Source organism: Azoarcus sp. KH32C (genome assembly GCF_000349945.1).
Lineage (GTDB): Bacteria > Pseudomonadota > Gammaproteobacteria > Burkholderiales > Rhodocyclaceae > Aromatoleum.
In genome coordinates, this window is sequence record NC_020516.1 from 1134685 (window position 1) to 1365370 (window position 230686).

Annotated in this window: 191 protein-coding genes, 4 tRNA genes, 3 rRNA genes and 1 pseudogene (2 of these 199 running past the window's edge); 110 read left to right on the plus strand and 89 right to left on the minus strand. The window is 63.6% G+C overall.

Translation table 11 applies throughout. From position 1 onward, the window contains the following. From AZKH_RS05140 to AZKH_RS05155, 4 genes are all read left to right on the plus strand, one after another. Window positions 1–1321: the final stretch of a YhdP family protein gene (locus AZKH_RS05140; RefSeq protein WP_015434683.1), read on the plus strand. 2483 nt of this gene lie to the left of the window's left edge; 1321 of the gene's 3804 nt are visible here — the last part of the coding sequence; its start codon lies beyond the left edge, outside the window; its stop codon occupies window positions 1319–1321. 5 nt (window positions 1322–1326) lie between these two features. Beyond that, a complete protein-coding gene (locus AZKH_RS05145; protein ID WP_015434684.1) occupies window positions 1327–2166 on the plus strand; it encodes a carbon-nitrogen hydrolase family protein in 840 nt (279 codons plus the stop codon). A gap of 100 nt (window positions 2167–2266) precedes the next feature. Then, window positions 2267–3712 (plus strand): metalloprotease TldD, encoded by a 1446-nt coding sequence (gene tldD, locus AZKH_RS05150; protein WP_015434685.1) that lies wholly within the window; start codon window positions 2267–2269, stop codon window positions 3710–3712. 28 nt (window positions 3713–3740) lie between these two features. Next, complete coding sequence (locus AZKH_RS05155) at window positions 3741–4712, plus strand: D-glycerate dehydrogenase (protein WP_015434686.1); 972 nt, start codon at window positions 3741–3743, stop codon at window positions 4710–4712. A 31-nt stretch (window positions 4713–4743) separates the two neighbouring features. Here AZKH_RS05155 and AZKH_RS05160 read toward each other — a convergent pair whose 3' ends face one another. Beyond that, on the minus strand, window positions 4744–6192 hold the full coding sequence (locus AZKH_RS05160) for a sigma 54-interacting transcriptional regulator (RefSeq protein WP_051071645.1): 1449 nt from the start codon (window positions 6190–6192) through the stop codon (window positions 4744–4746). A 476-nt stretch (window positions 6193–6668) separates the two neighbouring features. Between AZKH_RS05160 and AZKH_RS05165 the strand changes: the two genes are divergently transcribed. After that, on the plus strand, window positions 6669–7307 hold the full coding sequence (locus AZKH_RS05165) for a polymer-forming cytoskeletal protein (protein WP_015434688.1): 639 nt from the start codon (window positions 6669–6671) through the stop codon (window positions 7305–7307). 25 nt (window positions 7308–7332) lie between these two features. Here AZKH_RS05165 and AZKH_RS05170 read toward each other — a convergent pair whose 3' ends face one another. From AZKH_RS05170 to AZKH_RS05180, 3 genes are read right to left on the minus strand one after another with little or no spacing between them, the layout of a single operon-like run. Further along, entirely contained in the window at window positions 7333–7695 is a 363-nt protein-coding gene (locus AZKH_RS05170; protein ID WP_015434689.1) for a PilZ domain-containing protein, read from the minus strand. Between the two features lie 35 nt (window positions 7696–7730). Further along, window positions 7731–8390: a lytic transglycosylase domain-containing protein gene (locus tag AZKH_RS05175; RefSeq protein ID WP_015434690.1), complete on the minus strand. Its 660-nt coding sequence runs from the start codon at window positions 8388–8390 to the stop codon at window positions 7731–7733. 21 nt (window positions 8391–8411) lie between these two features. After that, entirely contained in the window at window positions 8412–10160 is a 1749-nt protein-coding gene (locus AZKH_RS05180; protein WP_015434691.1) for a proline--tRNA ligase, read from the minus strand. 150 nt (window positions 10161–10310) lie between these two features. Here AZKH_RS05180 and AZKH_RS05185 point away from each other — a divergent pair, with 150 nt between their 5' ends. From AZKH_RS05185 to coq7, 7 genes are all read left to right on the plus strand, one after another. Beyond that, window positions 10311–10841 (plus strand): RNA pyrophosphohydrolase, encoded by a 531-nt coding sequence (locus AZKH_RS05185; RefSeq protein ID WP_015434692.1) that lies wholly within the window; start codon window positions 10311–10313, stop codon window positions 10839–10841. A 266-nt stretch (window positions 10842–11107) separates the two neighbouring features. Continuing rightward, entirely contained in the window at window positions 11108–11701 is a 594-nt protein-coding gene (locus AZKH_RS05190; protein WP_015434693.1) for a CBS domain-containing protein, read from the plus strand. Between the two features lie 161 nt (window positions 11702–11862). Next, window positions 11863–12282: a rubrerythrin family protein gene (locus AZKH_RS05195; RefSeq protein ID WP_015434694.1), complete on the plus strand. Its 420-nt coding sequence runs from the start codon at window positions 11863–11865 to the stop codon at window positions 12280–12282. Window positions 12283–12357: 75 nt separating this feature from the next. Further along, window positions 12358–13698 (plus strand): heterodisulfide reductase-related iron-sulfur binding cluster, encoded by a 1341-nt coding sequence (locus AZKH_RS05200; protein WP_015434695.1) that lies wholly within the window; start codon window positions 12358–12360, stop codon window positions 13696–13698. A gap of 12 nt (window positions 13699–13710) precedes the next feature. Then, window positions 13711–14298, plus strand: coding sequence for a DUF3501 family protein (locus AZKH_RS05205; protein WP_015434696.1), 588 nt, complete (start codon window positions 13711–13713; stop codon window positions 14296–14298). Next, window positions 14295–14828 carry a CNP1-like family protein gene (locus AZKH_RS05210; protein ID WP_015434697.1) on the plus strand — a complete coding sequence of 178 codons (534 nt, stop codon included), beginning with the start codon at window positions 14295–14297 and terminating at the stop codon, window positions 14826–14828. The genes AZKH_RS05205 and AZKH_RS05210 overlap by 4 nt, the downstream gene beginning before the upstream one ends. 22 nt (window positions 14829–14850) lie before the next feature. Beyond that, window positions 14851–15471, plus strand: a complete 621-nt coding sequence (gene coq7 / locus AZKH_RS05215) for a 2-polyprenyl-3-methyl-6-methoxy-1,4-benzoquinone monooxygenase (protein ID WP_015434698.1) — start codon at window positions 14851–14853, stop codon at window positions 15469–15471. Window positions 15472–15527: 56 nt separating this feature from the next. Here the strand turns inward: coq7 and AZKH_RS05220 are convergent, their stop codons facing one another. Next, window positions 15528–15947: an OsmC family protein gene (locus tag AZKH_RS05220; RefSeq protein WP_041655938.1), complete on the minus strand. Its 420-nt coding sequence runs from the start codon at window positions 15945–15947 to the stop codon at window positions 15528–15530. A gap of 531 nt (window positions 15948–16478) precedes the next feature. On the opposite strand from AZKH_RS05220, the gene rplM reads away from it, so the two are divergent. From rplM to erpA, 4 genes are all read left to right on the plus strand, one after another. Beyond that, entirely contained in the window at window positions 16479–16907 is a 429-nt protein-coding gene (rplM, locus tag AZKH_RS05225) for a 50S ribosomal protein L13 (RefSeq protein WP_015434700.1), read from the plus strand. A 13-nt stretch (window positions 16908–16920) separates the two neighbouring features. Then, window positions 16921–17313 carry a 30S ribosomal protein S9 gene (gene rpsI, locus AZKH_RS05230; protein ID WP_015434701.1) on the plus strand — a complete coding sequence of 131 codons (393 nt, stop codon included), beginning with the start codon at window positions 16921–16923 and terminating at the stop codon, window positions 17311–17313. Between the two features lie 131 nt (window positions 17314–17444). After that, window positions 17445–18473: an N-acetyl-gamma-glutamyl-phosphate reductase gene (argC, locus tag AZKH_RS05235; protein WP_041655939.1), complete on the plus strand. Its 1029-nt coding sequence runs from the start codon at window positions 17445–17447 to the stop codon at window positions 18471–18473. 90 nt (window positions 18474–18563) lie between these two features. Then, window positions 18564–18914, plus strand: coding sequence for an iron-sulfur cluster insertion protein ErpA (gene erpA, locus AZKH_RS05240; RefSeq protein ID WP_015434703.1), 351 nt, complete (start codon window positions 18564–18566; stop codon window positions 18912–18914). Between the two features lie 74 nt (window positions 18915–18988). On the opposite strand, the gene AZKH_RS05245 is transcribed toward erpA, so the two are convergent. Then, window positions 18989–20239 (minus strand): M23 family metallopeptidase, encoded by a 1251-nt coding sequence (locus tag AZKH_RS05245; protein ID WP_369795088.1) that lies wholly within the window; start codon window positions 20237–20239, stop codon window positions 18989–18991. 146 nt (window positions 20240–20385) lie between these two features. On the opposite strand from AZKH_RS05245, the gene tyrS reads away from it, so the two are divergent. From tyrS to AZKH_RS05320, 15 genes are all read left to right on the plus strand, one after another. Next, window positions 20386–21585 carry a tyrosine--tRNA ligase gene (gene tyrS / locus AZKH_RS05250; protein WP_041655943.1) on the plus strand — a complete coding sequence of 400 codons (1200 nt, stop codon included), beginning with the start codon at window positions 20386–20388 and terminating at the stop codon, window positions 21583–21585. 176 nt (window positions 21586–21761) lie between these two features. Continuing rightward, on the plus strand, window positions 21762–24719 hold the full coding sequence (locus AZKH_RS05255) for an EAL domain-containing protein (protein ID WP_015434706.1): 2958 nt from the start codon (window positions 21762–21764) through the stop codon (window positions 24717–24719). A gap of 342 nt (window positions 24720–25061) precedes the next feature. Next, window positions 25062–26597: ribosomal RNA gene (locus tag AZKH_RS05260) — 16S ribosomal RNA — on the plus strand. A gap of 77 nt (window positions 26598–26674) precedes the next feature. After that, a tRNA-Ile gene (locus AZKH_RS05265) sits at window positions 26675–26751 on the plus strand. 13 nt (window positions 26752–26764) lie between these two features. Beyond that, window positions 26765–26840: transfer RNA gene (locus AZKH_RS05270), tRNA-Ala, on the plus strand. A gap of 260 nt (window positions 26841–27100) precedes the next feature. After that, a 23S ribosomal RNA gene (locus AZKH_RS05275) occupies window positions 27101–29984 on the plus strand. A gap of 98 nt (window positions 29985–30082) precedes the next feature. Next, a 5S ribosomal RNA gene (rrf, locus tag AZKH_RS05280) occupies window positions 30083–30196 on the plus strand. Together the 16S, 23S and 5S rRNA genes with 2 tRNA genes alongside form the textbook arrangement of a ribosomal RNA operon. A 135-nt stretch (window positions 30197–30331) precedes the next feature. Beyond that, window positions 30332–31270 (plus strand): alpha/beta hydrolase, encoded by a 939-nt coding sequence (locus AZKH_RS05285; RefSeq protein WP_015434707.1) that lies wholly within the window; start codon window positions 30332–30334, stop codon window positions 31268–31270. A gap of 203 nt (window positions 31271–31473) precedes the next feature. Further along, on the plus strand, window positions 31474–32862 hold the full coding sequence (locus AZKH_RS05290) for a TIGR03013 family XrtA/PEP-CTERM system glycosyltransferase (protein ID WP_015434708.1): 1389 nt from the start codon (window positions 31474–31476) through the stop codon (window positions 32860–32862). A gap of 49 nt (window positions 32863–32911) precedes the next feature. Further along, window positions 32912–34993 carry an XrtA/PEP-CTERM system histidine kinase PrsK gene (gene prsK, locus AZKH_RS05295; RefSeq protein WP_015434709.1) on the plus strand — a complete coding sequence of 694 codons (2082 nt, stop codon included), beginning with the start codon at window positions 32912–32914 and terminating at the stop codon, window positions 34991–34993. Continuing rightward, entirely contained in the window at window positions 34990–36348 is a 1359-nt protein-coding gene (gene prsR / locus AZKH_RS05300; RefSeq protein ID WP_015434710.1) for a PEP-CTERM-box response regulator transcription factor, read from the plus strand. Before prsK ends, prsR begins: the two co-directional genes overlap by 4 nt. A 2-nt stretch (window positions 36349–36350) precedes the next feature. After that, the gene (gene prsT / locus AZKH_RS05305) at window positions 36351–39146 is read left to right on the plus strand and encodes an XrtA/PEP-CTERM system TPR-repeat protein PrsT (protein WP_015434711.1); all 2796 of its coding nucleotides are present in this window, start codon (window positions 36351–36353) and stop codon (window positions 39144–39146) included. 63 nt (window positions 39147–39209) lie between these two features. Beyond that, window positions 39210–40490 carry a nucleotide sugar dehydrogenase gene (locus tag AZKH_RS05310; protein WP_041655945.1) on the plus strand — a complete coding sequence of 427 codons (1281 nt, stop codon included), beginning with the start codon at window positions 39210–39212 and terminating at the stop codon, window positions 40488–40490. A 98-nt stretch (window positions 40491–40588) separates the two neighbouring features. After that, window positions 40589–41506 carry a transglycosylase SLT domain-containing protein gene (locus AZKH_RS05315; protein ID WP_156822038.1) on the plus strand — a complete coding sequence of 306 codons (918 nt, stop codon included), beginning with the start codon at window positions 40589–40591 and terminating at the stop codon, window positions 41504–41506. Further along, entirely contained in the window at window positions 41503–42297 is a 795-nt protein-coding gene (locus AZKH_RS05320) for a serine protease (RefSeq protein ID WP_015434714.1), read from the plus strand. Before AZKH_RS05315 ends, AZKH_RS05320 begins: the two co-directional genes overlap by 4 nt. A gap of 13 nt (window positions 42298–42310) precedes the next feature. Here the strand turns inward: AZKH_RS05320 and AZKH_RS05325 are convergent. After that, window positions 42311–42382 (minus strand) — tRNA-Arg (locus AZKH_RS05325). A gap of 110 nt (window positions 42383–42492) precedes the next feature. Here AZKH_RS05325 and AZKH_RS05330 point away from each other — a divergent pair. Beyond that, window positions 42493–44403 carry an ATP-binding cassette domain-containing protein gene (locus AZKH_RS05330; protein ID WP_015434715.1) on the plus strand — a complete coding sequence of 637 codons (1911 nt, stop codon included), beginning with the start codon at window positions 42493–42495 and terminating at the stop codon, window positions 44401–44403. A gap of 6 nt (window positions 44404–44409) precedes the next feature. On the opposite strand, the gene AZKH_RS05335 is transcribed toward AZKH_RS05330, so the two are convergent. The 3 genes from AZKH_RS05335 to AZKH_RS05345 are packed head-to-tail and all read right to left on the minus strand — an operon-like array spanning window position 44410 to window position 46818. Next, window positions 44410–45315 (minus strand): hypothetical protein, encoded by a 906-nt coding sequence (locus AZKH_RS05335; protein ID WP_015434716.1) that lies wholly within the window; start codon window positions 45313–45315, stop codon window positions 44410–44412. Between the two features lie 19 nt (window positions 45316–45334). Next, the gene (locus AZKH_RS05340; RefSeq protein ID WP_015434717.1) at window positions 45335–45910 is read right to left on the minus strand and encodes a LemA family protein; all 576 of its coding nucleotides are present in this window, start codon (window positions 45908–45910) and stop codon (window positions 45335–45337) included. Window positions 45911–45960: 50 nt separating this feature from the next. Beyond that, entirely contained in the window at window positions 45961–46818 is an 858-nt protein-coding gene (locus AZKH_RS05345; RefSeq protein WP_015434718.1) for an HDOD domain-containing protein, read from the minus strand. A gap of 189 nt (window positions 46819–47007) precedes the next feature. Between AZKH_RS05345 and AZKH_RS05350 the strand changes: the two genes are divergently transcribed. From AZKH_RS05350 to AZKH_RS05360, 3 genes are all read left to right on the plus strand, one after another. Continuing rightward, window positions 47008–48006, plus strand: a complete 999-nt coding sequence (locus AZKH_RS05350) for an oxidoreductase (RefSeq protein ID WP_015434719.1) — start codon at window positions 47008–47010, stop codon at window positions 48004–48006. A gap of 24 nt (window positions 48007–48030) precedes the next feature. After that, window positions 48031–49212, plus strand: a complete 1182-nt coding sequence (locus AZKH_RS05355) for a response regulator (RefSeq protein ID WP_015434720.1) — start codon at window positions 48031–48033, stop codon at window positions 49210–49212. A gap of 129 nt (window positions 49213–49341) precedes the next feature. Further along, the gene (locus AZKH_RS05360) at window positions 49342–51234 is read left to right on the plus strand and encodes a propionate--CoA ligase (RefSeq protein ID WP_015434721.1); all 1893 of its coding nucleotides are present in this window, start codon (window positions 49342–49344) and stop codon (window positions 51232–51234) included. A 65-nt stretch (window positions 51235–51299) separates the two neighbouring features. On the opposite strand, the gene AZKH_RS05365 is transcribed toward AZKH_RS05360, so the two are convergent. After that, complete coding sequence (locus tag AZKH_RS05365; protein ID WP_015434722.1) at window positions 51300–52085, minus strand: PEP-CTERM/exosortase system-associated acyltransferase; 786 nt, start codon at window positions 52083–52085, stop codon at window positions 51300–51302. Window positions 52086–52328: 243 nt separating this feature from the next. On the opposite strand from AZKH_RS05365, the gene AZKH_RS05370 reads away from it, so the two are divergent. From AZKH_RS05370 to AZKH_RS05390, 5 genes are read left to right on the plus strand one after another with little or no spacing between them, the layout of a single operon-like run. Next, window positions 52329–53216, plus strand: a complete 888-nt coding sequence (locus tag AZKH_RS05370) for a ThiF family adenylyltransferase (protein ID WP_015434723.1) — start codon at window positions 52329–52331, stop codon at window positions 53214–53216. Continuing rightward, the gene (locus AZKH_RS05375) at window positions 53209–54291 is read left to right on the plus strand and encodes a nitroreductase family protein (RefSeq protein ID WP_015434724.1); all 1083 of its coding nucleotides are present in this window, start codon (window positions 53209–53211) and stop codon (window positions 54289–54291) included. The genes AZKH_RS05370 and AZKH_RS05375 overlap by 8 nt, the downstream gene beginning before the upstream one ends. A gap of 26 nt (window positions 54292–54317) precedes the next feature. Then, window positions 54318–55955: an FAD-dependent oxidoreductase gene (locus AZKH_RS05380; protein ID WP_015434725.1), complete on the plus strand. Its 1638-nt coding sequence runs from the start codon at window positions 54318–54320 to the stop codon at window positions 55953–55955. Beyond that, a complete protein-coding gene (locus AZKH_RS05385) occupies window positions 55952–56752 on the plus strand; it encodes an SDR family oxidoreductase (protein ID WP_015434726.1) in 801 nt (266 codons plus the stop codon). The genes AZKH_RS05380 and AZKH_RS05385 overlap by 4 nt, the downstream gene beginning before the upstream one ends. Window positions 56753–56791: 39 nt before the next feature. After that, window positions 56792–57490, plus strand: a complete 699-nt coding sequence (locus AZKH_RS05390; RefSeq protein ID WP_015434727.1) for a DapH/DapD/GlmU-related protein — start codon at window positions 56792–56794, stop codon at window positions 57488–57490. Between the two features lie 80 nt (window positions 57491–57570). Here AZKH_RS05390 and AZKH_RS05395 read toward each other — a convergent pair whose 3' ends face one another. Continuing rightward, on the minus strand, window positions 57571–58497 hold the full coding sequence (locus AZKH_RS05395; protein ID WP_015434728.1) for a PEP-CTERM sorting domain-containing protein: 927 nt from the start codon (window positions 58495–58497) through the stop codon (window positions 57571–57573). A gap of 623 nt (window positions 58498–59120) precedes the next feature. Between AZKH_RS05395 and AZKH_RS05400 the strand changes: the two genes are divergently transcribed. After that, window positions 59121–60734, plus strand: a complete 1614-nt coding sequence (locus AZKH_RS05400) for a hypothetical protein (protein WP_015434729.1) — start codon at window positions 59121–59123, stop codon at window positions 60732–60734. Window positions 60735–60816: 82 nt separating this feature from the next. Here AZKH_RS05400 and AZKH_RS26665 read toward each other — a convergent pair whose 3' ends face one another. Next, complete coding sequence (locus AZKH_RS26665) at window positions 60817–61854, minus strand: glycosyltransferase (protein ID WP_015434730.1); 1038 nt, start codon at window positions 61852–61854, stop codon at window positions 60817–60819. 197 nt (window positions 61855–62051) lie between these two features. Continuing rightward, window positions 62052–62717: a lytic transglycosylase domain-containing protein gene (locus AZKH_RS27155; RefSeq protein WP_015434731.1), complete on the minus strand. Its 666-nt coding sequence runs from the start codon at window positions 62715–62717 to the stop codon at window positions 62052–62054. A 182-nt stretch (window positions 62718–62899) separates the two neighbouring features. Between AZKH_RS27155 and gspG the strand changes: the two genes are divergently transcribed. From gspG to AZKH_RS05465, 11 genes are read left to right on the plus strand one after another with little or no spacing between them, the layout of a single operon-like run. Next, the gene (gene gspG / locus AZKH_RS05415) at window positions 62900–63334 is read left to right on the plus strand and encodes a type II secretion system major pseudopilin GspG (protein ID WP_015434732.1); all 435 of its coding nucleotides are present in this window, start codon (window positions 62900–62902) and stop codon (window positions 63332–63334) included. 3 nt (window positions 63335–63337) lie between these two features. Continuing rightward, window positions 63338–64513 (plus strand): type II secretion system F family protein, encoded by a 1176-nt coding sequence (locus AZKH_RS05420; protein ID WP_015434733.1) that lies wholly within the window; start codon window positions 63338–63340, stop codon window positions 64511–64513. Beyond that, window positions 64510–66183, plus strand: coding sequence for a GspE/PulE family protein (locus tag AZKH_RS05425; RefSeq protein WP_015434734.1), 1674 nt, complete (start codon window positions 64510–64512; stop codon window positions 66181–66183). Before AZKH_RS05420 ends, AZKH_RS05425 begins: the two co-directional genes overlap by 4 nt. After that, window positions 66164–66889 carry a hypothetical protein gene (locus AZKH_RS05430; protein WP_015434735.1) on the plus strand — a complete coding sequence of 242 codons (726 nt, stop codon included), beginning with the start codon at window positions 66164–66166 and terminating at the stop codon, window positions 66887–66889. Before AZKH_RS05425 ends, AZKH_RS05430 begins: the two co-directional genes overlap by 20 nt. Then, the gene (locus AZKH_RS05435; protein ID WP_015434736.1) at window positions 66880–67434 is read left to right on the plus strand and encodes a hypothetical protein; all 555 of its coding nucleotides are present in this window, start codon (window positions 66880–66882) and stop codon (window positions 67432–67434) included. The genes AZKH_RS05430 and AZKH_RS05435 overlap by 10 nt, the downstream gene beginning before the upstream one ends. Next, a complete protein-coding gene (locus AZKH_RS05440) occupies window positions 67431–68105 on the plus strand; it encodes a hypothetical protein (RefSeq protein ID WP_015434737.1) in 675 nt (224 codons plus the stop codon). The genes AZKH_RS05435 and AZKH_RS05440 overlap by 4 nt, the downstream gene beginning before the upstream one ends. Then, window positions 68102–68629: a hypothetical protein gene (locus AZKH_RS26180; protein ID WP_015434738.1), complete on the plus strand. Its 528-nt coding sequence runs from the start codon at window positions 68102–68104 to the stop codon at window positions 68627–68629. Before AZKH_RS05440 ends, AZKH_RS26180 begins: the two co-directional genes overlap by 4 nt. Next, window positions 68626–70956, plus strand: coding sequence for a secretin N-terminal domain-containing protein (locus tag AZKH_RS05450; protein WP_156822040.1), 2331 nt, complete (start codon window positions 68626–68628; stop codon window positions 70954–70956). Before AZKH_RS26180 ends, AZKH_RS05450 begins: the two co-directional genes overlap by 4 nt. Beyond that, window positions 70953–71432, plus strand: a complete 480-nt coding sequence (locus tag AZKH_RS05455; RefSeq protein WP_015434740.1) for a type II secretion system protein — start codon at window positions 70953–70955, stop codon at window positions 71430–71432. Before AZKH_RS05450 ends, AZKH_RS05455 begins: the two co-directional genes overlap by 4 nt. Before the next feature lie 2 nt (window positions 71433–71434). Beyond that, window positions 71435–71812 (plus strand): type II secretion system protein, encoded by a 378-nt coding sequence (locus AZKH_RS05460; RefSeq protein WP_015434741.1) that lies wholly within the window; start codon window positions 71435–71437, stop codon window positions 71810–71812. Further along, window positions 71799–72278, plus strand: coding sequence for a type II secretion system protein (locus tag AZKH_RS05465; protein WP_015434742.1), 480 nt, complete (start codon window positions 71799–71801; stop codon window positions 72276–72278). The genes AZKH_RS05460 and AZKH_RS05465 overlap by 14 nt, the downstream gene beginning before the upstream one ends. 18 nt (window positions 72279–72296) lie before the next feature. Here AZKH_RS05465 and AZKH_RS05470 read toward each other — a convergent pair whose 3' ends face one another. The 5 genes from AZKH_RS05470 to rplU form a co-directional block, all read right to left on the minus strand. Beyond that, entirely contained in the window at window positions 72297–73127 is an 831-nt protein-coding gene (locus tag AZKH_RS05470; protein ID WP_015434743.1) for an HDOD domain-containing protein, read from the minus strand. 37 nt (window positions 73128–73164) lie between these two features. Then, complete coding sequence (gene proB / locus AZKH_RS05475; RefSeq protein ID WP_015434744.1) at window positions 73165–74280, minus strand: glutamate 5-kinase; 1116 nt, start codon at window positions 74278–74280, stop codon at window positions 73165–73167. A 61-nt stretch (window positions 74281–74341) separates the two neighbouring features. Then, window positions 74342–75517, minus strand: a complete 1176-nt coding sequence (cgtA, locus tag AZKH_RS05480) for an Obg family GTPase CgtA (RefSeq protein ID WP_015434745.1) — start codon at window positions 75515–75517, stop codon at window positions 74342–74344. 84 nt (window positions 75518–75601) lie between these two features. After that, window positions 75602–75865, minus strand: a complete 264-nt coding sequence (gene rpmA / locus AZKH_RS05485) for a 50S ribosomal protein L27 (RefSeq protein WP_015434746.1) — start codon at window positions 75863–75865, stop codon at window positions 75602–75604. A 22-nt stretch (window positions 75866–75887) separates the two neighbouring features. Beyond that, entirely contained in the window at window positions 75888–76199 is a 312-nt protein-coding gene (gene rplU / locus AZKH_RS05490; RefSeq protein WP_011766892.1) for a 50S ribosomal protein L21, read from the minus strand. Window positions 76200–76415: 216 nt separating this feature from the next. Here rplU and AZKH_RS05495 point away from each other — a divergent pair, with 216 nt between their 5' ends. Genes AZKH_RS05495 through glcF form a run of 5 tightly spaced genes read left to right on the plus strand, consistent with a single transcriptional unit; the run spans window position 76416 to window position 81210 of the window. Next, window positions 76416–77210, plus strand: coding sequence for a FadR/GntR family transcriptional regulator (locus tag AZKH_RS05495; RefSeq protein ID WP_015434747.1), 795 nt, complete (start codon window positions 76416–76418; stop codon window positions 77208–77210). Next, the gene (locus tag AZKH_RS05500; RefSeq protein ID WP_015434748.1) at window positions 77207–78718 is read left to right on the plus strand and encodes an FAD-linked oxidase C-terminal domain-containing protein; all 1512 of its coding nucleotides are present in this window, start codon (window positions 77207–77209) and stop codon (window positions 78716–78718) included. Before AZKH_RS05495 ends, AZKH_RS05500 begins: the two co-directional genes overlap by 4 nt. After that, window positions 78718–78885 carry a hypothetical protein gene (locus tag AZKH_RS27440; RefSeq protein WP_015434749.1) on the plus strand — a complete coding sequence of 56 codons (168 nt, stop codon included), beginning with the start codon at window positions 78718–78720 and terminating at the stop codon, window positions 78883–78885. Before AZKH_RS05500 ends, AZKH_RS27440 begins: the two co-directional genes overlap by 1 nt. Next, entirely contained in the window at window positions 78882–79952 is a 1071-nt protein-coding gene (glcE, locus tag AZKH_RS05505) for a glycolate oxidase subunit GlcE (protein ID WP_015434750.1), read from the plus strand. Before AZKH_RS27440 ends, glcE begins: the two co-directional genes overlap by 4 nt. Before the next feature lies 1 nt (window position 79953). Next, complete coding sequence (glcF, locus tag AZKH_RS05510) at window positions 79954–81210, plus strand: glycolate oxidase subunit GlcF (protein ID WP_015434751.1); 1257 nt, start codon at window positions 79954–79956, stop codon at window positions 81208–81210. Window positions 81211–81253: 43 nt separating this feature from the next. Here the strand turns inward: glcF and AZKH_RS27160 are convergent, their stop codons facing one another. Then, complete coding sequence (locus tag AZKH_RS27160; RefSeq protein ID WP_015434752.1) at window positions 81254–81415, minus strand: MaoC/PaaZ C-terminal domain-containing protein; 162 nt, start codon at window positions 81413–81415, stop codon at window positions 81254–81256. Window positions 81416–81551: 136 nt separating this feature from the next. Between AZKH_RS27160 and AZKH_RS05515 the strand changes: the two genes are divergently transcribed. Then, complete coding sequence (locus AZKH_RS05515; RefSeq protein ID WP_041655953.1) at window positions 81552–82319, plus strand: PP2C family serine/threonine-protein phosphatase; 768 nt, start codon at window positions 81552–81554, stop codon at window positions 82317–82319. Here the strand turns inward: AZKH_RS05515 and corA are convergent. Further along, window positions 82308–83339 carry a magnesium/cobalt transporter CorA gene (corA, locus tag AZKH_RS05520; RefSeq protein WP_231874470.1) on the minus strand — a complete coding sequence of 344 codons (1032 nt, stop codon included), beginning with the start codon at window positions 83337–83339 and terminating at the stop codon, window positions 82308–82310. The genes AZKH_RS05515 and corA overlap by 12 nt on opposite strands. Before the next feature lie 368 nt (window positions 83340–83707). Here corA and AZKH_RS05525 point away from each other — a divergent pair, with 368 nt between their 5' ends. The 4 genes from AZKH_RS05525 (at window position 83708) to AZKH_RS05540 (ending at window position 86991) form a co-directional block, all read left to right on the plus strand. Next, window positions 83708–84832, plus strand: coding sequence for an NAD(P) transhydrogenase subunit alpha (locus tag AZKH_RS05525; RefSeq protein WP_015434755.1), 1125 nt, complete (start codon window positions 83708–83710; stop codon window positions 84830–84832). Between the two features lie 14 nt (window positions 84833–84846). After that, window positions 84847–85143: an NAD(P) transhydrogenase subunit alpha gene (locus tag AZKH_RS05530; RefSeq protein WP_041655954.1), complete on the plus strand. Its 297-nt coding sequence runs from the start codon at window positions 84847–84849 to the stop codon at window positions 85141–85143. Beyond that, the gene (locus tag AZKH_RS05535) at window positions 85140–86513 is read left to right on the plus strand and encodes an NAD(P)(+) transhydrogenase (Re/Si-specific) subunit beta (RefSeq protein WP_015434757.1); all 1374 of its coding nucleotides are present in this window, start codon (window positions 85140–85142) and stop codon (window positions 86511–86513) included. The genes AZKH_RS05530 and AZKH_RS05535 overlap by 4 nt, the downstream gene beginning before the upstream one ends. 109 nt (window positions 86514–86622) lie before the next feature. Further along, complete coding sequence (locus AZKH_RS05540) at window positions 86623–86991, plus strand: hypothetical protein (RefSeq protein WP_041656940.1); 369 nt, start codon at window positions 86623–86625, stop codon at window positions 86989–86991. A gap of 6 nt (window positions 86992–86997) precedes the next feature. On the opposite strand, the gene AZKH_RS05545 is transcribed toward AZKH_RS05540, so the two are convergent. The 4 genes from AZKH_RS05545 to AZKH_RS05560 all read right to left on the minus strand — a co-directional run bounded on the left by AZKH_RS05545 (window position 86998) and on the right by AZKH_RS05560 (window position 92149). Then, window positions 86998–88878 carry an EAL domain-containing protein gene (locus AZKH_RS05545; protein WP_015434759.1) on the minus strand — a complete coding sequence of 627 codons (1881 nt, stop codon included), beginning with the start codon at window positions 88876–88878 and terminating at the stop codon, window positions 86998–87000. Window positions 88879–88983: 105 nt separating this feature from the next. Further along, entirely contained in the window at window positions 88984–90426 is a 1443-nt protein-coding gene (locus AZKH_RS05550; RefSeq protein WP_015434760.1) for a DEAD/DEAH box helicase, read from the minus strand. 189 nt (window positions 90427–90615) lie between these two features. Next, on the minus strand, window positions 90616–91722 hold the full coding sequence (gene rlmM, locus AZKH_RS05555; RefSeq protein ID WP_015434761.1) for a 23S rRNA (cytidine(2498)-2'-O)-methyltransferase RlmM: 1107 nt from the start codon (window positions 91720–91722) through the stop codon (window positions 90616–90618). Between the two features lie 109 nt (window positions 91723–91831). Further along, entirely contained in the window at window positions 91832–92149 is a 318-nt protein-coding gene (locus AZKH_RS05560; RefSeq protein WP_156822041.1) for a hypothetical protein, read from the minus strand. Window positions 92150–92327: 178 nt separating this feature from the next. Between AZKH_RS05560 and AZKH_RS05565 the strand changes: the two genes are divergently transcribed. From AZKH_RS05565 to AZKH_RS05590, 7 genes are all read left to right on the plus strand, one after another. After that, complete coding sequence (locus AZKH_RS05565) at window positions 92328–93656, plus strand: extracellular solute-binding protein (RefSeq protein ID WP_015434763.1); 1329 nt, start codon at window positions 92328–92330, stop codon at window positions 93654–93656. A gap of 10 nt (window positions 93657–93666) precedes the next feature. Next, window positions 93667–94419 carry a glycerophosphodiester phosphodiesterase gene (gene ugpQ / locus AZKH_RS05570; protein ID WP_015434764.1) on the plus strand — a complete coding sequence of 251 codons (753 nt, stop codon included), beginning with the start codon at window positions 93667–93669 and terminating at the stop codon, window positions 94417–94419. 67 nt (window positions 94420–94486) lie between these two features. Next, window positions 94487–95455 (plus strand): octaprenyl diphosphate synthase, encoded by a 969-nt coding sequence (ispB, locus tag AZKH_RS05575; protein WP_015434765.1) that lies wholly within the window; start codon window positions 94487–94489, stop codon window positions 95453–95455. Between the two features lie 17 nt (window positions 95456–95472). After that, window positions 95473–95549: transfer RNA gene (locus AZKH_RS05580), tRNA-Pro, on the plus strand. A gap of 45 nt (window positions 95550–95594) precedes the next feature. Further along, window positions 95595–97157 carry a site-specific integrase gene (locus AZKH_RS05585; RefSeq protein WP_156822042.1) on the plus strand — a complete coding sequence of 521 codons (1563 nt, stop codon included), beginning with the start codon at window positions 95595–95597 and terminating at the stop codon, window positions 97155–97157. Window positions 97158–97258: 101 nt separating this feature from the next. Continuing rightward, on the plus strand, window positions 97259–97423 hold the full coding sequence (locus AZKH_RS27165) for a hypothetical protein (RefSeq protein ID WP_015434767.1): 165 nt from the start codon (window positions 97259–97261) through the stop codon (window positions 97421–97423). Beyond that, the gene (locus tag AZKH_RS05590) at window positions 97420–99156 is read left to right on the plus strand and encodes a recombinase family protein (RefSeq protein ID WP_015434768.1); all 1737 of its coding nucleotides are present in this window, start codon (window positions 97420–97422) and stop codon (window positions 99154–99156) included. The genes AZKH_RS27165 and AZKH_RS05590 overlap by 4 nt, the downstream gene beginning before the upstream one ends. Before the next feature lie 334 nt (window positions 99157–99490). Here AZKH_RS05590 and AZKH_RS05595 read toward each other — a convergent pair whose 3' ends face one another. The 6 genes and pseudogenes from AZKH_RS05595 to AZKH_RS05620 all read right to left on the minus strand — a co-directional run bounded on the left by AZKH_RS05595 (window position 99491) and on the right by AZKH_RS05620 (window position 108642). Next, window positions 99491–102229, minus strand: a complete 2739-nt coding sequence (locus AZKH_RS05595) for a helicase-related protein (RefSeq protein ID WP_015434769.1) — start codon at window positions 102227–102229, stop codon at window positions 99491–99493. Continuing rightward, window positions 102226–104250, minus strand: a complete 2025-nt coding sequence (locus AZKH_RS27170) for a hypothetical protein (protein ID WP_015434770.1) — start codon at window positions 104248–104250, stop codon at window positions 102226–102228. Before AZKH_RS27170 ends, AZKH_RS05595 begins: the two co-directional genes overlap by 4 nt. Further along, window positions 104243–105535: a hypothetical protein gene (locus AZKH_RS05605; RefSeq protein WP_015434771.1), complete on the minus strand. Its 1293-nt coding sequence runs from the start codon at window positions 105533–105535 to the stop codon at window positions 104243–104245. The genes AZKH_RS27170 and AZKH_RS05605 overlap by 8 nt, the downstream gene beginning before the upstream one ends. Window positions 105536–105684: 149 nt before the next feature. Next, window positions 105685–105830, minus strand: a pseudogene (locus AZKH_RS26685) (IS5/IS1182 family transposase); the annotation flags it as partial. Between the two features lie 143 nt (window positions 105831–105973). Continuing rightward, window positions 105974–108205 carry an ATP-binding protein gene (locus AZKH_RS05615; RefSeq protein WP_015434773.1) on the minus strand — a complete coding sequence of 744 codons (2232 nt, stop codon included), beginning with the start codon at window positions 108203–108205 and terminating at the stop codon, window positions 105974–105976. After that, the gene (locus AZKH_RS05620) at window positions 108202–108642 is read right to left on the minus strand and encodes a hypothetical protein (protein WP_015434774.1); all 441 of its coding nucleotides are present in this window, start codon (window positions 108640–108642) and stop codon (window positions 108202–108204) included. Before AZKH_RS05620 ends, AZKH_RS05615 begins: the two co-directional genes overlap by 4 nt. 98 nt (window positions 108643–108740) lie before the next feature. Between AZKH_RS05620 and AZKH_RS05625 the strand changes: the two genes are divergently transcribed. After that, entirely contained in the window at window positions 108741–109775 is a 1035-nt protein-coding gene (locus AZKH_RS05625) for a YafY family protein (protein WP_015434775.1), read from the plus strand. Window positions 109776–109830: 55 nt separating this feature from the next. Here AZKH_RS05625 and AZKH_RS05630 read toward each other — a convergent pair whose 3' ends face one another. The 6 genes from AZKH_RS05630 to AZKH_RS27175 form a co-directional block, all read right to left on the minus strand. Continuing rightward, window positions 109831–111330 (minus strand): DUF2779 domain-containing protein, encoded by a 1500-nt coding sequence (locus tag AZKH_RS05630; RefSeq protein WP_015434776.1) that lies wholly within the window; start codon window positions 111328–111330, stop codon window positions 109831–109833. A gap of 65 nt (window positions 111331–111395) precedes the next feature. Continuing rightward, window positions 111396–111809 (minus strand): hypothetical protein, encoded by a 414-nt coding sequence (locus tag AZKH_RS05635; RefSeq protein WP_015434777.1) that lies wholly within the window; start codon window positions 111807–111809, stop codon window positions 111396–111398. Window positions 111810–111878: 69 nt separating this feature from the next. Beyond that, window positions 111879–112826, minus strand: coding sequence for a cell division protein FtsZ (locus AZKH_RS26185; RefSeq protein ID WP_015434778.1), 948 nt, complete (start codon window positions 112824–112826; stop codon window positions 111879–111881). Window positions 112827–113203: 377 nt separating this feature from the next. After that, a complete protein-coding gene (locus AZKH_RS05645; RefSeq protein ID WP_015434779.1) occupies window positions 113204–114124 on the minus strand; it encodes a hypothetical protein in 921 nt (306 codons plus the stop codon). Between the two features lie 187 nt (window positions 114125–114311). After that, window positions 114312–115280: a metallophosphoesterase gene (locus AZKH_RS05650; RefSeq protein WP_015434780.1), complete on the minus strand. Its 969-nt coding sequence runs from the start codon at window positions 115278–115280 to the stop codon at window positions 114312–114314. A gap of 9 nt (window positions 115281–115289) precedes the next feature. Beyond that, the gene (locus tag AZKH_RS27175) at window positions 115290–115532 is read right to left on the minus strand and encodes a hypothetical protein (RefSeq protein WP_015434781.1); all 243 of its coding nucleotides are present in this window, start codon (window positions 115530–115532) and stop codon (window positions 115290–115292) included. Window positions 115533–115950: 418 nt separating this feature from the next. Here AZKH_RS27175 and AZKH_RS05660 point away from each other — a divergent pair, with 418 nt between their 5' ends. The 3 genes from AZKH_RS05660 to AZKH_RS05675 all read left to right on the plus strand — a co-directional run bounded on the left by AZKH_RS05660 (window position 115951) and on the right by AZKH_RS05675 (window position 120982). Then, window positions 115951–116244 (plus strand): hypothetical protein, encoded by a 294-nt coding sequence (locus tag AZKH_RS05660; RefSeq protein WP_015434783.1) that lies wholly within the window; start codon window positions 115951–115953, stop codon window positions 116242–116244. Window positions 116245–117168: 924 nt separating this feature from the next. Further along, a complete protein-coding gene (locus AZKH_RS26190; RefSeq protein WP_015434784.1) occupies window positions 117169–119310 on the plus strand; it encodes an AAA family ATPase in 2142 nt (713 codons plus the stop codon). Window positions 119311–119320: 10 nt separating this feature from the next. Next, window positions 119321–120982: a VWA domain-containing protein gene (locus tag AZKH_RS05675; RefSeq protein ID WP_015434786.1), complete on the plus strand. Its 1662-nt coding sequence runs from the start codon at window positions 119321–119323 to the stop codon at window positions 120980–120982. 562 nt (window positions 120983–121544) lie between these two features. Here the strand turns inward: AZKH_RS05675 and AZKH_RS26690 are convergent. Then, complete coding sequence (locus tag AZKH_RS26690; protein WP_197538752.1) at window positions 121545–122300, minus strand: hypothetical protein; 756 nt, start codon at window positions 122298–122300, stop codon at window positions 121545–121547. Window positions 122301–122969: 669 nt separating this feature from the next. Between AZKH_RS26690 and AZKH_RS05680 the strand changes: the two genes are divergently transcribed. After that, window positions 122970–123425: a hypothetical protein gene (locus tag AZKH_RS05680; RefSeq protein WP_015434789.1), complete on the plus strand. Its 456-nt coding sequence runs from the start codon at window positions 122970–122972 to the stop codon at window positions 123423–123425. Between the two features lie 342 nt (window positions 123426–123767). On the opposite strand, the gene istB is transcribed toward AZKH_RS05680, so the two are convergent. From istB to AZKH_RS05700, 4 genes are all read right to left on the minus strand, one after another. After that, window positions 123768–124502 (minus strand): IS21-like element helper ATPase IstB, encoded by a 735-nt coding sequence (gene istB, locus AZKH_RS05685; protein WP_015434790.1) that lies wholly within the window; start codon window positions 124500–124502, stop codon window positions 123768–123770. A 24-nt stretch (window positions 124503–124526) separates the two neighbouring features. Then, window positions 124527–126113: an IS21 family transposase gene (gene istA / locus AZKH_RS05690; protein WP_041655963.1), complete on the minus strand. Its 1587-nt coding sequence runs from the start codon at window positions 126111–126113 to the stop codon at window positions 124527–124529. A gap of 283 nt (window positions 126114–126396) precedes the next feature. Beyond that, the gene (locus AZKH_RS05695; protein ID WP_015434792.1) at window positions 126397–127329 is read right to left on the minus strand and encodes a hypothetical protein; all 933 of its coding nucleotides are present in this window, start codon (window positions 127327–127329) and stop codon (window positions 126397–126399) included. A 431-nt stretch (window positions 127330–127760) separates the two neighbouring features. After that, the gene (locus AZKH_RS05700; protein WP_015434793.1) at window positions 127761–128333 is read right to left on the minus strand and encodes a hypothetical protein; all 573 of its coding nucleotides are present in this window, start codon (window positions 128331–128333) and stop codon (window positions 127761–127763) included. An 846-nt stretch (window positions 128334–129179) separates the two neighbouring features. Here AZKH_RS05700 and AZKH_RS05705 point away from each other — a divergent pair. The 10 genes from AZKH_RS05705 (at window position 129180) to AZKH_RS05750 (ending at window position 151995) form a co-directional block, all read left to right on the plus strand. Further along, window positions 129180–129401, plus strand: a complete 222-nt coding sequence (locus AZKH_RS05705) for a helix-turn-helix transcriptional regulator (protein ID WP_041655964.1) — start codon at window positions 129180–129182, stop codon at window positions 129399–129401. Beyond that, the gene (gene pglW / locus AZKH_RS05710) at window positions 129398–133648 is read left to right on the plus strand and encodes a BREX system serine/threonine kinase PglW (RefSeq protein WP_015434795.1); all 4251 of its coding nucleotides are present in this window, start codon (window positions 129398–129400) and stop codon (window positions 133646–133648) included. The genes AZKH_RS05705 and pglW overlap by 4 nt, the downstream gene beginning before the upstream one ends. Window positions 133649–133690: 42 nt before the next feature. Beyond that, a complete protein-coding gene (gene pglX / locus AZKH_RS05715) occupies window positions 133691–137332 on the plus strand; it encodes a BREX-2 system adenine-specific DNA-methyltransferase PglX (protein ID WP_015434796.1) in 3642 nt (1213 codons plus the stop codon). A 69-nt stretch (window positions 137333–137401) separates the two neighbouring features. Further along, entirely contained in the window at window positions 137402–140074 is a 2673-nt protein-coding gene (locus AZKH_RS05720) for a TrlF family AAA-like ATPase (RefSeq protein WP_015434797.1), read from the plus strand. An 11-nt stretch (window positions 140075–140085) separates the two neighbouring features. Further along, window positions 140086–141333 carry an RNA-binding domain-containing protein gene (locus tag AZKH_RS05725; RefSeq protein ID WP_015434798.1) on the plus strand — a complete coding sequence of 416 codons (1248 nt, stop codon included), beginning with the start codon at window positions 140086–140088 and terminating at the stop codon, window positions 141331–141333. Between the two features lie 54 nt (window positions 141334–141387). Then, window positions 141388–145086 carry a phage resistance protein gene (locus AZKH_RS05730; protein ID WP_015434799.1) on the plus strand — a complete coding sequence of 1233 codons (3699 nt, stop codon included), beginning with the start codon at window positions 141388–141390 and terminating at the stop codon, window positions 145084–145086. 2 nt (window positions 145087–145088) lie between these two features. Then, on the plus strand, window positions 145089–147824 hold the full coding sequence (pglZ, locus tag AZKH_RS05735; protein WP_156822043.1) for a BREX-2 system phosphatase PglZ: 2736 nt from the start codon (window positions 145089–145091) through the stop codon (window positions 147822–147824). A 19-nt stretch (window positions 147825–147843) separates the two neighbouring features. Further along, a complete protein-coding gene (gene brxD, locus AZKH_RS05740; protein ID WP_015434801.1) occupies window positions 147844–149154 on the plus strand; it encodes a BREX system ATP-binding protein BrxD in 1311 nt (436 codons plus the stop codon). After that, window positions 149151–151211, plus strand: coding sequence for a DEAD/DEAH box helicase (locus tag AZKH_RS05745; RefSeq protein ID WP_015434802.1), 2061 nt, complete (start codon window positions 149151–149153; stop codon window positions 151209–151211). The genes brxD and AZKH_RS05745 overlap by 4 nt, the downstream gene beginning before the upstream one ends. Before the next feature lie 253 nt (window positions 151212–151464). Further along, window positions 151465–151995 (plus strand): HAD domain-containing protein, encoded by a 531-nt coding sequence (locus AZKH_RS05750; RefSeq protein WP_015434803.1) that lies wholly within the window; start codon window positions 151465–151467, stop codon window positions 151993–151995. A 586-nt stretch (window positions 151996–152581) separates the two neighbouring features. On the opposite strand, the gene AZKH_RS05760 is transcribed toward AZKH_RS05750, so the two are convergent. Further along, window positions 152582–152866: an AlpA family transcriptional regulator gene (locus AZKH_RS05760; RefSeq protein ID WP_015434805.1), complete on the minus strand. Its 285-nt coding sequence runs from the start codon at window positions 152864–152866 to the stop codon at window positions 152582–152584. Window positions 152867–153093: 227 nt separating this feature from the next. Between AZKH_RS05760 and AZKH_RS05765 the strand changes: the two genes are divergently transcribed. Next, entirely contained in the window at window positions 153094–153567 is a 474-nt protein-coding gene (locus AZKH_RS05765) for an HAD domain-containing protein (RefSeq protein ID WP_015434806.1), read from the plus strand. Between the two features lie 355 nt (window positions 153568–153922). On the opposite strand, the gene AZKH_RS05770 is transcribed toward AZKH_RS05765, so the two are convergent. Further along, on the minus strand, window positions 153923–154390 hold the full coding sequence (locus AZKH_RS05770) for a hypothetical protein (protein ID WP_015434807.1): 468 nt from the start codon (window positions 154388–154390) through the stop codon (window positions 153923–153925). A 207-nt stretch (window positions 154391–154597) separates the two neighbouring features. Between AZKH_RS05770 and AZKH_RS05775 the strand changes: the two genes are divergently transcribed. The 6 genes from AZKH_RS05775 (at window position 154598) to AZKH_RS26195 (ending at window position 158769) form a co-directional block, all read left to right on the plus strand. After that, entirely contained in the window at window positions 154598–154891 is a 294-nt protein-coding gene (locus AZKH_RS05775) for a type II toxin-antitoxin system HicA family toxin (RefSeq protein WP_015434808.1), read from the plus strand. 150 nt (window positions 154892–155041) lie between these two features. Next, entirely contained in the window at window positions 155042–155491 is a 450-nt protein-coding gene (locus AZKH_RS05780) for a MaoC family dehydratase (RefSeq protein WP_015434809.1), read from the plus strand. A 520-nt stretch (window positions 155492–156011) separates the two neighbouring features. Then, complete coding sequence (locus tag AZKH_RS05785; protein ID WP_015434810.1) at window positions 156012–156632, plus strand: hypothetical protein; 621 nt, start codon at window positions 156012–156014, stop codon at window positions 156630–156632. Window positions 156633–156635: 3 nt separating this feature from the next. Further along, window positions 156636–156908, plus strand: a complete 273-nt coding sequence (locus AZKH_RS05790) for a hypothetical protein (RefSeq protein ID WP_015434811.1) — start codon at window positions 156636–156638, stop codon at window positions 156906–156908. Between the two features lie 36 nt (window positions 156909–156944). After that, on the plus strand, window positions 156945–157370 hold the full coding sequence (locus tag AZKH_RS05795; RefSeq protein ID WP_015434812.1) for a hypothetical protein: 426 nt from the start codon (window positions 156945–156947) through the stop codon (window positions 157368–157370). 655 nt (window positions 157371–158025) lie between these two features. After that, complete coding sequence (locus AZKH_RS26195) at window positions 158026–158769, plus strand: DUF1353 domain-containing protein (protein ID WP_015434813.1); 744 nt, start codon at window positions 158026–158028, stop codon at window positions 158767–158769. Between the two features lie 280 nt (window positions 158770–159049). Here AZKH_RS26195 and AZKH_RS05805 read toward each other — a convergent pair whose 3' ends face one another. From AZKH_RS05805 to AZKH_RS05860, 11 genes are all read right to left on the minus strand, one after another. Then, window positions 159050–159265: a hypothetical protein gene (locus AZKH_RS05805; RefSeq protein WP_015434814.1), complete on the minus strand. Its 216-nt coding sequence runs from the start codon at window positions 159263–159265 to the stop codon at window positions 159050–159052. Window positions 159266–160378: 1113 nt separating this feature from the next. Continuing rightward, window positions 160379–160693: a hypothetical protein gene (locus AZKH_RS05815; RefSeq protein WP_156822044.1), complete on the minus strand. Its 315-nt coding sequence runs from the start codon at window positions 160691–160693 to the stop codon at window positions 160379–160381. 592 nt (window positions 160694–161285) lie between these two features. Further along, on the minus strand, window positions 161286–161972 hold the full coding sequence (gmtX, locus tag AZKH_RS05820) for a gamma-mobile-trio protein GmtX (RefSeq protein ID WP_015434817.1): 687 nt from the start codon (window positions 161970–161972) through the stop codon (window positions 161286–161288). Next, window positions 161956–164892, minus strand: coding sequence for an integrase family protein (locus AZKH_RS05825; protein ID WP_015434818.1), 2937 nt, complete (start codon window positions 164890–164892; stop codon window positions 161956–161958). Before AZKH_RS05825 ends, gmtX begins: the two co-directional genes overlap by 17 nt. Beyond that, complete coding sequence (gene gmtY / locus AZKH_RS05830; RefSeq protein WP_015434819.1) at window positions 164889–166370, minus strand: gamma-mobile-trio recombinase GmtY; 1482 nt, start codon at window positions 166368–166370, stop codon at window positions 164889–164891. Before gmtY ends, AZKH_RS05825 begins: the two co-directional genes overlap by 4 nt. Next, window positions 166367–168565 (minus strand): AAA family ATPase, encoded by a 2199-nt coding sequence (locus tag AZKH_RS05835; RefSeq protein ID WP_015434820.1) that lies wholly within the window; start codon window positions 168563–168565, stop codon window positions 166367–166369. The genes gmtY and AZKH_RS05835 overlap by 4 nt, the downstream gene beginning before the upstream one ends. Next, window positions 168562–169011: a VPA1267 family protein gene (locus AZKH_RS05840; protein WP_015434821.1), complete on the minus strand. Its 450-nt coding sequence runs from the start codon at window positions 169009–169011 to the stop codon at window positions 168562–168564. Before AZKH_RS05840 ends, AZKH_RS05835 begins: the two co-directional genes overlap by 4 nt. A gap of 157 nt (window positions 169012–169168) precedes the next feature. Further along, entirely contained in the window at window positions 169169–169978 is an 810-nt protein-coding gene (gene folE2, locus AZKH_RS05845) for a GTP cyclohydrolase FolE2 (RefSeq protein ID WP_015434822.1), read from the minus strand. Between the two features lie 58 nt (window positions 169979–170036). Next, window positions 170037–171899: a 1-deoxy-D-xylulose-5-phosphate synthase gene (gene dxs / locus AZKH_RS05850; RefSeq protein WP_015434823.1), complete on the minus strand. Its 1863-nt coding sequence runs from the start codon at window positions 171897–171899 to the stop codon at window positions 170037–170039. A gap of 23 nt (window positions 171900–171922) precedes the next feature. Further along, window positions 171923–172819, minus strand: coding sequence for a polyprenyl synthetase family protein (locus tag AZKH_RS05855; RefSeq protein WP_015434824.1), 897 nt, complete (start codon window positions 172817–172819; stop codon window positions 171923–171925). Beyond that, window positions 172816–173061: an exodeoxyribonuclease VII small subunit gene (locus AZKH_RS05860; protein WP_015434825.1), complete on the minus strand. Its 246-nt coding sequence runs from the start codon at window positions 173059–173061 to the stop codon at window positions 172816–172818. Before AZKH_RS05860 ends, AZKH_RS05855 begins: the two co-directional genes overlap by 4 nt. A gap of 129 nt (window positions 173062–173190) precedes the next feature. On the opposite strand from AZKH_RS05860, the gene AZKH_RS05865 reads away from it, so the two are divergent. Further along, window positions 173191–174291 (plus strand): aromatic ring-hydroxylating dioxygenase subunit alpha, encoded by a 1101-nt coding sequence (locus AZKH_RS05865; RefSeq protein ID WP_015434826.1) that lies wholly within the window; start codon window positions 173191–173193, stop codon window positions 174289–174291. On the opposite strand, the gene AZKH_RS05870 is transcribed toward AZKH_RS05865, so the two are convergent. From AZKH_RS05870 to tsaE, 10 genes are all read right to left on the minus strand, one after another. Next, a complete protein-coding gene (locus AZKH_RS05870; RefSeq protein WP_015434827.1) occupies window positions 174286–175503 on the minus strand; it encodes a nitrogen regulation protein NR(II) in 1218 nt (405 codons plus the stop codon). The genes AZKH_RS05865 and AZKH_RS05870 overlap by 6 nt on opposite strands. Window positions 175504–175584: 81 nt before the next feature. Next, entirely contained in the window at window positions 175585–178737 is a 3153-nt protein-coding gene (locus AZKH_RS05875) for an efflux RND transporter permease subunit (protein WP_015434828.1), read from the minus strand. A gap of 10 nt (window positions 178738–178747) precedes the next feature. Next, complete coding sequence (locus AZKH_RS05880; RefSeq protein ID WP_015434829.1) at window positions 178748–179887, minus strand: efflux RND transporter periplasmic adaptor subunit; 1140 nt, start codon at window positions 179885–179887, stop codon at window positions 178748–178750. A 183-nt stretch (window positions 179888–180070) separates the two neighbouring features. Then, window positions 180071–181006 carry a 4-hydroxy-3-methylbut-2-enyl diphosphate reductase gene (gene ispH / locus AZKH_RS05885; protein ID WP_015434830.1) on the minus strand — a complete coding sequence of 312 codons (936 nt, stop codon included), beginning with the start codon at window positions 181004–181006 and terminating at the stop codon, window positions 180071–180073. Between the two features lie 44 nt (window positions 181007–181050). Continuing rightward, window positions 181051–181479, minus strand: a complete 429-nt coding sequence (locus AZKH_RS05890; RefSeq protein WP_015434831.1) for a peptidylprolyl isomerase — start codon at window positions 181477–181479, stop codon at window positions 181051–181053. Beyond that, window positions 181476–182018: a signal peptidase II gene (gene lspA, locus AZKH_RS05895; RefSeq protein WP_015434832.1), complete on the minus strand. Its 543-nt coding sequence runs from the start codon at window positions 182016–182018 to the stop codon at window positions 181476–181478. The genes AZKH_RS05890 and lspA overlap by 4 nt, the downstream gene beginning before the upstream one ends. Further along, window positions 182011–184830, minus strand: coding sequence for an isoleucine--tRNA ligase (gene ileS / locus AZKH_RS05900; RefSeq protein WP_015434833.1), 2820 nt, complete (start codon window positions 184828–184830; stop codon window positions 182011–182013). Before ileS ends, lspA begins: the two co-directional genes overlap by 8 nt. A gap of 30 nt (window positions 184831–184860) precedes the next feature. Continuing rightward, window positions 184861–185805 carry a bifunctional riboflavin kinase/FAD synthetase gene (locus tag AZKH_RS05905; protein ID WP_015434834.1) on the minus strand — a complete coding sequence of 315 codons (945 nt, stop codon included), beginning with the start codon at window positions 185803–185805 and terminating at the stop codon, window positions 184861–184863. A 74-nt stretch (window positions 185806–185879) separates the two neighbouring features. Next, window positions 185880–187253, minus strand: a complete 1374-nt coding sequence (locus AZKH_RS05910) for an N-acetylmuramoyl-L-alanine amidase (protein ID WP_015434835.1) — start codon at window positions 187251–187253, stop codon at window positions 185880–185882. Next, window positions 187208–187723, minus strand: coding sequence for a tRNA (adenosine(37)-N6)-threonylcarbamoyltransferase complex ATPase subunit type 1 TsaE (gene tsaE / locus AZKH_RS26700; RefSeq protein ID WP_015434836.1), 516 nt, complete (start codon window positions 187721–187723; stop codon window positions 187208–187210). Before tsaE ends, AZKH_RS05910 begins: the two co-directional genes overlap by 46 nt. On the opposite strand from tsaE, the gene queG reads away from it, so the two are divergent. Both queG and murI read left to right on the plus strand, forming a co-directional pair. Continuing rightward, the gene (gene queG / locus AZKH_RS05915) at window positions 187706–188803 is read left to right on the plus strand and encodes a tRNA epoxyqueuosine(34) reductase QueG (RefSeq protein ID WP_369795090.1); all 1098 of its coding nucleotides are present in this window, start codon (window positions 187706–187708) and stop codon (window positions 188801–188803) included. The genes tsaE and queG overlap by 18 nt on opposite strands. A 56-nt stretch (window positions 188804–188859) precedes the next feature. Continuing rightward, window positions 188860–189663, plus strand: a complete 804-nt coding sequence (gene murI / locus AZKH_RS05920; protein ID WP_041656973.1) for a glutamate racemase — start codon at window positions 188860–188862, stop codon at window positions 189661–189663. A 4-nt stretch (window positions 189664–189667) separates the two neighbouring features. Here the strand turns inward: murI and AZKH_RS05925 are convergent, their stop codons facing one another. From AZKH_RS05925 to AZKH_RS05935, 3 genes are read right to left on the minus strand one after another with little or no spacing between them, the layout of a single operon-like run. Continuing rightward, window positions 189668–190531: a sulfurtransferase gene (locus AZKH_RS05925; protein ID WP_015434839.1), complete on the minus strand. Its 864-nt coding sequence runs from the start codon at window positions 190529–190531 to the stop codon at window positions 189668–189670. Next, complete coding sequence (locus tag AZKH_RS05930; RefSeq protein WP_015434840.1) at window positions 190528–190890, minus strand: STAS/SEC14 domain-containing protein; 363 nt, start codon at window positions 190888–190890, stop codon at window positions 190528–190530. The genes AZKH_RS05925 and AZKH_RS05930 overlap by 4 nt, the downstream gene beginning before the upstream one ends. A 60-nt stretch (window positions 190891–190950) precedes the next feature. Further along, window positions 190951–191838 carry a DMT family transporter gene (locus AZKH_RS05935; RefSeq protein WP_015434841.1) on the minus strand — a complete coding sequence of 296 codons (888 nt, stop codon included), beginning with the start codon at window positions 191836–191838 and terminating at the stop codon, window positions 190951–190953. Window positions 191839–192013: 175 nt separating this feature from the next. Here AZKH_RS05935 and glpK point away from each other — a divergent pair, with 175 nt between their 5' ends. Genes glpK through AZKH_RS05950 form a run of 3 tightly spaced genes read left to right on the plus strand, consistent with a single transcriptional unit; the run spans window position 192014 to window position 195973 of the window. Further along, window positions 192014–193507, plus strand: a complete 1494-nt coding sequence (gene glpK, locus AZKH_RS05940) for a glycerol kinase GlpK (protein WP_015434842.1) — start codon at window positions 192014–192016, stop codon at window positions 193505–193507. Between the two features lie 4 nt (window positions 193508–193511). Next, complete coding sequence (locus AZKH_RS05945) at window positions 193512–195077, plus strand: glycerol-3-phosphate dehydrogenase/oxidase (RefSeq protein WP_015434843.1); 1566 nt, start codon at window positions 193512–193514, stop codon at window positions 195075–195077. 59 nt (window positions 195078–195136) lie between these two features. After that, the gene (locus AZKH_RS05950; RefSeq protein ID WP_015434844.1) at window positions 195137–195973 is read left to right on the plus strand and encodes a DMT family transporter; all 837 of its coding nucleotides are present in this window, start codon (window positions 195137–195139) and stop codon (window positions 195971–195973) included. Here AZKH_RS05950 and AZKH_RS05955 read toward each other — a convergent pair. Then, a complete protein-coding gene (locus AZKH_RS05955) occupies window positions 195960–196307 on the minus strand; it encodes a DUF2917 domain-containing protein (RefSeq protein ID WP_015434845.1) in 348 nt (115 codons plus the stop codon). The genes AZKH_RS05950 and AZKH_RS05955 overlap by 14 nt on opposite strands. 109 nt (window positions 196308–196416) lie before the next feature. Here AZKH_RS05955 and gcvA point away from each other — a divergent pair, with 109 nt between their 5' ends. Continuing rightward, window positions 196417–197421 carry a transcriptional regulator GcvA gene (gene gcvA, locus AZKH_RS05960; RefSeq protein WP_015434846.1) on the plus strand — a complete coding sequence of 335 codons (1005 nt, stop codon included), beginning with the start codon at window positions 196417–196419 and terminating at the stop codon, window positions 197419–197421. Window positions 197422–197430: 9 nt separating this feature from the next. On the opposite strand, the gene AZKH_RS05965 is transcribed toward gcvA, so the two are convergent. Continuing rightward, window positions 197431–198780, minus strand: a complete 1350-nt coding sequence (locus AZKH_RS05965; RefSeq protein WP_041655968.1) for an ATP-binding protein — start codon at window positions 198778–198780, stop codon at window positions 197431–197433. A gap of 11 nt (window positions 198781–198791) precedes the next feature. Next, complete coding sequence (locus AZKH_RS05970; protein ID WP_015434848.1) at window positions 198792–199538, minus strand: response regulator; 747 nt, start codon at window positions 199536–199538, stop codon at window positions 198792–198794. A 240-nt stretch (window positions 199539–199778) separates the two neighbouring features. On the opposite strand from AZKH_RS05970, the gene AZKH_RS05975 reads away from it, so the two are divergent. Continuing rightward, window positions 199779–200315 carry a Spy/CpxP family protein refolding chaperone gene (locus tag AZKH_RS05975; protein ID WP_015434849.1) on the plus strand — a complete coding sequence of 179 codons (537 nt, stop codon included), beginning with the start codon at window positions 199779–199781 and terminating at the stop codon, window positions 200313–200315. An 84-nt stretch (window positions 200316–200399) separates the two neighbouring features. Here the strand turns inward: AZKH_RS05975 and aceA are convergent, their stop codons facing one another. The 4 genes from aceA to clpS all read right to left on the minus strand — a co-directional run bounded on the left by aceA (window position 200400) and on the right by clpS (window position 205343). After that, on the minus strand, window positions 200400–201713 hold the full coding sequence (aceA, locus tag AZKH_RS05980; protein WP_015434850.1) for an isocitrate lyase: 1314 nt from the start codon (window positions 201711–201713) through the stop codon (window positions 200400–200402). A gap of 382 nt (window positions 201714–202095) precedes the next feature. Beyond that, window positions 202096–202575, minus strand: coding sequence for a ribonuclease E activity regulator RraA (rraA, locus tag AZKH_RS05985; RefSeq protein WP_015434851.1), 480 nt, complete (start codon window positions 202573–202575; stop codon window positions 202096–202098). Between the two features lie 180 nt (window positions 202576–202755). After that, window positions 202756–205032, minus strand: a complete 2277-nt coding sequence (gene clpA / locus AZKH_RS05990; protein ID WP_015434852.1) for an ATP-dependent Clp protease ATP-binding subunit ClpA — start codon at window positions 205030–205032, stop codon at window positions 202756–202758. Window positions 205033–205034: 2 nt separating this feature from the next. Next, complete coding sequence (clpS, locus tag AZKH_RS05995) at window positions 205035–205343, minus strand: ATP-dependent Clp protease adapter ClpS (protein WP_015434853.1); 309 nt, start codon at window positions 205341–205343, stop codon at window positions 205035–205037. A gap of 409 nt (window positions 205344–205752) precedes the next feature. Between clpS and AZKH_RS06000 the strand changes: the two genes are divergently transcribed. After that, complete coding sequence (locus tag AZKH_RS06000) at window positions 205753–205956, plus strand: cold-shock protein (RefSeq protein ID WP_015434854.1); 204 nt, start codon at window positions 205753–205755, stop codon at window positions 205954–205956. Between the two features lie 130 nt (window positions 205957–206086). Here the strand turns inward: AZKH_RS06000 and rpmG are convergent, their stop codons facing one another. From rpmG to radC, 3 genes are all read right to left on the minus strand, one after another. Further along, a complete protein-coding gene (gene rpmG, locus AZKH_RS06005) occupies window positions 206087–206254 on the minus strand; it encodes a 50S ribosomal protein L33 (RefSeq protein WP_015434855.1) in 168 nt (55 codons plus the stop codon). A gap of 38 nt (window positions 206255–206292) precedes the next feature. Then, on the minus strand, window positions 206293–206529 hold the full coding sequence (rpmB, locus tag AZKH_RS06010) for a 50S ribosomal protein L28 (RefSeq protein WP_015434856.1): 237 nt from the start codon (window positions 206527–206529) through the stop codon (window positions 206293–206295). Window positions 206530–206643: 114 nt separating this feature from the next. Next, window positions 206644–207321 carry a DNA repair protein RadC gene (gene radC / locus AZKH_RS06015; RefSeq protein WP_015434857.1) on the minus strand — a complete coding sequence of 226 codons (678 nt, stop codon included), beginning with the start codon at window positions 207319–207321 and terminating at the stop codon, window positions 206644–206646. Between the two features lie 45 nt (window positions 207322–207366). Between radC and coaBC the strand changes: the two genes are divergently transcribed. The 3 genes from coaBC to AZKH_RS06030 are packed head-to-tail and all read left to right on the plus strand — an operon-like array spanning window position 207367 to window position 209469. Further along, window positions 207367–208563, plus strand: coding sequence for a bifunctional phosphopantothenoylcysteine decarboxylase/phosphopantothenate--cysteine ligase CoaBC (gene coaBC, locus AZKH_RS06020; RefSeq protein ID WP_015434858.1), 1197 nt, complete (start codon window positions 207367–207369; stop codon window positions 208561–208563). A 21-nt stretch (window positions 208564–208584) separates the two neighbouring features. Next, the gene (gene dut / locus AZKH_RS06025; protein WP_015434859.1) at window positions 208585–209034 is read left to right on the plus strand and encodes a dUTP diphosphatase; all 450 of its coding nucleotides are present in this window, start codon (window positions 208585–208587) and stop codon (window positions 209032–209034) included. A gap of 3 nt (window positions 209035–209037) precedes the next feature. Then, window positions 209038–209469, plus strand: a complete 432-nt coding sequence (locus AZKH_RS06030) for an NUDIX domain-containing protein (RefSeq protein ID WP_015434860.1) — start codon at window positions 209038–209040, stop codon at window positions 209467–209469. Between the two features lie 4 nt (window positions 209470–209473). Here AZKH_RS06030 and AZKH_RS06035 read toward each other — a convergent pair whose 3' ends face one another. Next, window positions 209474–210760, minus strand: a complete 1287-nt coding sequence (locus AZKH_RS06035; protein ID WP_156822045.1) for an NAD(P)/FAD-dependent oxidoreductase — start codon at window positions 210758–210760, stop codon at window positions 209474–209476. Beyond that, window positions 210757–211080, minus strand: a complete 324-nt coding sequence (locus tag AZKH_RS06040; RefSeq protein ID WP_015434862.1) for a sulfide dehydrogenase, cytochrome subunit — start codon at window positions 211078–211080, stop codon at window positions 210757–210759. The genes AZKH_RS06035 and AZKH_RS06040 overlap by 4 nt, the downstream gene beginning before the upstream one ends. Before the next feature lie 111 nt (window positions 211081–211191). On the opposite strand from AZKH_RS06040, the gene soxY reads away from it, so the two are divergent. Further along, window positions 211192–211659, plus strand: a complete 468-nt coding sequence (soxY, locus tag AZKH_RS06045; protein ID WP_041655970.1) for a thiosulfate oxidation carrier protein SoxY — start codon at window positions 211192–211194, stop codon at window positions 211657–211659. Continuing rightward, window positions 211656–211967 (plus strand): thiosulfate oxidation carrier complex protein SoxZ, encoded by a 312-nt coding sequence (gene soxZ, locus AZKH_RS06050; RefSeq protein ID WP_015434864.1) that lies wholly within the window; start codon window positions 211656–211658, stop codon window positions 211965–211967. The genes soxY and soxZ overlap by 4 nt, the downstream gene beginning before the upstream one ends. Window positions 211968–211974: 7 nt before the next feature. Here the strand turns inward: soxZ and aceK are convergent, their stop codons facing one another. After that, on the minus strand, window positions 211975–213750 hold the full coding sequence (gene aceK, locus AZKH_RS06055; protein WP_015434865.1) for a bifunctional isocitrate dehydrogenase kinase/phosphatase: 1776 nt from the start codon (window positions 213748–213750) through the stop codon (window positions 211975–211977). Window positions 213751–214108: 358 nt separating this feature from the next. On the opposite strand from aceK, the gene AZKH_RS06060 reads away from it, so the two are divergent. The 3 genes from AZKH_RS06060 to AZKH_RS06070 all read left to right on the plus strand — a co-directional run bounded on the left by AZKH_RS06060 (window position 214109) and on the right by AZKH_RS06070 (window position 218822). Next, window positions 214109–216346, plus strand: coding sequence for an NADP-dependent isocitrate dehydrogenase (locus tag AZKH_RS06060; RefSeq protein ID WP_015434866.1), 2238 nt, complete (start codon window positions 214109–214111; stop codon window positions 216344–216346). Window positions 216347–216578: 232 nt separating this feature from the next. Continuing rightward, complete coding sequence (icd, locus tag AZKH_RS06065; protein ID WP_015434867.1) at window positions 216579–217823, plus strand: NADP-dependent isocitrate dehydrogenase; 1245 nt, start codon at window positions 216579–216581, stop codon at window positions 217821–217823. Between the two features lie 324 nt (window positions 217824–218147). After that, complete coding sequence (locus AZKH_RS06070) at window positions 218148–218822, plus strand: OmpW family protein (protein ID WP_015434868.1); 675 nt, start codon at window positions 218148–218150, stop codon at window positions 218820–218822. Window positions 218823–218888: 66 nt separating this feature from the next. Here AZKH_RS06070 and AZKH_RS06075 read toward each other — a convergent pair whose 3' ends face one another. The 5 genes from AZKH_RS06075 to AZKH_RS06095 form a co-directional block, all read right to left on the minus strand. Next, entirely contained in the window at window positions 218889–219155 is a 267-nt protein-coding gene (locus AZKH_RS06075) for a DUF4212 domain-containing protein (protein WP_015434869.1), read from the minus strand. An 8-nt stretch (window positions 219156–219163) separates the two neighbouring features. After that, window positions 219164–221215, minus strand: a complete 2052-nt coding sequence (gene fusA, locus AZKH_RS06080) for an elongation factor G (RefSeq protein ID WP_015434870.1) — start codon at window positions 221213–221215, stop codon at window positions 219164–219166. Between the two features lie 91 nt (window positions 221216–221306). Beyond that, window positions 221307–222875 carry a hypothetical protein gene (locus tag AZKH_RS06085; protein WP_051071744.1) on the minus strand — a complete coding sequence of 523 codons (1569 nt, stop codon included), beginning with the start codon at window positions 222873–222875 and terminating at the stop codon, window positions 221307–221309. 96 nt (window positions 222876–222971) lie between these two features. Next, window positions 222972–223703: an LrgB family protein gene (locus tag AZKH_RS06090; RefSeq protein ID WP_015434872.1), complete on the minus strand. Its 732-nt coding sequence runs from the start codon at window positions 223701–223703 to the stop codon at window positions 222972–222974. Further along, complete coding sequence (locus AZKH_RS06095) at window positions 223700–224059, minus strand: CidA/LrgA family protein (RefSeq protein WP_015434873.1); 360 nt, start codon at window positions 224057–224059, stop codon at window positions 223700–223702. The genes AZKH_RS06090 and AZKH_RS06095 overlap by 4 nt, the downstream gene beginning before the upstream one ends. Before the next feature lie 305 nt (window positions 224060–224364). Here AZKH_RS06095 and AZKH_RS06100 point away from each other — a divergent pair, with 305 nt between their 5' ends. Further along, window positions 224365–226443, plus strand: coding sequence for a TonB-dependent siderophore receptor (locus AZKH_RS06100; protein WP_015434874.1), 2079 nt, complete (start codon window positions 224365–224367; stop codon window positions 226441–226443). A 17-nt stretch (window positions 226444–226460) separates the two neighbouring features. Here the strand turns inward: AZKH_RS06100 and AZKH_RS06105 are convergent, their stop codons facing one another. Next, window positions 226461–227399, minus strand: coding sequence for a nucleoside recognition domain-containing protein (locus AZKH_RS06105; RefSeq protein ID WP_015434875.1), 939 nt, complete (start codon window positions 227397–227399; stop codon window positions 226461–226463). 149 nt (window positions 227400–227548) lie between these two features. Between AZKH_RS06105 and AZKH_RS06110 the strand changes: the two genes are divergently transcribed. Then, entirely contained in the window at window positions 227549–227974 is a 426-nt protein-coding gene (locus AZKH_RS06110) for a thioesterase family protein (RefSeq protein ID WP_015434876.1), read from the plus strand. A gap of 79 nt (window positions 227975–228053) precedes the next feature. On the opposite strand, the gene AZKH_RS06115 is transcribed toward AZKH_RS06110, so the two are convergent. Together AZKH_RS06115 and AZKH_RS06120 are read right to left on the minus strand one after the other, a co-directional pair. After that, window positions 228054–230231 (minus strand): malate synthase G, encoded by a 2178-nt coding sequence (locus AZKH_RS06115; protein WP_015434877.1) that lies wholly within the window; start codon window positions 230229–230231, stop codon window positions 228054–228056. 12 nt (window positions 230232–230243) lie between these two features. Next, window positions 230244–230686 carry the 3' portion of a sulfite exporter TauE/SafE family protein gene (locus AZKH_RS06120; protein WP_015434878.1) on the minus strand. It continues 334 nt past the right edge of the window, so 443 of the gene's 777 nt are visible here — the last part of the coding sequence; the start codon falls outside the window, past its right edge; it ends in the stop codon at window positions 230244–230246.

Here is a 230686-nt window from a genome sequence, read left to right on the forward strand (position 1 = left end):
GAATCTGGACGGCCGCGCCGAGCTGCGCTTCGAACGGCGGCGGAGCGGAGACAACTGGGAGATCGCCCGCGCCGGACTTGGTATTCGCACGGCTGCGCCGGAGTCCGACCGTGGGCTGGTCCTCGCCGTGAAGACTGATGATCTCGACGTCGACGCTTGGCGCAAGGCCCTCGATCCGGGCGGAGGCGGTGCCGGCGCCCATGGCGGCAAGATGCCGCTCAGCGTTGCCGCTGTTGACCTCGATGCGCGCCGCGTGACCGCGCTGGGCCATTCGCTTTCGGCCGTGCGCTTGAACGCGCGGGCCGACGCCGGCGGCTGGAAGGGGCGTGTAGCGAGCCATGAGGCCGAGGGCGAGTTCGACTGGCGCGATAGCGGAGATGGCACCCTGCGCGCCCGGCTCAAGCGGCTCGCGTTGGGGGGCGACAAGAGCGAGCCCGAAACAGGCGGTGATGGCGAGCATGACGACGCAGGCGAGGAGCCGCAGCGCTTGCCCGCGCTCGACGTGGTGGTCGAACAGTTCGCCGTGCGCGGCGTCGAATTTGGCAGGCTCGAACTGCAGGCACGCAACCGTGGCGGCATGTGGCACCTCGACTCGGTCGCCGTTTCCAATCCGGACGGACGGCTCGCAGGGTCTGGACAATGGCGGCCGGGCACGCGCCCGCAGACCGACCTCGACTTCCGCCTTGAAACCCGGAACGTCGGCCAGCTCGCCAGCCGGCTCGGGTACGGCGAGGTCGTGCGCGGCGGCAAGGCCGTGCTCGCAGGCCGGATGGCCTGGCGCGGCGCGCCCACGCGCATCCATTACCAGTCGCTGAACGGCACGCTGATGGTCCAGGCCGAAGACGGCCAGTTCCGCAAGCTCGAACCCGGCGTCGGCCGCCTGCTCGGCGTGCTGAGTCTGCAGGCGCTGCCGCGTCGCCTGACGCTCGATTTCCGCGACGTGTTCAGCGAAGGATTCGCCTTCGACAGCATTTCCGGTAGCATCAAGACGACGGGCGGCGTGATGCGCACCGACGGGCTGAATATCCGGGGCCCCGCGGCGCGGATCAAGATGAGCGGGTCGGTCAACCTCGAGGACGAGACGCAGGACCTGCGCGTGACGGTCCAGCCGACCTTGTCCGAGTCGGTCGCGATCGGCACGGCCGCAGGCCTCATCAATCCGGTCGCTGGCGTGGTGGCCTACGTCGCGCAGAAGGCCCTGAGCGATCCACTCGAAAAGCTCTTTGCCTATACCTACGCGGTCACCGGGAGCTGGTCGGACCCGAAGGTCGAAAAGATATCCGTCGCGGCGCCGTCATCGCCGCGCCCCAACCAGGAGTAAGCCGCGTGAGCCAGTCTGCTTCGCATTCGCCGTCATCGCCGGTCCGGATCGCCGCGGTGCAAACCGTTTCCGGCCCCGACGTGGCCGAGAATCTCCGTGTGGCCGGCGAGCTGATTGCCGAGGCCGCGGTCGCCGGTGCGAAGCTCGTCGCCCTGCCCGAGTACTTCCCGCTGATCACCGCCGACGAAACCGTCAAGGTCGCGATTCGCGAGCCGGAGGGCAAAGGCCCGCTACAGGATTTCCTCTCCGACACCGCCCGGCGTCATGGCATTTGGCTCGTCGGCGGAACGATCCCGATGGTCGCCACCGACGGCGCCAAGGTACGCAACAGCACCCTGGTGTTCGATCCGCGCGGCGAACGGGCCGCGCGCTACGACAAGATCCACCTCTTCGGTTTCCAGAAGGGCGTCGAGCGCTACGACGAGGCGGCGACGATCGAGGCCGGCCGCGAGGTCGTGACCTTCGACGGCCCTTGCGGACGCGTCGGCCTGTCCGTCTGCTACGACCTGCGCTTCCCGGAGCTCTTCCGCGCGATGGGGCCGGTGAACCTGATCATCCTTCCTGCTGCTTTCACCTACACGACCGGGCGCGATCACTGGGAAGTGCTGTTGCGCGCCCGCGCGATCGAAAACCAGTGCTACGTGATGGCACCGGCGCAGGGCGGGCGCCACCCCAGCGGACGCGTCACCTGGGGCCACACGCTGATTGCCGACCCGTGGGGGCAGGTGCTCGCGTGCCGCGACGAGGGCCCGGGCGTGGTCTTGGCCGACCTCGAACCGGACCGCATCGCGTCCGTGCGCGAGAGCCTGCCGGCGCTGCGCCACCGCTGTCTCGGAACCGATTGATGCCGTGCCCGCGGATCGCCATTACGGCGATTTGCGATTCACGCCCGACCTAATTTGCTCGTGGGCTGTCCAACTGGCCAGACCCCATACTGGAATGATCATGACCCAACAACAGAACCTCCTCCAGGTTGCCGACCGCTTCCTCCTCAATCCCTACGGACTCGGTGGCGCCGAACTCGAGAAGGTGTTCGGCAAGCTGATGCGGCACCGCCTCGATTACGCCGACCTGTACTTCCAGTATCAGCGTTCCGAGGGCTGGAGCCTCGAGGAAGGCATCGTCAAGTCGGGCAGCTTCAACATCGAGCAGGGTGTCGGCGTGCGGGCGATCAGCGGCGAGAAGACGGCTTTCGCCTACTCCGACGACATCGCGATGCCGGCGCTTGTCGCCGCCGCCGAAGCGACCCGCGCGATTGCGGAGGCCGGCAAGCAGAGCCGCGTCGCCATCGCCCCCTATTCGAACATCGTGCCGCTGTACCGCGGCGACGACCCGCTTGCCTCGCTCGACGACACCGCCAAGGTCAAGCTCCTCGAACGCCTCGAAGGCTTCGCCCGCGCCGAGGATTCGCGCGTCTCGCAGGTGATGGCACACATCGCTGGCACCTGGGAAGTCGTGCTCGTGGCCCGCAGCGACGGACACATGGCGGCCGACGTGCGTCCGCTCGTGCGTGTGTCGGTCACCGTGATCATGGAAGACAAGGGCCGGCGCGAACAGGGCAGCGGCGGTGGCGGCGGCCGCTACGACTACACCTATTTCGACGACGAGCGCCTGCGCGAATACGCGCGTGCGGCTGTTCACCAGGCGCGCGTCAATCTCGACGCCAGCCCTGCGCCCGCCGGGACGATGACCGTTGTGCTCGGGCCGGGCTGGCCCGGCATCCTGCTGCATGAGGCGATCGGTCACGGCCTCGAAGGCGACTTCAACCGCAAGGGGAGTTCCGCCTTCTCGGGCCGCATCGGCCAGCAGGTCGCCGCGAAGGGCGTCACCGTCGTCGACGACGGCACGCTGCCGGATCGCCGCGGTTCGCTCACCGTCGACGACGAAGGCAACCCGACCGAACGCACCGTGCTGATCGAGGACGGCATCCTTACCGGCTACATGCAGGACACGATGAACGCGCGCCTGATGGGCGTGAAGCCGACCGGCAACGGCCGCCGCGAATCCTTCGCCCACCTGCCGCTGCCGCGCATGACCAACACCTATATGCTGAACGGCGACAAGGCCCCCGAAGAGATCATCAAGTCGGTGAAGAAGGGCCTCTACGCGGCGAACTTCGGCGGTGGCCAGGTCGATATCACGTCCGGCAAGTTCGTGTTCTCGACCGCCGAGGCCTATCTGATCGAAGACGGCAAGGTCACCCGCCCGGTGAAGGGCGCCACCCTGATCGGCAACGGCCCGGACGCGCTGACGCGGGTCGCGATGATCGGTAACGACATGGCCCTCGACCCGGGGGTCGGCACCTGCGGCAAGGACGGGCAGAGCGTGCCGGTCGGCGTCGGCCAGCCGACGCTGCGCATCGATGGGCTGACCGTCGGTGGCACCGCCTGACGGGCGCCGGCAACCGGGAGGCCATCGCATGAGCAGACCCCGCATCGTATTGACGCGCCGCTGGCCCGCTGCCGTGGAGCAGCGCTTGGCCGAGCGCTACGAGGTGGTCGTGAACGAGGACGACCATCCGCTTTCGCCCGCCGAGCTGCGCGACGCGCTGATGAGCGCCGATGCGGTGCTCACCACCGTCAGCGACCGCATCGATGCCGAGGTGCTCGCCGTCGACGCGCCGCGCGCGAAAGTGCTCGTCAATTACGGGGTCGGCTTCAACCACATCGATGTCGCGGCCGCCACGGCCCGCGGCATTGTCGTCACCAACACCCCGGATGTGCTGACCGACTGCACCGCCGACCTCGCGCTGACGCTGATGCTGATGATCGCCCGTCGCGCCGGAGAGGGCGAGCGCGAAGTGCGCGCCGGCGCGTGGTCCGGCTGGCGGCCGACGCATCTCGTCGGCTCGCGCGTCTCAGGCAAGATCCTCGGCCTCATCGGCATGGGCCGCATCGGCCGGGCCGTCGCGCGCCGCGCCCAGTTCGGCTTCGGTATGCAGGTGCTGTACTTCAACCGCAGCCCGGTGCCGGCGAGCGAGCTCGAAGGGCTCGATGCCCGCGCCTGCCATTCGGTCGAAGAGGTGCTCGCCCGCGCCGATTTCGTCTCGCTGCATTGCCCGGGCGGCGTCACCAATCGCCACCTGATCAACCGCGAGCGTCTCGCGCACATGCAGCGCCACGCCTTCCTCATCAACACGGCACGAGGCGACGTTGTCGACGAGGCGGCGCTCGCCTGGGCGCTGACCAACGGCATCATCGCTGGCGCCGGTCTCGACGTCTATGAAGCCGAGCCGCACGTGAACGAAGACCTGCTGGCGCTTCCGAACGTCGTGCTGCTGCCGCATCTGGGCAGCGCCACCGAGGAAACGCGAGTCGGCATGGGCCTGCGTGCGATGCAGAACCTCGACGCCTTCTTCGACGGACGCACTCCCCCCGATCGGGTCGCCTGAGCGGAAGCCTCTCTGCTCCGCGGCGAGGCCGTCAGCGGTCCGTCTTCCTTCGCCCGTGTTGCGTCGGGCGGTAGCTCCCACGGAACAGCCCCGGTGTCAGCGCATGGCGCTGTAGCAGGCGATAGAACTCCGTGCGGTTGCGGTCCGCGAGGCGTGCCGCATCGGAGACGTTGCCGTCCGTGAGCTTCAGGATCCGGATCAGGTAATCGCGCTCGAAGCGCTGCCGCGCCTCCGCATAGCTCAGCCGCTCGTGTGCTGTCCCGCGCAAGGCGCGCTCGACCAGCGTCAGCGGAATCAGCGGCGTCGTCGCGAGCGCGCAGGCCTGCTCGACGACGTTCTGCAGCTGACGAACGTTGCCGGGCCACGCGGCACTCGCGAGCGCCTGCAGCGCGTCGGGCGCGAAGCCATGCAGGCGCTTGTGGTACTTGCGCGCCAGATTCTGCAGGAAGAGGCTCGCCAGCAAGGGGATGTCCTCGCGCCGCTCCTCCAAGGTCGGTAGCGACAGGCTGACGACGTTCAGGCGATAGAAGAGATCCTCGCGGAAGAGTCCGGCTTCCCGTGCCGCCTCCAGGTCGCGGTGCGTCGCCGAGATGATGCGCACGTCGATCTTTTCCGCACGCGTCGATCCCACCGGGCGCACCGCACGCTCCTGTAGCACCCGCAGCAGCTTCACCTGCAAGGCAAGCGGCATGTCGCCGATCTCGTCGAGGAACAGCGTGCCGCCGTTCGCCGCGACGAAGAGTCCCGTGTGCGCCGTGGCCGCCCCCGTGAAGGCGCCCCGGGCGTGGCCGAACAATTCGGATTCGAGCAGGTTTTCCGGGATCGCGCCGCAGTTGATCGCGACGAAGGGCGCATCGGCGCGCGGGCTTGCCCGATGGATGGCACGAGCGAGCAACTCCTTTCCGGTGCCGCTCTCGCCCTGGATCAGGATGCTCGCGTCCGACGCCGCCACCAACTGCGCCTCGTCCAGCATCGACCGCATGCGGCTGCTGTGGCTGATGATCTCCTCACACCAGCTCGTGTCGCGCCGTTGCGGGGCGTCGTCCGGGGAGGGGCCGCTCATCTGCAGCGCCTGTTCGATCCGGGACAAGAGCATGCGGCTGTCGAAGGGCTTGGTGACATAGGCGAAGACGCCTCGCGAGGTCGCCTCCACGGCGTCCTCGATTGTGCCGTGGCCGGTCAGCAGGATCACGGGCAGCGCTGGGAAGCTGCGGCGGATCTCGCTGAACAGCACGAGGCCGTCGGACCCGGGCAGGCGCACGTCGCTGATCACGAGATCGAAGCGCTCGGTCGCCAGACGGGCCAAGGCTTCTTCGGCGCTAGCGGCGGTGTCGATCTCGTAGCCATGCTCGCGCAGCCGCTTCGAAAGCAGACGCAGCAGACCAGGGTCGTCATCGATAAGCAGGATGCGGGATCTGCCGCGCGCCAATGACGCTGTGGGTGAAACGGGCGTGGCCGCGCGGTGTGGGTGGGCTTTCATACTGCATTCACCGTGTTGGGGCTCAAGCGACCCGCTCTTGCGGCGGACTTGTTCTCGTGCCGGATATCTCTGATGGCTGATGGTCGGGGCGATACCCCGTCCTGTGTCCCCGACGCGGCAGCAGCGGATCGGCTTCCACCGATTCGTCATCGCTGCATGCGTGGCGCGTTTAGGGGAAGTGTACGGGGCGCGTCCGACCGATCGCGGTAAGGAAATGCAAGGCCATGTTTCAGTAGGAGGTCTTGTCGGTCTAGAGCGACGTATAGAAATATAAGTAAATCAGCGATTTGGGGTTCTGGTCTGTTGTATGCGTCGTCGGACGGCGACATATCTGCGCAAACTTCTTCATGTGGTTTCGAGATCAATCATGAAAAAGTCAAGTAAATCAGTCACGTGCGCGGCATGGTGCGGCTCTTGCCATGGTCTTGGGGACGTAAACCGTCCGAAACGAGCATCCAACGAATCAAGGAGAGACCATGTTCAACAAACCCGCACTGTTTCCCAAGGTTGCAGAAGGCCAGAATACGCGTGGTTCCGGCCCCGGAGTGGCGGGCACATCGGCAGGTACATCGAGCGCACAGGCGTCCAGCCTCGCGCGCGGGCTGACGGACACGACACGCCCCGCTTCCGATACGACCCCGGCTGCTGCCAGCGGTTCGACCGAAGCCTCGACCGTAACGACGAGCACCGAGACGACCGACGCCGAGCGCCAGGAAACGGGCAGCCGCTTGATCGTCGGACCGAACGTCAAGCTGCGCGGCGCCGAAATCCTCGACTGCGACACGCTGGTCGTGGAAGGGCGGGTGGAGGCGACGATGGATAGCCGCGTGATCCGCATCGCCGAGAACGGGGCCTTCTCGGGTACTGTCGGTATCGACGTCGCCGAGGTGCATGGCCGTTTCGACGGCGAACTGACCGCGCGCAGCCAACTCGTGATTCATTCGACGGGTCGTGTCAGCGGCAAGATCCGCTACGGCAAGATCCTGATCGAAGAGGGCGGCGAGATCTCCGGCGACGTGCAGTCGATCGCCGCGTCGCAGGGCGGTGCCGGCAAGGAGCCGATGCGCTCGGTGGTGCGCGAAGAGTCGCCGATCAAGGTCGCGGTCGGCAGCTGAGGTTTGGCTGCCCGGTCCGCCGGGCTCAATGGTCGTCGTCTTCGTCGAAGGCGACCGTGAAGCGCGACAACAGTGCCTGCAGGGCGGCACTGTTGTCGGGCTTCTCCAGTTCGAACAGCCGGAAACCGGTGCTGAACAGCTCCGGATTGGTATCTCGTCCGGACCACATCGATTTCGCGATCAGCTTGACGCTGCGCGGATTCCCATGATCGTCGGGCAGGTCGATGCGCAGGCGGTAGAGGCGGTCGACCGGCAGCCTACTCGGCCCATAGACGAGCAGCCCGCCCTTGCTGATATCCCCGATCCGCCCGATGAATTGCCCTGTCTCGTCGTCGTAGACGCGAAACGAAATGGCGATCGAGCGGCGGCGATACAGTCGGTGTTCCATTCAGACTCCAGCTTTCGTGACGGCGGCGGATGCGTTCAGTTCCTGTGGGTGCGCCCGTCGTCCGAGGCGAACTTCAGCGATTGGTAGGCCCAGCGTCTTTCCCAGGCCGTCCGCACCATGTTCGGATATTCAGGTTTGCCGAGGCTGCCGTTGTAGCGGCCGAGCGCGCGATACAAATCGCCGCGTTCGATATCCAGATAGTGGCGCAGGATCGTGCAGCCGTAGCGCAGGTTGGTCCGCAGGTTGAACAGGTTGTCGTCCGGCTGGCCGATCAGCTTCGTCCAGAACGGCATCACCTGCATGAAGCCCCGCGCGCCGGCGCTCGACACCGCATACTTGCGGAAGGCACTTTCGACTTCGACGAGGCCGAGGACCAATTGTGGATCCAGTCCGGCGCGAGTGGCCTCGTAGTGCACCGAGACCAGCAGATCCTCGCGATAGGCGCGGTCGGGAATGCGCCGCTCGAGCCGCCGCGACATCTCTCCGAGCCAGCGCGCCCGCTCCACGGGATCGGCGATCAGCAGCTCAGGCGCGCGCATGTCGCTCACCGCGGCGTGCAAGGCTGCACGTACGCTCGCCGCCAGCGGCTCATAGAGCTGGTTGCCGGCATGGGCGAGCATAGCCGTTGCCGCGAGCGCCATCGCCAGAAGCGCGCGCGACAAGGCACCTGACAGGATCCGGCGGCTCGACGTCATCCGTGTCGTTATAGCCGAGCCTTACGCCGTCTGCAGCTTCGCGGCGACGAAGGCGGCGAGTTCGGCCACCGGCACCTTGGTCGCCTCGGCATCACGCCGGCCCTGGTATTCGGCCACGCCTTCCTTCAGACCGCGGTCGCCGATCACGACGCGGTGCGGCACGCCGATCAGCTCCCAGTCGGCGAGCATGACGCCCGGCCGCTCGTCGCGATCGTCGAGAATCGCATCGACGCCCGCGGCGATCAGACCCTCGTACAGCTTCAGCGCCTCCTCGCGCACCGCTTCCGACTTGCCCCAGCCCACCGGGCAGACGACGATGCGGAAGGGGGCGAGCGCGTCCGGCCAGATGATGCCGCGAGCGTCGTTGTTCTGCTCGATCGCCGCGCCGAGGATGCGCGTCACGCCAATCCCGTAGCAGCCCATCTCGAAGTGCTTCGGTTTGCCGTCCACATCGAGGAAGGTCGCGTTCATCGACTTCGAATACTTGTTGCCGAGGTAGAACACGTGGCCGACTTCGATGCCGCGCTGGATCGCGAGCTTGCCCTTGCCGTCCGGGCTCGCATCGCCCTCGATGACGTTGCGCAGGTCGACGACGAGATCCGGTTCGGGCAGGTCGCGGCCCCAGTTCGCACCGGTGAAGTGGAAGTCCTCCTCATTCGCGCCGCAAATGAAATCCGCCATGTTGGCGACGGTGCGGTCGGCGACGATCTTCACCGGCTTCTTCAGGCCGATCGGGCCGAGGTAGCCGGGCTTGCAGCCGAAGTGCTCGTCGATCTCGGCTTCGGTCGCGAAGCGGAAACCGGCCTTCAGGCCCTCGACTTTGCTCGCTTTCACCTCGTTCAGTTCGTGGTCGGCGCGCACGAGCAGCAGCCAAACGGTGATGCCCTTCGGCTGGCCCTTGTCGTCCTCGTCGTCGGTTGCGAGCACTAGCGACTTGACGTTCGTCGCGAGCGGCACGCCCAGCAGCTCGGCGACGCTCGCGCAGGTCGTCTTGCCCGGAGTCAAAGTCTTTTCGAGCGCCTTCGTCGGTGCGGCACGCGAAGCGAGCAGCGGCAGCGCCTCGGCAAGTTCGATATTCGCCGCGTAGTCGGAATCCGGGCAGTAGACGATCGCGTCCTCGCCCGTGTCGGCGATCACCTGGAACTCGTGCGAGCGGTCGCCGCCGATCGCGCCGGTATCCGCCGCGACGGCCCGGTAGGTCAAGCCCAGGCGGTCGAAGATGCGGCAGTACGCGGCATACATCGCGTCGTACGTGCGACCCGCGGCCTCGACGTCACGGTCGAAGGAGTAAGCGTCCTTCATCGTGAACTCGCGCCCGCGCATCACGCCGAAACGCGGCCGGCGCTCGTCGCGGAACTTCGTCTGGATCTGGTAGAAGTTCTTCGGCAGCTGGCGATAGCTCTTCAGCTCCTGGCGTGCGATGTCGGTGACGACTTCTTCCGAGGTCGGCTGCAGCGCAAAGTCGCGCTCATGGCGATCCTTGAAGCGCAGCATCTCGTCGCCCATCTTCTCCCAGCGGCCGGTCTCGGCCCACAGCTCGGCCGGCTGCACCATCGGCATCGTCAGTTCGAGCGCGCCGGCGCGGTTCATCTCCTCGCGCACGATGTTCTCCACCTTGCGGATCACGCGCAGCCCCATCGGCAGGTAGCTGTAGATGCCGGCCGCAACCTTGCGGATGAAGCCGGCGCGCAGCATCAGTTTCTGGCTGGTGATCTCGGCGTCGGAGGGGGCTTCCTTGAGGGTCGAAATGAAGTACTGGCTGGCGCGCATAGTGGGTCCGCGGTGAGTCGATCGGGCAAACGTAACATTTTATCCTTTACCGATGCGCTCGGGTACGCGCAGCGGGGCTTAGGGCGCCGCCTTTCCAATGCATGGCAAGTGTGAAAAAATCTGTCCAATTCTTGAATTGAAGGTTCAATCATGCTCGACCGTGAAGGCTATCGCCCGAACGTCGGCATCGTTCTGGTGAACGCGCGTAACGAGGTATTCTGGGGCAAGCGAATCCGCGAGCATTCGTGGCAGTTCCCGCAAGGGGGCATCAAGCACGGTGAAACACCCGAGCAGGCGATGTTCCGCGAACTGTTCGAGGAAGTGGGGCTGCGCCCCGAGCACGTGAAGATTCTCGCTCGTACGCGTGGCTGGCTGCGGTATGACGTTCCGAAACACTGGATCAAACGCGAATGGCGCAACACCTATCGAGGGCAGAAACAGATCTGGTTCCTGCTCCGGCTGGTCGGTCGCGATTCCGACGTCTGCCTGCGTGCCAGCAATCACCCCGAGTTCGATGCCTGGCGTTGGAGCGACTACTGGGTGCCGCTTGACGCGGTGATCGAATTCAAGCGCAAGGTGTATCAACTGGCCCTGCTTGAATTGGCACGCAACCTCTTCCGGGTGAGTCCGCAGGATCTCCCCGAGGCCTACCGGGCCGGCGTCGAAACCCCGGAGTCCTGAGGTCCGACCATTCGCCGTATTGCATGCCTCCGGGTATGCAGTACGGCGAATTTCTTTTTGGCGTCGGCATCGCTCGCCGGCCGCCTCCGTTGCCCCGCTTCTGAACTCGTCTGCGTCATGGCGGTCAACCTGCGGTGCCGTGTGGGTTTGGCACGGGCGCCCGGATCGGACGCCCGCTCGCGGGGCGTGGTCTGGCCACGGCAGTCGCAAGAGCCGCATTCCTGTTCCGTCGCCCCATCGTCCGTGGTCCTCAAAGGGAGGTGCATATGAACCGGGAATTCGATCCGCTTCCGCAGGCGAGCCTCGCCGGCCTGTACTGCGAAGTGGCGCACACCGATAGCACTACCAAGGTTTCGCAGCATTCCCCGGCCGTCGAGGTGATGACCGACCTGACCCGCATCCCGGCAGCAACAATATCCGCCGAAACCCCGCTGGCCGAAGCCAACCGCGCGATGATGCTGCGCGGCGTTCGCCTGCTGCTCGTGACGGATTCGCGGCATCAGGTCCGGGGTGTGATCACCGTCGCCGATCTGCTCGGCGAGCGTCCCGTGCATACGGCCCGCGAACACGGCATCCCCCCCGGTGAACTGACTGTCGCGAACGTCATGACTCCGCTGGAAAGGACCGAGGCGGTGGAGCTCGGCGAAGTCATGCGCGCCGACGTCGGCCATGTCGTCGCGACCTTGCGGCGTTCCGGACGCCAGCACGCGCTGGTGCTGGATCGGCTCGAAGGCGGACGGGGCATCATCCGCGGCATCTTCTCTCTGTCGCAGATCGCGCGCCAACTCGGCGAACCCCAGCCGCTCAGCACCGAAATCGCGCGGACCTTTGCCGAGATCGAAGCCGCCATCGCCGCGTGAAGGCGCGCTGCCGCCGCAGTGGGGCGGAGATGGGGCATAGGCTCGTCCGATAAGGGACATAGGGGCGTTCAATTGCCCTTTGGCGAAAACGCCTTCTATGTTTGAGATATCCCCGGCTGAGGTCGGGGATTCTCCATCCAACTTCTGCGAGGAGAGCAGCGATGCAACTCAAAGGATCCAAAACCGAAAGTAACCTGAAGGCCGCATTTGCCGGCGAATCCCAGGCCAACCGACGCTACCTGTACTTTGCCGCAAAGGCCGACGTCGAGGGCCAGAACGACGTCGCCGCCGTCTTCAGATCGACTGCCGAAGGCGAGACCGGCCATGCGCACGGTCATCTCGAATACCTCGAAGTCAGCGGTGATCCGGCGACCGGCCTGCCCATCGGCAAGACGCGCGCCAATCTCGCTGCGGCCATCGCCGGCGAGACCCACGAGTACACCGACATGTACCCCGGCATGGCGCGGGTTGCGCGCGAAGAAGGCTTCGAGGAAATCGCCGATTGGTTCGAAACCTTGGCGAAGGCCGAGCGTTCGCACGCCAACCGCTTCCAGAAGGCACTCGACGCCTTGCAGGACTGAGCGGCCTCGTCCCGTCTGGGCCGGGCGGTCCTGCCCGGTCGGTTTTCCGGCTCGCATCGCGAGAGGAGGGCGATCATGTCGACTCGCGAAGGCAGTCTCGAAGCCCCACGGCGCCACCCCGTCGCATGGCGCGAGGCCGATTACTACGACGACGCGTCGCTCAAGCGCGAGCTCGAACGCGTCTTCGGTATCTGCCACGGATGCCGGCGCTGCGTGAACCTGTGCAACGCCTTCCCGACCCTGTTCGACCTCGTCGACAACGGTCCGACCGGCGAAGTCGACGGCGTCGACAAGCGTGATTTCATGAAGGTCGTCGATCAATGCTACCTGTGCGACCTGTGCTTCATGACCAAGTGTCCCTATGTGCCGCCGCATGAATGGAACGTCGACTTCCCGCACCTGATGCTGCGTGCAAAGGCCGCGAAGTTCCGCAAAGGTGACGTGCGCCTGCGCGACCGCATCCTGACGAGCACCGATGCGCTCGGAAAACTCGCAGCCATTCCCGTCGTCGCGCAAACGGTCAATGCCGCCAATCGCAATCCGGCGCTACGCACGGCACTGCAGTCGATGCTCGGCGTCGACAAGCGCCGCGAGCTCCCCCCCTATGCACCGCGCCGCTTCCGCTCGACGGCAGCGACAAGCGAGGAGGGAGAGGTGCGTGACGGGGAGCGTACGCCTGGCAAGGTCGCGATTTTTGCGACCTGCTATATCAACTACAACGAACCCGGGATCGGTCACGACTTGGTCGCGATCCTCGCCCACAACGCGATCCCGACCGTGCTCGCTCCGCAGGAAGCCTGTTGCGGCATGCCGCGCCTCGAACTCGGCGACCTCGAAGGCGTCGAGCGGCTGAAGGACCTCAACATTCCAGTGCTCGCGGAGCTCGCGCATGCCGGCTACGCGATCCTTGCCGCGATTCCGTCCTGCGCGCTGATGTTCAAGCAGGAACTGCCACTGCTCTTCCCCGAGGATGCCGACGTACGGCTCGTCGCCGACGCGATATTCGACCCCTTCGAGTATTTCGCGCTGCGCTATCGCGACGGCCTGCTCAACACCGACTTCAAGGCCCCGTTGGGTAAGGTCGCGTACCACATCCCTTGCCATGGACGGGTACAGAACATCGGACAGAAGACGCGCGAACTGCTCGAACTCATTCCGGGCACGGAGGTCACGACGATTGAACGCTGCTCCGGCCACGACGGCACCTGGGGCGTCAAGCAGGAGTATTTCGAGCAATCGATGCGGATCGGCCGCCCGGTTTTCCGCCAGATGGCCCAGGTCGTCGCCGACTACATCAGCTCCGATTGCCCCATCGCCGCCCGCCACATCATGCAGGGCATCCGCGACGCCGGGACGGAGTCCAACGCGGAAAAGGCGCATCCCCTGACCTTGTTGCGTCGCGCCTACGGTTTGTAAGGAGGCAATCCGATGAACTCCATCTCCCGCGACAGCCTGATGAGTCTGGAGGAGTACGCGCGGCAGCGTGGCGCCTTCCGCCGCAACGTCATCGATCACAAGCGCAACCGCATGCTTCCGCTCGGCGAACACCTGATACTGCTGTTCGAAGACGAACTCACCATCCGCTACCAGATCCAGGAGATGCTGCGCATCGAGCGGATCTTCGAAGAAGCCGGCATCCAGGATGAACTCGACGCCTACAATCCCCTGGTGCCGGACGGCCACAACTGGAAGGCCACCGCGATGATCGAGTACCCCGATGAACAGCAACGCCGTCAACGGCTCGCTCACCTCATCGGCATCGAAGACCGCATCTGGATCCGCGTCGAAGGTTTTCCTCCCGTATTTGCGATTGCGGACGAAGACCTTGAGCGGGACAATGACGACAAGACGTCCGCGGTGCACTTCCTGCGCTTCGAGCTCGGCCGCAGCATGATCTCAGCTCTCCGTGCCGGGGCGCCGCTCGCGGCCGGTGTTGATCACCCGGCCTACAGTGTTACCGTGTCTCCGGTCGCGGAAGCGATCCGGCAATCCTTGTGTGGAGACTTGCGAATTTGACTTCGCCGCAATCAATCCTGCGCGGGGGCCTCGTGGCCCTCGCGCTGCTTTCGGGGCCGTCGATGGCGGGACTATTCAACGATGCCGACAAGAACTGGACAGAGGGCGAGTGGACCTTGCCCGCTGCCCCGAACGAGGCCGCGTTGCGCGAATTCTTCGTCAGCAGCGCATCGCCCAACAAGTTCATGATCGACGAGAGCAGCATTTCGGTCGGTCAGGACAGCGTCGTCCGCTATGTCCTGATGGTCCGCACCCCCGCCGGCGGGCGCAACGTCACCTTCGAGGGAATCCGCTGTGCAACGGCGGAATGGCGTATCTACGCGACGGGCCGGGACGGCGGCGAGTGGTCCCCCGCACGGGGCTCGCAATGGCAGCCGATCACCAACACGGCCTACAACCGCACGCGGGCTGCATTGGCCCAGGACTACTTCTGCGATGGTCCCGTGCCGCCGCGCGACCGCGACGAAGTCCTGCAACGCCTGCGCAATGCCGCTTCGGGCAAGAGCAATATGACCCACGGCGGAACCTGAGAGACACGAAGAGAGGCCACTTATGCTCGACCACCTGATCATCGGATTCGACAAGGCTCTGAGAACAGTCTTTGCGCCGGCTCGTAGTATTCGGCCCGTGCCCGGTGACGACCTCCCCGAGCCTGCGCTGACCGACGAGGAGCGTCGGCACGCGGCCGCACTGATGCGCGTGAATCATTGCGGCGAGATCTGTGCGCAGGCGCTCTATCAGGGGCAGGCCGTGATGTCGCGCGATCCGGTCATACGGCGCGAACTCGAGCAGGCATCCAACGAAGAGACCGAGCACCTTGCCTGGACCGAGCAACGCATCGCCGAACTCGGCGGTCGCAAGAGCCTGCTCAACCCAATCTGGTATGGCAGTTCATTCGCACTGGGCATGCTCGCCGGCAAGCTCGGCGACCGCTGGAATCTGGGCTTCCTCGCCGAAACCGAGCGCCAGGTCGAAGATCACCTGAGCGGACACCTCGCTCGGCTGCCGGCGGACGACGCAAAGTCGCGGGAAATCGTCGGGCAGATGAAGATCGACGAGGCACGCCATGCCGAAACGGCCGTCGGCCTCGGCGCGCATGAACTTCCCGCTCCCGCCAAGCAGCTCATGAAGCTGATGTCCCGCGTCATGACGGTCACGGCCTACCGTCTGTAAACATGCGCGGGAGGCGGGCGCCCTAGCGCTGCGGCGCCCTTTGCTGGAACAACCCCTTATTCGACCTCGACGATCGTCCACTCGTGGGTCAGTTCCGCCGTCTTCGCCAGCATGATCGAAGCGGAACAATATTTTTCGGCCGAAAGATGGATCGCGCGCTCCACCGCTTCCGGCTTCAGCCCCTTGCCATGCACCGTGTAGTGAAATCCGATCCGGGTGAAGACTTTCGGATCCGTCTCCGCGCGCTCGGCGATGAGCTTCACCTCGCAATTGCGCACGTCCTGACGTCCCCGCTTGAGGATCAGCACCACGTCAAACGCCGTGCAACCGCCCGCCCCGGCGAGCATCAGCTCCATCGGGCGCGGTGCGAGATTGCGGCCACCGGCTTCCGGCGCACCGTCCATCGTCACCAGGTGACCGGTGCCCGTTTCCGCCATGAAGGTCATCCCGTCGACCCACTTGATCGTGCATTCCATATCGACTCCGTTGTCTGCAGATTCGGCCGTTCGCATTCGGCCAGCTGCTCGCATTCTAATAGATAGCCGTTGTGCGACCGCGACAGGAAACTGCGTGTTCCGTGCGGTGCCGTATGCTGCAATGCAGCATGACAGTCGAAATAGGTGGTCTTATACAGGACTGACGAAGGAAGAGGGGGAGCGGCAGGCCATAAAAAATTGATTGAAATCAAGACAGTGAAAGTTAATAAGCATTGCTTATCTTGGAATTAAAACATTTATAGTGCGACGCACAAAAAGAACTTGCCCTGTCCGCGAACCGTCCGGATAATGGGCACCAGTCGGATCGATGACGCCTCTCGATCCATGCAGTGTCTCCTCCACCCTCCTCCTTTGGTGTGGATTTAACGCAGTCCCGAGAGGACTGCGTTTTTTTTTGCCTGGATCGGTTCCTGATTCCCCGGGTTTGACTTTGGGGTGCCGTTTCCATTAACATCACGCGCTTTCCGTTTATTGGCCTTTGCCCCAGGCCGGACAAGATCGAGGATTCGAATGAAAACGTTTTCTGCCAAGCCGCACGAAGTCAAGCGCGACTGGTTTGTTGTCGACGCGGCGGACAAGGTGCTTGGCCGGGTCGCCGCCGAGGTTGCCCGCCGTCTGCGTGGCAAGCACAAGCCTATCTATACCCCCCACGTTGATACGGGCGACTTCATCGTCGTCGTCAACGTCGAAAAGCTGCGCGTGACCGGTAACAAGGCGCAGGACAAGAAGTACTATCGTCACACCGGTTTCCCGGGCGGCATCTACGAAACCAACTTCACCAAGCTGCAGCAGCGTTTCCCCGAGCGTGTGCTCGAGAAGGCGGTGAAGGGCATGCTGCCGAAGGGGCCGCTCGGTTACGCCATGCTGAAGAAGCTGAAGTGCTATGCAGGTGCACAGCACCCGCACGCCGCTCAGCAGCCCCAAGTTCTCGAGATCTGACAGGAGCCCGTCAATGGCTGTTAGCTACAACTACGGCACTGGCCGCCGCAAGACTGCGGTCGCCCGTGTGTTCATGAAGCCGGGCACCGGCAACATCGTCGTCAACGGCAAGCCCGTCGACGAATTCTTTTCGCGCGAAACCGGTCGCATGATCGTGCGTCAGCCGCTGGTGCTGACCGAGACCGAAGGTCGTTTCGACATCCTGGTGAACGTCACCGGTGGTGGCGAGTCGGGTCAAGCCGGTGCCGTTCGTCACGGCATCACCCGCGCGCTGATCGAATACGATGCCGAGCTGAAGTCGCCGCTGCGCAAGGCCGGTTTCGTCACCCGCGATGCCCGCGAAGTCGAGCGTAAGAAGGTCGGCTTCCGTAAGGCGCGTCGCCGCAAGCAGTTCTCGAAGCGCTGATACTTCGGTATCCGCTGCACAAAAGCCGCCCGCGAGGCGGCTTTTTTCATTTCCGTCTGCTTCGTTGCGGAGTACGAATGCGATAATTCGCAGTCCAGGGACTGATGTCGGGCCCCTCGAAAGGAGAAAGCATGATCAAGGTTGGCGTCGTTGGTGGTACGGGTTACACGGGAGTCGAACTCCTTAGGCTGTTGGCGCTGCATCCGGGTGTGAAATTGCACGCGATCACGTCGCGCGGCGATGCCGGTATGCCGGTCTCGAACATGTTCCCGAGCCTGCGTGGCCGCGTCGATCTATGCTTCGTCACGCCCGCCGAGGCGCGACTGGCCGAATGTGACGTGGTGTTCTTTGCCACACCCAACGGCATCGCGATGCAGCAGGCAGCGGAGCTCGTCGCTGCCGGCGTGCGTGTGATAGACCTCGCCGCCGACTTCCGCATCCGCGACATCGCGGAATGGGAGAAGTGGTACGGTATGCAGCACGCCGCGCCGTCGCTGGTTGCCGAAGCAGTCTACGGCTTGCCCGAACGCAATCGCGAACAGATTCGCAGTGCCCGTGTGCTCGCCAATCCGGGCTGCTATCCGACGGCCGTCCAACTCGGCTTCCTGCCATTGCTCGAAGCGGGCGCGATCGACGTCACGCACCTGGTTGCCGACGCAAAGTCGGGTGTTTCCGGGGCAGGCCGCAAAGCTGAAGTCCATACGCTCTTCGCTGAAGCGGCGGACAGCTTCAAGGCTTACGGGGTGCCTGGACATCGCCATCTTCCCGAGATCCGGCAAGGGCTCGTCGGCATGGCGGGCAAGTCGGTCGGTCTGACCTTCGTGCCGCATCTCACCCCGATGATTCGCGGCATCCACGCTACCCTTTACGGGAAGCTGACGCGGGACATCGACCTGCAGGTACTGTTCGAGGAGCGCTACCGCAACGAGCCGTTTGTCGATGTTCTCCCGGCAGGCTCCCATCCCGAGACCCGCTCGGTCCGCGCGAGCAACCTGTGCCGGATTGCGGTGCATCGGCCGCAGGGCGGGGACGTCGTGGTCGTGCTGTCGGTCATCGACAATCTCGTCAAGGGCGCGGCGGGCCAGGCAGTGCAGAACATGAACATCATGTTCGGCCTGGAAGAGTCGCTCGGCCTGGATATCGTTCCGGTTAGCCCCTGATGGAACCATTTCGTCGCTGATAACTCTCATTTTGACGAAACGGCCCAGTCTGTCGCATCATGTGGCAGTGCCCCCAAATGAGGACAAATTATGAACACCGCAGTTGAAACCTCCGACTTCCTGGTCTTTACCGACAGCGCGGCCGCGAAGGTCAAGGAACTGATCGAAGAAGAAGGCAATCCCGAACTGAAGCTGCGCGTCTTCGTCAGTGGCGGCGGCTGCTCGGGCTTCCAGTACGGATTCACCTTCGACGAAGAAGTGAACGACGACGACACGGCGCTCGAGAAGAACGGCGTGACGCTGCTGGTCGACTCGATGAGCTACCAGTACCTGGCGGGCGCCGAGATCGACTTCACCGACGGTCTCGAAGGTTCGCAGTTCGTGATTCGCAATCCGAACGCGACGAGCACCTGCGGTTGCGGATCGTCGTTCTCCGCCTGAATCAGCGCCTTTGCGCAACAAAAAGGGGATGCTTGGCATCCCCTTTTGTTTGGCCTCTAACCGGTGGTGGGCGCTCAGTCCGCGCGCGCCACAGCGGTATGGTTCAGAAGTGCGAGCCGATCGACGAGCGACTGGGTGTCACGCTTGAACGTCACCAGTGACTGTTTGTCGAGCGGATGCGCGGTTGGCAGTGCAATCTTCATCGGGTCGTTCGGTACACCGTTGAGCCGGATCTCGTAGTGCAGGTGCGGTCCGGTCGCCCATCCCGTCGAGCCGACGTATCCGATCACGTCGCCCTGGCGAATCCGCGCCCCCTTGCGCAGTCCGCTCACGAACGCACTCAGATGCCCGTATGCCGACTCGTAGTGGTCGCGGTGCTGCAGCACGATGATGTTGCCGTAGCCGCGTTGCGTACCGACGAATTCCACGACGCCATTCGATGCCGCCTTGACCGGAGTGCCGGAGGCTGCGGCAAAGTCCGTGCCCGTGTGCGCCCGCCAAGTGTTCAGGATCGGATGGACGCGCCCGCCGAAGTTTGACGAAATGCGGGAGAACTCGAGCGGGTAGCGCAGGAAGGCCTGGTTCAGGCCGCGTCCGTCCGGCGTGTAATAGGCGTCGGCGCCGTCGCTGTCCCGATGCAGGAGCACCGTATGGCTCTTGCCTTGATTGACGAATTCGGCAGCCAGGATGCGACCCGTTCTTACCGAGATGCCGCGATCGTAGATTGCTTCATAGACGACACTGAAGCGGTCGCCGCGCCGCAGGTCGCTGCTGAAGTCGATTTCCGTGCCGAAGATCTCGGCAAGCTTGGTCGCGATGCTGTCGGGAATGCCGGCGGCGTCCGTCGCGCCGAACAGGGTCTGGCGGATTTCGCCGTTGCGCATTTCGACGTGGGTTTCGGCGGCTTCCGCCTCGGAGCTGCTCGCGCGGATGCCCGCGTCCGTGCGCTCGATCGTAAACCGGTTGTCGGTTCCGGATAGCGGGAGGCTCAGCGATGCGATACGCCCGTCGCGATGGACCACGGCGAGCAGCGAGCGGCCGGCGCGAAGTTGCCGTTGCGCAGCGAGTCCCGCAGGCTGATTCAGCGCGTCGACCGCTTCCGGGTCGTTCGCGCCGATTCGCTTGAAGATCGTCTGAATGGTATCGCCCGGCAGGATCCGCTCGTGAAAGACGAACGGCAGGTCGCTTGCGTCCTGAATCTCGGCCTTGACCGAGCCGAGCTGTTCGACCACTGTTTCGGGCTCGAACGGAGCCGAACTCATTCCCGGCGCGACCGCGGTGGCGGCCACGACCCCGAGGAGCGACGTTGCTGCCACTCCGGACATCACTAGTCCGCGACGGGTGGGAGGGAGATGGGCCCTGAGTTCGGCTAGAATCTTGACTTTTCGCGACTGCATGGGAATTTTGGGCAAAAAACTTCCCGGATTTTATCAAAAAAACTTGCCCGCACCGTAACGAAATGGAGAGTTGCATGACTGACGTACAGGGAGCCCTCGAGCTGATCAAGCGTGGCGCCGACGAGCTGCTGGTCGAGGCGGAGCTGGTCGAACGGCTTAAGGCGAATCGTCCGCTTCGGGTGAAGGCGGGGTTCGATCCGACGGCTCCCGACCTCCATCTCGGTCACACGGTGCTCATCAACAAGTTGCGGCAGTTCCAGGAACTCGGTCACCAGGTCCTGTTCCTGATCGGCGATTTCACCGGCATGATCGGTGACCCGACCGGAAAGAATGCGACCCGGCCGCCACTGTCGCGCGAGCAGATCATGGAGAACGCCCGGACCTACCAGGAGCAGGTGTTCAAGATTCTCGATCCCGATCGGACCGAAATCTGTTTCAACTCCAGCTGGATGGAGGCCCTCGGCTCGGCCGGTATGATCCGGCTGGCGTCACGCAACACGGTTGCCCGTATGCTGGAACGTGACGACTTTTCGAAGCGGTACGCGAGCGGCCAGCCGATCGCAATCCACGAGTTCCTCTACCCGCTGTGTCAGGGTTACGACTCGGTGGCGATGCGAGCCGATGTCGAGCTCGGCGGGACGGATCAGAAATTCAATCTGCTGATGGGGCGTGAGTTGCAGAAGCATGAGGGTCAGGCGCCGCAGTGCGTGCTGATGATGCCGCTGCTGGAAGGCCTCGACGGCGTGAACAAGATGTCCAAGTCCCTCGGCAACTACATCGGCATCGCCGAGCCCGCGCGCGAAATTTTCGGCAAGGTGATGTCGATCTCGGATGATTTGATGTGGCGCTATTACGAGCTTCTCTCCTTCCGTTCAACCGCGGAAATCGCGGCCTTGCGTCGTGAAGTGGAGGGCGGCCGCAATCCGCGCGACATCAAGGTGCTGCTTGCGCAGGAGCTCGTCGCTCGCTTCCACGACCAGCGGTCCGCCGAGGATGCGCTCAGCGAATTCGAGGCCCGGTTCCAGCGCGGCGTGCTGCCGGACGACATGCCGGAGGTGAGCGTGGTCGTCGGCGCGGCGGGGCTGCCGGTGTTCCAGGTCATCAAACAGGCGGGGCTGACAGGGACGACCTCCGAAGCGATGCGGATGATCGAGCAGGGTGCGGTGCGGCTCAATGGCGAGCGCGTCGAAGACAAGGCCCTGATCCTTGCGACCGGCCAGAAGGTCATCCTGCAGGTGGGTAAGCGCAAGTTCGCCGCTGTGCGTCTGGACTGAACGAAGAAAGGCTCACCAGCGCGGGAAATTCGCTTCCAAGCCAATTCTCCACTTGGCAATATAATCAAAAGGCATTCTATTACTTTCGGTGGATGGCCTAGTCAGCGGTCGCGCCCGATCGAGGGGCAATGTCATGCTCTCGATCACGCGACGACTTGTGGAGGATCTTGACTCAGATGGCGAATGCGCCACATTTCTACCGCCGCCTCTTCGTGCGCCCGAGTACGGCGGGCCTTGTCGCGTTCCTCGTTGCCGCCCTTGCGGCAGCGGTCTACGTCCTGCATTCCGAGCGAGAGGCGCTCCATGTTAGACGCGCCGAGGTCGCCGATCTCATTGGCGATAAGGCGCACGAGGTCGAGAACGCGGTCCAGCACGGGCTCACCGCAACCTATGCGCTGGCCGCGCTCGTGCGGCAGGGGCGCGGGGCCGTGCCGAACTTCGAAGCGGTTGCGACGGAGATGCTCCGCTACTACCCGGGCGCCGACTCGCTTCAGCTCGCCCCGGGTGGCGTCATCCGGCAGGTTGTCCCGCTGGTCGAGAACGCTAAGGCGATCGGCCACGACCTTCTGGCCGATCCCGCTCGCACAAAGGAGGCGTTTCTTGCACGGGATACCGGCAAGCTGACTTTGGCAGGGCCATTCAACCTGATGCAAGGTGGTATTGGCGCTGTCGGTCGCCTCCCGGTGTATCTCGACGACGAATATGGGCGGTCGCATTTCTGGGGCTTCGTCACCGTTCTCATCCGTTTCCCGAATGTGCTTGTTCGCGCCCAGTTGCCGCAACTCGTGAAGCGTGGCTTTCAGTATGAGCTCTGGCGGGTGCATCCGGACACCGGCCAGAAGCAGGTGATCGCGGCGTCGTCCGAGACGCCGCTCGTCGATCCGGTCGATCGTGCACTGAACATGCCTAACGGTGTATGGACGATGAGCGTGGCGCCGATCGATGGGTGGGCGCATAGGGAGGATCTCGTCCTCAAGAGTTTTCTCGGTCTCATGTTCAGCTTTCTGATCGGCTGGCTTGCGAAGCAGATGGCCGAACTGCGGGAGCACCGGCATCGTCTCGAGAGTCTCGTCGACGAACGCACCCTCGAACTGGCCGCCCGCGAGTCGAAGCTCGCCGCGTTAATCGGGTCGCTCCCCGATCTACTATTCGTGCTCGACGAAAGTGGTCGCATCACGGAATGCCATTCTCCAGATCCCTCGCTGCTCTATCTGCCGATTCCGAACTTCCTGGGGCGCCCTTATGGCGACGCACTGCCCGGCGAAGTCATCGACAAGATCCGTGCCGCCCTTGTGGGCATTGCGCGCGACGGCCAGCGGCGGGAATTCGAATACAGTCTCGATGTTCCCGCAGGCACGCGCCAATTCAGCGCCTCGATGAGCCAGCTCAGCGTAGGAAGCGGGCAACCGGGCGGCTACATCGCGTTGGTGCGGGATGTCACCGAGCGCAAGCTCGCGGAAGAGCGCATGCAGGAAGCGATGGTCGTCTTCGATGCATCGAGCCAGGGGATCATGACGGCCAATGCCGACGGCGTGATCACGTCGGTCAATCCTGCGTTCCAGGCCATTACCGGCTATTCGGCCGAAGAGGTGGTCGGGCAAATGCCCTCGATGTTCAAGTCCGGCCGTCACGATCAGGCCTTCTACCAGAACCTCTGGGCGACGCTCGAGCGAGTGGGGCGCTGGGAAGGCGAGATATGGAATCGGCGGAAGTCCGGCGATATCTATCCCCAATGGCTCTCCATTTCGGCCGTGCGCGACAGCGATGGCAAACTCATCAAATACGTGTCGATCTTCAGCGACATGACGCGTCGCAAGCAGCGTGAGGAAGTCATCTGGCGGCAGGCGAACTTCGACGCCCTCACCGGGCTCGCAAACCGCAACCTGCTTCATGATCGGCTGGAGCGTTCGCTCGCCCACAGCCGGCGCACCCGGCACAAGGCCGGGCTGATATTCCTCGATCTCGACGGTTTCAAGTGGATCAACGACACCCTCGGGCACGACGTCGGCGACGAAATGCTCGTCGAGGTCGCAAGCCGCTTGCAAGGATGTGTCCGGAGTCAAGATACAGTCGGGCGCCTGGGGGGCGACGAGTTCACACTGGTGGTCGAGGATATCGACGACGCAGATGGTCTCCAGACCGTCGCGGAGAAGGTGCTCAATGTCCTTCGTGAGCCCTTCGTTCTTGCTGGAGCGAACCGCTACATCTCGGGGAGCCTTGGGATTACGGTCTTTCCGGACGACGGCGACGACGTGCAGACGCTGCTGCGCAATGCGGACATTGCCATGTACCAGTCCAAGCAGTTGGGCAAGAACCGTTGTCAGTTCTACGCACAGGATATGCAGGAGGCGGCGCGAGCTCGTGTTCAGTTGGAAGGGGAACTGCGCGCAGCGATTGCTCAACAACAGTTCGTGCTCTACTACCAGCCGATCGTCGAGGCTCAAGGCGGCCGGGTCGCCGGCGCGGAGGCGCTCATTCGCTGGCGTCATCCGCAGCGCGGCCTTGTTCCGCCGAACGAATTCATCGGTATCGCGGAAGACACCGGCCTGATCGTCGCCATCGGCGAGTGGGTGCTTACAGAAGCGGTCCGCCAGACACGACAATGGCGCGAGGCTGGGCTGCCCGCGCTGCGCATCGCGGTCAATGTCTCGGGCGTACAGTTCCGCGAAGCGGGTCTGCTGCCGCTCGTGGGGCGCCTGTGCGAAGACCGGCAGGATGGAGACTTCGAGCTCGTCCTTGAAATCACCGAATCGGTGCTCATGCAAAGTAGCGATGTCACTGAGGCACGCATGCGCGAAATCGGAGCGTTCGGCATCGGCTACTCGCTGGACGATTTTGGTACAGGCTATTCGTCGCTCTCGTATCTCAAGCGATTCCCCGTCGGCGGCGTCAAGATCGATCGCAGCTTCGTGCGTGATTGCCCTGAAGACCGCAACGACCGGCTGCTGGTCGAGGCGATCATCAATATGGCCCACAGCCTCGCACTGAAGGTGACGGCCGAAGGCGTCGAAACGGAAGCCCAGCGCGCGTTCCTGCGTGAGCGCGGTTGCGACTATCTGCAGGGCTATCTCGTCAGCAAGCCGCTTCCGGCGAATGATTTCGAGCGTTTTGTCGCCGATGCGCTCAAGCGATGAAGAAAACCAGGCGTGGGGCTTGACGCCGACCTTGTGGTCTATATAATCCGCCCCTCTTCGCGACGCAGCGGTGAAACGCAGCGGCGGCGGAGAGGGGAAAGAGCGTTGAATGCAGTCGATGTTGAAGAAATAAAATATCGGCGGTGCTTGACGGCGACAGTGAAGTTTGTCAGAATCTCTTTCTCGCTGCTTCGGCGGCGGTTCTTTAAAAAATTGGACAACCGATAAGTGTGAGTGCTCGGTGGCGGCAGGCGCAAGTGGGTTCTTCGGAATCCGCGCTTTGCAAGCATTGAGTGCTCAGATGTAAGTCAGTAATGATTTCTTTGAGTGCATTGTTGGATTGAACTTAAGAGTTTGATCCTGGCTCAGATTGAACGCTGGCGGCATGCTTTACACATGCAAGTCGAACGGCAGCGGGGGCTTCGGCCCGCCGGCGAGTGGCGAACGGGTGAGTAATGCATCGGAACGTACCCAGTCATGGGGGATAACTACGCGAAAGCGTAGCTAATACCGCATACGCCCTGAGGGGGAAAGCGGGGGATCGCAAGACCTCGCGTGATTGGAGCGGCCGATGTCGGATTAGCTAGTTGGTGGGGTAAAGGCCTACCAAGGCGACGATCCGTAGCGGGTCTGAGAGGATGATCCGCCACACTGGGACTGAGACACGGCCCAGACTCCTACGGGAGGCAGCAGTGGGGAATTTTGGACAATGGGGGCAACCCTGATCCAGCCATGCCGCGTGAGTGAAGAAGGCCTTCGGGTTGTAAAGCTCTTTCAGACGGAAAGAAAACGCTTCTCCTAATACGGGAGGCGGATGACGGTACTGTCAGAAGAAGCACCGGCTAACTACGTGCCAGCAGCCGCGGTAATACGTAGGGTGCGAGCGTTAATCGGAATTACTGGGCGTAAAGCGTGCGCAGGCGGTTGTGTAAGACAGGTGTGAAATCCCCGGGCTTAACCTGGGAACTGCGCTTGTGACTGCACGGCTAGAGTACGGCAGAGGGGGGTGGAATTCCACGTGTAGCAGTGAAATGCGTAGATATGTGGAGGAACACCGATGGCGAAGGCAGCCCCCTGGGCCGATACTGACGCTCATGCACGAAAGCGTGGGGAGCAAACAGGATTAGATACCCTGGTAGTCCACGCCCTAAACGATGTCGACTAGTTGTTCGGAAGGGTAACTTTCTGAGTAACGCAGCTAACGCGTGAAGTCGACCGCCTGGGGAGTACGGCCGCAAGGTTAAAACTCAAAGGAATTGACGGGGACCCGCACAAGCGGTGGATGATGTGGATTAATTCGATGCAACGCGAAAAACCTTACCTACCCTTGACATGCCTGGAATCCTTGAGAGATCAGGGAGTGCCTTCGGGAGCCAGGACACAGGTGCTGCATGGCTGTCGTCAGCTCGTGTCGTGAGATGTTGGGTTAAGTCCCGCAACGAGCGCAACCCTTGTCGCTAATTGCCAGCATTGAGTTGGGCACTTTAGCGAGACTGCCGGTGACAAACCGGAGGAAGGTGGGGATGACGTCAAGTCCTCATGGCCCTTATGGGTAGGGCTTCACACGTCATACAATGGTCGGTACAGAGGGTTGCCAAACCGCGAGGTGGAGCTAATCCCTTAAAGCCGATCGTAGTCCGGATCGCAGTCTGCAACTCGACTGCGTGAAGTCGGAATCGCTAGTAATCGCAGATCAGCATGCTGCGGTGAATACGTTCCCGGGTCTTGTACACACCGCCCGTCACACCATGGGAGTGGGTTTCACCAGAAGTAGGTAGCTTAACCTTCGGGGGGGCGCTTACCACGGTGAGATTCATGACTGGGGTGAAGTCGTAACAAGGTAGCCGTATCGGAAGGTGCGGCTGGATCACCTCCTTTCAAGAGAAGGCGCCGCTCGGCGCCGAGTGCTCACAACTTATCGGTTGTTCAGGCAACGAGAGCCTCGCGGTATCGGAGGGTCTGTAGCTCAGCTGGTTAGAGCACCGTCTTGATAAGGCGGGGGTCGTTGGTTCGAACCCAACCAGACCCACCACACGCAGTATCGGGGGGGATTAGCTCAGCTGGGAGAGCACCTGCTTTGCAAGCAGGGGGTCGTCGGTTCGATCCCGTCATCCTCCACCATGATAGGTGGGGCTCGCGTCAGGGTTAAGCGGTGGGTAGCTCCGGTGGGCTGCGTAGCGCTTAGGCCTGAGTGCCAATGTTCTTTAACAAAGTGGAAGAAGTAAAGTGTGCGACAGTCGGTCGGAAGATCGATTGTGGCATGGGTTGGTGTGATTGCATTTTTTGCATCTATCTGCGCTTTGAACCGGCGGCAGGTAGGTGCGCACAAGCGCGAGTTGCCTGTAGTGGTGGGGTCCTGTAGGAGGGGTCCAGCGTTATAGGATCAAGCGACTAAGTGCATGTGGTGGATGCCTTGGCGATCACAGGCGATGAAGGACGTGCAAGCCTGCGAAAAGCGGGGGGGAGCTGGCAATGGAGCATTGATCCCCCGATGTCCGAATGGGGAAACCCACCTCTTTGAGGTATCCCGCGCTGAATACATAGGCGTGTGGAGGCGAACGCGGTGAACTGAAACATCTAAGTAGCCGCAGGAACAGAAATCAACCGAGATTCCCCAAGTAGTGGCGAGCGAACGGGGAAGAGCCTGCACGACTAAACCATCGAGTTAGCAAAACGGTCTGGAAAGTCCGACGATACAGGGTGATAGTCCCGTATGCGAAAACTGGGTGGCGGGTCTGAGCGTGCGACAAGTAGGGCGGGACACGTGAAATCCTGTCTGAAGATGGGGGGACCATCCTCCAAGGCTAAATACTCGTGATCGACCGATAGTGAACCAGTACCGTGAGGGAAAGGCGAAAAGAACCCCGGGAGGGGAGTGAAATAGATCCTGAAACCGCATGCATACAAACAGTGGGAGCCTCCTTGTGGGGTGACTGCGTACCTTTTGTATAATGGGTCAGCGACTTACGTTCAGTAGCGAGCTTAACCGAATAGGGGAGGCGTAGGGAAACCGAGTCTGATAAGGGCGACTGAGTTGCTGGGCGTAGACCCGAAACCGGATGATCTATCCATGGCCAGGATGAAGGTGCCGTAACAGGTACTGGAGGTCCGAACCCACTAATGTTGAAAAATTAGGGGATGAGCTGTGGATAGGGGTGAAAGGCTAAACAAATCCGGAAATAGCTGGTTCTCCCCGAAAACTATTTAGGTAGTGCGTCGTACGGACACTTGCGGGGGTAGAGCACTGTAATCGTTGGGGGGGTCACTGCGATCTACCCCGCGATAGCAAACTCCGAATACCGCAAAGTGATATACGGCAGACAGTCCTGGGGTGCTAACGTCCTGGGACGAGAGGGAAACAACCCAGACCGCCAGCTAAGGTCCCAAATACATGGCTAAGTGGGAAACGAAGTGGGAAGGCATAGACAGCTAGGAGGTTGGCTTAGAAGCAGCCACCCTTTAAAGAAAGCGTAATAGCTCACTAGTCGAGTCGTCCTGCGCGGAAGATGTAACGGGGCTCAAGCCATGAACCGAAGCTGCGGATCTCGTAAGAGATGGTAGGGGAGCGTTCCGTAAGCCTGCGAAGGTGTCTCGAGAGGGATGCTGGAGGTATCGGAAGTGCGAATGCTGACATGAGTAGCGATAAAGGGTGTGAAAAGCACCCTCGCCGAAAGCCCAAGGTTTCCTGCGCAACGTTCATCGACGCAGGGTGAGTCGGCCCCTAAGGCGAGGCAGAAATGCGTAGTCGATGGGAAACGGGTCAATATTCCCGTACCGATTTTAGATGCGATGGGGGGACGGAGAAGGTTAGGCCGGCCGGGTGTTGGACGTCCCGGTTTAAGCGTGTAGGCGTGCCCGATAGGCAAATCCGTCGGGCTGAGCTGAGGCGTGATGACGAGGTTCTCTTTGAGACCGAAGTGGTTGATACCCTGCTTCCAGGAAAAGCCTCTAAGCTTCAGTCTAGAATCGACCGTACCGCAAACCGACACAGGTGGGCAGGAAGAAAATTCTAAGGCGCTTGAGAGAACTCAGGAGAAGGAACTCGGCAAATTGATACCGTAACTTCGGGAGAAGGTATGCCCCGGTAGCTTGTAGGAGTACATCCGAAGGGCGACGGGGCCGCAGAGAATCGGTGGCTGCGACTGTTTATTAAAAACACAGCACTCTGCAAACACGAAAGTGGACGTATAGGGTGTGACGCCTGCCCGGTGCCGGAAGGTTAAGTGATGGGGTGCAAGCTCTTGATCGAAGCCCCGGTAAACGGCGGCCGTAACTATAACGGTCCTAAGGTAGCGAAATTCCTTGTCGGGTAAGTTCCGACCTGCACGAATGGCGTAACGATGGCCACACTGTCTCCTCCTGAGACTCAGCGAAGTTGAAGTGTTTGTGAAGATGCAATCTACCCGCGGCTAGACGGAAAGACCCCATGAACCTTTACTGTAGCTTTGCATTGGACTTTGACGGGACTTGTGTAGGATAGGTGGGAGGCTTTGAAGCGGCAACGCCAGTTGTCGTGGAGCCGTCCTTGAAATACCACCCTGGTGTCGTTGAGGTTCTAACCTGGGCCCGTGAATCCGGGTCGGGGACCGTGCATGGCAGGCAGTTTGACTGGGGCGGTCTCCTCCTAAAAGGTAACGGAGGAGTACGAAGGTCGCCTAGGTACGGTCGGACATCGTACTGATAGTGCAATGGCAAAAGGCGGCTTGACTGCGAGACCGACAAGTCGAGCAGGTGCGAAAGCAGGTCATAGTGATCCGGTGGTTCTGTATGGAAGGGCCATCGCTCAACGGATAAAAGGTACTCTGGGGATAACAGGCTGATTCCGCCCAAGAGTTCACATCGACGGCGGAGTTTGGCACCTCGATGTCGGCTCATCACATCCTGGGGCTGTAGCCGGTCCCAAGGGTATGGCTGTTCGCCATTTAAAGTGGTACGTGAGCTGGGTTTAAAACGTCGTGAGACAGTTTGGTCCCTATCTGCCGTGGGCGCTGGAAGTTTGAGAGGACCTGCTCCTAGTACGAGAGGACCGGAGTGGACGTACCTCTGGTGTACCGGTTGTGACGCCAGTCGCATCGCCGGGTAGCTAAGTACGGAAGAGATAACCGCTGAAAGCATCTAAGCGGGAAACTCGCCTCAAGATGAGACTTCCCCGGGGCCTCGAGCCCCCTGAAGGGTCGTTGAAGACCACAACGTTGATAGGTCGGGTGTGGAAGCGCAGTAATGCGTTAAGCTAACCGATACTAATTGCCCGTGCGGCTTGATCCTATAACCCTGGATCCACGCCTCACCCGCAAGCAACACCGCGCAAGCAATCACAACCCCCCATACCGCACACACTTCTCCCCCTTTGTTCCCCTTTACAGTCTGACGACCATAGCGTCCCGGAACCACCCCTTCCCATCCCGAACAGGACCGTGAAACAGGACCGCGCCGATGATAGTGCCTCTCGTGGGTGCGAAAGTAGGTCATCGTCAGACTACCTATCCCAAAAAAGCCCGCCGTCTCAGACCAGACTGCGGGCTTTTTTACGTCTGCCGGCCGGCACACTGCTAGAATCCGGCGCGCCACCTTCTTCAAGGCCTCGGAATGATCGACGAGGCCCACCATTGCCGATGCCTTTGACTGCACAAGCACAATCTCTGCTCGACATGGTGTATCGCGTCGGAGCTCCGCGCTTTTACGAGCTGTCCGTCGCTCAGGCGCGCCATTCATTTGAGAAGCTGCAATTCGCTTTCGGTGGGGAACGCGTCGCCGTGGCGTACGTCGTCGATGTGCCGATAGGGCGGACGGATAGCGGCGATGTATTACTTGCGCGCTCATATCGCCCACTCGGCGCGAACCCCTCCGATGTCTTGCCGCTTGTCATCTATCTGCATGGCGGGGGCTGGTGCATCGGGGATGTCGCGAGTTATGACGGTTTTTGCCGCAGGCTCGCAAATGCGTCGGGTTGTGCCGTGTTGTCTGTCGACTACCGTTTGGCGCCGGAGCATGCCTTTCCAGCTGCGGTGCGTGATTCGATGTTCGCTCTGAAATGGGCGCAGGAGAATCACGGCCTGCTCGGAATCAATCCGCGAAAAATCTCTCTTGCAGGCGACAGTGCCGGCGGGAATTTGGCTGTGGTCACCGCGCTGGAGGCGCGCGATCGCGGTGTGGATGCCGTGAGACAGCTGCTGCTCATCTATCCGTCGACCCAGATTCACAGTGAGCGTCCGTCGCGAAAGCGCTTCAGCGATGGGTATTTCCTGGACCGGGAGAGCCTCGAGTGGTTCTTCACTCGTTATCTGCCGGAGGGTGGTGCGGACGATTGGCGCACTTCCCCGTTCCTGGCCGATTCGTTGGCAGGGCTGCCTCCGATTCTTCTCCTGATGGCGGAGTTTGACCCCTTGGTAGACGACTGCCTTGCATTCGCGGCGCGGGTGGAGCGCGAGGGCGGTGCCGTCGATCGAGTGATGTTCGATGGGGTTGTGCACGGATTCGTGACGCTTCCGAAGCTATTTCCTGAAGCCATTGCCGCGATCGAGGTGATAGGAGAGCGGCTTCGGCGGCTGTAAGGGGCGTCGGAAAGGGAGTTTTGGGTTGCCCGCGGAGGATCTGTATCGGGTTGTGACAGGCTCCGTTCCGTGATCTGTTTAACAATGACGTCATGGCTTTCGGGATAGAGTTTCATTCAACTCTAAATTGCGCCCGGAGCTGCCGTGACGCGTTCCTGCCTTGATGGTGCGGGTCCGACGGCTTCCGCTGGGGAGTGCGTGCCATGCTCAAGGTCTTCGGTCAGTATTTTCCGTCCGGCGCGCTGCACCAGGTTGCGTTTGATGCTCTGATCCTCTTCGTTGCCGTGGTATTCGCGGTGCTGGTCGAAACGCACGGCGGGGATGCGGATTGGCGCATTGTTGCACCTTCTGCGCTGACTTTTACGATCTTCATGATCTTCCTGAATTCGGCCCTCGGGTTCTATCGGGTGACTCCGGTTGGTCTGTCGGGCCGGGCTGTCGTGGCGCGCCTTGTCGTGTCCTTGTTGGTGAGCATCCCGTTGGCCTGGGGTGTCTTCTCGATTCTTCCGTGGGACTATTTCGCATCTGAGGCGCTGCAGTTTTCGGTTGTGTTGCTCGTGGTCGTTGTGCTGCTGATGCGCGGCGTTGTCAGCCGTCACGAATCGAGGTCGGTTTTTGCTCCGAGGGTCTTAGTCATCGGCACGGGGCCGGAAGCGGTGGAGGTTCAGCGCTCGCTGGGATCTTCGGGGCGTTCGGGAATGGAGATTGTCGGTTTCTACGCGCCGGGCGGGGAGGATTGCCGTGCGGTGAGTGCCGCGCAAGTGATCGAAAACGACATGGGCTTGTTGGAGGCGGTGCGAGATGCACGAGTCAACGACATCATTGTCGCCGTGCGCGAGCGGAGGGGAGGTGTTTTGCCGATCCGCGAGTTGCTCGACTGCAAGTTGCGCGGTGTGCGCGTAATGGATCTTTCGTCTTTCTTCGAGCGGGTGCAAGGGAAGGTCAGGATCGATTCCTTGAAGGCCAGCTGGTTGATCTACGGAGACGGCTTTCGGCAGAGTCTGATGCGCACATTCACGAAGCGTTGTTTCGATCTCGCCGCGTCGTTCTTGTTGTTGCTGCCGGCCTTGCCGATCATGGCGGTGACGTCGATCTTGATCTTGCTGGAAGACGGCGGGCCGGTGTTCTACCGACAGGAGCGGGTGGGACGGGCGGGGCGCGTCTTCCGGGTGATCAAGTTCCGCAGCATGCGGCGGGACGCCGAAAGCGACGGGAAGCCGCGTTGGGCAACGAGCCACGACGACCGGGTGACCCGTGTAGGACGAATCCTCCGGCGCTTGAGGATCGACGAGTTGCCGCAGCTTTTGAATGTCATTTCGGGTGAAATGAGTCTTGTCGGTCCACGTCCCGAGCGGCCGTATTTCGTGGATCAGTTGTCGCATCAGGTGCCCTTCTACGCGGTGCGGCACAGCGTCAAGCCCGGAGTGACAGGGTGGGCCCAGGTTCGGTACCAGTATGGTGCTTCTATCGATGAGGCGATCGAGAAGCTTCAATACGATCTCTATTATGTGAAGAACCATACGTTGGTACTGGATACCCTGGTCTTGTTCGAGACTGTCAGAGTCGTACTGACCGGAGAGGGGGCGCACTAACAGCCGCCCTTGATGGCCAGTCGCAACATTTGAGGTAACGGAGTCTGGTGTGACTGCTGCCATCGTGGCCTATGGAGTGGCGGCCTGTGCCTTTGCTCTCCTGGCCATTCAGCTGATGCGTGGCTGGCGGGGAGGCCTTCCCGCCGGATTGCTGCTAGCGGCAGTGGTTGCGAGCGGGCTATGGGCGACGGCCAATAGCGTCTTTTCCTATTTGCGTGTGGATTGGATCGGGCAACTGGCCTGGGTGCTGGATGTCGCGCGCCAGGCATGCTGGCTCGGGTTCATGGTCGTCTTGTTGCAGCCGCTCGGTGGCAGGAAGAGCAGCTGGCCGGTGGTCGGAGCGACGCTTGTCGTGCTCGCCGAATGCGCGAGTATCGTTTCGGCCGGGTTTGGGCTCACGTTCGGCGAGTTTGGCAACGGGGTGCGGCTCGGGAGCTTTCTTGCGGGCGCGGTGTTTGGTCTGGTGCTCGTGGAACAGGTGTATCGGGGAACGCCCGGCGAGTTCCGCTGGGGGCTCAAGCCGCTTTGCCTGGCGGTTGGGGCGACGAATGTTTTCGAGTTGTATTTCTTTGCCGATGGGATGTTATTCGGGCGTCTGGACGCCGATCTATGGAGCGTGCGAGGGGCCGCGAGCGCGTTATCGCTGCCGCTGATCGCGGTATCGGCCGGGCGTATTCCGTCCTGGACGCTGAAGATTGCCGTGTCCCGCGTGATGGTCTTTCATTCGACCGCACTGGCCTTGTCCGGGATGTATCTGATCGTCATTGCGGCGGTGGGTTACTACGTCCGGTATGTGGGCGGGGACTGGGGGCGGGCGCTGCAGTTGGTGCTGTTATTCGGTGGTGTACTGTCGCTGGGCGTGCTGCTGTTTTCGGGCGCCCAAAGGGCGCGTCTGCGGGTCTTTCTCAATAAGCATCTGTTTCCGTACCGGTACGACTACCGGTTGGAATGGCTGAGGTTCACGCAAGCGCTTTCCGATGCGGGGGGGACACTGGATCTGGGCCAGTCGGTGATCAAGGCTTTGTCGGATCTGGTCGAGAGCTCGGGCGGCGCAATGTGGCTCAAAGATGCAGCGGGACGATTCACGCCTCACGCGCGTTTGAATCAGTCGTCGATCGATGCGGTGGAAGAGGAGGATAGTGTTTTCTGCCGCTTCCTCGATGAGCGGGAATGGGTGATCAGTCTTGAGGAGTACCGGATTCGACCGGGGCACTACGGCGGGCTGGTGTTGCCATCCTGGTTGTCGATGATTCCCGATGCGTGGCTGATCTTGCCGCTGAAATCCGCCGGCACCCTGGTCGGGTTCGTCGTGCTGAATACGCCTCGCACGCCGTTTGACATCGATTGGGAGGTGTTGGACTTGCTGAAGACGGCGCAGCGACAGGCCGCGAGTTACCTGGCGCGCATGCAGGCGGCCGAGGCGCTGCTGGAGGCGAGAAAGTTCGATTCGTTCAACCGGATGACGGCGTTTGTCGTACATGACCTGAAGAATCTCGTGGCTCAGCTGTCGCTCGTGTTGAGGAATGCCGAGCGGCACAAGGACAACCCTGAGTTCCAGGCGGACGTGCTGGCGACGGTCGCACACGTGGAGGGGCGCATGCGTGCCTTGATGTTGCAGTTGCAGGAGAAGCGCTCGATCGATCCCCCACGCCGCGTCGACGTGGCCCATCACCTTGCCGCAATCTGTCTCGCGAATCGCCATCGACGGCCGTCCGTTGAACTCGAAGGCGAGCCGGCAGCCGCGGAGGTCATGGCGCATCCCGAGCGGCTGGAGCGGATCCTGGGGCATCTGGTGCAGAACGCGCTGGACGCGACGCCGGATAGCGGACGCGTGTCCGCTCGCGTTGAACCGGCGCGTGATGGACTCGTCCGGATCGTCGTCGAGGATACCGGGTGCGGAATGACAAAGGATTTCATGCGTGAGCGTTTGTTTCGTCCCTTCCATACCAGCAAGTCCGGTGGTATGGGAATAGGAGTGTTCGAAGCGCAGCAGTATCTCAATGAGTTGGGAGGAGCGATCGTGTTCGAAAGCGAGCCTGGGCGTGGAACGCGGGTGACGGTGACGTTGCCGGCTGTCACGCGCGACTCTCAGGCGCGGGCTGAATCGGGCATTTTGGCGCACGGATCATGAACCAGAAACTCAGGCCTTTGTTGATCGTCGAGGACGATCCTGCGCTGCAGAAGCAAATGCGCTGGGCGTTTGATGCGTTTGAAACCGTATTGGCGGAAGACCGTGAAGGGGCGATTACACAGTTGCGCCGCTACGAGCCCGCTGTTGTCACAATGGATCTCGGGCTGCCGCCAAGTCCTGGGGATGTGACCGAGGGTTTTCGCCTGCTCGGGGAGATCCTGGCGCTGGCGCCGGACACCAAAGTCATCGTACTGACCGGGCAACACGACCGGGAGAACGCGCTGAAGGCGGTCGCAATGGGCGCCTACGATTTCTTCGGCAAGCCGTTCGAGCCGGAACTGCTTGGCCTGACAATCGATCGAGCCTTCCGGCTGCACGATCTGCAGGCCGAAAACGCGCGCCTGAAGGAGCGTCAGGGAAGCGTGCTTGCGGGCATCCTCACTCGTGACCCGGGGATGCTGAAGCTGTGCCGAACGATCGAAAAAGTGGCCCCGGCGAACGTGTCCGTCGCCTTGCTCGGAGAAAGCGGGACGGGCAAGGAGATCTTCGCGCGAGCCTTGCATGGATTGTCCTCGCGGGCGAAAGGGCGTTTCGTCGCGGTGAACTGCGCGGCGATTCCGGAGCCTTTGCTCGAGAGCGAATTGTTCGGTTACGAGAAGGGCGCTTTCACGGGGGCCGCGAAGCAGACGCCAGGAAAGATCGAAACGGCTAATGGCGGTACTTTCTTCCTCGATGAAATCGGCGATCTCCCAATGTCCCTGCAGGCAAAGTTGCTGCGCTTCCTGCAGGAGCGTGTAATCGAGCGGCTTGGCGGAAGGGGCGAGATCCCCGTGGATGTGCGGGTGATTTGCGCCACGCATCGGGACCTGAAGGCGCTGATCAGCACCGGTCAGTTCCGCGAGGATTTGTATTACCGGCTTGCTGAAATCGTGATCGATATTCCTCCTCTGCGCGACCGAGAAGGGGACGCGGGCTTGCTCGCGCATGCGTTCGTGCAACGTTATGCGGCGGAGTTGGGGCGAGGGTCGCTGCATCTCGGGGACGATGCGGTTGCGTCAATTGAGGCGCATAACTGGCCGGGGAATATCCGCGAACTGGAAAATTGCCTGAAGCGCGCGGTGATCATGACGGAGACGAGCCGGATCTCGGCGCAGGACCTTGGACTCGACAAGGTCGAAGACAATCTTGAACACCTGAATCTCCGTCAGGTGCGGGACGAGGCGGAGCGCCGTGCCGTCGTCCGGGTGCTTGCCCGTACAAACGGCAATATCGCTCGGGCGGCGGACGTACTCGGGATTAGCCGCCCGTCTCTTTACGACCTGATGAACCGCTTCGGACTGAAAAGGGAGAACTAACCATGCAGCGTCCGGTGAGGGTACGACCCGCAATTAGGCTGACCCTGCTGGCAGCGCTATGTGCGGTCGGGCTGTCCGCTTGTTCCGATTCGCCCACGGAAAGAGTTGCATCCGCGCAGAAGTTTCTCGACAAGAATGACGTCAATGCGGCGAGCATCGAGCTGAAAAGTGCGCTGCAAAAAGACCCGAAGCTGGCCGAGGCGCGCTATCTGTTGGGGACGGTTAACCTGCGCCAGGGCGATGCGGCGGGCGCCGTCAAGGAGTTGCGACGGGCTTCGGAATTCGGAGTTTCCGCGTTGCGGGTAAGCCCTGTCCTGGCACGGGCACTGCTCAGGCAGGGGGAGGTCGACCAGGTTCTGAAGGAGTTTGAGGGTGTTCGGCTTGAGGAGCCCGGGGCCGATGCACAACTGCTCGCGGCGGTTGGCGAGGCGCACTTACGCAAGGGTGAAGTGGATCAGGCGAAAACGGCTTTCGATGCTGCGCTCCAGCAAGTTGCGACGGACCCCGCCGCGCGCATCGGCATTGGCCGGGTCAAGTTCGCGAAGGGCGACACCGACGGCGCCATGGCAGACGCCGATGCGGTGCTGTCCGAAAAGGTGACCGGCAATCTTGCGGCCGATGCGCACGCTTTGCGCGCCGACGTTCTGATTGTCCGGAACAAGCCGAGCGAAGCGATTGCGGAGTTGGACGCGGCGGTCAAGGCTCAGCCGGATGCCATCAACTATCACTTCACGCTGATTTCGTTGCTGTTGCATCAGGATGATCTCGATGGGGCGGTGACACGCTTGGCCGCGATGCAGAAGGTGGCTGCCAAGCATCCGCTGACCCGCTTTCTTCAGGCGACCGTCGATTTTAGGAAAGGTAGTCTTGCTTCCGCCCGGGAGAACGTGGATGAGGCGGTGTGGCAGAGTCCCACTTATCTCCCGGCACGATTTCTCGCCGGCCTGGTTCATGCGCGTCTCAATGAACATCTGATTGCGCTGGGACACTTCAACGCCGTGTTGGCCAGTGTGTCGAACCATCAAGGGGCGCGCCTGGCGCTCGCGCGTTCGGAACTTGCGCTGGGGGATGCGGAGCACGCGTTGGAGACTATTCAGCCCTTGCTCGACGGGAGGAGCCAGGATCCGGAAGTGCTGCGCTTGGCTGGGCAGATCTATGTGGCAAGCGGAAACATGGAGGCTGCATCCCGCCGGTTTGCCGAGCTGGTCGCTGTACAGCCGGGGGACGCGCAGGCGCGTACCCAGCTGGGTGTCACGAAAATGCTGGCGAGCAAGGGTGACAGCGGCATCGGGGATCTGGAAGCGGCTTCAAAATTGGAGTCCGACGACGGGGAGGCTGAAACGGCCCTGATCCTGACCTATATGGGCAGGGGGGAAACGGAACGGGCCGCCGCGGTATTGCGTGAAATGGAGGCCAAGCACGCCGACGATCCGAAGACATACACCGTCAAAGGTGGCGTTCTTCTTGCAAGAAAGGACGTTTCGGGTGCGCGGCAGGCGTTCGAGAAGGCTGTATCGCTCAAGACGGATTACCTGCCGGCCGTCGCAGGTCTGGCTCGCATGGATATCGAAGCGAAACGGCCGCAAGACGCAGTCGGTCGTCTGGAGGCGATCGTGCAGAAGAGCCCGGCGGACGTCGGGGCGGCGATGATGCTGGCCGACGTTCTCGTGCAGACGGGGGCCAAGCCGGAGGCCGTGCGCGCAGTCCTGGAGCGGGCTGCCAACGCCAATCCCACGGCAACCGTGCCGCGGTTGGCGCTGATTGAACACGACCTGCGTCAGCGTGACGCGAAGCGGGCGCTGAAGACCGCGATCGAGTTGGCGGCGGCGCAGCCCAACGAGGCTCGCGTGTTCCGCGCACTGGGCCGGGCACAACTGGCGGCGGACGATAAGCCGCAGGCGGTTATGGCCTTCACGAAGCAGGCGAATCTGGCACCGCGTTCCGTGGTGCCGCTCATCGAGTTGTCTGACGCTCAGAGACTATCCAAGGATCTCGACGGGGCAGAGCAATCCCTGCGGCGTGCGCTCGCCCTCCGGCCGGATCACCTGGATGTTCAGCAGCGTCTCATTTCGCTATATGTCGAGGAAAAGCGTGACGGCGAAGCATTGATGCTCGCCAGGAATATCCAGAAACAGCGTCCGAAGGCTGTCATTGGTTTGCTGCTGGAGGCTGACGTCTATGTGTCGAAGAAGGATTGGGCCTCCACGGTTGCGGTTTTGAAACGGGCTTTGGAACTGGAAAAGGCGCCCCAGATCGTCACCCGCTTGCATGCCGCACAGCTGCTGGCCGGCAAGAGAGGCGAGGCGGATGCATTGGTGTCAGGGTGGTTGCGCAGCAATCCCAAAGATTTCGTGGTGCCGTCATATCTCGCGGACCGCGCAATGGCCGAAGGGCGTTTGACGGACGCCGAAAGACTCTATGCAGATGTCAATCGACTCAAGCCCAACGACCCGGCAGTGATCAACAACATGGCCTGGCTCGCGGGGCAGAGGAAGGACCCGCGGGCTCTTACGCTTGCCGAGCAGGCTGCGAGTCTCGCTCCGGGCAGCGCGGCGGTGGCCGATACCTTGGGTATGCTGCAGGTGGAAATGGGGCAGTCGGACAAAGGGGTCGAGAGCCTGCGGCGCGCCGTGTCTCTCGCGCCGAACGCGCCGGGAATCAGGATGAATCTCGCACGAGCCTTCGCCAAGCTCGGCCGCAAGGACGAGGCACGCAAGGAGGCCGATTTGCTGCTACAGTCGCTGCCCGCGGATAGCCCGTTGCGGGCGGAAGTCGTTGCGCTCAAGGGAACGCTCTGATGCCGTGGCTGCGTCGCTATCCGTCTGGCATTGCTGTCGCTGACAAATAGAGGAATGTATTTCATGACGACAATCGGAGTCATTGGCCTGGGGTACGTCGGTCTGCCGCTCGCTGTCGAATTCGGCAAGAAGTTCCGGACCGTCGGGTTTGACCTTTCGGCGGAAAAGGTGGCTGCGTACGGGCAGCACTTCGACCCGACCGGTGAGGTGGCCAGCGAGGATCTGCGGGCGGCGACGCAGCTTTCTTGCCACACCGATGCATCGGTGATCCGCGAGGCGGATTTCATCGTGGTTGCCGTTCCGACCCCGGTGGACGATGCGCATCAGCCCGATTTTTCGCCCTTGGTCGGCGCTTCACAGACCGCCGGGCGCAATCTGAAGCGCGGGGCGATCGTGGTATTCGAATCAACCGTGTATCCCGGAGCGACCGAGGAGATCTGCATACCGATCATCGAGCGGGAGTCGGGGCTGAAGTGGAAGAAGGATTTCTTCGTCGGCTATTCCCCTGAGCGTATCAACCCTGGCGACAAGGAACGCACCGTCACGAAGATCGTCAAGGTGGTGTCCGGGGACACTCCGGAGACGCTTGCGAAGGTCGGCGAAATCTACGGCGCGATCATCACAGCTGGTGTCTTCCCCGCGAGTTCGATCAAGGTTGCCGAAGCGGCGAAGGTCATCGAGAACACGCAGCGCGACCTGAACATCGCGCTGATGAACGAGTTGGCTGTCCTCTTTCACAAGATCGGCATCGACACGCTCGAAGTGCTCGAGGCGGCCGGGACAAAGTGGAATTTCCTGCCTTTCCGTCCGGGCTTGGTCGGAGGGCACTGCATCGGTGTCGATCCGTATTACCTGACGCACAAGGCGGAGATGCTCGGCCATCATCCGGACGTGATTCTTGCCGGTCGCCGCATCAACGACGGCATGGGCAAGTATGTGGCCGAGCAGACGGTGAAGCAGATGATCGGCGCGGGGCATCCGATTCGCGGGTGCGACGTCGTCGTGCTCGGCCTCACGTTCAAGGAAAACTGTCCGGACCTGCGCAACAGCAAGGTGATCGACGTGATCCGCGAACTCGAAAGCTTCGGTTGCCGGGTCCATGTGCACGATCCGGTGGCGAATCCTGACGAGGCGACGCATGAATATGGGGTCCAGTTGACTGCATGGGAAGACTTGCCCACTGCAGCGGCGATCGTCGCCGCGGTGTCGCACAAAGCCTATCTCGAAATGCCGATTGAACAGATTTGCGCGAAACTGCAGCCGGGGGGGGTCTTTGCGGACGTGAAATCGGCCTATGACCGCGACGCGATTGCGGCCGCGGGGGGAATTGCCTGGCGCTTGTAGGGCGCTCTTGCGAACGTAATCGAGGGGGCCATGCCCCAGCGGGAGGGATGACGATGATGTCATGCTACGGTTCGGATCCGGCACGTCGTTTCCCTCGAATGCTGTCGCTGGCGCTGTGTTTGTCGGTCGTCCCTCTTCAGGCGCTGCCCGCAGACCCTTTGACGGCGGTCGCTGCCAACGAAGCCGTCTTTCCGCGAACGGAGCGCGATCTTCTCTCGGAGGCGGAGCGCTTCGAACACGGGGAGGGGGTGGCGCGTGACCCGTCGCGAGCGGCCGCACTGTATTGCGAAGCAGTGCTCCTCGGCAGCGCCGACGCGATGTACGCGCTTGGCTGGATGTATGCCAACGCGCGCGGCGTGCAGCGCGACGACGGTCTTGCGGGAACCCTGTTTGCCATGGCCGCCTTTCTCGGCCATGCGCAGGCGGCAAACCTCAGCCGTTACACGGGTGAATATTCCGGCCGCGTGCCGGCTTGTCTGTTGCCGCGGCGCACCGTGGTGGCCGATTCGCAGTGGGATCCGGAAGCTCACATCGAGGCGCTCGAACCGGAGCGGCGCGAGATCGCCCGCATGGTCGTCAAGCTCGCACCCGACTATCAGATCAGTCCGCGTCTTGCCCTGGCGATCGCACTGACCGAGTCGCGGTTCAATCCCGTCGCCGTATCCCCGAAGAGCGCGATGGGTGTGATGCAGCTCATCCCGGATACGGCGGCGCGCTTCAATGTCCGCAATCCCTTCGATCCAGTGCAGAACATCCGGGGAGGGCTGGCATATCTGCGCTGGTTGTTGGCGTATTTTCGCGGCGACGTGGCGCTCGCCGCGGCGGGTTACAACGCTGGAGAAAAGGCGGTCGATCGGTATCGTGGTATTCCGCCTTACCCGGAGACAAAGGCCTACGTGACCCGCATCCTGGACTTCGTCAAGGTCGGGCATCACCCCTACGACAGTCGGATCGTTGAACCCAGCAACCTGAAAGCTGCGCCGGGGCAGTCGGAGCGCCCACGGGGGCCTTTGTGACGCCGGCTCTGATCGATCGTCTTCAGCGTTGTTGGCACATTTTGCTTTGCGTCATTCTGCCGACGTGCGGCATCTCGCCGTGCGTGTTTGCCGCCGAATTGACGCAAACCGTATTGCGCATCAAGCCGTCAGTCGTTGCGGTAGGTACGTTCCAGCGTACAAGAAATCCGGCGTTTCGCTTTCTCGGCACCGGTTTCGCCGTCGGAAACGGCCACATCATTGCAACAAATGCGCATGTTGTACCGCAGTCGATTGCGGACGACCAGAAGGAGGTTCTGGTCATCGCGATTCCCGGCGCGCAGCGCGGGGGCATTCGTCCGGTGTCACCGATCGCAGTCGATGCCAACAGCGATCTTGCCATCCTTCGTCTCGAAGGAGAGCCGCTGCCGCCGCTGTCGCTGGGCGACGGCGCCCTTGTCAGCGACGGTCAGACGATTGCCTTTACCGGATTCCCGATCGGCAGCGCCCTGGGCCTGACGCCAGTGACGCATCGAGGGATCGTGTCGGCTGTCACGCCGCTCGGGATACCGCAGGGTAGCGCGCGTGATCTGAATGCAACCTTGATCCGACGCCTGGTTGAAGGCGCATTCAAGGTCTATCAGCTTGATGCGACCAGTTACCCCGGTAATAGCGGCAGCCCGATGTTCGATGCCGAAACGGGCGAAGTGCTTGGGGTCGTGAATATGGCCTTCGTGAAGAAGACGAAGGAGAGTGCGCTGAGTGATCCTTCCGGGATTTCCTACGCGATACCGGTGGTCCACTTGAAGGCGCTTCTGAAAGGTGCCGAATAGGTATTCGGCCGCGTCCCCTCGACAGGAATCGAACCTGTATCTAGCGCTTAGGAGGCGCTCGTTCTATCCATTGAACTACGAGGAGAAGGAGCGCGCAATTCTATCTGGTTGAAGGCTTATTACCAAGTGCGGGAATTCGCGCGGGGGCCTCGGCGGGCCGGTAGAATGCACATCCCCTTCGATGAGTAACAAGCCATGCCTCTGCTGTCGGTCGATAACGCCTGTCTTGCCTTCGGCCACGTCGATCTTCTCGATCATGCCGAATTCCAGCTCGATGCCGGCGAGCGCGTGGCCTTGATCGGTCGCAATGGTTCGGGAAAGTCCAGCCTGTTGAAGGCCTTGGCCGGGCAAGCGGCGCTCGACGACGGCACGGTGTGGCGCCAGTCGGGGCTGGTGGTGGCCTACGTGCCGCAGGAAGCGGATTTTCCGCATGATCGCGATGTGTTCACGACGATCGCCGACGGGCTTGGGGACGTTGCACGTCTTCTCGTGGACTACCATGCCGCGATGCATGCCGTGGCGGAGTCGGCGGACCCCGAGGCGCTCGCCCGACTCGATGCGCTTCAGCATGCCGTCGAGGCGGCCGACGCCTGGCGGCTTAATCGTCGCGTGGAGGAAGTGATCGAGCGGCTCGCCCTGCCCGGCGATGCGCTGGTGTCGAGCCTCTCCGGCGGCGGTGTGAAGCGCGTTGCGCTGGCGCGGGCGCTGGTTGCCGAGCCGGACCTGCTGTTGCTCGACGAACCGACGAACCACCTCGACATCGACGGCATCCTGTGGCTCGAGTCCCTGATTCGTGAGTTCCGCGGTGCGGTCGTCGTCATCACCCACGATCGCGTGTTCCTGGATAACGTCGCGACGCGGATCGTCGAACTCGATCGCGGCACCTTGCGCAGCTATCCGGGCCGTTTCGGCGACTATCAGCGCCGTAAGGCCGAAGAACTGGAGTCCGAGGGGAAGGCCAGCGCGCGCTTCGACAAGGTCCTCGCGCAGGAAGAGGTCTGGATTCGCAAGGGCGTCGAGGCCCGTCGCACCCGTAACGAAGGGCGCGTGCGGCGTCTCGAGGCCTTGCGCCGCGAACGGGCCGCGCGGCGCGAGCGGCTGGGCAGCGTCAAGTTCGCAGTCGACAAGGGCGACCAGAGCGGACAGCTCGTCGCCGAATTGACCGACGTGACGAAGCGTTTCGGGCAGCGGACGGTTGTACGCGATTTCTCGACGCGCATCATGCGTGGCGACCGAGTGGGCCTGATCGGTCCCAACGGCGCGGGCAAGACGACGCTGCTCAAACTGATCCTCGGTGAGCTCGAACCCGACGAAGGGACGGTGCGCCGCGGCACGCGCCAGAGCGTCGCGTATTTCGACCAGCTGCGCGCACAGCTCGACCCCGAGCTGGCGCTGACCGAAGTGATCAGCCCGGGATCGGATTTCGTCGAGATCGGCGGCGAGCGCAAGCACGTGATCGGCTATCTCGGCGACTTCCTGTTCGCTCCGGAACGGGCGCGTTCGCCGGTGAAGTCGCTTTCGGGGGGCGAGCGCAATCGTCTGCTGCTGGCGCGACTTTTTGCGCGTCCCGCCAATGTGATGGTGCTCGACGAGCCGACGAACGACCTCGACATCGAAACGCTCGATCTCCTCGAAGAACTCCTTGCCGGTTACGACGGGACACTCTTTCTCGTCAGCCACGACCGGGCCTTCCTCGACAACGTCGTCACCCAGGTGATCGCCGCCGAAGGCGATGGACGCTGGGGCGAGTATGCGGGCGGTTATGTGGACTGGCAGCGCGTCAAGCAGGCCGACGCGGAGCGCGAAGCCGAGCGGGCGAAGGCGGTTTCCTCGCCCAAGCCGCAGGCCGCGGTGGCACCAGCGAAGCCGGCGGCGCGACCGGGCAAGTTGTCGTTCAACGAGAAGCGCGAACTTGAGGCGCTTCCGGACCGGATTGCAGCATTGGAGGCGGAGCAGGGCGATCTGCACACGCGCATGGCCGATCCTGCGCTCTATCAGCAGGGGCCGCAGGAAGTCGCGCGGATCAAGGCGCGTCTCGATGAACTCGACATTGAAGTCGAGATCGCGATGAACCGCTGGATGGAGCTCGAGAGTCGCCAGGGCTGAGGCGCGTCACAAGAAGCGGCCGTGGCCTTGATACCAGGCTGCGGCGGCGGCTGTGCCGAGGAACACCAGGAGATGGAAGGCGGACCACAAGCGATAGCGCCAGGCGAGTGCAGCCGGGCTCAGGTCCGAAATCAAGTATAGCGAGCCGGTCGTCGGCTTGCGCACGACGTGACACTCGGCCGCATTGAGGGCCTCGTCGCGCAGCTTGACCGCTTCGCGCCGCGCCTGGCTGCGGGCGAGCTCCCATTCGCGCATGTCGATTTCGCCGTTGCCGTCGAGATCGAAACGTTGGAGCAGGCTTTTTCGATCCGATTTCCAGTGTTCGAGGAGTTCGCGAACCTGGCGCGAGATATCGAAGTCGGGGGAAATGCTGCCGAGCGTCGCGAAATCGCCGAGCACGTACACGCGGTCTTGGGAGATCAGGCTCCATTGCGTGTGCCGGGTGTCTCCGTGGCGAAAGACCTCGTTGCGGCTGACCATCATGTCCGCGCCTTCGGGATCCACGGCACACGTGCCGCTGCCGTCGTCGAGCAGGAATGAGGCGTCGCTTTCGTTGGTGCCGACATGGTGCCACTTGCCGTCGGTTCGGCGCTCTTCGGTCTTTACGCGGTACCACAGCACCGGCAACCCATTCACGGGAGACAGCAGCGGTGTTCCGTCGAGTGGCTTGCCGCGCCCGCGAAGTTCCACATAGCCTTGTGCGGCGGAGGCGACGCGCGACGTGGGCGTGTCGGTGATGATGCGGACGGTGCGGAGCGAGCGTGCCCAACCGTACAAACCTGCGCCGAGCAGCATGCCGAGCGCGAGCACCCAGGGCCAGCCGGGCGGAGTCTTGATGATGATGACGACGGCGATGAGCTGCAGCGTCGGCAGCGTGACGTTGGCGATGTCACGGCGCAGGCGAGTCAGCATCCGTGCGTCCGGCACCGGATCAGGCGCTGAATAGCGCCTTCAGGTCGACGTCGGCCTTCTCGACGGTCGCGAATTCCAGCAGGGGCTTGGCATCGAACTGGAACATTCGGGCGATGAACACGTCCGGAAACTGTTCGATGCGGACGTTGTGCAGGTTGACCGACTCGTTGTACCACTCACGGCGGTCGGCGATGCTGTTTTCCAGCGCCGTGATGCGCGACTGGAGCTGCATGAAGTGCTCGTTGGCCTTCAATTCCGGGTAGGCCTCGGCAACCGCGAAGATCTGTCCGAGCCCCACGCGCAGCATGCCCTCGGCCTGACCCAGCGCGCCGACGTCCCGCTGTTCGCGCGCGCTTGCAACGCGGGCGCGCGCTTCGGTCACGCGTTGCAAGGTCTTCTGCTCGAACTGCTTGTACTGCTTGCAGACCTCGACGAGTTTGGGCAGCTCATCATGCCGCTGCTTGAGCAGCACGTCGATGTTCGCCCACGCCTTCGAGATGTTGTGCTTGAGTTGCACGAGCCCGTTGTAGGCCACGACGGCATAGAGCACGCCGACGACAACGACGCCGAGCAGGACGGCTGCGGAAACGCTCATGGTATCTCCCTCCCTATTCGCGCTGCATCATACCAAAGCATGCCGGGAGTTCAGGTTGCGGGAGGCACGAAGCGGAAGAGCTCTTCCTGGGGGACCCCAAGCCGCGAGAGCAGGGTTTCGCGGTTCAGGCGCACCAGACTTTCGATCTCCGCGATGTCGTCCGGCAAGGCGTCGTTGTCCCAGCCGTTCGACAGATGACGTGCAAAATTTGCAGCGAGGACGACGTTTCGCACGCGTGGATGATCAGCGAGGGTCTCGTCCATCAAGTTGGTCAGCAACTCGGGGAGCTGCCACGTTCGCACCAGGGCGAACAGGATCTCCTGCGCCGTCACACCGAACACCGCTCGCTGGGCATCCGGGCTGCGCAGCCAGCGGTCGCCGCGTTGCATGTCATAGACCTGCTGGGTCAGGTTCGGCGCGGCAATCCAGCACAGGATCTCCACGGCCTCCTGCAGCAGCGCGGCGACGGTAATCTCGTCGACGTCCAGGTCGTGGCGCAGGATTGCCCAGTCGCGGGCGTAGTGCGAGGCGCGCCGGGCGCGGGCGATGACCTTCAGTACGCCGACCAGCGCCTTCGGATGCGCGACGAGCGTGTCCTCGACCGTCGGCATGTTGGCGAAGCGGTCGAAAAAGGGCGCGAGGCCCATCATCATGATCGCGCGGTCGATCGTCGTGATGTCGTGATTCTGTTTCGCCGGGCGGTTCGCCTGCAGCGTCGTCAGCAACTTCATCGTCATCAAGGGATCGGCCAGCACGACCGCAGCCACCGCCTTGGCACCCAAGCCGTCCTGCCGGTCGCGCAGCGCGGCCAGTTCCTTGACCGTGCGGCGCAGCACCGGAACGTCCTGCGTGGACATGAATTCGACGTAGGCTGTGACCGAGGGAAGAGGAGTGTCGATGAAGCCCATGGTGGTAACACCGTGTGTCGATGAGACGATTATCGGCTCGGGGGCCCGGGAAATGAAGGGGGAATTTGGGCTAATGCGGCGAAACGGCCGCGCTTTCACAGGGGCGTCGCGGTGAATTGGCTATAATCGGGCGAAAAATCACGACGGCGTCGTCTACAGGCGCCCGCAACCGCAGAGGAGTACGGCACAGTGAGTGCACCGTTCAAAGCGTTTCTGATCGATCAGGATGAAGGCAAGAAAGTCGTCAGCGGCATGGGGACGCTGGATCGCGATGGTCTCGACGCCGGCGAAGTGCTGATCAAGGTGCATTACTCGAGCATCAACTACAAAGATGCACTGGCGGCGACCGGCGCCGGAAAGATCATCCGGCGTTTCCCGTGCGTCGGCGGCATCGACCTCTCCGGTGAAGTCGTGGACAGCATCGATGCCCGTTTCCGTCCGGGCGACAAGGTCATTGCCACGAGCTTCGACATTGGCGTCGCGCACCACGGCGGTTACGCCGAATACGCGCGGGTGCCGGCCGGCTGGGTGGTGCCGCTGCCCGCGGGACTGGATCTGCTGGAGGCGATGGCCCTGGGCACGGCGGGTTTCACCGCAGCGCTCGGCATCGTGCGCATGGAAGACAACGGCCTCGCCCCGGCAAATGGCCCGGTCGTGGTCACCGGTGCGACGGGGGGCGTCGGCGGGCTCGCGATCGACATGCTGTCGCAGCTCGGTTACCACGTCGTCGCGTTGACCGGCAAGGAATCAGAGTCCGACTACCTGAAGATGCTCGGCGCGGCCGAGATCCTGCTGCGGAATACAATCGACTTCGAGAAGGTGCGTCCGCTCGAAGCGGGCCGTTGGGCAGGGGCGGTCGACAACGTGGGCGGGCAGATCCTGCACTGGATCCTCGCGACGATGAAGCAGGCCGGCACCGTCGCGAGCATCGGCAATGCGGCGAGCTTTAACATCAACACGACGGTCTTCCCGTTCATCCTGCGCGGCGTGAGCCTGCTCGGGGTCGATTCGGGCTACATGGGATTTCCGACGCGCAAGAAAGTGTGGGACCGGCTCGCGACCGACCTCAAGCCGAGGCATCTGGCTGCCGTTACCAGGACTATTGCATTCGACGAGCTGCCGGCCGCATTCGAGGCATTCATCAGGGGTGAGGTCAAGGGGCGCACGGTCGTGCGTATCGGCGCCTGACCCGCAGCAAGAGGATTCCGCAGCATGGGCGAGCCTGAGCAGCAACCATTGCCGAAGGTGCTGATCGTCGACGACTCGCGCATGGTGCGGGCGTCGATCGTCAAGCTGATACGGGGCCGCTTCGAATTCCGCGAGGAATCCGACGGCGAAGCGGGTTGGCAGGCGCTGCTGGTCGACCCCACGATCGAGCTTGTGCTCACCGACATCGGGATGCCGCAGCTCGACGGCTATGGCCTGCTGGAGCGCATCCGTGCGTCGCAGCTGTCGCGGATCCACGAGCTTCCGGTGATCGTGATCTCCGGTGAGGAAGACGGGGGGGCGCGTGAGCGCGCGCGCCAGCTCGGTGCCAACGATTTCATCACGAAGGGAATCGGCGCGACCGAACTGATCGCTCGTCTCGATTCGCTCACGCGGCTCGCCCAGACGACGCGCCAGCTCGAGGAAAGCCGTGCCGCGTTGGCGAGGCAAAGTCCGGTCGATCCGGTTTCGGGGCTGGCGACCGAATCCTACCTGAACTGGCGGGGCGAGCAGGACATGGCGCTCGCGCGTCGGCGCCAGGCCGATCTTTCCGTGCTGGTGCTGGAGATCGACCGCTATGACCAGCTCACTGCCCAATACGGGGCACATGTCGCCCAGCTCGTCACCCGCAAGCTGTCCGGCATGTTGTCGACCAAGGTCCGCAAGGAAGACACCGTCACGCAGATGACGCCGTCGCAGTTCGTCGTGCTGTCGCCGAGCACCGATCTCGCCGGTTGCGCGGCTTTTGCGCTGCGCATGCAGAAGGTTCTCGACAAGCTCGTCATGACCTATCGCGACGACCGCATCCGCATCAGCATCACGGTCGGTGTCGCGAGTTCCAGAGGCGACGGCGTGCAGACCGTCAGCGAGCTGATCAACGTCGCTACGGCGCGAACCGGCGCCGGCAAGCAGGCCGGCGGCAACCGCGTGGTCGGCGACCAGGGCGAGATCACGCAGGAGATGGTGGATCGCCTGCGGCAGCAGGTCGTGAGCATCGACCAGGCACTCGTCCAGGTCGGGCAGGGCGACACCGAAGAGATCGTCGCGCAACTGCCCGCAGTGGTCGCGACGCTCATGCCCTTGTTGCGTCTGATCGAGGCGCAACTCGGCTGCGGGATTCCTCTCGATCGTCTTAGTCACTACAATCCCAATTCCGCATCCGGCAACGACGGCACCCAGAAGGCCTGAAGTCGGAGCGGTAAAAAAAATTACAAAGCGGTAACAAGGTGGCGCGGCGCATCGCTCCGCAGTCCGAGCCTGTGCCGGATGCCCGATGTCATTCAAGTAATGCAGGGATCATTGTAGGGAGAGGAACCCATGTCCAAGTATCAGGAATTTCACAGCCGTTCCATCGAGCAGCGTGATGAGTTCTGGGCCGAGCAGGCCAAGCTCATCGACTGGAACAAGTCCGCCGAACAGATCTGCGACTTTTCGAAGCCGCCGTTCGTGAAGTGGTTCAAGGGCGGCGAAACCAACCTTTGCTACAACGCCGTCGATCGCCACGCCGCCCAGCGTCCGAACGACCGTGCGCTGGTCTATATCTCGACCGAGACCGAAGAAGAGAAGGTCTACAGCTTCGCCGAGCTGCAGCGCGAGGTCGAGCGCATGGCCGCGATCTACCAGGATCTCGGTGTCAAGAAGGGCGATCGCGTGCTGATCTACATGCCGATGATCGCCGAGGCCGCGTTCGCGATGCTGGCCTGCGCGCGGATCGGTGCGATCCACTCGGTGGTGTTCGGCGGCTTCGCGGCCGGCTCGCTCGCGACCCGTATCGACGACGCCAAGCCCGTGCTGATGGTGAGCTCGGATGCCGGCATGCGCAACGGCAAGCCGGTGCCGTACAAGCACCTCGTCGATGAGGCCTGCAAGCTCGCCGAATTCCCGCCGAAGAACGTGCTGATCGTCGATCGGGGCCTGGACAAGGGCTTCGCCAAGGTCGAAGGGCGTGACGTCGATTACGCGACGCTGCGCGCGAAGCACATGGACGCCAAGGTCCCGGTGACCTGGCTCGAATCGACCGAACCGAGCTACATCCTCTATACCTCTGGCACGACCGGGAAGCCGAAGGGCGTGCAGCGCGACACCGGCGGCTACGCCGTCGCGCTCGCCGCGTCGATGAAGCATATCTTCACCGGCGACGCCGGCGAGACGATGTTCGCGACCTCGGACATCGGCTGGGTCGTCGGCCACTCGTACATCATCTACGGGCCGCTGCTGGCGGGCATGGCGACGATCATGTACGAAGGCACGCCGCTGCGCCCGGACGCCGGCATCTGGTGGAGCATCGTCGAGAAGTACAAGGTCACCGTCATGTTCTCGGCGCCGACCGCGGTGCGCGTGCTGAAGAAGCAGGATCCGGCCTTCCTCAAGAAGTACGACCTGTCCTCGCTCAAGCACCTCTTCCTCGCCGGCGAGCCGCTCGACGAGACGAGCCACAAGTGGATCATGGACGAGCTGGGCATCCCGGTCGTCGACAACTACTGGCAGACTGAAACCGGTTGGCCGATGCTCGCGATCTGCCGTGGCGTCGAGCAGAGCCCGATCAAGCTCGGCTCCCCCGCCTTCCCGGTCTACGGCTACGACCTGCGCATCTACCGTGAGGACGGCACTGAGTGCGGCGCCAACGAGAAGGGTATTGTCGGCATCGTTCCGCCGCTGCCGCCGGGCTGCCTGTCGACCGTTTGGGGCCAGGACGACCGCTTCGTGTCGACCTACTTCAGCACCTTTGCCGATCCGGTGATCTATTCGTCGTCCGACTGGGGCATCAAGGACGAGAACGGTTACTACACGATCCTCGGCCGCATGGACGACGTGATCAACGTCGCCGGCCACCGTCTGGGCACCCGCGAGATCGAAGAGGCAATCCAGGCCCACACCGCGATTGCCGAGGTCGCGGTCGTCGGCGTCGCCGACCAGCTCAAGGGCCAGATGCCGATGGCCTTCGCCGTGGTGAAGGACGCCACGCGCGTCGATAGCCCCGAGAAGCGTGTCGAACTCGAGAAGGAAGTGATGAAGACGGTCGACAACCTGCTCGGCGCGATCGCGCGTCCGGCGCGTGTGCACTTCATCTCCGGTCTGCCGAAGACGCGGTCCGGCAAGATGCTGCGCCGCTCGATCCAGGCGCTGGCCGAAGGCCGCGATCCGGGTGATCTGACGACGATCGACGATCCGACCACGCTGGAGCAGATCCGCGACGCGATCGCGGGCTGAGCCTTCCGCCATCGCAAACGAAAACCGCGCCGGATCCGGCGCGGTTTTTTTTCGTCCTTACTCCGTCAGGTGCCGGTTTTGCTGGCAGAGCTGCCCGCGATCGACGTCTCGCCTTCGTAGCCCGCTTCGATTTCCTCGTGGATCGTCCGCCACATCGGCTTGAGGAGGAAGCGCATGCCCTTGATGATGCTCTGCACGTCCATCATCGACGGGATGCGCGTGCCGCGATGCTCGACCGGTCCGCCGATCTGTCGCACATCGACGCCCAGCTTCGCGAAATGGGCGGCAAGTCGGGGCTCCGTGAGAATGAAGAGGGTCTCGATTCCGCTGCGGGCCGCGAGGGCGATCGCGCCCAGATATAGCCCGATCGGGATGTACGGAAAACGCGGGTGGATGACGCTGCCGAAGTCCTCGTCGTGCACCGGCACCGCTTCCGTGTGTTCCCCTTTCCGGCGTCGGAATGCTGCGCGTACCGCGAGGCGCGACACTTCGGCGATCCGATCCCGGTCAAGACGTGCCGGGTCGATGATCGAACGGTCGATCGTTGCCGCGCAGGTCCTTTCGAAAGGGAGCAGGTAGTCCGGGTCGTTCGTTCGGGCAAGGACCACGCGCGTGCAGCCCACTGGGATTTTCGCTTCGTTCGCGGTTCGCAGCAGGCAGTGCAGGCTGTGGGCATCGTGCTCGTCCGTCTCTCGTCGATCCGGACGGACGGGTTCGAAGCCGAGCTCTTCGCAATACACTTCGTGCCGCACGCGGTACACCGCGTCGCGCAACGAGTCGTCGGTGGCCGGGGAGATTTCGAAGTATTTCCTGAACCCGTGGCCAAGGTTGAAGCGGTCGAACAGAAGCAACGGTATTCTCCTCGTTCTGTTGCCGGCGTATGCATCGGGACGGATCGCCCCGGAGCCTCTCTTGGCGGGCCTTATGCGGGCCCCCGTGAACGCGGTAGGTGCTCGTTAATCATAGTCCAAGTTGGTATCCGCGGGGGTGTGTGAAATTGCGGAAAGTGGTGATCCGCAGTCCAAAAATGGCTGTTTCTCTATTGGCATGGATTCTCTATGATGATGTGGAGGACACACCATCCAGGGAGAAGCATGGTGAGCACCTTCGACTACGATGCGGCATTTGCACGCAATCTCGGTTGGGTCACCGAAGAAGAACAGAAGACGCTGAGACAGAAGCGGATTGCGATTGCGGGCATGGGCGGCGTCGGAGGCGTGCACCTCACGACCCTCGCACGGCTCGGAATCGGTGCCTTCAACATCTCGGACTTCGATACCTTCGACCTCGTCAATTTCAACCGCCAAGCGGGTGCGACGATGGCCGCGCTGGGGCGCCCGAAGGTCGACGTTCTGGCCGAGATGGCTCTTGAGATCAACCCGGAGCTGAAGATCGAGCGTTTTCCGGAAGGCGTGTCCGACGCGAATCTCGATCGCTTCCTCGACGGCGTCGACCTCTATGTCGATGGCCTCGATTTCTTCTGCTTCGAGGCGCGCCGCGCGACCTTTGCCGCATGCCGCAGGAAGGGCGTCCCGGCGATCACGGCCGCGCCGCTCGGACTCGGGGTCGCGTTCCTGGCTTTCATGCCCGACAGCATGAGTTTCGAGGATTATTTCGGCCTCGAGGGATGCGACGAGTGGGAGATGGCGATCCGTTTCCTGCTCGGACTGTCGCCGGCGATGCTGCAGCGCTCCTATCTCGCCGATCAATCGCGCGTGAATCTTGCCGAACATCGCGGTCCTTCCACCGTCGCCGCGTGCCAATTGTGCGCAGGTGTCACCGCGACGGAAGCGCTGAAGATTCTCCTCGGGCGCGGAATGCTGCGGCCGGCGCCCTGGGGCTACCAGTTCGACGCCTACCGCAATCGCCTCGTGCGCACTTGGCGTCCGGGTGGAAACCGCAACCCGATCCAGCGGCTCGCGCTGTTGATCGCGCGAGGCCAGTTGCGTCGCATGCAAGGCGGAGGCGAACGCCGTGGCTGATCGCGCGACGCTGATGGAGATTCTCGATCTGGCGCGCTGGGCGCCCAGCGGGGACAACACGCAGCCCTGGCGATTCGAGGTCGTCGATGACCGGCAGATTGCAGTGCACGGATTCGACACCCGCGATCACGTCATTTATGACCTGGACGGTCGTGCCAGCCAGATTGCCCACGGGGCCCTGCTCGAGACCTTGAGGGTAGCAGCGACGGGGCATGGGCTCGCTGCTCGCTGGTCGCTGAGAGCGGGATCTTCGGACAAGGGGCCGATCTACGACGTCGTGCTCGAGCCTTCTGCCGATATCGCGCCCGACCCCTTGATCCCGTCGATACGCAAGCGTGCCGTTCAACGTCGCATGATGAGCGCGCGCCCCCTCTCGATCGAGGAGAGGCGGGAACTGGTGGAGGCGGTAGGCCCCGATCATTCTGTCCTGATGTTCGAGTCCCTCTCCGAGCGATTCAAGGTGGCGCGCCTGCTGTGGGACAACGCGCGCCTGCGGCTGACCTGCCCGGAAGCCTACCAGGTGCATCGCGACGTGATCGAATGGGATGCGCGCTTCAGCGTCGACCGCATTCCAGATCAGGCCGTCGGCGTCGATCCGATGACGGCGAAGCTGATGCGGTGGGTCATGCAAAGCTGGGAGCGTGTCGAGTTCTTCAATCGATACCTGTTCGGCACGGTTGCTCCGCGGATCCAGCTCGATTTCCTCCCCGCGATGGCCTGTGCCGCGCATCTGCTGCTTCTGCCCCGCAACCCGCTCCGGACGATTGAGGATCATGTCCGCACGGGCGAGGCCATGCAGCGGCTGTGGCTCACCGTGGATGCACTGGGCTTGAACCTGCAGCCGGAGATGACGCCGGTGATCTTTCGCTGGTACGTCCAGGCGGGGCGTTCCATTTCGGCGACCAAGGGCATCGACGAGGGAGCCGCGCGGCTCGCCGCGTCTTTCGACGCGTTGGCCGGTGCCGATGCGGCGGCGCCCTTTGCCTTCTTCTGCCGCGTCGGTGCGGGTGCCGGGGCGACCGCTCGTTCGCTTCGCAAGGAGTTGCGCGACCTGATGGTGCCCGCGCGGTCGTAACAGGCACCACATTCACGAGGGGGCGAATGAACGACATCGATCTGGACGGCAGCGAGTGGGACGCCGTCATCGTCGGGACCGGCATGGGCGGCGCAACCTTCGGGTATGCATTGGCCCGGGCAGGCTGGCGAGTGTTGTTTTGCGAACGGGGGCGTTCGTCGCTTGCGGGGAGGGATGCTCTGCGCGATGTCTATCCGGAAATGCGCTTCGGAGAAGGAGGACGGGACGAGCGCGACGTGCTGAGCGCGGCAGGGCGCTACGTGGTGCCGATCGACGATCTGTCCTCGGGGCGGTCGAAGCGCTTCCTGCCTTTCATGGGCATGGGTACCGGCGGGTCGAGCGCGCTGTACGGAATGGTCCTCGAACGCTTCTTCCCCGCCGATTTCGAGCCCAGGCGGCATTATCCGGATGCTGAAGGCTCTACGTTGCCCGAGCGATGGCCTATCACGTACGCCGATCTCCTTCCTTACTACGAGGCCGCAGAGCGCCTCTATCGGGTCCGCGGCACGCGCGATCCCCTGCGCCCGGACGCGTCGATGCAGCATGCCGAGCCGCCTCCGATGTCGGCCGCAGCACGGGAACTTGGCGAAAGTCTGGCGAGCCAGGGGCTGCATCCTTACCAACTGCCGCTTGCATGCGAGTACGTGGCCGGATGTCGCGGCTGTCAGGGTTATCTTTGCGGGTCCGGGTGCAAGAACGACAGCGCACGCGTGTGTCTCGCGCCGGCGCTGGCCGCGCACGGGGCTCGACTCGTGGACGAATGCGAGGTCGTTCGGATCGATGCCGACCGCGAGCGGGTGACCGGTGTCATCTGTCGACGAAGGGGAAAGGAGTTCCGGGTGTCCGGCCGGATCGTCGCGCTGGCCGCGGGGGCGCTGGCCACCCCGTCGCTGCTGCTGCAGTCGCGCAGCACCGCTTGGCCGGACGGCGTGGCGAACGATTCCGGCCTCGTCGGCCACAACCTGATGCGTCACTACATCGATCTGTACGCGGTCTTTCCCAAGGCCAGGCCCGATGCCGACGGCAACGCCAAGGAATTCGGATGCAATGATTTGTACCTTGCCGATGGCGTCAAGCTCGGGGCGATCCAGTCTTTCGGGAAGCTGCCGCCCGGGGCGATGATTGCGAACGATCTGCAGCGCGACCTGCGCCAGCAGGTGCATCCCGCAGCTGCAGCGGCGTTCGGGCTCGTCAAACCGATCATGCGCCCCATCTTTGACCTGCTGTTCTCGCGGGCGACGATACTGGCGACGATCATCGAGGACCTTCCTCAGCCAGAAAACCGGGTGCTTCCGCCCGCGGGCGCGGCGGGCGAGGGTATATCCATTTCGTATCGCGTGAATGCGCGCGAAGGAAGCCGAATAGAGAGGATGCGCGAACACATGAAGAGACTGCTGCGGCCATACCGGCACCTGTTGATCAAGCAGGCTGAGAACAACGAACGGATCGCGCATGCATGCGGCACTTGCCGCTTCGGCGACGATCCGGCGTCGAGCGTGCTGGACGCGAACAACCGCGCTCACGGCCTGGCGAACCTGTATGTCGTCGACGCATCGTTCTTCCCGTCGAGCGGCGGAACCAACCCGGCGCTGACCATCGCCGCGAATGCGTTGCGCGTGGCTGACCATCTGCTCGGCGAGGCCGGGGCCAAGGCGGTGGCATGAAGCTCGACGAGATGCGCGGGGCGTGGGCGTTGGTGACCGGTGCGTCTTCCGGAATCGGCAAGGAGTTCTGCACGCAATTGGCGGGGAAGGGCTTGAACCTCGTCCTGGTCGCACGGCGGGAGGACAGGCTGCAGACCCTTGCGGCCAGGCTCGAGCAAGACTTCGGGATCCGCACGCTGGTGATCGTTCAGGACCTCGGCGCTGCGGACGCTGCGACCTTGGTTGCCGGACGAGTGGCGTCTGCGGGCATTCGCGTCAGGCTGCTGGTGAACAATGCGGCCTTCGGCCGTTGGGGCCGTTTCGAGGACACGCCGCAGGCCATCTATCGGGACATGCTGGCGGCGAATACGACGGCCCTGGTCGAGCTCACGCACGCGCTGCTGCCCGACCTCGCCGCGGGGGCCCCGAGCGCGATCATCAACGTCGCATCGGCCGCGGCCTACCAGCCGGTTCCCTACATGGCGGTCTATGCCGCGACGAAAGCCTTTGTGCTCAGCTTCAGCCAGGCACTGTATGGCGAATGGTGCGAGCGTGGCGTGCTGGTGCAGACGTTGATACCCGGCGCCACCGACACGGAGTTCGACGAGGTGGCCGGGGCCTACGCGAGCGCGATCGCGGCGCGCGGTTCGGCAGCCGACGTGGTTCGCGATTCGATCCGCGGGCTGGAACGCGGATCGCCTGTCGCCGTGAATGCGCCCGGGACTTTCAAGCAGCGGATGTTCGCCGGCCTGTTTCCGGCAAAGTTCGTCATCTCGCAGGTCGCGAAGATGTTCCGGCCGCCGAACGAGCGGCTTTGACCCTGTCCCCTGCGACCGTATCCTCCGGAGTGCCAAACCATGCGCAAGATCACGCTCGCCCAGAGTCTGTGTTTCCTCGTCCTATTGTTCTCAGCCTGTGGCCTCGGCATCGGCACGACCGCACTGCTGTTGGGGGGCCTTCCGCTCGGGGACTTCCGCGGTGTCGTGCTGGTCGCAGCGGGGGGCGTGCTGATTTACGCTTTCGCGATCGCGCTGCATCGCGCCTTCCTGTTCTTCGTACCGCTGCGCCCGGGCTACCTCGCTCCCGGTTCCAGGGAGGAGTTTGCCTATCACGTCTATCTGCTCTGTTACCTGGTCCTCTTCCAGCCGCTGACGCGTGGCCTGTTCGTGCCGGTGCCGCTGATGCGGGTGATCTATCTGGCCCTGGGCGCGCGCCTCGGCACGAATAGCTACAGTGCCGGTACGATCCTGGATCCTCCGCTCACGAGCGTCGGCGACAACTGCATTATCGGGCACGATGCAGTCATGTTTTCACACGCCGTCGAAGGCGATGACCTGTCTCTTGCGCCTATCGTTATCGGCAACAACGTCACGATTGGTGCCAAAGCGGTGATACAGCCCGGTGTCGTGATCGAGGACGGCGCGATCGTTGCCGTGAACGCGGTCGTATCGAAGGGAACGCACATTGCGGCGGGCGAATTGTGGGGCGGAATTCCTGCGCGCCGCATCAGGGAAGCGGGCGCCGGACCGGACCGTCGGAATTCCTTACGCAATTGACCCGAGCCGGTTTCGCCACAAAAAAACGGGAACCCTCGTAGGGGCTCCCGTTTCCGCGTGATCTAGCCGGTGGCGGTCGTTCAGGCGGCTTCGACGCGACGGCGGCGATTGAACATGCCGAGTCCGCCGAGTGCTGCACCGAGCAGCGCGAGCGTGCCGGGTTCCGGAACGGTAATCGAGCTGTTTGCGTCTGCCTGGAACTGGAAGTTCAGGTCAGAGCCGCTACTCTGCGGGCAGCCGTTGCAGGTGCCGATGTTGTGGGCGACGTCGCCGTTCGCGATGCCGTTGGACGAGAACAAGGCAGACGGATCAACCTGCCTGAACGGATCGACCAGCGACGAGTTGATCGCGGTGGTGATCAGGTCGCCGAGATTGAAACTCGGGAAGAAGGCCGAATCCCAGTTCGTGATCAGCCAGGTCAAGTCGGTCGATCCGGAGCCGACAACCGTCAGCGTGTTCGGAGGTCCTGCGTAGTTATTCGTGCCGAACTGGTCGAACTGCACCGTCCCCGCCGCCGGGTTCACCGTAAAGTTGGAGCTTTGAACCGACTGCAGGGTACCTTCCAGTACCAAGGTTCCGGTCGTGAAGCCCGTGCCGGCAAGGTTATTGCCGTTAGTCGGGGTCGCGTAGATGCGGAAGAAGCTGCTCGTGTTCGGCGTCGCTGTGAAGGTCGCATTCAGGCCCCCATTCGTCACGGTCGCCGTCTCAAAGAAGCCCGCCACTGCCGTAAAACGCAAGCCGCCTACGCCGCTGGTGTACAGGATGTTGTTCCCGTCAGTCAGCGTGCCGAGGTTTGCTTGATAGAGCAACTGCACAACGTCGCCAGTCTGCAGCCCGCCAGACGGATTGCCTCCCACCGCAAGGGCGTTGCCCGGCAGCCAGTCCAGGGTCGTTACCCCGGCGATTGTGCCGCCCGCCGCGCCGCCATTGACGTCAACCGTAAATGCCTGCGCCGAACCAGCCATTGCGCAGAGAATGCTTGCTGCCAGGATTGTCTTCTTGAACATGATGTGTATCTCCCGCTTCTTAACCAGCCACCGGCACCACGAAGAGTTGCGTCGCGATGTTCCTGACTAGGCCGTAGCACTCGCTGTGCCAGGAAATTGAAAATCATTAAAAAACAATGTGATGTGGTTTGACCGCGGGGGCTTCTGAGACTGGCGTCCAGGTGACTGTAAAGTTTTTCGACGCCGGCGCGCCGGTGGCGGTTGGGCGGTGCCGCGCCTTGAGAAGCCGTCCTGCGGCGCAGCGGCGATGGCGCCGTCCTTAAAAAAGCAGATACCCGGGAACCAGGGGTCGTGTCCTACGGTGGTCACGGCAGGGAACTTCGGGCCTTTCGGGGAGTAAATGAACGCGTGACGTCTATCACGGGGTCTTCAAAAATGCTGTTCGAGTGTGACGCATTGCCGCGTTGGAAGCCCCTTTTTCTGTTCGGAAAATTTTACACCTTCGATGGGAATGGGCCTTCGGTTGAGCTTGCTTATCGGGCTATTCTATTGAAAATAAAGGTATTCGTTGGTTATGGTGCGAACCATGCTTGACAGTGTACGTCTCCCGTTGCTCGGGATTCGTGGCGGTTGCGCGTTAGCCCGGCAGATGCTTGCCAACACTGAAATCAGCGGAGGTTCCCATGAAAGTCCCAAGAAATATGCGCCAGACGGCGATTGCGCTGGCGCTCTGCGCACAGGGGGCATTCTCGTTTGCGGCAGATCCGATCATGTTCTCTCCGGGTGGAACGGGGCTTACGGGAGCCATTCCACTTGGAATGCTCGATTGGTTGCCGGGTAATGCCCTTGCGGTGAATGGCAATCCTGCGGGCGGGTTGAATGTCGGTAGCATTATTCATCTGCTTTCCCATGCCAAGCTCGGTGTGATCGTCGATCAAGATGGCGACTTGCACTCCGTCCCTAGCGGCGAGATCACCTTCGTCGCCGGGTTTGGCGAGGCTGTAAATACTTTTGAGCTTACTGGGACCGGGTCTACGACCACCTTCGCTTTCAACTCGTCGGGCTCGAACTTCTTCGAGATATGGTGGAGTCCAACGGCCGATTCGAACATGTTGGCCGGCACCGGATTCAACACCGGTTTGGCGGGTACGAAGCGTATCCTCTATGGTGTCGTGACCGACAGTACGGGGGGCTACAGCGGTGGCAGCCCGATCGTGACTCTGGACCAGTTTGGCCCGAACAATTACCCCGCCATTCAAACCATCACGGGGTCGGGCAGTACGCAACTGGCGGGCGTGATCATCAGCGCCGACCCGGACTTCTTCCCGGGACTGACCCAGGCGCAGATCGAAAGCATGAAGGTGTTCTTCAATACGTCGACGGTGACCCCGTACAGGCAGACGAATCCTTCGGCAAAGTTTGTTGATTATGGCGTCGTCGGCAACACGGTAACGATGAGTGCCACGACCGTCGGGTCGGTTAATGGCGGCTTCCATGCTTCGGGTCCGGATCTGCACTTCGTGCTGCAAGCGGACGCGAACCAGCGCTTCGAACAGGGTGAGGTGATTGAAGGCGCTTGTAGGGTGACCTACGGTGGCAACGACAAGAACGGGAACGCCGATCCGAACAAGTTCGGCCCGACTTGCTCCGAACTTCCCAACGATAACTGCTATACGTTTGGCGGTCAGGTCGGTGCGCCGACCGCGGACAAGAGCAAGGGTGGACCATTCGGCGAGCACACGCACAACCAGAAGAACGGGCCGGCGGGTGAGTTCACATTCCGGGCGGGTACCCATAGTGCGCCGAAGACGACGCGTATCACGGATACGGTATGCAAGGACCCGGGCGCGATCAAGCCGGCCGAAGCCAATGCCAAGTTCAAGCAGATCGACTTCGAGGGGACGGGATCGTTCAACTTCCCGAACAGCACCGCAGGCACCAAGGCGAAGAACTACCTGATCGCCCATGGCGGCCCCTCGGACATTGGCAGCGCCAATTCCAGCGACAAGATCTACTACTTCCGCGTCGATATGGTGGATTCAGGAGAGCCGGGCAACCAGTTCAATAGTGACCCGGCTGTGATCGCCCAGTGCAAGAGCTTCCTCGCGGCCGACCAGAACAATCCACTGGCCACCGCTGACCCCTTGCTGCTCGACTACGTGGCAAGCGGCGCGGATTGCCCGGACGTCTATCAGATCCTGATCTGCCCGACCGATCAGCCCTGCGACACGCCGATGTATGCCGTGCGCGGCTTCCTGACCGGTGGCAACATCCAGATGCACAAGGTCATCAAGTAAGCACAAGTCTTTCTCCCGCCGCAAGGCGGGAGATTGTCTCCTCTGCATCGATTGTGCGCCCGCAAGGGCGCATTTTTTTGCCTCAGGGCTTGCCGGTGCGAGGGGTGTTCGCGTGCTGCGCGATCGCCGCATCGAGTGCCTGGTGAAAACCCTCCGCGGCGCGACGTGCGCCGAAGATGCGGCCGATTTCTGCGGCCCGTCCCCTGCATTGCGAGTCGGTCAGCAGTCCCTGGGCGGCGCTGCGCAAGGTCCGAACCGTGGCATGCTCGGGACGCAGCGCGAGGCCGGCGCCGTATGCGACCACGCAATCCATGTTCAGGTGCTGGTCCAGGTTGAACGGGATGCCGAGCACGGGCACTCCGCAAGCGAGGGCCTGATGGCTCGTCGGGCTGCCGCCGTTACAGATCACGAGATCCGCGCGCGCACTCATCTGCGCTCCGGGCAGGTAATCGGCAACCGTGACGTTTGCCGGCACGTGCTCGAGCCGTGCCCCGGCCGAGGCGACGGCAACATGGCAATCGAGCTCGGATAGCGCTTCGAGAATGACCGGAAGGAGTGCGCCCGATCCGGAGCTTCCGAGGGTCACGTAGACGAGAGGTCGGCCCGACGCGGCGGGAGGAAAATCCGGCATCGGCAGCTCGGGCGACCACTCGACGGGGCCGATGTATCGGTGCGTGTCAGGCAGGCTTGAGGTCGGCACGAGTTCGGGCACGTCGGCGTACAGCGTCATGTCGGCGTCAGTGTAGACGCGGCGCAGGTCGAGCCCCAGGCTGGGAAGTCCATATTCGCGGCGCAGCAGGTTCAGCGGGACGGTGTGCCAGGCGAACGCGAAGGGGCGGCCGAGCGCGAAGAAGGCGGAGGCGAGCGGGACGCCCAGGATTCGCGCCATCGGCAGACTGGGCATCGGGATGCGGCGGCGCGACGCGTAGGGGCTCCAGTAGGCGTTCGAGAGCGCGACGTAAGGAATGCCGGCGACGCGCGCACTGACCGACAGCGACAGACGGAAGTCACCGACGACGACGTCCGGCTTCACGCGCTCGAGCAGTTCCAGGTCTTCGGGGACGTATTGCCTCAGCGTGCTCAAGGGGTAAAGGCGGGAGCCTTTGGCAAGACGGGACATGAAGAGCCGCGGCTCGATCGAGTTGATGGGCTCGCGCGGCCAGGGCCACTCGGGGAACAGGCGAAGGTAGGTGTCATTGCAGGCGAAAACGACTTCCCACTCCTGCGCATCGAGACTGCGGGCGAGAGCGTAGGGGCGGGCGACGTGGGCGAGTGTCGCCGCTTCGGCAATGAAGAGTAGGCGCCGTCTCGATCTTGTCAGGGCCGCATCTCCTGCGAGGATCGCGATTGTGCGTTGACGCGCCGCTGGAAGCGATCCAGCACTTTGGGCACGTACGCGCGGGTTTCGGGATATGGGGGAACCGTGTTGCCGTAGCGGCTGACTGCGCCTTCTCCGGCGTTGTATGCGGCCAGTGCGAGTGGCAGGGTGTTGAAGCGATCGATCAGTTCGCGCAGGTAACGGGCGCCGCCGGAGATGTTCTGACGCAGGTCGAAGGGGTCGTTGACGCCGAAGCGCGAGGCGGTCTGGGGCATGAGCTGCATCACGCCGAGCGCGCCTTTCGGGGAGCGCGCCCGTTCGTTGAATCCGCTTTCGACGGAGGCGACGGCTTCCAGCAGCGCCGGATGCACACCGGTTTCGCGCGCGGTATCGTGAATCACCCGGCTGATGGCCTCGGGTGTGCCGCGCATCCGGGGCGCCTCGGGCAGGATACGGGGGGCGGTCGACGGCTGGAAGCGCGTACCCGGTATGGCGCGATGGCGGGGGTCGCTCGGCGCGTCGCTGAAGTGCGAGATGCCCTGATCGTCGACAAAGGCATAGAGCTGCTGGGCGTGTGCCGCATGGGCACCCAGGATGGCGAGAATCGATGCGAGCACCCGCAAGGGGGCCACCACGCGAGCCCGTATACATGACGAAAGCGTCATCGGTGCAGTATCCTCTCGCGACAATTCCGGCATCGTGGTCGGTCTGTCCACATCGCTACCCCGTCAGGTAATGCGCAGCATGTTCGGCAACTATTACGCATACCGGTTCGATTTTCTGCGCATGACTTGATGTATTGAATGTATGGTAACGTTAATCTCAGACTTGGAGCGCGGAGTTCTTCATGCGTCTACAGGCAGCGCGGGCCGCGAAGACGGTCGCAGCGGGTTTCACTCTCCTCGAGCTGCTGGTGGTCATGGTGATCATCGGGCTGCTCGCCGGCTACGTCGGCCCGCATTACTTTTCCCAGATCGGCAAGTCCGAAGTCAAGGCGGCCAAGGCCCAGATCGACGCGCTCGAGAAGGCTCTCGATCAGTATAGGCTGGATGTCGGGCATTACCCGACCACGGACCAGAGCTTGCGGGCCTTGAACAGTGCACCGGCCGGCGAGAGCCGCTGGCAGGGGCCGTATCTTCGCAAGGCGGTTCCGGACGATCCCTGGGGCAAGCCCTACCAGTATCGCCAGCCGGGCGAGCACGGCGAGTACGACCTGTTTTCCCTGGGGCGGGACGGGCAGCCCGGCGGCGAAGGTGAGGCGGCGGACATAACCAATTGGTGATCCATGCGCTATCGGGTGAGGGCCATCGGAGCAAGTGCGACGGTCGTCGAGACGGAGCTTGAGGCTGCCAGCGAGGCCGATGCGCGCGCCATAGCGGTTGCGCGTGGCTTATCGGTCCTGTCCCTGAAGGAAATGGCGCGTGGCCGGGGACGCCGCCGCTTTCCGCTGTTGCTGTTCAACCAGGAGTTACTTGCGCTGCTGCGCGCCGGGATCTCACTGGCCGAGGCGGTCGCTGCTCTGGTCGAGAAGGAAACCCGCCCCGGCGTGCGCGGCGTGCTGACCGGGGTGCTTGCTGCCCTGAACGAAGGCCGCAGCCTTTCGAGCGCGTTAGAGGCGGCGCCGCATGCCTTCCCTGACCTGTATGTGGCGATGATCCGAGCCGCCGAGCGCACGAGCGACCTCGATCAGGCGGTCGAGCGCTACATCGCCCACCTGCAGGAAGAGGGACGGCTGCGCGACAAGCTGGTCAGTGCGGCGATCTATCCGCTGCTGCTGGTGGGCGCTGGGGGGCTGGTGGTGCTGTTCCTGCTCGGCTACGTGGTGCCCCGCTTTTCGCACATCTACGAGGACGTCGGCACGGATCTTCCGTTCATGTCGCGGCTGTTGCTGGAATGGGGGCAGTTCGTCGAGGCGCATGCGGTCGGGATGGGTGTGTTCCTGGCCTTGCTGATCGCAGGGGGCTTCGCGCTGGTGCGCAGCCAGGCCGTCTGGGCGGCGGTGGGACGCCAGATGTGGCGTATGCCTTTCATCGGCGAACGGCTGCGGGTCTTCCAGTTGGCGCGTTTCTATCGTACCGTCGGCATGCTTCTGTCGGGCGGCATCCCGGCCGTGACGGCGCTCGGAATGGTGACGGGCCTGTTATCCCCGATGCTGCAGTCAGGCCTGAACGCCGCCATCGTTTCGATCCGCGAAGGGCGCAGCTTTTCCTCGACGCTCGCGACCCGCGGCCTGACGACGCCGGTCGCGTTGCGCATGCTCGAGGTCGGCGAGCGGGCCGGGAACCTGGGCGAGATGCTGACGCGCGCGGCCGAATTCCATGAAGAAGACACCGCGCGCCAGCTCGAATGGCTGACACGCCTGTTCGGGCCGCTGTTGATGTTGTTGATCGGCTGCGTGATCGGGCTGATCGTCGTGCTGATGTATCTGCCGATCTTCCAGCTTGCCGAGAGCATCAAATGACCAATCCGCTTGCCGCAGTGCTGGCACCGCCGCCATTTTCCGCAGCCGATTTCGCGGCCGCGGCGGTGGGTGGTGCCCGGATCGTCGAAGGGCTCGCGAAGCTCGAGCCCGACCCTGAGATCCGCCTCGCGCGGCTCGCGCGCAGCACAGGCCTGACACCGGTGGGTCATGCCCGGCTGATGACACTGGTGCCCGATTTTTCGGCGATCGCATTCGAGACGGCTCTCAACCGCGAATGCGCGGCCTTGCGCGAGGAGGAGGGGCGCCTTCTCGTCGTGGTCGCCGATCCCTTCGACTCGGACCTCCTCGACGGTCTCGGGGCTCGCCTCGTCGAACCCTATACGGTGCTGCTGGCGGACCACGACGACCTGATGGCCTGCCTCGCGCGCCACGAGGACGAGGTGCGCCGCGCGGCAGGGCTGATCGAGTCGCGCGAGACCGGGGCGGCCGGGGAGCGCGCCGAGGATCTGTCGCTCAAGCGCATCAGTGCCGACGCGAGTCCCGTGGTCAAGCTCGTGAATTCCACTTTGTACGACGGCTTGAAGCAACTGGCGAGCGACATCCACTTGGAATCGGTGCCCGGCGGCCTGGTGATCAAGTACCGCCTCGACGGCGTGTTGTCGCGCGTGGGCGCCGTGCAGGGGGCGGATTTTGCGGAGCAGGCGATTTCGCGGATCAAGGTGATGGCGGATCTCGACATCGCCGAACGCCGCGTGCCGCAAGACGGCCGTTTCAAGGTCAGCGCAGGCGGACGCGAGATCGACTTCCGCGTGTCGATCATGCCGAGCATCCACGGCGAAGACGCAGTGATGCGGATTCTCGACAAGGAGCACCTGACGCGCGAGATGAGCGGCTTGACGCTCGAGACGCTCGGGTTCGACGAGGGGGTACGCGCCGCCCTGCGTCGCCTCGCGCGCCTGCCATACGGGATGCTACTCGTGACCGGGCCGACGGGCTCGGGCAAGACGACGACTTTGTATGCCACGCTGGTCGAGACCAACCAGGGCGTCGACAAGATCGTCACGATCGAGGATCCGGTGGAATACCAGCTGTCCGGCGTGCTGCAGATCCCGGTGAACGAGAAGAAGGGCCTGACCTTTGCCCGCGGCCTGCGATCCATCCTGCGCCACGACCCGGACAAGATCATGGTGGGCGAGATCCGCGACGGGGAGACGGCCGAGATCGCCGTGCAGGCCGCGCTGACGGGCCACCTCGTATTTACGACCGTCCACGCCAACAACGTATTCGACGTGATGGGGCGCTTCATGCACATGGGGATCGATCCGTACAACCTCGTCGCCGCGCTGAACGGTATCGTCGCGCAGCGCCTGGTGCGCATGAATTGCCCGTATTGCACGCAGGATGTCGTGCCCGACGCCGAGCTGATCGCGGAGTCGGGGCTCGCGGACGTCAGCGGATTCCGCTTCCGTGCCGGCCTGGGCTGCGGCCATTGCCGGGGATCGGGCTATCGCGGGCGGCGGGCCGCGGCCGAGGTGCTGCTGCTCAACGATGAACTGCGGGAGTTGATCGTCGCGCGGGCGCCGATCCGGGCGGTGAAGGAGGCTGCCGGCCGGGCGGGTTTCCACGGGCTGCGTGCGGCGGCGCTGGACATGGTCGCAGCGGGCGAGACGACTTTGCAGGAGGTGAATCGTGTCACGCTGGTGGCCTGAAGCCGCGCGCCTGCTCGTGGAGCCCGACGCGTTCGACATCGCAGCGGGCGGTGCGCCCCGCCGCGTCGAGTTTGCGGGCAGGCCCCAGGACGCGTTGCCGCTGCTGTCTCAGGAAGGCGATGCGGCAATCCGGCCGGGGACGCGGTGGCAAGTGCTGCTGGCGGACGGACTGGTCCGTTATCTCGTCGTCGAATGGCCGGCGGGTCTCCGCGGGCGCCCGGAACGGGCGGCGTTCGTCGCACATCGTTTCCGCGAAGTGCATGGCATCGAATCGCCGGAATGGCAGTTCGCGATCGAGCCGAGCGTCACCGGCGTTCCGACGATCGCATGTGCCGCGCCAGTCGAGCTGATCGCGGCGGTGGACGAGTGGGCCGCTCGCAACCGCCTGCGGGTTGCCCGCATTACCGGCGAATTCGTCGCGACATACAACCGTTTGCGATCGCGGCTCGACAATCCGCTGGGCGCGTTGGCCATCGAGCGGGGCGGCCGCTTGACCGTCGGGCTGTGGCACGACGCCATGTGGCTTTCCGTGCGCAGTCAGCCGCTCGGAGCCGGAGGAGCGAATGCACTTGGCCAGCTTCTCCAGTCCCTGCAGACGCGAGCCGCCAGCCAGGCCGAGGGTGGAACCTTGTACCGCGCCGGAACGGATCTCGAAGCGCCCGCCGGCTGGGCGGCGATTGCATTAGGAGGCGAAGCATGGGCCTGATGCGTCGCGTGCCATTGTCGATCCAGCTCGACTTCGTCGCTGCCCGGCGGGGCCCGCGCTGGTATGGCTGGGCATTGCTCATGGCGGGCGTCGCCGGCGCGGCCTTGGCGTTTGCCGACTACCGCGCGGAACAGGCGGAGCTCGCCGAACGGCAGACGATTATCGGCCGCCTGCGCGAGTCGATCGCCCGCGCGGCTCCATCCCCGCGCGCTGCGGCCGCCCGCGGTGTCAGCCCCGACGAGGCGAAGGCGGCGCTGGATGTCGCCGCGCACCTGAATGCCGCTTGGGGCCCATTGTTCGCCGGCATGGCGGCGGCCCAGACCGAGTCGGCCACCTGGATCTCGTTCGACGGCGATGCGTCGCGCAACAGCCTTCGGATTACGGGCGATGCGCGGAATTTGATGGCTGTCTTCGACTTGCTCGAACGTCTGGATGGCGCCGAAGGCATTGGCGATGTGCGGCTGACCAGTTACGAATGGACGAGCGCGGGCACCGTTCCTGTCGTGCGTTTTCACGCGAGCGCGACGTGGGGGGGCGGACAATGAAAGGCTTCCTGCACGGGCAAGGCTCCGGAATGCTTCCGATCGAGCCGGAAACGGGGATCGTGTCCCGCTCGGCCACGGACGTCGGCCGCGGTTTGCCCAGCTACGGCCGCAAGGGGCCTCGATCGAAGACCGTCCTGCGGCTCGTGCAGGAACGGGTGGGCCGTATTGTCGTCGAGGCGGGCTGGATCGGAGGCGTCGGAGTGGCGCTGTTGGTCGTCGCGCTGGTGGCCTCTTGGTTCGTCACGCGGGATGCGGACGAACGGCGGACGGCGCTGGCTGCGGAGCGCGCCGAGCTGTTGCGTGGCGAAGGCCGTCAGACGCCGGTCGTCGATGAGCGCGAACGCCTGAAGACCTTCTACGAGCGCTTCCCCCCGGCGGCCGATCTGCCGGCAAGGCTGCGCCGGCTCGACGAGCTCGCGGCGCGCCACGGCGTGACATCGAAACGCACCGATTACCGCAGCGGGAGCGCGGTCGGGACCTCGCTGCAGGTCGTAAGCCTGGCGACTCCCATTGAGGGCGAATTCAAGGCCATCTACGATTGGCTGGCCGAAGTGCTCAATGACATGCCCGAGGTGGCGCTCGAATCCCTGAACGTGAAGCGCACGGACAGCAACACCAGCGTCGTCGAGGCCGAGGCGCGCCTGCAGATCTACCTGCGGGGGGCGAAATGAACGCGCGTCAGCTGGTGCTGGGGATTGCCCTCGTCGCAACGGTGGCGGCGACATGGTGGGCGAGCCAGGACAAGGGGGCCGACAACGACGTCGTGCGGGCGCCGCGGTCCGAGCGTTCCCGGTCCGAAGGCGAGGCCTCGGTCGCGGGCGGCAAGACGGACGCCTCGGCGCCGGCGCAAGCCCGCGCCGATCGTTACGCGGCCCTGACCTCCGCACGCAGTCCATGGCCGGACGTGGCGGAGATGCTTGCCCGCCGGGTCAACTTCAGCCCGCCGGTCCGGTCGGCCCCGCCCGCTCCGCCCCCGGCGCCGATGGCGCCTCCGCTCCCCTATCGCTTCGTCGGTGCCATCGAAGATGCACAGGGCAAGGCGGTCTTCCTGCTCGACGGCAGTCAGGTACGCCTCGTGCGGGAAGGGGAGAAATTGGGCAGCCAATACCGGGTGGAGCGGATTACGTCCAACGGCATCGAAATCACCTACCTCCCTCTTGATGTGAAGCAAACACTCAGCCGCCAGAGTCCATGATGACCAAGAAAACGACCCCGCATGCCGCCCGGCGACTGGGCCTGTCCACCGTGCTGGCGTTGGCGCTGGCTGCGTGTGCGACCAATGCCGCGCTTGAGCAGAGCCGCAAGGACTTTGCGACCGGCGACCGCATGCTCGCCTTGCAGCGTCTCGAGCAGGCGGTGAAGGGAGATCCGACGAACGCGGAATTGCGCAGCTACTACATCCGTCAGCGCGACTTGCTGGTGCTGGAGCGGCTCACTGCGGCCGACCGTGCCCGCATTGCCGGCAAGACGGCCGAGGCTGCCGCCCTGTATCGCGATGTGCAGAGGATCGATCCCGACAATCCCCGCGCACGGCTCGGCCTGGAAGAGGCGGACCGCTCGCGTCGTCGGCGCGAGCGGGTGGCGCAGGCGCGGGCCGCTTTTGTTGGGGGTGATGTTTCGACCGCGACGCGCCTGGTCCGCGGCGTCCTCGCCGAGGACCCGGATGACCGCGTTGCGCTGGAACTCAGACGGGAGCTCGACGAGCGCATGCAGCAGACCAGCAAGCCGCAGGCGGAAGCCCTGCAGGGGGCGATGGCGAAGCCGGTGACGCTGGAGTTTCGCGACGCGCCGCTGCGCGTCGTGTTCGAAGCGCTGTCTCGGGCGAGCGGTCTCAACTTCGTCTTCGACCGCGACGTGCGGACCGAGAATCGCGTCACGCTCTTCGTGCGGGATACCAGCGTCGACGAAGTGATCCGGCTGTTGTCGGCAACCCAGGGCATCGACCGCAAGCTGCTCAACGCGAACTCGATCCTCGTCTATCCGGCGACCTCCGCCAAGCAGCGCGAACACGTCGAACTCGTCACCCGCAGCTTCTATCTAGCGAACACCGACGCCAAGTCCGCGCAGACGATGGTCAAGCAGCTCGTCAAGACGCGCGACGTCTTCATCGACGAGAAGCTGAACCTGCTCGTCGTGAAAGACACGCCGGATGCCGTGCGGATGATCGAACGGCTCGTTGCGACGCTCGACGTGCCCGAGCCGGAAGTGATGCTCGAACTCGAAGTGCTCGAGATCAGCCGCAACAAGCTGCTGGACCTGGGCCTCGAGTTTCCCGAGCAGATCGGTTACGGACTGCTGACGCCGGACATTCCGGCGCCGAGCCAGATCGTGAACGGCGTGGTCATCTCCGGCACCACCCAGCTCGGCGGCAAGCTGCTCGACGGCAACATCAACCTGCGCAAGCGCGGCGACCTCGTCCCCTTCGTCAGCAACCCGGGCCTCGTGCTGCGCTTGAAGAGCGAGGACGGCGATTCGAGCATCCTCGCGAATCCGCGGATCCGTGTCCGGAACCGGGAGAAGGCCAAGGTCCACATCGGCGACAAGCTGCCCGTGTTCACGACCACCTCGACGGCGAACGTCGGCGTTTCGGCCTCGGTGTCCTATCTCGACGTCGGCCTGAAGCTGGAGGTCGAGCCTTCCGTCTATCGCGACGACGAAGTCGGGATCAAGATCAACCTGGAGGTCAGCAACATCGTCAAGGAGGTTCCTGGTCCGACCAGTTCCTTGGCCTACCAGGTGGGCACACGCACGGCGACGACCGCCTTGCGCCTGCGCGACGGCGAAACCCAGGTGCTCGCCGGCCTGATCAACGACGAGGACCGCAGCGCAGCGCAGCGAGTGCCGGGCCTTGGCAACCTTCCGGTTCTCGGCCGCCTGTTCTCCGCGCAGCGCGATGCGCACAACAAGACCGAAATCGTCCTGCTGATCACCCCGCGCATCGTGCGCAACGTCATGCCGCCGGTCGCGCTCCTCGCCGACATGCCGGCGGGGACGGAGGCGAATGTCGGGGCCGAGCCGCTGCGCCTCGGGCGGACCGCTCCCGGTAGCCTCAGTCTGCGAACCGAAGGCGGCGCAGGATCGGCACGGATTGCCCCGGAACCGGTGCCAGCCGCTCCTCCGGCTGTGCCGGCCGCTGCGGTCGGGCAGGGCAACGGGGCGCCGGCATCGGGCGCCGCGGGCGCCCCCTTGGTCGGGCTGGTCGTCCCGGACCGCATGCGTCGCAACGACATCATCACGGCGCTCGTGCATATCGAACAACTGGAGGGGGTCGATACCGCCGAAGTGACCGTCACCTTCGATGCCGACCGCCTCGAAGCGGAGGGAGCAACGACGCCGGGGATCATCCAGATGCCACTGAATGTCGTGGACGGCAAGGGCGATGTCGCGATCCGCCTGAAGGGACGTCCGGATGCGGTGGGCCTGGCTGGCGTCGTGGTGACGAACCTGGCGATGCGGCGCCCCGGCGGAGAAGAAGAGCGCATCCCGCTTTCGGTGCCGGCGACGGTCCAGATCGGCGAATGAACGTCATGGCCGCGCGCGGATTCACGCTCATCGAACTGGTCGTGACCGTGGCGATCCTCGGCATCCTTGCCGCGGGCGTGCTGCCGCTGGCCGAACTGACCGCGCAGCGTAGCCGGGAGTCGGAATTGCGCAGCTCCCTGCGGCAGATCCGCACGGCGATCGATGCCTACAAGGCCGCCTACGACGACAAACGGATCGAGCAGCGCGTGGGCGCGACCGGCTATCCGCCGGATTTGGCGGCGCTGGCGAAGGGCGTCATCGACATCAAGGACCCGAACGGACACACGATGTATTTCCTGCGCCGCATTCCGCGCGACCCTTTCGATCCCGACGTCCGTCGACCTCCGGAAGCGACCTGGGGAAAGCGTAGCTATGCCAGTCCGCCGGACGAGCCGGCCGAAGGCAACGATGTTTTCGACGTCTACTCCCTGTCGCGCGCCGTCGGCTTGAACGGCGTGCCCTATCGGGAGTGGTAGCGATGAGACGCTCTGGCGGCGGTTTCACGCTGATCGAATTGCTGGTCGTGATGGCTATCGTCGCGACACTCCTGTCGATCGCCGCGCCGCGGTATTTCGAGCACCTGGACCGCGCCCGCGAGGCAACGCTTCGACAGTCGCTGAACGTGATGCGGGACGCGATCGACAAGTACAAGGCCGATACCGGCAAGTGGCCGGACTCCTTGGATTCCCTCGTCTCGAAGCGCTATTTGCGCAAGGTGCCTAGCGATCCGCTGACCGACAGCGCCGACACGTGGAAGCCTGAAGCGGCGCCATCGGAAAGCGGCGAGGGCGTGTGGGACGTGCATAGTGGAGCCGATGGCACGTCCAAGGACGGTACGCCCTATGCGGAATGGTGAGCGTGGTTTTACCTACCTGATCGTACTTTTCATCGTGGCCGGCCTGGGGCTTTTCGTCGCCCAGGCCGGAGTCGTCTGGCAGCAGGTCGCGCAACGCGAGAAGGAAGAGGAACTCCTTGCGATTGGAGCAGAAATCGCGCGGGCCATTGGGAGCTACCAGCGTGCTTCGGCCGACAATTCCCTGCCACGCAAGCTCGAAGAGCTCGTCGAGGACCGGCGCAGCGGCGTCGTGGTCCGTCACCTGCGGCGCATCTATCGCGATCCCTTGACGGGACAGAAACGGTGGGGGCTCGAGGCGCAGGGCGGTCTGATTACAGGCGTATACAGCCTGGCGCCTGGCGCGCCGATCCGCCGCAAGAATCTGCCGCCGGAACTGAGCGAGAAGGCGCAGGACGCGACACGATACGCCGAGTGGGTGTTCCATCCGACCGACGACTCCGCAACGCCCGGCCCGCGGGTGCCCTAGCAGGGTTGGAGAGGAAAGTCAGTGGCCGAGCGCTGCGATGATCGAGTTCAGTTCGTCGCTGGATTCCCCGATGATCGATGCCACGCTCTCGAGGACCGGTGACGAACGGTAGCTGGACGCGCCCGCAAAGGGATTCCAGGTCGGGGCGAGGGTGTTCGCAATATAGAGCACCTGCCCGAGGGATGTCGGCGACTGGTCGGCGAACGCCGTTTCGTGGTCCTTGACGGCCGTCAGGATCGATTCCGGGGTCTCGAGTGCACTGAGGACGGCATGGCCGATGCTGCAGTGCCATTCGTCGAGGACTCGATACAACTCTTCGTCGTCACGCGCGATTTCCGGATTGCGGGCGATTTGCGAGAGCAGGTAGAAATGGCCGATGTCGTGCACGAGTCCCGCGAACAGGGCTTCGTCCGGTCGGATCTTGGTGAGCCTGCGGGCCACCACGAAGGACGCCGCCGCGACCTCCAGGCTGTGTTGCCACAGCGCCCGCGCCGATTCCATGAAGGGCGCCATGTCCTTTTCGCGCAGCAGCTGCTGGAGTGCGACCGACACTGCCAGCGCACGGATTGCGGAGAAGCCGACCCGCATGACCGCCGTCTTGACGTCGGTGACTTCGCGGCCGGAAGGATTGAGCGCCGCGGAGTTGGCGAGCCGGATCACCTTGGCGGACACCAGCGGTTCGGTCAGCAGCACCCGGGCGAGGGTATCGATCGTGAGATCCGGCTTTTCGAGCGCCAGACGAATACGGACGGCCGCATCCAGGTAGGTCGGAAAGCTGACGTCTCCGCTGGAGAGATCCTCGGCGATCTGAAGCAGGAATCGATGGGTTCGGCTGTTGCAGGAATTCATGGCGGTAGACGTAGACCGGGCACAGCCCGGCTGCCGCCTATCGTAACACCATGTTATCGCGATGGATCAGTTCCGGTTCGTCGATGTAGCCGAGGAGCTTCTCGATTTCGGCGCTGGGCTTGCGCGCCACACGGCGGCATTCGGTGCTGCTGTAGTTGACGAGCCCGCGTCCGATCTCGTCGCCAGCCGTCGTGCGGCAGGCGACGGCGGAGCCGCGTTCGAAGTCTCCGCGCACTTCGATCACTCCGACCGGGAGCAGGCTGCGGCCGCTGCGCAGGGCCGTGACCGCACCATCGTCGATGACGAGGTCGCCCGCGAGCTGCAGATGGTCGGCGAGCCACTGCTTGCGCGCCTGCAGCGGAGAGCTGGTCGCGTAGAGCAGGGTGCCGAGCGATTCGCCCTGGCCGAGGCGGACGATGGCGTCGGCCTCGTGGCCGCTCGCGATGCAGGTGTGGGCGCCGCTGCGAGCCGCGCGTTGGGCCGCACGGATCTTGGTGATCATCCCGCCCTTGCTGATGCCGGTCCCGGCCCCGCCCGCCATCGCCTCGTAGGTGCGATCTTCGGCACGGCCTTCCGAGACCAGCGTCGCGCTCGGATCCCGACGCGGATCCGCGGTGAAGAGGCCCTTCTGGTCGGTCAGGATGATCAGTGCCTCGGCTTCGATCAGGTTCGCGACGAGCGCGCCGAGCGTGTCGTTGTCGCCGAACTTGATCTCGTCGGTGACGATCGTGTCGTTCTCGTTGATGATCGGCACGACCCCGAGTTCGAGCAGCGTGGTCAGCGTCGAGCGGGCATTGAGATAACGCTTGCGGTCCGACAGGTCGTCGTGCGTGAGCAGAATCTGCGCGGTATGCAGCCCGTGGCGCGAGAAGGCTTCCTCGTAGGCTTCGACGAGGCCCATCTGCCCGACCGCCGCGGCTGCCTGCAGCTTGTGCATCTCGTGCGGGCGTTTGGCCCATCCGAGGCGCTGGATGCCGGCGGCGATCGCGCCCGAGGAGACGAGTACCACCTGCTTGCCCGACTCGCGCATCACGGCGATCTGCCGCGCCCAGTCGGCCATTGCCGCCTTGTCCAGGCCGGCACCGTTGTTGGTGACGAGGGCGCTGCCGACCTTGACCACCAGGCGGCGTGCGTTGCGGATCTTGTTTCTCATGATCTGGGACGGCAAGCGTGGGCTATCGGGGAAGGGGAACGGCGCAAGGCCGTGGAGTTGCTCAGGATTGGGCGGTCGGCTCGTCTTCGCCGTCTTCGACGTCGTCGTCCTCGGCGAGGGCGGCTTCCAGGCGGGCCTTGTAAGCGGCTTCGGCGCGCGCGTCGGCTTCCGCGGCGAGACGGGCTTCCTCGGCCGCAAGCGCAGCACGTTCGATTTCTGCCTGGGCGCGATCGGCGTCGAGGAAATCCTGCAGCGCGAAGACGAGGCCCTTGGTGCCGTCGCCGGTCAGCGCTGAGATTTCGAAGTGGCGCTCGACCGGGCCGTAGGCTTCCAAGAAGGCCGCGACGCGCTCGGCCCGCTCGTCGTCCGGAATCAGGTCGAGCTTGTTGAGCGCGAGCCAGCGCGGCTTGCGGTACAGCGATTCGTCGTACTTGCGCAATTCCTCGACGATGGCCTTGGCGTCATGGACCGGATCGGCTTCGGGGTCGAAGGGGGCGAGGTCGACCAGGTGCAAGAGCACGCGCGTGCGCTGCAGGTGGCGCAGGAAGCGGTGGCCCAGGCCGTGGCCTTCTGCGGCACCCTCGATCAGTCCGGGAATGTCGGCGATCACGAAGCTGCGGTTCTCGTCGGTGCGCACGACACCGAGGTTCGGCGCGAGCGTCGTGAACGGGTAGTCGGCGACTTTCGGCCGCGCAGCGGAGACGGCGCGGATGAAGGTCGATTTGCCCGCGTTCGGCATGCCGAGCAGGCCGACGTCGGCGAGTACCTTCAGTTCGAGCTTGAACATGCGGCGTTCGCCCGGCTCGCCCATGGTGCGCTTGCGGGGCGCGCGATTGACGCTCGACTTGAAATGCAGGTTGCCGAGCCCACCCTTGCCGCCACGCGCGATCATGACGCGCTTGCCGTCGACATCCAGGTCGGCGACGAATTCGCCCGTTTCGAAGTCGGAAATGACGGTGCCGACGGGCATGCGCAGGACGATGTCTTCGCCGCCCTTGCCGTAGCAGTCGTTTGTGCCGCCGTTCTCGCCGCGGTCGGCGCGGTGCATTCGGGTGTAGCGGTAGTCGATCAGCGTGTTCAGGTTGCGGTCGGCCTGCGCAAAGATGCTGCCGCCGCGTCCGCCGTCGCCGCCGTTGGGGCCGCCGCGTGGCACGAACTTTTCGCGCCGGAACGACGCCGAGCCGTTGCCGCCGTCGCCGGCCATCACCTCGATACGCGCTTCGTCAATGAACTTCATGTTTGGGGTGCCCGTGGCAAACCTGTGCAAAAACAAAAAAGCCCTACCGCAAGGATAGGGCTTTTCGAACCTCGACGCCGGAAATCAGGCGGCTTCGGGTACGATCACGACGGTGCGGCGACGCTGGGCGCCCTTCACGGTGAATTGGACGACGCCGTCCTTCAGCGCGAACAGCGTGTGGTCCTTGCCGATGCCGACGTTTTCGCCCGGGTGGTATTCGGTGCCGCGCTGGCGAACGATGATGTTGCCGGCGAGCACGAACTGGCCGCCGTAGCGCTTGACGCCAAGTCGTTTCGATTCTGAGTCGCGGCCGTTACGGGAACTACCGCCAGCTTTTTTGTGTGCCATGACGAATTACCTCCTTGGCAAATTAGGCCGAGATCGCTTCGATGCGAAGCTCGGTGTAGTTCTGGCGATGGCCTTGGTGCTTCTGGTAGTGCTTACGGCGGCGCATCTTGAAAATCTTGACCTTGTCGTGACGGCCGTGGGAAACCACGGTTGCCTTGACAGCGGCGCCGGAAACCACCGGGGTGCCGATCTTGACCGACTCGCCCTCGCCGACCATGAGAACCTGGTCGATGGTGATTTCGGAGCCCACGTCTGCCGGTATCTGTTCTACCTTGATCTTTTCGCCGGCTGCGACGCGATACTGCTTGCCGCCGGTTTTTATCACCGCGTACATGGTGTTGCTCCAATTGATGGTTTTGTTGCGAAGAATCGCCCACTTTACAGCACCGGCGCCAGAATCGTCAAGAAAATCAGCGCTTAGGCGCGTCTTGCGGGTCGCGTCGAAAAAAAATCCCCAGCGAGGGTATTCCCTATGCTGACAAGCGGTTCCGGGGGGGCTACGATGGAGTTGTCAGACAACTTTGCTTCGTGACACCCAAAGGATCCAGCCATGGCATTGACTGAAAAACGGGAACGCGCGCCGCGCCTGAGCGACGAAGTGACGCGCCAACTCGAAGCATGGATCAATGAACAGAAGTTGCCAAGCGGCACGCAGCTGCCCACCGAGAAGGTGTTGTGCGAGCGCTTCGGTGTCAGCCGGGCCGTGATCCGCGAGGCGATTTCCCGTCTCAAGGCCGACGGCTGCGTGACGACCCGCCAGGGCTCGGGCGCCTACGTCGCGGCGCGGCCCGGGCAGGCAACGTTCCGCCTGGTGCGCGCGTCCTCGCCGGCCGTCGATCCGTCGCTGCGCGAGGTCTCGGACATCTTCGAATTGCGCTATCTGGTCGAGACGGGCGCCGCCGAGCTGGCGGCGCGGCGGCGTACGGCGAGCGATCTGAGGAAGATGCAGCGGGCGCTGGAACACATGGCGGCGGCGCTGGTGTCCGGCGCGGATGCGGTGGCCGAGGACGACGCCTTCCATGTGGCGGTCGCGAGTGCGACGCGCAATCCGCAGATCGAGCGTTTCCAGGTCTTCATGGGACAGCAGTTTTCCGAATCGCGCGCGCCGACCTGGGATGCCGAAGGGCATCGCACGGGCCGGGCGCGCGAGGCGCAGATCGAGCACGAACGGATTTTTGCGGCGATCGCAGCCGGGGATACGGCAGCGGCACGCGCGGCAGCGGCGGCGCATCTGGAGGGGGCCGCGAAGCGCCTTGGGCTGAATGCGCGTTGCTGGGTGGCAGCAGCGGGACCGATGACGGCGTATGCGCCGGATGTGGATGTGGCGGAGGAAAAGCAAGGATGAACATGGTTTCCGAGGCGGTGACGCCGGGCGCCGAAGAGACGGATTTCTCCTCCGTCGACAAGGCCCGGCTGGTCGAGGCGCTGGCGCGCGTGCTGCCGGTCGGCTCGCTGATGTATGACGCGGAGGATCTGCGTCCTTACGAGTGCGACGGGCTGAGCGTCTATCGCAAGCTGCCGCTGGTCGTGGCGCTGCCGACGACCGAGGAGCAGGTGGTCGCGGTGCTGCGCGTATGCAGCGAGATGGGCGTGCCGGTCGTCGCGCGCGGCGCGGGCACCGGGCTTTCGGGTGGTGCGCTGCCGCATGAATTCGGCGTCGTGCTGTCGCTCGCGCGCTTCAACCGCATCCTGCATCTCGACCCGCATGCGCGCACCGCGGTCGTGCAGCCCGGCGTGCGCAACCTCGCGATTTCGGAGGCGGCTTCGCCCCACGGCCTGTACTACGCGCCCGATCCGTCCTCGCAGATCGCCTGCACGATCGGCGGCAACGTCGCCGAGAACTCGGGCGGCGTGCATTGCCTGAAGTACGGCCTCACGGTGCACAACGTGCTTCGCGTGCGCGGCTTGACGATCGACGGCGAGATCGTCGAGATCGGCAATCACGCGCTGGATGCGCCGGGCTACGACCTGCTGGCGCTCGTGACGGGTTCCGAAGGCATGTTGGTGGTCGTGACCGAGGTCACCGTGAAGCTGACGCCGAAGCCGCTGCTCGCGCAGTGCGTGCTGGCGGCCTTCGACGATGTGATCAAGGCCGGCGAGGCGGTGGCGGAAATCATTGCTGCCGGCATCATCCCGGCGGGCCTGGAGATGATGGACCAGCCCGCTACGGCCGCGGTGGAGCAGTTCGTCCACGCCGGCTATCCGCTCGATGCGAAGGCGATCCTGCTGTGCGAGTCCGACGGCACGCCCGAGGAGGTCGAGGAGGAAATCGCGCGCGTGAGGGCGGTGCTTGAGCGCAGCGGCGCGACCGAGATCCGCGTCTCGCGCGACGAGGCCGAGCGCATGAAGTTCTGGGCCGGCCGCAAGGCGGCGTTCCCTGCGGCGGGCCGCATCTCGCCGGACTACTATTGCATGGACGGCACAATCCCGCGGAAGCGCCTCGGCGAGATGCTGGAGGCGATCCAGGCAATGGAAGGCAAGTTCGGCCTGCGCTGCATCAACGTCTTTCACGCGGGCGACGGCAATCTCCACCCGCTGATCCTGTTCGATGCGAACCAGCCGGGCGAGCTAGAGCGTGCCGAGGCCTTCGGTGCGGAGATCCTCGAACTATCGGTCGCGTTGGGCGGCACGATCACCGGGGAGCACGGGGTCGGGATCGAGAAGATCAACCAGATGTGCAGCCAGTTCTCGCGCCCCGAACTTTCGATGTTCTTCCGCGTGAAAGCGGCGTTCGATCCGGCTGGCTTGCTCAACCCGGGCAAGGCGATTCCGACGCTGAACCGCTGCGCCGAATACGGGCGCGAGCGCGTGAACGCGAACCACATCCCGTATCCGGATATCCCGCGCTTCTGATGGACCGGGGCTGGATCCAGTTTCTTCTCGTGGTCGTACCCGTGTTGTCGCTGATCGGCTCGTGGCTCGCACTGCGAACGATTGCCGAGCGCCATCAGCGACGGAGCAAGGGGCAGGCCGACGATTTCAGGGCGCCCAAGGCGCGCAGCAGGACGGAGAAAGAATGAGCGATTTGACGGAACAGTGGTGCGAGCGGGTGCGCGCCGCAGCGGCGGCGGGAACCGCGCTGCAGATTCGGGGCGGCGGCACCAAGGACTTTTACGGTCGCATCCCCGTGGGTGAATTGTTCGACACGCTTGGCCATACGGGCGTCGTGAACTATGAGCCGACCGAACTGGTGGTGACGGTCCGTGCCGGCACGCCGCTGGCGGAACTGGAAGCGCTGCTGGCGACGAACGGCCAGATGCTCGCCTTCGAGCCGCCGCATTTCGGGGCCGGCGCGACGGTAGGGGGCTGCGTTGCGGCGGGACTTGCCGGTCCGCGCCGGCTGGCGGCGGGCGGGGTGCGTGACTTCGTGCTCGGCGTGAAGATCATCGACGGGCGCGGTGAAGCGCTGTCCTTCGGCGGTCAGGTAATGAAAAACGTCGCCGGCTACGACGTGTCGCGGGCAATCGCGGGGAGTCTCGGTACGCTCGGACTGATCACGGAGGTCTCGCTAAAAGTGCTGCCGCGCCCGGTCGCCGAGGTGACGCTGCGCTTCGAAATCGAGGAACAGGACGCGTTGAACCGCCTCAACGATTGGGGCGGCCAGCCGCTACCGATTTCGGGGTCCACGTGGCGCGATGGCGTGCTGCACCTGCGCTTGTCCGGTGCCGAAGCGGCGGTCCGCGCAGCGAAGCAGCGACTCGGCGGCGAGGTGCTGGACGACGTGGCGGGGGCCGCATTCTGGCAGGCGATCCGCGAACAGCAGGACGGCTTCTTCGCTCCGGAGGCCGGCGAGGTGCTGTGGCGCCTGTCGCTGCCGAGCTCCGCGGCGCCGGTGAAGCTTTCGGGCCAGCAGCTGATCGAATGGGGCGGTGCGCTGCGCTGGCTGCGTTCTTCGCTGCCGGCCGACGCGATTCGCGAGCGCGCCGCCGCACTGGGCGGCCATGCGACCGCCTTCCGCGGCTTCGACCGCGCGGGCGACGTGTTCCATCCGCTGTCGGCGCCGTTGCGGGCGATCCACTGCCGTCTCAAACAAGCCTTCGATCCGGCCGGCATTTTCAACCCCGGCCGCTTCTACAACGGAATCTGACATGCAAACCCAGCTAGCCGATTTCATCAAGGACACGCCGGAAGGGCGTGAAGCCGAGGCGATTCTCCGCAACTGCGTGCATTGCGGATTCTGCACCGCGACCTGTCCGACCTATCAGCTGCTCGGCGACGAGCTCGACGGGCCGCGCGGACGCATCTACCTCATCAAGCAACTGCTTGAAGGTCACGACGTCACCGAGAAGACGCGGCTGCATCTGGACCGCTGTCTGACCTGCCGCTCCTGCGAGTCGACCTGTCCGTCCGGCGTGCATTACAGCCGCCTCGCCGACATCGGTCGCAACATCGTCGAGCAGCGCGTGCCGCGCCAGGGCGGCGAACGCGTCAAGCGCTGGGCGCTGCGGGAATTCGTTCCGCGTGCCGGCCTCTTCGGCGTCGCGATGCAGGCGGGGCGCGCCGTGCGCGGTCTGCTGCCGAGCTCGCTGCAGGAAAAGGTGCCGGAGCTGCGCCCGGCCGGACAATGGCCCGCGCCGCGTCACGCGCGCCGCATGATCGCGCTCGCGGGCTGCGCGCAGCCGGCGATGGCGCCGTCGATCAACACCGCGACCGCCCGGGTGCTCGATGCGATCGGGATTTCGCTGGTCGAACCGGCGGGGGCCGGATGTTGCGGCGCCGTGCGTTTCCACCTCAACGACCAGGAAGGCGGCCGGACCGATGCGCGGCGCAATATCGACGCGTGGTGGCCGGCGATCGAGCGCGGCGAGATCGAAGCGATCGTGATGACCGCATCGGGCTGCGGCGTGCAGGTCAAGGATTACGATCATCTGTTGGCGCAGGATCCGGCCTACGCGGAGAAAGCGGCGCGCGTCGCGGCGCTGACGAAGGACGTCAGCGAGATCGTCGCGGCGGAGGGCGACAGACTCGCACCGCTGCTCGAAGCCAAGCTCGGAGGGCAGGGGAGTGCGGGGGCGAAGGTCGCCTTCCAGTCCCCGTGCACGCTGCAGCACGGGCAGAAGATCCGCGGCGTCGTCGAAAAGCTGCTGACCGCCGCGGGCTTCGAGCTGACGCCGGTGCGTGACGGGCATCTGTGCTGCGGCTCGGCCGGCACCTATTCGATCCTGCAGCCTGAGCTGTCAAAGCAGTTGCGTGCGAACAAGCTCGCGGCGCTCGGCGAGGGCGGGGCAGGCTTGATCGCATCGGCCAACATCGGCTGCATGACGCATCTGCAGGGCGGCACCGCGACCCCCGTCCGTCACTGGGTCGAATTGATCGACGAGCGGCTTCACGGCCTGCCGGTCTGAGTCCTCACGGCAGTGCGCGTCGCCTGTGCCGCGCACTGCCTCTTCAGTGGGCGTCCGGTTCGGAGGCGAAGCGCCGGTTGGCATGCAGCGGGTTGACATCGCCGAAGAGCCTAGCCCCCATGACGATGTGAGTTTCGGTCAGCGTCATGCCGTTTTCGAAGCGTTCGCCCACCTGCAGCTCGTTGAATCCCGGTCCCGAATACATGTGTCCTCTCCACGTCGAATTTCAATGATTGGTCTTGTGAATGATGTCACGAGCGTCAGACTAGCAGCGACGATAGATCCCCCAAAAGCGGTAGCAACGGCGCTAACATCTGCGTGAAAGATTCGTGTCGTGGAATATGCCTATTACCGTCGAAACCTGCGTTGCAAGCCATATTGGGGACCGGCACGAGCAGCAGGACCGGGTGGGTGTTTTCGCCCACCCTCGCCAGCGCGGGACGATGATCGCGGTGCTGGCGGACGGGATGGGCGGGCACACCGGCGGCGCCATCGCCGCGGAACAGGTGCTCCTCAAGGCTCGCCAGAATTTCGAGTCCTACGCGCCGCAGAACGAATCCCCGAACGACCTGCTCGCGGAGATCGTCAACGACGCCCACCTCATCATCCGTCTGACCCGCCTCACCAGCGAGAAGGAGCCCCACAGCACTGCCGTGGTCCTCGTGCTGCAGCCGGGACACGTGCGCTGGGCCCACTGTGGTGATTCGCGCCTGTACCACTTCCGTGGCGCCGAGCTGGTGAGCCGCAGCGCCGACCATTCGCTCGTCGGCGAGCTGCTGCGCCGGGGGCGCCTCAACGAAGCCGGAGCGCGCGTGCACCCTCAGCGCAACGTCCTGCTTTCCTGCCTCGGCGGTGAAAAGGCGCCCGAGGTCGTGATCAGCGAGCCGGTGAAGCCTCAGGCCGGCGACAGTTTCCTGCTGTGCTCGGACGGCCTGTGGGGGCACCTGTCGGATGCCGAAATCGGAGCGGCGGTCGCCACGAGACGGGCGCGCGAAGCCGCCGAAGTCCTGGTCGATCGCGCCCGCCAGCGTGCCGGCGGCTACGGCGACAACATCTCGCTGGCGCTGATCAAGATCGTCGACGCCGCCTCGCTGACGTCACAGCCTTAGCCAGTTCCGGCGCCAGAAGAGCGCCGCCATCGCTGCCGCGACGAACCCCATCATCGCCAAGGCAATGTAGAAGCCGACGGGGTCCCGCAACAGTGGCATCACATCGAAGTTCATGCCGAAGATGCCGCTGATCAGCGTCGCGGGCAGGAACAGCGTCGTCAGTACGGTCAGGATGCGTACCTCGACGTTCAGCCGGTTACTCACCGCCGACAGGTAGATGTCCATCAGGTCGCTCAGCAGTTCGCGCACGGCGTCCAGCGTTTCGATCACGTGGATGGTGTGATCGTAGATGTCCCTCAAGTACAGGCGCGTCTCGTCGCTGAAAAACCGGGTGTCGCCGCGGATCAGCCCGTTGAGCACTTCGCGTAGCGGCCAGATCGCACGTCGTAGCATCTGGGTGTCGTGCTTGACCTGGTGGATGGTCTGCAGCAGTTGCGGTGTGGGACGGCTGAGTGCGTCGTCTTCCAGTCGTTCGGCGTCGTCGCCCAAATGGTCGACCACGACGAAATACTGGTCAATCACGGCATCGAGCAGCGCGTAGGCGAGGTAGTCGACGCCGTGCTTGAGGATGGGCGCCTGCGGTGCGCGCAGGCGTTCGCGGATCGGCTCGAAAGTACCCGTCGGTCGCTCCTGGAAGGACAGCACGAAATTCTCGCCGAGCACGATGCTCAACTGGTCCGAGCCGAGCGTGTGCGTTTGCGGGTCGTAGGCGAACACTCTCATCACGCAGTACAGGTAGTCGTCGTAGTCCTCGATCTTCGGTCGCTGGTGGGTGTTGAGCACGTCTTCCAGCACCAGCGGGTGCAGCCCGAAGCGTCGCCCGATCTCGCCGAGGATTTCCGCGTCCTGCAGGCCATGCACATTGAGCCATACCCGGTTGCGGCCCGGCGTGTAGGCGCGCGACTCCTCGATGCTCGCGAAGCGCTTTTCCTCGATTCCGTCCGTGTCGAACGCGATCAGCGAAATCTGCGGTTTGTCGGTCTTCACCGTGCCGACGTGCACGAGCGATCCGGGGGGCATGCCCGCCTTTGCCGGCGTCAGCGAGTGGGCCTTGCGGGGCTTTGGGGTCCTACCGGTATTTGTCATTTTCGCTTACCGGAAATTGCTACTAATTGGGATATTCCTGCCTTTACAGGGTTGCGCTTGGTCTGGGTATCAGTATTATCCGTGAGGCGCCCTTGTTGCACCGCACGGTGTACAACAAGAAATTACAAAGACCGATGCGCGGGGTGATGGCGTTCACACCTGCTCGTCAGACGTGGAACCGGGGGAGAGTCGGACGTGAGTTCCGGTTGCCTGCCGCTGCGCAGTTGACCTGGGTTCCCACTTTCGAAAGGCCGGTTTTGCGTGATGGTTCATGTCAATTTACCTGTCAGGGAGAACGGCCAATGCCTCTGTTAATCGGAGTGCCTGCTGAGTCCATTCCCGGAGAACGACGCCTCTCGGTCGTGCCGGATGTGGTCAAGAAGTACCTGGGCCTTGGCGCGCAGATGATGATGCAGGCTGGCGCAGGTCAGCCCGCGCATTTGCGCGACGAGATGTTTGCGGATGTGAAGTTCGTGCCGAACGCTGCCGAAGTATGCAGCACGGCCGATGTCGTGCTGTGCGTGCAGCCGCCGTCGGCAGAACTGATCGCAACGATGAAGCCGGGCAGCGTGCTGCTCGGCATGCTGCAGCCGTGGTCGGATGCCGACCGCGCGAAGCAGCTGATGGACAAGCAGATCACTTCGTTTGCACTGGAGCTCCTGCCGCGGATCACCCGCTCGCAGAGCATGGATGTGCTGTCAAGCCAGGCCGCTGTCGCGGGCTATGAGTGCGCGCTGATCGCCGCCGACCACAGCCCGAAGTTCTTCCCGATGCTGACCTACGCCGCGGGCACGATCCGTCCGGCCAAGGTGCTCGTCATCGGTGCAGGCGTCGCGGGCTTGCAGGCAATCGCTACCGCGCGCCGGATCGGCGCGATGGTCGAGGCCTACGACGTGCGTCCCGAGACGCGTGAGCAGATCGAGTCGCTGGGGGCGAAGTTCGTCGACACGGGCGTCTCGGCGGCCGGTACCGGCGGCTATGCGCGCGAGCTCACCGACGAGGAAAAGGCGAAGCAGGCCGAGCGCCTCGCGAAGGCGGTCGCCGGATGCGACGCGCTGATTACCACCGCCGCGATCCCGGGCAAGAAGGCCCCGAAGATCATCACCGCCGACATGATTGCGCGGATGAAGCCGGGTGCGGTCGTCGTCGACATGGCCGCCGAATCGGGTGGCAACGTCGAGGGCACCGTCGCGGGCGAGAAGACCTGGATCAACGACGTCCTCGTCATCGGCCCGACCCATATCGCCAGCCGCATGCCGGTGCATGCGTCCGAAATGTACGCCAAGAACCTCTTCAACTTCCTGTCCCCCTTCATCAAGGAAGGTGCGCTTGCGCTCGACTGGGAAGACGAAGTGATGGCCGGCTGCTGCCTCACCCATGCGGGCGAGCTGCGGCATGCGGCCGTCAGGCAGGTTCTGGGACTGTGACGGAGGACGCAAACGTGGAAGGCTTTGGTGCAATCTATATCTTCATGCTGGCCGCGTTCACCGGTTACGAGGTGATCTCGCGCGTGCCGGTGATTCTGCATACGCCGCTGATGTCGGGCTCGAACTTCGTGCACGGCGTCGTCCTGGTGGGTGCGATGGTGGTGCTCGGCGAGGCCGATCCGGCCGATCCGGTGCAGCTCGCGATCGGCTTCGTCGCGGTGTTCCTCGGCGCGGCCAACGCGGCGGGCGGCTACGTCGTCACCGAGCGCATGCTCGCGATGTTCAAGTCCAAGACTGGAGGTGCGCAATGAGCGGACTGATCCAGTTGGCGTACTTCGGCGTGGCCGTCGTGTTCATCCTCGGCCTGAAGGCGATGAGCTCGCCGGTCACCGCGCGCAAGGGCATCGTTTGGGCCGGCTACGCGATGATCGCGGCGACCCTCGTCACGTTCTACACGCCCGGCATGCAAAACTATGGCCTGATGATCACGGCCATCGCGCTCGGCGGGGCGATCGCGTGGTGGTCGGGTAAGGTCGTCAAGATGACCGACATGCCGCAGATGGTCGCCATCTACAACGGCATGGGTGGCGGTGCGGCGGCGGCGATTGCGGCGCTCGAGTTCGCTCGCGGGGCAAACCACGGGGTGGTCGCGAGCGCGCTCGCGGTGCTCGGTGCGTTGATCGGCTCGGTCGCCTTCTCCGGTTCGTGCATCGCCTTCGCGAAGCTGCAGGGCATCATGACCAAAGCGTGGCGGCTGCCGCAGCAGAACATGGTGAACATCGGCCTCGCCGGTCTCGCCGTGGTGCTGGGGCTGGCGATCATCTTCGCCGGTACGCCGCCGTCGGCGCTTGTCATCCTGTTCTTCCTCGTCGCGCTCGCGCTCGGCGCGATCCTCACCAGCCCGATCGGCGGTGCCGACATGCCGGTGGTGATCTCGCTGCTGAACGCCTTCACCGGTCTCGCGGTCGGCTTTGAAGGCTACGTGCTCGGCAATCCGGCGCTGATCGTCGCGGGCATCGTCGTCGGCGCGTCCGGCACGCTGCTCACGCAGCTGATGGCGAAGGCGATGAACCGCCCGATCCGGAACGTCATCTTCACGCCGATCACCGGCGCGGCAGCCGGCGGCGGCGAGGCGATCGAGGGCACGATGAAGGAACTGTCGGCGCTCGATGCGGCCTCCGTGATGCGCTACGCCTCGAAGGTCGTCATCGTGCCGGGTTATGGCATGGCGGTCGCCGGGGCGCAGCACAAGGTGTGGGAGATGGCGCAGCTGCTGGAAGAGGGCGGCGTCGAGGTCGTGTTCGCGATCCACCCGGTCGCGGGCCGCATGCCGGGGCACATGAACGTGCTGCTGGCGGAAGCCGGCGTGCCCTATGACAAGATCTTCGACATGGAAGAGATCAACTCCGACTTCCCGCAAGTGGACGTTGCCCTCGTGATCGGCGCGAACGACGTCGTGAACCCGGTCGCGCGTACCGACAAGTCGAGCCCGATCTACGGCATGCCGATCCTCAACGTCGACATGGCGCACAACGTCATCGTCGTCAAACGCGGCCAGGGCGCGGGCTACTCGGGCATCGAGAACGCGCTCTTCTTCAAGGACAACTGCCGCATGCTGTACGGCAGCGCGCAGCAGATCATCGGCGAAGTCATCACGCACGTGAAGGCGCTGGAGGTCTGATGTTCCGGCGGGTGTCGGGGCCGCACATGCGGCGCCCGACACCCGCATTCAAGACGCGGGCGGCACGTGCCGATAAGGGCATAATGGCCCTTGGAGGACTTTGAACAAGATGCCGCCCCGCGTGATTCCCGTCGGAATGCTTGCCTGTCTTACGCTGCTGGTCGTCGCCAGCGCGTGGGCTCAGCCTGCACCGTCCGCCGCCGGCAATCCAGCCGAGACTGCGCCCACCCCCGGTGGCAAAGGGACGGAAAAGGGCGCTGCAGCCCCGAAGCGCCCCCCCTTCCGCGATACCGCCGGCTACCGCTACCCCGCGATCTCGAGCACCGTGCGCGACATGCAGAACATGGCCTACGCGATGCAGTTACGCGACTATTGCGCCGACGACCGGGTGTCGGACGACTTCGTGAAGGAACAGCTCGCCCGTTTCAGCCGTGTCACTGGTCGCACGGAAACCTGCCGCACGCTGCTCGCGTATTGAGCATGCCTACTTAGTAGCGAGGTAGGCCCGGAAGGCCTCGGCAGTCATCGGTCGGCCGAACAGCGGCCCCTGCTGCAGGTGGCAGCCGAGCGCGGAGAGGAAGGCCTGCTGTGCGTCCGTTTCGACGCCGCGCGCGAGCACATCGAGTCCAAGGATGCCAGCCATGCTCGAAATTGCCTCGACGATCGCATCGCTGTCGTCGCGGATGCCGACCTCGCGCACGAGCTGCGGGTCGAGCTTCAGCGCACGCACCGGGTAGCGCTTGAGACGGGGAATCGACGCGAGGCCGCGACCGAAATCGTCGATCGCGAGTTGCACGCCCATCTCCGCGATGGCGGCAACCGTCGTGACGACGCGCGCGCTGTCGTCGCAGAACACCCGCTCGTCGAGGTCCAGCTCCAGCAGCCGGGCCGGCAAGCCGGAGGCGGCCAGCGCGTGGCGCACGCGAGCGGCGAGGTCGCCGTGCGTGATCTGCTCCAGCGCGATATTGACCGTCACTCGCACGCCCTGTCCGGCGCCGTTCCATGTCGCGGCTTCGGTGCAGGCGGTCTGCAGGATCCAGTCCCCCATCCGCGTGAGTTGGCCGGCATCGCGCGCGACGCCGGCGAAGCGCTGGAAGGGAATCAGACCGAGTTCCGGGTGATGCCAGCGCAGCAGCGCCTCGCCGCCGCGCACGGAATTGTCCCGGGCGTCGATCAGCGGCTGGAAATGGACTTCCAGCTGCTTGAGGTCGACCGCCTGCCGCAGCCGCGTTTCGAACGCGAGCAGCGGTGCGTCAGGCAGGTCGTGCATGACGACGGCCGCGCCGGGATGGGATTTCGATTCGATCGGGTAGGCGAGGATGTCGACGTCGAAGACACTGCCATCCTTGCGCCGATGCTGCCAGATACCGGATTCAGTCGGATTGCGGCCGTCTTCCGGTTGCACCCGCAGGTCGCCGATCCGCATTCCGCATAGCGCTGTCCGCGAGTAACCGTACACGCGCGCGGCGGCGGCATTGGCAGCGAAGATGCCGAGTTCCGGCCCTTCGCATAGCAGCGTCGGGAGTGGACTGTCGGCGAAGACGCGCTCGATTGCATCGTCCCCCGTCTCGGGAGAAATGGGCGCCGACGCCGAGTCCCCAGTTGATGCGATCTTCGGCTGATCCGCCGGCGGCAGAATCAGCAGACGCCAGTCGGGCTTGGGGCCCGGCAGCACGCGTGCGTGTATCGCCTCCGCGCGACCCGGCACCTGCAGGCACGCCACGGGCGAGGCGTTGACGCCCGGCCATTCGACCTCCATGCACGCGTTCAAAGCGTGGCCGACGATGCTTCCGCGCTTGAGGCCCAGGGCTTCGAGCGCGGCGGCGTTGGTGGCGGCGATGCGTTCGTTTTCGTCGATCACGATCACGGGCTGCTCGACCGCTGCGGCAAGCCGCGGCCACACCGTGTCGGCGGGCGGCTCGTCGGTGAAGGGGGCGTTCGCGTACGCTTCCGCGATGATGTCCGGGCTGAGGATCAGCGCGTGGATGCCGGGACGGATGCGTGCCGCGGCGACGAAGCGCAGGTCGCGGTGCCGCTCGCCCGGCAGCGCGACGCGCAGGCTGCCGCGCATCTCGCCCTGGATGAAGAGCCGGGCGCGGGCATCGAGGAAGTCGCGTTCGGACGGGAAGAGATCGCACAGCGGCTTGCCGGCGATCTGCCGGTAGTCGCGCTCGAGCAGCCGGCAGGCGGCGCTGTTCGCTTCGAGGACGATCTCGTCGCCCGTGATGATCAGGCCTTCGTCGAGCAGTTCGAACAGGGCAAGGTAGAGCCCGGTCTCCGCACCCTCGGAAAAATCCGGGATGAAGGGCTCTTCGGGGTTTTCATTGCCCTGCGGGGGACGGGCTGCGTTCATCTGGGCGCTCATTCCAGGTATTCGTGCGAGTTATCGGCGTGAGCCCAGAATACTTGAACGCGCCAGCGCGCCTTTGCCGGAAAAGGCGGGGTTTGCCCCCGCTAATTCCGCGAGAACTTATTTTCGTCCCAGTCCGCCGAGCAGGAAGGGGATCGGGCGCGCATTGCGCTTGGGCAGCGGCGACAGATGGTCCGCGGAGGCGCTGTCGAGGCTGCCGGCGGCGCCTGTCGGTTGATATGGCTTGCTGAAATCGAATCCGTCGGCCGCGATCGTCGATTTCTTGCGACGTGCGGAGTCTCCGCCCTTGGCCGGCGATCCCGTGCGCGGTCCGCGCCCATTCTCGCGCGCCGGTTCGGTCTCCGCATGGCTGCCCTTGCGACCGTGCTTGCCACGGCTACCGCTTTCGTGGAAATCCGGCTCCGGGTCGAATCCGGCGACGTCTTCCTGCGGAATCTGCAGCTTGATGAGCTTTTCGATGTCGGCCAGCAGGTGCTTTTCCTCGCTGCTCACCAGCGACACCGCGCGACCCTTGCGACCGGCGCGGCCGGTGCGCCCGATGCGGTGCACGTAGTCTTCGGCGGTATGTGGCAGCTCGAAGTTGATCACCGAGGGCAGGTCGTCGATGTCCAGCCCGCGCGCCGCGACGTCGGTCGCGACGAGCACGCGCAGTTTGCCGGACTTGAAGGCTTCCAGCGCCTCGGTGCGCTGCGACTGCCCCTTGTCGCCATGGATCGCATCGGCGGCAATGTCATGGCGCTCAAGGAAGTGCGCGAGACGGCCGCAGGCGAGCTTGGTCGCGACGAACACCAGCGCCTGGGTGTCAGGCTCGTGGCGCAGCAGATGCACCAGCAGGTTGCGCTTGAGGCCCGCCGAGACCGGGTGCACGACGTGGGTGATCGTCTCCGACACCGTATTGCGCCGCGCGACCTCGATCAGCTGCGGCTCCTTCAGCATCTGGTCGGCGAGCTTCTTGATCTCGTCCGAGAAGGTCGCCGAGAACAGCAGGCTCTGGCGGCTCGCCGGCAGCAGGTCGAGGATGCGGCGGATGTCCGGGATGAAGCCCATGTCCAGCATGCGATCGGCTTCGTCCAGCACCAGCATCTCGACCTGGTTCAGGACGATGGTCTTCTGCTGCACGTGGTCGAGGAGCCGTCCCGGTGTCGCGACGACGATCTCGACGCCGTTGCGCAGCTCCTGGATCTGCGGCTTCATGTCGACGCCGCCATAGATGCAGGTCGTGCGCAGCGGCACGTACTTGCTGTAGGTCTTCACCGATTCGAACACCTGCATCGCGAGCTCACGTGTCGGCGCGAGGATCAACGCACGCACCGGATGGCGGGCAGGGCTCGTGGAGGCGCTGGCGTGGCGGGCGAGGCGGTTCAGCAGCGGCAGCGTGAAGCCTGCGGTCTTGCCGGTACCGGTCTGCGCACCGCCCATGATGTCGCGCCCGGCCAGCACGACGGGGATGGCCTGCTGCTGGATCGGAGTGGGGGTCGTATAACCGGTGTCGGCTACCGCGCGTAGCAACTCGGGAATCAACCCGAGGTCGGCGAAACTCATAGGCGCCTATCTTCCATGGAGGCCCGCCGCGTGCTGCGCGACGCCAGGAGAGGCGATTGGATGAACGATGGCCGGAACGTCAGGGTTCCGGAACGGCTCGCGCCAACCGGCAGGCCGGGTGCTTGAAAATCAGCATTATACATGCTTGGCCCCCGGGCCTGCAGGGACTTGAACGTCCCCGGGACAAAGTCAAGCGGATTTGCGCAGCGCGAGATAGCCGGTGATTTCCTCGCGGTCGTGATACAGGTGCTTGAGGCGCAGCACGAAGGGCCCTTCGTTCACGAGGCGCTTGGTGATGATCGCGCGGCACTGTTCGACGGCGTCGAGGCGCTTCTTCATCGGTAGCTTGAGGTTGAAGATCGTCCGGCGGCAGCGCCCGGTGGCGATCCAGTCCGCGACGAGCGCCGCAATCCGCGTCGGCTGCTCGACCATGTCGCACACCATCCACTCGACGGGACGTTGCGGACGCCAGGTAAAGCCATCGGCACGGACGTGCTCGACGAGGCCTGTCGCCATCACGGAGGGAGCCATCGGGCCGTTGTCGATCGATGTCACGCGCAGCCCGCGGTGGGCGAGCTGCCAGGTCCAGCCGCCCGGTGCCGCGCCGAGATCCACCGCGCGCAGCCCCGCACGCAATCCGGCGTTGCGCTCTTCCTCCGTGAGCAGCGTGAAGATCGCCTCGGCGAGCTTCAGCGTCGAGCGGCTGCCGGCCTCGCGCAGCATGCGCAGGCGCGGAATGCCCATTGGCCATAGCGCCGCGCGGCCGGGCAGGGACGCGCACAACCATGCGGTCGACGCGTCGCCGAAAAGCACATGCAGTTCCGGCAGCCCCTTCGCACCTTCGCGGAAGGCGCCGGCCTTTTCCAGTTCGCGTTGAAGCGGCGCCGTGAAGCGGCGGCAGAAGCCGGACTGCTGCTTCGCCTCGTCCGTGTCCGGCGTCTCCAGCATCAGGCTCGCAAAGCGCTGGCCGGCTTCACGCGCCGCGGCGACGATCGGCGTCGCCCGGTCACGTTCGGGCAGGTTGTCGACGCGGGCGAACCATGGCAGCAACTGGCGGGCGAAGATCAGCGTGCGCCAGTCGCAATGCTCTGCGAGCTCCGCGAAGTCGACCGCCTCATGGCTTTCGAAGGTCACGAAGGCCTGGCCGGGCTGGGCCCGCACGAAACCGCTCATGCCGATCTCGGCACAAAAGGCTTCCAGTTCGGTGGCCACTTCCTTTTCGAAGCCCGCGCGGCACAATGCGAGCAGGCCGTAGACGGAGAGCGGGAGGCGGTTCTGGGTGGGAGAAGGATGCATGGATGCTCGAGTGCGGCGACGGTGGATGCCGTGTGGGGACGGCGGGAACGCGCGGATGATAAGCCGCGCCACGCCGCGCGCCTAGCCCGGATATCCCGCCGGGCCGGACTCAGTGCTTGGCGGCTTGCTTGCTCTCGCCACCCGTTTCGGCCGCTGCCGGCTTTGCGGTGGGGGTGACGGTGGGCGGAACGGTCTGGATGTTGTGTTCGGTCATGTAGTCGTTCATCTCGCGCCAGCCGCTGAAGATCGCCGCCTTTTGCGCTTTCGGGTTCAGCGCATAGCAGTCTTCCAGCGCACGGCCAGCGTGGCGGCAGGCGCCGCCGATCGCCTTGCCTTCGGCCTCGGCCGCCGCCTCTTCCTTTTTCGGATCAGGCAGACCGAGCAGCTCGGTGGTTCGCTCGCATGCGGTCAGCGCGAGCAGCAGCATCAGCGGGACAAGTCGTCGGGCAAGCATGGTCTAAAGTGTATCTGCGGGGTGGCCTGAGGACTTTAACGTCATCGCGGGAAAAATCTTGATGCAATGATAGATCGTCGCGGGCGACGGGGTATGGCGAGTGGTTCTATACTTCGCGCTTTGCACGTTTACGGTCGTAAAGGAAGCTGGAATGAAGCCTGTGGCTCGAGTACTGCAAAATGGTTTTACGGCGCTGCTCTGTTGTGGCGCCTTGGTCGGTTTGCCCGCGACGGTGCATGCGGCGAAACCCAAGGCCGCTCCGGCCGCCCCCGCGAAGGCAGCTCCAGCCGCCGGACCGCGTGAAATCCGCCTCGGGCATCAGCTCGATCCGGACCGCGCCGAAGCGTTGCAGAAGCTCGTTACCCGCTTCAACGAGCGCAGCAAGGATTACCGCATCGTGCTGACGGCGCTGGCCGACGGCGATACGCCGGACATGGCCATCGTCCTGGGCGACGATCTCGAGCGCTACTTCAGCGGCAAGGTCGGCTACAAGCCGCTGTCGGCCGTGATGCGTGATGCAGGCGTGCCGCTGCAGACGCTGAAGCCGCCCGCCACGATGACCCGTTCGCTGGTCGACGGCAAGGGGCAGTTGCTGGCGCTGCCGGTCGCGTTGTCGACGCCGGTCATGTACTTCAATCGCAACGAATTCAAGCGCGTCGGCCTCAACCCCGATGCGCTCCCGAAGACCTGGTTCGATCTGCAGCAAGTGCTCGGCCAACTGGTCGACGCCGGTTCGCAATGCCCCTACACGGTCTCGCAACCGGGCCGCGTGATGATCGAGAACACCAGCGCCTGGCATAACGAGCCGGTCGCCGCGCGTCAGGCCAAGGGCGAGCGGGCGGCTTTTAATGGCATGCTGCAGGTCAAGCACATCGCGATGATGGCGAGCTGGCATCGTGCGCGCTACCTGCGCACCTTCGACACCGACAGCGAAGCCGAGGGCCGCTTCGCCGCCGGCGAGTGCGCGGTGATCGCTGCCCCGTCGTCGAGCTGGACCGACTTCCGCCGCAAGGCGAATTTCGAGGTCGGCATCGCCCCGCTGCCCTACCACGACGATTTTGCCGGCGGCGGCGCTCCGCAGAACACGCTGGCCGAAGGGGGCGCCATGTGGGTGTCCGCAGGCAAGCCGGCCGCCGAGTACAAGGGCGTCGCGCAGTTCGTCGCATTCTGGCTGCAGCCTGAAAACCAGATCGCCTGGGAACGCGAATCGGGCTACCTGCCGCTCAACCGTGCCGGCGTCTTCGCGGCACAGAGCGACCTGTTGGCGCCCGACCTCGATAACGTGCGCGTCGCCGTCGCCCAGCTCACCGCCAAGCCTGCCACGGCCGATTCGAGCGCCACGTCCATCACTGGCCGTTCCCGCGTGATGAGCATCCTCGACGAAGAGCTCCGTGCCGTATGGGCCGATCGCAAGCCCGCCAAGGAGGCGCTGGACACTGCGGTGGTGCGTGTGCAGAGCCTGATGTCCGGCGTACGCTGACGAGATCGCGATGGCCGCGCGCGACTGGTCCCTGCCACGCGTCCTGGCGCACCGCTGCGGCGGCACCTTGGCGCCGGAGAACACGCTGGCGGGGCTGGCCGTCGCGGCCGCCTGCAATTGTGGTGGCGTCGAATTCGACGTGATGCTCAATGCCAGCGGCTCGCCGGTGTTGATTCACGATGAGACGCTGGAACGCACGACCAGCGGCCGGGGCCGCGTCGCCGACCTCCCCGACGAGGCGATGGCGACGCTGGACGCGGGCACGTGGTTCGACTCGCGTTTTGCCGGCGAACGGATTCCGTCGCTCGAGTCCGCGCTGGCCCGCTGTATCGCGCTCGACTTGGCAATCAACCTCGAGATCAAGCCCTCGGAAGGCGCCGACGAGGCGACCGCCGAATGCGTCGTTCGCACGCTGCGGCGCCACTGGAGCGGCGGAGCCCCCCCGCTGGTGCTGTCGTCTTTTTCCGAAGCATCGCTCGCGGTCGCCGCCGCGCTCGCGCCCGAGATGCCACGCGGGCTGCTCGTCGGGGCCGTCCCCGACGACTGGGAGGAACGCTGCCGCCGGCTCGGCGCCGTGTCGCTCCATGCCGGCGAGCGCTCGCTCGACCATGCGACCGTGGCGGCGGTCCGACAAGCCGGACTCCGCATGGCCTGCTACACGGTGAACGATCCCCTCCAGGCGCAGACGCTCTCGAAATGGGGCGTGGACTGCGTGATCACGGACCGCCCCGACATCGTTCGCGCCGCAGACCGCGGGCTCTGATCCCCGCTTTCTTGACGGGGCGCCGCCCGGCCCCCTAACATCGCCCTTTTTTCGCGAGCACGCAGCCTTGTCGACCCAGCAGCTCTACGCGCCGATCGCAGCCGATATGCAGGCCGTCGATGCGGTGATCCGTCAGCGTCTCTACTCCGATGTCGTGCTCATCCGGCAGGTCGCGGAGTACATCATCCAAAGCGGCGGCAAGCGCCTGCGCCCGGCGCTGGTGCTGTTTTCGGCCAACGCGATGGGATACCGGGGCGTTCATCACCACGAACTGGCGGCCGTCGTCGAGTTCATTCACACCGCGACCTTGCTGCACGACGACGTCGTGGACGAATCCGAGCTGCGCCGCGGCAACAAGACGGCGAATGCGATGTTCGGCAACGCCGCGTCGGTTCTCGTCGGCGATTTCCTCTATTCGCGTGCCTTCCAGATGATGGTCGGCGTCAACAACATGCGCGTGATGCAGGTCCTGGCCGATGCGACGAACATGATCGCCGAGGGCGAGGTGCTGCAATTGCTGAACTGTCACAACGCGGATGTCGAGATCGAGGACTACCTGCGCGTGATCCGCTACAAGACGGCGAAACTGTTCGAGGCTGCGACGCGTCTGGGCGCGATCCTCTCCGGCGCCGACCAAGAGACGGAGGAACGCATGGCCGCCTTCGGCATGCACCTCGGCACCGCCTTTCAGCTCATCGACGACGTGCTGGACTACTCGTCCGACGAAGCCGCGACTGGCAAACACCTCGGCGACGACCTCGCCGAAGGCAAGCCGACGCTGCCGCTGATCCATGCGATGCAGCACGGCACGCCCGAGCAGGCGGCACTGGTCCGTGGCGCGATCGAAAGCGGTGGGCGCGACGAATTTCCGAGGATTCTCGAAGCGATTCACGAGACTGGCGCCCTGGAAGAGACGCGCCGTCACGCGCGCGCCGAGGCGCAACGCGCGATCGACGCAATTTCTTCACTTTCCCCTTCCATTTTCAAAGAAGCGCTGCTACAATTATCGGACTTTGCAGTTGAGAGAAATCACTAACAACTGCTCGGTACCGTCGGGGAATAGCTCAGCCTGGTAGAGCACTGCGTTCGGGACGCAGGGGCCGGAGGTTCGAATCCTCTTTCCCCGACCACAAATTCGTTGCGAATCAACCCGTTATGATTCGCGCTGCGGCTAAATGGAGCAAACTCGACCAGGGTTTGCTCCATTTTTGCTCCAACGTCCGGAGCAGCCGTCCCGCGATCCGTTCGCGGCATGCCCTCCGCTTTTGCCTATACCGGTACTCGCCCTCATCGGAGTATCGCGCATGTCGTCCTCGCAGGCTGCCTCGAGCAGCATTCAGAATCGTTCCCCGTTTGTCGTCACCGTTCGAACCGACGTCACGCTGAACCGCCGCTTCTCGTTCACCGACCGAAAAAAGGCTCAGACCTACGTCGAAGCCCTCGCGGACCGCGGCATCAAGGCTCGCCTCACGCAGCTCGAAACGTCGTTCCAGTTGCGCGTGCGCAGGAAAGGCGTTCCCGAGCAGTTCATCACCTTCGATACCTTCGAGGCGGCCGAGCAAACGCGCCTCCATATTGAAGCGCAACTGTCGGTGAGCGTCGTGCGTGACTACTCCGTCGCGACGAAGACGACACTGCGCGACCTCCTCGAGCGCTACCTTGAGCAGGTCGTTCCCTCCCACAAAGGCGCCAGCATCGAGCGCACCCGCATCCGGCGACTGCTACGCGAGGAGGCTTTCGTCGACAAGAAACTCGCGGCGCTCACGACCGAAGACCTGCAGGACTTCATCACCGACCGCCTCACCGAGGTGGCGCCCGCCACCGTCGACCGCGAACTCGACATGATTTCGCAGACGCTGAACTACGCGGACGACGTGTGGAAAATCGCTCCCGTGGAAAGCCCGTTCAAGGGGCTGCGGCGGCCGAAATACTTCAATGAGCGCGATCGGCGCCTGGCGCCGAGCGAGGAGAAGGAGCTGCTCGAGGCGGCGCGCGCGGATGAGAATCCGTATGTCGAGCCCGCCATCGTGCTGGCGCTCGAGACGGCGATGCGCCGTAGCGAGCTCCTGGGACTTGCCGCGGCCGACATCAACTTCGAGTTGCGCTATGCATTCCTGCGCGACACCAAAAACGGTCGCAGTCGCAAGGTGCCGCTCAGCATGCGCGCGCTGCAAGTCATCCGCGCGTTGCTTGCGCTGCAGAACCTGTCCGAGAATGACGACAGCACGACCTTGCTGCTCCCCCTCACGCCCAACGCCTTGAAAAAGGCGTTCTTCAACCGGGTCATTCCCAAGAGCAGGGTCGTGGATTTCCACTTTCACGACCTGCGGCACGAGGCCATCTCGCGCCTGGCGGAGTCCGAACGCTTCGGACTCCTCGAGCTCCAGGCCATTTCAGGCCATCGCGACGTGCGCATGCTGCAGCGCTACGCCCACCTATGCGCGGGCAGTCTTGCCACCAAGATGGACGAAGTTCGGGGCTCGACGACGGAATACACCCACCGCGGGCGCCGCCGAACTGTCTTCAAGCCCGAAGAAATTGCTCGCTCGCTGCCGCCAGCCGGGTCCGGCACGACCCCGGTGACTCCTGCCCCAGTCGCCGAGGTGCAGGCTGCGCCGGAGACAGTGTCCACGGCGGTGACCCCGACCATTCGTACTCCATCACCGGCCGCGCGAGCGCCTGCTGCGAACGTCATCGATTTTCGCGCCGCAGTGCTGCGCCGTGCTGCCTGCGCCTGACGTGACAAGCCCCCGCGACATACGGTCTGCGGGGGCAGGATCGATGATCGATGGTGGGTTGAGGAAAAATCGCGCTGTTGCGGGCGACTGGAGGAAAGAGGATGAAAAACATGCGGCATGGGGGTACGTCCGACGCTATACCCGTTAACCGCCCAGCCTCGGCTCTGCCGGACGCGGTGCGGGATCTGGCAGATCTGCTTGCTGAGATCGCGGCGCATCAGATCCGCGAGAAGCCAACGGAGAAGAAGGAAGGGAGCAAAAAATGAAGGAGCGTGTTGCCATTTATGCCCGGTATTCCGATGACCAGCAGCGCCCAACGTCGGTGGACGACCAGATTCGGCGCTGCCGGGAGCTGGCCAAGCAGCATGGTTTGACGCTCGACAACGTGTTGGTATTCGAGGACGCTGCCATTACCGGGAAGGCCAAGGGCGAGGCGCGCCGAAAAGGATTTCAGGCACTGCTGGAGGCGTGGGATGCGCATGCGTTCTCGGTGCTGCTGGTCGACGAGTTCTCGCGCCTGTCGCGCGACGCTGTGACCCAGGCGCAACTCGCACGGCGCCTCGAAGCCAATCAGCGCGTGCGGATGCTGACGGCCAATGGCATCGACACGGGGCGACCCAACTGGCAGCTGCTCCTCGGACTCGAAGGCATCGTCGCGCAGCAGGCCGGGCGCGACACCAAGCACCGCGTCGTGCGCGGGATGATGGGACAACTCGAGCGCGGGTACATGATTGCCGCGCCCGCCTATGGCTACTCGCTCAGGCGTGAGCTCGATGCGGCGGGCAACCACCTGGGGTCGCACTGGGTCATCGACGAGCAGGCTGCCGCGGTCGTGCGCGATATCTTTGCATGGCGCGCGCAGGGGCAGTCCATGCACGAAATCGCGCGACAACTCAACGCCTCCGCGATACCGACCTGCCATCGGAGCCGCAAGAACGAGGCCGACTACTGGCGGCCCTCCCGCATCCGTAACGTCCTGTCCAACCGCATCTACAAGGGCGAGTTCGTCTGGAATGGGTCTGGGCGGAGCCGGGCACTGGCGAAGAAGGAGGGGCGTCAGCTCGAACAGAAGACCTACCAGCGTCCCGGCCTGCGTTTGGTAAGCGATGACGTCTGGGACCGCTGCAATGGCAAGACCGTCAGCCGATCGGGCTACGGAGGAGGCAAGCATGCGTTGGCGGGGCTCGTGAGCTGTGGATGTTGTGGTGGTACGCTTGTCTTGACTAGCCTCGCGCGCTGCCGCTCGCTCTACTGTGCAAGTTGTATGGTCGCTAAATGCGTGGATGACCAACGGGCGCGGCTGTCGAGCACGGTCGCTGCGGCTGGTGTTCAGGTGCTTCTGCTTGAGGCGGCGCGCTTCTTCCTGACACCTGAGTTTGTTTCCGCGTTCAAGAATTTGCTACGGGCACGGCTCGACGGAGGGGGCGAGGCCGAACTCAAAGCTGCGCGCGTGGAGCTTGCGCGCCTCGAACGTATTCAGGAGCGACTGTCGAGGGTATTGGCGACGAGCGAGGAGGATGACCCCGTTCTAATGGCCCGTTATGCAGAGGCGCGCGAGGGCGTCCGCTCGCAGAAGCTGCGTGTGGACGAACTCGTTGCGGGGGAGCAGGCGGTCGACCGAGCGGTAATCGAGGCACAGTTGCAGGTTGACCCCGCCGTCGTCCTCGACGGCCTGTTCGATTCCGACGTTGCGCCGGCCCGAGTGCGCTCCGTGTTGGCGCGCCTCTTTCCTGAAATCGTATTTGAGGGCAAGCGCAGCAAGTACACGTCGATTTTTCGGGTGCAGTTCGCGCCGGGGGCCGCACTCGCCATCGCAGCGGTGACGCCCGGTGTTGACGAAAATTCGGTTGAACGCCGGTTCGTACTTGCCTATTCGCCAGCAAGGCGGGGAGGGGAGGCTAAGTGGCACGTCGACATTCTGCCCGAAACCCGGGCAGACCGCGGGGCAACGGTGGAACTCGGCCAGGCCAACTTGCCCTCTGTTTCGTTGAATGCCTGACGCTTAGGAAAACGTAACGTCCTGAGCAATGGTGGCACGTAGCCCGCAGGTAATTCAGGAACCGCTCCCCAATCGGTCGTTCATCAGTTTCGAGCGCGGACCGATCGTAGGTGAGGTTAGTTAGCGCGTGTCCCGAGTCGGGACAAAGATGCGGCCACGTCGGAGGACTGTTGTGACGCAATACCGTAAGCCTTCCCCGATGTCTCATTACGTGTTGGAAGCTAATCCGCAAAGCCGGTGCAAGCGCTCTGCGTGGGAATGGTGAGTCCGAGCCAGTCGGCAAAGTGCCATCTCCACCTACCTGAGCGATGAGCGCTTGGGCGAGAAATGTTGCCTAGGTCATCCACTCCTGCGGCTTGGCCGCGCATTCCGGGCAGGCCGGCTGGAGACTGCTTTTCATTTTCCAGATATCGTGAATTTCCCGGTAGGTGGTTGCAGCCCTATGCCCGCAGAGTGGGCATAGGGCTAATGACATTGGCGAAAAGCGTGGCGCGGCGCGGTTGATCTCCCCGACCAGCTCTGGCGCAATACCGAGGGACTCGCTCAGACGCGGCGAAATGACCACTCCGTGCAGCTGCGCCCGCAGATCGTCCCAGCGGCCGCGCAGGACCTCCCAGTTCTTCTCGTCGTAGGTCCCCTTGAACACCACCGGGCGCACGAGGATGCGCGGCAACGCGTCCGCTGGGCAATCCAGGGGGGATTCCTCCAGCTTAGCTTCCCACAGACTGCCAACGCGGTCGACTCGGCCGATTTGCTGCTCCACGACCCCGGGGTTCCATTCGGGATGAAGCAACACGACGGTCTTGCAGGCCTTATGCAGATTGAGCCCCTCTCGCCCGACCACCGACTGAGCGACCAGGACGCGGGGATTGCTGTAGGGGCGATTGAATGCAAGTTGCAGCAGTCGCCGGGTCTCGGGTTTCGTGCCGCCGTACATGAGGCGGGCAAAGCCGCCTTCGGGACGGTTGAATTCATCCTCAAGGCGGGTTTGCAGAATCGTCCACAGATTGGCGGCCTCCCATGCGTCAAGCAGACCGTTGCCGTCCTCATCGCCCTCGCCACGCTCGCAGACCGCATCGATGAGTTCGGCAAAAGCCGCTGATATGTTCTGTGCAGGTGCGTCGTTCAGCCCAGTACCAGTGATCTCATCCATGACCCGGGTGACCAGCGCGAGCGGGCTTTCACCCCGGCCCGCGTGCTGTTCGTTTGCTCGTCGGAAGGCTTCGAAGATCTGTCTTGGTTTGCCTTGCGGCGGCAGGCCGGCATCGAGAAGTCCTAACAGTCCGGAACGACGTTCCCGGCGACGGTTCTCAAGTTCGCGGTACTGGCGCTCCAGCTGCAGATCAAGAGCGGCACGGTCCAGCTCGCCCGCGCGCCCCAATTGCCGATGGGCGGCCTGCAGTGCCGGCCATTCATCCTCGTGCACCTTGGCCTGCGCCCACTGGCCGCCAGCATCCAGCGTGCGTAGCATCTCCCTGGCATTGAGCAAGGTCACCAGAGCTTGCAGAGGCAGTGTGAAACGGCCGAACACCAGCACCTTCTCACCACTCCGGGTTACTTCTTCGATAGCGTCGACCGCAGCCAGCAGAGCCGGATGTTCATGCAGCGGATCACCGGTGTCGGAAAAAGCACTGGAGATGACTTCCCGCCACCAGGCGGATCGTTGCAGACGTTTGTCGGCAAGCGATAGATGGGTCGCGTCCATGGCGTCTCCGTCCAATGCCAGTTGCCGCTCGTCCAGTTTGGCATCGCGCCTGACATGGTCGAGCAGCGAGGCGATGCCGTGCCCGCTGCCCATGGTCAGGCGTAGTCGCTTGGAAAAACTGTCGTCGGCTTGATGCGAGACGATGGACAAGGCCTCGGCTGCGCACACGGCTTGTCGCCAGGCGGGGCTGAGCCTGAGGGTATCGACTATCACTTCCCGCTCCTGCCGATACGCATGGATAGGCAGCCCACTACGTTTGGCAAAAGCTGCTACGCAAGGCGCTTCGCGCTTGTCGCGGCGCAGCAGGTAGGATGATAGCACCTCCTGGAAGCGAGCTGCCACACGCTGATATGCCTCCCGCACCTCAGATTTGCCTGGGCATTGACGCACCCGGGCACTGGCGCTGGCGTAGTGTTCAAAAATATCGCCGTCCGCGCCGGACAGGCTCGACGCATCGACGCCAATGCGCTCGAGCGTCTGATGCCACTGACTGACATCTAGCTCGACCGGCGTTGCCGTCATGGCCAGACGTCGCGCCTCATCGCTCACCAGCACCACCCCGTCGAGCATGCGCGACAGGCCGCTTTCATCGCCGCGACTCTTGTGGGCCTCGTCGATGATTACCAGATCGAATACACCGAGGCCGAGGCCAACGGCACGTTCAAGCCACGGCCGCAGGTTCTCGCCGCGGCGATATTGGGCGCCGTCCAGCGCAGCAGGCCATGGGGTTTGCTCAGCCAGTTCGCAAATGATGCGGGACGCCGGACTGGAGCGAGGCAAGCGGTGGATAGCCTCGGCGACACCTTTGGCCATGCCCTGCACCCATGTATCGTCCAGTTTTTTGTGCTCGACAAAGTTGCGTGGAAAACGTCCGTCGCTGAGTTTCCGCCAGTGGGCATAGAGCGTCGGCAATACCGCCCAGCGCCACGAACGACTTCCCTCGCTCAGGCGCCAGTTGGTAAAGGCGTGTGAAAGCAACACTACTTCATGGTCAAACCAGGGCTCTTTCAACGGCCTATCCGGTGCCCACGCAGCAAGGTATTGCTCCAGGCTGCGCAGCAACTCCGGCACCTCGACGCCACCGTCCCTGAGTTCGTCCCGCCACTGGAAGCCCAGTCCCGGTGGCACGAGGATCGCTACCCGCCCGCCCGCTTCTACGACGCTGCGGGCCAGGGCCACCGCGATGCGGGTCTTGCCCATGCCCACCTCGTCGGCAATGACCACGCCGTTGGCCGGCAGCCGGGCTCTGATTCCCCTCAGGCTCGCGCATTGGCCTTCGTTAAGTGGCCAGTTGGGTAGTCCCCTTGAGTCAGCGAGGGTTTCGAGCACCCGACCGGCGGCCTCCCAGCCCCGAAAATTCTGCTTCATTGCTTGCCCCCGCCGATCGACGACAAATCTCCCGTGTTCCACTTTTCCTCGACACGATCCAGCACTGATTCGTAGGCCCTGCTTTCTTCCGATTTCGTCTGCGCCTCCGCAAAATCGGGCCGAAATGCCGCGATTCGCAGCGGACTTAGCGGGTTGAGATCCAGCGTCTGGAAGTAGGTCACCACCGGGCTGTCGGCAATCTGAGCCAGGGTCTGCTCCAGGCGGGCGCACCAAGCCGGCCAGTCGGCGCGGGCAATCGTGGTTTGCTTGGCTGCAATGTTTTCAATCAATTCCATCATCTGCCGCACCGGGTAGCCCGTCACGCCACCGGACGACGCAGTGCCGCCCCCCGCAGCCGGATCGTTGCTCTCGGCATCATCCGGCGCCGCCGCGTCCTCATTGGGTGCTGCTGGAAAACCGACCAACGCCCACCAAGCCTCATCGAAATCCAGCGCCTCCAGTTCGGTCGCAGCGAGGCGCCCAAACTCGTCCATTACCGGCACTAAGCATTCGCGCGCACGGCCGGCGTGCTGCCAGCACAGGCGCACCTGGCGCGGCTTGTGCCCTAGCCACCGAAAGCCTTCCGGTACTCGTGCATACGGATTGCCCGAAACATCGAGCACCGAAACATCCGGTTCCAGCGGCGCTGCCGCCTGCAGCACGCCGCCAATCTCGGCGGGGATCCAGGTCAGCCAAGCCACTGGCGGGGCAAGGAATGCATCACCCGCTAGTGGCATGGCCGCGCCTACGCCCAGGACGGCATTAGGCGCGAATTTGATGTCCCACTGAAGTGGCAGCAGGTTAGTGACGACATTCCGCGGGTCTCGCTTGGCCTGTTGATTCCATTCCAACCCCTCGGGCGCGAAGATCACACCAGCCTCGAGGTTCCCGCCGTAGGGCGACATCGTGTTGCAGAGGCCAGGTTCGGTGAGGTTGCCTGAGCCCAAGTAAACCCAAGCGCTGTTGCACGCGGCGGAATTGTCCTGCGAGCAGGCACTGAAAATAAACTTGGCGTGGAGCGAGCGCTGCGAATGGGGCCCGAACACCGTCTCCATCCGTGCGGCCGGACGCACTGACCAGCCTTCGTCGAGCATAGCTGCAACCGTACCGGCGCCGGCCACGGCTTGGCAGGCCGCCGGATTGACGAAGACATCGATCTCGGTAGACGTCTTGCTGAGTAGCCCGGCAAGACGAAGTCGCTCGACGATCGCCTTCAGTACGGCCGGCACGGCGCCGCTTGGGGGCGCGGATGCCCCTTCAAAGAAGCCTGACCCCATCGCCAAGTAGTTGCGTCGTCTTCCGCCTGCAAGCCCCTGCACACGCGGCACTAGCTGTTCAAGCAGCGCTTGGTGTCGATTGTCGACAAACCTCGGCTGCTGGCCGGCGCAGGCCGCGCAGCGAGCCACCCAGCCAGCTAGGGCCGCGCGGGTCACTACGGTTTCACGGCAAAGCAGCTCCTGTCCCGCATCCAGCAGACGCAGATCGAACAGGCTGTGGAGAAATTCCAGCATTGACCAAGCGGCCTTCACATCGGCACAGCGCTGTTGCACGTCCTCGTTGTCAGCAGAGTAGTCGGGGTCGACCTCGTCCGAGCTGACTTCGATGCACCAAGCCAGATCTAGGCTCTCTTCGACGGTCTGACGAGTCCAGTTGCCGGTGGACACGATTAGCCGCAGTCGCCAGCGGCCATCGCCTGATTCGTGGCGAAAGCCCAGCAGGGCGACCTTGGCGTGCAGCAGCCGGAACGGCGGCTGTGCAGGCCCTTGCAAGGGCAGATGGGCGAGGCCGGGCACTTCTACGGGCCCGATGGCCGGACACCCGGGATCGAGCAACAAGGCCAGCGACACCTGCCCGCGATGGGCGCGCTGCCCCACCGTCTCGCGGGTGAAACGCTCCATGGCTTCGTTCAAAAAAGCCGGATCGGCCGAATAGCCACACATCCAGCCAAAAGCACCGCGGTATTCAGTAGGCGCGTCGAAATGCTGGATTAGCGACAAGGGACCCAGGGTTCCATCAGCCATGAGCGATCTCCTCATTCGCGGGCATCAACCAAGCATCCAGCAGGCCGTCGAGATCAAGGCCGAGCCACCACAAATTAAGAATGCGTTGAGAGATGCCGTCCGGCCAGGCCGGATCCTCCATCACTGGCGCTGCGTCGGGATCGGACTCGTCCGTTCCTGCATCGTGCTGGCCGCCCTTGAAAGCAGGTCCGGCGCAAATGTCGTCGCCCAGCCGTCGCAGAATCCGCCCGTCACGGCCCACCAAGTACCTCAGCACCATTTCGTCGGAGGCAGATACGCACTCCCTGCAGAAAGCCCGTGCCTCTGCAGCCGAATGCCCGGTGTCCAGAAACGCCCGCGCCGCTAGACGCAGCGCCTCGAGGGATGCTTGGATACGCGGGGCCGGTGCCGCGCAGAGGGCAATGCGTCGCTCAGAGGTGCCGATCTCGATCTCCAATTCTTCCAGTACGGCAAGCGCTGCATCCCGCGCCGTAAAGAACAGGGCTCCGGCGTGCAGATCGGCCCAGTGCGCCTGGGACCTGATTTGCGAGGGCCTACTGGCCCAGGCAACAGGTGTCGCCCCTCGCCGTCGCGACATCACCCAGCCGAGCGCGTCGGCACGCCGCTCTCGGTTGATCGCTGGCTCGCCGGGAGCGCCTTGTTGCAGGCGAGCATGGAGCAATTCGAGAGCCGCGGGCGGCAATGGCTGCAGAGGCGACAGGGCCCGGCGCAACTCCTCGCTATTGACACGATCATCACCACACACCCACTGAACCAGATGGTCGAGCACACTGCGGTTGAAGGGGCGACAACCTTCGCAGACGGCTTCGACAAAGGCTAGCCCCTCCGCTTTGCCGGCAAAGGAATTAAAGCGGCTACCCGAAGCCTCCACCAAACCAAGAGCAGGCAGTGCCGTCACGGTGGCCATGCGCATCGGCTGCGACACATAAAACCCTGGGCGACTGACTCTTTGAAAACTCAGATCGACGTGCCCGACTAGCTTGGTGCTGCCACGCAAGCGGCCATCTCCAGCTCGGTGTCTGTCACTCAGGGCAAGCCAGCAAGCAATAGCCTCGACAGCGTTAGCGACGGCGATCTTCGTTACACGCCCCCCCAGCTGATTAGCACGTTCTGCCACCAGTACGCCTAAAGTAGCCAAAAACAACTGTTTGCCGAACCACACGCCCCCGAGACCAGGCACAGCCAGTTCGTTGAACTGGCGCGTGGTGGCCGCCAATCCCAACGTCCGTACGCGCCGAATGCTCTCGATGCGACCTCCGCCCAAAATACCCCACTGAATCGTCATTCCCTGGAACCTTGTCGAGCTACGGCCTGCATGGCCTCGGAATAAAGAAATCGGACTTTTATGATGACAACGGCCCAGCGCGCAACGCAACGAATTCTAACATGTATATGACAGGGGCTTGGTACGGGTGAGGGTTGCCGCGAGCGGGTACCGTACGCTTCCGTGATGAGATCGCGTTTGGAGCCAGGACGAGCGCGATCGGTAGGATTCGGTCCTGTTTTTGTCCGGCTCCCACGGCTCGATTAGGCGAGGAATCGACAATGACGCGTGACGAATCGATACGGCCGGCGGTACGCGCGCATCGGCGGCAGCCCTGCCTCGAAGGGGGGGGCGCAGGCGATGCATCTGGTGCCGGAATCGCGTCTAGGTGACTTCCTCACGAGTCCTTACGATGCACCGCTGATGTACGTGATTCTCGCCGACAAGCGCTTACGCCTCCTACGCCGCGGCCTGTAGTCCCGCCTTGTAGCGACATTCGAGGATCAGCCGGCGCAGGAATTCCTCTTCGGTCATCGCCTCGCCCAGCAGTTCGCGCTGTTTCACGACGTTGGCGAAGTCGCCCGGCGTAAGGCCTTCGAGGGATTCGAGCTTGCGCAGGAGTGCGGGTGCGAGCGCTTGAGCGCAGTCAACATCGCCCAGTGCTTCGCGGGCAAACAGTGCAACCCGTTGGCCAAGCGTCAGCGGCTTGAACTGAAGCTTGAAATCGAAGCGGCGGAGCGCCGCGGTGTCGATCTGTTCCAGCAGATTGGTGGCCGCGATGAAGATCCCGTGGAATTGCTCCATGCGCAGCAGAAGTTCATTGACTTGCGTCGCTTCCCAACCGTGCTTGGCTTGGCGCCGATCACGGAGGAGGCTGTCGACTTCATCGAGAAGCAGAACGGTGCGCTCGGCGTCAATTTCGGCGAAGAGGCGCGCAATGTTCTGCTCGGTTTGTCCGACATAGGGGGATACGAGATCGGAACTCGCACGCACGACCAGTTCCCGGTCGAGCGCATCGGCAAGGACGTGGGCGAACTCCGTCTTTCCCGTGCCCGGGGGGCCGAAGAAGCACAGGGTGCCGCGGCCTCGCCGGGCAAGTGCGTCGGCGAGCCGCACCGGTGCAATGCCCCCGGCGACGTTGAGGAAGGCCGCATCGAAGGCGGTGGCGGAGTTCCGGTGATGCGGGCTGCCACTGCCCGTCATCAGGCGGCGGCTGGCCGACACGCTCTCGCGCGCCACGACCTCCGGTGGCATGTCCGGCTGCAGTTCCAGAAGACGCCGTGCGGCGCCGAATTGGGCGGGCACGAGGAGATTGTCTGCGGCCAGCTCGTCCAGGACGTTTTCCGGCACCAGGCCATCGCCGAGATGGCGCTCGACCATCTGGCGCCGAACACGTCGCGGCGGATTCGTGAAGGCAACTGGGAGCAGGAAGCGGCGCAGGAAGGCGCGATCCATGCTGTCCGCGTCATTGGTGATCCAGATTGCCGGCACGGCATTGTCTTCCAGCGTACGATTCATCCAGCCCTTCTCGTTGCCCGCCCGCGGGGCGCCGCCAAAGAGGGCAAGAAGGGCGTTCTCGCTCGTGGCAAAGACGTCCTCCACCTCGTCGAAGACGATCACGCAGTCGGTGCGTCCGCGCAACAAGCGCTGCGTGAGCTGATAGGCGCCGAGCCGCCCGGAGCGCGACAGGCCGTCACCATCGTCATCGGCCGTCTTGACCTGATACGGGGTCAGTCCCGCCGTGCCAGCGATTGCGTAGGCGAACTGTGTCTTGCCGGTTCCGGGCGGGCCGTACAGCAAGGCGTTGACGCCGACCGCGTGATTCCGGGCCGCGTTACCGAGGACGGTGGTCATGCGCCGGCTGTCGCGTTCGAGATGGGGGAAGTCGCCAAGCGTCCAATCCGCTGACGGACAAGGCTCGGTGATGGCCGTCAGCAATTCGTCCGGCGTGCTCGGTTCGAGCGCGAGGAGGTCGTCGAGGAGGTCCTCGGCGCTCAGGAAGTCCTCGAGATCGCAGCGCCGACTGCCCTTTTTGACGAGTTGCAGGCGGCTGAGCGCGCCGCGCCGGTGCAGACGGTGCTGAAGATCCTTCACGGAGACCCCGAGTGCCGCGCTCAGGCAGCCATAGTGGTCGCGGAAGGATTCGAACCCGGTCTCTCGCAGGAAATCGCGAAAGCCTTTGACCGAATCCTTCTTCTCGACGAAATCCACGAGGTCGCATTCGACTGCGTCGAGTTCCGCGCACTGGGCCAACACCCCGATGCTGGGATGGGTAGGTACCCTGCCATCGGCCTTGTTCAGCCGATCCAGCATCGTTTTCGGGAAAGTCTTGAAGCGCCGGATGAGGTATGCCCTCATGCGCGCGCCGGGAACCCCTTGCAGCAGCCCGTGCCGCCGTGCTCGGCGCGACGAGCTGAGGTGACGGGGAAGCTCGTCCTCGTCGTCCTCCTCCGTGGCGGGGTCGGGTTGGCTCCACTGCGCCTCCAGCTGTTCAAGCGTCGTCGGCACGAAGAGCGGACGGGTCAAGGTCCATAGCGCTCCGATCATATCCACGTCTTCGAGCCGTTCGTGCAGCGCCGGGAAGGTCGCCAAGATGTTGAGTGCGTAGCGCGCAGCGCGCCGCTGGGCAGCGGGCACTTGCGAAAAATCAGTGCGCCACGGCGAGCGCGGGTTCGGGCGGGGGGCGGTCATTGCGCGTCTCCTTCGGTCCAGAGTTCGAATCGGCGGCTGTCGAAGTGCCAGCTCAGAAAATCCCCGCGGTGCGGCCCCGAATCGAGGAAGAGGCCAAGCACGATGTCGAGGGGCTCGCGGAAATAGGTGCAGCTCGAGTCCTTTTCGCTGTCGAAGATCGGCTCCGGCAACACCTCCAGCACAATCGCGACTTTGTCCGTGCGCGGGAAGAGACGGTTCTGGAAGCCGGACTTCCAGCGCACGATGTCTCCCGGCTTGAAGCGATGGGGCGTGTTCAGGCTCTCGAAGCGTTGCTTGAGTGCCGCAGCCAGCCCATCGAGGGGTGAGCCGAGCAAGTCGTCCTCGTCGAGCAGCAGGTTGCGGTGGCTGTCGTCGTCCAGGCCGATGCGCTGAAGCACATCGCGCGAGGACAGGGGGCCGGGTTTCTTGTCGCGCATGGTGGTGATCTCCGCCGTCCAGATGGCCCCATTAGATGCTTTTCATGCGACATGCCCTGTCGTATATTGCGACGTGCATAGCAAAATGCGGAGAGGGTATGGCTGCCCATCAGGACCGAATCGAACGCCAGGCAAAGCTCTTGGAGCGCATCCCCATGAACGGCGATGACGCACTTTGCCCCGACGTATCTCAGCTACTCGGAAAGTTGGGAGCGCTCTATGGTGCGAACACCGCATTGCCAGCCCGACGTCGGGCCCTCCAGCGCGATCTCGGCGAATTGGTAGAAACCGGGCAGATCGAACCGGTCAATCCCGGGGGCAAACCGCTGCGCTATCGCCGCCGCAAGGGCGCCGCGGTCGAGGGCGACAATCACCGCTACGTGCTGGAGCTAATAAGGGAGACGGTGAGGAACGTTGTTGAAACGGAATTTCCTGCCGGACATCTTGATGGGGTGTGGCGACGCTTTCTGCAGGCCGATACGGATGTGGGCCTGGGACCGGACAAAATGCGGGTCGTCACCGACACCCAGCGTTTGTGCCCTGCGGACATCCGGCCCAAAGTTCTCGCCGATGTGCTGGAAGCCCTGGCCTTGTCCAGGACGCTCAAAGCCTCCTACCGGGATCGGGACGATAAGACGACCAACCCCACCATCCATCCGCAGGCCTTCGTGCAGCGAGGACCGCGTGCCTACGTGTATGCACTTAAGAACGACGAACCGGGCCCCGTGCGGATGTACGCCCTGCACCGATTCCTGAAGACTGCTGTCGGCGATGAGCCTGTGCGCCAGGCGGTCGGGTTCAATCTTGAGGAAAAGATCAGCAGCGGACAGGCCGACTTTGCAGAAGGCGAGACCGTTGATCTTGAATTGCTTGCGCGCGGTTACGTCGCCGAATTGTTGCGGGACTGTCCGCTATGTTCGGCGCAGTGCATTGAGGATGAACCCGAAGGTCATCCGTTTGCCGTTCGCATCAAGGCAAGGGTTCCTGCGACCGGACAACTGCTGCGTTGGCTGCTGGGGTGTGGGGACAACCTTCAGATCCTGGCGCCCGAGCGGCTCCGGGGAGTCGTCGCGGCGCAGGTTGCGAAAACGGCAGCGTTGTATGCGTCAACGACAGCGGGGGCGACTGCATGAAGCATCGAGCAGGCGAACGACTGATTCTCGCCAGTGATTGGGCGCACCTCGGTCGCTACGTCGGTAGCACCTGTCCTTTGAAGTAAGCCCACAATCTGACCATCGCCCGCGTATCGAGCTCGCAGTAGCGTTCGAGTTCGTCGCGGATCGCGTCCTTGCGAAGTGCCGTCGTTGTCGGTGACACGGCTTCGTGGAAGGCCTCCATCGCCATTCCTCCATCCTGGACTCCGGACAAGCGGTCGTAACTCAGATCCGCGGCGATCGTAGGCAGCACTGCCTTGATGCTCCAACTGCCATGCTGGTCGGGGTGGTAATACCGTTCGCGTGCCACCGGCAGGAGGTCCACGATCCGTGCGAGTAGAGCATCCAGGGATCGCTTCAAGCGCGGGAAGCGCGCGGCGAGTTCTTTGATGCGCGCGGTTTCGAAGCCCGCGTTGTAAACGAAGATCGGTCCGCGTTCACCGCAGGCTCCGATGAGGGCCTCGGCAAAGGGGCGCGAGGGGTCCTTGCCCGACAGATCGAGAAAGCCCACATGCTCGACCTTTCCGGTACGCGAAAGGCGATGAAGGCTGAACTGGAAGGGGATCTGCTGATAGGGGCGGGTGCCTTTCCAGATTGGAACGGGGAAGGTCACCGTCTCGAAGTCCAGGAAATAGGCCGGCAGCTTGTGAGCCGACAAATCCGCTTGGGCGCCTTGCTGGTCGAAGTAGGTCGTTCCGGCCAGCGTGTGTGTCTTGACCCGGAGTTGTTTGTCGTTGAGCAAGTCGTCGTCGATGTCCCGTAGGTCGTTTGCGCCATCCTTCTCGATGCGCGTCTTCAGTGCTTTGGCCTTGACTTGGGGTAACCAACTGACGGGATATTCGGCTTGGGGCTCCTGAGCGGAGCAGTAGGCGTGGAAGCCGCACTCATAGGGATCGCCGCAGTGGCCGCCTGTGCCTATCACTGGCTCCTTCCGCCGCCTTGAAACAGCGTGGGCGTCCTCGATCCAGGTTTGCACTTCCTTTTTTCTGTCGAAGGCCTCTGTAGTGAGATCGTTCTCCACGAGGAGGCCGGAGTAGTCTTCGCTACCCGGATAGACCCAGGAACTGTCTATGTGGGCAAGGGCGATTCCGACGAGTGGGACCTTCGCCTCTCGTGCGACAAATGCCTGAATCGCGGTATCGCACCGATGGTAGTCCTTCACGCTCGTGGCGGATTTCACCTCGACCATTCGCCACGCCCTCTTGCCGCTGCGCCGGAGCGGTAACAGGACGTCGGCAAACGCGATGGCGCCTGAGGCCGAGAAGCCCGCTTCGAAGATTGGGCGAGTGCCGGCGAGAAGGGTTTGGCTCCGTGCAAGCGCTCCATCAAAGCCTTCAGCAGCAACGTCGATCAGCGACCCTTTCCCATCTTTGTCGTAGATGCGCCGCGCAATTTCGCCGACGCTGTGTCCCATGGCGTAGCTTGCCTGGGTTGCAGCCGACTCTTCGCGCAGGTCAGGCCGATGTAGCTCGAGCCATAGGCGCTTGGGGCACTGCAGATAGGCAAGGAGCTTGGACTTTGAGAGTACGCGCATCGAAATTTCTCCGACAGGGAGTGGGTAGCCAGCCTCGCCAATATATGCGAAATGGGCGGGCAGGGTTATCGGCGGGAGCGCTGCCGCAGCAGGTTACGCTCACGCGCCCGTGTGGCGATCCAGGCGATGAGTTCGCCGTAGTTGATCGGCCCACACGCTCCGATCTGAGCCCGGACGGCCTCGATCTGGTCAAGCAGTCGAGAGAGGTCACGTGAGGCGCCGGCCTGCGTGTCGGAGCTCGGTTCGAGCCGCGATTTATTTGCAGGGGCCGTTGCATGGTTCAACGCCTGCATCAGGCTTTCAAAGAGATCCTGCAGGATCGCAAGTTGGGAGACGCGCTCGAGTTGCGCCGCGATGGTGTCCGGCAGCGCGGTTTCGGCCAGAAAGCCACTCAGCGTGAGCAGATTCTTGTTGAGCCCCTTGATGGAGTAGTTGGTACCCAGCAGGGATTCGATTTGTTCGGAGATGAGTTCGTCCATGACCTTGGCTTCCAGTTGTTCGATTCGAGAAGGGGGAGGGGGGCATGCGCCAGCCGCGGCACCTTGCGCTCAGTGCCGCCGCCACTTCATTCGAGATGTAACGAAGGTCACCCGCAGGTCGGTATCAAGACCGGGTTCGCTGGTTGAGGCATAGATGAAGAATGCTTCGGGCGGCGTGTGTTCTTGAACGGTCCGGACAATCTTTCGAATCGAACGCATTGTCGGGACAGACGATTCCGTGATCGTGACGAGGACGCGGCGCGTATCGTTCAACTGCCGGGCGACGATGCCGCCTTCCGCGTGCAGCGTTGCGAGAACCTCCTTCAATGCGGATTCACCCTTCCCGGTGATACTCGTGGCGGAAAGTTCTCCGGCATCCGTCAACCAATCGAGAACCACCGAGAGGTCACGATTGACCATGTTCGGCTCTAAGACCGTCGAGGTGAAGCAACGGACCAGGTTTATGACTTCCCTGTCGACGATGTCGAATAATTGGTCCATCGCTGCATCCGGGCCGCAACGTGCGGCGAAGTCATCAAGGCTGAGCGGCAACACAGCTTCCGTCTGGCGCCTGAGTCGTCGCAGCCCCTTGCGAGCAACCCGCTCACGACTTTCGAAGGAGAATGGCCGAGTCACGATCGCGATCACGGGAATGCCCATCTTGCGTGCGACCTTCGCGATAACAGGGCTTGCTCCCGTACCCGTGCCTCCACCCAATCCCGTGACCAGGATGAGAAACTGCGCGTGCTTCAAAGCCTGTCGGATCGCCTGACGAGACGTTTTTGCTGACGCCCGACCTGCGGAGCTCATTGCCCCCGCTCCCAGCCCCGATGTGCCGAGTTGCAGCTTGGTCAATGCGCGACTGCGTGCGAGCGCTGAGGCGTCGGTGTTGGCCGCTACGCATCCAAGTTGCTCCGCTCCGGGCTGGCCGAGCAGAGCATCGATGAAGTTACATCCGGCTCCGCCAACGCCCATCACAACGATCCGAGGAGCCCAAGCGTCTGCTACTACTTGCATGAAGATATCCTGTGGGGCTGTTAGGTGACGGAAATTGAAGCAGTTTCGTACGACGGAGACTGTCGTATTCGATGAGCGCTGATAGCAGGGGATCCGGTACTGAGTTCAAGGGCGCGTCGCCAGCGCCGATTCCTGTCTCTCGCTACCAGATTCGCCCGAATGGCAGCTCTCTCGGCCTACGATGGTCCGCGGGCTCGACCTCATAGCGATACTTGCGGTTGGATAGGTGTAACGGCAGGTAGCGGACCAGGCGCTACGACCCCTGCCCGCCGCGACGATCCAATCAGCGCCCGCGCTAATCTAGCGGCAACCGCTATCTACCAAGCACAGCCTCTCACCAAGTGCGCGGTCGGCGGTTCGCACCGGTCGGGGACTCCTCAGGCGAACGCCTGCGCGATTTGGAGAAGTTGGGGCGAAGGCGGTCCGTAGCTCACCAGCCTGATGTCCAGGCCGTAACCTGCCGCCAAGCCAAGCGACCGGCACATTGCGGCGTCGATCCAAGCATCTTCATTTCCGAAAGCGCCGCCCCCGAGCCTCGTCAGGAGCACCACGTTCGAGGCGCGGCGCCGTTGGACATTGTCTACGGCGGCCCATATCGTGGCTTCGTACGCCGCCTCCAGGATCAACGATGCGAACGATTGCCAGCGTTCGCGTGGCTCCCGGCCATAGGCGACCGGCAGGGCTGAGCAAAAGACCTGAGATACGATGGGTCTGGTCGAACTCTCGGCATCAATGACTTCAACATCGCGGTGCAAGCCGACAAGCAATTTGCCGCGCAAAACATCGATCTCGTTCGGTCCCAGGGACGCTAGATGCTGCGTGACTGCGTCGAGTCCAGCATAACTGCATAGCACGTAGCCGTTCTGCATCGACCACAACTTTCCGACAGGCCGTCCCGGTTGTTCGCTCAGCGCCGCGCCGAGGTCGGCCAGTCCGTCCAGTTGGCGCTCGCTGGTCTGGCCATTTTGGCCGCCCACGGGTACGAAATAGTTGCGGTAGATGGTGGCTGCGCCCGCGGCGATCGCGCACGCCGGCCCTTGCGTGTGGTCATTTTCGTAACGCGTGACGCCATCCTCGGGTGTCACTGCGGGGCCGACCATCTCGAGCATGTTGAACTGGGATGCAACCTGGAACAGCGCGCCGCCGAACTCCGGCCACTGGTGCATGCGTCGCACATCTCCTTGCACGACACTTACCTTCAGTCGCCCCGCTCCCCGGTCTGCCGTATGCGCGCGCTCGCGCAGCGCGGCGAGGGACAGTAGCTCGAATTGCCCGATTCCGTAGTGCTTGCCGTTCACCTTCGAATGAAGTCGATCTCCGACGACCTCGAGGCGACCCTGTGTTGCCGCGTACCCGGCCTCGCGAAAGCCCGTCAGTCGTTCGAACCAGTCGATGTCCGCCTCCTATCTCGTCGCCGTGAAGCGAATCTCAAGTCGTATTCTCAAGCGGCCCGATCAAATCGGTTCGCGCCGCGTTGATTTATCTTCACGCCACACTCACGAAATTCTTGTCGGTCAGCACAGATTCGCCATCCCAGCGGTACGCGACCAATGGTCCTCCCTTGCCCGCGGAGTAATCGACGCAGGCCGCATGAGGCGACACGACGGCTGGTCGCCCCGTGAGCCAGTAGTGCCCGAAGAAAACCGGCTTTCGGTCGTCGAGTCCGATCCGTGCATGGGCTGGAATGTCCGTATCGGGCAGACGCTCCCGGTCCGCCTCCGACATCATCGCCGCCGTTCGATAAGTCGAGGCGTCCGGATCCCACCAGCGCACGCGCACCCGATTGCGCTCGTGGCCGTCTTTGTCGCGAAAGGAATGTCCCTCGGGAGCAGGAATCTCGATGCCTTTCGTAAGCGCTTCAACCGCCTTGAAGACGCTGGGCACATCAATGTCCTTTTCCGACTCGTCGTCAGGCTCGCGCGTCGCCGGCGCAAGCAAGTCCTTACTCAGAGTCTGGTCGTCTCCCAGATTTGACTGCTGTAGCCAATTCATGAAAGAACCATGCCAGCAAGCGTGGACGACCCGGATGCCGTCTAGATCGAGCCAAAGCGGCAGGGTGCGAAACCAAGCGATCAGGCGGGCGTGTTCCGCGGGAAGGTGTTCAACCTCGGCGAGAAATCGTTCATGCTGCTGCCGGTTCTTGGCGCCGTATTTCTCGCTGAAGTGGGAGCGGAGGTACTCGCCTGGCTGTTCGGGATCCGGGGTATGCCACGCTATCGCGTTGAACTCATGGTTGCCCATGACCGCCCGAGCAAGACCGGCACTCACCATGCGGCTCACCAGATTCACGGTTCGCACTTGTTGCGGCCCGCGGTCGATGAAGTCGCCCACGAACACCGCAGTCCTTTGCGGATGGAGCCAGCCATCAGTGGTGTCCCGGTAGCCGAGTGTGGTCAGCAGGGCTTCGAGCTTGTCAGCCTGTCCGTGTATGTCGCCGATGACGTCGTAACCCATGCCGTCGCCTCAATGGATAGTTGCGCTTTGCATTGCCTCAAACTCTATCCTGTGCCCGCCAAACTCCGCCTCGATCAGCTCGTCAAGACCGTCGACGATTTCACAGAATCGAGACAAAGCCGCGGCAATGTGAGCCTGCAGCAGCGGCACGCCGGGAGTCTCCGAGACGGGGAAGATCGTCGCATCACGGAAGAAGAGATGCAGGCGCCCCAGCTCAGCGTTGAGTTCATTGAGGCGTGCGAGAAGTGCCATCTCCGTCACCCCGCCGAAAAGGGGCGAAGAAAGGCGCAGCAGAATCGGATTGCCCGCCAGACGAACAAAGACAGCGGCGCTGCCGTAGCGAAGGCCGATGTCACTGTCCTCGTCGTAGTCGAGATCCCCGATGGACGCTACTTCCCTGACGACGGCGAGCAGACGCCCAGCGATCTTGCATAGATCGTTCTTTTCGTCCCGGCTCGCACGTTTTGATTCCCAGTTCAGTCAGCGCGAGAGAGTTGCTCGCACCACCAAATGCTTGGTAACTAACATTGACTGACTGAGGCAATTGCGCGTCACCAACTGTCGCACGGCGCGATGATGATGTTCCTGCAGGTCTCCACCGGCCAACCGGATACGGAGGAACATCATAGATGCCCAGCTGCAGAACCTGATCAGTCGGCAACGTCAGCGCATGTGTGAACTGCACGACGATGCCACCGCCCTTGCCCGCACAGTGGCTGACGAGGTGTGGGACAAGTGCGAAGTCGAAATCGAAGAGGCCGCGGCCGACAGCTACGTGTTCGACGTGGGCAAGAGTACGCAAATGTCTCTTGCGAGCATGCTGGCACTGAACCATGACGAAGCCTTCGAGCGCCATGTGCTCGGCTTCTTTGAGCGCCACGAAAAGAACCTTCGCGACGCCGGCGCAGCGCAGACTCATTTTGAGGGGGCCACACCGATTTCACCGGTCTGCGCAAGGGTCTGAAACTGCGTCGCCATGGAGAAGTAATGATTGGCCAGACCGTCCACCGCGCCAAGGCGGGGCTGGTTGACGCTCTCTTTCTCTCTAGCGACCCGTGCTGCGACGGTTGGGCGTGCGAGCACCGCGACAATGCCCGTCGCCTGCGGAGCAACTTGCTCGAACTGAACAGGCAGATCGTCGAAGAAATTTGCGAGGAAATTGGCACCGTCATCCAGACAGCGCGGTTAGCCCATATGAGGTGCTTGACTCATTGCCCGGCAAGGGCGCCACGTCGCAAGCCACTCCGGAATCGATCTGGGATCATGCCCGATTGACATGACATCATGGTCGACGGGCATGACATGCAGGATAATATTCGAATTGTTGTCAGCGCCCGAAACCAAACGACGAAGCCTACGAACAAGCGCATGCAAGCCCGAACATGGACACCTTTGCTGGCCAGACTCGCTCAGAGCGCCCATCTGGAACTGCAAAGGCCAGTCGCAGCCACGTACGCGATTGTGGGTAACAGGTCGGCAATCTGGTATCGGTGAGCATCGATCTGATGCTCGACGGTCCCGAAATTGACTGGGGACCGGCCTGTTAGGCTGCAGTCGATTGAGGCTGTTACTTCACTCGTTGAAATCGATAGAACATGCCCATCCGCCCACCCTGTCTGGAAATCCGCTGTCCGCTGTGCGGCTGGAAGAGGGTATGGCAGCCTGCATCCGATGCGCTTGTTGCACGCGACCTGCCGCCCGATTGCTGCCCAAGTTGCAACTGCCCCAACCTGCAAATCCGCTCTGCGTCTGCCACTTCCGCGCTGTGGGGGCGGGTCAGACAGTGGCTGACACACTCCTGAACAACCTATGCCTTTGTCGCACTCCTAAGCGCTCGAAAGCACGCCGGAACCCAGACTGACAACGATCATTACCCGAGAATCGATACATGAAGAAACGGCTCATTGAACTACTGGATCAACTCAACCACGGTCTGGTCGAACGAGATGATGCGCTCAAGAGCGCTGTGCTTGCTGTACTTGCCGGCGAAAACCTGCTGCTTGTCGGCCCCCCCGGCACGGCCAAAAGCCTCCTTGCGAGGCGCGTGGCCAAATGCTTGGCCCACGACGGTAGAGCAGGCGACCTTGGGGAGTATTTCGAGTACCTGCTTACCAAGTTCTCGACCCCGGAAGAAATCTTCGGGCCGTTGTCTATCAGAGAACTCAAGGAGGACCGGTTCAAACGTAATACGCTAGGCTACCTCCCCACTGTGCGCATAGCCTTTCTCGATGAAATCTTCAAGGCCAGTTCATCCATCCTCAACGCGCTCTTGACCATCCTCAACGAACGCAAGTACCACAATGGCTCGATATCAGAGGATATACCCCTACAGGCGCTCATTGCTGCCTCCAACGAGCTGCCGACGGGGCAGGAAGAGCTCGATGCGCTCTACGACCGCTTTCTGGTGCGCAGCTTTGTCGACTACGTGAGCGAAGACAACCTACCGCTCCTGTTTGCCAGCTCAGGAGAAATGCCCGAGCCACGCCGACTCGACGCCTCCGAGCTGCGGGATATCCGGCAGGCAGCCCAAGCCGTCACCCTGCCACCGGACATCGTGTCGGCCATTCAACGCATTTGGGCCGAGCACAAGCAAACCTTCAAGGAAGATCGCCGCGAAAATCTGTCTGATCGCCGTCTAAAAAAAGCGGTTGGCCTATTGTGCGTATCGGCAGCAACCAACGGCCGCAGCGAGGTCGACCTTTCCGATTTACTGCTACTGAAAGACTGCCTCTGGAACCACCCGGACAACGTCATCAAGGTCCGCGAGTTGGTAATGAACACCCTGCGTGTTTTCAGCCGTCCAGTGCCGCTTACCGGGCAAACCACTGAATCCAGCTCCGATGCGAAGGCACGCCCAACGAGCGCCCCGCCGGCCCACAGGACTGGCGCGAAGCCCAATGCCGTAGCCAAGGGGTACAAAGGCAGCGGCACCGAGCAAGACCCTATCCTGATCGAGACCTTGCATGATCTCGCCGGACTGGAGCGCCAAGACGTCGGGCAACAAGGGTATTGGTTCCGGCAAACCGCCGACATTGACTGCCGCGAACTGACGACGTGGTTGAAAATCGATTTTCAGGGCCATTACGACGGTAGCGGGCATACAATCGATTACACGTGTTCTCAATGGGTTCATCTTTTCGACAACGTACAGAACAAATCCCATCTCGCCAATGTACGGTTGAAAGGACTCGGCTTGGCAAAAGCAGTCAGCGGCAGCGAGATTGCCGCCTGCGTATCGGACGTCCAGTTGCTCGGTAGCGCAAGCGACAGCAGCATCAGCTACTGTCAGTCGGGCGGCAAATTAATTTGGAGTGCCATCAAGTGCACCATTGCTCACTGTCAGTCTGACGGCTGTTTGATAAGAAATGACGTCGAGCAATGCACCATCAGTCGCTGCCGAAGCGGACATGTTTTAGTGGGAGGTGAAGCAAAAGCTAGCAGAATCCGAGATTGCCAAGCACAGGTCGACGGCGTGTGGTCACGGATAGATTCGGACAGCAGAGAAGATGGAGGCATAGCTAGGGCATTGACAGAGGGGTGCATCATTGAGTGCTGTTTCGTCTCGGGGAACCCGTCTACTGAGAATAATGTCACAGTGCGTTTTTCTGGCATAGCTCCCCGCTGTGACGCCAGTACTATCACCCGGTGTGCATTCGGTGCATTCAAGCCCAAGGGTGGTTACGTGCGTCAGGACCTCGGCAACCGAATCACCTGCGGCGCGGGTAATTTCTGGGCGCTGGAGGGAGCGAAGCTGGAGAACAACGTCGCACTCGATTGCCATCAGGGCGTATCAGAACCAGATGGACGGGACGGTAAATCCCTGTCCGCCGCGCTTTTTACTCAGCACTATTTTGAGCACACCCTGGGCTGGGACTTTAAGACCGTCTGGCAATGGAACGATGAGCAGCGACAACCGGAGTTGCGTGCCGTTGGCGTGCAAGCCGTGACGGATCACCAACGCCATGCCGCGCCCGAGGAAAACATGGGCGACCTGCTCTCCGAGCAGTTGCGCGCCAATCTCTGGCTGTAAGGGGTACACAATGCTTCCTTTGGTGGGCGTCGCGACTCTGGGCAATTGGGTCGCGCACGAAGCAGCCGCCTTTGCCCTGTCATTCGGCCTGAAACCGCTTAAGTATTTTGTTGACAGCACCTTTCGTGAAAAGGTGCGCCCCGTGCCCGGCAGCGTTGTGTATTGCGACTTGTGGCTAGCGGTGGAGCACTCGGGAATTTACATCGGCGATGGCCGAATTTCCAACATTGAGGTCGATGGTCTGGCGGAAAGTACGGTTCGGGCTTCCGGCCCCGAGAGCTTCACCTCGAAGAGCTCGCTAGGGCGACAGATCTATGTGTCCTGCAATAGGGACGGCGCGGTCGGGCATAAGTCAATAGCGCGTGGCGCTGCTAGGCATGTCGGGGAGCGGGCGTTTTACGGCCTGATCGTCAAGAATTGCCACCAGTTTTCGACCCGCTGCGTGAATTACGCACGTGGGAGCGGAGCGGATCTTTCACCGGTGGATCACGCAATGACCATGCTTCCCGATGGGACCATGGAGCCGACCATGACTGCGCTGAAGCGGGCCGCGCGCAACAAGTTGGGCGCCACCAAATGGCGCCTGTGGGATTGGCAGAGCGAAGATGATGGAGATGAAAGGGCCGCTTCCGAGCCCGACTGGAAGGCGCACGAGGAACATTTCGAGAACCTACCGCTCGACGAGGAGGGTATCGCCCGGATCCGCGATGAGCTCGGCGCGACCCAGGCCTACGAAGAGGAAATCGCCGACGAGAGCGTTCCAGAAGCAGTTCGCGAGCGACTAGCGCATTTCCGGCAAACTCTGAGCGACGTTTCGCAAAAATACGAGGAGGTCAAAAGCTTCCTCGTCGCTTGCCCCGATGCTCGCTTTTCGTATGCGGAACTCAAAGCCAGCGGCGAAGATTTTGCTGCGCTTGCTGCGCAGTTGCAGGGCAACACTCGTATCAAGGAACTGGCGCGCAAGATGGGGCGCGATTACATCTCGGAAGAACGCAAGAAAAAGGCCCGGGTGCCAGAGGCGAGCAAGAACGAGGTTCACGGCACTCACCGCAGCGACGATGTAATGCGGGTCCTGCCGTGCGAGCTGCCCAACCTCGAAGACGAAACGCTGGAAGTGTTGTTTTACGCCCGCCTGCTAGAGAAAAATCTGCTGACGTATGAACTGCGTGGGGTAACGTTCATCTCTGGTGAAGAGACGGAGCGGGTCAGCAAACGCACCGGGCCGATAGTAGCTTGTCTCGACACCTCAGCAAGCATGCAAGGTGCCCCACTGCTGAAAGCCAAGGCGCTCCTGCTTGCCACTGTCAACATCCTTCACAAGGAAGGTCGCTCCCTGCATGTGCTGCTGTTTGGCGCTGCTGGGGAGATTCGCGAGTTTTCGATGGTGGAACACAACGATGCCGTTGGCCTGCTGAAGTTTCTGCAACAAGGCTTTGGCGGAGGCACCGATTTTGAAAGTCCGCTCAGACGCGCCCTTTCGATCATTTCCGAGCAGAAGAACTACAAAAAGGCGGATGTTCTGATGATTAGCGATGGCGACTGCAACCTCTCGCACGAGTTGGCTGCGGCAATCCAACAACAGAAAACCATTCTCGATTGTGCTGTCTATACCGTGTTGTGCGATGGGGCGCGGATTGAAGACAGGTATAGCGATGAAGTGGTGGTTTTGTGAGCGCGCAACGTACCCGCTGACAATGCATTTCTGAACCTCGAAATCCTGCGCCGCATTCCGCGCCGGAATTTCACCACCCGCCCCCAACCTGCGGGAGCAGGTTACGACCGCCGGTTGTAGGGTGTGGCAGCGGTAATCCAATAATCCCCACCTGGAGGTGGGGAAAATTCGGTTGCCCTTGACAGGGTGAGCTTGCGCATGGTGCAAGGGCCGGACTCTCGACCGTGCGCGGTCGGCTCGGCCGACTGCTCCGCTCTGGTACCCGCCATTTGACTGGCGAAGGCTGGGCCAGCAGCAGCGGGTAGGTTGCCGTCCGCTGGGCGTAACAACTCAATGGCTGTTTGCAAGCTCAAGCACTCAAGCTGTCTGTCAGCCCCGTCAAGCGGCGAACGTCGGGCACTGCGGACGGGAGGAGTCAGAAAGCTGTCGTCCAGCCTCTTCAGGGCTCCGTCCGTGCCCGACCCGCAGCGGTTCTTGGTTTCCTGGAGAAGCGGACTCTCAACGTTGGACGTAATCGGACGGCAAAAAGCGCCGCTTTTTGATGGTCCGATTGATGGGCTCGTTACGCATTTGCGTAAATTGTTTGAGCCAAATGCAATTGCCCTGTTTGCACAAGATGAAAGAATCCACGCTCAACATCAATGACTCGATAGGCACCACCGAAATATGTCGCTGATATTTCAGCGCACTCCTGACGCCAACTATCATAAGCGATCTGATTGTTGGCGGAGACCCTAATTTGCTGACCCTGGGTGAGTTGGTTCAGTGCCCTCACCCCGTGTCCGTTGGCGAGGCGTGCCAACTGCTGATCTAGGACGCAGTAATTACTAGGATCTAGAAACGCCAATATTTTCGAAATAAAAGATATCCCCGAGAACTGCGGCATGTGGATGTCTTGTATTTGGCGTAAGGTTGGCACAACTCTCCCGGCAGTCAAGTTTTGAAACACCGCTGCGTGCGCGTTGGTGGCACCAGCCAGGAAGTTATTTACACGGACATCGCGATAGCCAATCTGAGCATAGCCCCAGTAAAGAACATTTGCCAAGCCATGCAGGACACTCTGTGCATTTGCAGAAGTCAACTGGCCGTGTATATGCGCTTCGACCGCTGCCATGTTTGCGGCTGCCACTGGTCTTTGAACAGTGAAATCGAAGTAGACCGCCGGAAATCCGTAGTGTGTGATTGCCGCTTGCAGACTTGCTACTTGTTGGTTAGTTAATGGCACCGAGGCCTCCAGATGCATAATTTGTTTTAGGGCGATAGTTTTGGCGCATAACGCCTGAATGCCGGATAACACGGCATGCAGGTCACTGTTCAATCAAGTAAAACACAAGCATTTCCAAAATAGCACGACATGGAGTGCCGCAGCGGACAGCGTTGTTGAATGTCACCGGTCAGTGTAACGCGTAGGCTGAAAGCATGCAGTCATCGCCCGGATGACCGCTATCTGGATCGGGTAGCGACCGGCGGCTTCCGGCCGGAGAGAGACCTCGCCATGTCGCTGGCGAACGTCTGGAACGCACAGAAAGCTGTCCGTTGTGCGCAAAATGTGGCGTAACAAGGCGAATGGCGGCTTAACGGCGTGCTGCCCGGTTCAACGTCCGCTTTCGCGTAAAACCTCCAGACGGGAGCTCCAAAGAGATAGCGGTAAGTCATGATTCGCTGGTTCGCCTCGGGGATGTGCGGGTAGCTGGAAATGGCCTTAGCACGCTCGCCCACGAAAAGGCCGCCGCTGGTGGCGGTGAACGCGACCCGATGCCGGTTGGCGCTCTCGAATTCGCTCATGCGGTCAGAAGAACCCGAGCACAGCCACATTAAGCGTCTATGACCCAGACAACGGCGTTGATGGGGAGTGTGAACTTGTCCATGACTTGCTCCCTGGTTGAGTCGCTTCCCGTGACTGAAAGGCAGGAGTAGTGTCAGAAGTGTGCCGAAGCGCGTTCCTTATGGAGGCGCGAGGCAATTCGTGCAAGAGAGGGGGAGGTCAATGAGCAACATTCCAAGACACGAGGATGAAGGGCTCGATTCGGAGGTGTCACGGCTCGAGCGAGAACTCTTGGCTCATGGTCTTCAGGGGCAGCGCGAGCTCCTGAATAGACCGGACATGCTATCCGCTGAGCAGGCCGAAGCGCGAACAGGTATTTCAGCTGCGGCGCTGAGGCAGCTGCGAATCGAGGGTCGAGTTCTCGGCTTGGAGTTGCCGAACGGGAAGGGTGGATACAAATTTCCCGCATTTCAGTTCGACCCGGAGATTAGATCGGCGATTCCCGGAATCCTTCAGGCGTTCGGCCGGGGCGCCGAATGGAAAGCGTACGACTTCCTGACGCTTCCTGAACCATTATTAGGAGGAAGAACTGTGTTGGATGAGTTGCGGGCGGGACACTTAGAGCCGGTAATGCGTGCGGCGGTTGCCGCAGCGGCATTGGGTCATGGCGCCTATTGAGTACTAGTCGGCCAGCGCTCGCCGCTTTCAAGTATCGTCGCTGCCTCTCGTGTGCGGACTCCGTTGCTCTGTGCAGCGTTCCTTGCCTTCGATCGCGCGACCTCGTGCAGGTTGTCATCGTAAGTGGGAGCCTGCGTGCGCATTCCGACGAACGTGACCGCTTGCACCGAGGATCGTGACCGGGTGGGTTTGCGCGCAAGCGTGGGGTTCAGATTCTAACCGCGTCGGTCACGATCACGGTCAATTCGGGCCTGGGCGCAGGCTTATCCACAGGCGAACGCCAGCGCGCCTCATACGCTGGCGGGCGGGCGCCTGTGGGTAAGCCGTCTCGCGCGCACGGCCTTATGCCTTTTCCTTTCTTCTCATCGACTCGCCCGTGAGGGCGAGCTTGTACGCGGCATGCACGACGCGGTCGAGGATCGCGTCGGCGAAGGTCGGATCACCCAGGTAGGTATGCCAGTGCTCGATCGGTAGCTGGCTGGTGATGAGCGTGGCGCGCGAGCCGACCCGGTCGTCGAGCAGCTCCAGCAAGTCGGAGCGCTCCTGCGCCGAAGGCGCGGCCAGTCCCCAATCGTCGATGACGATCAGATCGAGGCGGGCGAGCTGCATCAGGCGCCGGCTGAAGCTGCCGTCGGCGTGCGCGATGCGCAACTCCTCGAAGAGCCGCGGCAGGCGCACGTAGTAGGCCGACAGCCCCTGGCGACAGGCCGCGTTGGCGAACGCGCAGGCGAGCCAGGTCTTGCCGCTGCCGGTCGGGCCGGTGATGAGGCAGTTCTGGTGCTGACGGATCCAGTGGCCCGTCGCGAGCGCGGCGATGTGGCTGCGCTCGAGGCCGCGTCCGGCGCGGTAATCGACGTCCTCGAGGCAAGCGCCGCCGACCTGGATGCGGGCGGCCTTGAGCAGGCGCTCGATACGCTTGCCATCGCGCAGCAGGATCTCGCGGTCGATGAGTTGAGCAAAGCGCTCCTCGAAACTCAGGGCGGCGACCGCCGGTTGCGCGAGCTGTTCCTCGAAGGCGCGAGCCATGCCTTCCAGACGCAGGGCGCGCAGTTGTTCCAGACTGTGTTGCACCAGCATCAATGACTCCGGTGGTGGTAAAGATCAGTGGTAGTAGTGCGCGCCGCGCAGATTTTCGTGAGCAGCGGGCAACGTGAGTTCGGCCTGCTGCGGCGTGGGGGTGGGCAAGGGAGCGCGGTCGAGGCCGCTCTTGAGGATGGAGGCGACGCTGCGGTAACGCATCGCCCCGAGCGTGACGGCGCGGGTCGCGGCCGCCTCCAGCCGTTCCTTGCCGTACTGGCGGGCGAGCCGCATCAGCCCGAGGCTGGCGCGGTAGCCCTGTTCGGGATGCGGCATGCGTTCGAGCTGGTAGCGGACCACCTCCCCCAGATGCGGGCCGATGGCGGCCCCCCAACTGATGAGCTTGCCCGGCGTCCATTGGCGGTGCGCCTGATGCGAGGCGGGCATGTGCTCGACGAGCGTGGTGAAGGCGCCGCGGCGGTGGCTTCTCGCGTGCACCGCGACGCGCTTGCCCGCGGCGAAGCATTCGAGGCTGCTCGCGGTGATGCGCAACTCCACTGCCTGACCGGCCAGCGCATACGGCACGCTGTAGTAATGGCCGTCGAACTCGACGTGGTAGTCGATGTTGGGTTTGGCCCGCTTCCAAGTGGCGAACTGGAACGCGGTCGTGGGCAAGGGACGCAGCGCCGGGCGGTCGAGCGTCTCGAAGGCGTCGCGACGCGACCCCGGTAGGCGCCGGAAGGCGCGTGCGTTCAACGGGTCGATGAGGGCGGCAATCGCCGCGTTGAGCTCCGTCAGCGAGAAGAAGCGCCGGTGGCGCAGCCGCGCGAGAATCCAGCGCTGCACCACCTGCACGCCGACTTCGACCTTGGCCTTGTCCTGCGGCTTGTAGGGCCGTGCCGGCAGGATCGCCACCCCATAATGCGCGGCGAACTCGGCAGTCGTGCGTTGCAATTGCGGCTCATAGCGGTCGGCGTGACCGACAAGCGAGCGCGTATTGTCCGGGATGATCAACTCGGGCACCCCGCCGATAAAGGCGAGCGCCTTTGCCGTCGCCCCCAGCCAGTCGGCCTGCGACTGTGTCGCCGTGGCGCAGGCGAAGGTGTAACTCGACGCCCCCAGCACCGCGACGAAGATTTGTGCCCGCGCGATCTCGCCGGTCGCAGCATCGACGATCGGCACCGTATCGCCGGCGTAGTCGATGAAGAGCTTCTCGCCGGCGTAGTCGATGAAGAGCTTCTCGCCGGCGCGATGCGCTTGGCGCATCGAGCGTTTCAGGCGGCGGGCGAACTCGCGGTACAGGTCGCAAAAGCGCGAGTACTGGTAGGCCGGCCCCGCGGCTGTCTGCACGTACTCCTCCCACAGCAGCGCCAGCGTGACGTTCTTCTGTTTGAGGCCCTGATGCACCGCGGCCAGATCGGGCGCCGCGTAGCCGAGGCTCGCCCCGCGGCCGCGCGAACCGATGGCCAGCAGGTGGCGCAGTTCGGCCTCGTCGGTCATCGACAACGCGGCCCACGGCTGCCCGCTCGCCTCGGCCGCCTTCACATACTTGGCGACCACCCCTTTCGAAATCGACAGCGCGCGGGCGATCTGTTCATGCGAGAGCGCGCAGTCGTACTTGAGCCGTAACAGCTCCTTGATCTTGTGCATGGCAATCCGCTCCGCCGGCATCCCCATCTCCGCGCAAAGCGCGCGAGGGTAGCCGGCCTGACAAACGACGTTGCCACGCCTGCACCGCAAACCCCGTTCCGATTTGATCGTGACCGGCCATTCCGACAACGTGACCGCTCATTCCGACAACCGGTCGAAATCGGTCACGATCAAATCGGAATCCGCGGTCACGATCACGGAATCGCCGGTCACACTATTTCGGAATCAGCGGTCACGTTGGGTCGGAATCCGCACCTGCGCAGGCGGTGCCTGATGCGACATTACCTGCGCAGGTCTTGTATTTCTAACTGTGCGGGAGTAGATGCCGTATGCGACGGGCTACGGCAATGTGTCGGTGCATCGCGACGCGGTCACGGAGCCAGCTTTTCAGCTCGTCCATCGGGTCTTCCATTTCAAAGAGTGTGTCGAACTCTGTCGCATCTTCTGCGGTCAGCATCGCATCGTGCGCTAGGATGATGAACTCATGACATTCTTCAGCCGTGTCGAACCGCGTGACCGCAATGCGGAATGCCAGTTCACTCCGAACGCAACCGGCGCAAAGTGCCCAAATCAACCATTGGTCTGTGCGGTCAAGGACGGTTTTGTCCGAAGTGAAGCGCGCGAGCGCCGAGATGAACCCGGTCGAGCCCTCGAAATACTCATGGAAAATCTCGAATAGGGCGTCGAGCATATGGGGTTCGAGGTGTGAAATCCATTGGGACACCTCCGGCGACGTGCGCAAGAAATCAACCTGATACGACGATGCGAAGCCGCGTTCAAGCAGGATTGCGCAAATCTCGGTCGGTAGTTGGAGAAAGTCGCCCAGCAGCTTCTCGTCTGTGCCAGATGTGACATCCGAGTGCCGTGCCTTGTCTTTATCGAAGCGATTGCGCTCCAAGACCCTTTCCAGAGCCTCACAAAAGAATTCCGAGTTCTCGGCATCAAGTGCCGAGACAATAGATATGGACTCGCGCGAAAATGCGTCAATTACCTCTGCAGCAGCCCTGAGCCGAGCGGGTGACAGCTGCTTCAGCCATCGGGATAGGCCGGAACTTGTATTCCAAGCTACATGGCATGCAGAAGTGGGGCCGAACCATCCCATTTCACCGATGAGCAGTTCGGGGAAAAGTTCTTCCAGTTCTTCATCGAGACTCTTGGGGTACTCGCATGGGACGCGCAGGGCGCAGCCAGACGAGCAGCGAGTGGAAAGGGCCGAGGCAATTTCGGGTGCGTACATTTGAAGCTCCTATCATCGGATGTCGAAAACGCTCCGCCGCCTACATCGGGGTAGGCGGAATGAGCGATCGTTATCGGATGACAGGCGGGCTCCGTGCCAGAGCGAAGCTGTGCCCAATAGAGATTTACAGCCTACCACAGATGCGCCGCCTGTGGAATCTCATGCAGGACAGGCACGTACGCTGGAGTGCGATTGCGTCCACAGGACTCAATTTTGTGCGGTTGTGGTCCCAGAAGAGGAAGAAATTGAATCGAACTCTTGCTGCATAGGCAAGCGAGATCGGGGTGTGCGGGCCGCAAGCGCCCGCACACCCCGTCAACGTGCTACGAACATACCCTTCGGCATGTTACGGAGAGGCCCGGTCACGGTGGTCGGCGGCGTTACTCCGCGGTCATCGAAGGTGGTGACTTTCCCCTTGCAGTATCTGCCGCTTAGCTGCCCGCCTTGGGCCTCCTGGGCTTTCTCGGCTTTGGCGTTCCCAGAATTTCGGCGACGGCCGCTTGCCGCGCATACTCTAGCATGCTGATTTCATACACCGTACGGCCTTTGTTGTACCTGGAGTGATAAGAATATGCGGACTCAACCTGCATCAACTTACCCCACTGCTCAGCCGTCTTGGCCGGGCAAAGGGAAAAGAACCGGCGGGCGTGGCTGCGCTCACGTCCCGAGCAGCCGACGGCAGCAAGACCAACCGCGGCTCGCACGGTTTCAAGGGGAACATGGGGCCCGATGATCGCGTGGAGGTGCTCTGCGAGCTTGTCGCGCGATGACCTGAGACTCCCACCCTCATCCAAATAAACCACGGAGTCCTGTAGCTCGACTCTTCGGGTCAGATCCTTCCATCCGGCGCAGCGGAATGATTGGGCCATCAGTTCCTGGGTTTGTTGTAACCCGATGCTGTCGGCGGCGCCGGGCAAATGAATCTGGTGGAAGGCGAGTGCGCGGTAGAGTAGCCTAGCGCTTTCCTTCGCTTCTTCGATGTGGAGAAAAGGGATGCTATTCATGACGACTTCCTCGGATAATGACGGGAATACGGTCGCTCGCTAACCTTGACCCCGTCGCGAAAAGTCTGTCTTGCCGGCGTATCCGATCGTCAGGCATGAAGGGGTGCAGAGCCCAGATCAGGCTTCCCGAGTCACGAGCTGGAGGCTGTCTGCGCAGCGCGAGTGTCATGCTAGCAGTTTCGTCATACGTACGAAATGCGTTCGTGGTGTGGCGAGACGGCAGATCAACGTAGGGTGAACATCCTTGGCGCTGCAGGGGCAATTTGCGGTGCTTGAAATCCGGCTATTTGCGCTATACACCCTTGCAGTCACCCGGCACATGCGCCTCACGGAGAGCGCCCCGGAGACTGCCGCCTGCATGGACGGGGTTTCAACGGCAGCATGCAGGGGATAAGTCGGACTGCGGGGAAGTCTCGAGAACCGACACCGGGTGGCGAAGCTAGCGCCCGGGAGGCGAACGGCTGGCGGCGATGCGGCTCCATACCGGCATGGTGAAAGCTTTGCAGAATGGGTGGTGGCTGAGTCTGAAGGTTTATCCTTGCCTTGTGCTGAGGATGGCGGGCTCAGCCCATCCACCCAGCATGGGTTTGCTGGCGAAGCGCTTCAAGGCTGAGCCTTGGGTTTTCCAAGCGGATGCTTGATCGAAGAAGGGGGAGGCTCGCGCAAGGTGTGCGTTGAGAGGATCTCTCCAGCGCGAGAGGGCGAAGCCCCAGAAATATCCTGAGAGAGGTTCTGCTGACGGAAGGGCAAGGTCGGCGAGTATGAAGAATGTATTTGCCGCGCGGCTAGAAAAATATTACGCTGCGCAGCACCCCGACCTCCGCGGGCAGTCTCCCTCCGAGCCCAATGATCCGCTGTCACCTACCTGTCCTGATGCGCCGCGACAACCTTCGGATTGCCGATGTCGCGAGGCTCACCGGTCTCAACCGCAGCACGGTCACCGCCTTGTGCCGCGATAGCGCGACCCGCATCGAGCTTCCGGCCGTCGACCGGCTCTGCACACTGTTCAGGTGCGGTGTGGGAGACCTGTTCGAGCAGGTGCCCGACAAGCAAGGGAGCGATGCATGACCATGGGACCTTCGCGCTGGCACGCAATCGCGGAATCGAACTTCGCCTGGGAGCGCGAGGCGCTCGACTGGCTGCGGGAACAACTCCCCGATCGCGACCCGTGGCACGTCTGGAGTAACTTCGAGTTCATCGACGACCAAGGCAAGGTCAATGAGGTGGATGCGCTCGTACTGTCGCCGGCCGGCCTCTTCTTGGTCGAGATCAAGAGTCGTCCGGGGAGGGTCTCGGGGGACGCTCACTCGTGGACCTGGGTCACCGACGGCCGCGCGCGGACGGCCGATAACCCGCTGCTCCTCACCGACCGCAAGGCCAAGCGGCTTGCCAGTCTGTTGCGGCGCCAGTCGGCCATCGTCAAGGCCAAGATCCGGCTGCCGTTTGTCGAGCCGCTGGTGTTCCTGTCATCCACCTCGCTCGACTTCCAGCTTACGGGGCCAGCTGCTGCCGGCGCTTACCGCAGGGGCCGCCCTGGCCTGCCGGGGGACGACGGTATCGTCGGCGTGCTGGCGCAGGGGCTGCGCGGCTTGGTCCGGCACCCCGTGGATCATCAGCAAGCGCGTGCCATCACCCGGGGGCTGACCGAGGCTGGCGTCCGTCCGTCGAACAAGTACCGACAGGTCGGCGACTACGAACTGGTCAAGTTGCTCACCGAGGGTGACGGATTTCAGGACTGGCAGGTCCGCCACGTCAGCGTCGATACGGTGCAGCGACGGGCACGGATCTACACGATTGCCACCGCCTCAAGCCCCGAGGAGCGTACCGCCCGGGCGCGTCAGGCACGGCGTGAGTTCGAGGTGCTGGAAGGTATCGACCATCCGGGCATCCTGCGCTGCAACGACTACAAGGACACCGAGCTCGGCCCCACGCTTATCTTCGACCACGACCCCGCTTCGGTCAGGCTCGACCACCTGATTAGCGAGCGTGGACAACACCTCAGTGTCGACCAGCGGCTGCAGCTTGTGCGTGACATCGCCGAGGCGCTCAAGTACGCGCACGGCAAGCGCCTTTATCACCGAGCACTCGGCCCGCAGAGTGTCCTGGTGCGGGAGGACGGCAGCGCGCTGAAGGTCCAGTTGATGAACTGGCAGACGGCGGCCCGTGATGTCGATGCGGACGACACCGTCCATCGCACCACCGGCACCCAGCACGTCGAGGCCTATGTCGAAGACCCCGGTCTGGTCTATCTCGCACCGGAGACGACGCGGGCGGATCCCGCCCACGGGGCCGAGCTGGACGTGTTCTCGCTTGGTTGCTTGACCTGGCTGATCTTCAGCGGCAAGCCGCCTGCGACTTCCACGCTCGAGCTCGCCGTCAAGCTGCGCGACGGGCAGGGGCTGCGTTTATCCGACGTCATGGACGGCTGCGGCAAGCGGCTGCAGGAACTCGTCCAGTACGCCACGCATCCGGATGTTCTCGGCCGTTACGACAACATCCAGGGCTTTCTTGCCGACCTCGAGGGTGTCGAGGACGAACTCACCACGCCCGATCCCGAAGCCACTGTCGATCCGTCCGACGCAGTGAAGGGCGACCGCCTCGAAGGCGGCTTCACCGTCGTCCGGCGCATGGGGCGCGGTTCATCCAGCGTCGCGCTACTCGTCGAACAGGACGGTACCGGCGAGGAGTTCGTCCTCAAGGTTGCCAACGACCTTGCGCACAGCGACAACCTGCAGGCCGAAGGCGAGGCGCTCGCCAAGCTGCGTCATCCGAACATTGTCGAGTATCGCCAGACGCTGCGCATCGCCGACCGCACGGCGCTGCTCCTCAAGAGCGCCGGCGAGCAGACCCTGACTGAAAAGCTCGGGGACGGGCGCCTCTCGCTCGATATGCTCCATCGTTTCGGTGAAGAGCTGATCGAAGCGGTCCGTCACCTGGAAGACAAGGCGGTCATCCACCGCGACATCAAGCCCGACAATATCGGCATCAGCAGTGGACGTAGCGGAAAGCTGCAACTCGTGCTCTTCGACTTCTCGCTGTGCCGTACTCCGGCAGAGAACCTTACCGCTGGTACGCCCCCGTATCTCGACCCCTTCTTGCCCTTGCGACCGGGCAAGCGTTGGGACCTTTACGCCGAACGCTTTGCCGCCGCCGTTACGCTCTACGAAATGGCGGTCGGCAATCGACCGCGCTGGGGCGCTGGCCCCAACTCGCCCGCCGTAGTGAACGAGGCCCTGAAGTTCGAGACGGGCGTGTTCGACCCCGCCATCCGGGCGCCACTGGACCAGTTCTTCTCACGCGCGCTCGCACGTGACTTCCGCGACCGCTTCGACAACGCCGAAGACATGCTGCGCTCGTGGCGCAAGGTCTTCGAGGTGCTGACCACCACGCACCCGACCACCGCCCAAGGCTTCGAAGCAATCGCGTTTGCCGCCTCTGCCGAAACGACGATGGGCGAGCTCGGCTACAGCCTCGAGGCTCGGGATGTGCTGGAGCACATGGGCATCCACAACGTTCGCGAGCTGCTGGCCGTCGATCGCATCCGCTTCCGCTATCTGCGTGGCGTCGGCGACAAGATCCGCAAGGAGATCCGCCTCAAGGCCAAGGAACTCGCGCGGCTGCGCCCCGACCTCACCCAAGGCCGCGGCACCCTGCACGAGATCGAGGAGGGCGCGGCTAGCGACAAGGCCGCGGTCAGCATCAACGAACTGGCCCGGCAGCTGTTGCCGCGCCGCCCGGCAGGCGACGACCGGCCAGAGGAGGCCGCGCTCGCCCTGTATCTCGGGCTGGATGACGGCGTAAGCGAGAACGAGGCGGACAGCCGGGCACGCCTTCGTCGCGAAGGCAGCTGGCCGACGCTCGGCGAAGCTGCCGTCGCGTGCGGACTCGATCGCAGCGAGCTGACCGACGCCCTCGTCAAGGCACGCGAACGCTGGCTCAAAAACCCGGCGTTCACCGAACTGCGCAACCAGCTCGACACCTTGCTGCACGGCCAAGGGCAGGTGATGACCAGCAGCGAGGCCGCACTTGCTCTGCTGGCACTGCGCGGCTGTGCCGAACAGAGTGACGACGAGCGCCTGCGCCTCGCCGGGGCGGTGCTGCGTGCTGCCGTCGAGGCCGAAAGCCATCTCGAGAAGCCTCGCTTCGAACTGTTCGATCACTCGCCGACACCGCTCATCGCGACCAGTGCCGCGTGGGCCGATTACGCCCGTCAGCTTGGCTCTGCGGCAGATCTCAGTGCCTTGGCGGACCCGCTACTTCCGCCTGCCCGTGTCATGCAGGCGCTCGAAGGCATTCGCTCCCCGATACCGTCGGATGAGGACTCGGCGGAGCAGATCCGTCTCATCCAGCCCGCCCGCTTGCTGCGCCTCGCCACCGCGGCATCGCGCACGGCCGCGCTCTCCAGCCGGCAGGAGATCTATCTGCGCAACATGCCGGCCCTGCAGGCGCTGCGTCAGTCCCTGGGTGCCCTCGTCAGCCTGCCGGACCTGGAAGTGGCAGACCTCAAGGCACGCGTGCGTGGTCGCTACCCGGAAGCCGAAGCGTTGCCGGGCCGCCCCGCGCTGGATCGGCTGCTCGAAGAGGTCGACGCCCCATTCCGTTGGGACGATACCGCGCGTGTCTTCAAGCGCACCAACTTCAACGGAAACGGCACCGGGGGCGCTACGACCTCGTTTCAGCGCCTCACCACGGTCGACGGCCATGCGCTCGCCGACGCCGCTATTCAGGATGCCCAGCAGCTCGAAGACCGCCTGCAGCGCAATCTGCGTCAGGGCGGATTGCTCGTGCTATGCGTCGAGCCGCGTCTTGCCGCACGGGCCGAGGCCGAGCTGTTGCGCCGGTTTGGCAACAATCCGGCAGATCCCACCGGTATGCTCGTCCGCGTCAGCTTCGACGCGTTGATGATCAAGGCGTTGCGCGAACAGGCCGAGGTGCTCCGCATCGACTGGAACGTCATCCTGCGTGCCGATGGAGCGGCCCGCGACAGTCGCGACTGGGCCAACCTGCAGCGTCTCGTGCAGCGGGCGCTGCCGGGCCTGAAGGTGCGCCTGCTGCAGAGCGAGGTTCCGGCGCTGCTGACGAGCCCCGGTCTGCTCGCACACTACGGCCTGATGAGTCTAATTTCAGACCTGGAGTCGCAGGTCGGTTGCCCCGGCTGTACGCCCGCTCTATGGCTACTTCTGCCAACCCGTCGGCAGGGCTTGCCGACGCTCGACGGGGTGCCCGTGCCGCTCGTGAACGCGAGCGCCGCGGCCGACGTGCCCCAGTCATGGATCGAGAATCGTCATCGCGCGACGCTCGCCACTCAATCCTGAGAGGCATTGCCCTCTCGTGAAACCAGACACCGGAATCCGCTCGTGATCCACGCCCCACACCTGCTCGCCGACCTCACCCGCCAACTCAAGCGGCTCGAAGACGACCTGCGCGCCCGCATCAACGAGGTGCCGGACCTCAAGGCCAGCTTGCAGGTTGAATGGCAGGCGGCTTGCGACGCAGACCGCTGCGCCGAACCGTTCGAAAGCTGGGTGGAGCAGGTGATCACCCAGGCGGGCGTGCATTGGCTGCTGTCCTGCGTCTTCCTGCGTTTCATCGAGGACAACGAGCTGGTCGACCGCCCCTGGCTGTCCGGCACGCCCGCGTCGGGTCGGCTCGCGTTGGCGCGTGACCGTCACGAAGCCTACTTCCGCGCCCACCCGCGCGAAACCGACCGCGACTACCTGCTCGCCGCTTTCCGCGAGGCCGGCACGCTGCACGGCCTGCAGACCTTCTTCGACGAGGCGCACAACCCGGTCTTCCGGCTGGGCATCAGCGGCGACGCCGCGATGGCGCTGCGCCAGTTCTGGCAGACGGTCGATCCCAACACCGGCGTGCTCGCGCATGACTTCACCGACCCCGAGTGGGACACCCGTTTCCTCGGTGACCTCTACCAGGACCTGTCCGAGGCCACCCGCAAGCGCTACGCACTGTTGCAGACACCCGAGTTCGTCGAGGAATTCATCCTCGACCGCACGCTGACTCCGGCCATGCGCGAGTTCGGCTACCAGACCGCGCGCATGATCGACCCCACCTGCGGCTCCGGCCACTTCCTGCTCGGCGGCTTCCAGCGCTTGGTGGCCGAATGGCAGCGTCGCGAGCCCGGCCGCAACCCGCGCGACATCGCGCAGCAGGCGCTCGACGCGGTGGCGGGCGTGGACCTCAATCCCTTCGCGGTGGCGATTGCACGCTTCCGACTGCTCGTGGCGGCGCTCAAGGTGTGCGAGGTACGGCGGCTCGCGGACGCTCCCAACCTGAAGATGAACGTCGCCATCGGCGACAGCCTGCTGCACGGGCAACGCTTTGGACTGGGCGGCACAAGCGGTATCCGTTCGGACGAACTGTTCGACGCAGCGGAGACGCATGCCGACACGGGCTTGGCCCATGCCTACGTCAGTGAAGACTTGAGAGAGGTGCAATTCATCCTCGGCCGCCAGTACCACGCGGTGGTAGGCAACCCGCCTTACATCGTCGTCAAGGATGCTGCGCTGAACCAGGCTTATCGCCACCGCTACGCGAGTTGCCACATGAAATACTCGCTCGGCTGCCCCTTTACGGAGCGCTTCTTCGAACTGGCGCAGACCGGGCGGGACGGCCTTGCGGCGGGTTTCGTCGGCCTGATTACCACCAACAGCTTCATGAAGCGGGAGTTCGGCTCGAAGCTCATCGAGCAGGTGTTGCCGCGGATCGACTTGACCCACGTCATCGACACGTCGGGCGCCTACATACCGGGGCACGGGACGCCGACGGTGATCCTGTACGGCCGTCATCGGCCGCCGGTCGGTGAGGGCGTGCGGACGGTGATGGGGATCAAGGGCGAGCCGTCTACACCTGACGACCCTGCAAAGGGCTTGGTGTGGTCTGCCATTCTCGATCAGATCGACCGGGAGGGCTCGGAGAGCCAGTTCGTCAGCGTCGCGGATACATCGCGGGCGACTTTCCGCAAGCATCCGTGGAGCATCGGTGGGGGCGGCGCGGCCGAACTGCTGGAGCGTACTGAGGCGGCAGCACCCAAGCGACTTTCTTCCCAAGTCGAATCGATCGGGTTCATGGCGATTACGGGCGAAGATGAGGCGTTCTTGGTTCCTGAGCACATCGCGCGGCGGATCGGTGCTCCGGCAAGACGGTTCGCAGTCGGGGACAGCGTTCGCGACTGGGTATGCGGAGGGGAGTCTCTCGTCGAATTTCCTTACGTGGCGTCGACTTCGGGCTTCGATCCGGTTCCCTTCGTAGCTGGTTCGATGTATGACCGCTGGTCGTGGCCCAACCGAACATACCTTCGCTCGCGGGTGATGTTTGGCAAGACTGCCGAGCAGCATGGCTATCGTTGGGATCAGTACATGCAGTTCATTGAAAGCCGCGTTTCCGCGCGGCGTCTGATTACCTTCGGAGAAGTCGCCACCCACAACCACTTCGTCCTCGACCGCGGCGGCAAAGTGTTCAAGCAGACCGCGCCGGTCATCAAGTTGCCGGCCGAGGCGACTGACGATGATCACCTTGGGCAGGTGGGACTGTTGAACTCGTCGGTGGCGTGCTTCTGGTTTCAACAGGTGTGCCATAACAAGGGTGGCCCCGGTGGTGGTAGTAGTAAGGACGAGAAGTGGCACGATTTCTATGCCTTCAACTCGACCAAGGTCGCTGAGTTTCCGCTGGTAGAAGATCGTCCGGTCGAGTTGGCGAGACGGATTGATCAACTCGCCCAGGCTTGGCAGGCGCAACTTCCGGGCAGGCTCATTGCGGCCGTCGCAACTGAGGCGAACGGAATCAATCGTGCTTTGTTGGATGACGCCAAGGACCGCGCAGCCTCCTTCCGGAGGAACATGATTGCGCTGCAAGAGGAACTTGATTGGCATTGCTATCGACTTTACGGACTCCTGGATGACCCACTGGAATGCGGTGATCCGCCCGAGGTGGCTCCGGGCGAGCGTGCCTTTGAGATCGTCATGGCGCGTCGCCTCGCTGCGGGAGCGCTCCAGACGCGCTGGTTCGAGTGGCTTGGAATTGCACCGGTCGTCGCGATACCAGCTCGGTGGCCGGAGCACTATCGCAGCCTTGTTCAGCGCCGAATCGACCTTATTGAATCGGATCGCAACATTGGGCTGGTCGAGTCATTCAACTGCAAACGGCGGTGGGAAACGACGTCGTGGGAGGACCTGGAGCAAGCCGCATTGCGCGACTGGCTACTCGCTCGCCTAGAGTCGCCGCGCTACTGGCCACGGGGCGCCGAGGGCGACGGTGGGGGAGAAGGCGGGGCGGGGCAACCGGTTCAACTTTCTAGTATCAACCGAGTCGCCGACGCGGCACGGCTCGACGCCGATCTCATGCAGATCGCCGAACTCTACGCCGGCCGTCCCGACTTCGACGTGACGCGACTGGTCGGCGAACTGGTCGCAGCCGAGTCCATGCCCTTCCTGCCGGTGCTGCGTTACACCGAGTCCGGACTGCGCAAGCGTGCCCAGTGGGAAGACTGCTGGGCGCTGCAGCGGCGAGAGGATGCGGGTGAGGAGGTCGGTAAGATTCCCGTCCCGCCCAAGTACCAGAGCAAGGACTTCCAGAAGGCCGACTTCTGGCGTCTGCGCGGCGGGCTGGACGTGCCCAAGGAGCGCTGGGTGAGCTACCCCGGCTGCGAACGCGGCGCCGACGGCAGCCTGCCAATCGCCTGGGCCGGCTGGGACCACCTGCAACAGGCCACCGCGCTCGCGACCTACTACCTCGATGCGAAGGACCTGGAAGGCTGGCCCACCGACCGCCTGCTGCCGCTCCTCGCCGGCCTGCTGGAATTGCTGCCTTGGCTCAAGCAGTGGCACAACGACCTCGACCCCAACTTCGGCGAGCACATGGGCGACTACTACGACGGCTTCGTCCGCGACGAGGCGCGGGCGCACGGTGTGACGCTGGAGCAGCTGCGGGAGTGGAGGCCGGCGGTGACGGCAGCGCGACGTGGGCGGCGGCGGAGCGCGTCGTGATAGTCACGTCATTGTGTGCTATGTGCGGGGCGAACGTGGTGGGATCCACGATGCCAACGGGAAGCCATCATGAATAATTCGATATCTGTGACTGACCACTACACCTACGCGAAATTCTGGCGCTGCGCCCTCCAGGTCAATCCTGTCGGGTATAACGGCGCCTATCGCGGCGCAGAGCATGGTTTGGGCGAGCAGGATTACAACCGGGCCCTGCTGGATAAGTGCCTTGAACTCGATATCAAGGTGGTGGGCATCGCGGATCATGGCAGCGTCGCGAGCGTGGATATGCTGCGCCAGACTCTGCAACCCCATGGAATCGTTGTCTTCCCCGGCTTCGAGATCGCCTCGAACGACAAAGCCCATTTTGTGTGCCTGTTCGCCGAGGACACGAGCAGCCAGCAGTTGGAACGTTATCTTGGCACGCTGGATCTACTGGACCCGACGGACGGCGTGCTTCCCTCGACTTTGAGCTCGGCCCATCTCATCGAGAAGGTGGAGCAGCTTGGTGGTTTCATCTATGCCGCGCATTGCACCAATGAACGCGGTTTGCTGAAGCTTCGGCAGAACCACGTATGGCAGATGCCCAAGCTGAGGGCAGCACAGATTCCAGGCTCGATCGAGGATCTCAGGGGCATCGAGGACGACTTCTACCGGAAGGCTTTTCTGAACAAGCTGAATGATTACCGGCGAGAGCGGCCCATGGCCGTCATCAACGCCAAGGACGTTGCGAAACCCGAGGACCTTGAGGATCCCGGCGCGACCTGCTGGATCAAGATGACGCGGCCAAGCTTCGCAGCGTTCAAGGTAGCTTTTCTCGACCCTGGGTCACGCGTTCGTCTGAATTCCGACCGGGTTCAAGACCCCATCGGCCGGATTCTAAGGATGAGCGTCTCGGGTGGGTACCTCGACGGCGTGGAGGTCACCTTCTCCGATCACCTGAATACGGTCATTGGCGGTCGGGGAACGGGCAAGTCGACCCTGCTTGAGTGTCTGCGATACGTGCTGGATATTCCTCCACGAGGGAAACAGGCTCAGAAGCTTCACCAGGAGATCCTCAAGGAGAACCTTGGAAAGTCAACGGGCCGTGTCGAGCTCGAGGTCGAGTCGTCATCGCAAAACGGCAAGCGGTACCGCATCTCGCGGCGCTATGGTGAGTACCCGATAGTGCGCGACGTCGATGGGAACGTATCGACACTGCATCCGCGCGATCTTCTTCCTGGCATCGATATCTATGGCCAGAACGAGATATTTGAGCTGGCGCAGGATGATGCGAGCCGTCTGAAGTTGTTGGATCGCTTTCTGCCTCAGGACGACGATTACGCACAACGCAGCGCGGAGCTGCACAAGCGCCTGAAGGAAAACCAGTCGCGCCTGGTCAAAGTCCTGAGCGACTTTGATGATTTGAAGGCTGAGGTCGAGCGCTTGCCGAAGCTCGAGGAGCAACTGCAGGGATTCAAGAGTCTCGGCATTCAGGAAAAGCTGTCGAAGACACCGCTGCTTGTGCGTGAGCGCCAAATTGCTGAGCGGGCGAGCGAAGAATTGCAGAGGTTGCGTGAGGGGGTGGCTACCCTCCGGGACAGCTTGCCGGACCTTGCGTTTATCAGTGACAAGGCGCTGACCGGGCTGCCGGATACTGAGCAATTGCTTCCCATGCGTGCGCTTCTCGAGGCATTGCAGCAGAACTTCAGTCGCCACTTGGACACGATGGAGACCGAGTTGCGCGAGAGCGACGGCCGGTTCCAGAGTCTGATGGTTCAGTGGAAGGCTTCGCTGCAAACTCACGAGGTCGAATTGGAAAAGGCCTTGCGGAGCCTGCCTTCGATGGCGGGAAAGAGTGGACCGGAGGTCGGGGTCGCCTACCAACGCCTGATGCAGGACATCGAGCGGATCAAGCCTCTGAAAACGCGACTCGGGAATTTCGAGAACCTGCGTGCCAACGAGGAACAGGCGCGACGCAATTTGCTCGCCGAGCTGTCCGACTTGCGCGGGCAACGCATCGCAGCTCTGCAAACCGCGGCGAAGCGGCTAAACAGGCGTCTTGAGGGCAAGCTGAAGGTCGACATTGTGGCCGAAGCGGATCGGACGCCGCTGAAGCGCTTCCTGCTGGGCTGCAATCTGGAGGGGGTCGGGGAACGACGCCTGGCGTGGATCGATGAACTCGATGGTGTGAGTTCGTTGACGTTGGCCCAGTCGATTCGCCAGGGGGCGGAATTCATACAGGCTTCGTTTGAATTAACCCCTCTTGTCGCGGAGGCCCTTGCCCGGTTACAGCCTTCGCAGCTGATGGAGTTGGAGGCGCTGGAACTGGATCACCGGGTCGACATCTCCCTGAACGTTGCCCATCAAGGCGCTGCACCAGTATTCAGAGCTTTGGACAAGTTGTCCACAGGGCAACAGTGCACGGCGATTCTCCACATGTTGCTGCTGGAAAACGTTGATCCGCTCATCATGGATCAGCCAGAGGACAATCTCGATAACGCGTTCATTGCCGAGCGGATCGTGAGTGAGTTGCGGGAAGCCAAGACCAGCCGGCAGTTCCTCTTCGCAACCCACAACGCGAATATCCCGGTGTTTGGTGATGCGGAATGGATCGGCGTGTTCACGGCGTCCGAGAACCATGGGTCGCTCGGGGTAGAGGCTCAGGGGTCGATCGACGTTCCTGCTATTCGGGACCAGGTCGCCAGTATCTTGGAGGGGGGGCGCGACGCGTTCATCCAGCGCAAGGAAAAGTATGAATTTTAGGATGGCTGGCCATGCTGAAATCTGAACTGCTCGAGGTCATCGCCAACGGGGAAAACTCCGGGGTCGAGTTCAAACGCGACGACGTGAGACCGGAGCAACTCGCTAAGGAAATTGTGGCGCTCGCAAACTTCCAGGGTGGCAAGGTGCTGCTGGGCGTGGAGGACGACGGCAGCATCAGCGGCGTTCAGCGGCCGGACCTGGAAGCCTGGGTGATGGACGTCGTCTTCGGACGTTACATCCACCCCTTGATCCTGCCGTTCTACGAGGAGTTGGTGCTCGACGACGACAAACGCGTGGCAGTCGTTTCCGTCACCCAGGGTAGCGCCAAGCCATATGTTGTGCGTAACAACAATCGCGAGGAAATCTACATTCGGGTCGGGAGTACCTCTCGCTTGGCAACGCGCGAGCAGCAAGCTCGCTTGTTCGAGAGCGGAGGCATGTTGCACGCCGAGATGTTGCCAGTTTCGGGTACCAGCTTCGAGAGCCTCGACTCGGCGCGGCTTGAAGACTACCTGGTGAATATCGCAGGGGACCCCGAGGCGCCCTCCACGATCGACGACTGGGAGCAGCGCTTGCAGGGATTGGGCTTCCTCGTTGCCCGTGACGATGGAAGACCGGTCTGCACTATTGCAGGCCTTGTCTTGTTCGGTCGAAGCCCCCGCCGCAGTCTGCGCCAGGCCGGTGTGAGGTGGATGTCCTTCGCGGGCGATGCGAAAGACTATCAGGCACAGGACGATACCCAGCTTGATGCGCCCATGGTGGCACTTTGGGAGGGACGTGTGGGAGGCGCGCGGCAACTGGTCGAGCCAGGACTGATAGATCTCTTGGCGGATAGAATGCGCCCTTTCATCTCCGATGAGGGCGAGGCCAGCACGGAGTCGTTACGTCGGGACAGGACATATCGCTATCCGCTGGACGCCGTGCGCGAATGCATCCTGAACGCGCTCGTGCATCGGGATTGGACACGATCAATGGAAGTGGAGGTCGCGAACTACGCAGACAGACTGGAAGTTATTAGTCCGGGAACGCTGCAGAACTCCATGACAGTTGAGAAGATGCTCGCAGGTCAACGCTCGCCCCGGAATCCCATCATCGTTGAAATCATGCGTGATTACGGTTACGTCGATATGCGAGGCATGGGCGTACGCCGCAAGATCGTGCCGCTGACGCGCGACTACACGGGGAAGGACGCGGAATTCGACTTGACCGATGACTTTCTGCGTGTGGTCATTCCTGCTCGCCCGCGAGAACTCCCGTGAACCGTCGGTCACGGACTCAAGATGCATGCGGCCACAAGGTAAAGGAATGACGGAATGCCGTTGCTGAAAGACCTCATCACCATCCCTGAGCGCGTGCATCAGGGTGACTTCGTACTGAAGCTCTCCGAGGGGGTGAGCCATGCCGAGCAGACACTGCGCGACTATGTGGTGACGCCGCAGCTTGCCGAAGCGTTCAACAATGCGCTCGGCTTCATCGAACAGGCGGTGCTGTCGGGCACCAGCAAGGCTGCCTACCTGCACGGTAGTTTCGGTTCGGGTAAGAGCCATTTCATGGCGGTGCTGAACCTGCTGCTGGCCGGCAATATGCAGGCGCGGGCGATACCCGAACTGGCCCCAGCCGTCGCGAGGCACACCTGGACACAGGGCCGCAAGTTCCTTCTCGTGCCGTACCACATGATCGGCGCGCGGGACATGGAGAGCGCGATCCTCGGGCAGTACGCAGACTTCGTGCGCAAGCAGCATCCCGATGCACCGGTCCCGGGTTTCTATCTGGCCGAGGGGCTGTTCAGTGATGCGTGCCGGATGCGAGAGACAATGGGCGACGCCGAGTTCTTCGCCAAGCTCAATGCCGGGGCGCAGGGGGGAGGCTGGGGCGCACTCGACACTGGTGGCTGGGATGGGGTGACCTTCGAGGCCGCGATGCTGGAACCGCCTTATGGCGAGGAGCGGGCGCGGTTGGTGGGCGACCTGATCAGCCAGTTCTTCTCGGCGTATCGGTCGCTGGCGTCCGGTGGCGAGTCCTTCGTTCCGCTGGATGACGGCTTGGCCATCATGAGCCGCCACGCTCGGGACCTCGGTTACGACGCGGTGATCCTCTTCCTCGACGAACTGGTGCTCTGGCTCGCGAGCCATGCGGCCGACGTCAATTTCGTGAGTCGCGAGGGCACCAAACTCGTGAAGCTGGTGGAGGCGACCAACGCGGACCGGCCGATTCCGCTGGTGAGCTTCGTCGCCCGGCAGCGCGACCTGCGCGATCTGGTCGGCGAGAACCTGGCCGGCTCGGTGCAACTGCAATTCAGCGACGTGCTCAAGCACTGGGAGGCACGCTTCCACCGGGTAACGCTGGAGGACCGCAACCTGCCGGCCATCGCGGAGAAGCGGGTGCTGCGCCCGCGCGATGAAGCGGCCCGCCAGACGCTGCAGGCGGCCTTCGAGGAAGTGCTGAGGCTTCGCCGCGACGTGCTGGACACCTTGCTGACGACCGAGGCCGACCGCGATCTGTTCCGCAAGGTCTATCCCTTCAGTCCTGCATTGGTACAGACCCTGATTGCCGTGTCGGCAGCGTTGCAGCGCGAGCGCACAGCACTGAAGCTGATGCTGCAATTGCTGGTGGATCGGAGGGAAGACCTCGAGTTGGGTCAGCTCATCCCCGTCGGCGACTTGTGGGATGCGATCGCCGAGGGGGATGAGCCCTTCTCGGAAGGCATGCGTCTGCATTTCGAGAATGCGAAACGGCTCTACACCCAGCGTCTGCTGCCGATGCTGGAGACTCGTCACGGCGTGACCTGGGAAGCGATTAAGCTCGGCCAGGCGGAGGCGGGTGCGGCTCGCAATCTGAAGAATGATGGCCGTCTGCTCAAGACCTTGCTGCTTGCTGCGCTGGTGCCCGAGGTCGAGTCGCTGAAGGGGCTGACGGCGAGCCGTCTGGTAGCCCTGAACCATGGGACTTTCCGCTCGCCCATTCCAGGGCGCGAGGTGCAGGACGTCGTCCGCCGCCTGCGTGACTGGGCCGGCGAAATCGGTGAGATCAAGGTTTCCGATGACAACAACCCGACTGTCGCCATCCAGGTGACCGGGGTCGACATCGAACCCATCCTGCGTGCTGCTGAGGTCAATGACAACGACGGCAACCGCCGCCGCAAGATCCGCGACATGCTGTTCGAGCAGCTCGGCATCGAGGACGACGGTAGCCTGTTCATCCGTTATCAATTCCACTGGCGCGGCACGCCTCGTGAGGTGGAGCTGCTGTACGAGAACGTGCGCCAGATGGCGGACGAGCGTTTGCGCGGGCGCTCGGGCGCGTGGACGGTGGTGCTGGATTTCCCCTTCGACGAGCCCAACCGTACCCCGAACGACGACATCGCCCGCCTCAACGATTACGCAGGGGGCAGTACGCGCACTGTCGTGTGGTTGCCCGGCTTCCTGAGCAACAAGGCGATGAACGATCTGGGGCGCCTCGTCATCCTCGACCACATCCTGCAGGGGGAGCGGTTCGAGCAGTATGCGGGACACCTGTCGTTCGTCGAGCGGACACAGGCGAGGGCGCTGGCGCGCAACCAGCTCGACTCACTCCGCATCAAGCTGCGCTCTCATCTCGACGTAGCCTATGGGGTGAGTGTCGAGCCGCGCGATGCGGTGATGTTTGCGTTGTCGCCGGAACAGCAGTTCCGTTCGCTCGATCCGACTTTCGCGCCGCGCCCTCCGGTGGGTGCCGATTTTCATGCCGCCTTCGAGGATCTGTTGGGACAGTTGTTCGCCCACCAGTACCCCGCACACCCGGAGTTCGATACCGAAATCAAGGCGAGCGTGGTCAAGAAGGTCTGGGCGGAGGTGCAGAAAGCAATCGAGGCGTCTGGGCACCGCGGGTTGGTGACCGACAATGCCACGCGGCGCTTGGTGCGTTCGGTCGTCAATCCGTGCCGGCTGGGTGTGATGGGCGAGACGCACCTGCTGATTGAACCCCATTGGCAGACGCACTTTGCGCAGTGCCATGCGCGCGATGGTGGGGGCCCGATTACCGTCGCGAAACTTCGGCAGTGGATCGACGTGCCACAGCCGATGGGACTGCCCGTGGAACTGCAGAACCTCATCATCCTGAGCTACGCACAGCTCACCAATCGCAGCTTCTTGCTCAATGGTCAGCCTCAGGAACCGAGTGTCGAGTCCGTTTCGGACGAACTCGAGTTGCGAGAGCAGTCTCTGCCCGACTCGACCGAGTGGCAAAGGGCGGTGGGGCGTGCGGGGCTGGTTTTCGGCCTGACCCTACCGCAGACGCTCAATGCATCCAGTGTTGCGCGCTTGGTGAGCGAGGTCCGCGAAGCTGCCCGGGGCAAGCGTTTGAGGGCAGGGGAGCTGGTGTCAGCTGTGCGCGATCGGGCCGCCCGATATGCGCCTGGCCCTTCGGGTGCTCGTCAACGGACGGCCGAATCGGCGCAGGCCTTGGTCGAAGCCCTTTGTCAGGCGGATGATCGTCGCCTTGTCGAGGTGTTGGCAGGGACGACACTGGATACCTCGGAAACGGCAGTTGGCCGTTCGCTGGGGCAGGTCGACGCGACGGTTGCCGCCTTGGCCAATGCCAAGTGGCAGTTGTTCGATGCGATGCAGGATCTGGTCGACCATCGCCATAGCGCAGCACAGGTAATCCTGACCCGATTGCAGGAGGTGCTGACGGCGGATGAGCATGTCGTCCCGCTGAAGTCCCGCTTTGACGAGATGGAGCGAGATGCAGTCCGCCTGTTGGCGTCGGTCGTTGCGCCTCAGCCAGGTGGAGATACAGGGGCAGGGGGCAGTTCCAATCCAACACCATACGGTACCGTGGCGCCCGCTCCCGCTCCGGTCCCTCCGGTGGTTCCACCGCCGGGGCTACACACTATCGTTGTCCAGGAGGACCAGCGGGCCGATCTGTCGGGCGAAGAGGCGACGCGGCTGTTGGATGAGCTCAAGGCAAGGCTCACCAGCGATCGGGAGCTGGAGCTCACGGTCACTTGGCGCCTCCAGCGTCGGAGCGAATGACGATGGCGCCTGTTTCCGGGGTGTCGGCCGGGCAGGTGTCGGCGCAACTCGACACCATTCTGGCGAAGGATGCAGCCGTACGAGCCGTGGCCATTCGCTCGGCCCTGCGCCAGAACTGGCCAGAGCGCATCCAGTCACGTGGCAGGGTATTCGATCTGCGCTGGTGCGACTCGGTGCTTGGCTTGCGTGAGGCGCTGGTAGAACTCGAATCGTCGCAAGCTGCGGTGGATCCAGGGCTTGTGTTGCTGACGCCGTTTGCGACCCATGAGCTCCCCGACGACATTGCGGCCCGGATCTACAAGGCGCGGATCTGGCAGCCCGAAGGGTGGGAAATCGTGCGCGAGATGTTCGAGGCACGCGAGGTCGACGCCCGCCTTGGACGCTTTGGCTGGATGCCCCAGTTGTTGATCGACGCAGCGACCGATGGGGGCTACGACCCGGTAGCGACCGGATTTCTGGCCCTGGAGACTGTATGGGGAGCAGTTCTTCAACGTTACCTGAAACTTGAAACTGCGCGCCCGGATGCGCAGACCCTGCTGGCCTGGAGCCAGCAGCCGGATGCCCAAGCCAGGTTGGAGGGGCTCCCGGCATCCGCCCAGTCTGACGTTTGTGCCTGGTTGGAGGAATCGGCAGGCCTGGTCGGCCAACTGATATTGGCGACCTTCAAGACCCAACGCCTTGCTGATGCACTGCCCTTGGGGTTGGTATGCACGGTGGTGTTCTCCCCCGAAGGGGAGCGACAGCCTGCGTTGGGCCAGGCTGCTGTTCGGCTTGAGCGTTATGTCGCGGATCGCCATATCGGCGTCGTCGAGGGGCGGGCTTGGGCGAGGGCAGCGACCGACTTGGTCGGGAGTTCCGGACACGAGAGATGGCAGGGGGCACTTGATCGTGCAGACAGGCTGCTCGAGGAACTTCGTGCTGGGGAACTGGCTTGGCTGAGTGACATCGTGTCCGTCGGCTTCGATCAGCGCATGCTGCGTTTCGCCGAGGCAGTGCAGGCGGTCACTGGTGCCTGCTCGTCGGGGGGCGCCGACCGGCGCTTGATGGATGCCGCGCGATCGGTCGCAGACCGTGCGGCCAACGTGCGACGGCATGCACTTGCAGTCCGCTTCGCCCGTCGCCTCGAGCAGGTCGACATGGCGTCCCGGCTGGTGAAGTGGCTCGTAGAGCCCGTTCCTGCCTTCGATTCGACTGCCGCGGCACTGCTTTGGCAGGCTGACGAAGGAGCTTTCGTCGATTGGGGCCGTTTCCGGCTGCTCGGGGGTGACGACCTGGCACCGGTGTCTGCTGCGTATGGAGCGCTTCGGTCCGCGGTGAGTGCTCGTCGCGAGATCTTGACGAAAAGATTTGCTGCGCTGCTGGTCGGCGGAGGCGGGGACGAGCTGGGCGTTTCGCCACGGCTGGTTCCCGTCGAGTCCGCCCTAAAGGGCGTTGTTGCTCCTGTCGTGCAATCGCACTCCGTCCTCTTGCTCGTGATGGATGGGTTGAGCCTCAGCATCTTCCGCGAGCTCTTTGCCGATGTCTCTCAGTTGGGTTGGGCAGAATGGGTACGGGCCGACCTGGGCCGATCCTTGGCCGGTGTTGCTGCATTCCCGACAGTGACCGAAGTGAGCCGGGCCAGCCTGCTGTCAGGTGGGCTGACGACAGGGGGGAGCAGCCAGGAAAAGGCTGCCTTCGCCGCACAGATGGACTTGCAGGCGCAGAGCAATGCCTCGGCGCCTCCAAAGCTCTTCCACAAGGGAGAACTGGCCGAGGACGGCAACTTGTCCGCAGAGGTGCGCCGCGCGATCGCCGACAGTCGGCAAAAGGTCGTTGGTGTCGTGTACAACGCTGTCGATGACCATCTCAGTGGGCCGGAGCAGCTCCATCAATCCTGGAGGCTGGAGGGGCTGCGCCTGTTACTGCCCTTGTTGCGCGAGGCGCGTGACGCGAGGCGCGTGCTCATCGTTACGGCCGACCATGGACACGTGCTGGAGGACGGTACGCGGCAGTGCGCCGGCGGTGAACGTGACCGTTGGCGCAGTGGTAGTCAGGCCGCGAACGACGATGAGATCGTGCTGCGCGGTCGTCGAGTCCTGACCTCTGAGGGCCAGAAGACCGCTGTATGTCTTTGGAGTGAGGGAACGCGGTACACGGGCCGAAAGAACGGATATCACGGGGGAGCTTCGCTGCCCGAGGTGGTCGTGCCGATGAGCGTGTTGCTGCCGCTCGGAATGAATCTGGCTGGTTGGCAACCTGCCGTCCCGGCGCAGCCGGAATGGTGGGATCTAAATGCCTCGTCGGAAACAGTCGCAGTGACTGTTTCTGCAACGGCGCCCGCGGAGGCGAAAGCTGCCCGAAGCGTAGGGCGGAAGACCACCGTTCCGCAGGGGCAGGGGGCATTGTTCGAGCTGGAAGCTCCGACACAGCCAGTGGCTCAGCCAAACGGACATTGGGTCGATGCCCTGCTAGCGAGTGAAGTCTACGGGGCGCAGAGGCGACTTGCCGCACGTGTGGCTGTGCCAGACGAGCAGATGCGGCAACTGCTGCTGGCCTTGGAGCAGCGCGGTGGCAAATTGTCGCGCACGGCCGTGGCCCAACGGCTTGGCGTCCCCGAAATGCGCTTGGCGGGCATGCTGGCGGCCGTAAGAAGGGTGCTGAATGTGGATCAGGCACCAGTCATTGAACTTGACGAGACGGTCGGGATGATTGAACTGAACCAGACACTGCTGCTAAAGCAGTTCAGGCTCGGAGCCTAGGAGAGGTGAGGGGACGCGGATGATCAGCGCAGCCAAGCGTGAAGACATCATCGGTGCCTTGCGGCGTGGCACTGTGCCCGGGAGTGGTCTCGACGCATTTGCGGTCGGGGTCGATGCGTTTGGGCCTGTGCTGGACGAGGAGCTCGAGCGTGTTGCCGCCGGCCGCAGCGCATTCAAGGCGGTGCGCGGCGAATACGGGAGCGGCAAGACCTTCTTTGGGCGCTGGTTTCAGGAGCGTGCCCGCAGCAGGGGATTTGCCGCGAGCGAGGTGCAGATCAACGAGACCGAAACGCCGCTGCATCGGCTCGAGACCGTTTATCGCCGGCTGGTGGAGCGGTTCGGGACTGCGGACACTGCGTCGGGCGCGTTCCGCCATGTCATCGATGGCTGGTTCTTTGCCCTCGAGCAGGACGTGCTCGCCGAGGGCAGCGTGGACGCGAACGACGAGGCGGGCCTGTTGGCGCGCACCGACGCCCTGATGGAGGCAAGGCTGGCCACTATCAGCAAGGCGGCGCCGGCGTTTTCGGCGGTGCTGCGCACGTATCGACAGGCGGTCGCCCGTGGTGATGCCAGTCTGGCCGATGGGCTCATCAGCTGGTTGGCCGGACAGCCGAACGTCGCAGCCAGCATCAAGCGTGCGGCGGGCATCAAAGGGGATCTCGACCATTTCGGAGCGGCGAATTTCCTGGCCGGGCTGCTGGTGATCCTTCGCGACAGCGGTTACGCAGGGTTGGTGCTCGTTCTTGATGAGGTCGAGACTCTGCAGCGCATGCGTGCCGATACGCGGGAGCGCGGGCTTAACGCCTTGCGCCAGTGGATCGACGATATCGATGCCGGACGTTATCCCGGGCTCTACCTGCTGATTACCGGTACGCCGGCGTTCTATGATGGTCCGCAAGGCATCCAGCGCCTTGTCCCCTTGGCCCAGCGCCTGCATGTCGACTTCGCCACGGAGGCTCGCTTCGACAATCCGCGCGCTGCGCAGATTCGGCTGTCGCCCTTCAACCACGAGGCACTGGTGGAAGTGGGCTGCCGGGTGCGCGACATCTATGCATCCGGAGCGGGTGATGTGCGCCGAATTGCTGATGTCGTTGACGACGGCTATGTCGAGAGCCTTGCGCGAGCGGTTGCCGGTGGATTGGGAGGCAAGGTAGGCGTCGCGCCCCGGCTGTTTCTGAAGAAGCTGGTGGCCGACGTGCTTGATCGGGTGGACCTGCACGCAGAGTTCGATCCGCGCCGCCACTATCAACTGACCCTGACGGAGACCGAAATGTCCGCCAACGAGCGTGCGGCAGCGAACGCCAATTCGGTGGACGACGTCGAGTTGTGAGTCGCGCGTCTGAACCGGTCGGGGATCCGTTCGATACGCTTCATCCAGCGTTGCAGTATCACGTCGTCAATTCACTGGGCTGGTCTTCGCTAAGGCCGACGCAGCGCGATGCGATTCTGCCCATCCGGGACGGACGCCACTGCCTCCTGTTGGCACCCACTGCGGGTGGCAAGACTGAAGCGGCCATCATTCCGGTGCTGTCCCGCATGCTTACCGAGAACTGGATCGGGGTGAGCGTGCTGTACGTATGTCCCATCAAGGCGCTGCTCAATAACCTCGCTCAGCGCCTGGAGCACTACGCCGGTCTGGTTGGGCGTCGAGTGGAACTGTGGCATGGCGACGTCTCGCAGTCGCGCAAGCAGCGGGCGCTGAAGGATCCGCCAGACATCATCCTGACCACGCCCGAGTCCGTCGAAGGCATGCTGATTTCGACGCGTGTGGAACGGCAGGCGTGGTTCGGGAGCGTGCGGGCGGTGGTCGTCGACGAGTTGCACGCATTTGCGGGCGATGACCGGGGATGGCATCTGCGTTCGATACTGGCCCGCCTGGAGGGCTACGTTTGCGAGCCCCCGCAACGGATCGGCCTGTCGGCAACGGTGCGCAATCCGGAACAGCTCCTCGCATGGTTCGCCCCCTTCGGTGAGCGGGAAGTCGTAGGTAGTGCCAGCGTAAGTACGGACGCCGATGTCACCGTCGACTTCGTGGGTTCGATCGAGAATGCCGCGACGGTAATCTCCCGGCTGCATCGGGGCAAGAAGCGCTTGGTATTTTGCGATTCCCGAAGCCAAACCGAGCAGATCGGAAACCTGTTGCGCCAACATGGGCTACGGACCTTTGTCAGCCATGCGTCGCTGAGTGCTTCCGAGCGCAAGCAGGCTGAATCCGCATTCGCGGAGGAAAAGGACTGCGTGATTGTAGCGACATCCACCCTTGAGCTCGGTATCGATGTCGGGGATCTCGACTACGTCATACAGATCGATGCGCCGTCCACGGTGTCGTCGTTCCTGCAGCGCATGGGACGTACCGGGCGCCGCCAAGGGGCTCGTAGGAACTGTCTCTTCCTCGCGACCACCGACCAAGCATTCTTGCTGACCCTTGGGTTGGCAGAGCAATGGACGCAGGGGTGGGTCGAGGCGGCCATCGCGCCTCCGGAGTCCTGGGGGGTGGTTGCGCAGCAGACGCTGACGGTGGTCCTGGAGCACGGGGCCTTGGCGCGAACCGAGCTTCTGTCCAAAATTGCCACGTGTTTCCCGGAGTGTGGCGCTGCCGACCTGGAGGTATTGGTTGATGGTCTGGTGGAGTTGGGATACCTGCATGAGGCTGGCGAGAACGTCCTGCAGGTGGGGCCCGAGACTGAGCGAGAGTATGGCCGTGCTCACTATCGCGGATTGCTTGCCACGTTCGAAGGCTCGTCTTTGCTGACCGCCAGGCATGCTGGCTCGGACATCGGTTTTGTGGATCCGTCCGCTTTGAGCGGACACGAGGAACGAAGGAACATCCTTCTGGCAGGACGGACCTGGAGAATTGTCGACGTCGACTGGGGCAGACGCATCGTGACGCTGGAACCAGCAAGCGGTGGCGGTACGGCGCGATGGACAGGGGTGGGTCGTGTGTTGGGCGCCGAGGTGTGTGGGGCGATTCGCACTGCGCTTAGCAAGGAGACGCTCGGCGGCGTGACCCTTTCAAAGCGAGCCGCCTTGCGCCTGGAGGAGTTGCAGGGCGCGATGCCTACGGGAGACGGGCAGGTCATAACTCGTGACGAGCGAGGGCGCTACCGGGTCTGGACCTACGCGGGAACGATTTCCAACCGACTGCTCTATCACCGAATTCGGGAGCAGGCAGGCGGAAGCGGGTACGACGAGCTGGGCGTCGATACGCGCCGAGATCCGACGGACGCGCTCAGAGCAGCGCCTGAACTGCCCCTTCAATTGCGTGAATCAGAAATACAGGATGCCAAGCGGTCGATGAAGTTCGCGCAATGCGTGCCCGAACGGTTGTTCGCGCGGACGCTGGAGGCGAGGTTGTTCGGGTGGGGTGGGGCGCTGGGATCACAGTAGAGCGAGTCTCACTGACATTCTGGGCAGACCTGCACGGCATGTCATTCTCACCCCGTCGATAGTGACTCGGGGCACCGGGCAGACGGATTTTCCTTGCCATCGGGCTACCTGTTCTCCAGGTGATTAACTGTGGCGCTTGCGTGTTTGCTTGACAAAAGTGGTATTTAAAACAATATGTTAAGAATATTGTTGCACTTCCGTTTTTGCGGCCCGCTGGGCATAATCCCACCGAAGGGTTCAGGAGACGGGGGCGATGGAGTTGGCAGCCAAGGCGAGCAGTCCGAAGAGGCGGAGACGAGATCCTCGACTTCCGGTCCTCTATCTAGATTACGACGGCGTTCTGCACCCTGACGAAGTCTATCGGGTGGGCAATCAGGTCGTTCTTCGTATGGACGGTTTCGCATTGTTCGAGTGGTCTTCGATCATTGAGTCGCTCATCGCGCCGTACCCGGAACTCCAGATCGTCCTCTCAACATCGTGGGTCCCCGTATTCGGGTTCGACAATGCGTTGGTTCGCCTGCCCGACGCGTTACAGCGACGCGTTGTCGGTGCCACCTGGCATCTGCATGATCCTGGACGCTGGCGGTATTTGACGCGGTTCGAACAGATCCTCGGAGATGTTCAGCAACATCGTCATCATCGATGGCTCGCCGTCGATGATGACGGAATCGGCTGGCCTGATGAGGCCCGTGCGAATCTTGTGCTGACTGATTCGTTGCTGGGCTTGGGCGTGGTATCAGCCCAACAGGAGTTGGCCGAAAAGCTCGAGGCGTTGCATCGATAGCCACCCTGTACCTTAGCGGTGCCGCGATTTTTTTGTGGGGTGACCATGAGGACGATTTCGTATCGCGTGACCACGCGGATCGAGTGCGATCCGACGGGGAATTCTCGCTCCGTTGTAGCGATTCCCCCTGAGATCCTCCGGACACTGGGACTCAGGGACGGTTCCATGGTTGAGCTCCAAGTCCGCCCTGAAGACGGCGGGCTACGGTTGGTGCTTGAACCCATTTACTGTCAGGGAACGTGTACGGTGGTTGCGGACCGGTACGGCGGTGGCTATTCCGGAGGACAATACGTCGCCTGGCCGCTTCCCGAGGCCGCCATCCCGCCCGATTCGCAGGGAGGTGATATCGAGGCAGGGGTTTTCTGGTCCGAGCCCCATCTGTGCGGCCTTGGTGCGACCCCGGAGGAAGCCTCGGCCGATCTTGAGCGACGGCTGTCAAGCACGGAGAGCGGCCCGTCCGTGCTCACGGACAGTTGCGAATAGCTACGCTAACCGTTGCTTTTCGCGATCGCACAGTAGCGCAGGTACTGCGACGAGAATCCCCCCTTGTGCTGGGGGCGGTAACACAACCTGTGACTGCACGGCACTAGTGCATCTGTCGGCGGCACTTGGGGGCAGAACGCGGTCGCCCGCGAGGTTTGGTGGTGGTTCGTTGTGGGTCTTCGTTTTCCGCCGGGCCCGATGGCAACTGGACGCCCAGTCGTTCGTTCAGCCAGGCGTAGAAGATGTCGGGGTGCCAGTAGACGCGCCGGCCGATATTTGAGGGTTCGACGATGGTGCCATCCGCGAGCCAGTTATCGATGGTCCGCTTCGAAACTGAAAGGATGTGAGCCGCTGCTTCCTTGGTGATGGGCTGATAGGGTTCGGTCATGACCGGAATCAGGTGGTTCAAAATCGAGTATAGGTCGACCGACCCTGGATGCTGAGATCACTTCGCGGTTGCGGACGCTGCCGGACACTTGGTGCTACCGCTCGGTATTGCAGGGCACGGTTCGAGCTGACGACGAGGCGTCGGAATGGCTCGACGGAAACGGTTCCAGTCGGACGGCCAGGAAGCCGAGGGCTCAGGTTCTGGATACACAGGCATAGGAGGAGTCCGTGAATCCGGTGCTTTTCGTCGACTACGACGGCGTACTTCACAAGTTCGGCGAGCAGGCGCTCGACGAAGGGTTCAATCTCATTGCCAACTCGGCCTTGTTTTGCTGGGTACCGCACCTCGAGCGGCTACTGACGCCTTACCCTGAAATCCGGATCGTCGTGTCTTCGGACTGGCGTCGTCTTTTCCCGGACGAGACCCTCGCAGACCTGCTCGGGGCCTTGAAGCCGCGTGTCATCGGAGCGGTCGAAATCTCGTGCTCTCCCCGGTCAGAGGAAATCCGCAGAGAGGCCGCTCGCAGGGGCCTCGTGCACTGGCTTGCTCTCGATGACCATTTCAGCGTGCTTGATGCGGAGCGGGTTGGGGATGAGCGCTACGTGGGGTGTGCGCCGGAGACCGGCCTCAGCGATCCGTTGGTGCAGGCGAAGCTGGCGCGGCGGCTTGCTGACCTGATGGCACGTTATCGGGCGCCGTAGCCTCAGAGACGAAGGGAAACCCGCCCTCGCGATCGTTAGGGTAGGGGGGCTAAGGGAATGGGCTTCGCGGGTGTCGACCGGGGCCTTCTGGAGTGCCTGCTCAGTCAATGACAAAGGCATCGATTTTGCTCCAATCTTGCTCCATTGCTCCAAGAAAGTGCTGCACGCAGTTGCATGCTCCTGCACGTTGTTGCACAATGAACCCAGGTTTTTCAATGACTTAACCACCGAGTGCCGGTAGGCAAAAGGCGCAGGAACGGGTTCGGGACGCAGGGGCCGGAGGTTCGAATCCTCTTTCCCCGACCACTTATTCCCGCAAAAAGCCACTCGAAAGAGTGGCTTTTTGTTTTCTGCGTTAAGGCTTGCCGCGTAAGGGCTGCCGGGCTGGGCTGTCGTCCGGCTTCTCCAAGACGTCGTCGGTGGTCGGACGTGGGAGCAGGGTGTCGATGGAGATGACATTGCCGGTGCCTGGCGCCCAAGGTAACGAAGGCATGCTGACGCGCATGGACAGTCGTGCCGCTTCGCTTCCCGGTGTATCCGTGCTGCGGCGCATGGGAATCACGGTCGCTTCGAACTGAGGCATCCATGGGACGGCGTCATGGCGTCGGTCGTCGTTCATTTCACGGTCGCGGTGGGCGGTTCCTGAGCCCCGGTTCAATTGCTCAATCCAGCGATTCCAGAACCTGAAGTAGAAGTTCATCCATGGCACGCCAAACCATATCGCGGTCAACTCGCGCGGCGGCCAGCCGAGCAAGCCCGTGGTCTCTGCGCGCGTTCCTGCCGCGCGGCGTCGGTACTTGTGCGAATAGGTCTTTTCAGCCATGAGCTACTCCTCCGTTTTCCGGCTCCGGTTTTCTGTATAGCACCGACAGGCGGCCGTGCAAACGGGGAAGTGCAAGTCGTGCCGAGTTCGCAGTGAGGCAGAAGCCGCACTCAGGCGGCGCGCAAGGGACTACACTGCTAGTGAAAGAAAGTGTGCGCCGGGCGAGCCACACGATGGTGAGGCCGGCAGACCGGAGCGGAGGCCGAGATGAGCCACAAACACATCAACCTACTGCGTACGATTTTCCAGGATCCGCCCAGCGCCAACATACATTGGCGAGAGGTCGAATCGCTGCTCACGCACCTCGGCGCGACGATCGAGCCGGCCCATGGGGCGCGGTTCCGTGTCGTGCTCAACCGGATGGAAGGTTTCCTCCACCATCCGCATCATGGCAGCGAATGCGGCCGGCAGGATATCAAGCAACTGCGCGAATTCTTGGCGCATGCCGGCGTGACGCCATCGACCTACGAGGCGCATGGCGCGGAGCACGGCACCTCGTGAGGCTGCCAGGCGCTGAGGGACGGCCGGCGCGCCGGGGTTAAGAACGTCCACGTTTCCGTAACCCATTTGCGCTATGCTTCGTCTGTTGCTCTGCAACATGCAGGGCGAATCTATTTGTTGTCGATTTTCCCCTTTCGGATTGTGAATGAGATGAGCGAACAGACGCGCGATTTTTCGGAATTCTATGGTTATCGTTTCGAGGACCTGAGCGTGGGCATGAGTGCCGCGGTGGGCCGCACCGTGACCGATGCCGACATCCTGATGTTTGCTGGCGTTTCCGGCGACACCAACCCGGTCCATCTGGACGGCGAGCTCGCCGGGGCGTCGATGTTCGGCGGCCGTATCGCGCATGGCATGCTGTCGGCAAGCTACATTTCGACCGTTTTCGGTACGAAACTGCCCGGACCTGGCTGCATCTACCTGGCGCAGACGCTGAAGTTCAAGGCCCCGGTCAAGGCCGGCGATACGGTTGTCGCGCGCGTGACGGTCGTGGAACTCATCCCGGAAAAACGGCGCGCGCTGTTCAATACCGTGTGCACAGTCGGCAGCAAGGTGGTGCTCGAAGGCCAAGCCGAAATTCTGGTGCCGGCACGCGACTGATGTCGTCGGAGAGGGCTGCGCGCGAGCCCTTTCCTCCAAATGCAAAACGGGAGCTGTTGCTATGTGGAGTAAAACCAATCATATCAGCGCGTGAGTGAGTGGCCGCAAGGGTTCCGTTTTTGTTAACTGTAATACTTCGCCCAGCTTCGGCTGGGCGATTTAATTTGGGCATACCGATCTGGTGTGAAAAGGCTCAGCCGGACAGTGCCGGCTCGATCGTTGAAATGGCCCATGTTGCAGACCACACCGAAGACAGCAATCGATCCAATCCTGCCGGTCACCCGCTTGGTCAAGCGACGTTCAACGCGACGGACATTTCTTGCAGCGCTCGCCTTGACATCCCTCACTTGCACCGGTGCAAGCGCCCATGATTTCGCGGTCGAGCACGGCATACGGTTGATTCCTCCCGACACCGAAATCCCTTGGGAAGTGGCAACGGTACGCATCGACGTCGCCAGGGCGGATGTCGGCCAGCCGGGAGCGGTCTTTGTGGCCGCAGCCGCCATCGACTGGACGAATAATGCAACTTACTCCGACAGGATGGGACAAGTTCGAGGGCGGCCTTACCGAACCAATCGCCGTGTTCGACCGCCTCCTCTCGCGCCACCAGGTCATCTCCTTCAATTCGCGCGACTTTGATCGCAAAGGCCACCTCGCTTACGACCTGGGCCTGACCGGCAACACCTTGTGCGAAGCTGCCGCCGCTCTTGGCGCAACGGATTTTGCCATCGCCGCACGAGACGCTGCGCGGCAAGCGAGGCGGCGCAGACACAGACGGCAAGGTGGTAGAAGAGTGCAGCCGTTAGGCTCAGTGTATGCAGCTGACTTATACTGCCCAAGCTATTCTGTCTTGGTTCCTCGGATGAAAATGAAGAACGTCGCAGTTGCTGTGATCAGCATCGCCGGGTTGGTATGCCTTACATTGCTTGTTTCCGGGACGCGTGTATTGGTTTGGGAAACCAAAGTCAATCCTGGAGAGGTCTACGTCGTCGAGGAACACGGTGACCTTGGGGGGTCCAAGCAAGCCACACTTGTTTGCCGCTACTTCACGGGCCGGAGCATTCGTACATCGGTGCTGTGGTACTCGTCGAACAACATCATGGGCAAGGATCAGTGCCCCTTCACAGCGCAGGAGCCATGAACTATGGCTACGAATCGGCTTCCTTTCTATCTGCTGTCGATCTCCGCGTTTGCTCTTTCAGCCTGCAATGGTACTGGTGCGACAGATACGGAAACTTTCGTCCTCTATCGCAACAGCGTCACCAACCAAAACATGCGAATTCACGTCGCCACCTTCGATGCAGCAGATGGCGAGGCATACAACAAAGAGAACTGCGACCAAGCTCAGGAACTATTCCAAGCGCAACCGGGCGTCGCAACGAAATTTTGGTGCGAGAAGGGAACGTTTCGGAGGTAACGCCGGAACCTAACCTACAAAGGACGTTTAGATCGCATGGAATACACCGTATCAAAGATCGAGGCGGCTGTTGACCAACTGGACTGGTCTATTCGCTTATTTCTTGATCACCAAGCCTTCATACCTGCCATCACCCTTGCGGGTGCTGCCGAGGAGATCATCGGCCAGACTCTTGGCGATCAATCTGCTTTCGCTTTGCTCAAGAGTCGCATCACCGCGCAAACGGACCTTCCAGAAAGCAAGGTGTCTCAGTTGCATTTGAATCGCGCGAAAAACTGGGCAAAGCATTGGCTCGGTATGAAAGACGATGAGGTTATTCACTTGGAACTGGAAGCGGAGGCGATCCAGTACATCCTGCGTGCGATCTCGAACCTGATTGGTCACGACCGATCCTTGCCGAGCGAAGGCCCCAGATTCTTCAGTTGGCTCAAGGAAAATCGAAAGGACCTCTATGCGATCTAATCTCCCGGTCGAGCAGGCGGACCAAGTCCTGTTCGCGCCGTACGTCGAGCGGCTCAAGGATCTGTACGAGATTGGGTATGGGTACACAAACTAAAGCCGCTAACCACAACACCCCGCGCCTTCGCCCACATGTCGGATGCCACAGAAAGTGAAAACTGTGCCAAGTGAGCGGTGAATCTCAGCTTCCGACCCCAAGCGGCCATCTGGACTTCCCTAGAGCCGACGTTCAGGCACACCGGGCTTTCGCTAGTTTCGCAGCCACGAAGCGGCCGTTCGTGACCTCACGACTCCGGCCACAAGCGGAAGTTCGCGAACGTCTGCTTCCACAGCGCCAAATCTTCGCCGATTTCTTCGGTAGGAGTCGAACCCCCGAAAACGATGGGGTGCAACCCAATTTAGCTGCCACATGTTGAACAAAACCTGTTCGCACAGATAAAAAAAACCAGCTGGTCATCGATGTGCTGTGCATGGTTTGGTTCCGCCGGCAACTGGAGCCGGGGCAACATTTGGCTACGTCAGCTTGATCTAGCTCAAACAGACTCGGCTCATTACCCAAAAGAACGCGAGCAAAATCGATCCGTCATGGTAAAACAGAAGAAGTCGTCGGCAAGTTCAGTAGCACTTGCCGGTCAGTGCCCTTCGAAGGGAGATAGGAATGATGAGGCTCATCCAATTGGCAGTATTGCTTCTCTCAGTGGCTTGGGTACCAGCAGATGCTGCTCGGCCTGAATACGGGAAATTCGTAGGCGACGTCAAGGTCGTTTGGAATGCAGATCACCGCACGATGACACTGCTTAGTGATTTTAAATACATAGACCCGCTGAACGTGACGTGGGATGCTCCGCACGGTTCGACGATTGACGGCGCTTCCATTCCGAAATGGGCATGGTCTTTCATGGGTGGTCCTTACGAGGGGCCCTATCGAAAAGCGTCCGTGATACACGATATCGCATGCCAAAGAAAGACTCGCCCTTGGGAGAGTGTGCACCTTGCCTTCTATTATGCGATGAAGGCCGAAGGGTCTGGTGATCGTCGGGCGAAGCTGATGTATGCGGCGGTGCTGCTTGGTGGGCCCCGCTGGCCAATGACCTTGCACGCCGAGAGACGAAAAGCCGGCTTCGACTACCAAGTCGTCGCGCTCACCAACTCGGCCGAAGCCGGTTTTCGAAGTGGTAGCCGCATCTTCCTTGAGTACGTGCTTCGCGGTGACAAGAGGGCGATTTCCAGCGGTACCCCGGACGACGTCATGCGATTGACTAAGGATCCTGAAGTGGATTTTCTGCGAGCAACCATCATTCCTGAGCAGCCGCCGATCACTGAGAAGAATTGGCCAGGGCTCAAGGCATACGTGGAAAAACGTAACCCGTCCCTGGAAGAGATTAGGGCATACAAGCCGTAACAATAGATGAGTAGCTTGCGCGGCAGAGGCTGTTGGATCGAATGTCTGCTTTCTGGCTCGAAATTTGGTGGGTTGAAGGTCGCCTTCGGGTCGGGTTGCGACCGACAACTCCCCGGATTCAGCGCCGGAAAGCCGACGTTGAAGGTTCGCTTCCCGAAAGCCGCCGCTGGCTGGTGAGTCGTTTCAACCCAGAAGAGACAGTCAGGGTTTGGAAGTGCGGACATTCAAATTTGAATTCAGCGGCTGAAGAAGACAGTCGGCTGGAATGATGGGTAGGGCGTCATTGCGATAGGCTCAGGAGATGATCTTTCATGGCCTGAAGCTGGATTTGGGTAAGGCCATCAGCGGGAGGATTCAAATCCAACTGCTCGGCGTACTGTCCCAGCTTAGTCTTCAAAGCAGGCTGTTCGCGAAGCAGTAGACGCAAAACCAACATCTGGGCCTTCTGTATCCCGTCCACAAATTCCAAATGTTCGTTCAGCTCAGCGTTTGTCATGGCGTGTCCTTTGGCTTTTCCCAGCCTTGAAATTCAGCAGATGCCGAAAACAGTCTGCTGCTAAAACCTAGCGCATCAACGGCGGCTTTTTGGCGCTGAATCCGGGGAGTTGTCGGTCGCAGCCCGACCCTGAGCTGCCTAACGCAGTACGGGCAAGTGGACGCTCAACGTCCACGCTCACCGGCGCGCGGCGCGGCGGATGATGACACCGAAGTGCTCGCGTGCGCGTCCAGTGCGGCGTGCTGTTATGTGGCAGGCGTGCGGTTATATATCTCAATGACGTGCCAGAGCAGGAACAGGATGGCCCCCACAATCGCGAGACGGAATTGGGATAGTGCGTACGACTGCGCTCGGTCCACATTGCTATTCAACGCATTGCCTGTTCCCCTCTGTGCTGCGGCCGAGAGGTCCGGGTGATCGGGTTGCTGTGGATGCACGCCCGCCCTCAGTTGGAGAAGGTTGTAGTTCGCCATCAAGGCCGTTTGCACCCAAATGAGATTCTTGCATCCACAGTAAAAACTCCCTCCCCACGCCAGGACCGCGAGCCCTAAAGGTGCCAGTGTCCGAGCGAACACAGCATCGCCGGTCTTCTGCACCGCAAAGGCAATCGCGGACGCGGTAACGGCTAGAAGAAAGTACGTGTACTTGTCTTGGGCAGCGCGATGCTGCAGCCAGAGTTCGCGTATAGCGTCATTGCTCATATGTGAGAAACAGCTTGACTCCTACGGGGCCAGAGTCCAAGACTGCTTTTCCTTCTCGTTCCTGCGAATTTTCGAATGCCTGCTACACAGTTCAGCTACCCGTTTCTCCGAGATCCTGGTATGCGACGAAATGGCCTCCGTGCTTCGAAACCTAAACGACGTTCCCACTTTGGAGGTTAGAAGAAAATCATAGATTGCCTGAGAGTCCCTGCGGTCGTGCCACCACTTCCACGCGCGACCAGCGCCTGCGAGGATTAGAGCTCCCGCCAACGTCGAGAGAAGCGCATTGTTACTTATGAGTTCGAGCATCGCGACGACGCATCCCCTTCTGCCACATAACGTCTGAATTCAGCGGACGGCAAAAAGCGCAGCTTTCGACGGTCCGTTGGAATGATTTGTTGGGCCATTGTTTTTAACGGACCAATGGTGTGTTGAGCGTTCTTTTGCCTTCTTGCTCTTTTTTCTTGATAAGTTCCATGTGGTTCATCCCGGCAAAACTCACGGAGCCGCTATCAAGCGACTCGTGTAGGTCTTCTAGCAGCTGGCGCTCATCATCAAATTGTGGGTCGATTTCGTAAAGGTAATCGCGCAGACCATCGAATGCTTCAAGGACACGATCTAGTTTGTCGTGCACATTTTTGAGGCGTTCATTCAGATACCAGCCATGCGCGAACCAAAGAACAACGGCTGTGATGATGATCGTTCTTTCGATTCCGCTCTCGAACACTGGCATTCTCCTATGGGGCCAACGAGAAATAGACCGACAGAAAAAGCAGCAATCGTCGGCATCGTGCTCCGGCTCCAACCATGGCGGCCACTTAGGCGGAGAGCATACCGCTTCTGCCGGACGGCAGCTATATGGACGCGTTGCGACCGGCGGTTCGTGGCCGGGTTGAGCCACGACGGGGTTCAGGTTGGCCGCCGTAAACCGGTCATTCAGGTGGCGCCAGGCTGGGGAAATTCTGAGCGAATCACCAGTGGCCGGTTGTGGCCGAACGCAGCCGGTCAAGGACGGGCAGGAAGAACCGGCTTTTTGAAGGGCAGTTGATGGGCCCGAAGAACCGCATTTCAACAATGCATTCCGGATGCCCTTAAGTTGTGCGCAGAACCTTGGGGCTCTGCCCCAAACCCCGCGCTCGCCGCGTGGCAGGGGGTGGGGTTAAAGACCCAACCCCACCCCCACCACAGAGCATCGTCGCTTCGTCAGCGTCAAGGGTGCGCTGCGCCGGCTGCTCACCCGTTCGGTGCTCACCCGTTCGGTGCTCGCCTGCGGCTGCGCTCCGCATGCGGCTTGCGTGCCGCCCTTGACCCCGCCTCCGCTAATCAACTTCCGTCACGTCAAACTTGCCTTTGCCAGTCTCGATCCGCTTCGTACCGTCACCGATGATCTTGCGGATCGCCGTCACATAGCCTGGCTTGAAGATCGGCCGACCATACTCATTGAGCACGCGCCCCTCGGCGTCGGTCGTCCAGCCTTGATCGTTGAATACCCGGTCGCTCACCGCATGGCGCAGGGCCTCGATCTCCGAGGGAAACAGGTCGGTCGAGGCCGGTAGCAGCTGCGGTGGAGGCTGGTCGGATTGTGGTCGCATGTCGATCACCCGGTTGCCTTCGGCCTTGAGCAGCGTGATCTCCCGGCGCATCCGCCGGTTTTCAGCGAGGATGCCCGCCATCATCGAGCGCAGCGCCGGGTTTTCAATCTTCTCGATCAACTCCGTATAGGGGTTCTCGCTCACTTGGCGCACCTTGCGAGTCACGCCCCCCGTATGCTCGGCCCACGCCTTGATCAGCCCTTTGTAGTCATCGCCGGTCTTGTTGTGGATCGCGCCCTTGCTTGGGCCGCCTCGGTCTGCCGCAATACGGGCGATGGTCGCCACGGAGAAGTCCCGGCTACCGCGCTCGTACTGCTCCCGGCAGACCTCGTGGATCAGATCGAGGGTCGTCTGCTTGCGGGGCGTGGCGGTTTTTTTGAGCTGGTCGAGCAGGTCATCAGGATGCATCGTCATGGGAATCCTCCTTGGGCGGGGCGAGCGTCCGCCGGGTCTTGGCTTGGTCGATCAGCACCTGGGCCTTGACGTGGGCGATCTCGCTCAGCACTTGATCCTTGAGCAGGCCAATGTCATTGAGCCTGAGGCGGCATTCGGCATAGGGCAGCGCGCCCTTGATCGAGCCGGTCCGCGCCTGGATCAGCTGCATCACGGCATTGCCCACCAGCAACTGCTCCTCCTGGTCGAGGTACATGAGCACCGGATCCATGCCGTTGTAGCGGAGCATGGCGTCGAGCATCTGCGCCCGCCGGAGGGTGGCGAAGCCGGCATCGATGTCGGGGTAAATCACCGCGTTCTCACAGACGACTTCCAGCTGGTGCAGCACCGACTGGGATTCGATGAAGCCCACCTCGAGGTCGGCCATGCAGCCCTTGGCGACGAGCTTCACGCCGTCCGTCGTCTTGTCCTCGGCGATCTGGATGGAGCGCTGGATCAGGTGATTCGTCACCTGCAAATCGTTCATGTACTTGTTGAGGATCAGCGCTTCGGCCTCGGCGTACTTGTTGAGCTGATCCAGTTCGCGCTCCCGCAGGAAAGGCTGGTTCTCCCGTTCAGCCTCCCGCTGCTGATCCTCAAGGAAGCTCAGCTTGTCCTGCAAGGCGCTGTAGCGGTCGCTCTGGCGGTGGGTCTTTTCGCTGATGGTGTTGAAGTGCGCAATCAGGCCCGGCAGGAAGGCGGGGCCGGTCAGGAAGAAGCGGCAATACACGCAATTGCGCTCCTGCGGGAAGCCGGACACGGGGGCGTAGAACTGTTCTGCTTTACGGTCAATGAGCTTTTCCCCGCCCACATCGCACAGCGTCGCGCCATTGGGGCAGATGCCCTTGTCGTCGAAAACGAAGGCGGCAGCGGAGGTGCTCTTGATCGTCGCCCGCACCGCATCCTCGGACACATAGGCAAAGCGTCGGGTCACCTGCTCGAAGGTCGCATCCTGAAGGAAACGGCGGTGATTGGCCCGTTCGGCTTCCAGTTCGTTCTTCTCCGCTTCGCTCAGCACTTCGCGCATGTAGGCCTTGCCGAACTTGGTGTAGTACAAGGTCATGATGATAGTCGCGTGACCGGCGATCATCTTGGACACCACCGCAATCGGCAGCTTCAAGTCGAGGATGAAGTAGGAGATCAGCGACACCCGCAGGGCGTGCAGGGGGAAGGAGGTTCCAGTGTTTGAGTCGGGATCGACGAAGCGCAACGGCGTGCCATCATCCAAGGTCTCTGTGCAGCGCTCTTCTAGCCGCGCCAGCAACTTGTACCAAATACGTTGTAAAGAACTGTTGCTCAGCGGCTTATGGCCCTCGCCATCGGCGGGGTCGCGGAACAGGAAACAGGCCGAACCGCGCTGCGCCAGCACCTCGGGATGGGGCGGCGTTGCGCCGAAATGCTTGAAATCCAGTTCCGTCCATGGCGTCGGTGCAGCAATCGGGTTGTAGCGCGCCTGCCAGTTGCGCAGCTTCTCCAGCCAGTACAGCACCTCATCGTTGGCCCATGGAATGACATAGCCCTTGTCGTTCTCGGCCTTGTTGATGTCGGCGGTCTTGTTGGTGTTGATGTAGAAGCCTGCCTCCTGCTCGTTCGCACTGCGATGGAACACGCCGCGCTGGCCGGGCTTCTTCTCGCTGCCGGTGGCGAGCGGGCCGTGATTGAGCACAAAGCCTCCACCGCCCGGCGCATGGACGTAGCGCCAGGTGTCGGCTTCACCCGAATCCAGCATGCGGACTTGAAAGGTGCGCAGCGGTAGTTCCAGCTTGAGGTACAGGGCCACGGCGCGCACGGGCGACCATAGCTCCCACACCTCGGCCGGATAGCCCTTGGTGTCCCGTTCATACTTGGTTGCGGCACGCTGCCGGGCTACGCAATCGGGATCCTTGGGGTCTATGGTCTGGGGATCGACCACGAACCAGTCGCCGCCGTTCTTCCCTTCCTCCATCGCCTGCTGCGCCCAGCGCCAGTCGCGGAAGTTGCGCCCCTCGGCCAGCATCCCGCGCAGTTCGCGGATGTAGCGGATGGAGAGCGAGCCCTTGTCGGATTGGGTGTTCGTGGCAAGACCCGATTTCCTCAGCCGCTGGATGGGGTTATGGAAACGAGAGCGATCCCATTCGCCCGTGTCGGGATCGCCGAGCTTGGTCGCCAGCACCCAGTCAAGGAAGTTGGCGACGGTGTTGTTGTACTCCACATCACCTTTTTGAAGTACCTGCGTGCCCTCGCGTTTGGCACCGACAAGCACCTGCGCGAAGTCCGGCTTCTCCGTCTCGCGTAACAGGAAGCGTCCGTAGTTGCGCTCCAGCTTCTGGCCGTGGATGTAGTGGGTGAGGAACTTGTCGAGGGCCTCGCGGCGCACATCGACGGCGGCTTTCTGATCCTTCAGCCACTCGGCGCAGAGGCTGCGCCAGTCCTCCAGCTTCGGGTCGAGCGAGAGCACATGGGCGAAGCTCAGGTCGGACATCTTGCCGGGCTTCTTGACCCGCCTTCGCGGGAAGGGGTTGGCGAAGTGGGGCGGCACCACGCGGTGGCCGTCGGCGTCGGGTTGGGCGAGCTTTTCGAGAAGAACCCAGTCGAGGAAGTCGCTCACAACGTCGTGCTTATTCGTGGCGCTCCTTTCGTTGGTCAAATCCAATCCCAGCGCCGCATCGGGCGCAGGCAGTGCGCCATCCAGTGCAAAGAACGCCTCGGGCGGCAAGGTCTGCAGCCCGTGACCGTGCAGGTAGGTAACGAGAAAGGCGACCAGGGCGGATTGCACGGTGGAGTGCGTCTTGGGCAACCCCGCCCAATACTCCGCCGCCCACGCCCGCCAACCTTCCAGTGAGGGATCGAGATCGAGCAGGAAGCGGAACTCGGGGTCGAATTTTTCGATGGCGCTCTTTTGTCCTTTTCTTCCTGCCATCATTTTCTCCTCAACAATCTTGGGCTCGGGCCAGAGAGCAGACCCAGCGGATCGACGTCCTTGAAGCCGTAGGCGAGGAAGTCGGGCGGCGGCAGGGCCGTGCCGTCCTCGGCCTTCTCCGAGCGGGACAGAGCGGCATCGATGGCGCGGTTGAGCTTCACCCGATCCGGTTCGGTATAGACGGCCTGCGATTCCAGCGACTTGTGGTGCAGCGCCTTCTTCAGGAAGATCGGATCGAGCCCCAGATCGGACAGCCGTTGGCCGTAGGCATGCCGGTGGCCGTGCGGCGTGGTGCCAAGCGCCTTGGCCGGCACAAGCCCGATCCGCTGGACGGCCTTGGCATGGGCGTCCTCGAAGGCATCGATGCTGTAGGGCTTGCCCGCCCGCGTCACGAAGGCAAACGGGTGGTCGGGATTGAGCCGTTCGCGCTGCGCCATGTAGAACACCCATAGCTTCCAGAACAGTTCCCCTGCCCAGCGCGGCGCCCAATGCACGTGCATGAAGTGCTGCTTGCTGTCGAGCGCATTGCCCTTCCAGCCGGCGTGCAGGGTGTGCGAACTCTTGTAGTCGGTGCGCGGCAGCAGGCCGTACTTGTCCCGCAGGTAGGTGGCGCGGTCGCAGGTCACCGACTTGCCCTTGGCATCACGCAGATCGCTCGGCGCCTGTCCGAGGCTGGGGTGATAGACCTTGACCAAGGCGCTGCCGGGGCTGGTGTCATCATGGATCACGTCATGGACGTAGAGGTGGAACGGCTCGCTCACGCGCAGCCCGCCGTAGTGCAGCAGCATCGTGATCAGGATGTCGCGCAGGTTCAGCCGTTCCTCGATGCGGGGACTCTTCTGCTTGCCGGGCACGACGAAGCCTCTGAACAGCAGATCGACCATCCGATCCGCCGGGAAGTATTTGACCGGCTCGTGATCGATGACGGGGTTTTGCTTGAGCAGGACAGTTCTGGCCTGGCTCACCTTGAGCCGGGCGACATCGACGCTCAGGGTGTGGGAGAGGAAGGCGCGATTGCGCTGGTGCTGCCAGGCCGCCCACGCCAGTTGCTCCTCGGCGCGCGTGGCTTGCCGCCACGGGTTGAGTTGCTTGGTGCCGTACTCCTGCGCCATCCAGTCGCTGAACTTGGAGAGCTGATTCACCAGCATGCGCACGACCAACGGGGTGCGGGCATCCCAGTACAGGCCGCTGGGGTCGCTGCCGTCGACGCCCACCGTGCCGCTGTAGAGCCGCTGGACGAAGGTGTTGAACAGGTCGTTCGGATCATCGAAGGCCTGATGGTTCGCCTCCATGTAGTCGATCAGGAGGCCTACCGCCTGCACCAGCTTGTTGATGTTGCTCTTCGAGAGCGTGTGCTGGTGCTTGAGGATGTAGTGGACCAGCGGTTGCAGCGGACCGAACTCGGTGAGGATGACCGGGATCTCCTCATGGATGCCGGTGTTGTCGCGCACGACCTTGTAGTAGACGACGGTATGGGTCACATGGCCTCCAGAATCTCGACAAGCATCGATCCCAGGGCCACCTGACGCAACGCGGCGTGCGGCGGCGCCTCGACGGCGGCCTTGGCCGCCCCCACGTCGCCCACCAGGATCACCTGCCTCTGGGCGCGGGTGATCGCCGTATAGAGCAACGTGCGGTCCAGCAGGCGGGAGTGGCGCACCGGCACGATGATGCGCGGGAACTGGCTGCCCTGTGCCTTGTGGATGGTGATGGCGTAGGCCAGCTCCAGGTTGGGCAACAAATCGGGCGTCAGCTCGCGCTCCTCGCCGTCGTCCCACCGGATGCGGCCCAGTACCTGCCCCGGCGCGGGATTTGGGATGGGCGCCTCCACCGAAAGGAGGGTGCCGAGCGAGCCGTTCTGCAAGTTCTTATCCCAATCGTTGGCGAGGCAGATCACGGGATCGCCGACGCGCAGGCCCGTGCCCTGGCACTGGTCGAATTCCTCGTTCCACAACAGCAGTTCAACGCCCACGGCGTTGAGTCGCTTCTGGCTCAAGTGGTTGAGAACCTTGACGCCGCCGGCAGCCGCATTGCGCACGGCGGCAAGGACTTGGCTGTCGTGCGGATGATCGGCCAGCAGGTCGAGCACCACCTCGTTGATGTCCTCGTCGCGACAGGGCAGGAAGGCAATGGGCTCGCGGGGGTCGTCGGGCAACGCGGTCCAATGCCCGCTGCGGATCGCATTGGCGGCCTCGGCAATCGCGCCGGAATAGCGTTTGACCTGTTGGAGTTCGACGCGAGGGATGCCCACCTGGTGCGCCAGTTCGTGCAGCAGCAGACCCGGCCCCACGGGCGCGAGTTGGTTGGGATCGCCCACCAGGACGAAGCGGTAGGTGTCCGGCAGATGCCGGATGACGCGGTAGGCCGAGGGCAGGTCGACCATCGACGCTTCATCAATGACCACCACCGCGCGCTCGGGCGCTTCTTTGGGATCGAAGCGCTTGAGGAACCCGGCAATGGTGCTGGCCTCTTGTCCGGTGGCTTCCCTGATGCGGCGTGCCGCCCGTCCGGACAGCGCCATGGCGAAGATCGGCCAGCCCGCCGCACGGCAGACGGCGAACCAGCCCTTGAGCACCGTCGTCTTGCCGGTGCCTGCGCCGCCGGTGATGACGGTGACCGGGTTGGCGTTGGCAACCTTCAGCGCATCGAGCTGACTGGATTCCAGCGTGAGGCCGCTTTCACGCTGATAGTCGTCAAGAACTCGCGCAAGCTCACCCCGGCTCAGCAACGCCTCGGGGCGGGCCGCGCGTTCCGCAATCGCCTGGGCCGTCCCGTACTCCATGACAAAAGGACCGAGGGCATGCAGCTGGCCACTGCGGTGCAAGAAGGCACCGGCGGCATCCCCATGCTGGAGCGCCCGAGCGATCAATACGGAGTCGCAGCCAGCGCCTAGTAAGCGCCCCAGCCGCTCCCCAAACTGCGTTTGGGATATGCAGGTATGGCCCGCGTCAAAGGCCCCGTATAGGGCCTCCTCGACGGCTCCGGCGAGGCGGCGCGGATCGTCCTCGGCGAGCCCGAAGGTGTGGCGGGCGAGTGTGTCAGTGGTTTTCCAGTCGGCAGCGAAACTGATCAGGCGGTAAGGGTCTTCCTCGATCTTTTCTGCTGCTCGGCTGCCAAAGTATTCCAGCACCTTGCGCCCCAAGGCCACCGTGAAGCCCCGGTTTTGCAGCCATTGCAGGGTGAAGGTGTCGCCCCAACGCCGCCAGGCATCTGCGAGTTGCGCGGCCATTTCTGCGGGCAGGACCTCCGCGAGTCGATTCACGGCCCCCGCATCCAGGAGGGCATAGAGGTCCTCGCCAAAGCGATCCCACAGACGACGGGCTTTGACGAAGCCAATCCCCTTAAAGGCATCGCATTCGGCCAGCAGCGTCACGAGGTGCTCGCCTGATGGCCGCAGCAGTTCCATCGTTTCGGGCACGATGGTTGACTCGATCAGCCGGTAGCCGTTCACGACAATGGCGTTGTTTTCTGCGACGCCGGTAATCCGCCACAACTGGCCGGCCTCGACGCTTCCCTGAAGCAGAAAGTGAGGCGCCTTGACGACCACATGTGCCTTGGCATCGATGCGATTTCCGTTGTCGTCAATCTCCACGCCCGTGAAGATCGCGCCACCCCGTCCCAGCGGGTTCTGGCTACGGATCGTGCCCACGCGCAGCGTGCGACTGGGCGCGCTCACCGGGGCAATCTCCCTGCACGCGACAACACTTCGTCCATCACGCGGTAGTGGTCAAGCTGGCTGCGCAGCTCCATCAACTCCGCCTTGAGTGCGGCGTTCTCCGCTTCAAGGCGCTTCAAGCGCGCCTTGTCGACGGCGGCGCGAGGGTTGGTGGATTCGGCTGCGGCGGCCACCGTTGTCTCGCCCTCGCCTATCACCTGCGGCGGCAGGACGCCTCGCTCGCGCAGGCCGGCTTCGAGTTTTTTCAGCGAATCCCTGACGCGGGGGTTCTGCAACAACACGCTCTTGGCGAAGCCGCACTCGCAGGCAATCTCTTTTCGATTGAGCTGGCCGCGCAAGACTAGCTCCCGATAGTCGCTGTCGGTCTTGCTGGCGACCCATGAGAGGAAGGCGGTGAGGTTTTGGTCAGCCTTTTGTTGGCCGGAGAGATTGTTGACTGGAGTCATAATAGTATTTACATTACTCCATACTATCTAAATGTCAAACCAAAAAAATGCCGCCTCGGTAGCCCGAAGCGGCATTTTTGGGGTCAATTATGACTTGTCAGGCACTCCATATAACAATTGCTCCCGTTTTTGTTGGCGCTTGCTTACGCGAGGCGGCTTAGCCTTCGATGCGCTTGTCGCGTTCGATGAGCGCGTAGGCCGAGTGGTTGTGGATCGATTCGAAGTTTTCCGATTCCACGACATACCGATCGATGCGCGCTTCGGCGTTGAGCAGGCCCGCGACGTCGCGCACCATGTCCTCGACGAACTTGGGGTTCTCGTAGGCGCGCTCGGTGACGAACTTCTCGTCGGTGCGCTTGAGCAGGCCATAGAGCTCGCAGGAGGCCTGGCTTTCGACCAACTGCACGAGCTCCTCGATCCACAGAAAATTGTTGGTCTGCGCCGTGACGGTGACGTGCGAGCGCTGGTTGTGCGCGCCGTAGGCCGAGATCTTCTTCGAGCAGGGGCACAGGCTCGTCACCGGCACCACGACCTTCATGTTGAAGACGTACTCGTTGCCTTCGCGCAGTTCGGCGGTGAAGGTCACCTCGTAGTCCATCAGGCTCTGCACGCCCGAGATCGGCGCCGTCTTGTTGATGAAGTACGGAAAGCTCATCTCGATGAGTCCGGTCTCGGCCTCGAGACGCTTGACCATCTCGCGCAGCATCGGCTCGATCGACTCGACCGAGATTTCGCGCTCGTTGCCGTTGAGGATCTCGATGAAGCGCGACATGTGGGTCCCCTTGAAATTGTGGGGAAGCCCGACGTACATACTGAACGTCGCGATCGTGTGCTGCACGCCGCCGCTCTTGTCGCTGACACGGATCGGGTGGCGAATGTCCTTGATGCCGACCTTGTTGATGGCGAGCTGGCGGCTGTCCCGGGAGTTCTGGACATCGGGGATGGCTTGGGTCTCGTGGGGGATCATCTTGTCTGTTCTCTGGTTTGTTGCAGCCTGCTCAGCGTATCATTCCCGACAATCTTGCTCAACTATTGTAGGTATAGGTGCGTTCAATTGCGGCGACGATGCCTGCGGTGTGCAGGCCGACCTGTTCGTGCAACTGGGTCTGGTCACCATGGTCGACGAAGTGGTCCGGCAGGCCGAGGCGTAGCACGCGAGGCCGCTGCGGGAGGCTTTCGACGAGACGCGCCACCTCCGATCCGGCGCCGCCGATCACGGCGTTTTCCTCGATCGTGACGAGGAGGTCGTGCGACATCGCGAGTTCTTCAATCAGTTCGGCGTCGAGCGGTTTGACGAAGCGCATGTTTGCGACCGTCGCGTCGAGTTGCTCCGCAGCCTGCAGCGCGTTGCCGAGCAGGCTGCCGAAAACGAGCAGCGCGGTTTTCTTGCCTCGACGCCGGATTTCTCCCTTGCCGATCGGCAGTTCGCTCATCGCCGTTTCCGGTGTTACACCGAGACCGCCGCCGCGCGGGTAGCGGACCGCGGTCGGGCCGTTGTGGCGATATGCCGTGTAGAGCATCTGGCGGCATTCGTTTTCGTCGGACGGCGCCATCACGACGAGGTTCGGCACGCAGAGCAGGAAGGAGAGGTCGAACGCGCCATGGTGGGTTGCGCCGTCCGCGCCGACCAGGCCGGCACGGTCGATCGCGAAGAGCACCGGCAGGTTCTGCAGCGCGACGTCATGGATCAGCTGGTCGTAGGCGCGTTGCAGGAAGGTCGAGTAGATCGCTACGACCGGCCGGAAGCCTTCGCAGGCGAGGCCCGCGGCGAAAGTGACGGCGTGCTGCTCGGCGATGCCGACGTCGTGGTAGCGGTCGGGAAATTCCTGGGCGAAGCGCACCATGCCGGAGCCTTCGCGCATCGCCGGCGTGATGCCGACGAGCTTGTCGTCGCGCGCGGCCATGTCGCACAGCCAGTCGCCGAAGACCTGTGTGTAGGTCAGCTTGCCGCCGCCCTTGCCGGTCTGGATGCCGGCGGTGTGGTCGAACTTGGAGACGCCGTGGTAGAGGATCGGATCGGCTTCGGCGAGCTTGTAGCCCTGGCCCTTGCGCGTGATGACATGCAGGAAATGCGGGCCCTTGAGCCTGCTGAGGTTTTGCAGCGTCGGGATCAGCGCGTCGAGGTCATGGCCGTCGATGGGGCCGTAGTAATGGAAGCCGAACTCCTCGAAGAGCGTACCCGGCGTGATCAGGCCCTTGACGTGCTCCTCGACCTTGCGGGCGAAGTCGAGCATCGGCGGAGCGACACCCAGCACCTTTTCGCCGGCGCGGCGCGCGGCGTTGAAGGTGCTGCCGGACATCATGCGCGCGAGGATCTTGGTCAGTGCTCCCACTGGCGGCGAGATTGACATCTCGTTGTCGTTGAGGATCACCAGCAGGTTGGTGTCGCGCATGTCCCCGGCGTTGTTGAGCGCCTCGAAGGCCATGCCGGCCGACATCGCACCGTCGCCGATGACGGCGATCGAGCGCCGGTCTTCACCTCTGTCGCGGGCCGCGACGGCCATGCCGAGCGCGGCCGAGATCGAGGTCGACGAGTGCGCGGTGCCGAAGGTGTCGTACTCGCTTTCGCAGCGGCGCGGAAAGCCGGAGATGCCGCCGAAATGGCGCAGCCCGCTCATCGCGTCGCGGCGCCCGGTGAGGATCTTGTGGCCGTAGGTCTGGTGGCCGACGTCCCAGACGATGCGGTCCTCGGGCGTATTGAAGATGTAGTGCAGGGCGATCGTCAGCTCGACCGTGCCGAGGTTCGACGACAGGTGGCCGCCGGTCTTCGAGACCGATTCGATCAGGAACTCGCGGAGCTCGGTCGCCAGGGCATGGAGTTCGCGGCGGTCGAGGCGGCGCAGGTCGGCGGGCGAGTCGATACGTTGCAGCAGGGGATACGCGGGCATGGTGTCGTGCGGCGGGTCCGATTTCAGAAGCGGCGATGGACGATGAAGTTGGCGAGCTCCGCGAGCCTTACCGCGCCCGGGCCGAAGGAGGACAAGGCTTCCTGGGCGTTGGCGAGCAGGGACTCGGAGAGCGTGCGGGCTTCGGACATGCCGAGCAGTGTCACATAGGTCGGTTTGTTCTGGTCGGCGTCCTTGCCGGCGGTCTTGCCGAGCGTGGCCGTGTCGGCCTGGGCGTCGAGGATGTCGTCCACGACCTGAAAGAGGAGGCCGACGACCTTGCCATAGTGGTCGAGTGGCGCCAACTGCTCGGCCGGCAGCGCGTCGCCGCATTGGGCGCCGAGCAGGACCGAGGCGCGGATCAGCGCGCCGGTCTTGTGGATGTGCATGAATTCGAGCTCTTCGCGCGTGAGCTGCTTGCCTACGGCGCCGAGGTCGATCGCCTGGCCGCCCGCCATGCCCCGCGAGCCGGAGGCGCGGCCGAGCAAAGCGATCATTTCGAGTTGCACCGCGGGCGTTGCCGCGAGAGGCGTGTCTGCGAGAACCTGGAAGGCGAGGGCTTGCAAGGCATCGCCGACGAGCAGCGCCGTGGCTTCGTCGTATTCGACGTGCACGGTCGGCTTGCCGCGGCGCAGGACGTCGTCGTCCATGCAGGGCAGGTCGTCGTGGACGAGGGAATAGGCGTGGATCAGTTCGACGGCGCAGGCGATGCGGTCGAGCCGCGCAGGGTCGGCGCCGGCGAGCCGGCCCGCGGCGTGCACGAGTAGCGGGCGCACGCGCTTGCCGCCGCCGAGGACCGCATAGCGCATTGCCGCATGAAGCCGCTGCGGGGCGATGTTGTCGGCCGGCAGCACGTCGGCGAGTGCCGTTTCCGTGCGTTGCTGGATTTCTTCCATCCAGGCTGCGAAATTCTTTTCGCTCACTCGGGCTTCCTCCTGTCTTCCGGCGCGTTCTGTGGGACCAGCGTGTCGCCTTCGAGTTGCTGAACGCGTTGTTCGGCGGCCTGCAGGGTTTCCTGACAGTACTTCAACAGGTTGGTGCCGCGCTGATAATGCTCGAGCGCCTGCTCTAGCGTGATGCTGCCGGTCTCCATCGCCTGTACGATGGATTCAAGTTCGGCGATGGCCGATTCGAAGGATGCCGGCGTGTTGGCCGTCTGTGCCATGGCTCGAAACAGGACAGGTAAAAGGGAGGAAAGTAACCGATCGCGCTACTGGCGGTCAAACTACTTCTCGCATAGAATCGCCTGCTGATTTTTTTCCGAATTTCTTGATCTTTTCATGGGAGGTTCGGGGTGTCCGACCTTGAATCCAAGGCCAAACTGTCCCCGGCGGTGTCTCAGTTGCCGGTGTCGACGTACTTCGACGAGCGTGTCTTCGAGCTTGAGAAGCGCCTGCTTTTCGACGCCGGTCCAGGGTATGTCGGTCACGAACTGATGGTCCCGGAGGTCGGCAGTTATCGCTCGCTCGAGTGGCTGGATCATTCCAAACTCCTGTTTCGCACCGATGAAGGCGTCCATCGCCTGTCCAACATCTGCCGCCATCGTCAGGCCATCATGCTCGAAGGCGCGGGCAAAACCGAACACATCGTCTGCCCGATCCACCGCTGGACCTACGACCAGCAGGGGCAATTGCTCGGCGCGCCGCATTTTCCGCAAAACCCCTGCCTGAATCTCAAGCGCGATCCGCTGGAGAACTGGAACGGACTGCTCTTCGGAGGCCCGCGCAAGGCGGGGACGGATCTCGCTGGCATGAATGTCGCGTCGGAACTCGACTTTTCGGGCTTCAAGCTCGACCGTGTCGAAATCCACCAGTGCAATTACAACTGGAAGACCTTCATCGAGGTGTACCTCGAGGATTACCACGTCGTGCCCTTCCATCCGGGGCTGGGGAATTTCGTCACCTGCGATGACCTGACCTGGCAGTTCGGAGAGTGGTACTCGGTGCAACGCGTAGGCATCACCTCGCTCGCGAAGCCCGGATCAGCGACCTATGGCAAGTGGCACCAGGCGGTGCTCGATTACTACGGCGAGAAGAAGCCCGCCCACGGTGCGATCTGGCTCACCTACTACCCCAATGTCATGGTCGAGTGGTATCCACACGTGCTCGTCGTGAGCACGCTGATTCCGACCGACGTGAACAAGACGACCAACGTCGTCGAGTTCTACTACCCGGAAGACATCGTCGAGTTCGAACGCGAGTTCGTCGAGGCCGAACAGGCCGCGTACATGGAAACCGCGATCGAGGACGACGAGATCGGTGAGCGGATGGACCGCGGACGGCTGGCGCTGCTGAAGGAAGGCCGCAACGAGGTCGGCCCTTACCAGTCGCCGTACGAGGACGGGATGCAGCACTTCCACGAGTTCTATCGCCGCATCATGGGCGAGCACCTATGATGCGGGGCTGATCACCGGCAGGGTTACGCGGAAGCGGCTGCCGGCGCCCGGCGTGCTTTCGACGTCGATTCGTCCGCCGTGCTCGGTGATGATGTCGAAGGCGGTCGTCAGTCCCAGGCCCGTTCCCTGGCCTACGGGGCGGGTCGTGAAGAAGGGTTCGAAGAGGCGCGGCAGGTGCTCCGGCGCAATGCCGCAACCGTCGTCGGCGACCTCGAACCAGACGCGCCCGGGGCCATCTTGCCCGGTCCGCAGCGTGATCTTTCCCCCGCCCTGAGGAAGCGCCTGGATGGCGTTGGCCAGCAGGGCGAGTGCAACCTGGTTGATCTGACCGGGGCGGCAGCGCACGGCCGGCAGTGCTGCGTATTCCTGCGCGATGGCGACGCCGGCGGCGAGATCAATCGTGGCCAAGCGAAGTGCGCTGGCCAGACACTCGTGGATGTCGACGGCGGCCCGGTCCGTTTGTCCCTCACGGCCGAATTCGCGCAGATCGGCAAGAATCTTGCCGACGCGGTCGAGGCCGCGGCGGCAATCGGCAAGCAGCGCCGGCGCATCGGTACGCAGGAAGTCGATATCGGCCGCATGTAATGCGCGCTGGAGCGGCGTGGTCAGTTCGGGCAGGGCTGCACACGCGTCGGCGACTGCCAGCAGCTGTTCGAGGTAGTTCTCGAAAGTCTTCAGGTTGGATCGGACGAAGCCGACGGGATTGTTGATTTCGTGCGCCATGCCTGCGGCGAGCTGGCCGATGGCGGCGAGTCGCTCCGCCTGCTGGAGGTGGGATTCGATCGTCTTCTTCGAGGTGATGTCGGAGGCGATGCCGAAATAGCCGGCGAAGCGGCCCTGCTCGTCGAAACGCGGTTTGCCGCTGACGCGGAACCATAGCAGCCGGCCGTCAGGGCCCTTGCCCGGGTATTCGAAATTGCGGAAGGGCCTGTGCTCGGCGAGAAGGCGCTTGTGCGCTTCCCAATCGACGTTGCCGAGCCGTTCACGGCTCAGGGCCTCCCAGCGCGTCTTGCCGAGGCCGACAGCCTTGGGCACGCCGGTGATTTCCTCGAATTCTCGCGAGAAATAGGTGAAGCGAAACGCGGCGTCCTGCTCCCAATACCAGTCCGAGGACATCTCCGCGTAGTCGCGGTAACGCTGCGCATCCTCGATGAGCTGGTGCAGCGCGTTCGCGTCGATCTCTGCGGCGCTGTGCGGAATTCCGGATTCCATGGCTGGATTCCTGATTGGGATTTCTCCGTCGGCTCTCTGTCCTGGCTCTCGTCGGACAGTCGGAGTGCGGCGATGTTCTGCTTAGCCCCGCAACTCGGCCGAGTGTTCCTGCGAGGCGCGGCTGATCGTGGTTTCGCCCCGACCAGGCGAGGTCGGTGCAGCAGGATGTCCGCCAGGCGTTTCGGCGCTGCGATGACGCCGCCTGATCCAGGCTTGTACGTCGGCGACGAGCGTGTAGACCACCGGGATGACAAGCAGACTGAGGAAGGTCGACGTCACCAGGCCCCCGATCACCGCGATCGCCATCGGAGCCCGGAACGAGGGATCGACGCCGAGGCCCAGCGCGATCGGCAACATGCCGGCACCCATCGCGATCGTCGTCATCACGATCGGGCGGGCGCGCTTGCTACACGCGTCGATGAGGGCATCGAAGCGCGACAGGCCGAACTCGCGTCGGGCGACGATGGCGTATTCGACGAGCAAGATGGAGTTCTTGCTTGTGACGCCCATCAGCATGATCAGGCCGATCAGCGATGGCATCGACAGTCCGCTGCGGGCAAGCAGCAGCGCGACGAAGGCGCCGCCGAGCGCCAACGGCAGGGCGGCGAGGATCGTCAGCGGTTGCGCGAATTCGTGGAAGAGCAGGACGAGCACGATGTAGATGCACAGCACGCCGGTGACCATCGCGATCGCGAAACTCTCGAACAGCGTCTGCATTTCCTGCGCGTCGCCGATCGGCTCCCAGGAGGTGCCGGGTGGCAGGTGCTGGAGGCTGGGCAGCGTGGCGATCGCCTTCTGGATTTCGCCCAGCGGGCGGTTCGTCAGTTCGATGTCGAAGTTGATGTTGCGCTTGCGGTCGAAGCGCGAAATTTCGGATGGGCCGCTTTCGACGCTGATATCGGCCACGTTGCCCAGCATCACGTTGCCGCGCTTGCCGGGGATCGGGAGGCGGGCGAGCAACTCGATGTCGGTGCGGGCGCTTTCGGGCAGCCTGACGACGATCGGGACCTGGCGCTCGGAGAGATTCAGTTTGGCCAGACTGAAATCGTAGTCGCCGCTGGTGGCGATGCGCAGCGAGTCGGCGATGGCGGCCGCAGTGACGCCGAGGTCCGCGGCTCGGGCGAAATCGGGACGGATGATGACTTCGGGGCGGACGAGGCTTGCGCTCGACGAAATGTTGCCGAGGCCGCCGATCTTGCGAAGATCCCGTTCGACGGCGTTCGCGATACGAAGAAGTGCTTCGTTGTCGTCCCCCTTCAGCGAGAATGCGTACTTCTCGCCGCCGCCCCCGAGGCCGACGCGGACGCGGACGCCGGGAAGGGCCCGCAGGCTGTCCCTCAGCTGGGCCTCAATGGCCTGCTTGGTGATCGTGCGCTGCTTGCGCGGCGTGAGGTTGATCGTCAGGGAGGCCTTCCGGACCTCGGGCGCGCCTCCGAGCGCGAAGGCGTCGGCACCCGCGCTGCCGCTGCCGATCGCCGTGTAGACCTGGACGACGTTCGGGTTGCGCGCGAGGACTGTGCGTGCCTGTTCGGCCGCCCGCAGTGTGTCCTCGAAGCGGCTTCCGGGCGGCAGCTCGATCGACACGAGGGTCTGCGACAGGTCGTCGGGCGGCATGAAGGTCGTCGGCAGGAGCGGAATCAGCGCCAGTGACCCGAGGAAGAAGCCCGTCGCGGCGATGAGCGTGAGCGCCCGATGACGCAGACAGCTCGTCACAAAGGCGAGGTACTTCTGCGTGAGCTTGCCTTGCGTCGGCACATGCGCGGTGGGGCGCAGGAGGTAGGCCGACATCATCGGCGTGAGCAGGCGCGCGACGAGCAGCGACGCGAGGATCGCGAGCGTGGCGGTCCAGCCGAACTGTTTGAAGAATTTTCCGGAGATGCCGTTCATGAAGGCGGTCGGGAGAAAGACCGCGATCAGTGCGAAGGTGGTCGCGATGACGGCGAGGCCGATCTCGTCGGCCGCTTCCATGGCGGCCTGATACGGCGACTTGCCCATCCCGAGGTGTCGGACGATGTTCTCGATCTCGACGATCGCGTCGTCGACGAGGATCCCGATGACGAGTGACAGCGACAGCAGGGTCACGACGTTGAGCGAGAAGCCGAAGTAGTCCATCCCGACGAAGGCCGGAAGAACGGAAAGCGGCAGGGCGGTGGCCGACACGAAGGTCGCACGCCAGTCCCGCAGGAAGAACCAGACGACGATGACGGCGAGGATTGCGCCTTCGACGAGCAGCCACAGCGAGCCCTTGTAGCTTTCCTCGACCGGATCGACGAAGTTGTAGGCTTCCTTGATCCGGATTCTGGGGTGGCCGGCCTGCAAGGATGCAACGACCTCGGCAACGCCGCGGGCGACTTCGATCTCGCCTGCGCCGCGTGCCCGCACGACTTCGAAACCGACGACGGGCTTGCCGTCGAGCATCGCCGTCGAACGGCGTTCGGCCACGGTGTCTTCCACGCGTCCGAGCGAGGCGAGTTCGACGCGCCTGCCGTCGCTGAGGACGATCTCCATGGCGGCCAATTGTTCCGCGCTCAGTGCGGTCGCGAGCGTCCGTACGGTTTGCTCGCTGCCGCCGAGGTCGGTGCGGCCGGCCGATGTTTCCATCTGGATGCGGCGCAGTTGGCGGGAGATGTCGGCGACGGTGACGTTGAGGGCGAGCAAGCGCTCGGGATCCAGTTCGATGCGGATTTCGCGTGCGACGCCACCGACGCGCGACACCTGGCCGACGCCGGAGACCGATAGCAGCGCCTTGGATACGGTGTTGTCGACGAACCAGGACAGGTTTTCCTCATCCAGCGTGTCGGAGGCAACGGTGTAGGTGACGATCGGCAGGCCGGACAGGTTGAAGCGCGAGATCACCGGGTCGCGAAGGTCGCCGGGCAGATCGGAGCGGATCCGCGAGAAGGCGTCGCGGACGTCGTCGATGGCCTCTTGGGTGGGTTTTTCGAGGCGGAACTCGGTCGTGATCGTCGCGACGCCGTCCTGGATCCTCGTGTAAATGTGCTTGACGCCCTGCAGCGTAGCGAGCGAGTTCTCGATCTTGCGCGCGACCTCGGTTTCAAGCTGTGAGGGCGCAGCGCCGGGCAGCGTCGCCGTGAGCACGACCATCGGCAGATCGACGTCCGGGAAGTTCTGGACCTTCATCCGGGCGAACGAAAACAGGCCGAGGATGCTCAGCATGATGAACAGCAGCACGCCTGGAACCGGGTTGCGGATCGACCAGGCCGAAACGTTCATCGTGAGATCCTCAACTCTTTTCGGGCGCGGCAGGCGGTGTGGCCGGGGCGACCTCCACCAGGTCGCCATCGTTCAAGAAACCGCCGCCGCTCTCGACGATGCGGTCCCCAGCCTCAATGCCGGACAGGATCTCCACGCGGTCTTGCTGGCGCCGACCGGTAGCGACTTTGACCTGGGCAACCCGATGGTCCTCGCCCAGGCGGAACACGAAGGAGAAGCCTTCACGCAGCATCACCGCCGATTGCGGCAGGCTCAGGCGCGATTCCTGTTTGGACCTCGCGGGAACGATTTCCCCTTTCGCGAACACGCCGGCCTTGGCTTCGGACGGGGGTAGGTCGACATAAGCGATGCCATTGCGGGTGACGGCGTCGACGGAGGGCGCAACGCTGCGCACCTTTCCGGTGATCTTCGTCCCCCCCGGGATCGTCAGGCGTGCGATGTCGCCGGGCCTGACGTCGGCGAAATCGTCCGCAGTGAGTTCTGCACGCCATTCGAGGCGGCTGCGCAGGATCAGGCGGAAGAGTTCCTGCCCGGCCTGGGGTACGCTGCCGACGGCGGCCGCTCGCGCGGAGACCAGGCCATCATCGGGAGCGGCAATACGGGTCTGGCCGACACGCACTTCGGCGAGTTTGACGCGCGCTGCCGCGAGGTCGATGCGCGAGCGCGCCGTCTGCTCCATCGTCAGGTATTGCGTGACTTGCTGCTCGCTCATCATGCCGGTCGGTTTGAAGCGACGTGCCCGGTCCGCGTTGGCCTGGGCCTCCGCGTACATGGCCCGCGCTTCCTGCAGGGCGGCACGGGCCTGGGCCAGGTCCGCCTGGATGACGTCGTCGGCGAGCACGACGAGCAACTGCCCCTTGCGTACCGTGTCGCCGACGTTGGCCTTGACCTCCGCGATGCGCAGTCCCCCGATCTCGCTGCCGATGACCGTTTCCTGCCACGCAGCGATGTTGCCGCTCGCAGTGAGCGTGTGCTCCCACGCGACGGGCTTCGGGGTGACGACCTGCACGGTCAGCGCGGGGCGAGTCGCTTCCGCAGGGGGCTCGCCCGATTTCGACGCAGTCGCGCTCTGCCCGTCACAGCCCGCGAGGACGGTGGCGGCGGCGAAGGAGGTGAGAATCGCAAACCAGTCCGAATGTGTACGTTTCATGGCAGCAAAGGGCAGCCTCGTGCGTCAAGACTGGATTCAGACGAGGCATGCCGGGTCGGCAATGCCTCACTTGGAAGCGCCTGCTCGGCCCCGCGGGGCTTGCGCGGGACCTTTCCGGAATATTTAGCCTGCTTCCGCCGACCTTGGCAACCTGCGCGTCAAAAATCGGTCGCCGGAGTATTTTCAGCCTTGCTGAAGTTCCTTCGGCAGCGGGAAGGTCACGCGCTCTGGCACGCCGTCGAGCGTGCGGACCGAGCCGCTGCTGAGCTGCTTCAGGCGGTCGATGACCGCGTCGACGAGCACTTCCGGGGCCGAGGCGCCGGCCGTGACGCCGATGCGCTTGCGGCCTTCGAGCATTGCCGGGTCGATGCCTTCGGCGTTGTCGATGAGATAGGCCGGTACGCCGCGCAGCTCGGCGACTTCGCGCAGGCGATTGGAGTTCGAGCTGTTGCGCGAGCCGACAACGAACACGACGTCAACCTGCGGCGTCATGAATTTCACGGCATCCTGGCGATTCTGCGTCGCGTAGCAGATGTCGTCCTTCTTCGGGCCGATGATGTTCGGGAAGCGTTCGCGCAGGGCGGTGACGAGGGCGGCGGCGTCGTCAATGGAGAGCGTGGTCTGCGTGACATAGGCGAGCTTGTCCGGATCGGCGACATTGAGCATCGCGACGTCCTCGACCTTTTCGACGAGGTGGATGCCGTCCTTGACCTGCCCCATCGTGCCTTCGACTTCCGGATGGCCCTTGTGGCCGATCATGACGATCTCGCGGCCCTGCTCGCGCATGCGCCCGACTTCGATATGGACCTTGGTGACGAGCGGGCAGGTGGCGTCGAAGACGCGCAGGCCGCGCTTTTCGGCCTCAAGGCGAACCGTCTGAGGCACGCCGTGGGCGCTGAAGATCACAGTGCTGCCGGTGGGGACTTCGTCGAGTTCCTCGACGAACACCGCGCCTTTCGCGCGCAGGCCTTCGACGACGAACTTGTTATGGACGACTTCGTGGCGCACGTAAATCGGGGCGCCGAAGCGCTCCAGCGCGCGCTCGACGATCTCGATCGCGCGCTCGACACCGGCGCAGAAGCCGCGCGGGTTGGCGAGCAGGATTTCGTTGGAGGTCATGCGGGGGCTCCGTTGGGGTTGGGGCCGGTAACTGTTGAAAGTTCTTAGACGACGCCGATGATGTCCACTTCGAAGCGGATCGTTTTGCCGGCGAGCGGGTGGTTGAAGTCGACGACCGCGAAGGCGTCGTTGATCTCGCGCACGAGGCCGGAGTAGCGGGTGCCGTCCGGCGCGCCGAATTCCATGATCGTCATCGCTTCGATCTCTTCCTCGGGCATGTGTTCGCGCTTGACGTGTTCGACCAGCTCCGGATTGTAGGGGCCGAAGGCGTCTTCGGGGGCGAGCGTGAATTGCTGGTGCGTGCCGACGGGGAGTCCCGCAAGCATGCGTTCGAGGCTCGGCAGCAATTCACCGGCGCCCATTTGCAGCGTGGCAGGCGTGCCTTCGAAGGTGCTGATGAGCGGCTGGCCGTTTTCGAGGGCAATGCGGTAGTGCAGCGTAACCAGGCTGTCGGGTTGGACGGATTGCGTCACGAAGGATTCTCCGGGCTAGGGGGGGTACGAGTGGCGCGAAACTGCGCCCACAGCATCAGGCCGACGCCGAGCGTGATCGCCGAGTCGGCCAGATTGAACGCCGGCCAGCCGTAACGGCCGACGTGGAAGAACAGGAAATCGACGACCGCGCCGTGCACGACGCGGTCGATGACGTTGCCGAGCGCCCCGCCGATGATGAGGCTGAAGGCGAGCGGCAGGACGACCTCGCGCTGGTGCTGGCGCACCATCGTCAGCAACCAGCCGCTGATCGCCAGTGCGAGCACGATGAAGAACCAGCGCTGCCAGCCGGAATGGTCGGCAAGGAAGCTGAAGGCGGCGCCCTGGTTGTAGACAAGCACGAGACTGAAGAAGTCCGTCACGGGCAGGCTTTCCCCGAGCTGGAAGCGCGACAGGACCAGCCACTTCGTGATCTGGTCCAGTCCGATCACGAGCGCGGCGAGTTCCAGCCAGCCGTAGAAGCGCCGCGTCAGCGGAATGCCGCCGCGCGTGGCGCGCGGGGCACTTGCGGAATCAAGCATGGGTACGGCTTTCTCCTGCGCCGGTCAGGTTGCCGTGGCAGCGGCCGCACAGTTCCGGATGATCGGCGTGGCTGCCGACGTCCTCGCGGAAATGCCAGCAACGGCCGCACTTCGCGTGCGACGAGGGCGCCGCGTCGATGCCTTCGGCCGCCTCGTCGGCGACGCGGACGAGCTCGGCGCGCGAGGTGATCAGCACGAAGCGCAGGTCTTCGCCGAGGCTCGCGAGCGCGTCGAAACGCGCACCGCTCGCGCGGACCGTGACTTCGGCCTGCAGCGAGGAGCCGATCTTGCCGTCGGTGCGCAGGCCTTCGAGCACCTTCTGGACCTGGGCGCGGGATTCGCGGATCAGTTCCCAGCGCGCGGCGCTCTCGGCGTCGCCGGCGGCGTCGGGCAGCACGTGCCAGGTGTGCAGCATCACGCTGTCTTCCACATCCTTGCCGACGATCTGCCAGATTTCCTCGGCGGTGAAGCTGAGGATCGGCGCCATCATGCGGGTGATCGCCTGCGTGATGTGCCACAGTGCGGTCTGCGCGGCGCGGCGTGCCGGCGAGTCGGCCTGCGTCGTGTAGAGGCGGTCCTTCAGGATGTCGAGGTAGAAGGCCCCCAGGTCTTCGGCAGCGAAGTTCTGTAGCGCCTGAACGATCTTGTGAAACTCGTAGCGCCCGTAGTCGACCGTGACTTGCTCCTGCAGGCGGCGGGTGAGTTCGAGTGCGTAGCGGTCGATGTCCAGCCACTCGCCGACCGGCACGCCGTTCTTCTCGATGTCGAAGTCCGCGGTGTTGGCGAGCAGGAAGCGCAGGGTATTGCGCAGGCGGCGATAGACCTCGACGACGCGGTCGAGGATCTCCTTGGAGATCGTCAGCTCGCCCGAGTAGTCGGTCGCGGCAACCCACAGGCGCAGGATTTCGGCGCCGAGCTTGTCCGAGACTTCCTGCGGCGCGACGACATTGCCTTTCGACTTCGACATCTTCTTGCCCTGGCCGTCGACGACGAAGCCGTGCGTCAGCAGGCCGTCGTAAGGCGCGCGGCCATCGACGGCGCAGCCGGTCAAGAGCGACGAATGGAACCAGCCGCGGTGCTGGTCCGAGCCTTCGAGATAGAGGTCGGCCGGCCAGCGGCTAACGTCGGCGTGCGAGCCACGCAGCACCGTCCAGTGCGTGGTGCCGGAGTCGAACCAGACGTCGAGGGTGTCGCGCATCTTGTCATATTGCGCGGCCTCAGGGCCGAGGAGTTCGGTGGGCTCCAGCTTGAACCAGGCGTCGATGCCTTCCTTCTCGACGCGCTTGGCGACTTCTTCGAGGAGTTCGAGGCTCTTAGGATGCGGCTCGCCCGTTTCCTTGTTCAGGAACAGCGGGATCGGCACGCCCCAGTTGCGCTGGCGCGACACGCACCAGTCCGGACGGTTGGCGATCATCGAGTGCAGGCGCGCCTTACCCCAGGACGGGAAGAACTGGGTCTCGTCGATGGCCTTCAGCGCGAGCTCGCGCAGCGTCGGCGCGCCGGCTTCGACCGCCTCGCGGCCGGGCAGGCGGTCCATGCCGACGAACCATTGGGTGGTCGCGCGGTAGATCACCGGCGTCTTGTGGCGCCAGCAGTGCATGTAGCTGTGCGTGAGGTTGCCCGAGGCGAAGAGGCTCCCGACTTCGGCGAGTTTCTCGATGATCTTCGGGTTGGCGTCCCACACCGACAGGCCGCCGAAGAAGGGCAGGCTTTCGTGGAACACGCCGTCGCCCTGCACGGGGTTCAGGATCTCGTCGTTGCGCATGCCGTAGCGCGTGCACGAGTTGAAGTCGTCCAGACCGTAGGCGGGCGCGCTATGCACGATGCCGGTACCGGCATCGGCCGCGACGTAGTCGCCGAGGAAGACCGGCGAGACGCGGTCGTAGAAGGGGTGGCGGAACTGGATGCGATCGAGCGCGACGCCACGGGCGGCAGCGAGCACGCGGCCTTCGAGCGAGTAGCGTTCGAGGGCGGAGGCGCGCAGTTCGGCGGCGAGGATCACGAGGCCCTTGGGCGTCTCGACCAGTTCGTACATCAGCTCGGGATGGACGTTGAGCGCCTGGTTGGACGGGATCGTCCACGGGGTCGTGGTCCAGATCACGATGTAGACCGGTTGCTCCGGCAGTGCGTCGAGGCCGAAGGCGCGCGCGAGCTTGGCGCGCTCTTCATCGGCGAGCAGGAAGCCGACGTCGATCGCGGGCGACTTCTTGTCCTGGTATTCGACTTCGGCTTCCGCGAGCGCCGAGCCGCAGTCGAAGCACCAGTTCACCGGCTTCAGGCCCTTGAACAGGAAGCCCTTGCGATACATCTCGCCGAGCGCACGGATTTCGTCGGCCTCGTTCGAAAACTGCATCGTGCGGTAGGGGTTGTCCCAGTCGCCGAGCACGCCGAGGCGGATGAAGTCCTTCTTCTGGCGCTCGATCTGCTCGCCCGCGTATTCGCGGCACAGTTCGCGCGCGCGGTCTGCGGGCAGGTGCTTGCCGTGCTGCTTTTCGATCTGGTGCTCGATCGGCAGGCCATGGCAGTCCCAGCCCGGCACGTAAGGTGCGTCGAAGCCCGCCATGGTCTTGGAGCGGACGATGATGTCCTTGAGGATCTTGTTCACCGCATGGCCGATATGGATGTCGCCGTTGGCGTACGGGGGGCCGTCGTGCAGGATGAACTTCGGACGGCCAGCCGCGGCCTTGCGGATCTTCTGATACAGCTTCTTCTGCTGCCATGCGGCGATCCAGCCCGGTTCCCGCTTGGCGAGATCGCCACGCATCGGGAAGGGGGTGTCCGGCAGGTTGAGGGTCTTGCGGTAGTCAGCCATGGTGGGTTCCGGCGGCAGGAGCCAATAGGGTCAAGTAGGATTACCAACTGGGTGGTCGGCGAACCAGGCGCGGGCGTCGGCCGCGTCCTTGGCGATCTGGGCCTTGAGGGCGTCGAGCGAGGCGAACTTGGTCTCGTCGCGCAGCTTTTTGACGAAATGCACGCGCAGGTGGGCGTTGTAGCAGTCGCGGTTCCAGTCGAAGAGATTCACTTCGAGCGTAGGGCGGCCGGCGCTCGTCACCGAAGGGCGCACGCCAATGTTCGCGACACCGGCGACCGGTGCATCGCCGAGTCCTTCGACGCTCACCGCGAACACGCCCGAGAGGGCCGGGCGGCGATGCTTCATCTGGATGTTGGCGGTCGGGAAGCCGAGCTTGCGGCCGATCTGGTCGCCGCGGATGACGCGGCCGGCGATGCTGTAGGGGCGGCCGAGCAGGCGCGCCGCATGGTCGAGGTCGCCTTCCGCAAGGGCTTCGCGCACGGCAGAGCTGGAGGCGCGTTCGCCGCCGATGTCGAGGGTGTGCATCGCTTCGACGCAGAACCCGGCGGCGGCGCCGCGCGCCTGCAGCATCGCGAAGTCACCCTGGCGGCGCGCGCCGAAGCGGAAGTCGTCGCCGATGATCAGGTGGCGCACGGCGAGGCCGCGCACGAGGATGTCGTCGATGAACTGGTCGGCCGTGAGCGCCGCGAAGCGCGCATCGAAACGGCAGACATGGACGCGATCGACGCTGCTCGCCGCCAGCAGCAGGAGCTTCTCGCGCAGCGAGGCGAGGCGGGCGGGAGCGTCGGCGGGAGAGAAGTATTCGCGCGGATGGGGCTCGAACGTGAGCACCACGGCGGGCAACTGACGTGCGCGCGCGGTATCGGTGAGCAGCTTGAGCAGCGCCTGGTGGCCACGATGCACACCGTCGAAATTGCCGATGGTGAGCACCGAGGGCTGTGCGGCGTGCTCGGGAATCCCGCGAAAGACCTGCATAACCGCCTGAAAAAAGCCGTAATTATAACGGCAACAGGGGGCTCTTGGCGCGTGCGGGCGGTCGATCCAAGCTGTTATGCGACCTTGTTGCGCCCCGCGGGCGGCGTGTCGCGGAAGTAGCGGCGTAGGCCGCGCAGGATCGCATCAGCCATCTTGTCCTGGTAGGCCTCATCGTTGAGTCGCTGCTCTTCCTCGGGATTGCTGATGAAGGCGGTCTCGACGAGGATCGACGGAATGTCCGGCGCCTTGAGCACAGCGAAGCCGGCCTGTTCGACCTGTCCCTTGTGCAGCGTGTTGATGTCGCCCAGTTCGTTCAGCACGGCCTTGCCGAGCTTGAGGCTGTCGTTGATCGTCGCGGTCTGCGAGAGGTCGAGCAGGGTGCGGGCGAGGTGGCCGTCTTGCTTGGCGAGGTTGATGCCGCCGATGAGGTCGGCCTCGTTTTCCTTTTGTGCGAGCAAGCGCGCAGCCGTGCTCGACGCGCCGCCTTCGGACAGCACGAAGACAGAGCTTCCGCGGGCGTCGGGGCGTACAAAGGCGTCGGCGTGGATCGAGACGAAGAGGTGGGCTTCGACGCGCCGGGCGCGGGATACCCGTTGTTGCAGTGGGACGAAGTAGTCGCCGTCGCGCGTCAGCATCGCGCGCATGTTCGGTTCGTTGTCGATGCGCTGCTTGAGGCGGCGCGCGATCGATAGCGTCACGTGCTTTTCGAAGCTGCCGCGCGAGCCGACTGCGCCGGGGTCTTCCCCTCCATGGCCGGGGTCGAGCGCGATCGTGATGAGGCGGTTCGCCGCGGGGCGATTGCTGCGCGCGGGTGTGTTGCGCTGTTCGGGCGGCGCTTCCTGACGGGCAGTCGTCGTCGGCGGCTGCGGATTCGGGGCTTGCGCCGCGGCGTTGCCGGGTTCGGGATTGGGCTGGCCCGCGGCGGCATCGAGCGGCGACGACTTCTGGATCAGCGCGAGCAGCGGGTCGACCGGGGTGGTCGGATAGAGGTCGAGGACGAGGCGGTGGCCGTAGTTCGCGACCGGCGCGAGCGGGAACACCTGCGGGTTGATCTCGGCCTTCAATTCAACGACCAGGCGCACGACGCCTGGGCGGTTGCGGCCGGCGCGGATCAGCTTGATGTAGGGATCGGACTCGAGGACCTTGGAGGGCAGCGACTGCAGCACGCTGTCGAATTCGACGCCTTCGAGGTCGACGACGAGACGATCCGGGTCCTTCACCAGCATGTGGGTGAACTTGAGTGGCGTCGTGCCTTCGATCGTGATGCGGGTGTATTCGGCGGCGGGCCACACGCGCACGCCCAGCACGCTGGTCGCGGCCATGCCGACGGGGCTGACGAGCAGCGTCAGGCTGGCGCCGGCGAACTTGAGCAGCTCGCGGCGGGAGATGCCCGAACGAGCGGTTACTGGGGGATCCTGTTCAGTCCCGAATGCAGTTTGCTTATGCATGTCCGTCCTGCCTCCGTCAGTGCCAGTGCTTCCATGCGCCGGCCCGCGCCGGATACTGTGAGTCGTACTTCGAGGTCCGGCGCGGCGATGTAGGGTGCGGCCTTGTCCGGCCATTCCACCAAACACACGCCATTTCCGGCGAAGTACTCGTCCAGCCCGGCTTCCAGATATTCCTCTGGGACTGCGAAGCGATAAAAATCAAAGTGATATAAGTCTAATCTAGAAACAACGTAAGGTTCAATCAAGGTGTATGTGGGACTTTTGACCTTTCCGGTGTGACCGAGTGCGCGCAAGGCGCCTCGGACGAGCGTCGTTTTGCCTGCGCCGAGATCGCCGCGCAGGTAGATGACAAGCCCGGCATGCAGCGTTGCGGCGAGCGCGGCGCCGGCTGCCTCGGTGTCGGCCTCGTTGTCGAGGTGCGCCGCGAGGGGGCTGCCGGTATTATCTGCAGGGTGAAGAATCTGGATCATCAGGAAGTCTCGTCGGAGGCTGCGGACAGCACGTCGCTGCATGGACTCGTCGCGCAGATCGGTATCTGGGCCAGCGAACTGGGTTTCGATGCCGTGGCGGTCGCGGACGTCGATCTCGCAAGCGCCGAGCCCGGGCTCGCGGCCTGGCTCGCGGACGGGTTTCACGGCGAGATGGATTATATGGCGCGGCACGGCATGAAGCGGGCGCGTCCCGCGGAATTGGTGCCGGGAACCGTGCGGGTCGTCAGCGCGCGCATGAACTATTGGCCCGATGCGGCGGAGGCGGGCGACGCGCTCGGCGATGCGAACCGTGCTTACGTGTCGCGTTACGCGTTGGGGCGCGACTACCACAAGCTGATGCGCAACCGCCTGCAGAAGCTCGCCGAGCGCATGGCTGCGGCCGCGCCGCACGGGTTTCGCGTGTTCGTCGACTCTGCGCCGGTGCTGGAAGTGGAACTCGCGAGCCGGTCGGGGCTGGGCTGGCGGGGCAAGCACACGCTGCTGCTCGATCGCAAGGCGGGCTCGTATTTCTTCCTCGGCGAAATCTTCACCGATCTCCCCTTGCCGGTTTCGCCTCCCGCCGAGCCGCACTGCGGGACCTGTCATGCCTGTCTCGACGCATGTCCGACCGGCGCGATCGTCGCCCCCTATCGTGTCGATGCCCGGCGCTGCATCTCCTATCTGACGATCGAGTTGAAGGACGCGATTCCCGAGGAGTTGCGCCCTCTGATCGGCAACCGCATCTACGGCTGCGACGACTGCCAGTTGGCGTGCCCATGGAACCGCTTTGCGCGGCTCGGGGCGGAGGCCGATTTCCAGCCGCGGCATGGCTTGGACCGGGCACGTCTGGTCGAACTGATGGCCTGGAGCGAAGCGGAGTTCATGGAGCGCATGGCCGGCAGCGCGATCTACCGCATCGGCTACGAGCGTTGGCTACGGAACCTGGCCGTGGGGCTGGGCAATGCGCCCAGTTCGCCCGAGGTGCTCGCGGCGCTGCAGGCGCGTGCCGACGATCCGTCGCCGCTCGTGCGTGAGCACGTCGCGTGGGCGCTCGCACAGCGCCGCGCGCGAGCGGGGTGAGCTTCGGCTAGAATCCCCTGCTTGCGCTATTGCGTTTCATTGACTCGGGTTTCCTCGTGGATTTCTCCCGCCCCATTGGCGTTTTCGACTCCGGCATCGGCGGCCTGACCGTCGTCCGGGCCTTGATGGAGCGCCTGCCGCTCGAAAGGATCGTCTATTTCGGCGATACCGCGCGCGTGCCCTACGGCATCAAGTCGGTCGGAACGATCGAGCATTACACGGCGCAGATCACCGACTTCCTGCTGCAGCAGGACGTGAAGATGCTGATCGTGGCGTGCAACACGATGGCGGCGGTGGCGGTGGACGTCGTGCGGCATCGCGCCGGCGACATTCCGGTGCTCGATGTGATCGAAGCCGGTGCGCGCGCGGCGGTGGCCGAGGCGGGCGGGCGCGGCGTCGGTGTGATCGGCACGCCGACGACGATCAACAGCAATGCCTATGCGCGCCGGATTCACGAACTCGACCCCGGTGTGCGCGTGTACTCGCAAGCCTGTCCGCTCTTCGTTCCGCTCGTCGAGGAGGGCTGGCTCGATCACCCGGTGACGCGTCTGACGGCGCAGGAATACCTGAAGCCGGTGCTGGCGGAGGAGGTCGGCAGTCTCGTTCTGGGCTGCACGCATTACCCCTTGCTGAAGCCGCTGCTGCGGGAGGTCGTCGGGCCCGGCGTGAGACTGGTGGATTCCGCGATCACGACGGCCGAACTTGCGGCGGCCAAGTTGCATGAACTCGGCATCGCGAGCCGCGAGGCGGGGCCGGCGCCTTACCGCTTCGTCGTCACCGATGTGCCCTTGCGCTTCCAGACGATCGGCGAGCGTTTCCTCGGCCGCTCGCTCGGGGCCGTGGAAAAGGTCGAGTGGTAAGCGTTTAGCGTTCCGGGCCGGTCGCGATCGGGCGTGCGCTATCTGCGCACCATTCGCTCCAAGAACCGGCATAGAGTCGCGAGCCGGTGAGGCCGGCCGATTCCATCGCAAGGAGGTTGTGGCAGGCAGTGACGCCTGACCCGCACTGATGCACGACGCGGCGCGCATCGCGGCCTTTCAGCAGGGCGCCGAATTCCTCGCGCAGCACCGAGGCCTGCTTGAAGCGGCCGTGGGGCCCGAGGTTGTCGCGGAAGAAGCGGTTGATCGCGCCCGGGATATGGCCGCCGACCGGGTCGAGCGTCTCGTTTTCGCCGCGGTAGCGGTCGGGGCTGCGGGCGTCGACGAGCATCATCTCGGGTTTGCCGAGGTGGTCGAAGACATAGGCGGCATCGACAAAGCTCGCCTGTAGCGCCGGCACGAAGATCTGCGGCCGGTCGGGTGGAGGGTATTGCGTCAGGGCCTGGGCCGCCTCGCACCATGCGACCAGACCGCCGTCGAGTACTGCGACACGTCGGTGTCCCATCCAGCGCATCAGCCACCACAGGCGGGCGGCGAACATCCCGCTGGCATCGTCGTAGGCCACGACCTGAGTGTGGTTGCCGATCCCGATTTCGCCCAGGCGCTGCGCGAGTCGGGCGGGATCGGGCAGGGGGTGACGGCCGTTGCGACCCGTCATCGGACCGGAAAGATCCTCGTCCAGGTGCATGAAGCGTGCGCCGGGAAGATGGCCGCGCGCGTAGGCCTCGCGCCCGAAATCCCGGTTCGCGAGGTCGTGGCGGCAGTCGACGATCACCCAGTCCTGATCGTCGAGGTGCTGGGCGAGTTCGTGGGCCCCAATGAGTGTGGAATATGAGGCGGCAGCGGTCACCGGGCGGCTTCCTCTTCGGCTTCGAGCCAGGCGCGGGCCTCGGCTTCGTCATGGAACACGAGCACTTCGGCATCGACGAAAAGCTGCGATACCCAGGCGCTCCACGTCATCCACTGGTCTTCGGTGAGCACGGCGATGCGGCCGAAATCGTGGGCGTGCTGGCGCGAGAACTTGATCTCTTCCCACGCAACGTCGAGCGTGAAGCCCGCCATTTCCCGCAGGTCGATGAGCAGGTTGACGGATCCCTCGAACTTGACCTTGTAATTGACCAGTTCCTCGAACTCTTTGTAGTCGGGCAGCGTGAATTCACCGAATACGGCTACGGTGACCAGATTGGCGCGGTGGTCGGTGGTGATCATGACGTCCTCCGGATGGCGACGGGATCCTGCGGACTACTATAGTCCTGGCGGGGGGCGGGTTCAATCGCCATGCCCGGCTTGCGGGAGCGGGGCTCCGACCGGCGGACGGACAGGCTGCCGCGCCGCGAGCGAGACGGCCGCGCCGCTGGCGATGATCAGCACGATCGCGCCCCATGCGTCGAAAGGTAGCACTTCGTTCCACAGCAGCATACCGAACAGGCTGGAGAAGATCACCGTCGTATAGGCGAGGTTGGCCGCGACGATGGTCTTGCCCAGGCGGTAGGCGCGCGTCATTGCAAGCTGCGCCATGCCGCCGAAGAGACCGACGCCGATCAGCGTCGCCGCGCCCTTGAGGTCGATCGCCTGGAGGTCGCCGGATAGCGCCCAGGGGATTCCGAGCAGTGTCGTGACGCCGGAGAACCAGAAGACCGTTCGCAGTTCCGGTTCGCCCGCCCGGCCGAGTTCGCGCACGCTGATGTAGGCGACGCTGGCGAGGAGCGCCGAGCCGAGTCCGGCCGCCGCGCCGATCCACTGCTCGGACTGGAGCGTGGGCTTGAGGAGCAGGACCACGCCGGCGAAGCCGAGCAGCACCGATCCGACGACCGCCGGGCGCAGCCGTTCGCGGAACCACAGCGCGAGGAGCAGGGCCACGATGATCGGCGAAGTGTAGTTGAGCGTGACGGCGGTCGCGAGCGGCAAGGCGCGGATCGCATAGAAATAGGCCATCAGCGCCGCCGTGCCCGAGAGTGAGCGTGTCAGTTGCAGGCGCCACTTCGGCGTATGGAGCGGGACGCGCTGGCTGCGGGCGAGCGCCGCGATGATGATCAGGCCGATGAAGCCGCGGTAGAAGACCAGCTCCCCCGTCGAGAACGTGCTGCTCCCGAGCTTGACGCAGACGCCCATGCAGGCGAAGAGGAGGCTGGCGACGACCATCCAGAGGGATTGCATGGCGGCTTGTTGCGGCGCGGCAAAACCGACATTGAATCACACCGTGGGCGCTTGTGCGACAGGTTTGCTCTTGTCATTGGCGACCCGTGGCGGCCGATGTCGTCCGGCCGACGGGATGGTCAGGCGAGGTTGGGCGCGGTAGTCTTGTGCACACGTCATGCCGGAGGGGGACGCGATGGGCTATCTGCTGGCGCTTGATCAGGGGACGACGAGTTCGCGGGCGATGGTGTTCGACGGCGACGGCCGGGTCAGAGGGGGCGCGCAGCAGCCCTTCACGCAGCATTTCCCGCAGCCGGGGTGGGTCGAGCACGATCCGCAGGAGATCCTGGATACGCAGTTCGATTGCGCCCGCTTGGCGTTGGCGGACGCCGGCATCGCGGCGAAGAATCTCGCGGGCATCGGCATCACGAATCAGCGCGAGACGACGCTGCTATGGGATCGCAAGACCGGCCGGGCGCTGGCGCCCGCGATCGTCTGGCAGGACCGGCGCACCGCCGGCATGTGCGATCGGCTGCGCGACGCCGGCCATACGGACGCGATCCGCGAGCGCACGGGCCTGGAGCTGGATGCCTATTTCTCCGCGACCAAGCTCGCATGGCTGCTCGATCATCTGCCGGATGCCCGGGCGCGTGCCGCTGCGGGCGAGCTGGCCTTCGGCACCGTCGACAGCTGGCTCGTGTGGCATCTCAGCGGCGGCGTGCTGCACGTGACGGATCCGGGCAATGCGGCGCGGACGATGCTCTTCAATATCCATTCGCTCGATTGGGACGACGAGCTCCTGGCGCTCTTCGGCATCCCGCGGGCGCTCCTGCCGCGCGTCGTCGATAGCAGCGGCGTGTGCGGGACGAGCGCACCGTCGGTACTCGGCGCCGCCGTACCGATCGCCGGCATCGCGGGCGACCAGCAGGCGGCGACCTTCGGGCAGGCGTGTTTCTCCCCGGGCATGGCCAAGAACACCTACGGTACGGGGTGCTTCCTGCTGATGAATACCGGCGATCAGATCGTCGCGTCGCAGAATCGCCTGCTCAGCACCGTTGGATGGCGGGACGCCGCCGGCGTGAGCTATGCGCTCGAAGGCAGCATCTTCATGGGCGGTGCCGTCGTGCAGTGGCTGCGGGACAATCTCGGGCTGATCCGGCAATCGTCCGAGATCGAGGCGCTCGCGGCGAGCGTACCGGACAGCGGCGGCGTCGTGCTGGTGCCGGCCTTTACCGGTCTCGGCGCGCCCTATTGGGATGCCTATGCGCGGGGCGCCTTGATGGGCCTGACCCGCGGCAGCGGTCCGGCGCATATCGCGCGCGCCGCGCTCGAAGCGATCGCGCTGCAGACCGTCGATCTCGTCGAGGCGATGCGACGCGACGGGGCGGGACCGCTGACGGAGCTGCGTGTCGACGGCGGCGCGGCGGCGAATGATCTCCTGATGCAGATGCAGGCCGACCTCCTCGGCGTGCCCGTCGTGCGCCCTCGGATGCTGGAGACGACGGCGCTGGGGGCGGCCTATCTCGCCGGGCTGGGAGTGGGCATGTGGTCGGGAACGGAGGATCTCGCGGCGCACTGGCAGGTCGAGCGGCGTTTCGAACCGGTGATGTCGGCCGATGCGCGGGAGACCGCACTCGCCCAATGGCACCGGGCGGTCGAGCGGGCGCGGGGCTGGGTGAGGGCTGGGTGAGGGCATGACGGCGATCGTCGAAGGTCCGTTGTCGCGTTCGGCTTTGCTCGGTCGCCTGCGTGCGGCCGGTGCGTGGGACGTCGTCGTGATCGGCGGCGGTGCGACCGGGCTCGGCTGCGCGGTCGATGCGAGCGCCCGCGGCTATCGGACGCTGTTGCTCGAGGCGCACGATTTCGCCAAGGGCACGAGTTCGCGTGCGACGAAGCTGATCCACGGCGGCGTGCGCTATCTCGCCCAGGGCAATCTGCCGCTCGTGCACGAGGCGCTGGCGGAGCGCTCGCGGCTGCTGGCGAACGCGCCCCATCTCGTCCATCCCTTGCGCTTCGTCGTGCCCGCCTACCACTGGCTCGACATTCCGAAATTTGGCGCCGGCCTGACTTTCTACGATCTGCTTGCGGGCGGTCACGGCATCGGGCGCAGCCGCGTGCTCGATGCCGCGAGCACGGTCGTCGCCCTGCCGACCGTGAATCCCGACGGATTACGCGGCGGTATCGCCTATTGGGATGCGCAGTTCGACGACGCGCGCCTCGCGATCGCACTGATGCGCACCCATCTCGATCTGGGCGGACTCGCGCTCAACTACCTGCCCGTCGATGGCTTGGTGCAAGAGGGCGGACGAGTGCGCGGCGTGCTCGCGCACGATGCCGAGACCGGAGAGACGTTCCATATGGCGGCACGCACCGTCATCAACGCCACCGGCGTGTGGGCGGACTCGGTGCGGCGCTTCGAGCGATCGCAGGTGTCTGCGATGCTCAAGCCGAGCCAGGGCGTGCATCTGGTTGTCGATCGCGACTTCCTGCCCGGCATGGACGCGCTGCTGGTGCCGGAGACGCCGGACGGTCGCGTGCTGTTCGTGATTCCGTGGTGCGGCAAGGTGCTGATCGGCACGACGGATTCGCCGCGCAAGGACCTGCCGCTGGAGCCGGAGCCGCTCGCGGGCGAGATCGACTTCATCCTCGCGACGGCGGCGCCCTATCTCGTCCGCGCACCGTCGCGTGAGGATGTGCGTAGCGTGTTCGTCGGATTGCGCCCCTTGATCGGCGCGGGCGACAGTTCGGCGACGCGGTCCTTGTCGCGCGAGCATTGCATCGAGGTCTCTCCCGGCGGGCTCGTGACGATCACCGGCGGCAAGTGGACGACCTACCGTCGAATGGCCGAGGAGGCGGTCGATACGGCGCAGTCGGTCGGAAGCCTGCCGTCGAGAAGCGGCGCAACGGCGAGCCTTCGTCTGCATGGCGCGCCCACCGCGCGCTCGTCCGCATCCCGCGACGTCTATGGCACGGCGCGGGCGGAGGTCGACAGCCTGCCCGGCGCGGCCCGCGCGGTGTCCCCGAGCTTTGCACTGACGGAGGCCGAAATTCGCTACGCTGCACGGGCGGAACTCGCGCGCAGCGTCGAGGACGTGCTGGCCCGCCGGCATCGTGCGCTCTTCCTCGATGCCAAAGCCGCGGTGGTGGCGGCGCCGGAAGTGGCACGCATCCTGGCCGAAGAACTCGGGCGCGATGCAGCCTGGTGCAGCGGCGAGGTCGAGCGTTTCTCGGTTCTTGCCGCACAATACGCACGCTTGTAGGCGTCCGGGTCGTCCCGGGACGGCCGGAAAAGCGAAAAACAATAACGAGGAGATTCCCTTTGACTACGCTTCGAACCGCGGCGCTGACGCTCGTCGCGATGCTTGCGTTTGCCGCCAATTCGGTGTTGTGCCGCCTCGCGCTGCGCAACACGACGATCGATCCGGCGAGCTTCACGGTGATCCGCCTGCTGTCCGGCGCCGCGATGCTGGCATTCCTGATTCACCTGCGTGGCGCGCGGCCGGGACGGTCCGGCAACTGGGGCTCGGCGCTGGCGCTGTTCGCTTACGCGGCGGGCTTCTCGTTCGCCTATGTGTCCTTGCCGACGGGCGTCGGCGCGCTGCTCCTCTTCGCTGCCGTGCAGACGACGATGATCCTGACCGGCCTTGTCCGCGGCGAACGCCTTCACATGCGCCAGACGGCGGGCCTCGCGTTGGCATTCGGCGGCCTGATCTATCTTCTGCTGCCCGGACTGTCGGCGCCGCCGCTCGGCGGTGCATCGCTGATGATCGGGGCGGGGGTCGCGTGGGGAGTGTATTCCCTGCGCGGCCGCGGCATTCGGGATCCGCTCGCCGCCACGGGCGGAAACTTCCTGCGCACCGTGCCGATGGCGCTTGCGCTGGGTATCTTCGCAAGCGGAACGGTAACGGTCGATGGCACCGGGGCGCTGTATGCGGTGCTGTCGGGCGCGCTCGCGTCCGGCGCCGGTTATGCGATCTGGTATTCCGCGCTGGCGGGCCTGACGGCGACGAGCGCCGCGACCGTCCAGCTCAGCGTGCCGGTGATCGCGGCGATCGGTGGGGTACTCATGCTCGGCGAGGCGCCGACCGTGCGCCTCGTGGTGTCGTCGGCCGCGATCCTCGGCGGCGTCGCGCTGGTGCTGGTTAAGCGCCGCTGACGCGGCGTTCGGGCGAGTAGACGCTGGTGCCGGCGAGGACGCGGACGGTTCCGGCGAGCGCGCCGATCACGCGGGTGCCGATGCGCGACAGGGCTCCGGCCGGCGGCGGCTCCAGGCGGAAGCGGCTCTCGCCCTGGGCCTCCAGTACCACGTGACCGCCGTCCGGGATGACGAAGCGCTCGCCGGCGCCGAGCCACTTGTCCTGTGAATAGCCCTCAACCGTCAGCCAGGCGCGGCCTTGTTCGAGAACGATCTCCCAGCGTTCGGCATCCTTCAGCGAAACGATGCCGCCGGCTTGCATGTTCCAGCCAGAACGTGCGAATCTTGTTTCCATGATGCCTCCTTGCGTTGCACGGTGATTGAGTCGTGTGATTGCATTGTGGATACGCGAAGGCGTCTTGAAAATCGATCTTTTCTGACGTTCATGTGAAGGAAACTCACATATGGAGAGGCCCGGAAAGCTGCCGTCGCTATCCGCGCTGAGGATGTTCGAGGCCGCGGCCCGGCTCCGGAGCATTTCCCGCGCGGCCGACGAACTGTTCGTCACGCACGGTGCGGTGAGCCACCAGATCCGCGCCCTTGAGGACTATCTGGGGTTTGCGCTGTTCCTGCGCCAGGGGCGGGCTGTCGTGCTGACCCCGGCTGGCGAGGAATTGCTGGCGTCGGCCAACACCGCCCTGCGTCAGCTGTCCGATACGGTATCGGTGCTGCAGCGTCGCGCGAATCCGAATCGCCTGTCGGTGAGCGTGATGCCCTCGTTTGCCGGCCGCTGGCTGACGCCGCGCATCGGGGGCTTCATCGACCGCCACCCGTCGGCCGAACTGAACGTCACATCTACGGGAGCGCTCGTCGACTTTACGCGCGACGCCGTGGACGTTTGCATCCGCTGGGGGCCGGGGGGCTATGGCGGGGTGCGGGCCGAGCTTCTGATGGACGACGTCCTGTTTCCGGTGATCAGTCCCGCGTTGTGCCGGGGACGGCGGCTCGACACGCCCGCGGACCTCGCCGGACTGCCGTTGCTGCGCTCGGAAGGGGAGGACTGGCAGCCTTGGTTCCAGGCGGCGGGCCTCGACTGGCCCGAGCCGGCAGGCGGGCTGATGGTGTCCGACTCGGGGATCATGCTGCAGGCGGCAATCGACGGGCATGGTGTTGCGCTGGCGCGACGCAGCCTGGCGGCCTTGGCGCTTCGGGCGGGACGCCTGCTGCGGCCCTTCGACATCGAAATACCCGCACGTCATGCGCCGGAAGGCATCGCAGCGGGCAGTTTTCCCGCCACGACGCCATTCGAACAGCGGCCGCGTTGGCGCTACTGGACCGTGCTGCCGGAACGGCCCTCGGATACGCCGCTGCTGAAGAGCTTTCTCGCGTGGCTGCGCGCCGAAGTGGCCGCCGATCTTGCCGCCCCGCTGAGCGTGGATGCCTCCCTGACCGGTATGCCCGGGGCTTGAAGCGCCCGGTCAGTTTGCAAGGTGCCGAGCGCTTCCACTCAGCGTGACGATGGCGTCGAGTCCGCCGGCGGGGCGATTCTCGAGCCGCACGTCGCCGCCCTGCGCCCGCAGCAGATTGCGCGCAATGGCGAGTCCCAGCCCAGTGCCGCCGGTCTCCCGGTTGCGCGAGGCTTCGGTCCGATAGAAGGGTTCGAAGACTTTCTCGATCTCCTCCGCAGCCAGTCCCGGTCCGGCGTCGCTGATCCGGATCTGGAATCCATCCGGCGTTTTGGCGGTGCTGATATCGACTTTTTCGCCGAACTTGATGCCGTTTTCGATAAGATTCCACAGCGCTCGGCGCAGTCCGACCGGGTGTCCGGAGCAGGCTGCCGATAACTGTGCCGGCACCGTGACGTCCCAGCCCATGTCCTGCGCGTCGTCGCGCAGTGCCGTTAGCAGCGCGCCGAGGTCGATCTGCTGGCGAGCGGCATGGGCATCGAGGCTGCGTGCGTAATCGAGGCCTTCCTTGACCAGCGCCTGCATCGCATCGAGATCGGATTGGAATTTCAGGCGCAGCGCCTCATCGTCGACCAGTTCGGCGCGCAGGCGCAGCCGGGTGATCGGGGTCTGCAAGTCGTGCGAGATCGCGGCCAGGATGCGGGTGCGTTCGGTGACATGCTGCAACAGGCGCTCCTGCATGCGGTTGAAGGCGTGGGCCGCCTGTTCGACTTCGGCCGGTCCGGTCGTCGCCAGCGGGGGGCGGTTCGGGTCTTCCCCGAGCGCGTCGGCTGCCGCGGCCAGACGCGAGATCGGCCGTGTCGCGATCCGCACGGCGACCCAGGCGAGGAGGCTCACGCCAAGCACCAGCGCGAGCAGCGATCCCAGCAGGCTGCCGATGGGCGGAGGCGGACGCGGCGGGCCGCCGAGCATCGGCCCGGGCATGCGGATCGTCAGCGGTGTGCCGTCCGACAGCCGCAGGCTCGCCATCGAGTGCAGGTGCATCGGATGGTCTTCGCCGCCAAAGGGGCGCATCAGGAAGGCGACCTCGCGTTCAGGCATGGCCATGCGCAGTGCGTCGGCCAGCGGAGATTCCGCCTCGATCGGGCGCGCGTCCGGCGGCGGCGGAGCGAGCACGAAGCGCAGCCGGCGGCGGCCCAGCGTGTCGATCCAGTCTTCGCGCTGGACCGGTCCCAGATGGTCCAGCACGTCGACCGCTGCCGCGACTTCACGCGCGATGCCTTCCGAGAGCACCTCGCGCGCATGCCTGTCCCGTTCGCCCACGAACAGCGCGATGCTCACCGCGAGCACCACAGCCATCCCGCCCAGCCAGATCAGCATCAGGCGGGCGAAGAGCGAACGCGTCCACGCAGGGAGTCCCATGGCGCCTTCGGTCACGCGTCGATTGCCTCAACCGTGCTCGAGAGCACGTAGCCTTCGTTGCGCACCGTCTTGATGATCGTCGGCTCTCGCGCGTTGTCGCCGAGACGCTGACGCAGGCGGCTGACCTGCAGGTCGATCGAGCGGTCGAAGACGTCCGCCTCGCGCCCTTGCGTGAGCTCCATCAACTGGTCGCGGCTCAGTACGCGCTGCGGGTGCGCGAGGAACACCGCGAGGATGCGGTACTCCGCGCCCGACAGCGGAACCGCCGTCCCGTCGGTTGCGATCAGGTGCCGGCCGACCGTGTCGAGGCGCCAAGCCCCAAAGCGCAGCATCGTCGCGTGGGCTGGTGGGTGGGCGTCCAGGTTCGGCGGCAGCGCACGGGCCCGTCTGAGGATCGCGCGGATCCGGGCGAGCAGTTCGCGCGGCACGAAAGGCTTGGGCAGGTAATCGTCCGCGCCCATCTCCAGGCCGAGGATACGATCCATGTCCTCGCCTCGTGCGGTCAGCATCAGCACGGGGGTATTCGCGTGCGTTCCGCCGGCACGCAGGTTGCGGCACAGGGTCAGGCCGTCTTCGCCGGGCAGCATCAGGTCGAGCACGATCAGGTCGACCCGGTGGCGCTCCAATGCGGCCTTCATCTCGCGACCGTCTGCCGCGGTCGTGCAGCGCAACCCCTGCTTTTCGAGGTAATCGGCGAGCAGCGTGCGAATTTCGCGGTCGTCGTCGACGATGAGGATATGGTCCTGGGCGTTGGTCATGGCTGCGTCGGTGTGTGGTCGCTGCGTCGGTGTGTGGTCGATATGGAAGCCGGGTCATCCCCGTCGACCCGAATCATAAGCCCCGCCGCCGGAGGCTTTGTATCCCAGAGTATCGCGCTCCCGACGCGCAACACGACTATGCAAACCGTCTTGCTGCGGACAAATCCTGCTTACATGACGGTGTTCGAATGATGTCGTCGCCCGGACACGAGGCGTATCCGACAATACAGGAGAGTCATCATGAAATCATTGATCAGGACTTCGATACTTGCGGCCTTCGTTGCCTCGCTCGGTTTCGGCAGCATGGGCGCGATGGCGGCAGGTCAAGGGGACTGCGACGGCCCGCACGGCGGAATGGCCAGGATGTATCACATGGACCCGGCCGGCATCACCGAGCGCGCAACACAGCGGCTTGCCCAGTTGCAGGCGGCACTCGCACTCAAGCCGGGCCAGATGGCGGCGTGGGACCAGTTCAAGGGTGTGATGCAGGAGAAGGCAAGGACGGCCGCGGAACACATGCAGGCGATGCGGAACCAGGAACGGCCGAAGACCGCCCTCGAGCGGATGGACCGGATGGAAGCCTTCAGCCGTGAGCGCATGGCGGCGCTGCAGGACGTCCGCAAGGCGACGGAAGCTTTCTACGGTCGCCTCGACGCGGCGCAGAAGAAGGTCTTCGACGAGCAGTTCCATCTCTTCGGGCCGCAGGGGGCACGGGGCGCGATGCGCGGCGATCACATGGGTGGGCGGCTCCCTGCTCAGCCGGCGGCACCCCAATAACTGCGCCAATGAAAAAGCCGCGCCTTGTGGGCGCGGCTTTCCTGGCTAAGGCGGACCAGATGCCGGTCCGCCCATTCGAGGAGATCAGTGGAACTGCTCTTCTTCGGTCGAGCCGGTGAGGGCCTTGACGGAGGAGGAACCGCCCTGGATGACGGTGGTTACGTCGTCGAAGTAGCCGGTACCAACTTCCTGCTGGTGCGAGACGAAGGTGTAGCCTTGTTCGCGAGCGGCGAATTCCGGCTCCTGAACCATCTCGACGTAGTGCTTCATGCCTTCGCCGCCAGCGTAGGCCTTGGCGAACTTGAAGGTGTTGTACCAGTTGACGTGGATGCCGGCCAGGGTGATGAACTGGTACTTGTAGCCGAGCGCGGACAGCTCTTCCTGGAACGACGCGATTTGCGAGTCGTTGAGGTTCTTCTTCCAGTTGAAGGACGGCGAGCAGTTGTAGGACAGCAACTTGCCCGGGCAGGCGGACAGCACGGCTTGGGCGAATTCACGGGCGAAGCCGATATCCGGCACGCCGGTTTCGCACCACACCAGGTCGGCGTACGGGGCGTAGGCGATACCACGGGAGATGGACTGCTCGAGACCGTTCTTGACGCGGAAGAAGCCTTCCTGGGTGCGCTCGCCGGTCAGGAACGGCTTGTCGTTCGCGTCGTAGTCGGAGGTAATCAGGTTGGCAGCTTCGGCATCGGTACGGGCCAGGATCAGGGTCGGAACGCCCATGACGTCGGCGGCGAAACGGGCGGAGATCAGCTTTTCGCAGGCTTCACGGGTCGGGACGAGCACCTTGCCACCCATGTGGCCGCACTTCTTGGCGGCGGCCAGCTGGTCTTCGAAGTGCACGCCGGCAGCACCGGCGGCGATCATGTTCTTCATCAGTTCGAAGGCGTTCAGGACGCCGCCGAAACCGGCTTCCGCATCGGCAACGATCGGCAGGAAGTAGTCGATGAAGCCTTCGTCGCCCGGGTTAATGCCACGCGACCACTGGATTTCGTCAGCGCGCTTGAAGGTGTTGTTGATGCGGCGAACCATGGTCGGCACCGAGTCGTAGGCATACAGCGACTGGTCCGGGTACATGGTTTCGGAGGTGTTGCCGTCGGCGGCGACTTGCCAGCCCGACAGATAAACAGCTTCCAGGCCAGCCTTGGCCTGTTGCATGGCTTGACCGGCGGTGATCGCGCCGAAGGCGTTCACGTAACCCTTCTTGGCGCCGCCATTGACCTTTTCCCAGAGGACCTTGGCGCCGCGTTGGGCCAGCGTGTATTCCGGCTGCAGGGAGCCGCGCAGGCGGACGACGTCGGCAGCGGAGTAACCGCGCTTGACGCCTTTCCAACGGGGGTTTTCGGCCCAGTCTTTTTCCAGGGCGGCGATTTGCTGTTCGCGGGTCAGGGTCATGGCAGTTTCCTTGTTGACTGACAGATTAAGCGTGTATCCACGTATCCTTCTCATCCGCCCGGCATGGCGGGGGCGGCGAGGGTCTCTCCTTCGAGGTGTCCGCTGCTGCGGTTCGCCCTCGATGTGGAACAGAGTATAGGAAGCTTTTCGCTCTGCAGCAATAAGTCTTATATAAGATATAAGAAATTATTTAATCTAAAAAAAACAGAGGCTTGTAATTTGCTTTCCGTGATATGAAACGGCTTTTGGCTTTGTGAAATGAAAAGGCGCTGCGCTGCGGAAAAAATGGTTCCCAATTGCTCCGCGTGGACCGGGGCGCAACAAAAACGCCCCGGGAGAAATCTCCGCGGGGCGTCGGCAGAATCCATGCCGCAGCGCGGTGTCAGAGCAGCGGGATCTCCGAGACGACCACGCCGTCTTCGTCCGCGTAGACATACTGGCCAGGCACGAAGCTCACGCCGCCGAAGGTGATGGGAATGTCCGTGTCGCCTGCGCCCTTCTTGATGCTCTTCAGCGGGTGAGTGCCAAGTGCGAAGACGCCCAGGTCCATGGTGCCGATCGCTTTCGAGTCGCGGATGCAGCCATAGACGATGACGCCCGCCCAGCCGTTCGCGACACCCAGCTGGGCGAGCTGGTCGCCGACCAGCGCGCAGCGCATCGAACCGCCGCCATCGATCACGAGGACCTGGCCGTGACCGTCCGTCTCGAGTGCCTTGCGCACCAGCGAGTTGTCCTCGAACACCTTCAGGGTCGCGATGGGGCCGCCAAAGGCGGGACGTCCGCCGTAGCTGCGGAACATCGGACTGACGATGCGCACCTTGCCTTCGTTCGCATCGCACAGGTCGGCGGTCTGGATCACCATGCTTTCTTCCTCTTCGTGAAGCCTCAATCGGGCGGGTTCTTGTGCGAAGGGCAGGGCCGCGGCGCTGCCCGGAGGGGAGGGGAGACTCCCGCGGGCGACAATATACCAGTGCGACAGGCAAAAAAAGGGCGACCCGCAGGTCGCCCCCTTGCGTCCGGCCGTGGCCGGGAGTCCGTCGCGTCAGGCCGGCGTCGGCTCGAGCTGGTCGAACACCAGCTTGACCTTGTGCTCGGCGTCGATGTCGATCGTGACCCGGCCGCCGTTCGCGAGCCGTCCGAACAGCAGTTCGTCGGCGAGCGCGGAGCGGATCGTGTCCTGGATCAGGCGAGCCATCGGGCGCGCGCCCATCAGCGGATCGAAGCCCTCCGACGCGAGCCAGGTGCGCAGTTCGTCCGAGAAGTGGGCTTCCACCTTCTTCTCATGCAGCTGTGCCTCGAGCTGCATCAGGAACTTGTCGACCACGCGCAGGATGACCTCGTTGTCGAGTGCCTTGAACGAAATCGTCGCATCCAGGCGATTGCGGAACTCCGGCGAGAACATCCGCTTGATTTCCGCCATCTCGTCGCCGGTCTCGCGCTTGGCCGAGAAGCCGATCATCGACTTCTGCATCTGCTCCGCACCGGCGTTGGTCGTCATGATGACGATGACGTTGCGGAAGTCCGCCTGGCGGCCGTTGTTGTCGGTCAGCGTGCCGTGGTCCATGACCTGCAGCAGGATGTTGTAGATGTCCGGATGCGCTTTTTCGATCTCGTCGAGCAGCAGCACGCAGTGCGGCTTCTTCGTGATCTGCTCGGTCAGCAGCCCGCCCTGGTCGAAGCCCACGTAGCCCGGAGGCGCGCCGATCAGCCGGCTGACCGCGTGGCGCTCCATATACTCGGACATGTCGAAGCGGACGAGTTCGATGCCCATCGTGAAGGCGAGCTGGCGTGCGACCTCGGTCTTGCCGACGCCGGTCGGTCCCGAGAACAGGAAGCTGCCGATCGGCTTGGCGGGGTTGCCGAGGCCGGAACGGGACATCTTGATCGCCTTCGCGAGCGCCTCGATCGCGGCGTCCTGACCGAACACGACGTTCTTCAGGTCGCGCTCGAGGTTCTTCAGCGCAGCACGGTCGTCGTTCGACACGGTGCGCGGCGGGATGCGCGCAATCTTCGCGACGATCTCCTCGATCTCGGTCTTGCCGATGGTCTTGCGCTGCTTCGACTTCGGCAGGATGCGCTGCGCTGCGCCCGCTTCGTCGATCACGTCGATCGCCTTGTCGGGCAGTTGCCGGTCGTTGATGTATCGCGCCGACAGCTCGGCCGCTGAAGTGAGCGCCGCGCTCGAATACTTGACCCCGTGATGTTCCTCGAAGCGGCTCTTCAGCCCCTTGAGGATCTCGACGGTTTCGGCGACCGAGGGCTCGCTCACGTCGACCTTCTGGAAACGCCGCGACAGCGCGTGGTCCTTCTCGAAGATCTGGCGGAATTCCGAATAGGTCGTCGCGCCGACACACTTCAGCTGGCCGGACGAGAGCGCCGGCTTCAGCAGGTTCGATGCGTCGAGCGTCCCGCCGGATGCGGCACCCGCGCCGATCAGCGTGTGGATCTCGTCAATGAATAGGATCGCGTTGCGCGTTTCACGCAGCTGCTTGAGCACGGCCTTCAGCCGCTGCTCGAAGTCGCCGCGGTACTTGGTGCCGGCAAGCAACGCGCCCATATCAAGGGCATAGACCTGGGCGCCCGAAAGGATCTCCGGGATGCGGCCCTCGACAATGGCGTGGGCGAGTCCCTCGGCGATCGCAGTCTTGCCAACGCCAGCCTCGCCGACCAGCAGCGGGTTGTTCTTGCGGCGTCGGCACAGGATCTGGATGACCCGCTCCAGCTCGCGTTCGCGCCCGATCAGCGGATCGATCTTGCCGTTGATCGCCTGCTGGTTGAGGTTCTGGGTGTAGTTTTCAAGCGCGCCGTTCGTCTGAGCGGCGTCGGATTCCTGCTCGCTCTGCTCGGACGATTCGTTCTTGCTCTGCGGGGCGGCGTTCTGCTGTGGCGCCTTGGTGATTCCATGCGAGATGAAATTCACCACGTCGAGCCGCGAGATGTTCTGCCGCTGCAGGAAATAAACAGCGTGCGAGTCCTTCTCGCCGAAGATCGCCACCAGCACGTTCGCGCCGTTGACTTCCTTCTTGCCCGAGGACTGGACGTGGAGGATCGCCCGCTGGATGACACGCTGGAAGCCGAGTGTCGGCTGCGTGTCGATCTCGTCGGTACCTTCGACCTTGGGCGTGTGCTCGTTGATGAAATTCGTCAGCTCACGCCGCAGTTCATCGATGTTGGCCGCGCAAGCGCGCAGGACCTCGGCTGCCGAAGGGTTGTCGAGCAAAGCGAGCAGCAGGTGTTCAACGGTGATGAACTCGTGCCGCTTTTGCCGGGCTTCGACAAAGGCCATGTGCAGACTGACTTCAAGCTCTTGCGCGATCATTCTCAGTTTTCCTCCATCACGCATGCCAGCGGGTGCTGATGCTGGCGGGCAAAGGCGACGACCTGTTCCACCTTGGTCGCGGCGACGTCCTTCGCAAAGACGCCGCACACCCCCATGCCCTCTCTGTGGACTTGGAGCATGACCCGGGTGGCCCGTTCGCGGTCCATGCCAAAAAATTTCTGCAGAACAACGACGACGAAATCCATGGGCGTGAAGTCGTCGTTGAGCAACAGCACCTTATATAGCGGCGGCGGCTTGGTGCCTGTGCGCGCCGTCTCGAGTACGGAATCATCCTGCTTTTGCGTGGCCATGCGGATCATTCTAATGAAGTCGAAGCAGAGTGCAACCGCGCGGCCGGCGCATCAATCAAGTGAAACCGATGTTTTCAGGATGCCCGCCAGAAGCGCAAAAGCAACGATTTCATATTGCGCTGCAAAGAACGGTTCGTACGTGAAATTTTCCCTGAAGTCTGGCGAGACGAGTGCTGGTCAGGGTTTCAGGCGAACGAATATGTTGTTGCAATGCGGCATTCGAACCGCAAAGAAATTGTTGACGCTGTGCTGGCAAGTGCGTAAAAACGGGACGGTGCAACTGCCGAGTATGACACTTCGGTCCTCCGGGGCAGCTCGGGGGCCGGAATGGCGTATGGAGCATCGTTGCACGCAAAGGGGGTAACCCGCATCGTTATCGTTTTGAGTAACTTCGAAGGATTAAGGCAACATGGCAACTGGTACTGTTAAGTGGTTCAACGACGCCAAGGGCTTCGGCTTCATCACTCCGGACGACGGCAGCGAGGATCTGTTCGCTCATTTCTCGGCGATCAACATGAACGGGTTCAAGACGCTGAAGGAAGGGGAGAAGGTTTCCTTCGAAGTCACTCAGGGCCCGAAGGGTAAGCAGGCATCGAACATTCAGCGCGCCTGATCGCTCTTTTCTCCGGGGTCTGAACCGTAAGTAAGGGCGGATCCCGGAATAACAAGAGGCCGCCGGATCACTCCGGCGGCCTCTTGTTTTGGACGCTGCGTCCCTGGAGCAGGCCGCAGCCTGCCGGGAATTACTTCAGCTTGACTTCCTTGTACGGCACATGCTTGCGAGCAACGGGGTCGTACTTGTTGAACTCGAGCTTGTTCGGGGTGGTGCGCTTGTTCTTCGAGGTCGTGTAGAAATGACCGGTACCTGCGGTCGATTCCAGCTTGATCTTTTCGCGGCCGCCTTTAGCCATTTGAATCTCCGTTCAGTTGCTGCGCGCTGTGCGTGCAGTTAGATCTTCTCGCCGCGGGCACGCAGCTCGGACACGACAACGTCGATGCCCTTCTTGTCGATGGTGCGCAGGGCAGCGTTCGACACGCGCAGACGGATCCAACGGTTTTCGGATTCGCTCCAGAACCGGCGGTTTTGCAGGTTCGGGAGGAAACGACGCTTGGTTTTGTTGTTAGCGTGGGAAACGTTGTTTCCCACCATCGGTGCTTTACCGGTCACTTGGCAGACGCGAGCCATACGATGCTCCAGGGAATTCGGATTACGGAAAACGCAAGATGATACGCGAAGGCGGCCCTTTAGAGCAAGCCGAGCTTGTAGTTTCCACTGATATTTCTTTCGGTACCCAATAACTTACAACAGTCCGCGTTCGGCGAAGGAGAGGGGCTTCAAATGGGCGGTGACGACGAAATGGTCGAGGACGCGTACGTCGACGAGGTCCAAGGCTTGTTTGAGGCTGCGCGTGAGGAGTTCATCTGCCGCGCTGGGCTCGCTGGCTCCGGACGGGTGATTATGCGCGAGAATGACCGCCGCAGCGTTGTGCGCGAGGGCGAGCTTGACGACTTCGCGCGGGTAGACGCTGGTCTGGGTGAGGGTGCCGCGGAAGAGTTCGACGGCGTCGATGAGGTGGTTACGGGCGTCGAGCAGCAGCACATAGAAGACTTCATGCGGCAGGCTGCCGATGCGCAGCCGCAGCCAGTCGCGTACCGCGGACGGCGAGTCGAAGACGTCCGCGACGCGCATCTGTTCGGAGAGCGCGCGTCGCGCCAGTTCCATGACCGCCTGCAGTTGGGCATACTTCGCCAGCCCCATGCCGGGAACGGCGGCGAATTCGGGCGCCGGGGCGGAGCACAGGCGCGTGAGCGAGCCGAAGCGGGTCAGCAGGTCCCGCGCGAGATCGACGGCGCTCTTGCCACGGATGCCGACGCGCAGGAAAAGGGCGAGCAGTTCGGCGTCGGAGAGGGCGGAGGCGCCGCGGTCGAGGAGCTTCTCGCGCGGGCGTTCGTCTTGCGGCCAGTCAGTGATTGCCATTTGGGTCGGCTTGCAGTTGAAAAAATTAATTGTAAGGCATATGTCATGTGCGAATTGAAGGGGCGCAAGCTGGTGCTCGGCGTGAGCGGCGGAGTCGCCGCGTACAAGTCGGCCGAGCTGGTGCGGCTGCTCGGCAAGGCGGGCGCGGATGTCCACGTGGTCCTGACGGAGGGGGGCGCGCGTTTCGTGACGCCGGTGACCTTCCAGGCGTTGTCGGGCAACCCGGTGTGGACCGATCTGTGGGATGCGCGCATGGACAACAACATGGCGCACATCGATCTGACGCGCGGGACCGACGCGGTACTCGTGGCGCCGGCGACGGCCGACGTGATCGCCCGGCTCGCGCAGGGACGCGCGGATGATCTACTCAGCACGCTGTGCCTTGCGCGCGAGTGTCCGCTGCTGCTCGCGCCGGCGATGAACCGGCAGATGTGGGAGCACCCTGCCACGCAGCGCAACGTCGCGCAGGTCACCGCGGACGGCGCGATCGTATTCGGCCCCGATGCCGGCGATCAGGCTTGCGGAGAAGTGGGCATGGGACGGATGCTCGAGCCGGAGGACTTGCTCGAGCATGTGATCGCCTTCTTTCAGCCGAAGCTCCTCGCGGGGCGCCGAGTGGTGCTGACGGCGGGGCCGACGTTCGAGGCGATCGACCCGGTGCGTGGCATCACCAATTCGAGCTCCGGCAAGATGGGCTACGCGCTCGCGCAGGCCTGTGCGCGGGCCGGTGCCGATGTGGTGCTGGTGAGCGGCCCGACGGGCTTACCCGCGCCGTTAGGCACGCGGCGCCTCGATGTGCGGAGTGCGCTCGAGATGCGGGATGCGGTGATGGGCGAGATCGCTGCTGCGGACGTCTTCATCGGCGTCGCGGCGGTCGCCGATTACCGGCCTTTGAATTCGGCCGAACACAAGATGAAGAAGACATCGGCGGAGCTCACGCTGACGCTGACCCCGAACCCGGACATCCTGGCCGAAGTCGCGGCGCTGCCGACGCCGCCCTTCTGCGTCGGCTTCGCGGCCGAGAGCCGCGATCTGGACGCCTATGCGGAAGGCAAGCGGCGTGCGAAGCGTCTGCCGATGCTGGTCGGCAACCTCGTGCAGGACGGGCTCGGAAGCGACGACAACCAGGTCATCCTGTACGACGACGCAGGACGCCATCCGCTGGAGCGTGCGCCGAAGGCCGAGGTCGCGCGCAGGATCGTCGAACATCTGGCAAGCCTGCTGCCGGGCAGGCGTGTGTGATAAGAGAGTGAGGGAAGGACCATGCATCGAATCGACGTGAAGATCCTCGACGAGCGGCTGCGCAGCCATCCGCCGTCCTACGCGACGCCGGGGGCGGCGGGGCTCGACCTGCGGGCTTGCCTCGCCGGGCCGATCACGCTGCATCCGGGCGAGACCGCGCTGATCCCCAGCGGACTGGCGATCCATCTGGCCGACTCGGGGCTCGCAGCGATGGTCTTGCCGCGCTCCGGGCTCGGCCACAAGCACGGCATCGTGCTCGGCAACCTCGTCGGCCTGATCGATTCCGACTACCAGGGCCAGATCTTCGTGTCCGTGTGGAACCGCGGTCGGGAGACCTTCACGGTGCAGCCGATGGAGCGCATCGCGCAGCTCGTCGTCGTGCCGGTGCTGCAGGTGGCGTTCAACGTCGTCGACGACTTTGTCGAGAGCGACCGCGGCGACGGGGGCTTCGGCAGTACGGGCAAGCACTGAAGCATGCATCAGGGCATTCCGGCCGGCGTGCATGTCCTGATCGAGCGGGACGGGTGCGTGCTGCTGATGCGGCGCGCCGGCACCGGGTTCTTCGACGGGCTCTACAGCCTGCCGGGCGGGCATGTGGAGCCGGGCGAGTCGGTGCGCCAGACGGCCGTGCGCGAGATGCGGGAGGAGGTCGGAATCGAGATCGCGCCCGACGAGCTTGCGTGCCTCGGCGTCGTGCACCGCCTCTCGGATACCAACCGGATCGATTTCTTCCTGCGCGCCGGCCGGTTTTCGGGCGAGCCGCGGATCTGCGAGCCGGACAAGTGCGATGCGCTCGGCTGGTTCGAGCGCGATCGCCTGCCGGCGGATACGGTGGCCTACGTGCGCGAGGCGCTTGCGGCAGGTGAAGGGCCGTGGATTCTGGAGCTGGGCTGGGAAGCTCCCTAGGCTGTCAGGCGAGCATGTCCTGGCGGATGTTGCGGGCCCAGGCGTGGGCGAATTCGGCCTCGGTCGTGCTCGGGGCCGCGGAAAGTCCTCCGGCGCCTTGCACGGGCAGGAAAGTGTTCTGACCGCGGTCGTAACGATGCACGGAGGCGACGTGCATCGCCTGGCGATCGTCGATGAAGCTGTAGCAGGTGTTGGTCATCAGCGGCTCTGCGTCCGGGGCGTTGCCGGCGAGCTGGGAGAGGATCGCGGCAGCGGCGATCTTGGCGTGCTGGTTGGCCATGTGGCCGGATTTCGGCATCCCGGGCGCGGCGAACAGTGCGTCGCCGATGACGTGGATGCCCGGCAGGTGGCTCGCCTCGAGCGTGAGCCAGTCGACTTCGACCCAGCGCCCGTTGATGAGCGGCGCATCCAGGCGGTCGGCGAGCATGCCCGCTCGCATCGGGGGCAGGACGTTGAGGACGTCTGCGTGCACCGAGTCGAATTCCAGCGTGGCGGTCAGCGTTCGGGCGTCGACGGCGAGCAGTGCGCTGTCCGGGCGGTATTCGATGATGTCCCGATAGGGGCCGGCGAAGGCTGCGCTGAAGAGCGCCTTCTTCGACTGGATTTCGCTGTTCGCGTCGAGTACGAGGACTTTGCTGCGCGGCTTGTGGGTGCGCAGGTAGTGGGCGACGAGGCAGGCGCGCTCGTAGGGGCCGGGTGGGCAGCGGTAGGGCGAGCGCGGGATGTGCAGCCCGAAGATGCCGCCGTCGGGCATCGCCTGGAGTTGCCGGCGCAGCAGCAGAGTCTGCTCGCCGGCTTTCCAGGCATGCGGGATCCGCGCCTCGTTGCCGGCGAGGCCGTCGACGAGTTCGGGCATGAAGCTGATGCCGGGAGACAGGATCGCGCGATCGAAACGCAGCGCCGTGCCGTCGGCGAGGCGGAGCTGCCCGCGTTCGGTATCGATGTCCGTGACTTCGCCTTGCACGACACGCACGCCCCAACGGTCGCGCAGTGCGTCGTAGTCGGCGGTGAGCTCGGCCATATCGCCCAGTCCTGCTATGACGAGGTTCGATGCGGGACAAAACGTGAATTTCGGGTCGCGTTCGATCAGCGTGACGGCGACCTGGCCCTCGCTCCACATGCGCAGGTATTTCGCTGCCGTGGCGCCGCCGAAGCCGCCGCCGACCACGACGACGTGCTGGGCGCTGCGTGGGACCGTTGTCGTCGCGCAGCCAGCGAGTCCGGCAAGTGCGGGAGTCAGTGCGACGGCGCGCAGGAAGCGGCGGCGGTCCATGCGTGTTCGCTGGGTCATGGTTCGAAGTTCGTCGGAGTCGCCGACAGGTAGGCCGCGATGCGGTCGAGCTCTTCGTCGGTGTAGCCGCGTACGATCTGGTGCATGACGGTGGCCGGGGTCTTGCCATCGCGGAAGTCGTGCAGTCTTTGCACAAGGGCGTCGTGACCACGGTTGCCGAGGTAAGGGATGGCGCCGCTGGCCGTGGCCGGATGGCAGGTCGCGCAGCCGGCGGCGAGACTGCGGATGTGGGTGTCGGGCACGTCGGAGGCGGCCGTCGCCGAAGCGGCGGCGACTGCATTGAGCAGGCCCAGCGCGGCAAGGGTAAACTTGGCGGTCAAGGATGTTCTCCGGCGATGGCTCATGGGTCGCGGCGGCGGCAGTATATCGCGTCGGCATGCGGTGCCGGGGCGTTCGGGAGAAGGAAGCTAGAGGTGGGTGTGGTCGCGGATATGAAGACGTCGCGCCGGCAGGCGCTGAAGGCCGTTTCGGCGGTGGGAGGATGGGCGGCATTGCTCGCGGCCGGTCTCGTTCCGGCGCCCGCGGCGCGCGCCGCCGCGGCGGATCCGATGTTCGACGCGACGAATCTCGATGCTGCACTGAAGCTCCTGGGGGCGGAGAGCGCCGCCGAGAGCGCGCAGATCACGATCACGGCGCCCGATGTCGCCGAAGACGGGCGCGCGGTGGCTATCGGCGTCGCGAGCCGTCTGCCAGGTATCGAGCGGATCGTGATCCTGATCGACGACAATCCCTACGTCGTCGCGGCGAATATCGTCCTGCCGGCGACGACGCTGGCGGAGGTGAATACCCGCCTGAAGATGAAGCAGTCGTCGAACGTACGGGTGCTGGTGCAGGCCGACGGACGCTTCTTCACGGCGCGGCGCGAGGTGAAAGTGACGGTCGGAGGTTGCGGCGTATGACGGCTCCGACGCGTATCCGCGCGACGCTGCGTGACGGCCTCACCGAGGTCCGGCTGCTGATGACCCATCCGATGGAAAACGGCCTGCGCAAGGACGCCGAGGGCACTCGCATCCCCGCGCACTTCATCACCGACGTGGAGGTGCGGCACGGCGAGCGCGTGGTACTCGCGGCGAATTTCGGGCCCTCGGTGTCGGCCAACCCCTATCTCGCCTTCCGCTTCTCGGGCGGCGCGGCGGGCGACGAGATCAGCGTCGCGTGGCGCGACAACCTTGGCGCCTCGCGCGTGGACGCGGCGCGGATCGCCTGAAGGCCGCTCAGCCGGCCGCTTCGACCGCTTCCCGGGTGGGATCGAAGAGATTGCAGAAGCGCAGTTCCTCCGGATAAGGGAAGAAGTCCTCGAGGTAGCCGCTGCGGATCTTGGTCTGCACGTCCTGCCAGAAATGCGGGTCGAGCAGGTCGCGGTGGTACTTGAGGAAGGCCTTACGCACGCGCGGGGAGCCGAGCAGGAAGGTCGCGAATTCCTCGGGGAAGACGTCCATCGGGCCGCCCGAATACCAGGCCTCGCTGGCCATTTCCATTTCGGGATAGGGCGCGGGCGGGATGCGGCGGAAGTTCATGTCAGTCATGAACTCGATTTCGTCGTAGTCGTAGAACACGACCCGGCCGTAGCGCGTGACTCCGAAGTTCTTCCACAGCATGTCGCCCGGGAAGATGTTGGCGGTCGCCAGTTCGCGGATCGCGTTGCCGTACTCGCGCACCGCGTGCTCGACGTGCTCGTCGTCGGCGCGTTCGAGGTAGATGTTGAGCGGCGTCATGCGGCGCTCGATATAGAGATGCTTGATGATCACCGAGTCGCCGTCGATCTCGAACGCGGACGGCGCGAGCGTACGCATCTCGTCGAGCAGTTCGGGGTGGAAGCGCGATAGCGGCAGCGCGGCGTAGGAGTATTCCAGCGTATCGGCCATGCGGCCGACGCGGTCGACCTGTTTGACGATCTGGTACTTGCGCTTGATCGTGGGCCGGTCCGTGTTCTTCGACGAGCCGAAGACGTCCCTGATGACCTTGAAGACATAGGGATAGGACGGCAACGTGAACACCAGCATCACCATGCCGCGGATGCCGGGCGCGATCTTGAACTGGTCGTTCGAGTGGCGCAGGTGGGCGACGAGGTCGCGGAAGAACATCGTCTTGCCCTGCTTGCCCAGTCCCAGCATCGTGTAGAGCTCGGAGCGCGGCTTGTTGGGCATGATCGAGCGCAGGAACTGCACGTAGCCCGAGGGGACTTCCATGTCGACGAGGAAGTAGGCGCGCGACAGCGAGAACAGCACCGAGATCCGCCACGGGTCGAGCAGGATCGTGTCGATCACGAGACGTCCGGCCTGGTTGTGACGCACGGCGATCGCGAAGGGGTATTCCTGGTAGCCGTTGACCACCTTGCCGATGATGTAGGCGGTCTTGTTGCGATAGAAGGCCGCATACAGCACCTGAATCTGGCAATTGACCTCCATGTCCGGCCACTCGCCGAGGCGCTCGTGGGCCGTACGCATGATGTAGTCGATGTCGCGTTCGAGATCCTCGAAGGGGCGCTGCCAGTCGAAGTCCTCGATGATGCGCCGGATCGTCGCGCGCAGCCCCTCGTCGCGCGGGTAGTAGCTGCTGTAGACCGGCGGATAGGACTCCATGTATTCGGTGGAGATGGCCGGGCGGGCGAACAGGTAGTCGTTGTTGAAATAGGTGCGGTGCAGGATCTTGCAGCACACCGAGTTGAAGAAGGTCTCCGCGAGCTCCGGTTGCTTGTGGCGGATCAGGATGCCGATGTAGTGGAGCTTGACCTGCTGCCAGGTCGCGTCGTCGAGCGAGTCGGCGTTGAACTCCTCGTGCAGGCGCTTGACCGCCTCTTCGACGCGGTCGTCGTAGAACTGCACGCGGTCACGTACCGCGTTGAGCAGCGCGTGCCATTCGGCCGCCTCGAAGCACTCCTTCGCCCGGCGCGAGGTCTCGCGGAAGATGCGGTAGTGCTTGTTGAAGCCCTCGATGAGCGTCTGCGCGATCGACTGGGCGACCAGATTCTCTCCCATGAGCGCTTCCATATGTCCCCCGTCTCGTGGTGCTTGCGTGGCAAGCGGAAACAGCCGTGCATTTTAGCGCGATCGCGCCTCGTAGCCGCTGATGCCGCCCGCGCGTGCTCTGTCCCGATCGACCAAAGCAGGCCGCTTAGCAGCGCTGCCGCGGCGGCGGGGCAAGATGGTCCGAGTATTGCTTAAGATGTCTTATGTCTTATATAAGATGAAGATTAGTGTTTTCACTACGTGCAACGCCATTTCGCGGTTTATAATGGACCGCCGCCAGAAAATGTCCGGGTGCGTTCAAGCCTTTCACGGATGTGTCTCGGCCGGTTCCTACATCCGCTCGGCTTCGCGCCAAATAGAGATAAAGAGGGAGAAACGCATGACAACCAAGAGTCCGACGATCATCTACACGCTCACCGACGAGGCTCCGCTGCTGGCGACCTACTCGCTGATGCCGATCATCGAGACGTTCACCAAGCCGGCTGGCGTCGAGATCGCGAAGAGCGACATCTCGGTCGCGGCCCGCGTCCTCGCTGAATTCTCGGATTACCTCAAGGACGAGCAGAAGGTGCCGGACAACCTGGCAGAGCTCGGCCGCCTCACGCAGGATCCGGACACCAACATCGTCAAGCTGCCGAACATCAGCGCCTCGGTCGCGCAGCTGATCGCCTGCGTCAAGGAACTGCAGTCCAAGGGCTACGCGATTCCCGACTACCCGGAGAACCCGGCGACCGAAGAAGAAAAGGCGCTCAAGACCCGCTACGGCAAGTGCCTGGGTTCCGCGGTGAACCCGGTGCTGCGCGAAGGCAACTCGGACCGGCGCGCGCCCGCGGCCGTCAAGAACTATGCGAAGAAGCACCCGCATTCGATGGGCGAGTGGAAGCAGTGGTCGCAGACCCATTGTTCGCACATGGAGCACGGGGACTTCTACCACGGCGAGAAGTCGATGACGCTCGACCGCGCGCGCAACGTCAAGATGGAACTGCTCACGAAGAGCGGCAAGTCCATCGTGCTGAAGTCGAAGGTTGCGCTGCTCGACGGCGAAGTCATCGACTCGATGTTCATGAGCAAGAAGGCGCTGTGCGAGTTCTACGAGAAGCAGCTCGACGACTGCCGCGAAGCCGGCATCCTGTTCTCGCTTCACGTGAAGGCGACGATGATGAAGGTCTCGCACCCGATCGTCTTCGGTCACTGCGTCAAGATCTACTACAAGGAAGCCTTCGAGAAGCACGGCAAGCTGTTCGACGAGCTGGGCATCAACGTCAATAACGGCATGGCGACGCTGTACGAGAAGATCGCGACCCTGCCGGAATCGAAGCGCGACGAGATCATCCGCGACCTGCACGCCTGCCAGGAGCACCGTCCGCGTCTGGCGATGGTCGACTCCGCCAAGGGCATCACGAACTTCCATTCGCCCAACGACATCATCGTCGACGCCTCGATGCCGGCGATGATCCGTGGCGGCGGCAAGATGTGGGGCGCCGACGGCAAGCAGTACGACTGCAAGGCAGTCATGCCGGAATCGACCTTCGCCCGCATCTACCAGGAGATGATCAGCTTCTGCAAGTGGCACGGCAACTTCGACCCGGCCACGATGGGCACGGTGCCGAACGTCGGCCTGATGGCGCAGAAGGCGGAGGAGTACGGTTCGCACGACAAGACCTTCGAGATCCCGGAAGCCGGCGTGGCCAATATCACCGACCTCGACACGGGTGAAGTGCTGCTGAGCCAGAACGTCGAAGAAGGCGACATCTGGCGTATGTGCCAGGTCAAGGACGCCCCGATCCGCGACTGGGTCAAGCTCGCCGTGACCCGCGCGCGCAACTCCGGCATGCCGGCGGTGTTCTGGCTCGACCCCTACCGTCCGCACGAGAACGAGCTGATCAAGAAGGTGCAGACCTACCTGAAGGATCACGACACGACCGGCCTCGACATCCAGATCATGTCGCAGGTGCGTGCGATGCGCTTCACGCTGGAGCGCGTCTTCCGCGGCCTCGACACCATTTCGGTGACCGGCAACATCCTGCGCGACTACCTGACCGACCTCTTCCCGATCATGGAGCTGGGTACATCGGCCAAGATGCTGTCGATCGTTCCGCTGATGGCCGGCGGCGGCATGTACGAGACGGGCGCGGGCGGTTCGGCGCCGAAGCACGTGCAGCAGCTCGTTGAGGAAAACCACCTGCGTTGGGATTCGCTCGGCGAGTTCCTCGCGCTGGCGGTGTCGCTCGAGGACATGGGCATCAAGACCGGCAACGCCAAGGCCAAGCTGCTCGCCAAGACCCTCGACGAGGCGACCGGCAAGCTGCTCGACAACGACAAGTCGCCGTCGCGCCGCACCGGTCAGCTCGACAACCGCGGCAGCCACTTCTATCTCGCGCTGTACTGGGCCCAAGCCCTCGCCGCGCAGAACGAGGATGCCCAGCTGAAGGCGCACTTCGCGCCGCTGGCGAAGACGCTGGCCGAGAACGAGCAGAAGATCGTCGCCGAGCTTAGCGCAGTGCAAGGCAAGCCGGCGGACATCGGCGGTTACTACTTTGCCGACCAGACGAAGGTTGATGCGGTGATGCGTCCGAGCGCGACGCTCAACGCGGCCCTGGCCGCCGCGAACGCCTGATTTTCCGGGTTCCGGGCATGACGAAGCCAGCGCGAAAGCGCTGGCTTTTTTCATTGGTACGGCCGCGGACGAGGTTCGATTTCTTGGGCCGCATCAAGAACCGGCGGGGCGTGATTAGCGATAATATTCCACTGCATTTCGGCGACGCTGCCTCCTCCGCCGAAGTGGCCCGACCCAGGCTTGCAGTAGAAAGTTGAGTCAATCGACACGAGTTCCTATAGAGGGAGTAGAAATGAGCGCATCTCACGTCAAGGTTCCCGCTGCTGGTCAAAAAATCGTTCCAGGACAACCCGTCCCGAACAATCCGATCATCCCCTTCATCGAGGGCGACGGCATCGGCATCGATATCACTCCCGTGATGATCAAGGTGATCGACGCGGCGGTCGACAAGGCTTACGGCGGCAGCAAGAAGATTCACTGGATGGAAGTCTACGCCGGCGAGAAATCGACCCAGATCTACGGCCCGGACGAGTGGCTGCCGAAGGAAACCTTCGACGCGCTGAAGGAGTTCTCCGTGTCGATCAAGGGGCCGATGACGACCCCGGTCGGAGGCGGCATCCGATCGCTGAACGTCGCGTTGCGCCAGGAACTGGACCTCTACCAGTGTGTGCGTCCGGTGCGTTACTTCAAGGGCGTACCCTCGCCGCTGAAGCAGCCTGAGCTGACCGACATGGTCATCTACCGCGAGAACACCGAAGACATCTACGCGGGTATCGAATGGCAGGCGCTGTCGGACGGCGCGAAGAAGGTCATCGCCTTCCTGCAGAACGAAATGGGCGTCAAGAAGATCCGTTTCCCGGAAACCTCGGGCATCGGCATCAAGCCCGTGTCGATCGAAGGCACGACCCGCATCGTGCGCGCGGCGATCAAGTACGCGATCGAAAACGACCGCAAGTCGGTGACGATCGTGCACAAGGGCAACATCATGAAGTTCACGGAAGGCCTGTTCCGTGATACCGGCTACAAGGTTGCGCAGGAAGAGTTCGGCGCGCAGCCGATCGACGGCGGCCCGTGGTGCAAGTTCAAGAACCCGAAGACCGGCCGCGAGATCGTCGTGAAGGATGCGATCGCCGATGCCTTCCTGCAGCAGATCCTGCTGCGTCCGGCCGAGTACGACGTGATCGCGACGCTGAACCTCAACGGCGACTACATCTCCGACGCGCTGGCGGCGCAAGTCGGCGGCATCGGCATCGCTCCTGGGGCAAACATCTCGGACCAATACGCCTGCTTCGAAGCGACCCACGGCACGGCGCCGAAGTACGCCGGTCAGGACAAGGTGAACCCCGGTTCGCTGATCCTGTCGGCCGAAATGATGCTGCGCCACCTGGGCTGGAAGGAAGCGGCCGACCTCGTGATCAAGGGCATGGAGGCGGCGATCGGCGACAAGGTCGTCACCTACGACTTCGCCCGCCTGATGGACGGGGCGAAGGAAGTGTCATGCTCGGCGTTCGGAGATGCGATGATCGCCCGGATGTAATACTCTGGTCCCAGGAACCCGCTGCGGCGGGTTCCATTCTCGAAAACCCGCCTTCGCGTTGCGACGGCGGGTTTTTTATTTGTGCGTGGCAGCACCGCACCTGGAAGGACGCCAGTCCTGCCGCAATCCGCTTGCCGCACGGTCTCCAGCGAGGCCGGCTGAGGCTCTTCGAGCGTCGGCGACGATGGGCCAACGGTCCCGAGATTCCTTCTCTATTGATCTTCGTCAAACATGGGCGAGATTTTTGTGCGCTGCAAATATCCACTACTGAAAAGTGGGTAAAATCCCCCATTATTTAAGCGCACTATGCATAAGGGGTAAGTTATGAGATATTCTATCATCATTGCGTCCATGCTTGCGGCAACCGTCGCCCCGTTGGCTCACGCATACAAGCAGGGCGACGTTGTCGTCCGCGCGGGTGCGGCTACGGTCGATCCGCAGACTGAAAGCTCGGAGATTTCGACGACGGTCACCGGAAAAATCGCGGGCACGAAGGCGACCGCCGACGCGAACACGCAGCTGGGCCTGACTCTCAGCTACCTCGTCACCGATCACGTCGGTGTCGAACTCCTGGCCGCCACGCCCTTTACTCACCAGATCGGGGTCAAGGGTCTCGGCAGCGCGATCGACGGCAAGTTCGGCGAGGCGAAGCAACTTCCGCCGACGGTCTCGGTGCAGTACTTCCCGCTGGATGCGTCGTCGAAGCTGCAGCCCTACGTCGGTGCCGGCCTCAACTACACGGCCTTCTTCGACGAGCAACTCACCGACCGCCAGCGCGCGAACGGCTTCTCCAAGCTGAAACTGAGCGATTCCTGGGGTCTTGCGCTGCAGGCAGGCGTCGACTACCAGCTGACCGACCGGCTGGTGCTGAACGCTGCGGTCTGGCGCATCGACCTGCACACCGAAGCGACGGCGCGCCATAGTGCGCTGGGGAAGGTCAAGGTCGATGTGGACGTCGATCCGTGGGTGTACATGATCGGCGTTGGCTACAAGTTCTGATCGGGCTTCAAAGCCGACCAGGCGAAACGGCGACCGCTAAGGCGGTCGCCGTTTTTCTTTAAGCCCTCAGCGTTTCTCGCCGACCTGATACTTGCGATCGAGATAGTTCATGCCGACGACGTAGATCCCGATCAGCACCAGGAAACTGATCAGCGAACCCTGGGCGAAGATGTAGAAGCCGAGCGGGAAGTCCATGAAAGTGTAGCGGTTGAGCTCGTCGGCGTAGTATCCGGCGCCGAAGGTCACCAGACACCACACCGACAGCAGCGAGAACGTCAGGAACAGCGTTCGGTGCCAGTAGGCGCGGTGCCGGGGAGTCAGCGTTGTCGTCATCGGCTGCCTTACTGAGCCGTGCTGCGATTCGCATGCGCCTTCATGAGGCGTTGCTGCACGTCGCCGGGTGCAGACTCATAGCCGGCGGCGGTGAGGGCGAATTCGCTTTCGCCCGCGCAGATCGCCTTCAGGCGCGCCTCGAAGCCTTCCATCTCGGCGAGCGGCACGGTCGCAGTCATCAGCGTCCAGCCGTTTCCGGCGCCTTCGGTGCTTGTCAGGTGACCACGCCGGCCCGCGAATTCGGCGCTGATGTCGCCGAAATGACTGTCCGCGACTTTCACCGCCACGGTGAGCAGCGGTTCGAGGATGACGGGCCGGGCTTCGAGCAAGGCTTGCAGCGTCGCATGGCGACCGGCGGTGACGAAAGAGACCTCGTTCGAATCGACTGCGTGGCTCTTGCCGTCGACGAGCACGACGCGCACGTCCTGCACTGGAAAGCCCGCGAGCGCCCCTTCGGCCAGTGCCTGGCGCACGCCTTTTTCGACCGCCGGCAGAAAGTTGGTCGGAATCGTGCCGCCCTTGACCTCGTTGCCGAGCTCGATGCCCGAGCCGCGCGGCAGTGATTCGACGCGCAGCGCCACTTCGCCGAACTGACCGGCGCCTCCGCTCTGCTTCTTGTGGCGGTAGCGCGATTCGGCCTTCCCGGCGATGGTTTCACGGTAGGGCACGGAGGGGGTGGCGGTGTCGAGCTGGAGATTCCAGCGGCTTCGCAATTGCTCGAGGACGATCTTCAGGTGCAGTTCGCCGAGCCCGCGCACGACGGTTTGGCGGGCCTGCGCGTCGAAGCCGACTTCGATGCAGGGGTCTTCGTCGGTGAGGCGAGTCAGCGCTTCGGCGAGCTTCTGCTCATCGCCGTGCTTCTGCGTGATCAGCGCGAGGCCGAAGACCGGCTGCGGGTAGCGGGACGGTGCGAGATGGTAGGCGTCCTCGTCGTGGGAATCGTGGAGCACGGCGTCCGGGTGGATGTCGTCGACGCGCGCGACGGCGCAGATGTCCCCCGGCACGCCGAGCGGGGTCTCGACCTGATTCTTGCCCTGCAGGCGCAGCAGATGCGAGACCTTGAAGCTCTTGCGGGCGTCGCCGATGTAGAGCTGGGTGTTGGGCGTGATGCTGCCCTGGTGAATGCGGAAGAGGCCCATCTTGCCCCGGTAGGGGTCATTGGCGACTTGGAAGACGTGGGCGATGACGTGGCGCGACGGATCGGGCGCGACCTCGACCGGTTCGGCGGTGCTGCCCTGGCCTCTCAGGAACTTGGGCGGATTGCCTTCAGTGGGGTCGGGCATCAGGCGGCCGAGGATGTCGAGGAGCTCGCGCACGCCCGCGCCGGTGCGGGCCGACACGAAGCAGACCGGGATCAGGTGGCCTTCGCGAAGGGCCTTTTCGAACGGTGCGTGGAGTTGCTCGGGATCGAGCGATTCGCCCTGCTCGAGGTAGCTTGCCATCAGCTCTTCGTCGAGTTCGACGACCTGGTCGACGATGGCGTCGTGGGCGCCCGAGACCGACGAGAACGCGGGGGCTTGCGCGGTGTCCGGCGTGAAAAAGCAGTCGATGACGCGGTCGCCGCCGGCGGCGGGCAGGTTGATCGGCAGGCATTCGCGGCCGAAGGTCGCGCAGAGTTGCTCCATCAGTGCGCCGAGCTCGGCCGGGGAGGCCGCGTCGATCTTCGAGACGACGATCAGGCGACATTTGTCGGCCGCGCCTTCCATCATCCGGCGGGTGCCGCTTTCGATGCCGGCCGCGGCGCTGACGAGCACGGCGGCGGTTTCGACGGCCGGCAGGGCCGTGAGCGCGCGGCCGGCGAGGTCGGGCAGTCCGGGGGTGTCGAGAAGATTGACCCAGTGGCCGGCCCACTCGAGGTGCGCGAGCGAGGTCGCGAGCGAGTGGCCCATGGCCTTTTCCTGAGGATCGAAGTCGGACACAGTGTCGCCCCGTTCGATCGTGCCGGCGGCGCCGATCGCGCCGGATGCGACGAGCAGGGCTTCGAGCAGGGTCGTCTTGCCGCAACCGGCATGGCCGAGCAGGGCAAGGTTGCGGATGTCGTGCACCGAGGTGGGTGTCATGTCGCTTCCTCCCGAGGTTGTTGGGTGGAAGTTTCCACCTGTCCTAGCGACTGCGCAACGGTTTTGCAGCGGTTACCGTTGCGCAGTCGTGTCAGGCACTGCGCAGGCCCAGGATGCGTGTGAGCGCAATCGCTGCCAGCGGCACGGCCAGCGTCAGCACCAGCACGACAAGGAGGAGTTCGCCGAGCTGCGAGTAGTCGGCCGGAACCGTCACCGCGCCGGTCGCGGAGTCGCGCACTTCGCGGCTGATGACGTAGATTTCGTTGAGGTATTTGGTGCCGAGCTGCGCCGCCGACAGCGCGAGGTTCGTGAACGAGGCCATCACCGCGAAGTAGGTCGCCTTCAGGTGCGGGGGCGCGGAGTTCGCGATCCACGCGAGCATCGGCACCATCGAGACCTGGCCCAACGGGGATTCGAGCGCGGTGTTGGCGATCGCGATGAAGCGGGCGTCGACCACGCCGCCGGTCAGCGCGGCCGTCCATTCGTGCAGTCCGTGGTACATCCCGACCAGCGGCAGCGACAGCAGGGTGCCGGTGACGGTGAGGAAGATGACAATCTGTGCGATCGACTTTTCGGCCATGAAGCGCCGGAACAGGAACAGGCCGGCGAGTGTGAGGATGCTGGTGATGAGGTCGAGGCGCGACAGGAAGCCCTGGTCGAAGCCGAGGACGTCGATCATCCACCAGCTCGCGCCCGCCCCCGGGCCCGGCATCGCACGGAAGACGAAGATCACAATGATGGTGCCGAGCAGCGTGCGGCGCGATGCATCGTCCAGCTCGCGCACGAGCCGCAGGATCATGAAGCCGATCACCGCGAAGGAGCAAGCGAAGATCAGCTCCTCCCCGTATTCGAGGCCGGACAGACCGGTCGCGATGGTGAGGGCAACGAAGGCCGCACTGCCGCCGAGGATCGTCCAGTTCGGAGCGGCCTTTTCTTCCGGCTCGTGGACCAGTTTCCGGATCGAATCCGCGTCGTGCCCGAGGCGGGCGAGCCGGTGGGCTTCACGCCGCTTGAGCAGGCCGCCGAGCATGACGCCGCTGACCGACAGCACGGGAATGATCAGCGCGAGCTCGTAGATACGCAGGTAGATCGCGATCTTCTGCGCTTCTGGCAGGCTTTCCGCTCCGGCGAACATGATGACGTTGGCGAGCGAAACGAGCACGGTGCCGCCGATGATCGCGACGCGCCCGAGCATCTGCATCGTCGTGTGCATCAGGCGCACTGTTTCGGCAGGGTAGGGCGCGCCCTGGGCGTCGAGCCGCGGCACCGCCTCGACCGTCATCGCGTCGGCCACCGCGTCTTGCATCACATAGCCGACCGGCGCGAGCAGCGTCGACAGTACGAACCAGGCCTCGGCGGGCATGAAGCGCCGCATGTCGTCCGGATGGCCGATGAGACCGATCATGATCATGAGGCTCGCGGCGATCAGGATCGCGCCGAGATACACGAGGCCTGCCTTGTGCCGCCACAGCAGGTCGACGAGATGGCCGATCGGCATCTTCAGCGCCCACGGGATGCCGGCCCAGAATCCGAGACCCGCGAGGAAGGCGGCCGAGAGCCCGAGGTAGTCCTTGACGAAGAAAGTCCCGACGATGCCGGTCAGGCCGGATACCCCTGCCGCGACGTAGACCATCAGCGGCGGCAGGTAGGAGAGCCGCATTTCGCGGCCGAGTTCGAGGATGTTGCGGTCGAACCAGCGGAGCAGCGATTTGAACAAGTCGGAGTTCCAGTCGAGGTTGTGAAGGAAGGGGGGGGCTCAGCTGAAGAGGCGCCCGAGCCAGGGCAGGATCCACGGCAGCGAGGCGGCGGTCAGCAGGCCGTTGAGGCCCATGGCGAGCGCCGCGAAGGCGCCGCATTGTTCGCTGACCTGGAAGGCGCGTGCGGTGCCGATGCCGTGGGAGGCGATGCCGATCGCGAAGCCGCGTACCGCGTGATCCTCGATGCGTAGCAGGCGGTAGACGTAACGTGCGCCGACCGCGCCGAGGATACCGGTGCTCATGACGAGGACCGCGGTCAATGAAGGCAGCCCGCCGAGGCGTTCGGCGACCGCCATCGCGATCGGCATCGTCACGCTCTTCAGCGCCATCGACATCACCGACTCGTGGCTCGCGCCGAGCAGTGCCGCGATGCCGACGGCGGACAGCGCGGCGGTCAGTGAGCCGACGGCGAGCGTGACGAGCAGGGGCAGCAGCATGCTGCGCAGGCGCTGCCACTGGGCATAGAGCGGAATCGCCAGCGCGACCGTCGCGGGGCCGAGCAGGAAGTGGACGAACTGCGCGCCGTCGAAATAGGTCTGGTAGGGCGTATCGGTGAGCGTGAGCACGACGACGAGGGCGGCGACCGCGAGCATCACCGGATTACACAGCGGATGGTAATTCGCTCGACGGTACAGCCACAGCGCGCCCTGGTAGGCGAGCAGCGTCAGTGTCAGGCCGAGCAGCGGCGTGGTCGACAGATAGACCCAGATTTCTCCCAGTGCCGGCTTCATTGGGAGGCTCCGTCATGGCCGTTACGGTGGGACAGGGCTTTCAGCAGCAGGGCCGATACGGCGATCGACAGCAGAGTGCTGAGCACCAGGGCGACCGTGAGCGGCAGCCACTCGTCGGCGAGACGTCGGAAATGGAGCATCACGCCCGTGCCGGCGGGAATGAAGAGCAAGGACAGATGCTGAAGGATTCCGCTCGCCGTGTTGCGCAGCGGTTCGCTCGGTCCCTGGCGCAGAACCAGTGTGGCAAACAGCAGACCCATGCCGATCACCGGCCCGGGAACGGGCAGGCCCAAGCCGCGGGCAATCACTTCGCCGATGAGCTGGAATACGAGGAGCTGGGTGAGGGCGCCGATCATGGAAACCTCGTTTGACAGTCTGGCAGGAGGGCCCGACATTCTATGCGCAGGCCCGGCCGGCAGGCCACGTGGAGCGCCATGGGCTGTTTGCCCGATCCGGGCGATGTTGCGACGCAGCGTAACGCCTTTCTGGTTCAATACGGTAGGATTTCACGCTTTTCCGGAGAGCCTCCACGACCAGTGGGGGAATTCGCGCAATAATCCCAACGATATATGCCTGTCCGATTGCCGCCTGGCGGCGTCGGGGCTCCGTCTGACGCAGCGGGCCGGGACGCCGGCTCGCCGACCCTGATAGCTTCGCCGCAATGGCCGTTAAGATTCGATCCCTGCTAATTCTTGCCGCGGCTGCCGGCTCCGCCTTCGCGCAGGAGTCGGATTCCCAGGTGGCCCTGTCGCACGACGGCTATTTCGAAGATCTGCCGATCGTGCTGTCGGTGTCGCGTCTCGCCCAGCCGCTGCAGGACGCCCCGGGATCGGTGACGGTGATCGACGCCCAGACGATCCGCACTTCGGGCGCGCGCGACCTTGCCGAACTGTTGCGCATGGTTCCCGGATTCCTCGTCGCGCATTCGTTCAGCGGCGCGCCGATCGCGGTCTATCACGGGATGACCGACGAGAACCCGCGCGGCCTGCAGATCCTGATCGACGGCCGCTCGCAGTACAGTCCGCTGTTCTTCGGTGGCGTCGCGTGGAACCTGATCGACGTCTCGCTCGATGAGATCGCGCGCATCGAGGTGATCCGCGGCTCCAATTCCGCCGCCTACGGTTCGAACGCCTTTCTCGGCGTCGTGAACATCGTCACCTTCAACGCGGCCGAGACGCAGGGCGTCCGGGTGCGCGTCGCGCAGGGCAACGACGGCATCCAGGAGCGCGGTGCGCGCGTCGGAATGCGGGTCGGAGACGCCTCCGTACGCCTTTCCGCCGAAACGCAGCGCGACAACGGCGTGCTCGACTATCACGACGGCCGACGCAACCAGCGCGTCAATCTGCGCGCCGACGTTCCGCTGGGGATGGCCGACGAGTTGCAGATCCTTGCCGGCAACACGCAATTGCGGCTGCAGACCGGTTATGCGGATACCCCGACCAATCCCTTCCGCGAGTTCAGCGCGAGCAAGGACTTCGTCTCGTTCGCCTGGACGCGCAGTGCAGCGGACGGCAGCGGTGTTTCGCTGCGCTATACGCGCACCAACGAGCTCTACGACGATGCGTTCGTCGCGAGATCGGGCGCCTTGACGCTGCCCATCGATTACCACACGAGCTCGGTGCGCGACGAGGCGGAGTTCCAGCACACGCTGTTGCCGACCGACGAAACGCGTCTTGTGTGGGGGGCCGGCGTGCGCTACGACGCAGTGCGGGGGCAGCAGTACTACAACACCCGGGACGCCGTGCGGCAGGACGTGAATCGTCTCTTCGGCAACCTCGAATGGCGTCCGTCCCGCGAGTGGACGACCAACGTCGGCTTGACGTGGGAAGACGACTCGCTGTCGGACACCTCGCTGGCGCCGAGGCTCGCGGTCAACTACCACTTGTCGCCGCGCCAGACCTTGCGCGCAGGCATTTCGCGCGCGCAGCGCATTCCCTCGCTGACGGAGTCGCGTTCGCAGGAGTACTTCGGGGCGTTCGATACGGCACGGCTGAGGCTGCCTTACGGCGTACGGCCGCTCGACATCGGTTTCGACGCCAGCGGCGATCTCGAGAAGGAGGTCGTCGACGTGCAGGAGATCGGTTACCTGGGCGACTTCCACGAGCAGGGGCTGTTCCTCGACGTGCGCGCCTTCCGCGAAAAGGTCAGCGGACGCATCGTGCCGGTCGTGCTGTCGCTGCAGCCGCCGAACTGCGAGGTGCTGGCGCTGCTGACGAGGAAGTGCGGCAATTACACGGACTTCATCAACGGGCAGGATCTGGTGATCCGCGGGATCGAATACCAGGCGCGCTGGCGGCCGCGGCCCAGTACGGAGTTCACGGTAAACCAGGCGTTTACGTCGATCGACTCCGAGGCGAGTGCCGCCCTCTTTGCCAACAGCCGGCGGATGGCGATTGCAGTGGAGCGCCATATGGACAACTCCGCGCCGGAAGCGGCGACGATGCTGCGCTGGGTCGAGCAGCTGCCGTCCGGCGGGGTAGTGTCGCTCACGTATTACCGTTACGGGCGCTTCCAGTGGACGCGGGGTTCGGCCGTCGATGCCTTCCATCGCACCGATCTGCGTCTGGCACAACCGTTCCGGATGGGGGCGACCCGCGGCGAAGTTTCCATCACGGCGCAGGGGCTGGACGGCAAGCACGCCGAGTTCCGCAGCCGCAATGCCGACCGGAACGGCGCTACCGCGGCTGCGCCGCAATACCTCGATCCAAGGGTCTGGCTGGGCTTCGTGCTGGAGCTTTGACCCGCCGGAGCCGGGATTCAGGACAGCAGGACGTGGCCCGCCGCGCGCACCACGATGCCCACGGCGGCACCGAGTGCGGCCGGCTTCCAGACGCCCGCCACGCGTCGCCCCGCCGAGATCAGCACCGCGACGCCAGGGACGTCGAGCGGGTGGATCAGGAAGCCCGCGCTGCGGTTCAGCATGCCGATCGTCGCGCTGCCGTTCTTCAGCATCTCGTCCATTACGCCCATCATCGCGGTGCCGCCGCCGACGTATTTCGTCAGCGTCGGCAGGATCAGGGCCGGATCGATGGCCACGGCGGTCAGCGCGGGCGCGAGAAAATGCGTGAGGAGACCGATGGCGCCGCTCGTGCGCAGGGCCTGCACGGCCACGAGCGCGAGCACTAGCATCGGAATCGCGCCGATGGCGATCTTGAACGCCTCCGCGCCGGCGCGGTTGATTACGTCGAGCACGCCCTTGGCGTCCTCCGCCACGCGGTGATGCAGGGTCTCGTCGACCGGCCCTTCCTGGCTCGATAGCGTGCGGGCGAAGCCGTGGTAGGTCACCGCGGCGGCGATCAGTCCGCCGATGATCGAGAAGGCGAGGGTGGTGCCGAAATCGAGGCCCATCGCGATCATCGGAAAGCTGGTGTTCGCTTGCGCCATCGCCATCACCATCGCGAGGGTCGCCGCGAGATGGCGGTCCGAGGCGCCGCGCGTCTCCATCATCGTCAATGTCGCGACGGGGGCGGCGAAGCTGACGAAGTTGATCTGCAGTGCCGCGAAGACGCCCAGCCCGGTCAGGCCGGCCGGCTTCACGACCGGCGCGACGACGTGGACCAGGCGGTCGAGCACGCCCTTGGCTTCCAGCAGACGCATCAGCGACAGCATGACCACCATCACCGGCAGCAACACGAAAAGCGCCAGTTCGACCGCCGAACGGCCGGCGCGCAGGATGATGTCGGTAAGGATGTCCATGCTGGAGGAATTTGAGAAGGATCGATGTTGCGGCGCGGCGGATGATACCAAGAGGTGGCTCACCTCTCTTAACTGAAGTTGTCCGCCGCTTGCGTTAGGCTCTATCGTTCGGCTTTGTGAATGGCATTCGGGACAAGCGGGAGGCGAGGATGACGATGATCGAAACGGCGCGCGGCACGGTTCATGAGTGGCAGCGGGATCACATGGGCCACATCAACGTGCGTGCCTACATGGAGTTCTTCGAGGAGGCGTGCTGGCAGTTCTACGCGATGCTCGGGCTGACGGCATCGCTGCTGCGCAGCGGCGTCCTGCATCTGGCCGCGGTGCAGCAGAACATCAGCTACCTCAAGGAGTTGTATCCGGGCGACACGATCGTCGTGCGCACCGCTGTGCTCGAGATGCGCGAGAAGGTGTTGCGCTTCCGGCACGAGCTATTCAACACCGAAACCGGGGAGGTCTGCTCGGTCTGCGAATTCACGGTCGTGTGCCTGAATCCCGAGACACGGCGCTCGCAGCCCTTTCCGGCCGAGGTCGCTGCGCGTGCACAGGCCTTCACGCAGACGACGGGCGGCTGAGCGACGATGAAGAAAAACGGCACCGCTTGCGCGGTGCCGTCCTTAGGCTTGCTTACGCGGGTGGAATCCGCGGGTCCGTTCAGCCCTGCGCCTTCTTCACCTGACGCCAGCGGTGCAGCAGCGGTTCGGTATAGCCGCTGGGCTGCTGGCAGCCCTTGAAGATCAGGTCCTTGGCGGCCTGGAAGGCAATGGACTTGTCGAAGTCTGCGGCCATCGGCTGGTACAGCGGGTCGTCCGCGTTCTGCTGGTCGACCACCGCGGCCATCCGCTTCAGGGTCTCCATGACCTGGGCCTCGTTGGTCACGCCGTGGCGCAGCCAGTTGGCGATGTGCTGGCTCGAGATGCGCAGCGTCGCACGGTCTTCCATCAGGCCGATGTTGTTGATGTCCGGCACCTTCGAGCAGCCGACGCCCTGGTCGACCCAGCGCACGACATAGCCGAGGATGCCCTGGGCGTTGTTGTCGAGTTCCTGCTGGATCTCCGTAGCGCTCCAGTCCGCGCTCGCGGCGACCGGCACGGTCAGCAGGTTGTTCATCAGGCCGTCGCGTTCGGCGGCGAGGCTGATCTTCTCCATTTCCTGCTGCACGGCCTTCACGTCGACCTGGTGGTAGTGCAGCGCGTGCAGCACGGCGGCGGTCGGCGAGGGCACCCAGGCGGTCGTCGCGCCGGCCTTCGGATGGCCGATCTTCTGCTTCAGCATCTCGGCCATCAGGTCCGGCATCGCCCACATGCCCTTGCCGATCTGCGCCTTGCCGCGCAGGCCGCAGTCGAGGCCGACCAGCACGTTCAGGCGCTCGTAGGCCTGGATCCAGGCCGAGGTCTTCATGTCGCCCTTGCGGATCATCGGGCCCGCTTCCATCGCGGTGTGCATCTCGTCGCCGGTGCGATCGAGGAAGCCGGTGTTGATGAAGGCGACACGCGATTCGGTGGCCTTGATGCAGGCGGCGAGGTTCACCGAGGTGCGGCGCTCCTCGTCCATGATGCCGACCTTCATCGTGCTGGCGGGCAGGCCCAGCAGTTGCTCGACGCGGCCGAAGAGCTCATTGGTGAAGGCGACTTCGGCCGGGCCGTGCATCTTCGGCTTCACGATGTACATGCTGCCGGTGCGCGAGTTGCCCTTGCACTTCAGGTCGTGCGTCGAGATCAGCGTTGTGATGACCCCGTCCATGATGCCTTCCGGGATCTCGCTGCCGTCGGCGAGCAGGATCGCCGGGTTGGTCATCAAGTGGCCGACGTTGCGGATGAAGAGCAGCGAACGGCCGTGCAGACGCAGCGCCGAGCCGTCCGGCGCGGTGTATTCGCGGTCCGCGTTCAACTTGCGGACCACGGTCTTGCCCCCCTTGTCGAAGGACTCGACGAGGGTGCCGTTGATCAGGCCCAGCCAGTTGCGGTAGGCGATGACCTTGTCTTCGGCGTCGACGGCGGCGACCGAGTCTTCGCAGTCCATGATCGTCGAGATGGCGGCTTCGACGAGGACGTCCTTGATGCCTGCGGCGTCGGTCTTGCCGATCATGTGGCCGCGGTCGATCTGGATCTCGAGGTGCAGGCCGTTGTTACGCAGCAGCACGGCCGAGGGAGCCGCGGCCGCGCCCTGATAGCCGGCGAACTTGGTCGGCTCGGCGAGTGCGGTCTGGCTGCCGTCCTGCAGCGTGACGACGAGTTGGCCGCCGACGACGGAGTACAGTACGGCCTGGCTGTGGTCGCCCTGGGCGAGCGGGGCGGCCTGGTTCAGGACGTCGCGCGCAAAGGCGATGACGCGTGCGCCGCGGACCGGGTTGAAGCTCGCGCCGGCTTCGGCGCCGCCGTCGGAGGGGATCGCGTCGGTGCCGTAGAGGGCATCGTACAGGCTGCCCCAGCGCGCGTTGGCGGCGTTCAGCGCGTAGCGCGCGTTCATGATCGGCACGACGAGTTGCGGGCCGGACTGGTCGCGCAATTCGGAGTCGACGTTGGCGGTCGTGACCTTGAACGGCGCCGGCACGGGCTGCAGGTAGCCGATCGACTCGAGGAAGCTGCGGTAGGCCGCCATGTCCTGGATCGGGCCGGGGTTCGCGCGGTGCCAGGTGTCGAGCTGGGTCTGCAGGCGGTCGCGTTCGGCGAGGAGGGCGCGGTTCTTCGGCGCGAGTTCGTTGGCGAGCTCGCTGAAGCCTTTCCAGAAGGCGCCGGCGTCGATGCCGGTGCCGGGCAGGACTTCGGTCTCGACGAAGCGGTGCAGTTCGGCATCAACCTGCAGCTGGTGGCATTGGATTCTCGTGCTCATGATTCCTCGCTCTTAGTTCAGATAGGTCTTGCAGAAATAATAGGTGGTCAAAACGCTTCCCACACCGATGATGAAGCGCCGCAACCACGTGGCTGGCACCTTGCGGGCGCCGACCGCTCCCCAATAACCGCCGATTGCCGCGGTGACGATCATGACCAGCGTGTGTGGCCAGCTCACCGCGCCGGCGATGACGAAAGTGACGACGGCGACGCTGTAGATGATCGCCGACAGCCAGTTCTTGAGTGCGTTGATGTCGTGGATGTCGCGGTGGCCCTGGATCGCGAGCGCGGCGATCATCACGATGCCCATGCCGGCGCCGAAGAAGCCGCCGTACACCGAGACGATCAGCTGGAACAGCAGTCCGCCGGCGCTGCCGTGCGACGGGCCTTGCCCGGCGCGATCGCGCAGGCGGTTCAACAGCGCCGAGATCCGTCCGCTGCCGGCAAACATCACGG

Bases quoted from the DNA above. Each gene is read 5' to 3' on its own strand.
- tldD (WP_015434685.1), top strand. From the start codon at position 2,267: ATGACCCAACAACAGAACCTCCTCCAGGTTGCCGACCGCTTCCTCCTC.
- AZKH_RS05155 (WP_015434686.1), top strand. From the start codon at position 3,741: ATGAGCAGACCCCGCATCGTATTGACGCGCCGCTGGCCCGCTGCCGTG.
- AZKH_RS05160 (WP_051071645.1), bottom strand. From the start codon at position 6,192: ATGAAAGCCCACCCACACCGCGCGGCCACGCCCGTTTCACCCACAGCG.
- AZKH_RS05165 (WP_015434688.1), top strand. From the start codon at position 6,669: ATGTTCAACAAACCCGCACTGTTTCCCAAGGTTGCAGAAGGCCAGAAT.
- AZKH_RS05170 (WP_015434689.1), bottom strand. From the start codon at position 7,695: ATGGAACACCGACTGTATCGCCGCCGCTCGATCGCCATTTCGTTTCGC.
- AZKH_RS05175 (WP_015434690.1), bottom strand. From the start codon at position 8,390: ATGACGTCGAGCCGCCGGATCCTGTCAGGTGCCTTGTCGCGCGCGCTT.
- AZKH_RS05180 (WP_015434691.1), bottom strand. From the start codon at position 10,160: ATGCGCGCCAGCCAGTACTTCATTTCGACCCTCAAGGAAGCCCCCTCC.
- AZKH_RS05185 (WP_015434692.1), top strand. From the start codon at position 10,311: ATGCTCGACCGTGAAGGCTATCGCCCGAACGTCGGCATCGTTCTGGTG.
- AZKH_RS05190 (WP_015434693.1), top strand. From the start codon at position 11,108: ATGAACCGGGAATTCGATCCGCTTCCGCAGGCGAGCCTCGCCGGCCTG.
- AZKH_RS05195 (WP_015434694.1), top strand. From the start codon at position 11,863: ATGCAACTCAAAGGATCCAAAACCGAAAGTAACCTGAAGGCCGCATTT.
- AZKH_RS05200 (WP_015434695.1), top strand. From the start codon at position 12,358: ATGTCGACTCGCGAAGGCAGTCTCGAAGCCCCACGGCGCCACCCCGTC.
- AZKH_RS05205 (WP_015434696.1), top strand. From the start codon at position 13,711: ATGAACTCCATCTCCCGCGACAGCCTGATGAGTCTGGAGGAGTACGCG.
- coq7 (WP_015434698.1), top strand. From the start codon at position 14,851: ATGCTCGACCACCTGATCATCGGATTCGACAAGGCTCTGAGAACAGTC.
- AZKH_RS05220 (WP_041655938.1), bottom strand. From the start codon at position 15,947: ATGGAATGCACGATCAAGTGGGTCGACGGGATGACCTTCATGGCGGAA.
- rplM (WP_015434700.1), top strand. From the start codon at position 16,479: ATGAAAACGTTTTCTGCCAAGCCGCACGAAGTCAAGCGCGACTGGTTT.
- rpsI (WP_015434701.1), top strand. From the start codon at position 16,921: ATGGCTGTTAGCTACAACTACGGCACTGGCCGCCGCAAGACTGCGGTC.
- argC (WP_041655939.1), top strand. From the start codon at position 17,445: ATGATCAAGGTTGGCGTCGTTGGTGGTACGGGTTACACGGGAGTCGAA.
- erpA (WP_015434703.1), top strand. From the start codon at position 18,564: ATGAACACCGCAGTTGAAACCTCCGACTTCCTGGTCTTTACCGACAGC.
- AZKH_RS05245 (WP_369795088.1), bottom strand. From the start codon at position 20,239: ATGTCCGGAGTGGCAGCAACGTCGCTCCTCGGGGTCGTGGCCGCCACC.
- tyrS (WP_041655943.1), top strand. From the start codon at position 20,386: ATGACTGACGTACAGGGAGCCCTCGAGCTGATCAAGCGTGGCGCCGAC.
- AZKH_RS05255 (WP_015434706.1), top strand. From the start codon at position 21,762: ATGGCGAATGCGCCACATTTCTACCGCCGCCTCTTCGTGCGCCCGAGT.
- AZKH_RS05285 (WP_015434707.1), top strand. From the start codon at position 30,332: ATGCCTTTGACTGCACAAGCACAATCTCTGCTCGACATGGTGTATCGC.
- AZKH_RS05290 (WP_015434708.1), top strand. From the start codon at position 31,474: ATGCTCAAGGTCTTCGGTCAGTATTTTCCGTCCGGCGCGCTGCACCAG.
- prsR (WP_015434710.1), top strand. From the start codon at position 34,990: ATGAACCAGAAACTCAGGCCTTTGTTGATCGTCGAGGACGATCCTGCG.
- prsT (WP_015434711.1), top strand. From the start codon at position 36,351: ATGCAGCGTCCGGTGAGGGTACGACCCGCAATTAGGCTGACCCTGCTG.
- AZKH_RS05310 (WP_041655945.1), top strand. From the start codon at position 39,210: ATGACGACAATCGGAGTCATTGGCCTGGGGTACGTCGGTCTGCCGCTC.
- AZKH_RS05315 (WP_156822038.1), top strand. From the start codon at position 40,589: ATGCTGTCGCTGGCGCTGTGTTTGTCGGTCGTCCCTCTTCAGGCGCTG.
- AZKH_RS05330 (WP_015434715.1), top strand. From the start codon at position 42,493: ATGCCTCTGCTGTCGGTCGATAACGCCTGTCTTGCCTTCGGCCACGTC.
- AZKH_RS05335 (WP_015434716.1), bottom strand. From the start codon at position 45,315: ATGCTGACTCGCCTGCGCCGTGACATCGCCAACGTCACGCTGCCGACG.
- AZKH_RS05340 (WP_015434717.1), bottom strand. From the start codon at position 45,910: ATGAGCGTTTCCGCAGCCGTCCTGCTCGGCGTCGTTGTCGTCGGCGTG.
- AZKH_RS05345 (WP_015434718.1), bottom strand. From the start codon at position 46,818: ATGGGCTTCATCGACACTCCTCTTCCCTCGGTCACAGCCTACGTCGAA.
- AZKH_RS05355 (WP_015434720.1), top strand. From the start codon at position 48,031: ATGGGCGAGCCTGAGCAGCAACCATTGCCGAAGGTGCTGATCGTCGAC.
- AZKH_RS05360 (WP_015434721.1), top strand. From the start codon at position 49,342: ATGTCCAAGTATCAGGAATTTCACAGCCGTTCCATCGAGCAGCGTGAT.
- AZKH_RS05370 (WP_015434723.1), top strand. From the start codon at position 52,329: ATGGTGAGCACCTTCGACTACGATGCGGCATTTGCACGCAATCTCGGT.
- AZKH_RS05380 (WP_015434725.1), top strand. From the start codon at position 54,318: ATGAACGACATCGATCTGGACGGCAGCGAGTGGGACGCCGTCATCGTC.
- AZKH_RS05385 (WP_015434726.1), top strand. From the start codon at position 55,952: ATGAAGCTCGACGAGATGCGCGGGGCGTGGGCGTTGGTGACCGGTGCG.
- AZKH_RS05390 (WP_015434727.1), top strand. From the start codon at position 56,792: ATGCGCAAGATCACGCTCGCCCAGAGTCTGTGTTTCCTCGTCCTATTG.
- AZKH_RS05395 (WP_015434728.1), bottom strand. From the start codon at position 58,497: ATGTTCAAGAAGACAATCCTGGCAGCAAGCATTCTCTGCGCAATGGCT.
- AZKH_RS05400 (WP_015434729.1), top strand. From the start codon at position 59,121: ATGAAAGTCCCAAGAAATATGCGCCAGACGGCGATTGCGCTGGCGCTC.
- AZKH_RS26665 (WP_015434730.1), bottom strand. From the start codon at position 61,854: ATGTCCCGTCTTGCCAAAGGCTCCCGCCTTTACCCCTTGAGCACGCTG.
- AZKH_RS27155 (WP_015434731.1), bottom strand. From the start codon at position 62,717: ATGACGCTTTCGTCATGTATACGGGCTCGCGTGGTGGCCCCCTTGCGG.
- gspG (WP_015434732.1), top strand. From the start codon at position 62,900: ATGCGTCTACAGGCAGCGCGGGCCGCGAAGACGGTCGCAGCGGGTTTC.
- AZKH_RS05420 (WP_015434733.1), top strand. From the start codon at position 63,338: ATGCGCTATCGGGTGAGGGCCATCGGAGCAAGTGCGACGGTCGTCGAG.
- AZKH_RS05425 (WP_015434734.1), top strand. From the start codon at position 64,510: ATGACCAATCCGCTTGCCGCAGTGCTGGCACCGCCGCCATTTTCCGCA.
- AZKH_RS05435 (WP_015434736.1), top strand. From the start codon at position 66,880: ATGGGCCTGATGCGTCGCGTGCCATTGTCGATCCAGCTCGACTTCGTC.
- AZKH_RS05440 (WP_015434737.1), top strand. From the start codon at position 67,431: ATGAAAGGCTTCCTGCACGGGCAAGGCTCCGGAATGCTTCCGATCGAG.
- AZKH_RS26180 (WP_015434738.1), top strand. From the start codon at position 68,102: ATGAACGCGCGTCAGCTGGTGCTGGGGATTGCCCTCGTCGCAACGGTG.
- AZKH_RS05450 (WP_156822040.1), top strand. From the start codon at position 68,626: ATGATGACCAAGAAAACGACCCCGCATGCCGCCCGGCGACTGGGCCTG.
- AZKH_RS05455 (WP_015434740.1), top strand. From the start codon at position 70,953: ATGAACGTCATGGCCGCGCGCGGATTCACGCTCATCGAACTGGTCGTG.
- AZKH_RS05460 (WP_015434741.1), top strand. From the start codon at position 71,435: ATGAGACGCTCTGGCGGCGGTTTCACGCTGATCGAATTGCTGGTCGTG.
- AZKH_RS05465 (WP_015434742.1), top strand. From the start codon at position 71,799: ATGCGGAATGGTGAGCGTGGTTTTACCTACCTGATCGTACTTTTCATC.
- AZKH_RS05470 (WP_015434743.1), bottom strand. From the start codon at position 73,127: ATGAATTCCTGCAACAGCCGAACCCATCGATTCCTGCTTCAGATCGCC.
- proB (WP_015434744.1), bottom strand. From the start codon at position 74,280: ATGAGAAACAAGATCCGCAACGCACGCCGCCTGGTGGTCAAGGTCGGC.
- cgtA (WP_015434745.1), bottom strand. From the start codon at position 75,517: ATGAAGTTCATTGACGAAGCGCGTATCGAGGTGATGGCCGGCGACGGC.
- rpmA (WP_015434746.1), bottom strand. From the start codon at position 75,865: ATGGCACACAAAAAAGCTGGCGGTAGTTCCCGTAACGGCCGCGACTCA.
- rplU (WP_011766892.1), bottom strand. From the start codon at position 76,199: ATGTACGCGGTGATAAAAACCGGCGGCAAGCAGTATCGCGTCGCAGCC.
- AZKH_RS05495 (WP_015434747.1), top strand. From the start codon at position 76,416: ATGGCATTGACTGAAAAACGGGAACGCGCGCCGCGCCTGAGCGACGAA.
- AZKH_RS05500 (WP_015434748.1), top strand. From the start codon at position 77,207: ATGAACATGGTTTCCGAGGCGGTGACGCCGGGCGCCGAAGAGACGGAT.
- AZKH_RS27440 (WP_015434749.1), top strand. From the start codon at position 78,718: ATGGACCGGGGCTGGATCCAGTTTCTTCTCGTGGTCGTACCCGTGTTG.
- glcE (WP_015434750.1), top strand. From the start codon at position 78,882: ATGAGCGATTTGACGGAACAGTGGTGCGAGCGGGTGCGCGCCGCAGCG.
- glcF (WP_015434751.1), top strand. From the start codon at position 79,954: ATGCAAACCCAGCTAGCCGATTTCATCAAGGACACGCCGGAAGGGCGT.
- AZKH_RS27160 (WP_015434752.1), bottom strand. From the start codon at position 81,415: ATGTATTCGGGACCGGGATTCAACGAGCTGCAGGTGGGCGAACGCTTC.
- AZKH_RS05515 (WP_041655953.1), top strand. From the start codon at position 81,552: ATGCCTATTACCGTCGAAACCTGCGTTGCAAGCCATATTGGGGACCGG.
- corA (WP_231874470.1), bottom strand. From the start codon at position 83,339: ATGCCCCCCGGATCGCTCGTGCACGTCGGCACGGTGAAGACCGACAAA.
- AZKH_RS05525 (WP_015434755.1), top strand. From the start codon at position 83,708: ATGCCTCTGTTAATCGGAGTGCCTGCTGAGTCCATTCCCGGAGAACGA.
- AZKH_RS05535 (WP_015434757.1), top strand. From the start codon at position 85,140: ATGAGCGGACTGATCCAGTTGGCGTACTTCGGCGTGGCCGTCGTGTTC.
- AZKH_RS05540 (WP_041656940.1), top strand. From the start codon at position 86,623: ATGCCGCCCCGCGTGATTCCCGTCGGAATGCTTGCCTGTCTTACGCTG.
- AZKH_RS05545 (WP_015434759.1), bottom strand. From the start codon at position 88,878: ATGAGCGCCCAGATGAACGCAGCCCGTCCCCCGCAGGGCAATGAAAAC.
- AZKH_RS05550 (WP_015434760.1), bottom strand. From the start codon at position 90,426: ATGAGTTTCGCCGACCTCGGGTTGATTCCCGAGTTGCTACGCGCGGTA.
- rlmM (WP_015434761.1), bottom strand. From the start codon at position 91,722: ATGCATCCTTCTCCCACCCAGAACCGCCTCCCGCTCTCCGTCTACGGC.
- AZKH_RS05560 (WP_156822041.1), bottom strand. From the start codon at position 92,149: ATGCTGCTGCTCGCGCTGACCGCATGCGAGCGAACCACCGAGCTGCTC.
- AZKH_RS05565 (WP_015434763.1), top strand. From the start codon at position 92,328: ATGAAGCCTGTGGCTCGAGTACTGCAAAATGGTTTTACGGCGCTGCTC.
- ugpQ (WP_015434764.1), top strand. From the start codon at position 93,667: ATGGCCGCGCGCGACTGGTCCCTGCCACGCGTCCTGGCGCACCGCTGC.
- AZKH_RS05585 (WP_156822042.1), top strand. From the start codon at position 95,595: ATGGAGCAAACTCGACCAGGGTTTGCTCCATTTTTGCTCCAACGTCCG.
- AZKH_RS27165 (WP_015434767.1), top strand. From the start codon at position 97,259: ATGAAAAACATGCGGCATGGGGGTACGTCCGACGCTATACCCGTTAAC.
- AZKH_RS05590 (WP_015434768.1), top strand. From the start codon at position 97,420: ATGAAGGAGCGTGTTGCCATTTATGCCCGGTATTCCGATGACCAGCAG.
- AZKH_RS05595 (WP_015434769.1), bottom strand. From the start codon at position 102,229: ATGAAGCAGAATTTTCGGGGCTGGGAGGCCGCCGGTCGGGTGCTCGAA.
- AZKH_RS27170 (WP_015434770.1), bottom strand. From the start codon at position 104,250: ATGGCTGATGGAACCCTGGGTCCCTTGTCGCTAATCCAGCATTTCGAC.
- AZKH_RS05605 (WP_015434771.1), bottom strand. From the start codon at position 105,535: ATGACGATTCAGTGGGGTATTTTGGGCGGAGGTCGCATCGAGAGCATT.
- AZKH_RS05615 (WP_015434773.1), bottom strand. From the start codon at position 108,205: ATGACCGCCCCCCGCCCGAACCCGCGCTCGCCGTGGCGCACTGATTTT.
- AZKH_RS05620 (WP_015434774.1), bottom strand. From the start codon at position 108,642: ATGCGCGACAAGAAACCCGGCCCCCTGTCCTCGCGCGATGTGCTTCAG.
- AZKH_RS05625 (WP_015434775.1), top strand. From the start codon at position 108,741: ATGGCTGCCCATCAGGACCGAATCGAACGCCAGGCAAAGCTCTTGGAG.
- AZKH_RS05630 (WP_015434776.1), bottom strand. From the start codon at position 111,330: ATGCGCGTACTCTCAAAGTCCAAGCTCCTTGCCTATCTGCAGTGCCCC.
- AZKH_RS05635 (WP_015434777.1), bottom strand. From the start codon at position 111,809: ATGGACGAACTCATCTCCGAACAAATCGAATCCCTGCTGGGTACCAAC.
- AZKH_RS26185 (WP_015434778.1), bottom strand. From the start codon at position 112,826: ATGCAAGTAGTAGCAGACGCTTGGGCTCCTCGGATCGTTGTGATGGGC.
- AZKH_RS05650 (WP_015434780.1), bottom strand. From the start codon at position 115,280: ATGGGTTACGACGTCATCGGCGACATACACGGACAGGCTGACAAGCTC.
- AZKH_RS27175 (WP_015434781.1), bottom strand. From the start codon at position 115,532: ATGGCACTTCTCGCACGCCTCAATGAACTCAACGCTGAGCTGGGGCGC.
- AZKH_RS05660 (WP_015434783.1), top strand. From the start codon at position 115,951: ATGTGTGAACTGCACGACGATGCCACCGCCCTTGCCCGCACAGTGGCT.
- AZKH_RS26190 (WP_015434784.1), top strand. From the start codon at position 117,169: ATGAAGAAACGGCTCATTGAACTACTGGATCAACTCAACCACGGTCTG.
- AZKH_RS05675 (WP_015434786.1), top strand. From the start codon at position 119,321: ATGCTTCCTTTGGTGGGCGTCGCGACTCTGGGCAATTGGGTCGCGCAC.
- AZKH_RS05680 (WP_015434789.1), top strand. From the start codon at position 122,970: ATGAGCAACATTCCAAGACACGAGGATGAAGGGCTCGATTCGGAGGTG.
- istB (WP_015434790.1), bottom strand. From the start codon at position 124,502: ATGCTGGTGCAACACAGTCTGGAACAACTGCGCGCCCTGCGTCTGGAA.
- istA (WP_041655963.1), bottom strand. From the start codon at position 126,113: ATGCCGGCGGAGCGGATTGCCATGCACAAGATCAAGGAGCTGTTACGG.
- AZKH_RS05695 (WP_015434792.1), bottom strand. From the start codon at position 127,329: ATGTACGCACCCGAAATTGCCTCGGCCCTTTCCACTCGCTGCTCGTCT.
- AZKH_RS05700 (WP_015434793.1), bottom strand. From the start codon at position 128,333: ATGAATAGCATCCCTTTTCTCCACATCGAAGAAGCGAAGGAAAGCGCT.
- AZKH_RS05705 (WP_041655964.1), top strand. From the start codon at position 129,180: ATGATCCGCTGTCACCTACCTGTCCTGATGCGCCGCGACAACCTTCGG.
- pglW (WP_015434795.1), top strand. From the start codon at position 129,398: ATGACCATGGGACCTTCGCGCTGGCACGCAATCGCGGAATCGAACTTC.
- AZKH_RS05720 (WP_015434797.1), top strand. From the start codon at position 137,402: ATGAATAATTCGATATCTGTGACTGACCACTACACCTACGCGAAATTC.
- AZKH_RS05725 (WP_015434798.1), top strand. From the start codon at position 140,086: ATGCTGAAATCTGAACTGCTCGAGGTCATCGCCAACGGGGAAAACTCC.
- AZKH_RS05730 (WP_015434799.1), top strand. From the start codon at position 141,388: ATGCCGTTGCTGAAAGACCTCATCACCATCCCTGAGCGCGTGCATCAG.
- pglZ (WP_156822043.1), top strand. From the start codon at position 145,089: ATGGCGCCTGTTTCCGGGGTGTCGGCCGGGCAGGTGTCGGCGCAACTC.
- brxD (WP_015434801.1), top strand. From the start codon at position 147,844: ATGATCAGCGCAGCCAAGCGTGAAGACATCATCGGTGCCTTGCGGCGT.
- AZKH_RS05750 (WP_015434803.1), top strand. From the start codon at position 151,465: ATGGAGTTGGCAGCCAAGGCGAGCAGTCCGAAGAGGCGGAGACGAGAT.
- AZKH_RS05760 (WP_015434805.1), bottom strand. From the start codon at position 152,866: ATGACCGAACCCTATCAGCCCATCACCAAGGAAGCAGCGGCTCACATC.
- AZKH_RS05770 (WP_015434807.1), bottom strand. From the start codon at position 154,390: ATGGCTGAAAAGACCTATTCGCACAAGTACCGACGCCGCGCGGCAGGA.
- AZKH_RS05775 (WP_015434808.1), top strand. From the start codon at position 154,598: ATGAGCCACAAACACATCAACCTACTGCGTACGATTTTCCAGGATCCG.
- AZKH_RS05780 (WP_015434809.1), top strand. From the start codon at position 155,042: ATGAGCGAACAGACGCGCGATTTTTCGGAATTCTATGGTTATCGTTTC.
- AZKH_RS05785 (WP_015434810.1), top strand. From the start codon at position 156,012: ATGCAACTTACTCCGACAGGATGGGACAAGTTCGAGGGCGGCCTTACC.
- AZKH_RS05790 (WP_015434811.1), top strand. From the start codon at position 156,636: ATGGCTACGAATCGGCTTCCTTTCTATCTGCTGTCGATCTCCGCGTTT.
- AZKH_RS05795 (WP_015434812.1), top strand. From the start codon at position 156,945: ATGGAATACACCGTATCAAAGATCGAGGCGGCTGTTGACCAACTGGAC.
- AZKH_RS26195 (WP_015434813.1), top strand. From the start codon at position 158,026: ATGATGAGGCTCATCCAATTGGCAGTATTGCTTCTCTCAGTGGCTTGG.
- AZKH_RS05805 (WP_015434814.1), bottom strand. From the start codon at position 159,265: ATGACAAACGCTGAGCTGAACGAACATTTGGAATTTGTGGACGGGATA.
- gmtX (WP_015434817.1), bottom strand. From the start codon at position 161,972: ATGACGATGCATCCTGATGACCTGCTCGACCAGCTCAAAAAAACCGCC.
- AZKH_RS05825 (WP_015434818.1), bottom strand. From the start codon at position 164,892: ATGATGGCAGGAAGAAAAGGACAAAAGAGCGCCATCGAAAAATTCGAC.
- AZKH_RS05840 (WP_015434821.1), bottom strand. From the start codon at position 169,011: ATGACTCCAGTCAACAATCTCTCCGGCCAACAAAAGGCTGACCAAAAC.
- folE2 (WP_015434822.1), bottom strand. From the start codon at position 169,978: ATGATCCCCCACGAGACCCAAGCCATCCCCGATGTCCAGAACTCCCGG.
- dxs (WP_015434823.1), bottom strand. From the start codon at position 171,899: ATGCCCGCGTATCCCCTGCTGCAACGTATCGACTCGCCCGCCGACCTG.
- AZKH_RS05860 (WP_015434825.1), bottom strand. From the start codon at position 173,061: ATGGCACAGACGGCCAACACGCCGGCATCCTTCGAATCGGCCATCGCC.
- AZKH_RS05870 (WP_015434827.1), bottom strand. From the start codon at position 175,503: ATGGAATCCGGAATTCCGCACAGCGCCGCAGAGATCGACGCGAACGCG.
- AZKH_RS05875 (WP_015434828.1), bottom strand. From the start codon at position 178,737: ATGAACGTTTCGGCCTGGTCGATCCGCAACCCGGTTCCAGGCGTGCTG.
- AZKH_RS05880 (WP_015434829.1), bottom strand. From the start codon at position 179,887: ATGAAACGTACACATTCGGACTGGTTTGCGATTCTCACCTCCTTCGCC.
- ispH (WP_015434830.1), bottom strand. From the start codon at position 181,006: ATGACCTCCAACGAAATCCTGCTCGCCAACCCGCGCGGCTTCTGCGCC.
- lspA (WP_015434832.1), bottom strand. From the start codon at position 182,018: ATGCTTGATTCCGCAAGTGCCCCGCGCGCCACGCGCGGCGGCATTCCG.
- ileS (WP_015434833.1), bottom strand. From the start codon at position 184,830: ATGGCTGACTACCGCAAGACCCTCAACCTGCCGGACACCCCCTTCCCG.
- AZKH_RS05905 (WP_015434834.1), bottom strand. From the start codon at position 185,805: ATGCAGGTCTTTCGCGGGATTCCCGAGCACGCCGCACAGCCCTCGGTG.
- AZKH_RS05910 (WP_015434835.1), bottom strand. From the start codon at position 187,253: ATGCATAAGCAAACTGCATTCGGGACTGAACAGGATCCCCCAGTAACC.
- tsaE (WP_015434836.1), bottom strand. From the start codon at position 187,723: ATGATCCAGATTCTTCACCCTGCAGATAATACCGGCAGCCCCCTCGCG.
- AZKH_RS05930 (WP_015434840.1), bottom strand. From the start codon at position 190,890: ATGATCACCACCGACCACCGCGCCAATCTGGTCACCGTAGCCGTATTC.
- AZKH_RS05935 (WP_015434841.1), bottom strand. From the start codon at position 191,838: ATGCAATCCCTCTGGATGGTCGTCGCCAGCCTCCTCTTCGCCTGCATG.
- glpK (WP_015434842.1), top strand. From the start codon at position 192,014: ATGGGCTATCTGCTGGCGCTTGATCAGGGGACGACGAGTTCGCGGGCG.
- AZKH_RS05945 (WP_015434843.1), top strand. From the start codon at position 193,512: ATGACGGCGATCGTCGAAGGTCCGTTGTCGCGTTCGGCTTTGCTCGGT.
- AZKH_RS05955 (WP_015434845.1), bottom strand. From the start codon at position 196,307: ATGGAAACAAGATTCGCACGTTCTGGCTGGAACATGCAAGCCGGCGGC.
- gcvA (WP_015434846.1), top strand. From the start codon at position 196,417: ATGGAGAGGCCCGGAAAGCTGCCGTCGCTATCCGCGCTGAGGATGTTC.
- AZKH_RS05965 (WP_041655968.1), bottom strand. From the start codon at position 198,780: ATGGGACTCCCTGCGTGGACGCGTTCGCTCTTCGCCCGCCTGATGCTG.
- AZKH_RS05970 (WP_015434848.1), bottom strand. From the start codon at position 199,538: ATGACCAACGCCCAGGACCATATCCTCATCGTCGACGACGACCGCGAA.
- AZKH_RS05975 (WP_015434849.1), top strand. From the start codon at position 199,779: ATGAAATCATTGATCAGGACTTCGATACTTGCGGCCTTCGTTGCCTCG.
- aceA (WP_015434850.1), bottom strand. From the start codon at position 201,713: ATGACCCTGACCCGCGAACAGCAAATCGCCGCCCTGGAAAAAGACTGG.
- rraA (WP_015434851.1), bottom strand. From the start codon at position 202,575: ATGGTGATCCAGACCGCCGACCTGTGCGATGCGAACGAAGGCAAGGTG.
- clpA (WP_015434852.1), bottom strand. From the start codon at position 205,032: ATGATCGCGCAAGAGCTTGAAGTCAGTCTGCACATGGCCTTTGTCGAA.
- clpS (WP_015434853.1), bottom strand. From the start codon at position 205,343: ATGGCCACGCAAAAGCAGGATGATTCCGTACTCGAGACGGCGCGCACA.
- AZKH_RS06000 (WP_015434854.1), top strand. From the start codon at position 205,753: ATGGCAACTGGTACTGTTAAGTGGTTCAACGACGCCAAGGGCTTCGGC.
- rpmG (WP_015434855.1), bottom strand. From the start codon at position 206,254: ATGGCTAAAGGCGGCCGCGAAAAGATCAAGCTGGAATCGACCGCAGGT.
- rpmB (WP_015434856.1), bottom strand. From the start codon at position 206,529: ATGGCTCGCGTCTGCCAAGTGACCGGTAAAGCACCGATGGTGGGAAAC.
- radC (WP_015434857.1), bottom strand. From the start codon at position 207,321: ATGGCAATCACTGACTGGCCGCAAGACGAACGCCCGCGCGAGAAGCTC.
- coaBC (WP_015434858.1), top strand. From the start codon at position 207,367: ATGTGCGAATTGAAGGGGCGCAAGCTGGTGCTCGGCGTGAGCGGCGGA.
- dut (WP_015434859.1), top strand. From the start codon at position 208,585: ATGCATCGAATCGACGTGAAGATCCTCGACGAGCGGCTGCGCAGCCAT.
- AZKH_RS06030 (WP_015434860.1), top strand. From the start codon at position 209,038: ATGCATCAGGGCATTCCGGCCGGCGTGCATGTCCTGATCGAGCGGGAC.
- AZKH_RS06035 (WP_156822045.1), bottom strand. From the start codon at position 210,760: ATGACCCAGCGAACACGCATGGACCGCCGCCGCTTCCTGCGCGCCGTC.
- soxY (WP_041655970.1), top strand. From the start codon at position 211,192: ATGAAGACGTCGCGCCGGCAGGCGCTGAAGGCCGTTTCGGCGGTGGGA.
- soxZ (WP_015434864.1), top strand. From the start codon at position 211,656: ATGACGGCTCCGACGCGTATCCGCGCGACGCTGCGTGACGGCCTCACC.
- aceK (WP_015434865.1), bottom strand. From the start codon at position 213,750: ATGGAAGCGCTCATGGGAGAGAATCTGGTCGCCCAGTCGATCGCGCAG.
- AZKH_RS06060 (WP_015434866.1), top strand. From the start codon at position 214,109: ATGACAACCAAGAGTCCGACGATCATCTACACGCTCACCGACGAGGCT.
- icd (WP_015434867.1), top strand. From the start codon at position 216,579: ATGAGCGCATCTCACGTCAAGGTTCCCGCTGCTGGTCAAAAAATCGTT.
- AZKH_RS06070 (WP_015434868.1), top strand. From the start codon at position 218,148: ATGAGATATTCTATCATCATTGCGTCCATGCTTGCGGCAACCGTCGCC.
- AZKH_RS06075 (WP_015434869.1), bottom strand. From the start codon at position 219,155: ATGACGACAACGCTGACTCCCCGGCACCGCGCCTACTGGCACCGAACG.
- fusA (WP_015434870.1), bottom strand. From the start codon at position 221,215: ATGACACCCACCTCGGTGCACGACATCCGCAACCTTGCCCTGCTCGGC.
- AZKH_RS06085 (WP_051071744.1), bottom strand. From the start codon at position 222,875: ATGCGGCTCTCCTACCTGCCGCCGCTGATGGTCTACGTCGCGGCAGGG.
- AZKH_RS06090 (WP_015434872.1), bottom strand. From the start codon at position 223,703: ATGAAGCCGGCACTGGGAGAAATCTGGGTCTATCTGTCGACCACGCCG.
- AZKH_RS06095 (WP_015434873.1), bottom strand. From the start codon at position 224,059: ATGATCGGCGCCCTCACCCAGCTCCTCGTATTCCAGCTCATCGGCGAA.
- AZKH_RS06100 (WP_015434874.1), top strand. From the start codon at position 224,365: ATGGCCGTTAAGATTCGATCCCTGCTAATTCTTGCCGCGGCTGCCGGC.
- AZKH_RS06105 (WP_015434875.1), bottom strand. From the start codon at position 227,399: ATGGACATCCTTACCGACATCATCCTGCGCGCCGGCCGTTCGGCGGTC.
- AZKH_RS06110 (WP_015434876.1), top strand. From the start codon at position 227,549: ATGACGATGATCGAAACGGCGCGCGGCACGGTTCATGAGTGGCAGCGG.
- AZKH_RS06115 (WP_015434877.1), bottom strand. From the start codon at position 230,231: ATGAGCACGAGAATCCAATGCCACCAGCTGCAGGTTGATGCCGAACTG.